Consider the following 193,286-nt stretch of genomic DNA (forward strand, 5'->3'; position numbering starts at 1 on the left):
CCAGCCGGCCAGCTTGCCGCCGTGGCCGACCGCGCGCAGCCGCGCCTCGGCGGCGTCCCGGACGGGGTCGGTGGCGACCACGAGGAGTTCGTCCCCGCGCCGCAGCCCCGTCGTCGGCAGCGGAACGAACGACGTCCCGTCGCGGACGATCAGCGTGACGGCGGATCCGGTCGGCAGCCGCAGCTCGCTGACCTCGACGCCGTGCATCCTCGAGCCCTCGGGAACCGTCACGGACAGCAGGTGCCCGCGCAGCCGCTCCAGGGGTGCCGACTCGATGCCGAGGTCGGCGGCCTCGTCCCCCTTGCCCAGGCGCAGCTTGCGGGCCAGCCAGGGCAGCGTCGGTCCCTGGATCAGGGTGTAGACGACGACCAGGACGAAGACGATGTTGAAGATCCGGCGGCTGTCCGCGACGCCCTCCACCATGGGGATCGTCGCCAGGATGATGGGCACCGCGCCGCGCAGCCCGGCCCAGGACATGAGGGCCTGCTCCTGCCACGGCACCCGGAAGGGCACCAGGCACAGCACGACGCTCAGCGGGCGCGCGACCATGGTGAGCACCAGTCCGATGACCAGGGCGGGCAGGATGTCGTCGCCCAGTTCGTGCGGGGTGACCAGCAGGCCGAGCAGGACGAACATGCCGATCTGGGCGAGCCAGCCGAGCCCGTCGGCGAACCCACGGGTGGCGGGCCAGTGCGGCAGCCGGGCGTTGCCCATGACCATCGAGGCGAGGTAGACGGCGAGGAAGCCGCTGCCGTGGGCCATGGCACCGGCCGCGTAGGCCGCGACGGCGATCGACATGACGGCGATGGGGTAGAGGCCGGAGGCGGGCAGCGCGACGTGCCGCAGGCCCCACGAGCCCAGCCAGCCGACGGCGAGTCCGATGGCCGCGCCGATGGCCAGTTCCAGGGCGATCTCGCCCAGCAGCACGTACCAGTGCTCGATCGGGCCGGCCGTGGAGAAGGCGACCACGAGGATGACCACCGGGGCGTCGTTGAAGCCCGACTCGGCCTCCAGGATGCCCGTTATGCGCGAGGGCAGCGGGATCCTGCGCAGCACCGAGAAGACGGCCGCCGCGTCCGTGGAGGACACCACCGCCCCGACGATCAGTGCCTGCCGCCACTCCAGCCCGGTCAGGTAGTGCGCGCCCGCCGCGGTCACGCCGACGCTCACCGCGACTCCGGCCAGTGCCAGTGCGGAGGCGGCCGGCAGGGCCGGTTTCGCTTCCTTCCACTTCGTTCCGAGACCGCCCTCGGCCAGGATCACGACCAGGGCCGCGTACCCGATGACCTGGACCAGTTCGGCGTTGTCGAAGTGGATGTCGCCGATGCCGTCCTGGCCCATGGCGACGCCGATGGCCAGGTAGACGAGCAGGCTGGGGAGCCCGCTGCGCGAGGAGATCCGGACCGCCGCCACGGCGATGAGCAGGACGAGCGAGCAGACGAGCAGGAGCTGGTTGAGGTGGTGGACAGTCAGCGGCCGTTCCCTTCCCTGGCGCACAGCACGGATCACGACACGGACCACGGATGCGGACGAGCTCGTCCGCACAGCGCGCGAAAGCGCACTTCCATGGCACACGAGGCCGCAGTGCTCTGCGGACAACTACTTCGTTACCTTACCTAACTCTTGACGCTTTCTTGACGCTCTTCTTGGCAAGATCGAACGCCCGTGCGCGCCCGTACTCGACTCCGCGTCAAGGGGGAGTGGGCCCTGCGCCTACAGTTGCTCCAGCGTTCAGTACAAAGCACAGCCCGCCCCTGCCGCTCGTGTTAGGACAGCAAGGACAGCGATGCCCCCCACCAACACCGCCTCTACGGGTCAGCAGCCCGGCAAGTCCGGCAGGAAGAAGGGGAGGAAGGGGCGCAAAGTACGCCTTCTCGTCCTCGTGCTGGTCCTGGCCATCATCGGCGGCCTCGCCTACGGGGCGTACTGGTCCATCAGCACCGTCCGGGCGTCCTTTCCGCAGACCGAGGGCTCGATCACGCTGGAGGGCCTGTCGGGGCCGGTCGACGTCCAGCGCGACGGCTACGGCATCCCGCAGATCTACGCCTCCACCGACGAGGACCTGTTCATGGCGCAGGGCTACGTCCAGGCGCAGGACCGGTTCTACGAGATGGACGTACGCCGCCACATGACCTCCGGCCGCCTGTCGGAGATGTTCGGCAAGGGCCAGGTCGACAACGACGAGTTCCTGCGCACCATGGGCTGGCACCGGGTGGCGAAGAAGGAGTACGACGAGAAGCTGTCGGACTCCACGAAGAAGTACCTCCAGGCCTATGCCAAGGGCGTCAACGCCTACCTGAAGGGCAAGGACGGCGAGGACATCTCCCTGGAGTACGCCGCCCTCGGGTTCACCAACGACTACAAGCCCCAGGAGTGGACCCCGGTCGACTCGGTCGCCTGGCTGAAGGCGATGGCCTGGGACCTGCGCGGCAACATGCAGGACGAGGTCGACCGCGCCCTGATGACCAGCCGCCTGGGCCCCCAGCAGATCGCCGACCTGTACCCGGCGTACCCGTACGACCGGAACAAGGCGATCGTCCAGGAGGGCCAGTACGACGAGCTCACCGAGACGTTCGACGGCGGCGGCACGTCCGGCGACGACTCCTCGTCCGGTTCCGGCACGGGGACGGGCTCCGGTACCGGCAGCGGCAGCGGAACCGGTACCGGTACCGACAGCGGAACGGGCAGCGGCACCGGCAACGCCCTGCAGGGTCAGATGGCGAGCCTCCAGAACGTCCTGGACGACCTGCCCACCGCCGTCGGCGTGAACGGCAACGGCATCGGCTCCAACTCCTGGGTCGTCTCCGGCGAGCACACCATCACCGGCAAGCCGCTGCTGGCCAACGACCCGCACCTGTCGCCGTCCCTGCCGTCCGTCTGGTACCAGATGGGCCTGCACTGCCGCACCGTCTCCGCGAAGTGCCAGTACGACGTCGCCGGCTACACCTTCGCGGGCATGCCCGGCGTGATAATCGGCCACAACCAGGAGATCGCCTGGGGTCTGACCAACTCCGGCGCCGACGTCACCGACCTCTACCTGGAGAAGATCACGGGTACGGGCTACCAGTACGACGGCAAGGTGGTCCCCTTCAAGACGCGCGAGGAGACCATCGAGGTCGCCGGCGGCGACCCCAAGAAGATCGTCGTCCGGGAGACCAACAACGGCCCCCTGCTCTCCGACCGCGACGACGAGCTGGTGAAGACCGGCAAGAAGGCCGCTGTCGACACCGCCGCCCCCGACCGCGGCGACGGCTACGGCGTAGCGCTGCGGTGGACCGCGCTGGAGGCGGGCACCACCATGGACGCCGTCTTCGCGATGGACCGGGCGAAGAACTGGGACGAGTTCCGCGAGGCCGCCGCACTCTTCGACGTGCCCTCGCAGAACCTGGTCTACGCGGACAGCGAGCACATCGGCTACACACTGCCCGGCAGGATCCCGGTACGCGCCGAGGGCCACGACGGCTCGGTCCCGGCGCCGGGCTGGGACTCCGACTACCGCTGGAGCGGTGAGTACATCGACCCGGACGAGCTGCCGTACGAGTACGACCCCGAGCGCGGGTACATCGTCACCGCCAACCAGGCCGTCGTCGACGAGGACGAGTACCCGTACACGCTGACCACGGACTGGGGTTACGGCACCCGCAGCCAGCGGATCACCTCCCTGATCGAGCAGAAGATCAAGGACGGCGGCAAGATCTCCACCGACGACATGCGCCAGATGCAGCTGGACAACAGCAGCGAGATGGCCAAGCTGCTCGTGCCCCAGCTGCTGAAGATCGACATCGCGGACAAGGACGTACGCGAGGCGCAGAAGCTGCTGGAGGGCTGGGACTACACCCAGGACGCCGACTCGGCGGCCGCCGCCTACTTCAACGCCGTCTGGCGCAACATCCTCAAGCTCGCCTTCGGCAACAAGCTGCCCAAGGAGCTGCGGGTCGAGGGCCAGTGCCTGTGGGTCGACCCGGTCAACACCACCGGCCCGGCGGACGAGACGAACAAGGTCCGCGAGTGCGGCCAGCGCGACGCCGAGCAGGCGCAGCCGGACGGCGGCGACCGCTGGTTCGAGGTCGTCCGCACCCTGCTGGACAACCCCAAGAGCGCCTGGTGGAAGACGCCCGCCTCCGGCACCCGCAAGGGCGCCGTCAACCGTGACGACCTGTTCAAGCGCGCCATGATCGACGCCCGCTGGGAGCTGACCGCCAAGCTCGGCAAGGACATCGACACCTGGAACTGGGGCCGGCTGCACCGCCTGTTCCTCAAGAACCAGACCCTGGGCACCGAGGGCCCCGGCTTCCTGAAGTACGCCCTCAACCGCGGGCCGTGGAAGCTCAGCGGCGGCGAGGCGGCGGTCAACGCCGCCGGCTGGAACGCGGCCGGCGGCTACGGAGTGGTGTGGGTGCCGTCCATGCGGATGGTGGTCAACCTGGGCGACCTCGACAAGTCGCGGTGGATCAACCTCACCGGCGCCTCCGGACACGCCTACAGCGCCCACTACACCGACCAGACGGACAAGTGGGCCGCCGGAGAGCTGCTGCCGTGGGCCTTCTCGAAGAAGGCGGTCGACGACAGCACGAGCGACACGCTGGTGCTGAAGCCGTAGCCGCGGCTGGTCCGAGGCAGAGGCGGCCCCCCACGCGCGCGTGGGGGGGCCGCCTTCGTCTCCGCGCGCGCGTGGCGGGCCGCTTCACGTGAACCTGCGCACTCCCGACGGTGTCACCACCGCGTCCACCGGCCGGTCGTGCGGCTCCCCGGGGACGTGCGGGACGACCTCGGAGCCGTACAGCAGTACCAGCAGCGCGGGACGCGCGCCCACCCGCTCCAGGCGTGCGAGGACCCGGTCGTACGATCCGCCGCCGCGCCCCAGCCGCATGCCGTCCCCGTCGACGGCCAGGCCCGGCAGCAGCACCACGTCGGTGTCCGTCACCGCGTCCGGACCCAGGCGCTCACCGGCGGGCTCGGACAGGGCCATCCGCCCGCCGTGCCGCACGCGCGCCAGGGAGCCCTCCCCGGTGTACTCGCCCCAGTCCAGGTCGTTGTCCGGCAACAGTGCCGGCAGCAGCACGCGCACGCCCCGCGCGCGCAGCGCGTTCAGCAGCGCGAGGGTGCCCGGCTCGGCGCCCACGGAGACGTATGCCGCCACAGCGCGCGCTCGCGCGATCTCCGGCATCGCGAGCGCCCGTTCGGCCAGCGAATCCGCCGCTTCCCGCACGTCGTCCGCCGTCAGCCGCTTCCTCGCCGCGAGGATCTCCCGCCGCAACGTCCGCTTGTCAGGTCCGGCCGCAGGTCCGATGTGACTCAAGGGTCGCTCCCGTACCGCTCTAGTGTGCTCATGTGAGCGCCAATGGTTCGGGGTCACAGATTCTCCCCATTGGCACCGGATATGGTGGCGCGCATGACTCAGTCCCACCCCAGGATCAGCAAGGCTGTCATCCCCGCGGCCGGGCTCGGTACCCGGTTCCTGCCGGCCACCAAAGCCACTCCCAAGGAGATGCTGCCGGTCGTCGACAAGCCGGCGATCCAGTACGTGGTCGAAGAGGCCGTGACCGCGGGCCTCGGCGACGTCCTCATGGTCACCGGACGCAACAAGCGCCCCTTGGAGGACCACTTCGACCGCAACTACGAACTGGAGTCCGCCCTCCAGAAGAAGGGTGACGCGAGCCGGCTGGCCAAGGTCCAGGAGTCCAGCGACCTGGCCATGATCCACTACGTCCGCCAGGGCGACCCCAAGGGACTCGGTCACGCCGTGCTGTGCGCCGCCCCGCACGTCGGCGACGAGCCCTTCGCGGTCCTGCTCGGCGACGACCTGATCGACCCGCGCGACCCGCTGCTGCAGCGCATGGTCGAGGTCCAGGAGCAGTACGGCGGCAGCGTCATCGCCCTCATGGAGGTCGCGCCCGAGCAGATCCACCTCTACGGCTGCGCGGCCGTGGAGGCGACCGAGGACGGCGACGTCGTCAAGGTCGGCGGGCTGGTCGAGAAGCCCGACCCGGCCGACGCCCCCTCCAACTACGCCATCATCGGCCGTTACGTCCTCGACCCGCACATCTTCGACATACTCCGCAAGACCGAGCCGGGCCGCGGCGGCGAGATCCAGCTCACCGACGCCCTCCAGCAGCTCGCCGAGGACGAGACGGTCGGCGGCCCGGTGCACGGCGTCGTCTTCAAGGGCCGCCGCTATGACACCGGTGACCGCGGCGACTATCTGCGTGCCATCGTCCGGCTCGCGTGCGAACGTGAGGACCTGGGCCCGGACTTCCGGACCTGGCTTCGCAGTTACGTAGCCGAGGAGATGTAAGGACGTTGAGCAGCGCCGCGCACCGTGACACCGGCCACGACCACGCCGCCGCGGACTTCGGTCCGGACCGGCTGTGGTCGGTGCAGGACCACCTGGACGACATCCTCGCCACCGTCCGGCCCCTGGAACCCATCGAGCTGAACCTGCTCGACGCCCAGGGCTGCGTCCTGGTCGACGACATCACGGTGCCGCTCTCCCTGCCGCCGTTCGACAACAGCTCCATGGACGGGTACGCGGTGCGGGTCGCCGATGTCGCGGGCGCGAGCGAGGAGTTCCCCGCCGCCCTCGAGGTCGTCGGGGACGTCGCCGCGGGCCAGGCCGACCCGCCGTCCGTCGGGCCCGGCCAGGCCGCCCGCATCATGACGGGCGCCCCGCTCCCGCCCGGCGCCGAGACCGTCGTCCCCGTCGAGTGGACCGACGGTGGTCTCGGCGAGGGCCCGGTGTCCGGAATGCGGGCCCGCAGCCTGGCCCCCGAGGCCGCCGAGGGCCAGGTGCGCGTGTACCGCCCGGCCGGGGCACGCGCGCACGTCCGCGCGAAGGGCAGTGACGTCAGGTCCGGCGACCGCGCCCTGGCGGCCGGCACGGTCCTCGGCCCGCCGCAGATCGCCCTGCTCGCCGCGATCGGCCGTGGAAGGGTCCGTGTCCGCCCGCGCCCGCGCGTGGTGGTGCTCTCCACCGGCAGCGAACTCGTCCAGCCCGACGAGGAACTGACGCACGGCCAGATCTACGACTCCAACAGTTTCGCCCTCACCGCCGCCGCCCGCGACGCCGGCGCCATCGCCTACCGCGTGGGCGCCGTCGCCGACGACGCCGAGACCCTGCGGTCCACGATCGAGGACCAACTGGTCCGCGCCGACCTGATGGTGACCACCGGCGGGGTGAGCGTCGGGGCGTACGACGTCGTCAAGGAGGCGCTGGCACACGTCGCCGACGAGGACGAAGCCGGCGGCGGCGTGGACTTCCGCAAGCTCGCCATGCAGCCCGGCAAGCCCCAGGGCTTCGGCTCCATCGGCCCCGACCACACCCCGCTCCTCGCCCTGCCCGGCAACCCGGTGTCGTCGTACGTCTCCTTCGAGCTGTTCGTCCGCCCCGCGATCCGCACCCTCATGGGCCTCACCGACGTCCACCGCCCGACGGCCACCGCGACCCTGGCCGCGGACAAGACGCTGACCTCGCCGAAGGGCCGCCGGCAGTTCCTGCGCGGTGCGTACTCCGACGGCACGGTCACCGCGGTCGGCGGCTCCGGCTCCCACCTCGTGGCCGCCCTCGCGCACGCCGACGCGCTGATCGTCGTCCCCGAGGACACCGAGTCCGTCGAGCCCGGTGCCCGGGTCGAGGTGGTCCTGCTCGGCTGACCCCTCCTGGTTGGCGGTACCGTGTCGCGCACAGCAGGCCCACGCGCCGCACCGCGCCGGGCCCGGACCGGGAGCGCCACACGAGCATGAGTACGCAGGAGACACCCCCGCACGACGGCCGGGACGCGCACGACCCGCAGGACCGGCTGACGCACATCGACGAGGCGGGCGCCGCCCGCATGGTCGACGTGTCCGGCAAGGACGTGACCGCGCGCACCGCGCGCGCGAGCGGACGCGTCCTCGTCGCCCCCCGCGTGGTCGAGCTGCTGCGCGGCGAGGGGGTTCCCAAGGGCGACGCCCTCGCCACCGCGCGCATCGCGGGCATCATGGGCGCCAAACGCACCCCCGACCTGATCCCGTTGTGCCATCCGTTGTCGGTCTCCGGTGTGAAACTGGACCTGTCGGTCGCGGACGACGCCGTGGAGATCACCGCCACGGTGCGCACGACGGATCGCACGGGTGTCGAGATGGAGGCGCTCACCGCGGTCTCCGTCGCCGCGCTCACCGTGGTCGACATGGTCAAGGCGGTCGACAAGGGAGCGGTCATCACGGACGTGCGCGTGGAGGAGAAGACGGGCGGCAAGTCGGGCGACTGGAGCCGGTCGTGACACCGGACGGACCGGACGCACCGGCCGGGGAGGCACTCCTCGCGCCGTACGCCGCCCTGGTGGTCACCGCCTCCAACCGGGCCGCCGCCGGGGTCTACGAGGACAAGGGCGGCCCCCTGGTCGCCGAGGGCCTGCGCCGCTTCGGCTTCGCCGTCGACGGCCCCCTGGTCGTCCCCGACGGCGCCCCCGTCGAGGCCGCCCTGCGAGCAGGCGCCGAAGCGGGCTACGACGTGATCGTCACCACCGGCGGCACCGGCGTCTCGCCCACCGACCGCACCCCCGAGGCGACACGGGCGGTGATCGACTACGAGGTCCCGGGCATCGCGGAGGCCGTCCGGGCGTACGGCCGGGAGAAGGTGCCGACCGCGGTGCTCTCCCGGGGCCTGGCCGGCGTGGCGGGCGGCACGCTGATCGTCAACCTGCCGGGTTCCTCCGGTGGTGTGAAGGACGGCCTCGCCGTGCTGGAGCCGCTGCTGACGCACGCCGTGGACCAGCTCCGCGGCGGTGACCACCCCAGACCGGCCAGTGGTGGGGGTGCGAGCTGAACAGCCCATCCTGGCCCGTGGAACTGGTGGACGGCGACATCGTCCTCAGGCCGATAAGGCTGCGCGACCAGCGGGCCTGGCGAGAGGTCAACCGGCGCAACCGCGACTGGCTGCGGCCGTGGGAGGCGACCATTCCGCCGCCCGGGCCCGGCGGCCCGCCCGCGCACCGGCCGACCTACCGCCAGATGGTGCGGCATCTCAGGTCGGAGGCGAACGCGGGCCGGATGCTGCCGTTCGTCATCGAGCACCAGGGTCGCCTGGTCGGACAGTTGACGGTGGCCGGCATCACCTGGGGCTCGATGTGCTCCGGGCACGTCGGCTACTGGGTGGACGAGGCGGTGGCCGGCCGCGGGGTGATGCCGACGGCGGTGGCGATGGTGGTGGACCACTGTTTCCGCACCGTGGGTCTGCATCGCGTCGAGGTCTGCATTCGCCCCGAGAACGCGCCCAGTCGCCGGGTCGTGGAGAAACTCGGATTCCGCGAGGAGGGGCTCCGGCCGCGTTATCTCCACATCGACGGAGCCTGGCGCGACCACCTCGTCTTCGCGCTGACCGCGGAAGAGGTCCCGGAAGGGCTGCTGCGGCGCTGGCGCCGGTCACGGGACCGGAGTACCCCCAACGCCGGGAATTGAATAAACGTTCGAAATGGTCGGGCAGTGACCGACCGGAACGGATAATTTCGCACCCTGACAGTCGGCTGATCGCATCGGTCGCAAAAAAAGTTCGAAATATCAGCCAGATCGTGCGACACACCGGCTCAATTGGCGGATGGCCCCACACAAACCCCTCTACCGTGTGAGGCGTGAGCAGCAGCGGCCTCATCTACGCAGTCATCGTCGGGGCCTGGGCCGCCTACTTGGTGCCGATGTGGCTCCGTAGGCAGGACGAGCTGAACGAGGCCCGTCCGACGGAACGCTTCAGTACCGCCATCCGGCTGCTGTCCGGACGGGCGGGCATGGAGCGCCGGTACGCCAAGGACCTGCGGTCGCGCTCCGCCGACGAGGCGGAGCCCGACGCCGACGCCCCGGACGCCGTCACCGACTCGGTGGACGTCCGGGCGTTCGCCGTGGCCAGAACCCGGCGGCACACCCGGCCCGGCGCACCGCAGCAGCCCGCCGAGCGGCCCGGACCGGCACGCCAGGAGGCGGGCGGACGTCCGCACGGCCCCAGACCCGGACAGCTCCCCGACTCCGGGCAGCTCCCCGACTCCGGGCAGGTCTCCGAAGCCGGGCAGGTCTCCGAAGCCGGGCGGTCACCCGAATCCGGGCAGCTGTCCGAGCCCGGACGGTCTCCCGAGCCCGGACGGTCTCCCGAGCCCGGACGGTCTCCCGAGCCCGGACGGTCTCCCGAATCCGGTGCGGCGGCGGCGCGCAAGCGCGTGCCGCAGGCCCGGCGCGCACCCGTCTCGCCCGCGGCGGCGGCCCGCGCCCGGCGGACCAAGGTGCTCGCCCGCCGTCGGCGCACGACCGTGATGCTGTTCCTGGCCTTCACGCTCGGCTCGGTCGTCGCGGCGGTCGGCGGGCTCGCCTTCCTGTGGGCGCCCGGGGTGCCCGCCGTGCTGCTCAGCGCCTACATCGCCCATCTGCGTGCGCAGGAACGCCACCGGTTCGCCTTCCAGATGGACCGCCGCCAGGCCGAGGCCGCCGCGCAGCGGCTGCGCGACGGCGACCGCAGGCCGCGCCGGCGCATGCCCGCCGAGCCCACCGACACCGCGGGCGACCCCGATGCCGAGGAACTGGACGACGGACCCGAGGCGGAGCCCGACGCCGGCCTGTCGGCGCTCGCCGCGGACCGGCGCGCGCTGGTGGAGCAGACCGACCACGCCGAGTGGGTCGACCAGCAGCGTGAACGGCAGCGGCGCCCGCAGGGCGACAGCTGGGACCCGGTGCCGGTGCCCCTGCCCACCTACGTGACCGCGCCGGTCGCCCCCCGCGCCACGCCCGACGTGGACCTCGCGGCGCCGGACGCGTGGAGCTCGGCACGCTCCAGCGCCGTCGCCGACCAGGAGGACGAGGCGGCCGACCCGGAGCGGCCGGAACGCCCGGCCACCCACGCCGAGGACCGGCCGGAGGCGCCGGGCCGCAGCGGCGCCCGCCGCGCCGCGTCCGCCCGCCGGGCCCGGGAGCGGGGACGGACGCCGCTCTTCGACCAGTACGAGGACGGGGACCGTCCCCGCGCGGCCAACGAGTAGCCCCCGGCAGTCCCCGGAAGCGATTTTTGAGCTGGCCGGTCGGGGTGCTAAAGTTTCACTCGTTGCAAGGGCCTGTGGCGCAGTCTGGTAGCGCACCTCGTTCGCATCGAGGGGGTCTGGGGTTCAAATCCCCACAGGTCCACGCACATTGACGAAGGTCCCGCCCGATCATCACGATCGGGCGGGACCTTCGTCGTTTCCGCGGTCTTGCGCGGCCGCAGGGCGGGTGACGCGCTCCGGCGGCGCCTGTGCGGAGCCTTCGGAGCGCGGCCGCGGGACCTGTCCGGGGGGTGTCTACGGGGCCTGCCTACGGGTTCTGGAGGGGCTTCGCGTAGCAGAGGCTGTCCTCGTGGAAGCGGTAGTAGCCGAACTTCCCGCACGGCTCGTAGCCGCTGGAGGTGTACAGGGCCACGGCCTCCGGCTGCTTGGTGCCGGTCTCCAGCACCATGCGGGTCCGGCCCGCCGCGCGGGCGTCCTCCTCCAGGGCCGCCAGGATGCGCCGGGCCAGCCCGCGGCCGCGCACCTGCTCGATCACGAACATCCGCTTCAGCTCGGCGTCCCCGTCGAGATTGCCCTCGTCGTTGGTGTCCTGGCTGCGCCAGCCGCCGGAGGCGACCGGGACGTCGTTCTCGTCGTACGCGATCAGGTACAGGCCGTTCGGGGGTGCGAAGTCGGACGGGTCCAGGTGCGTGGCGTCGCCGCCGTCGCCGTAGCGGACGTCGTACTCGGCCTGGACCTCGTCGTTCAGCTTCACGGCGTCGGGGTGGTCGAAGGGAACCCGGCGTATGTTCATGCTTCCTACCGTATATCGATGCGCTCTCCGGAGCGGGACATCGTCCAGTGTGCCGGTATCGTGCCCTGATGCTCACCGTGACCTCCGTGAACGTGAATGGTCTGCGCGCCGCCGCGAAGAAGGGCTTCGTGGAGTGGCTCGCCGACACCTGTGCCGACGTGCTGTGCCTCCAGGAGGTGCGGGCCGAGCCCCAGCAGCTGCCCGAACACGTCCGCACGCCCGACGGCTGGCACGTGACGCACGCCCCCGCCGCCGCCAAGGGCCGCGCCGGCGTCTCCCTCTACACCCGCCGCGAGCCCGACCGCGTCCAGGTCGGTTTCGGCTCGTCGGAGTTCGACACCAGTGGCCGGTACGTCGAGGCGGACCTGCCCGGTGTGACGGTCGCCTCCCTCTACCTGCCCTCCGGCGAGGTCGGCACCGAGCGCCAGGACGAGAAGCTCCGCTTCATGGGCGAGTTCCTCGCCTACCTCAAGGAACTGCGCGAGCGCGCCGCCGCCGACGGCCGCGAGGTCGTCGTCTGCGGCGACTGGAACATCGCCCACCAGCAGGCCGACCTGAAGAACTGGCGCGGCAACACCAAGAACTCCGGCTTCCTGCCGGAGGAGAGGGAGTGGCTGAGCCGGGTCCTCGATCCGGCCGAGGGGGGTTACGTCGACGTCGTGCGCGCACTGCACCCGGACGTCGAGGGGCCGTACTCGTGGTGGTCGTACCGGGGGCGGGCCTTCGACAACGACAGCGGATGGCGGATCGACCTGCACGCCGCCACCCCGGGCCTGGCCGCCAAGGCCGTCAAGGGGCACGTCGAGCGCGCCGCCACGCATGCCGAGCGCTGGTCCGACCACGCGCCGGTCACGGTGGTCTACGACCGTTGAGCCCCTGGTCCGCCGGCTGGTCCGCCCGCTTCTGAATCCGCCGGTCCATCGCCAGTGACAGTTCCGCCTCCACCACACTGCGGGCGAGCGGGCGCAGGCGGTGGAGTTCCTGTTCGGGGGCGTGACGCAGGATCAGGCCGGCGAAGAGGTCGGCCAGGGCGTCGGCGTGTTCGCGGACGCGGGCGCCGGCCTGGAGGACCTCGCCGAGCGGGATGCCCTCACGGACCAGGGCGGAGGAGACCTCCAGCAGGCGGTGGCTGATGTGGACGAGTTCGTCGCCGTCGGTGCCGAGGTAGCCGAGGTCCATCGCGGCGGCGAGGTTCTCCGGCGTGACCTCGCCCTCGAAGCGGGCGGCGAGTTCCTCGGGGGTGAGGCGGACCGGGGTCTCCTCGGTGGGTTCGCCGAGGCCGAGCAGGTCGCCGACGTCGCGGCCGTGGTCGAAGGCGTCGGCGAGTTCCGCGATGCCGTTCAGGGTGTGGCCGCGCTCCAGCAGTGCCGCGATGGTGCGCAGGCGGGCCAGGTGGTGGTCGTCGTACCAGGCGATGCGGCCCTCGCGGCGGGGCGGCGGGATCAGTTTGCGTTCGCGGTAGAAGCGCAGGGTGCGCACTGTGATGCCGGCCTCCCGGGCCAGGTCCTCCATGCGGTACTCGCGCTTCTCGGTCACGCCCCGACCATAAGTCGTACCGGCGGTAACTTTCCTCCGTCCGACCCCTACCCATGAGTACGGTGCTGCTCTACTCTCCCCATTGCGCCAGTGTTCACTGGCGGAGTTCTAGGTGATGCGTGGAGGCTCCGGGATGGCCGAGCACGAGCAGGTTCGAGAACACGTACGGGTAGCGGTGATCGGGTCCGGCTTCGGCGGGCTGGGAGCCGCGGTGCGGCTGCGCCGCGAGGGGATCACCGACTTCGTCGTCCTGGAGAGGTCCGACAGCGTCGGGGGCACCTGGCGGGACAACAGCTATCCCGGGTGCGCCTGCGACGTGCCGTCCCACCTGTACTCCTTCTCCTTCGCGCCCAACCCCGAGTGGCCCCGCACCTTCTCCGGGCAGGAGCACATCCGCGCCTACCTGGAGCACGTGACCGACACCTTCGGGCTGCGCCCCCACCTCCGCTTCGGCTCGGAGGTGAAGCGTGCGGCGTGGGACGGCGAGCGGCTGCGGTGGGAGATCGAGACCGCGAGCGGCCGGCTGACCGCCGACGTCGTCGTCTCCGCGACCGGGCCGCTGTCCGATCCGAAGATCCCGGACATCCCGGGGCTGGACACCTTCCCCGGCGAGGTCTTCCACTCGGCCCGCTGGGACCACGACTACGACCTCACCGGCAAGCGCGTCGCCGTGATCGGCACCGGCGCCTCCGCCATCCAGATCGTGCCGGCCGTCCAGCCCAGGGTCGGCCGCCTCACCCTCTTCCAGCGCACCCCGGCCTGGGTGATGCCCCGCATGGACCGGGCGATCAGCGGCGCCGAGCGCGCCCTGCACCGGGCGCTGCCCGTCACCACCAAACTGCGCCGGGGGCTGCTGTGGGGCATCCGGGAGCTCCAAGTACAGGCGTTCACCAAGCACCCGAACGAGCTGGGCTTCGTCGAGCAGATCGCCAAGCGCAACATGGCCGCCGCCATCAAGGACCCGGCCCTGCGCGCCAGGCTCACCCCCGACTACCGCATCGGCTGCAAGCGGATCCTGCTGTCGAGCCAGTACTACCCGGCGCTCGCCGAGCCGAATGTGGACGTGGTCGCGAGCGGGCTGAGCGAGGTGCGGGGCTCGACCCTCGTCGCCGCCGACGGCACCGAGGCCGAGGCCGACGCGATCGTCTTCGGCACCGGCTTCCACGTCACCGACATGCCCATCGCCGAGCGCGTCGTGGGCGCGGACGGGCGGACCCTCGCGGAGACCTGGAAGGGCGGCATGGAGGCCCTGCGCGGTACCTCGGCGGCGGGCTTCCCCAACTTCATGACGATCATCGGGCCGAACACGGGTCTCGGTAACTCGTCGATGATCCTGATGATCGAGTCCCAGCTCAACTACATGGCCGACTACCTGCGTCAGATCCACGTCCTCGGCGGCCGGGCCGCCCTCGACGCACGCCCCGCCGCCGTACGGAGCTGGACCCACCGGGTGCAGGAGCGCATGAAGCGCACGGTGTGGAACACCGGCGGCTGCACCAGCTGGTACCTGGACGCGAGCGGTCGCAACACCACCGTCTGGCCCGGCACGACCGCCGAGTTCCGGCGCGTGACGCGGCGCGTGGACCTCGCGGAGTACGAGGTGCTGCGCCCGGCCGTCGCCGCGGCGGCAGCCGGTGTGGACGCGGACGCCGATGCTGCCCCCGGCGCGGACGCGAACGCCGAGGTGGGCGCGTGAGCCGCCCCCTGAACGTCGCCGCCGGGCCGTACGCGCCGCCCGTCCCCGCCCGGGAGCTGACCGTCACCGCCGCCGACGGCGCCCGGATACACGTCGAGGCGCACGGCCCCGAGAACGCGCCCGCGGTCGTCCTCGCCCACGGCTGGGCCTGCTCGACCGCCTTCTGGGCGGCGCAGATCCGCGCCCTCGCCGCCGACCACCGGGTCATCGCCTACGACCAGCGCGGCCACGGCCGCAGCCCGGCGGGCCCGGCGTGCGGTACCGAGGCCCTCGCCGACGACCTCGAAGCCGTCCTGGAGGCCACCCTCGCGCCGGGCGAACGGGCGGTGATCGCCGGGCACTCCATGGGCGGGATGACGGTGATGGCCGCCGCGACCCGGCCCGCGGTGCGCGCGCACGTGGCGGCCGTCCTGCTGTGCAGCACGGGCAGTTCGCGGCTGGTGGCGTCCGCGACCGTGGTACCGCTCGGGGAGGGCCGGGCGCGGACCTGGCTGACCCGGCGGATCCTCGGCTCCCGGGCGCCGCTCGGGCCGGTCACGCCGATGGCCCGCAGGATCCTCAAGTACGGGACGATGGGCCCCGGTTCGGCCCCGCACATGGTCGACGCCTGCGCCCGCGTCGTGCACGCCTGCCCGCGCCGGGTGCGGTACGCCTGGTCCCAGGTGCTCGACCTGCTCGACCTCGACCACGGTGTACGGGAGTTGCGTATGCCGGTCGAGGTCGTGGTCGGCACCGCGGACCGGCTGACCCCGCCCGTGCACGCACGCTCGCTGGCGGCCGCGCTGCCGAACTGCGTGGGCCTGACGGAACTTGTGGGCCTCGGCCACATGACGCCGGTGGAGGCGCCGGACACGGTCACCGGGAAGATACGCGCCCTCGCCGACACCTACATATCCGCCGCACGCACCGAGCGTGCCGTACACGCCGAGGAGAGCGCATGAGCAGCGGGAGCAGCAGGGTGAGCCTGGAGGGGCGGGTCGCCGTCGTCACCGGAGCCGCGCGCGGCGTCGGGGAGTTGCTGGCCCGCAAGCTGTCCGCGCGCGGGGTGAAGGTGGCGCTGGTCGGCCTGGAGCCGGACGCGCTCAAGCAGGTCTGCGCGCGGCTGCACAGCGAGAGCGATCACTGGCACGCCGACGTCACCGACCACGAGGCGATGGCCCGGGTGGCGGCGGAGGTCAAGGAGCGGTTCGGCAGGGTCGACATCGTCGTCGCCAACGCGGGCGTCGCCACCGGCGGGCCCTTCACCGACTCCGACCCTCAGTCCTGGCGGCGGGTGATCGAGGTCAACCTGATCGGGTCGGCGGTCACCGCCCGCGCCTTCCTGCCCGCGCTGCTGGAGAGCCGCGGCTACCTGCTCCAGGTGGCGTCCCTCGCGGCCATCACGCCCGCGCCGATGATGAGCGCCTACTGCGCCTCCAAGTCCGGTGTCGAGGCGTACGCGCACTGCCTGCGCGGCGAGGTCGGCCACCGGGGCGTCAAGGTCGGTGTCGGCTATCTGTCGTGGACCGACACCGACATGGTGCGCGGCGCCGACCAGGACGACGTCATGCGCGAACTGCGGCAGCGGCTGCCCTGGCCGTCCAACAAGACCTATCCGCTGGGCCCGGCCGTCGACCGGCTCGTGGAGGGCATCGAGCGCCGCTCCGCCCACGTCTACGGGCAGTGGTGGCTGCGCGGCATGCAGGGGGTGCGCGGCTGCCTGCCGGCCGTCATCGGCACCGTCGGGCAGCGCGAGATGCGGCGCTTCGGGGACCGGCTGAACGGTGTGCGCACGGGGCTGGTCGGCGCGGGCGGAGCGGCCGACGAACAGCGTCCGACCAGCACGGTTACCGTCCGTAAGTGATCGACATGCGCACGGTCACGGCCCATGTGAATCTGATCGGGCCAGGCCGATCCGGCCGGGCCCGAACATCACAGGAGTGAACCCACATGGGTATGAAGGATCAGTTCCAGGACAAGGCCGAGCGCATGCAGCAGCAGGGCAAGCAGCGGGCCGACCAGGCCAGGGAGCAGTTCCAGAACCGCGACCGCCGTCAGGGCGAGGACGAGACGGACCCGTCGCGTCGCCCGGGCGCGGAGGAGCGCGACCCGTCCTCGCGCCGCCGCGACGCGGACGAGCGCTTCGAGGAGAGCTACGACGCCTGACGCGCCGCCGCTGAGCTGAAGGGGCGCCCCCGTTCGTCACGGAGGGCGCCCTTCCTCATGCCCGGGGCGGCGGATCGTCATGCCGGGGGCGGACCGTCATGTCCGGGCGGATTCTCATGCCCGGGCGGATCCTCGTGCCGGGGGCGGATCCTCGTGCCTGGGCGGCAGCTCCTCATGTCCGGGGTGGCAGCGGCGGACGTGAGCGGTCGGGTACGTCGTCGTAACCGGGCGGCGTGGCGGGCGGGTTGGTCTCCAGCAGTTCCAGTGCCAGCCGGACCGCCTCGTCCAGCACCGGGTAGCGGCCCTCGGCCCAGTCCAGCGGGGTGCGCAGCGCCTCGACGTCGGGGGCGACGCCGTAGTTCTCCACGGACCAGCCGTACGCGTCGAACCAGGCCGCGTTCATCGGCACCGTGATCACCGTGCCGTCGCCGAGGCGGTGCCGGCCGGTCATGCCGACCACCCCGCCCCAGGTGCGCTGCCCGACCACCGGGCCGAGCCGCAGCAGTCTGAACGCGGCCGTGATCATGTCGCCGTCGGAGGACGTCGCCTCGTCCGCGACCGCCACGACGGGGCCGCGCGGGGCGTTGGAGGTGTACGACACCGGCTGCGCGTCGCGCGTCAGGTCCCAGCCCAGGATGGTGCGGGTCAGTTTCTCGATGACCAGCTCGCTGATGTGCCCGCCCGCGTTGCCGCGCACGTCCACGATGAGCGCGGGCCGGGACACCTCCATGCGCAGGTCCCGGTTGAACTGCGCCCAGCCGGAGCCGCCCATGTCGGGGATGTGCAGGTAGCCGCACCTTCCGTCGCTCAACTCCCTCACCACCGCGCGGCGTTTGGTCACCCAGTCCTGGTAGCGCAGCGGCCGTTCGTCGACGAGCGGTACGACGGCCACCCGGCGGGCCGGTCCCGGGCCGCCCTCGCCCGGTTCGAAGGTCAGCTCCACCGTCGTACCGCCCGCGCCCGCCAGCAGCGGGTACGGGCCCGCCACCGGATCCACCGGGCGGCCGTCGACGTGGGTCAGTACGGCCCCCTCGCGGATGCCGGTGCCCGCCAGCGGGGAGCGGGCCCTGGAGTCGGAGGAGTCGCCGGGCAGGATGCGTTTGACCACCCAGTGGCCGTCCCGGCACGCGAAGTTGACGCCGAGCAGGCCCTGCCAGCGCTGGTAGTGCGCCGGACCCTCGTTGCGCCGGGCAGCGACGACGTAGGCGTGCGAGGTGCCCAGCTCGCCGAGCACCTCGCGCAGCAGGTCGGCGAACTCGTCCGGGGAGGCGACCCGTTCGAGCAGCGGCCGGTACTGGTCCAGCACCGCGTCCCAGTCGATGCCGCACATGCCGGGGTCCCAGAAGTAGGCGCGGATCAGCCGGCCCGCCTCGTCGTACGCCTGGCGCCACTCGGCGGCCGGGTCGGCCTCGTGCAGGATGCGGCGCAGGTCGATCCAGGTGGTCGAGTCGCTGTCGCCCGCCTCGGTGGCCGGTACGGCGCGCAGGTCGCCCTCGTCGAGGAGGACCAGGCGGCTGCCGTCGCCGCTGATCCGGAACCAGTCCAGGTGGTCGACGAGTTCGGACTTCTTCGCCTTGGCCAGGTTGAAGTGCTCCAGGGTGGGCCGCTCGCTCGGGTCCGCCGGGTTGGCGAAGGTCTCGCCGAGCGCGCCGGAGATCGGCCAGCGCAGCCAGACCAGGCCGCCGCCCGCGACCGGGCACAGTGCCGAGTACTTGGACGCGGTGACCGGGAACGGGGTCACCCGGGCCGCGAGTCCCTCGACCTCGACGGTCACCGCGCCGCCTTCGCCGGGCTCGTCCTCCAGCGGGTCCAGGCCCCCGGCGGCGGGACGGCCCTCCGGGTTCAGGGCGAAGGGGGAGGGGGTCGCGGAGGACAGCGGCACCAGGTAGGGGCGGCAGCCCAGCGGGAAGGACAGGTCCCCGGTGTGCACGTCGTACACCGGGTCGAAGCCGCGCCAGGAGAGGAAGGCGAGGTAGCGGCCGTCCCGCGTGAAGACGGGGTTCTCGTCCTCGAAGCGTCCGTCGGTGACGTCGACGACGAGCGGCCCCGGCTGCCCGTCCTGCCCCGCCTGCCCGCCGGGCCCGCCGGGCCCGGTGATCCGGGCCATCTTGATCTGCCGCAGTGAGCGCCCGATGCCCGGGTGCGACCAGGTGAGCCAGGCCCCGTCCGGGGAGAAGGCGAGGTCGCTCACGGGACCGTTGACGGACCGGATCAGCTCGGTGGTGCCGCCACCGGAGCCGCCGCCCGAGCCGCCACCGGTGCCGCCGGCGGGGGGCTCGGTGTCCGCTCCCTCCACCATCTCGGCGGCGTCCGTCTCCTGGGAGACGTCGAGCAGCAGCAGCCGGCCGTCGTGCGAGGCGATGGCGAGCCGCTCGCCCGCCGGGTCCGACACCAGCTCCAGGACCCGGCCCAGCTTCCCGCAGTCCGGCCGCCGGGGCGCGCGGCCGCCGGTCGCCCGTGGCAGGTGGGCGATCTCGATCGTGTCCTCGCCCGCCGCGTCCGTCACGTAGGCGATCCGCCCGCCGGCCCCGAGCATCTCCGGCAGCCGCACCCGTACCCCCGGCGTGTCGGCGAGGGTGCGGGCCGGGCCGTCGCGGTGGGTGAGCCAGTACAGGCTGCCGCGTACGACGACGGCGCTCGCCCGGCCCGTCTCGTCGACGGAGACGCCGCCCACGTGCTGGGCGGCGGGCACCTGGTACGTACGCCGTCCCGCGCGCGGCCCGCTCAGCCTGACGTCGAGCCGGCGCGGCTCCGACCCGGACGACAGGTCGTCGACGATCCACAGGTCACCCGCGCACTGGTACACCACACGGGTGCCGTCGCTCGCGGCGTGCCGGGCGTAGAACGCGTCGTGGTCGGTGTGGCGGCGCAGGCCGGAGCCGTCGGGGGCGCAGGAGTAGAGGTTGCCGACGCCCTCGTGGTCGGAGAGGAACGCGATCCGGCCGCCGACGAACATGGGGGAGTGCAGGTGGCCCTGGAGATCGGGCAGCAGTCGCTCGCCGTGCAGCCAGAGCCGGCCCGTGGCGCCGCCCCGGTAGCGCTTCCAGGCGGCCGGTTCGTGCGGCGGGGTGCCGGTGAGGAGGAGGGTCCTGCGCTCGCCGTCGAGGTCGGCGGCCTGGATGTCGGTGACCGGGCCCCAGGGCAGTTTGCGGCCGGGGTCGCCGTCGGGGGCGACCTTGTAGGCCCAGGTCAGGTGGGAGAAGGGTTCGCCGTGCGAGGCGACGGCGAGGACGGCGGTGGTGCCGTCGGGGTCGGGGGGCGACCAGCCGCAGACCCGGGTGTCGAGACCGCCCCAGTGCGTGAGCTGCCGCCCGGGGCCGCCGTCCACCGGCACGAGGTGGACCTCCGGCACCAGAGTGCGCCAGCTGGTGTACGCGATGTGGCGGCCGTCGGGCGAGAAGCGCGGGTGGCCGGTCTTGGTGCGGTCGACGGTGAGCCGCCAGGCACGGCCCGGTCCGTCGAGGTCCGCGAGCCAGAGGTCGTCCTCGGCCACGAAGCACAGGTGGTCGCCACTGAGGTGCGGAAGGCGCAGATAACTCACCTATCCCATGCTTTGCCGGGGGCCGGGCCCCGGCAACTCGACCCGCGACTTACGGGGAACCGACAACCGTGACCCAGAACACGAACGAAACCGTTTCGTTTCGCTAGACGGCCGAGGTAGATTCGTCACATACGAAACGGTGTCGTGCTGATGCTGTTCCGCCGGAGTGGACGAGAGGAGCGGGCGAGATGACCGAGGTAACCACCGCGCGCCGCAGTCGGATCACTCCCGAGCGCGAGGCCGAGCTGTACGACGCCGTGCTCGACCTGCTCCGGGAAGTCGGCTACGACGCCCTCACCATGGACGCCGTGGCGGCCCGCACCCGGTCCAGCAAGGCGACGCTCTACCGCCAGTGGGGCGGCAAGCCGCACCTGGTCGTCAAGGCCGTCCGGCACAACAAGCCCGGGAAGATCGGCGAGATCGACACCGGCTCCCTCCGTGGCGACCTGCACGCCCTGATGGCCCACGAGGACGACTGCACCATGGAGCAGAACTCCGCGCTGATGCGGGGCATGGCCATGGCGCTCCACCAGAACCCGGACCTCCGCCAGGCGTTCCGGGAACAGCTCATCGAACCCGAGATGGCGGAGTTCCGGCGTGTGCTGCAACGCGCCATCGACCGCGGCGAGACAAGAGCGGACTGTCCGGCACTGGACTTCCTCGTGCACATGATGGTCGGCGGTTTCGCCACCCGCACGCTGCTCGACGACCAGCCGCCGACCCGGGCCTTCCTGGCCTCCTACATCGACGCCGTGATCCTCCCCGCACTCGGCGTCTCCACCCACTGACACGTCCCCCAGCCCCACCCGAGCCCCATCTGACGTCACCGCTCACGTCGCCGGGCCGTTCCCCCCTGCCCCGAAGACCCACGACCTGACCGGGAGTACGCCCTCGTGGCCACGTTCCTCTACAAACTCGGCCGGCTCGCCTTCCGCCGACGGCACTTCGTCGCCCTGATATGGGTGGCGCTGCTGACGCTCGCGGGCGTCGGCGCGGCCAGTGCCCCGCCCGCCGGCACCACCTCCTTCTCCATCCCCGGCACCGAGGCCCAGAAGGCCTTCGACCTGCTGGAGGAGCGCTTCCCCGGCACCAGCGCCGACGGGGCGACCGCACGTGTCGTCTTCAAGGCACCGTCCGGCGAGAAGATGACGGACGCCGGGAACAAGGCGACCGTCGAGAAGACCGTCGCCGACCTGGCCGACGGCTCCGAGGTCTCCTCGGTCGCCGACCCGTACACGGGCAACGCCGTCAGCAAGGACGGCACGATCGCCTACGCGTCGGTGAAGTACGACGTCTCCGGCATGGAGCTGGAGGACACCACCAAGGACGCCCTGGAAGGCGCCGCCCAGCAGGCGCGCGACGCCGGGCTGACCGTCGAGATCGGCGGTGACGCGCTCCAGGCCGTCCCGCACACCGGCGCCACCGAGGTCATCGGCATCGCGGTCGCCGCCGTCGTCCTCGTCATCACCTTCGGCTCGCTGGTCGCGGCCGGTCTGCCCCTCCTCACGGCCCTGATCGGCGTCGGCATCGGCGTCGCCTCGATCACGGCGCTGGCCGGCGCACTCGAGCTGGGCTCCACCACCTCCATCCTGGCGATGATGATCGGCCTCGCGGTCGGCATCGACTACGCCCTGTTCATCGTCTCCCGCTACCGCGCCGAACTCGCCGAGGGACGTGAGCGCGAGGAAGCCGCGGGCCGCGCGGTCGGCACGGCCGGCTCCGCGGTCGTCTTCGCCGGCCTCACGGTCGTCATCGCCCTGGTCGGCCTCGCGGTCGTCAACATCCCGATGCTGACCAAGATGGGCATCGCGGCGGCCGGCACCGTCGCCATCGCGGTACTGATCGCCCTGACGATGGTCCCCGCGCTGCTCGGCTACGCCGGCCGCAGGGTCAAGCCGGCCGGCGCCAAGAACGCGAAGAAGAAGGGCGGGACGACCGAGGCGAAGCCGGCCAAGGAGAACCTGGGCACCCGCTGGGCGCGCTTCGTCGTGCGCCGTCCGCTCGCCGTCCTCCTCCTGGGCGTCGTCGGCCTCGGCGCGGCGGCCGTCCCGGCGGCCTCCCTGGAACTGGGCCTGCCCGACGACGGCTCCCAGCCGACGTCGACGACCCAGCGCCGGGCGTACGACCTCCTGTCGGAGGGCTTCGGGCCGGGCTTCAACGGCCCGCTGATGGTCGTCGTCGACGCGAAGGGCAGCGACGCCCCCCAGCAGGTGTTCACCGACGTCTCCGACGAGATCAAGGGCCTCGACGACGTCGTGGCGGTCACCCCGCCCGCACCCAACAAGGGCGGCGACACCGCGACGATCACCGTGATCCCGGACTCCAAGCCGTCCTCCGTGCAGACCGAGGACCTGGTGCACGCCATCCGCGACGCGGGCGCCGGCATCAAGGCGGACACCGGCGCGGAGACCCTGGTGACCGGCTCGACGGCGATGAACATCGACGTCAGCGAGAAGCTGAACGACGCGCTGCTGCCGTACCTGGTCCTGGTCGTCGGCCTGGCCTTCCTCCTCCTGATCGTGGTCTTCCGCTCGATCCTGGTCCCGCTGAAGGCGGCACTCGGCTTCCTGCTCTCCGTCATGGCGGCGCTGGGCGCGGTCGTCGCGGTCTTCCAGTGGGGGTGGCTGTCCGGCCTGATGGGCGTCGAGGAGACCGGCCCGGTCATGTCGATGATGCCGATCTTCATGGTCGGCGTGGTCTTCGGCCTGGCGATGGACTACGAGGTCTTCCTGGTCACCCGCATGCGGGAGGCCTACGTCCACGGCGAGACGCCCGACCAGGCGATCGTCACCGGCTTCAAGCACGGCGCGAGGGTCGTCACGGCCGCGGCGGTCATCATGATGGCGGTCTTCGCGGGCTTCATCGGCTCCAGCGAGTCGATGGTCAAGATGATCGGCTTCGGCCTGGCCATCGCCGTCTTCTTCGACGCGTTCGTCGTCCGCATGGCCATCGTCCCGGCGGTCCTCGCCCTGCTCGGCAAGAAGGCCTGGTGGCTGCCGAAGTGGCTGGACCGCGCGCTGCCCAACGTGGACGTCGAGGGCGAGGGCCTGCGCACGGACGGCGACGGCGGTCCGGGCCCCGACGAGGACCGGGAGCTGGCGCGCACCTGACGCGCCGCCTCCGACAGCAGGACGACAGACCAGCCGGTGAGGGCTCCGTGGGGACGGGGCTGCCCTCACCGGCTTCCTGTCGTGCGGGCACGCCGCAACCCGGTCGCCTGCCGGCTGCACGTACCGCTACGGTGCCCACCATGACGACGACCGACGACGCCTGCGCGACCCACGCCGCCCACCCCCGTTTCGCCGAGGCCCTGCGCGGACTCGGCCTCGGTGACCTGGCCGGGCGGGCCCGGCGCTTCCCCGAGGCCACCCGCACCGCCGCCGAGGCCGCCGCCGCGATCGGGTGCGAGCTGAGCCAGATCTGCAAGTCGCTCATCTTCGCCGCGGACGGCGTGCCGGTCCTGGTCCTCATGGACGGCGCCTCCCGGGTCGACCTGGAGCGGGTCCGGGAGGCGCTCGGCGCTCAGAAGGTCACGCGGGCCGGGGCAGACGTCGTACGGGAGACCACCGGGTACGCCATCGGCGGCGTGCCGCCCTTCGGGCACCGCAGCAGGACCCGGGTACTCGCCGACCGGTCCCTCCTCGCGCACGAGGTCGTCTGGGCCGCCGCCGGCTCCCCGTACGCCGTGTTCCCGATGGGACCCGAGGAGCTCGTCGCCACCGCCGGCGCCACCCTCGTGGACGTGCGCGAGCGCTCCGAGTGACCCCGCTGGTCACCGCCGCCGTCCTGTTCGCCGCGGTGACGCACGCCGGCTGGAACGCCATCGCCCACCGGATCACGGACAAGCTCACCGGCTTCGCGCTGATATCCGGCGGCGGCATGCTCATCGGGCTCGCGCTGCTGCCGTTCACGGCGTTCCCCGCGGCCGGCGCGTGGCCGTACCTCCTCCTCTCCGCCGCCATCCACATCGCCTACTACGCGCTGCTCATGCGGTCCTTCCGGCTCGGCGACTTCGGGCAGGCCTACCCGATCGCCCGCGGCAGCGCGCCCCTGCTGGTCACCGTCCTCGCCGCCGTCTTCGCGCACGAGGTGCCGAACGGCTGGGCGACCGGCGGCATCCTGGTGTCCTGCGCCGGGCTGACCGGCGTCGCCCTGTGGGGGCTGCGCGGACGCCGGCCCGACTGGGCGGCGATCGGCGCGGCCCTGGCGACCGGGGTGACCATCGCCGCGTACACGGTCGTCGACGGACTGGGCGTACGCGCCTCCGGATCCTCCCTCGGGTACATCGCCTGGCTGATGGCGGTGCAGGGAACGGTCCTCCCGGCGTACTTCCTCTACCGCCACCGCACCGGGGCCTGGGCGCTGCTGCGGCCGCATGCCGGTCTCGGACTGCTCGGCGCGGCCTTGTCCGTCGCCGCGTACGCGCTGGTCCTGTGGGCGCAGACCCGCGCCGAACTCGCGCCGATCGCCGCCCTGCGCGAGTCCTCGATCCTGGTCGGCGCGGCGATCGGGGCCCTCTTCTTCAAGGAGCGGTTCGGCGCGCCCCGGATCGCGGCGGCGGGCCTCCTCGTCGTCGGGATCGGGCTGATGCTCCACGCGGGATAGCGGGACAGCGGGACAGCGGGGCGGCCGGGGCGGCGGAGATGGCCGAGATGGCCGAGATGGCTGGGATAGTGCGTACGGCGGCTGTGAGGCGCACCCTGGAAGAAGGTATTCCGGAGGTGATCGTCATGATGCACACCGCAGTGGGATGGCATGTCGAGCTGGAGTTCATGGAGGACGACCAGCACACGCGGGCGGTCGCGATGGTGCGGCTCCCCGACGGCGGCGAGGTCCGCGGCCACGGGCACGCGAGCCGTCACCGCGTCGACGCCAACCAGCCGAGAGTCGGCGAGGAGGTCGCGGGGGCGCGGGCGTTGAACGAGCTGGCGATGCAGCTGCTCACCAAGGCGCACGACGACATCGACGCGGCGTCGGGGAGGGTCTCCCACCCGATCCACGTGTGAGCGGGCCGCCCGCCCTCGTCAGCCCGGACGCCCCACGCCGGCCGGGTCGACCGGCCGGCCGCCGGCGCCGGCGATCCGGGTCTCCAGGCCGTCCAGTACCCGGTCCAGCCCGTAGGTGAAGCTGTCCTCCCGGATCTGCCCCGGGTCCTTGTCCCGCTGGGCCGCGGCTCCGTTGCGCAGCCGGGGCAGATCCTCCGCGGCCTCTTCGACGGCGGGCAGCAGGTGGGCCACCCAGTCCCGCTCGTCCATGCCGCTGCGCGCGATCATCGAGAGATAGGCGGCCTCGGACGTCGCCGTCCCGATGACGTACGAGACGAGCGTGCCCACGGCCTGATCGGTCTCGTCCGACGGGAACCCCGCTGCTTCGAACAGTGCGAGCATCCGCTCCGACATGCGCATCGCGTTCGGCCCGAGGTGGACGAGCCCCACCTGTCCCAGCACCGTCGCGACCCAGGGGTGTCGCAGCGCCATCGCGCGCAGGTCGCGGGCGACGGCCGAGACCTGCGTTCGCCAGTCGGCGGGGCCTGCGGGCTGCGGCAGTTCCAGCTCGCCGTAGACCTCGTCCACGACCAGTTCGATCAGCTCGTCCTTGTTGGCCACATGGCGGTAGAGCGACGTGGCGCCGGCGCCCAGGCGGGTGCCGAGCTTCCGCATGCTCAGGGACTCCACACCCTGCGCGTCCAGCAGCAGTACGGCCTCGGTGACGATCTGCTCCCGGCTCAGCGCGGGTTGTCCCCGGCCCGGGCGCGGGCGGGTCCATACCGAGGGGATCGGCTTCTGGGCGGCGGCCATGCTGCCTCTTTCCATCGAGATCAGGCTCTTCCCGACCACGGTAGCGCACGACGTTCGCCTGTTGCGTACGACGTTCCTTCATGCGTACAGTGTGCGCATCGGGAGCACGGTGTACGCAGCGCGTGCCGGAATTTCGCAGGAGGAGACGTCATGACGGAGATCGCCCGCTGGCAGGCCCGGTTCGACGAGCTGCGCGCCGCGCACCACGTTCCGGGGGCGTCCCTCGCCGTGCTCGTCGACGGGGAGATACACGAGCTGGCCAGTGGAGTGCTGCACCGGGGAACCGGAGTGGAGGTGACGACCGACTCGGTCTTCCAGGTCGGTTCGATCACGAAGATCCACACCGCCACGCTGGTGATGCAGCTCGCCGAGTCAGGCCGGCTGGACCTGGACGCACCGGTGGTGCAGGTCCTGCCGGAGTTCGCCACCGCTGACCCGGAGGCCACCAAGCGCATCACGACCCGCCAACTGCTCAGCCACACGGGTGGCCTGACCTGCGACTTCACCCACGACACCGGTCGCGGTGACGACTGCCTGGCCAAGTACGTGGAGTCCGCCGCGGGGGTGGCGCTCGACTGCCCGCCCGGTACGGCCATCTCCTACAGCAGCGTCGGATACAACGTGCTCGGCCGCATCGTCGAAATCCTCACCGGTCTGACCTGGGACGAAGCGCTGCAGCAGCGGCTCTGCGCCCCGCTCGGCCTCACCGGCACCGTCACCCTCCCCGAGGACGTGCTGCGCTTCCGCTCGGCGATGGGACACCTCGGAGAGCCGGGCGAGGACCCGGAGCCCGCCCCCTCGTGGAACATGCTGCCGCGCTCGGCCGGCCCGTACGGCGGCGTGCTGTGTGCCACTGCCGCCGACATCGCACGGCTCGCGCGGATGCACCTCGACGGCGGTACGGCGCCGGACGGCACCCGCGTGCTGAGCGCCGAGAGCGTCGGCGCGATGCAGCGGCGCACGGTCGACTCGCCCGACAAGTGGACGGTGAGCGCGGACGGATGGGGCCTGGGCTGGACGCTCTACGACTGGAACGGCGTCCGGGGCTTCGGCCACGACGGCGCCACCATCGGCCAGTACGGGTTCCTGCGCGTCGTCCCCGAGGCGGGAGTCGCCGTCGTCCTGCTGACCAACGGCGGCGGCTCGCGCCTGCTCTGCACGGATCTCCTGCGCGAACTCCTCGACGAACTGGCCGGGGTGCGGATGCCGGACGCCTTCGCTCCCGCCGCCCGGCCGCCCGCCGTGGACATCACGCCGTTCACCGGCACCTACCGACGCGAGGGTGTCGCCATCACCGTCACCGAACGGAACGGCAAGGGCCACCTGGTGTACGAGTTCGTCGACGGCATGGCGGGACTTTCCCCGGCGATGGAGATGGAACTGGTCCCGGTCTCACGGACGGCGTTCGCCGGGGCGGGCACCGGCCCCTTCGCCGAGGACTGGATGCCCGTGGTGTTCTCCGCGCTCCAGGACGGCACCGGCGTCTGCTACATCGGGATGCGCGCCGCCCCCAGGATCGCGTGAGCCGGTGCTGTCAGGGCACTCCTCGGCGGGTTGCCCGGTCAGCCCGCGCCGAGTGACGCCCGTACCGCCCGGACCAGCGCCTGCGCCCGCGGGTCCGCCGTCACGGTCTTGCGGAAGCCGTTGGTGACATAGCCGAAGGCGACGCCCGACTCCGGGTCGGCGAAGCCGAGGGCGCCGCCGCGGCCCGGGTGGCCGAAGGAACCCGGGGACAGGAACGGGGACGCGCTGCCGTGCAGCATGTAGCCGAGGCCGAAGCGGGTGCCCACGACGAGGACCCGGTCCGGACCGGCCGACTCCTCGGCGCGGGCCCGTTCCATCGTGGCCGGGTCGAACAGGCGGGCCCGCCGCGTCACGCCGTCGACCTCGCCGATCAGCGCCGCGTAGAAGCGGGCCAGCCCGTCGGCGGTCGCGATGCCGTTGGTCGCCGGGAGGGCCGCCGCGCGGTACGCCGGGTCGTTCTGGTCGGGGAACGGAGTGATCGCGGCGAAAGCGCGTCGGGTGAGCGAGCCGGGGTCGGCATAGGCCTCGGTGACGGAACGCTTGGGACGCAGGCGCGGGCCGCTTCCCGACGGCTCGGGGCCCTCGACGCGCCCGACGCGCCCGGCCCGGCCCGCCGCCTCCTGGGCGGCCGGCAGCCCCAGCCACAGGTCGAGACCGAGCGGCCGGGCGATCTCGTCCGCGATCCACTCACCGGTGCCGCGCCCGCCCGTCGCCCTGCGGACCAGTTCGTCGAGCAGCCAGCCGTACGTCAGCGCGTGATAACCGTGGTCCGTGCCCGGTTCCCAGACGGGTGCCTGCGCGGCGACGGCCTCCGGGCCGCGCAGCGGGTCCAGGGCCTGCTCCGGGGTGAGCGGCCGGTCCAGGACCGGTAGCCCGGCCCGGTGGCCGAGCACGTGCCGGACCAGCACCCGCTCCTTGCCGTGCGCCTTGAACTGCGGCCAGTACGCGCCCACCGGCGCGTCCAGGTCCAGCTCCCCGCGCTGGTGCAGCAGCAGCGGTACGGCGGCGGCGACGCCCTTCGTCGCCGAACGCACGACCTGGGCGGTGCCGCGGCGCCACGGTTCGGTGCCGTCGATGTCCCTGGTGCCGCCCCACAGGTCGACGACCTTGCGCCCGTCCCGGTAGACGGCGACCGCCGCGCCCCGGTCCCCGAGCGCCGCGAAGTTCCGTGCGAACGCGTCCCGGACCGGCTCGAAACCCTCGGCCACCGTGCCGTGCACATCCACGCTCGCGTCCCCGTCCACGTCCACTTCCCCACGTCCCTTCCGACCGCCTGCGACAGTCGGTGCAACCACCACCGGCCGCCCGCGATTCCAAGGGCGAAGCGGAGGCCGAACTCACATGTGATGTGCGGCCCGGAAGGCGTGACCCGGGAAATATGGGACATTGGAGTAGGTGGCGTACGGGGGTGGACGCACAGCTTTCGCAGACGGGGCGAGCGTAAGGGGCGATCCGATGTCCGTAGTCGAACAGTACGCACGAGCCCACATCCTGACGGACGCGGACCTCCCGGACGAGGACGACGGCGGAGCCCTACCCGTCGTGCTGCGCTACGACCCCGACCGCGACCCGCGGGCCGTGTGTGTCGGGCTGCCCGCGCGAGGCCGCGGCCCCGGTGTCCGCGAATGGACCTTCTCCCGGTCACTGCTGGAGCAGGGCCTGCGTGCGCCCACCGGGACCGGAGAGGTGCGGGTGTGGCCGTGCGGGCGGGTGCAGGTCGTCGTCGAGTTCCACACCCCGCAGGGCTGCTCGGTGGTCCAGTTCGAGACCAAGGCACTCATCCGGTTCCTGCGCCGGACCCACACCGCGGTGGCCCAGCCGGTGGCCCACTGAGCCTCCGGCCGCACATCCTCGCGCCGCCGGTCAGCCGGCGTTCCTCAGCAGCGCCGCGACGATCGGCCCCGCGGACTCACTGCCGTGGCCGCCCTGCTGGACCACGCCCGCCGCCGCCAGGTCGCCCCGGTACGCGGTGAACCAGCCGTTGGGCTGCTCCTGGCCGTCGACCTCCGCCGAGCCGGTCTTCGCGCCGGCGTCACCGCTCACCCCGGCCATCGCCTCCGCGGCGGTGCCGTACGCCGCCGTGTAGGACATCAGCTCGCGCAGCTGCGCCAGCGTGGACGCGGACATCGTGCGGGAGGCCGTGGCGAACTCGCGGCCGTCGACCGACCGGGCGACCAGGTACGGCTGGTGGAAGCCGCCCGACTTCACGGTCGCCGACACGGACGCCATGTTCAGCGGGTTCATCCGCACCCCGCCCTGCCCGATGAGGGAGGCGGCCATCGGGGCCGCGCTCTGTACCGGCACCGAGCCGTCGAAGGTGGGCACGCCGACGGACCAGTTGTTCATCGACAGGCCGAACACCTCCTTCGCCTGCCTGGTCAGGTCGTCGTTCTCCAGCTCGGGGGCCTGGCTGATGAAGGCGGTGTTGCAGGAGCGGGCGAAGCTCGCCTTGAAGGTGCCGTCCTTGATCTCGAACTTGTCGTCGTTCTGGAACTTCCAGCCGCCGTAGCCGAAGAACTTCGGGCAGGGATGCTTCTCGTCCATCGACGCCAGGTCCTTCTCGATCAGCATCGAGGCGGTGATGACCTTCATCGTGGAGCCGGGGGCCAGCGAGCCCTGGAAGGCGGTGTTGAAGCCGTGGCCGCCGTTGGCGACCGCGAGGATCTCACCGGTGGAGGCGCGCAGCAGGACCACCGACGCCCGTGCCTTGCCGGCCACCTGCTTCTCGGCGGCGGCCTGCAGGGCGGGGTCCAGGGTCGTCTTCACGGTGCCGGGCGTGCCCTCGCTCAGCTCCAGCAGCGTCTTGTCGGAGGTCTTGGCCGCCTTCGACTCCTTGCCCCGGACCGCGCGCAGTTCGATGCCGGGGGTGCCGCCGGCCTTCTTGCCGTACTTCTCGCGCAGGCCGTCCAGCACGGTGCCGAGCGACGGGTACTTCGCGGCCGTGACCTCCGCGCCGTTCCGGTCCAGTGCCTTGACCGGCGGGGTACCGGCCTCGCCGGTGACCAGCCTGTCGCCGTCCCTCAGTTCCGGATGGACGACGGAGGCGTGCCAGTCGACGCGCGGCTCGCCGTCGCCGGCCCGGCGGACGACGGTCAGCGCGCTGTCGTACGCCAGTGGCTTCGCCGTCGTCCCGTGGGTGACGGTGGCCTTGACGGCGAACGGGACCTTCTCCGCCGCCGGGGTGCCCGCGGTGAGCGTGACGTCCCTGACGCGGGCGTCCTCGGTGTAGCCGGTGAGCAGCGCCTTCGCGGCCTCGGTGTCGTCGGTCGCGGCGGCCGCCCCGGCGACGTCGCCCTGCTGCCAGGCGGTGAGGAACCGCTGGGCCGTAGAGGTGACCTCGGTCGCCGTGAGGGGGCCCGACTTCGCCTTCTTCCCGGCCGCCGCGGACGTGGTGCGCGCGGTGTCCTCGGCGCCGGCGCCGCCGTACATCGCGTAGGCACCGAATCCGGCGCCGGCCACGACCACGGCGGCCACACTGCCGATCACGGCGGGTTTCGTTCTCCGCCGCTCGCCGGCGGCCCTTCTGCTGCCCACTGCGTCCCGTTCCTCCGCGCGCTCCCCGTCGTCCGACGGAGCCGGCGGTGCCCTCGTTGCCTACGACGGCGACCACCCTAGGGTCTTCCGCACGGCGCGGCCGACCGGATTCAGCCTCCTGCGCGCAACACGTCCGCCACGATCGGGCCGGCCGCGTCGCCGCCGTGGCCGCCGTCCTCGACCATGGCCGCCGCCGCGACGTCGTCCCGGAAGCCGGTGAACCAGCTGTCGGACGTGGACGACCCGTCGACCTCGGCCGATCCCGTCTTGGCACCGATGTCGCCCCGGAGCCCGGACATGGCCTCCTGGGCGGTGCCCTGGGTGGCGGTGAGCTGCATCATCTGCTTGAGCTGGGCGGCGGTGCTCTGCGGCAGGCCCTTGGCGGTGGCGAGCTCGCGGTCGTCCAGACCGGGCGAGACCAGGTAGGGCTGGCGGAACTCGCCGGTGATGGCGGTCGCCGTCACGGACGCGATGTTCAGCGGGTTCATCTGGACCTGGCCCTGGCCGATGGCGTTGGCCGCGCGGTCCGGGCCGCTGACGGCGGGGACCTTGCCGTCGAAGGAGACGATGCCGGTCTGCCAGTCGTCGCGGCCCAGCCCGAAGCGCTCCTCGGCCTCCGTCGTCAGCGAGGCGTCGGTGACCTCGTCGATGAGCTTGATGAAGCCCGTGTTGCAGGACCGCATGAAGGTGTTGGCGAGGGTGGCGCCCTCGTTGGGCTCCATGCCGGTGAGGTTCTTGAAGGTCTGGTTCTTCCATATCGCCGTGCCGGGGCAGGGGGCCGGGCCGTTCATCGAGGTCACGCCGTTGTCGATGAGCATCGCCGCGGTGATGATCTTCATGGTGGAGCCGGGCGCGAGCCGTCCCTGGAAGGCCGCGTTGAAGCCGTCCGCGCGGTTGTTCGCCACGGCCAGCACCTCGCCGGTGCTCGGCTTGACGGCCACCACGGACGACTCGCCGTAGCGCTTCACCGCCTTCTCGGCCGCCGCCTGCACGCTCGCGCTGAGCGTCGTCTCCAGCTTGCCGGGCTCGCCCTCGGTCAGGGTCAGCAGCGGCGTGTCGGGGGTGTCCGCGGCAGCGTGACGGACCGCCAGTTCGATGCCGGGGGTGCCGCCCGCCTGGTCGCCGTACTTCTCCCGGAGCGTGGCGAGGACCGGGCCGAGCGAGGGGTACTTCTCCTTGGTCAGCACGGCACCGTCGCGGCCGACCGCCTGGATCTGCGGGGTGGTCGACTCCGCGGTGACCAGGGTGTCCCCGTCCTTCAGCTCGGGATGGACGACGGACGGCTGCCAGTCGACCAGCGCGCGTCCGCTGGTCTCACCGCGCACCACCGTCAGCTCGCTCTTGTACGTCAGCGGCTTGGACGTGCCCTCGTACGACACCTTCGCCTGCACGGTGAACGGCACGGCGGTGCCGGCCACCGTGCCGGGTGTGATCTCGACGTCGGTGATGTGCGCTTCCTCGCCGTAGGCGGTCAGCAGAGTCCCGGCGACCGTGGCGTTGTTCGTGTGGGACGCCGCCTTCGTCGCGTCCCCCTTCTCCCAGGCCGTGAAGAACTTGTCCGCCGTCTCCTCGACCTCGTCGCCGCTCGGCGGCCCGCTCTTGGCCGACCCTCCGCCCGAGCCCCCGCCGTCCAGTGCCGACACCACGTTGTAGGTGCCGTATCCGGCTCCGCCCACCATCACGGCGAACACGCCGCCTATGACGGCGGCCTTCACCCCCTTGCGCATCGCGCCTTTCCTCCCCTGGATACCCCTGTGACGTTTTCTGAACGCGTTCAGAAGACGTGGTCGCTCCCGCACTGTATGCGGAACAGCGGGCGGGAGGTGCGGGGGTGACGCAATCGTTAGCGTGGTGAACGGCTGACAGGGTGGCCGACGGGACGGCCGACGGCACGGCCGGCGCGGAACGACCGCCGGGTCGTGCCGGCGTCCGTCCCGCGTCCGCCCCGTGCCTGTTCACTGCCTGTTCGGTGCTTGTTCCGTGCTCGTTCGGGACCTGTTCCGTGGTCGTTCGGTATCTCTTCCACGCTCGCGCGGCGGCTGTTCCGTGTTCGTCCGGCGCCGCCCCGCGCGCCTCACTGCAGGCCGAGCGCCTCCATCAGCCGGGTCGCCGCACCGAGCGCCGGGGCGCCCGCCTCGCCGACCAGGGCCGCGATACCGGTGATGCCGGCCAGCGCCTGACGGAACCGGCCCGGGTCGGCCGGTCCCTCGTCCCGGATCACGTCCAGGGCGGTGTCGATGACTACCCGGTCGTCGTCACCGACCCGCTCGCGGAGCGACAGCGCGGCGCTGATCATCTGCTGCAGTGCCGCCTGCGGATCCACCGGCCCCTGGGTCTTGATGATGCCGATGTTCTGATTGCCGAACTGCGTGACCGAGTCGCCGTTCACGTGGTCACCTTCCCGGTGTTGTGGTCGCCGTACTGGTAGATGTGGTCGCCGGTGATGGTGTAGGTGGGCATCTGGAGGTCGACCTGGATCTCCGGGTTGTCCATCGCCTCCATCAGCTGACGGAAGAGGCCGTCCAGGGCCACCCTGTCGTCCGTGGTGAGGGCGGTCTGCGGATTGCCCGACGTCGTGATCTGAAGGACGTAGAGCGTCGGGGCGTTCAGGACCTTCTGCAGTTCCAGGTAGCCGCGGACCGCGAACCCGGTCGCGACGAGGATCACCGCGATGCCGACGAACGCCGACACCTGCGCGAGCCCGATCCCGAGGAAGAACACGATCAGCTGGCCGATCAGGCCCTTGACGAACTTCGACCGGGCGGCGGCACGGTCGGGGTGGAGTTCTCGTAGCGACGTGTGCGCGATGTTGCGCAGCGGATAGGTGTCCGACCCGATCCACAGCGCGCCCTTGCTGATGTGCACGTCCGTCGTACCGCGTGAGTACGCCAATTGCCGCTCCCCCTGTTTTCGGCGCGATGGGTGCCACCCACCGGTTGCGCGGTCACGCGCCTCGCCTCGATGAGGAGCCGACCGTATTGAGCCGCGGGGGACGGCGGAGGTGTACGGGGGAAAGTGGTGTTTTGGTGACCGGACCGTTTTCGGCACCGTCGGAGGGGCGGCCTGTTGCTTTCGGAACGGATCGCCGGGAGGGTGTTCCGGATCATGACTCGAACCGCGCTTCGAATCGTGATCCGGGTCACCGCCGGGTCAGACCCAGGTATCCAGCCACATCCGCGACCGCCAGTCGTCCATCGGGATCGGGGTGCCGGTGTACAGCGGCCAGAAGTAGACGAAGTTCCACGCGATCAGCAGCACCAGTACGCCCGCCGCCGTCGCCCCCGCGACCCGCCGGGTGTCGCCGCAGCCCGGCCGGCCCACGATCGCCCCCAGCAGCATCGCCACCGCCAGGCACAGGAACGGCACGAAGACGACGGCGTAGAAGAGGAAGATCGTGCGCTCCTGGTAGAAGAACCAGGGCAGATAACCGGCCATGACGCCGCAGGCGATGGCGCCCGCGCGCCAGTCGCGGCAAAAGGCCCAGCGCCACAGCACGTACAGCAGGGCGAAGACGCCCACCCACCACAGCAGCGGTGTGCCGAGCGCCAGCACCTCGCGGGCGCACTTCTGGCCCGCGTCGGCCGGGCAGCCGTCGGAACCGGCCGCCGGCGACTCGTAGAAGTAGGAGACCGGACGGCCCAGGACGATCCAGCTCCACGGGTTCGACTCGTAGGTGTGCGGCGACGTGAGGTGGGTGTGGAACTCCAGGACCTGCGACTCGTAGTGCCACAGGCTGCGCCACCAGTCCGGGAAGAGCCAGGACCAGGCGCTGTCCTTGCCGTCGTTCGCCGCCCAGTCGCGGTAGTAGCCGCCGGTGCCGTCGGCGGGGGAGAGGATCCAGCCCAGCCAGGACAGGACGTACGTGACGAGGGCGACCGGCACCGTCGACAGGAACGCCCAGCCCAGGTCGTGCCGCAGCACCGCCCGGTACGGCCGGTGGGCACCCGCGACGCGGCGGGCGCCGACGTCCCACAGCACGGCCATCACACAGAAGGCCGCCATGATGTACAGGCCGTTCCACTTGGTGGCCGCGGCCAGGCCCAGCATCAGCCCCGCCGCCAGCCGCCACGGACGCCACCCGAACCGGAACGTCTCGGCGAGGTGCGCGTCCGGCCGGACCCGGCCGTCGTCGTCCACCGGCAGCGCCGCGGCGAGTCTGCGGCGGGCCCAGTCGCGGTCGGCGACCAGGCAGCCGAAGGCCGCCAGCACGAAGAACATCAGCACGCTGTCCAGCAGCGCGGTGCGGCTCATCACGAAGTGCAGCCCGTCCACCGCCATCAGCGCGCCCGCCAGGCACCCCAGGAACGTGGAGCGGAACAGCCGCCGCCCGATCCGGCACAGCAGCAGCACCGACAGCGTGCCGAGCAGCGCCGTCATGAACCGCCAGCCGAACGGGTCGAACCCGAACAGCAGCTCGCCCAGCCCGATGACGTACTTGCCGACCGGGGGATGCACGACGTACGCCGCGTCCGTCGGGACCGGGACGTCGCCGCCCGAGTTCAGGATGAGGTCGTTGGCGTTCTTGTCCCAGTTGACCTCGAAACCGCGGCGGACCAGCGCCCAGGCGTCCTTGGCGTAGTACGTCTCGTCGAATATCACCGCCTTCGGGCTGCCCAGGTTCCAGAACCGCAGCACGCCCGCCAGCAGCGCCACCAGCAGCGGCCCGCCCCACGCCGACCAGCGCACGAGCCGGCCGGCGAGCGGCTTCGACAGGCCGAGGAAGACCCACAGGCGCGGACCGGGGCGCGTGTACGGCGGCACCAGCCGGTCGCGGACGTCGTCGGCCGCGGGCGGTGCCGTGTAGCCGAAGCGGCGCAGCCGCTGCTGCCAGGCCGGCCGCTGGTCGGACGGGGCCTGGTCGTGCAGGGTGTCCGTGGAGGACGCGGTACTGGTCACCGCGCCATCGTAGGGAACCGTACTGTGCGCGTCCCGCGCATGCCCCGGACCGGTCGGATGCGTCCCCGTCCGTCCGCCTTCGCAAGGGCGTCCGTCCGCGCCTTGGAGGATGCCCGTCCGCTCCTGGGAGGATGGGGGCGTGACTGGAACCCTTGTACTGGCGGGCACCCCCATCGGCGACGTCCGGGACGCCCCGCCGCGGCTCGCCGAGGAACTGGCCGGCGCGGACGTCGTCGCCGCCGAGGACACCCGGCGGCTGCGCCGGCTCACCCAGGCGCTCGGCGTCACGCCCCGCGGGCGCGTCGTGTCCTACTTCGAGGGCAACGAGTCCGCCCGTACGCCCGAGCTCGTCGAGGAGCTGGCGGGCGGCGCACGGGTGCTGCTCGTGACCGACGCCGGGATGCCGTCCGTGTCCGACCCCGGCTACCGGCTGGTCGCCGCCGCCGTCGAGCGGGACGTCCGGGTCACCGCCGTGCCCGGCCCGTCCGCCGTGCTCACCGCGCTCGCCCTGTCCGGGCTGCCGGTCGACCGCTTCTGCTTCGAGGGCTTCCTGCCGCGCAAGGCGGGCGAGAGGCTCTCCCGGCTGCGTGAGGTGGCCGGGGAGCGCCGGACCCTCGTCTACTTCGAGGCCCCGCACCGCCTCGACGACACCCTCACCGCCATGGCCGAGGTCTTCGGCGCCGACCGGCGGGCCGCCGTCTGCCGGGAGCTGACCAAGACCTACGAGGAGGTCAGGCGCGGTCCCCTCGGGGAACTCGCCGAGTGGGCCGCCGAGGGGGTGCGCGGCGAGATCACCGTCGTCGTCGAGGGCGCGCCGGAGACGGGGCCCGAGGAGGTCGGCGCCGAGGAGCTGGTGCGCAGGGTGCGGGTGCGCGAGGAGGCCGGGGAGCGGCGCAAGGAGGCGATCGCCGCCGTGGCCGCGCAGGTGGGCGTGCCCAAGCGGGAGGTGTTCGACGCGGTGGTGGCGGCGAAGAACGCGGGGGCCTGACCGAGGGGCCCTGACCGACGGTCAGGCCCTTCGACCAGACCTCTCGGTCAGGCCCCTCGGTCAGGTCCCTCGGAGGGGCCTGTACCGAGGGACCCGTATGGAGGGGCCTGATACGGCCGCGCTTGACCTGTTCCTGACTTTCGGTGCCCTTGCGCCAAGGGCGCCCCAAATCGGCTCAAACACTCGGCAGATCCGGTGCTTTCCCGTGGGCGGAGGAGTCCACTGGAGGAAGGGGCAGAAGGAACGGCCGGCCGACCGAAGGAGCCGGGATGAGCATGAGTGAGAGTGCCGCGCGGACCGGACTGCGCGCCGGTGCCACCGCCGTCGTACACGAGTCGTACTCCTTCGCCTGCATGCGCTGCGGGAACGGCTGGGAGCAGTCCTTCGAGATCGAGCACCACAAGGGCGCCGACGGCCACGAGTTCGTGCTCTACGTCGCGGACGGCCGCGTCGTGCCCTCCCCGCTGACCCGGCCGACCTGCGCCGACTGCGACAACCACGTCGTACGGATCCTGCGGCCCGGGCGTGTCGCCTCGGTGCGCGGCACCGCGCCCGGACAGCACCGGGTGCCGCCGGCCGGACCACTGGAGGTCCCGGTGGTGCCGGGCGCCCCGGGGACCCCGGCGCCCTCCGCGGAGCGCCGGCACCGGCACCTGGCCGGCCTCCTGCACGCCCTCCACCTCCACCGCCGGGCGAGCTGACCCCGGCCGGGGGCCCGCGGGACCTTTCGTAGGATCGGGGCATGCCTTCGAACGCCGCCCCGGGCCGGTCCGACAAGAACGACGCGCCCCCGCTCCCCGAACCCCTGCGGGTGCCGGTCGCCGACTCCCACACCCACCTCGACATGCAGTCGGGCACCGTGGAGGAGGGCCTCGCCAAGGCCGCGTCGGTCGGGGTCACCACGGTCGTCCAGGTCGGCTGCGACCTCGCGGGCTCCCGCTGGGCGGCCGAGACGGCGGCGGCGTACGACGCCGTGCACGCCACCGTCGCCCTGCACCCGAACGAGGCGCCGCGGATCGTGCACGGGGACCCCGAGGGCTGGTCGAGGCAGGGTGCCCGGCAGCCCGGCGGGGACGCGGCGCTCGACGACGCCCTCGCCGAGATCGACCGGCTGGCCGCGCTGCCCCAGGTCAAGGGCGTCGGCGAGACGGGCCTCGACCACTTCCGCACCGGCCCCGAGGGCAAGGAAGCCCAGGAGAGGTCGTTCCGCGCCCACATCGAGATCGCCAAGCGGCACGGCAAGGCCCTGGTCATCCACGACCGCGACGCCCACACCGACGTCCTGCGCGTCCTCGAGGAGGAGGGCGCCCCCGAACGCACCGTCTTCCACTGCTACTCGGGCGACGCGGAAATGGCCGAGATCTGCGCACGCGCCGGGTACTACATGTCCTTCGCCGGCAACGTCACCTTCAAGAACGCCCAGAACCTGCGCGACGCCCTCGCCGTGGCCCCGCTGGAGCTGGTCCTCGTGGAGACCGACGCGCCGTTCCTGACGCCGGTGCCCTACCGGGGGCGGCCCAACGCGCCCTACCTGATCCCGGTCACGGTGCGCGCCATGGCCGGCGTGCGGGGCGTCGACGAGGACACGCTGGCGACCGCCCTGGCGGCGAACACGGCCCGCGCCTTCGGCTACTGACGGACGGCCACCGAGGGAGACGGCCGACCGGACGGCCGCCGAAGCGGACAGTTCGCCACGCTGCGTAGTCACGTCGCTTTGGAGAGTGACTACCGCTCCGCTAGGTTCTGGGGGCCCGATCCGGACCCCTGGAGCGTGTCGGCGTGAGCAGAACACAGTTCGAGACCTTCGAGACCTTCGAGACCTCCGCGACCCACGAGATCGACGCGCCGTACGCGCCATACGCGCCATGCGCGCCGTACCCGCCGCACGACGTACACAGCGCGCCGACCCTGGCGTACGGCGACAGCTGCCCCGCGCCCGGTGACGGGCGGGCCGTACGCCGGCGGCGGGAGCGGTGCGCCGGGCGGGCGGACGGCCCCCTGCGCCGGCTGCTGCCGCGCGCGCTGGTCCTGGTGTTCCTCGCGGGCGGCACCACCGCCTTCGTCGCCAAGGACAAGGCGGTCGAGCTGACCGTCGACGGCACACCGCGCACGCTGCACACCTTCGCCGACGACGTGACCGAGCTGCTCGCGGAGGAGGGCGTCGAGGTGGGTACCCACGACGTGATCGTGCCCACCCCCGGCACCCCGCTGACCAGCGGCGAGGAGGTCGCCGTCCACTACGGGCGGCCCGTCCTGCTCACCCTCGACGGCCGCCGGCGCCAGGTGTGGACGACCGCGGAGACGGTGGAGGGGGCGTTGCGGGGGCTCGGCGTGCGCACCGAGGGCGCGTACCTGTCCACCGGGGGCTCCCGGCGCATCGGACGGGAGGGCCTCACCCTGGACGTGCGGACCGAGCGGGTGGTGACGGTCATGGCGGACGGCCGGGCCCGCACCGTCCGCACCAACGCGGCGACCGTCCGCGAGGCCGTCGAGGAGGCCGGGGTCACCCTGCGCGGCCAGGACACCACCTCCGTCCCGGCGACCGGCTTCCCCCGCGACGGGCAGACCGTCACGGTGCTGCGGATCACCGGCTCCGAGGAGGTCCGCGAGGACCCGGTCCCGTTCGCCGTGCGCCGCGTCGACGACTCCTCCCTCTACCGGGGCACCGAGGTCGTCCAGCAGGCGGGCCGGCCCGGACTGCGGCGGACCACGTACGCGCTGCGCACCGTCAACGGTGTCCGGGACAGGCCCCGCCTGCTGCGCACCGAGGTCGTGCGCGCACCCCGCCCGCAGATCGTGCTGGTCGGCACGCGTGCCCGGCCGAAGTCCGTGCGGGGCGCCGACCACCTGGACTGGCAGGGCCTGGCCGCGTGCGAGTCGGGCGGACGCCCGGACGCCGTCGACCCCTCGGGGACGTACGGGGGCCTCTACCAGTTCGACACGCACACCTGGCGCGGCCTCGGCGGCGAAGGACGTCCCGAGGACGCGCCGGCCGCCGAGCAGACGTACCGCGCGAAGAAGCTGTACGTACGCGGTGGCGCCGACTCCTGGCCGCACTGCGGGGCCCGCCTGAAGGGGTGACCGGCGACGTCCCCGGCGGCCCGGCGGCCCCGTCCTCCCGCGCCCCGGGCCGCCCCTCACCCGACCCCGGCCGCCCCCCGCCCGCCCCCGGCTACCCTTGCGGGGTGAGCAGCCCCACCCCCGACGCCCTCCTGGGCCCCGCCGACGTCCGCGAACTCGCGGCAGCCCTCGGCGTACGCCCCACCAAGCAGCGCGGCCAGAACTTCGTGATCGACGCGAACACGGTCCGCCGTATCGTCCGCACCGCCGAGGTACGCCCCGACGACGTGGTGGTCGAGGTGGGACCGGGTCTCGGCTCGCTCACCCTGGCCCTGCTGGAGGCCGCCGACCGGGTCACCGCCGTCGAGATCGACGACGTACTCGCCGGCGCCCTCCCCGCCACCGTCGCCGCCCGCATGCCCGAGCACACCGGCCGTTTCGCGCTGGTCCACTCCGACGCGATGCACGTGAGCGAGCTGCCGGGCCCCGCCCCGACCGCGCTGGTCGCCAACCTGCCGTACAACGTGGCCGTGCCCGTCCTCCTCCACATGCTCGAAACCTTCCCGACCATCGAGCGCACCCTCGTGATGGTGCAGGCCGAGGTCGCCGACCGGCTCGCCGCCGGGCCCGGCTCGAAGGTGTACGGCGTGCCGTCCGTGAAGGCCAACTGGTACGCCGAGGTCCGCCGGGCGGGTTCCATCGGCCGCAACGTCTTCTGGCCAGCGCCGAACGTCGACAGCGGGCTCGTGTCACTCGTCCGGCGGACCGAGCCGCTGAAGACCACCGCGTCCCGGCGTGAGGTCTTCGCCGTCGTCGACGCCGCGTTCGCCCAGCGCCGCAAGACCCTGCGGGCCGCCCTCGCCGGGTGGGCCGGCTCGGCCGCCGCCGCCGAGGCCGCCCTCGTCGCCGCGGGCGTGTCGCCGCAGGCGCGCGGAGAGGCGCTGACCGTGGAAGAGTTCGCGCGTATCGCCGAGCGTCGTACCGCCGAACCCGAACACGAGGAGTGACGAGCAAGTGAGCGTGACGGTCCGCGTCCCCGCCAAGGTCAACGTCCAGCTCGCGGTCGGCGCCGCGCGCCCCGACGGCTTCCACGACCTGGCCAACGTCTTCCTCGCCGTCTCCCTGTACGACGAGATCACCGCGACCCCGTCACCGGGCGGCCTGCGCGTCACCTGCGAGGGCCCAAACGCCGACCAGGTCCCCCTGGACCGGACCAACCTCGCCGCCCGCGCCGCACTCGCCCTCGCCGAGCGGTACGGGCGCAGCCCCGACGTGCACCTGCACATCGTCAAGGACATCCCCGTGGCCGGCGGTATGGCGGGCGGCAGCGCGGACGGCGCGGGCGCGCTGGTCGCCTGCGACGCCCTGTGGGGCACCGGCGCCTCGCGCGACGAGCTGCTCGCGATCTGCGCCGAACTGGGCAGTGACGTCCCCTTCAGCCTGGTCGGCGGCGCCGCTCTCGGCACCGGGCGGGGCGAGAAGCTGACGGAGCTCGAGGTCGGCGGCGACTTCCACTGGGTGTTCGCGCTGGCCTCGCGGGGGCTGTCCACACCGGCCGTCTTCCGCGAGTTCGACCGGCTGGGGGAGGGCCTGGACATTCCGGAGCCGGTCGCCGCCCAGCCCGTACTCGACGCCCTCGCCAAGGGCGACCCGGCCGCACTCGCCGTCGCCGTCACCAACGACCTCCAGCCGGCCGCGCTCTCCCTCTTCCCCGAGCTGTCCGACACCCTCGCGGCGGGGCGGGCGGCGGGCGCGCTGACGGCCCTGGTCTCGGGCTCGGGGCCGACGACGGCCTTCCTCGCCACCGACGCCAGGTCGGCGTCGGACATCGCCGGGGTGCTGCGGGCGTCGGGGACGTGCCGCGACGTGCGTACGGCGTCGGGGCCGGCGGTGGGGGCGACGGTGGTCTGAGGGATCCGGCTCAGAGCTGGTCGATGACGGTCAGGTCAATGTCGATGGAATAGGGCTTGTCGACCTTGATTCGTTCACGGTGCATGCCCACATGCACGTAAGCCTTGGTCATCGGATCGAGTTCGTAGACGTGGATGACGGGCCTGCCGCTGGTTCCGCCCTGTTCGACACGCCAGAAGTTCGCGATTCCCGCAGCTGCGTACTTCTGCGGCTTCGTAGTGCGGTCACGAGATTCCGAATCGGGGGAGACGACCTCGATGGCGAGGAGTACATCCTTTGCCTCATAGCTCGTCTGGCCCGGGCCGGTAATGGCGTCGGTCCGAATGACACTCACATCCGGTTCGGGGCCGTTGCGTCGATCGAGGATGATGGTCATCTCTCGTTTGACCCTGAAACCCGGCGGGACGAACTGCCGGAGGCCACTGACCAGAAGGTCGATCGCATCAGCGTGAAAAGCGCGCTGCGGACTCACGAAAACCAGGCTCCCGTCGATCAACTCGGTGTGCGGCGGGAGATCCGGCAGGGTGAACAGGTCGTCCACGGTGTAACCGTCCACGGGCGGCACCGGCCAGCGTGGGCGACGGTGCTCTACGGACTCGGCGGTCATGGTTCCTCCCATGGACGGGATCCTGCTGCCTGCTCCCCACCGTAGCCGGACGGTCCGACACGCGTCACCACACAGAGTGACGGCGCCCGTCCGCGTCGCCCCACCCCCCGAAGGGCCTACGCTTGAAGGCTGATCGTCCCCCAGGCAGGAGAGAAATGGCCGTCAACCTGGTCAATGTCGAGAACGTCAGCAAGGTGTACGGCACCCGTGCACTCCTCGACGGCGTGTCCCTCGGCGTCTCCGAAGGCGACCGCATCGGTGTCGTGGGCCGCAACGGCGACGGCAAGACGACCATGATCCGGATGCTCGCCAAGCTGGAGGAGCCGGACACCGGGCGCGTAACCCACTCCGGCGGACTGCGGCTCGGCGTCCTCACCCAGCACGACTCCCTCGACCCCGGGGCCACCGTCCGCCACGAGGTCATCGGCGACCTCGCCGACCACGAGTGGGCGGGCAACGCCAAGATCAGGGACGTACTGACGGGACTGTTCGGCGGGCTCGACATGCCGGGCTTCCCGCAGGGCCTGGACACCGTCATCGGGCCGCTCTCCGGTGGTGAGCGGCGCCGGATCGCGCTCGCCAAGCTGCTCATCGACGAACAGGACCTGATCGTCCTCGACGAGCCCACCAACCACCTCGACGTCGAGGGCATCGCCTGGCTCGCCCAGCACCTGCGCGAGCGGCGCTCCGCGCTCGTCTGCGTCACCCACGACCGCTGGTTCCTCGACCAGGTCTGCACCCGCATGTGGGACGTGCAGCGCGGCGACGTCTTCGAGTACGAGGGCGGCTACTCCGACTACGTCTTCGCCCGCGCCGAGCGTGAGCGCATCGCCGCGACCGAGGAGACCAAGCGGCAGAACCTGGTCCGCAAGGAGCTGGCCTGGCTGCGGCGCGGCGCCCCCGCGCGGACGTCCAAGCCGCGCTTCCGCGTCGAGGCCGCCAACGAGCTGATCGCGGACGTGCCGCCGCCCCGGGACAGCAGCGAGCTGATGAAGTTCGCGTCGTCACGGCTCGGCAAGACCGTGTTCGACCTGGAGGACGTGACCGTCCAGGCCGGTCCCAAGGTGCTGCTCAAGCACGTCACCTGGCAGCTCGGTCCCGGCGACCGCATCGGCCTGGTCGGCGTCAACGGCGCCGGCAAGACCTCCCTGCTGCGGGACCTCGCGAACGCCGCGTACAGCGACGGGGAGCAGCAGCCCGCGGGCGGGCAGGTCCGGGTCGGCAGGACCGTCAAGCTGGCCTACCTGTCCCAGGAGGTCGCCGAGCTCGACCCCACCTGGCGGGTGCTGGAGGCCGTGCAGCGCGTCCGTGAGCGCGTCGACCTCGGCAAGGGCCGCGAGATGACCGCCGGACAGCTGTGCGAGACGTTCGGCTTCGGCAAGGAGAAGCAGTGGACGCCGGTCGGTGACCTGTCCGGCGGTGAGCGGCGGCGGCTCCAGCTGCTCAGGCTCCTCATGGACGAGCCCAACGTCCTCTTCCTCGACGAGCCCACCAACGACCTCGACATCGAGACCCTGACCCAGCTGGAGGACGTGCTCGACGGCTGGCCCGGATCGATGATCGTCATCTCCCACGACCGGTTCTTCGTCGAGCGGACCACCGACCGGGTCTTCGCCCTGCTCGGCGACGGCGCGCTCAGGATGCTGCCGCGCGGCATCGACGAGTACCTGGAGCGGCGCCGGCGCATGGAGGAGGCGGCCGCGGCGAACTCACCGGCTCCGGCGGCGAAGCCGGCCGCCCAGGTGCCCGAGAAGAGCGCCGCCGACGTGCGCGCCGCCAAGAAGGAGCTGCAGAAGATCGAACGGCAGCTGGACAAGGTCTCCGAGAAGGAGACCAAGCTGCACGCGCGGATCGCCGAGAACGCCACCGACTTCGCGAAGGTGGCCGAACTCGACGCCGAGCTGCGCGAACTGGCGGGTCAGCGCGAGGAGCTGGAGATGCGCTGGCTGGAACTGGCCGAGGACGCCTGACCCTTCACATGCGGGGCGCGCGACGCGTGAAGGGGGCGTGCCGCGCTTTCCGGGGGGCTCCTCCAGGACCCCCCACCGCGTAACAGAGGCATCACGGGCCGGTCCTCCCTTGGGTACAGGGGTGGACGCGGCCCGGTGTACCGTCCTGCCCGGGTGATAGAAAGGCCGTCCGAGAACTGTCTGAGTGACTGCCGTTCGACGACCCGGAGGCCAGCGCGTACCTCGGGTCGTGGCTAGAAATCAGTAGCAATAAGGGGGAACGCGCTGATGAGCCAGCCGCCCAACCAACCGCCGCAGCCGGGTGGTTTCGGAGCACCGCAGGATCCACCGCCGGGAGGCTTCGGGGCGCCGGTCCCGCCGCCTGGGCAGGGCACGCCGTCCGGTCCGCCGCCGCAGCCGGGGTACGGCTACCCGCAGCAGCCGCCGCCGGGGCAGCCCGGTCAGCCGGGGCCGTACGCGCAGCCCGGCCCGTACAACTCCGGCCCGTACGCGCAGCCGCAGCAGCCGGGCCCGTACGGCCGGCAGCCCGGTTACGGCTATCCGCAGCCGCAGTTCCCGGGCGCGCCCGGCACCCCGCCGCCCGGTGGGCCCGGGTCCCGCAACCCGTTCAAGGGCAAGCCCGCCCTGGTCGTCGGCGCCGCGGTCGCGGCCCTGCTCGTCATCGGCGGCAGCGTGTGGGCGGTCACCGCGAACAGCGGCGACGACGAGGAGAAGAAGCCCGTCGCCGGCAAGAGCGACGACCCCAAGCCCTCCGGCTCCGGCGGCGCCCCGGTCGATACCGGCGACGGCCGCGGCGACGGCGGCGAGGACCCCGAGGACCTCAACGAGGGCCGCCAGGCCGGCGAGTCCAAGGTGCTCTGGTACAAGGAGGCGCCCGACGCCCCCGGTTCCGGCGCCGAGGCCCCCGGCATGTGGATCACCGACAAGACCGCGGTGAAGGCGGCGTACAAGCAGCTCGTCGCGTACAACGTCGGTGACGGCAAGCCCTCCTGGGACCCGATCACCTTCCCGGAGAAGATCTGCTCCGTCACCCCGGAGAAGACGGCCGCCGACAAGATCGTCGTCGCCTACATGAGCGGCTCCAGCGACCGCGCCAAGTGCAACCAGCTGCAGGAGATCGACCTCGCCACCGGAGCGAAGGGCTGGAAGGAGGAGGTCGAGGACGGCGAGCTCTTCGACACCACCCTCTCCGTCGAGCTGAACGTCAGCGGCAGCATCCTGATGGTCGGCCGCTCCCAGTCCGGCACCGCGTACGACGTCACCAGCGGCAAGAAGCTGTACGACAAGAAGCGGTACGGCGACGCGTGCTTCCCCGCCGGGTTCGCGAGCGGGCCGCGGACGATCGTCCAGGTCGCCTCCTGCGGCGCCGGCGGCAACAACGAGCACGACGAGATGCAGGGCCTCGACCCGAAGACCGGCAAGGTCCTGTGGACCTACAAGTACGAGAAGGGCTGGCGGGTCGAGCGCGCCTACTCCGTCGACCCGCTCGTCGTCTACGCCACCGACGGGGAGAAGAAGGTCTGGAACATCTCCACCTTCTCCCCCCAGGGCAAGGTCCTCGAACAGGTCGGCGTCAACGAGGACTTCGCCCCCGAGTGCGGCTGGGCCATCCTCGACCGCGACCTCCAGGGCTGTGCGGGCGTCGCCGTCGCCGCGGGCACGCTCTACCTGCCGACCGAGGCGACCAGCGGCGCGAACGAGATCGTCGCGATCGACCTCGCCACCGGCAAGGAGAAGTGGCGCGCGAAGTCCCCCGCGGACGAGTCGATGACGCCGATGAAGGTCGAGGGCGACCAGCTCATCGCCTATGTCCAGCCGTCCTACGACGCGGGCGGTCAGATCGTGTCGATCGCGACCGGCGGCAGCAGCCACGAGCCGGTCAAGCTGCTGCAGAACCCGCAGGGCGTGGCGGACATCGAGGGCAGCTTCTACTCCAAGGACATCGACTGGGCCGGCGGGCGGTTCTACATCTCCACCACCCGCCTGACCGGAAACGACGACTCGAAGGAGAAGTTGATGCTCGCCTTCGGCAAGTGACCTTCTTCGTCAGATCCGTCCGCTCCGGCCGCTCCGGCCTGCCGTTCCCGTCGTCTCCGCTCCCCGAGGTGCTCACGTCATGACCCAGCCGCCCCCGCCGCCCAACCAGCCCCCGCAGGGGGGAGGCTTCGGCCCGTCGCAGAACGGGCCGGCGCAGCCGCCCACCCCGCCCCCGGGCGGTGCGCCGAACCCCGGCCAGGCTCCCGGGCCGGGCTACGGCTACCCGCAGACGCCGCCGCAGGCGCCCGTGGCTGGGCCGACCCCGCCGGCGGGCGCGCCGCAGCCGGGGTACGGATACCCGCAGGCTCCGCCGCAGCCCCAGCCCGGGTACGGCTACCCCGGTCAGCAGCCCGGCCCCTACGGGCAGCCGCAGCAGCAGCCCGGCCCGTACGGGCAGCCGCAGCAGCCTGGGCCCTACGGGCAGCCGACGCCGCCGTACGGCCACCCGGGTCAGCCCGGTTACGGCTATCCGCAGGCGACCGTGCCGATGCAGGCCCAGGCCGGCGGGCCGGGTGGCGGCCGGAAGATCAACACGCAGATGGCGATCATCGTGTCCGCCGTCGTGGCGATCGCGCTGATCATCGGCGGCGGTGTCTGGTACGCGGGCTCCGCCGGCGACGACGGCGGCAAGGACGACACCGCGAGCTCCAGCGGCGGCAAGGGCGGCGAGGGCGGCGAGGGCGGCACGGACGAGAAGGGCGGCGAGGGCGGCACGTCCTCCGACAGCAAGGAGAAGGTGCCCGCCGACCCCGCCTCCAAGGTGCTCTTCCAGGTCCCGGCGCCCGCGGTGACCAAGGAGGACGACAGCGTCGTCGTCTCCGGCTCGTGGCTCACCGACACGGTGTACGCCAAGAGCGGCATCGCAGAGATCGTCGGCTACGAACCCGACAAGGGCAGCAAGAAGTGGACGGTCAAGCTGGCCGGGCCCGTCTGCACGGCCAGCAGGCACGTCACCGACGACAACAAGACGGTCATCGTCCACCAGCCGGCCATGCCGACCAAGGCGGAGCCCTCGCACGGCTGCACCCAGGTCGCGGTCATCGACCTGGACGCGGGCAAGGCACTGTGGACGAAGACCGCCGGTGACCAGCCGTACTCCTTCAACAACGTCACCATCAGCGGTGACACCGTCGCCGCCGGCAGCAACGACGGCGGCGTCGCCTGGGACATCGCCAAGGGCAACGTCCTGTGGTCCCCGAAGACGACCGACACCTGCCAGGATGCCGGTTACGGCGGCGGCGAGAAGCTGGTCGCGGTGCGCAGGTGCGGCTCGTACGACGCCCGGCAGCTGAAGATCCAGACCATCGACCCGAAGAACGGGAAGGTGATCTCCGAGTACGAGATGGCCAAGGGCATCGAGTACGCGAGCGTCGTGTCGACGAACCCGCTGGTCGTGGCCGCCGACGTCGGAGACTCCGCGGGTGACGGCAGCGGCATCTCGGACTTCTTCTCCATCGACAACAAGACCGGCAAGCTGCGCACCCGCATCTCGGCACCGGGCGATCAGTTCGCGGCCGACTGCGACGGCATCACGCAGGTCGAGCACTGCTCGGGGCTCGCGGTCGGCAACGACCGGCTCTACATCCCGACGGAGGAGCACGAGGCCGGCGGCGGCGAGTCGTACAGCCAGACCAACGAGGTCGTCGCCTTCGACCTGGCCACCGGGAAGCAGACCGGGCAGCGCGCCGACGCCGGCGTCGACTACACGATCACCCCGCTGCGCATGGACGGCGGCAACGTGATCGCCTACAAGCGTCCGCCGTACGACAAGGGCGGCCAGATCGTCAGCATCGACGGCGGGACGTTCAAGCAGACCAAGCTGCTGGAGAACCCGGCGACCGAGGCGGTGCGGGACGTGGAGACCAGCATGTCCCCGGAGTACGCCGAGATCCTCTACGCGCAGGGGCACCTGTACATGTCGGAGGTGTACGCCAGTGAGCCGCTCAGCCCCGACGACAAGGAGTACCTGGTGATCGCGTTCGGCACCAGCGGCTGAGGCCGCTCGGCGCTCCGCCGGTCCCCCGCGGCCCCGTCCCTGTTCAGGGGCGGGGCCGTATTGCGGGGGATTTCGGCGATCCGGGGCAGTTATCACCGGTAGGGGCAGCGCGACGTCGAACTAGCGTGTAGCTTCCGGGGGCATGGAGGGCGGGGCCGGGGCGGGCCGCGGGCGGGGAGCCGTGGGCCTTCGCAGGCCGTGCCGGGGGACTGGGTGACTGGGGGGTTGCTCCATGGGAGTACGGCTCATGGTGGTCGACGATCACCGATTGCTCGCCGAGGCGCTTGCCTCGGCGCTGAAGCTGCGGGGGCACCGGGTGCTCGCCGCGGCGGCGCCGGCCGCGGGTGCGGCGGAGCTGGTGATCAGCCGGGCGCCGGAGGTGTGCCTGCTGGGGACGGCGACACCGGCCGAGCCGGGGATGTTCGACCCGGTGGTGCGGATCAAGCGGGAGCGTCCGCAGGTGGCGGTGCTGGTGCTGGGGCCGGTGCCGAGCCCTCGCGGGATCGCGGCGGCGTTCGCGGCGGGCGCCTCGGGGTATGTCCGGCACGACGAGCGGATCGAAGGTGTCGAGCGGGCGATCATCAAGGCGCGGGCCGGGGAGGCGGCGGTGGCGCCGTCACTGTTGCAGGGGGCCTTCGGCGAGCTGCTGAACCCCGCGGCCCAGCCCGACGACGAGGGGCAGCGGCTGCTGCAGATGCTCACGCCGCGGGAGGTGGAGGTGCTGGTCCGGGTCGCCGAGGGTGAGGACACCCGCCTGATCGCGGCGGGCATGGGGATCGCCCCGTCCACGGCGCGTACGCACGTCCAGCGCGTGCTGATGAAGCTGGGGGTGGGCTCCCGCCTGGAGGCGGCGGCACTGGCCGCCCGGACGGGGCTGCTGGACCGGGCGGGCGCGTCCGGGGGGTGAGCGGACCCCGTGTCCGCGCCGCGTCCCGGACCCCGCGCCCGTGTCCGCACCGCGCCGGGTGCCCACGCGAGCGCGGGGCACCCGGCGCCGGCGTCAGTCCCGCGGTGCCTCCTCGGCGGTGGGCGGCGGCGGAGCCGTGGGCCGCAGCTTCAGCCATGCCAGGAAGAACAGCCCCAGCACCAGCATCCCCAGCCCGGTCCAGAGGTTGATGTTCACCCCCTGTGCCTTGTCGATGTCGTCGTCGGACGCCACGAAGCCCGCGATCGTCACGATGACGCCGTAGACCACGAACAGGCCGCCGATGATCCGCCGGATGTCGAACAGCCGTGCGGCCGTGACGGACTTGGTCTCCAGCTCGGAGACCTCGTCGTGGACGTTCTTCTCGGAGTAGGAATCAGACATGCTCTCTCAATCCTCCCGCGATCAGAACGAGAACGGGATGTAGCAGGCGGCGGCCAGGACGACCGCCCCCCAGCCCAGCAGTGCCGGCTTGCGGTACCACGCGTCGTCGCCCTCGGCGGGCGCCTCGGACATGCCGGGGGAGGTGGTGCCGTAGACCAGGCCCTGCAGTTCGGCGACCGGCTTCGGCTTGGTGAACAGGGACACGGCGACCATGACCACCGCGCCGGCGACGAAGCCCGCGATCGCGGAGACGAAGTTGGCGCCCTGGTCGGAGGGGATGTCGATGATGCCCTGCTTGTAGATGACGAAGTAGTTCACCATCGCGGCGGTGGTGCCCGCGATCAGGCCCCAGAAGCCGGACTTCATGGACGCCCGCTTCCAGAACATGCCGATGATGAAGACCACGAACATCGGCACGTTGAAGAAGGAGAACAGCGTCTGGAGGTAGCTCATGATGTTCGAGAACGACGACGCCAGGAAGGCCGTGCCGATCGAGGCCAGCACGCCGATCACGGTGATCAGGCGGCCGAACCGCACGTAGTAGTCGTCCTCGCGGTCCTTCACGACGTACTTCGCCCAGATGTCGGTGGTGAAGACCGTGTTGAAGGAGGAGATGTTCGCGGCCATGCCCGCCATGAAGGCGGCCAGCAGGCCGGTCACCGCGATGCCGAGGACGCCGTTGGGCAGCAGTTGCTGCATCAGGTACGGGATCGCGTCGTTGTACTGGAGGTCCGAGCCGGGCGTGCCGATCTTCGGGACGAGGACGGCGGCGACCAGGCCCGGGATCATCACCACGAAGACGATGAAGATCTTCGGGAAGGCGGCGATCAGCGGTGTGCGCTGGGCCGCCGAGAGGTTCTTCGCCGACAGGGCGCGCTGCACCTCGGCGAAGTTCGTCGTCCAGTAGCCGAAGGAGAGGACGAAGCCGAGGCCGAGCACGATGGTCAGCCAGTTGGCACCGAGCGGGTTGTCGCTGCCGATGCCCGTGCCGCCCCACGAGGTCATGAAGTCGGCCCCGCGGGTCTGGGTGAGGGAGTCGGACAGGCCGTCCCAGCCGCCGACCTTCTTCAGGCCCAGGACGGTGATCGGGATGAGGCCCGCCAGGATCACGAAGAACTGGAGGACCTCGTTGTAGATCGCCGAGGACAGGCCGCCCAGGGTGATGTACGCCAGGACGAAGAAACCGGCGACCACGATGGCCACCCACTGGGGCCAGCCCAGCAGTGCCTCGACGACGATCGCGAGGGCGTAGAGGTTCACCCCGGCGATCAGGATGGCGGCGACGGCGAACAGGGCCGAGCTCAGCAGGTGTGACGCCTTGTCGAAGCGCAGGAGGAGGAACTCCGGGACCGAGCGGACCTTCGAGCCGTAGTAGAACGGCATCATCACCAGGCCGAGGAAGACCATCGCCGGGATGGCGCCGATCCAGTACCAGTGGGTGGTGTAGACGCCGTACTGGGCGCTGTTGGCGGCCATGCCGAGGATCTCGGTGGCGCCCAGGTTGGCCGCGACGAACGCGAGGCCGGTGACCCAGGCGGGCAGCGAGCGGCCGGACAGGAAGAAGTCCAGGCTGGTCTTGACCGAACGCCGGGCGGCGAAGCCGATGCCGAGCACGACGACGAAGTAGATCCCGAGGATCGAGTAGTCGAGCCAGTTGGTGGGGAGTCGAAGCTCCGCGGCTAGATATGTGGGGGTATGCATGCGAACTCGCTTCGTTGCGCGAACTGATCCCAGCGGAACCTACGCCTCCGCGTTCAGTAATTGAACACTTCGGGTGATGTTCTTTGTTTGATTGTGATGATCGGCGTGGCTGGTGAGTTGTGATGTGTTATGTTTGATTGTGTTGGAGTGATTGCGTGCGGATGCAGGTGTAGAGGAGTCCGGCAGTGAAGAAGACCTCGACCCGGCTGGCCGACGGTCGCGAGCTCGTCTACTACGACCTGCGCGACGACACCGTGCGGGAGGCCGTCGACCGCCGTCCGCTGGAGCGGACCGTCACCACCTCCGAGGTCCGCCGCGACCCGCTGCTCGGTGACTCGGTCGCCGTCGCCTCGCACCGCCAGGGCCGCACCTACCATCCGCCGGCCGACGAATGCCCCCTGTGCCCCTCGCAGGGCGAGCGGCTGAGCGAGATCCCGGACACGTCGTACGACGTGGTGGTCTTCGAGAACCGCTTCCCCTCGCTGGCCGGGGACTCCGGCCGCTGCGAGGTCGTCTGCTTCACCTCCGACCACAACGCCGCCTTCGCCGACCTGAGCGAGGAGCAGGCCCGCCTGGTGCTGGACGCCTGGACGGACCGCACGGCGGAGCTGTCGCATCTGCCCTCCGTGGAACAGGTGTTCTGCTTCGAGAACCGGGGTGCCGAGATCGGTGTGACGCTGGGTCACCCGCACGGGCAGATCTACGCCTACCCCTTCACCACCCCCCGCACCGCCCTGATGCTCCGCTCACTCGCCGCGCACAAGGAGGCGACCGGCGGGGAGAACCTGTTCGACGCCGTCCTGGCCGAGGAGCTGGCCGGTGAGCGGGTCGTCCTGGAGAGTGAGCACTGGGCCGCCTTCGTGCCGTACTCCGCGCACTGGCCGTACGAGGTGCACCTCTACCCCAAGCGCCGGGTGCCCGACCTGCTCGGGCTCGACGAGGCGGCCCGCACAGAGTTCCCCCAGGTCTATCTGGAACTCTTGAGGCGCTTCGACCGGATCTTCGGCACCGGTGAGCCTCCGACGCCGTACATCGCGGCCTGGCACCAGGCCCCGTTCGGGCAGCTGGAGGAGTTCGAGGGTGTGACGCGGGACGACTTCGCGCTGCACCTCGAGCTTTTCACCATTCGCCGTACATCGGGCAAGCTGAAGTTCCTCGCGGGCTCCGAGTCCGGCATGAACGTGTTCATCAACGACGTGCCCCCGGAGCGCGCGGCCGAGCGACTGCGAGAGGTAGCGAGTTCATGAGCGGGAAGTACCTGGTGACGGGCGGGGCCGGTTACGTCGGCAGCGTGGTCGCCCAGCATCTGCTGGAGGCCGGCCACGAGGTCGTCGTCCTCGACAACCTCTCGACGGGTTTCCGTGAGGGGGTACCGGCGGGTGCCTCGTTCATCGAGGGCGACATCCGCGACGCCGCCAAGTGGCTGGACCCGTCGTACGACGGCGTCCTCCACTTCGCCGCCTTCTCACAGGTCGGCGAATCGGTCGTGAAGCCCGAGAAGTACTGGGACAACAACGTCGGCGGCACCATGGCCCTGCTGGAGGCGATGCGCACGGCGGGCGTGACCCGCCTCGTCTTCTCCTCCACGGCCGCCACCTACGGCGAGCCGGACGAGGTCCCCATCGTCGAGACCGCGCCGACGAAGCCCACCAACCCGTACGGTGCCTCCAAGCTCGCCGTCGACCACATGATCACCGGCGAGGCGGCGGCCCACGGCCTGGGCGCGGTCTCGCTGCGCTACTTCAACGTCGCGGGCGCCTACGGCGCGTACGGCGAGCGCCACGACCCCGAGTCCCACCTCATCCCGCTGGTCCTCCAGGTGGCGCAGGGCAGGCGCGAGGCGATCTCCGTCTTCGGCGACGACTACCCGACGCCGGACGGCACCTGCGTCCGCGACTACATCCACGTCGCCGACCTGGCCGACGCCCACCTGCTCGCCCTGGACGCGGCCGCCCCCGGCGAGCACCTCATCTGCAACCTGGGCAACGGCAACGGCTTCTCCGTCCGCGAGGTCGTCGAGACCGTCCGCCAGGTCACCGGCCACCCGATCCCCGAGGTCGTGGCCCCCCGCCGGGGCGGCGACCCGGCGGTCCTGGTCGCCTCGGCGGACACGGCCCGCGAGAAACTGGGCTGGAACCCGTCGCGCGCCGACCTCGCGGGGATCGTGGCGGACGCGTGGGAGTTCGCGCAGCAGCGCGCGAAGTAGACCGTAGGTACGGAAAGGGCGAGGGGTCAGGGCATGGGCGAGGCTGTCGCGAAGGACGCCGCAGGAGCTGTCGGCGAGCGGTTCCGGGAACTGTACGGGGCGGACCCCGAGGGGGTGTGGGCGGCGCCCGGCCGGGTCAACCTCATCGGCGAGCACACCGACTACAACGACGGCTTCGTCATGCCGTTCGCCCTGCCGCACACCGCCGTCGCGGCGGTCTCCCGGCGCGACGACGGCATCCTGCGCCTGCACTCGGCGGACATCGGGGCCGGCCCCGTCGAGCTGCGCGTCGCCGACCTGACCCCCGAGTCGGACAAGTCGTGGACCGCGTACCCCTCGGGCGTCGTCTGGGCGCTGCGCGAGGCGGGCCACGAGCTGACCGGCGCCGACATCCACCTCGCCTCCACGGTCCCGTCGGGCGCGGGCCTCTCCTCCTCGGCCGCCCTGGAGATCGTCGTCGCCCTCGCCCTGAACGACCTGTACTCCCTCGGCCTGCGCGGCTGGCAGCTGGCCCGCCTCTGCCAGCGCGCCGAGAACGTCTACGTCGGCGCCCCCGTCGGCATCATGGACCAGACCGCCTCCGCCTGCTGCGAGGCCGGGCACGCCCTCTTCCTCGACACCCGCGACCTCTCCCAGCGCCAGATCCCCTTCGACCTGGCCGCCGAGGGCATGCGCCTCCTCGTCGTCGACACCCAGGTCAAGCACTCCCACAGCGAGGGCGAGTACGGCAAACGCCGCGCGGGCTGCGAGAAGGGCGCCGCCCTGCTGGGCGTGAACGCACTGCGCGACGTGGCGTACGAGGAACTCGACGCGGCCCTGGAGCGCCTGGCCGACGACGAGGAGGTACGCCGCCTGGTCCGGCACGTCGTCACGGAGGACGAGCGCGTCGAACGCGTCGTGTCCCTGCTGGAGTCCGGCGACACCCGCGCCATCGGCCCCGTCCTCGTCGAGGGCCACACCTCCCTCCGCGACGACTTCCGCATCTCCTGCCCCGAACTCGACCTGGTCGTCGACACCGCCCTCGCCTCCGGCGCCCTCGGCGCCCGCATGACCGGCGGCGGCTTCGGCGGCTCGGCGATCGTCCTGGCGGAGGCCGCCGACGTGGACGCCATCACCACGGCGGTGGAGGAGGCCTTCGCTTCGGCGGGCTTCACCGCGCCCCGGGTCTTCGAGGCGGTGCCTTCGGCGGGGGCGCGGCGGTTGGCCTGACGCCACGGGCGCGGCACCGGAGTTCGGTGCCGCGCCCACGGACGCCCTGCTCATCGCCCGGTCCCGGGGGCTCGCCTCGGCGGAAGCGAGCGGGTCCCGGCGGATGCGGCCCCTTTGGCGCCTCGCGCGTACGGCGGTCGCTTCGTGTTGCCCTGTACCAGCTGATCGTCACCCCTTGTGATGACGATCAGCGGAACCGGCGGCTACCGTGGACGGGCTGGCCGAGAATCCCGTCCATGGGAGGAACCATGACCGCCGAGCCCCTCGCCGAGTCGAACGCCACGCCCGGCTGCCGCTGGCCGGTGCCGCCCCGGGACGGGTACACCGTGGACGACCTGTTCACGCTGCCCGACCTCCCGCCGCACACCGAGCTGATCGACGGGAGCCTGGTTTTCGTGAGTCCGCAGCGGTACTTCCACAGCACCATGATCGATCTGCTGATGGCCGGTCTGCGCCGTACGGCGCCCAGAAGCAGGAAGGTCGTCCGGGAGATGACCATCGTCCTGGACCGCCGCAACGGCCCCGAACCCGACATCACCGTCGTCCGCGCCGACGCCGTCACCGGCAGGGACCAGACCCGCTTCCAGGCCGCCGACGTGCTGCTCGCCGTCGAGGTCGTCTCCCCGGACTCCGAATCCCGCGACCGCGACACCAAGCCGCACAAGTACGCTGCCGCGGGCATCCCGCACTTCTGGCTGGTCGAGACGGGCGGCGGTGCCGGCAAGCACCCGGTGGTCCGGGTCTACGAACTCGACCCCGTCTCCAAGACGTACGACCTGACCGGCACCCATCGCGAGCTGCTCAAGCTCGGCGTGCCGTACGACATCGACGTCGACATCACCTCGGACGCGCTCGACGAGTTCTGAACACCTCAGACCGACTGTCGGCCCAGCCGCTTGGTCAGCGTGTACTCCGTGACCCCCGGCGGATAGTCGGGGATCACGCACACCACGTCGTATCCGTGTCCCGTGTAGAAGGACGGTGCCTGGAAGTCCCAGGTCTCCACGCGGGACGCCGTGCAGCCCCGCTCCTCGCGAGCGCCTCGCTCCGCCTCCGCCAGCAGGGCCGATCCCAGGCCCGCGCCCCGGCACCGGTCGTCCACCCACAGGTACGTCACGTGCAGCCAGGTCGCCCAGGTGTGGCCGACCAGGCCGCCCGCCAGGCCGCCGGTCTCGTCCAGCACCCAGACGTGCAGCGGGAATTCGCGTTCGTGAGGGGTTCCGCGCAGCGAACGCAGGACGGGGGAGGCCGCCGTGTTCGTCTCCCGCAGGCGGGTGCGCAGCAGATCACGCCGTGCTTTGTCGACTTCTGTCACAAGACGAAACATGCGGCTCACCATAAACGCGCCGGGCTGTCAGTTCTGCAAATAGCCTTCCGCTCCCGGCGCCCGCCCGTACTCTGATGAGCAGCACCGGTGGGGGCCGGTGCCGTTCAGGGGGCGAGACAGCCGGGTACGGCGCCCGGGGCGGGGGTAGCGGTTACTGCACGGCGGCGGCCGTGCGGCTGCGGCGCCCTGTCCCGGAGTACCGAGTGCACAGTCGGATACGGGGCTTCGGGCGTCGTACCCGTGCCGGTGTCGTCTTCCGGGAATGGACAGACGATGGGTATCCCCTGCTCCTCCGGGAGCGTGGGGGAGGGGGTTTCGTGGTTCGTATCCGAGTCCTGGTCGTCGACGATCACCGGATCTTCGCCGAGTCGCTCGCCGCGGCCCTGGCCGCCGAGCCCGACGTCGACGTCTCCGCGGCCGGCAGCGGCCCGGCCGCGCTGCGCTGCCTGGAGCGGGCCGCGGCCGAGGGGCGGCGGTACGACGTGCTGCTCGTCGACGCAGACCTGGGGGGCCACGTGCCCGGCGCACGGCCGGCCGCCGTGCCCGTACGGGACGGCAACGAGGACGGGCTGGTCGACGGCATCTCGCTGGTCGCCGGGGTGCGATCGGGGCAGCCGGGCGTACGGACCGTCGTCCTCGCCGAGAAGGACGACCCCCGGCGGGCGGCCCTCGCGCTGGGAGCCGGCGCCTCCGGGTGGGTGGCCAAGGACTGCTCCCTCTCACGGCTGCTCACCGTCATACGGGGTGTCCTGCGCGACGAGACGCATCTGCCGCCGGCTCTGCTCACCGGCGTCCTGCGCGAACTGACCGCCGCCCGCAAGCACCGCACCGAGAGCGAGCGGCTGGTGGAGTCGCTGACCCCGCGGGAGCGGGAGGTGCTGCGCTGCATGGTCGCCGGGCTCGGACGCAAGGCCGTCGCCGAGCGGCTGTACCTGTCCCCGCACACCGTGCGCACACACATGCAGAACGTCCTGGGCAAGCTGGGCGTCCACTCCACCCTCGCCGCCGTGGCGCTCGCGAGGAGGGCCGGGGTGGGGCCCGCCGACCTAACCGGGGATGTTGTCGAACGGGGCGGTCAGCTGGCGTAGCAGCGCGGCCAGCTCGCTGCGCTGGGCGCGGGAGAGCTCGGCCAGGATGGCGCGCTCCTGGGCGAGCAGGCCCGCCAGCGACTGGTCGGCGCGGTCACGGCCCTCGTCCGTGAGCCGGACCAGGACGCCGCGCCGGTCACTCGGGTCGGGCAGGCGCTCCACCAGGCCCTTCTTGGCCAGGCGGTCGATACGGTTGGTCATCGTGCCCGAGGTGACCAGGGTCTGGGTGAGGAGCTGCCCCGGCGAGAGCTGGTACGGGGTGCCCGCGCGGCGCAGCGCGGTGAGGACGTCGAACTCCCAGGGCTCCAGGTGATGTTCGGAGAAGGCCAGGCGGCGTGCGCGGTCCAGGTGCCGGGCGAGCCTGCTGACCCGGCTCAGCACCTCGAGCGGTTCCACGTCGAGGTCCGGGCGCTCCCGGCGCCACGCTGCGACCAGCCGATCGACCTCGTCCTCCATGACGATCAGTGTAGTGGTTGTGTCGACGTGAAGTCTCTTGACGTCAACTCTCTTGACGTCGAGAGACTGTCCGGGTGACGCTGGGTACCCGTCCCGCACGGACATTCCCCGGAGGCCTCATGCCCGCCACCGCCCTCACCTGGGACCCCGCCCAGTACCTCCGCCACGCCGGCCACCGCGCCCGCCCCTTCACCGACCTCCTCGCCCGCATCCCCGACCTGCCCGGTGACCCGCCCCGCATCGCCGACCTCGGCTGCGGCCCCGGCAACGTCACCGTCCTGCTCGCCGACCGCTGGCCCACCGCCCGCATCACCGGCTACGACAACTCGCCCCAGATGCTCGAACGGGCCCAGGAGTACGCCGGCCCCACACCCGGTGGCGGCCACCTCGACTTCGCCCCCGCCGACGCCCGCACCTGGACCCCCGCCGAGCCGTACGACCTCGTCGTCAGCAACGCCACCCTCCAGTGGGTCCCCCGCCATGCCGAGCGCTTCCCCGACTGGATCGACCGCCTCGCCCCCGGCGGCACCCTCGCCTTCCAGGTACCCGGCAACTACGACGCCCCCAGCCACCGCCTGATGCGCGAACTCGCCCACTCCCCCCGCTGGCGCGAGCGCCTCGCCGGCGTTCTGCGCCACGACGACGCCGTCCTCACCCCCGAGGCCTACCTCGCCCACCTCACCGCCGCCGGCTGCACCGCCGACGTGTGGGAGACGACGTACGTCCACCTGCTGCCCGGCGACGACGCCGTACTGGACTGGGTGAAGGGGACGGGACTGCGGCCCGTACTCACCGCGCTCGACGACGGTCCCGAGGCACGCGACGCGTTCGTCGAGGAGTACCGGACCGTGCTGCGCGCCGCCTACCCCGCCGGGGCGCACGGCACGCCGTTCCCCTTCCGCCGCGTCTTCGCCGTCGCCCGAAAGGGGCGGGAGGAGGGGCCGCCGGACCGGTGACCGGCGGCGCGGCCGGTCACGCCACTCCCTCCGCGACGAGCGCGTCGATGGCGTCCTCGGACAGGCCCAGCTCACCGAGGACGGCACGGGTGTGCTCGCCCAGCGCGGGCACCGCCTCCATGCGGGGCGCGTCACCGGTCGACCCCGGCGGGGCGAGCGCCGGGACGGGACCGGCCGGCGTCGGCACCTGGTGCACACGCCCGCGCGCGGCCAGCTGAGGGTGGTCCCACACCTCGGCGAGCGAGTTCACCCGGGCGCACGCGACCGGCACCGCGCCGAGCAGTCCGAGCGCCTCGGCGCTGGTCAGCTGCGCGAACCGGGCCGCGATCAGCGCGCCCAGCGCCTCCCGGTGCGTGTTGCGGTCCGCGTTGGTGGCGTAGTGCGGGTGACCGGCCAGCTCCGGGCGGTCCAGGAAACCCGTACAGAAACCGCGCCACTCGCGCTCGTTCTGCACCGCCATCATGACGACACCGCCGTCACCCGCCGTGAACGGGCCGTACGGGTAGATCGTCGCGTGCGCGGCGCCCGCCCGGGGCGGCGGCTCGGCGCCGTCGAAGGCGTAGTGGAGCGGAAAGCCCATCCACTCCACGGTGGCCTCCAGCATCGACACGTCCAGGTGCGTGCCCCGCCCCGTCCGACCGCGTTCCAGGAGCGCGCCGAGGATCGAGCTGTACGCGTACATCCCGGCGGCGATGTCCGACACCGGGATGCCCACCTTGGCCATGTCGTCCGGCGTGCCCGTGACGGACAGCAGCCCCGACTCGGACTGCACCATCAGGTCGTACGCCTTGCGGCCCGCGTAGGGGCCGGGTTCGCCGTAGCCGGAGATGTCGCAGACGATCAGCCTCGGGTGCCGGGACCGCAGCTCTTGCGCGCCGAGTCCGGCCCGGGCCGCCGCCCCCGGTGCCAGGTTCTGCAGGAACACGTCGGCGTCCTCGATCAGGCGGTGCAGCACGTCCAGGCCGCGCGGGTCCTTGAAGTCCAGGGTGACGGACTCCTTGTTGCGGTTGGCCCACACGAAGTGCGAGCTCATACCCCGTACACGGCTGTCGTAGGACCGGGCGAAATCACCCGTCCCGGGACGCTCCACCTTGATCACGCGCGCGCCGAGGTCGGCCAGCTGACGGCTGGCGTAGGGAGCGGCGATCGCCTGTTCGAGCGAGACGACGGTGATTCCGCGCAGCGGCTGCATGGGCCTCGGTCTCCGGTACGGTCCTAGCTCTTGCGATGCCCTATCAGCCGCGGCTTCGGCTCCAGGCCGTCCAGCCCGTGCCACGCCAGGTTCACCAGGTGCGCCGCCACCTCCGCCTTCTTCGGACGGCGCACGTCCAGCCACCACTGCCCGGTCAGCGCCACCATGCCGACCAGCGCCTGCGCGTACAGCGGGGCCAGCTTGGCGTCGAAACCGCGGCTCTTGAACTCGCGGCCCAGGATGTCCTCCACCTGGGTGGCGATGTCCGAGATGAGGGAGGCGAAGGAACCCGTCGACTGCGGGATGGGGGAGTCGCGGACCAGGATGCGGAATCCGTCCGTGTACTCCTCGATGTAGTCCAGCAGCGCGAAGGCCGCCTGCTCGCACAGCTCACGCGGATGGCCGGCGGTCAGGGAGCTGGTCACCATGTCCAGCAGCCGCCGCATCTCACGGTCCACCACCACCGCGTACAGCCCCTCCTTGCCGCCGAAGTGCTCGTACACCACCGGCTTGGACACCCCGGCCTTCGCCGCGATCTCCTCCACCGACGTGCCCTCGAAACCCTTCGCCGCGAAGAGGGTGCGACCGATCTCCAGCAACTGCTGGCGGCGCTCGGCACCGGTCATCCGGGTGCGACGCGCGCGCCGGGGCTTCTCATTGCTCGGGGTGCTGCTGGAGTCGGTCGCCACGCCGACCATCATGCCGCCTCGACGGTTTCCTTCCGGCGGCGGGAGGAATCTTGGTCCGTGTTGCGGCGGGAATCGATACGCGAGCGTGACGGCCACCGCACGTCGTACGCCCACCCGAACTGCTCGAACCAGCGGATCAGACGGGCGGAGGAGTCCAGCTGGCCGCGCATCACGCCGTGCCGCGCCGACGTCGGGTCGGCGTGGTGCAGGTTGTGCCAGGACTCACCGCAGGACAGGACCGCCAGCCACCACACGTTGCCCGAACGGTCCCGCGACTTGAACGGACGCTTGCCGACCGCGTGGCAGATCGAGTTGATCGACCACGTCACGTGGTGCAGCAGCGCCACCCGGACGAGTGAACCCCAGAAGAAGCCGGTGAACGCCCCCCACCAGGACATCGTGACCAGGCCGCCGATCAGCGCCGGCAGGGCCAGGGACAGCGCCGTCCACAGGACGAACTGACGGGAGATCGCACGGAGCGCCGGATCCTTGATCAGGTCCGGCGCGTACTTGTCCTGCGGGGTCTGCTCCTCATCGAACATCCATGCGATGTGGGCCCACCACAGGCCCTTCATCAGGGCCGGCACCGTCTCGCCGTACCGCCACGGCGAATGCGGGTCACCCTCGTCGTCGGAGAACTTGTGGTGCTTGCGGTGATCGGCCACCCAGCGGACCAGCGGCCCCTCGACCGCCATCGAACCCGCGATCGCCAACGCGATCTTCAACGGCCGCTTCGCCTTGAAGGAACCATGGGTGAAGTGACGGTGGAAGCCGATGGTGATGCCGTGGCAGCCCAGGAAGTAGAAGAAGACCAGCAGACCCAGGTCCAGCCAGCTCACGCCCCACCCCCACGCCAGCGGCACCGCCGCCACCAGCGCGAGGAACGGAACGGTGATGAACATCAGCAGCGTGATCTGTTCGAGTGACCGCTTCTGCTCACCGCCCAGCGTGGCGGAGGGCGCGGCGGCGCCGCCCTCGGGGGGCGGCTGCGGAGCTTCTGGGATCACATCGGAACTCGTGGTCATGCGCGTCCCCTGTGGGGTCGAAGGTGGGGGTCGGGGGGTTGTGTCCGGTGCCGGGCTTCGGAAACCACGCACAGTGTTCCTACGGTTCCGTAACCTACGGCGACGTAAGTATGGCAGCGCGTTGCCGCGCGGCAAGAGCCCGAGAGCCTGCGCGTCCTGGCCGACACCTATCCTGGAGTCGGTCGGACAGCGCGGTCCGCTCTGATTTCTTCCCGGACGTCCGGCCCGGTAAGCGGCTCCCGCCGCGCGAGACGGCCGTCCGGGTTCCCTCCCAGACGAGCTTCAACACTGCAAGGAGCCGCACCTGTGAGCAGTGCCGACGACCAGACCACCACGACGACCAGCAGCGAACTGCGCGCCGACATCCGCCGGCTGGGTGATCTCCTCGGGGAGACCCTCGTCAGGCAGGAAGGCCCCGAGCTGCTGGAACTCGTCGAGAAGGTACGCCGACTCACCCGAGAGGACGGCGAGGCCGCCGCGGAACTGCTGCGCGGCACCGAGCTGCAGACCGCGGCCAAGCTGGTCCGCGCCTTCTCCACCTACTTCCACCTCGCCAACGTCACCGAGCAGGTCCACCGCGGCCGAGAACTGGGCGCCAAGCGCGCCGCCGAGGGCGGACTGCTCGCCCGCACGGCCGACCGCCTGAAGGACGCCGACCCCGAGCACCTGCGCGACACCGTCCGCAACCTCAACGTCCGGCCCGTCTTCACCGCACACCCCACCGAGGCCGCCCGCCGCTCCGTCCTCAACAAGCTGCGCCGCATCGCCGCCCTCCTGGACACCCCGGTCATCGAATCCGACCGGCGCCGCCTCGACACCCGCCTCGCCGAGAACATCGACCTCATCTGGCAGACCGACGAGCTGCGCGTGGTCCGCCCGGAGCCCGCCGACGAGGCCCGCAACGCCATCTACTACCTGGACGAGCTGCACGCGGGCGCCGTCGGCGACGTCCTGGAGGACCTCACGGCGGAGCTGGAGCGCGCCGGCGTCAAGCTCCCCGACGACACCCGCCCGCTCACCTTCGGCACCTGGATCGGCGGCGACCGCGACGGCAACCCCAACGTCACCCCCCAGGTCACCTGGGACGTCCTCATCCTCCAGCACGAACACGGCATCAACGACGCCCTGGAGATGATCGACGAGCTGCGCGGCTTCCTCTCCAACTCCATCCGCTACGCCGGCGCCACCGAGGAACTCCTGGCCTCGCTCCAGACCGACCTGGAACTCCTCCCCGAGATCAGCCCCCGCTACAAGCGTCTCAACGCCGAGGAGCCCTACCGCCTCAAGGCCACCTGCATCCGGCAGAAGCTGGAGAACACCAAGCAGCGCCTCGCCAAGGGCACCCCCCACGAGGCAGGCCGCGACTACCTCGGCACCGCCCAGCTCCTGGACGACCTGCGGCTCGTCCAGACCTCCCTGCGCGAACACCGCGGCAGCCTCTTCGCCGACGGCCGCCTCGCCCGCACCATCCGCACCCTCGCCGCCTTCGGCCTCCAGCTCGCCACCATGGACGTCCGCGAACACGCCGACGCCCACCACCACGCCCTCGGCCAGCTCTTCGACCGGCTCGGCGAGGAATCCTGGCGCTACGCCGACATGCCCCGCGAGTACCGCGCCAAGCTCCTCGCCAAGGAACTGCGGTCCCGGCGACCGCTGGCCCCCACCCCGGCACCCGTCGACGCCGCCGGCGAGAAGACCCTCGGCGTCTTCCAGACCGTCAAGCGCGCCCTGGAAGTCTTCGGCCCCGAGGTCATCGAGTCCTACATCATCTCCATGTGCCAGGGCGCCGACGACGTCTTCGCCGCGGCGGTCCTCGCCCGCGAGGCAGGCCTCATCGACCTGCACGCCGGCTGGGCCAAGATCGGCATCGTGCCGCTCCTGGAGACCACCGACGAACTCAAGGCCGCCGACACCATCCTCGAGGACCTCCTCGCCGACCCCTCCTACCGGCGCCTGGTCGCCCTGCGCGGCGACGTACAGGAGGTCATGCTCGGCTACTCGGACTCCTCCAAGTTCGGCGGCATCACCACCTCGCAGTGGGAGATCCACCGCGCCCAGCGCCGCCTGCGCGACGTCGCCCACCGCTACGGCGTACGCCTGCGTCTCTTCCACGGCCGCGGCGGCACCGTCGGCCGCGGCGGCGGCCCCACCCACGACGCGATCCTCGCCCAGCCCTGGGGCACCCTGGAGGGCGAGATCAAGGTCACCGAGCAGGGCGAGGTCATCTCCGACAAGTACCTCATCCCCGCCCTGGCCAGGGAGAACCTGGAACTGACGGTCGCCGCCACCCTCCAGGCCTCCGCCCTGCACACCGCACCCCGCCAGTCCGACGAGGCCCTCGCCCGCTGGGACGCCGCCATGGACGCCGTCTCCGACGCGGCCCACACGGCCTACCGCGAGCTGGTCGAGGACCCCGACCTGCCGACGTACTTCCTGGCCTCCACGCCGGTCGACCAGCTCGCCGACCTGCACCTGGGCTCGCGGCCCTCCCGCCGCCCCGGCTCGGGCGTCTCGCTCGACGGACTGCGCGCCATCCCGTGGGTGTTCGGCTGGACCCAGTCCCGGCAGATCGTCCCCGGCTGGTACGGAGTCGGCTCCGGCCTCAAGGCCCTGCGCGAGGCCGGCCTCGACACCGTCCTCGACGAGATGCACCAGCAGTGGCACTTCTTCCGCAACTTCATCTCCAACGTCGAGATGACCCTCGCCAAGACCGACCTGCGCATCGCCCAGCACTACGTCGACACCCTCGTCCCCGACGAGCTCAAGCACGTCTTCGACCGGATCAAGGCCGAGCACGAGCTCACCGTCGCCGAAGTCCTGCGCGTCACCGGCGAGACCGAACTGCTCGACGCCGACCCCGTCCTGAAGCAGACGTTCACCATCCGCGACGCCTACCTGGACCCCATCTCCTACCTCCAGGTGGCCCTCCTCGGCCGCCAGCGCGAAGCCGCCGCCGCCGGCGAGGAAGCCGACCCGCTGCTCGCCCGAGCCCTGCTCCTCACGGTCAACGGCGTCGCCGCGGGCCTGCGCAACACCGGCTGACCCGGAACCGCCGCCCCGCACATGCCGGTGCCCCCGCGCTCACCACGTGAGCACGGGGGCACCGGCACATCCGGGGGCACCGGCGCATCCGGGCGCACCGGCACATCCGGGCGCGTCGGGGCTCACACCACGAAGAACGCCGCCGTCAGCAACGCGCCACCCGCGCCGGCCATCACCCACGCCGCCCGCGTCCGCCGCAGACCACCCGCCACCACCACCGACGCCAGCAGCAGCGCACCACCCAACGGCACCCACGCGTACAGCACCCCGGCCGGACCCGACCGCACCACACTCTCACCGTCGGGCTTCACCACCACCGAGTACGTCCGCCCCTTCGCCAAGGCGACCGAATCCTCGATGACCACCCGCTCCCGCGCCTGCGACCCCGTGGACACCGGCGCGTACGGACCACTGCACGAACCCCCGCCGCACCGCGTCACCTCGACCGTGCCCTGCTCCCGCCCCTTGGTCAGCAGCACGTGCTGCGCCGTACCCCAGGACGCCCACACCCCCGCGATCAGGATCAGCGCGGTGACCGCCCCCATCGCCGCGACCCGGCCGAACCGCAGCACCGCACGCGAGGCCTGACGGGAGCGGGCGGCGACGGCGACGGCGGCAGGGGCTGAGGCAGGCATGGCCGGGATCATTGGCCATACCCGCGCGCCCGGTCAACTCGCCCGCGCACCATCGACGGACAAGTCGGGAGTTGTACAGCGGGCAACACGCGTCAGGAGTCGAGCGGGCGACACGCGTCAGGAGTTGTACGCGCTCTGCGCCCGCTCCAGCCCCTCGATCACCAGCGCCTCCACCGCGTCCGCGGCACGGTCCACGAAGTAGTCCAGCTCCTTGCGCTCCGTCGACGAGAAGTCCCGCAGCACGAAGTCCGCCACCTGCATCCGCCCCGGCGGCCGGCCGATCCCGAACCGCACCCGGTGGTAGTCGGCGCCCAACGCCTTCGTGATCGACTTCAGCCCGTTGTGCCCGTTGTCCCCGCCGCCCAGCTTCAGCCGCAGCACGCCGTAGTCGATGTCCAGCTCGTCGTGGACCGCCACGATGTGGGAGACCGGCACCTTGTAGAAGTCCCGCAGCGCCGTCACCGGCCCACCCGACACGTTCATGAACGACATCGGCTTCGCCAGGACCACCCGCCGGCCGGCCGGCCCGGGCGGCCCGATCCGCCCCTCGACCACCTGCGCCTGCGCCTTGCCGTGCCGCTTGAACCGCGCCCCGATCCGCTCCGCCAGCAGATCCGCCACCATGAAACCGACGTTGTGCCGGTTCGAGGCGTACTCGGGGCCCGGGTTGCCGAGACCGGCCACCAGCCAGGGCGCACCCGCGTCCGTCGTCACGTCCGTGTCTCCTTCGTATCCTTCGGACCCGTCACCTGCATACGCGTCGGCCGCTGCCCCGCACGGGAGCAGCGGCCGACCACACGTTGACCGTAGGGGATCAGGCCTCGGCGGCCTCGCTGCCACCCTCGGCGGGGGCCTCCTCGGCCTGCGCCGACAGCACCTGCAGGACGACGGTGTCGTCCTCGACGGCCAGCTTCACACCGGACGGCAGCGCGATGTCCTTGGCGAGGACCGAGGCACCGGCCTCCAGACCCGCCACCGACACGGTCACCTGCTGCGGGATGTGCGTGGCCTCGGCCTCGACCGGCAGCGCGTCCAGGACGTACTCCAGCAGGAAGCCACCCGGGGCCAGCTCGCCCTCGGCCTGCACCGGGATCTCGACCGACACGGTCTCGCCGCGCGTCACCAGCTGCAGGTCGACGTGCTCCAGGAAGCCCTTGATCGGGTCACGCTGGACCGACTTCGGGATCGCCAGCTCGTTGGTCTTGCCGTCGATGTCCAGCGCGATCAGCACGTTGGAGGTACGCAGCGCGAGCAGCAGCTCGTGGCCCGGCAGGGTCAGGTGGATCGGGTCCGAACCGTGACCGTACAGAACACCCGGGACCTTGTTGTCGCGGCGGATACGACGGGCGGCACCCTTGCCGAACTCGGTGCGCGTCTCGACGGTGAGCTTTACCTCAGCCATGATCACTCCTCGTGAAATCAGAACGGACGTGGTCACCCGGCCACGAACGGCCTGCTACGAAGAGCGCGTCGATAACGGACCGCCACACCCGTGAAACGGGTACGGCCTCCCTCGCCGAGCAACTTCAGCAGTCTACTCGGAGAGGGAGGCCGCACCCAAAACGATCTACGTGAAACGATCTTGCAGAACGGTTACTGCACGACGCTCACTGCTCGTCGAACAGGCTCGTCACCGAACCGTCCTCGAACACCTCACGCACCGCACGCGCGATCGTCGGCGCGATCGACAGCACCGTGATCTTGTCCAGCTCCAGCTCGTTCGGCGTCGGCAGCGTGTTCGTGAACACGAACTCACTCACCTTCGAGTTCTTCAGCCGGTCCGCCGCCGGACCCGACAGCACACCGTGCGTCGCCGTCACGATGACGTCCTCCGCACCGTGCGCGAACAGCGCGTCCGCCGCCGCACAGATCGTGCCACCCGTATCGATCATGTCGTCCACCAGGACGCAGATCCGGCCCTCCACCGAACCGACGACCTCGTGCACCGTCACCTGGTTCGCCACGTCCTTGTCACGCCGCTTGTGCACGATCGCCAGCGGCGCACCCAGCCGGTCGCACCACCGGTCCGCCACCCGCACCCGGCCCGCGTCCGGAGACACCACCGTCAGCTTCGACCGGTCCACCTTCGCACCCACGTAGTCCGCGAGCAGCGGCAGCGCGAACAGGTGGTCCACCGGACCGTCGAAGAAGCCCTGGATCTGGTCCGTGTGCAGATCCACGGTCAGAATCCGGTCGGCCCCCGCCGTCTTCATCAGATCGGCGATCAGACGCGCCGAGATCGGTTCACGCCCCCGGTGCTTCTTGTCCTGCCGCGCGTAACCGTAGAACGGCACGATGACCGTGATGGAGCGGGCCGACGCGCGCTTCAGCGCATCGATCATGATCAACTGCTCCATGACCCACTTGTTGATCGGAGCCGTGTGGCTCTGGATCAAAAAGCAGTCCGCACCACGCGCCGACTCCTGATACCGCACATAGATCTCGCCGTTCGCGAAGTCGAAGGCCTTCGTCGGGACGACCCCGACACCCAACTGCTGGGCGACCTCCTCGGCAAGCTCGGGGTGGGCGCGGCCGGAGAAGAACATCAACTTCTTCTCGCCGGTCGTCTTGATCCCGGTCACAGCACTTTCTCCTCAGAGGTTTCGCAGCTGAACGTCACAGGGCGCTCTTCCGGCTGGGTGCGGGAGGCGTCTCAGCTGGTGGGGTGCGGATGTGCACTTATCACGGTACGCCGTGTTCGACGCGCCGGTTTCCGGTCAGCCTTCGCCGCCGGCCTCCCGGGACACCGCCTCGGCCGCCTTCGCCGCCGCGCTCCCCGGACGCTTCCGAGCCACCCAACCCTCGATATTCCGCTGCTGGCCCCGGGCCACGGCCAGTGAACCGGGCGGCACATCCTTCGTGATCACCGACCCGGCGGCGGTGTAGGCACCGTCCCCGACCGTGACAGGAGCCACAAACATGTTGTCCGAACCCGTACGGCAGTGCGAGCCGATGGTGGTGTGGTGCTTGTCCTGCCCGTCGTAGTTCACGAACACGCTCGCGGCACCGATGTTGGAGTACTCGCCGATCGTCGCGTCACCCACGTACGACAGGTGCGGAACCTTCGTCCCCTCACCGATCGACGCGTTCTTCGTCTCGACGTACGTACCGACCTTCGCCTTCGACCCCAGCCGGGTACCGGGACGCAGGTACGCGTACGGACCCACGGTCGCCTCGGCGCCCACCTCCGCACCGAAAGAGACCGTGTTGTCCACGCGGGCGCCCGCACCCACGCGCGTGTCGGTGAGCCGGGAGTTCGGCCCCACCTCGCAGCCCTCGGACAGGTGCGTCGAGCCGTGCAGCTGCGTACCCGGGTGGACCACCACGTCCTGCTCGAACGTCACCGTCACATCGACCCACGTCGTCGCCGGGTCCACCACCGTCACACCGGCCAGCATCGCGCCGGTCAGCAGCCGGTCGTTGAGAATCCGCCGGGCCTCGGCGAGCTGCACCCGGTTGTTGATCCCCGCGATCTCCCGGTGGTCGCCGGCCACCGAAGCACCCACCCGGTGCCCGGCCTCACGCAGGATCCCGAGCACGTCGGTGAGGTACTCCTCGCCCTGGCTGTTGTCCGTCCGCACCTTCCCCAGCGCGTCCGCGAGCAGCTGCCCGTCGAAGGCGAACACACCCGAGTTGATCTCACGGATCGCCCGCTGCGACTCCGAGGCGTCCTTGTGCTCCACGATCGCCGTCACCGCACCGGAAGCCCCGTCCCGCACGATCCGGCCGTACCCCGTCGCGTCCGGCACCTCCGCCGTCAGCACCGTCACGGCGTTCCCGTCGGCGGTGTGGGTGGCGGCGAGCGCCCGCAGCGTCCCGCCGGACAGCAGCGGAGTGTCACCGCAGACGACCACGACCGTGCCGTCCACGGCACCGCCCAGCGCCTCCAGCCCCATCCGCACCGCGTGCCCGGTGCCGTTCTGCTGCTCCTGCACGGCGGTGCGTACGTCGGGGGCGACCTCGGCGAGGTGCGCGGTGACCTTCTCACGGGCGTGCCCGACGACGACGACCAGGTCCTTGGGGTCCAGCTCACCGGCGGCGGCGAGCACGTGCCCCACGAGGGACCGGCCGCACAGCTCGTGCAGGACCTTGGGTGTGGCCGACTTCATACGGGTGCCCTCACCCGCTGCGAGAACGACGACGGCGGCCGGGCGAATGGCGCTCACGGGATGCCCTTCGGCTGAGGGGGTGGGGGTGGACATCCGCAGGATACCGGGGTGGTTTGGGGGGGACATGAGTGCGGGCCCTGACGGTGGCGTCAGGGCCCGAACAAGAGCTCCCCCATCAGGATTTGAACCTGAACTTAAGGGACCAAAACCCTCAGTGCTGCCTGATTACACCATGGGGGATAAAACTCGACTGAACCGGACATTCGGTTAGGTCGCCGAGTCGGCACCCAACACTATGCCGTACCAGGAGCCTTCGACGCGACGGTACAGGTCGCCGTCTTGCGGTGGGCGCCGCGGTCGGCGAGGGCGGGCCCGGTCATACCGTTCGGTCGGAACGTTCGGCCGGAATTCTTGCTTCCGGAGGGGGCGTCGCAGGGTTCGCCGGTTCGAGGCGTATCGCGTCGTATCGCTTGTCGAAAGTCGCCGGAAATGTGCCGCCCGCCGCCCGTAGGCTGGAGGGTATGACCACGACGGGGGAAGAACACGTACCGGCCCGGGGTGGGCCTTGGTGGTGGGACAGGCGGCGCGGTGCGGTGCTCGATGTGAGCCTCGGTGTCGTGTCCGCGTTGGAGTGCGCGGCGGAGGGGTTTCCGTTCGCGCGGGATGCCGGGATTCCGTGGGCGGCGGGGGTCGTCTTCGGGTTGCTGGCCGGTTCGGTGCTGGTGGTGCGACGGAAGTGGCCGATCGCGGTGGTGCTGGTGGCGATCGCCATCACGCCCGCGCAGATGGGCCTTCTGATGGGCATCGTCGGGCTGTACACGCTGGCGGCGTCCGAGTTGCCGCGGCGGATCATCGGTGCGCTGGCCGGGATGTCGTTGCTGGGGACGTTGATCGTGACGTTCGTCCGGCTGGGGCAGGACGCGTCGCAGGAGGAGATGCACTTCGGGGACTGGTTCCTGCCGTTCGCGTCGATCACGATGTCGCTGGGGGCGACCGCGCCGCCGTTGCTGCTGGGCCTGTATGTGGGGCAGCGACGGCGGTTGATGGAGAGTCTGCGGGAGCGGGCGGACAGTCTGGAGCGGGAGTTGCAGTTGCTCGCCGAGCGTGCGGAGGAGCGCGCGGAGTGGGCGCGGGGTGAGGAGCGGACGCGGATCGCGCGGGAGATGCACGACGTGGTGGCGCACCGGGTGAGTCTGATGGTGGTGCACGCGGCGGCGTTGCAGGCGGTGGCGCGGAAGGATCCGGAGAAGGCGGTGAAGAACGCCGCGCTGGTGGGGGACATGGGGCGGCAGGCGTTGACGGAGTTGCGGGAGATGCTCGGGGTGCTGCGCAGTGGTGGGGGTGGGGTGCGTGCGGAGCGGGCGTCGGTGCCGTTGGCGGCGGTGGGGGCGGCCGCGGCGGCGGCGGCTTCGCGTGCTGTGGAGGGCGGGGAGGCGTCGGTGGACGGGCCGTGGTTGTCCGAGCTGGACGAGTTGATCGGGCAGTCGGAGGCGGCCGGGATGGTCGTGAATCTGTCGGTGGAGGGGGAGGGGCGGTCGTACGCGGTGGAGGTGGAGTCGACGGCGTTCCGGGTGGTGCAGGAGGCGTTGACGAACGTGCACAAGCACGCGGCGGGTGCGAAGACGTATGTGCGGCTGGCGCATCGGGTGTCGGAGATCGCGATGCAGGTGGAGAACGAGCCGCCGCCGGAGGTGTCGCATGCCTCGTCGGCGCGGTTGCCGTCGGGGGGCAACGGGCTGGTGGGGATGAAGGAGCGGGTGGCCGCTCTGGGGGGTGTGTTCGTGTCGGGGCCGACGGATGCGGGGGGTTTCCGGGTGTCGGCGGTGATTCCGGCTTCGTAGCCGTGTCGGCGGGGTCGGTCAGGCTGTGGTGAGGCGGGTCGGCTGGGTGCCGGCGACGAGGGTGGCGAGGGCTTGGTCGATGTCGGGGCCGAGGTACCAGTCGCCGGTGTGGTCGAGGGCGTAGACGCGGCCTTCGGTGTCGATGGCGATGAGGGTGTGGCTGTCGGTCTCGGTGCCGAGGGGGCAGGTCTGGGTGCCCAGGGCGCGGCCGAGGTCGCCGAGGGTGCGGGCCATGTGGAGGCCGTGCAGGGGGTCGAGGTGCAGGGTGGCGGGGGCGATCTGGCGGCCGGGTCCGGTGGGGGCGATGTGGAGGCCGCCGAATTCGGCCCAGGCTTCCACCGCGGCGGGGAAGACGGTGTGCCGGTGTCCTGCGGGTGAGGTGTGTCCGCGCAGGGTGTCGGCCCAGATCTCGGCCTGCTTGATGTCCCAGCGTCCGGGTTGCCAGCCGGCGTCGCGCAGGGCGGCGTCGACGGGGACGGGGAAGCGGGTGGTGGAGGTGCGGTCGGCGTGCATCTGCCCTTGGTTCGTTTCGGTCGGCTCGGTGGTGCTGTGCGGGTGCGGGCGGTTGTCGTCGGGGTGGGGCTGAGGGTCGGGGTGGGGCTGAGGGGGGTCAGTCGTCGTTCGTCGTGGGGTCGATGACGCGGACGCCGAAGTGGGCACTGAGGGCGGTGCAGGCGCGGCAGGGGGTGGCGAAGCCGCCGTGGAGGGGGTCGCCGTCCTCGCGGATGCGGCGGGTGGTGAGTTTGGCGTGTCTGAGGGCTTTGCGGGCTTCGCCGTTGGTCATGGGTTTTCGGGCGGCGCGTTTGCTGCGGGCGGCGTCTGCGATGGCGAGGTGCCGTGAGATGAGGATGGTTTCGGCGCAGCGGCCGGTGTAACGGTCGCGTTGGCCGCTGGTGAGGGTGTCGAGGAAGTCCTGTACGAGGTGGTGCAGGGCGGGGGGTGTGTCGGCGCGGGTGGCGGTGCCGGTGAGGGTGGTGCCGCGGACGGAGAGGGCGGCGGCGACGGTGGGGAGGATGCCGTCGCGGCGGTGCTGGAGGGTGGGGGCGTGGGGGGCCTCGGCGGCGCTCCAGCCGATGCGGGGGTCGCCGCCGCGCGGGTCGGCGCTGCGGGGGTCGTTGCCGCGGGGATTGTTGCCGCGGGGCTCGCCGGGCCGCCCGGTGTGGGGTCCCGTCTGTGTCGCACTCATGATCATCTTCCCCTCCTGAGCATCCCCCCGAAGGTCACAGAGTGCCAAATCCCGTGGCTGCTGCGGTAGCTGGGGCGTGGTGACACGCCCGGGTGTGGGCGTTGCGTCACGGAAGGGTGACGGCTGGTCACGGAAGCGGAGGGGTGGGTGTCGGGTGCGGGGTCCGGTGCCGGTGACCGGTCTTGCCGTACCGCATAGGCTGTCGGCACCGCGATCGCGTGCGGTGGCCGGGCAGCGCGGTCAATCAGCGCGGTCAATCAGTGCAGACAGATCAGACAGACGCCGCAGGGGGCAACCGCCATGACGACAGGTCGGCTCGGGCTGGGGGCACCTCCCGGCCGCCAGGCCGGGGGACACGCCGCGCCGCCGAACGCGGCCTATGCCGGGCAGGTCGTGCACTTCCCGGATCCGGTGCGGGCGGCGCGTCACCCGAGAGGGGTACGGGTGGACGAGGGTGGTTACCCCGTCTTCTCGCCGTACGCGCGTGCGGTCGCGGAGATCGCGGACCCGCCGGAGGGTTTCGGCGTCGACGAGTTGCGGCTGACGGACTACGTGTCGGCGAACGCGGCGCTGTCGGCGTCGGGGCACGAGCTGTGGGACACGGTGCCGGCGGTGGCGACGCCGCACGGCTGGACGTGGCACCACGTGGCCGGGTCGCGGCGGATGGAGCTGGTCCCGGTCGAGGTGAAGGCGTTGCTGCGCCACCACGGTGGGATCGCGACGGCGGCGGTGGACCAGGGCAAGCGGGGGACGCGTCCGTTGCAGGAGACGCGTCCGGCGCACTTCGGTCTGCCGAAGTCGGGTGTCGCGGTGTCGGAGCAGCAGGTGCAGGGGGTCGAGGAGGATCTCGGGTACCGGCTGCCGGGGGCGTACCGGTCGTTCCTGAAGGCGGCGGGCGGCTGTGCGCCGGTGGGTACGGCGCTGGACGCGGAGCTGGGGCTGCTGGTCGACCAGCCGTTCTTCACGGTGCGTGAGGAGGCGGCGGTCAATGACCTGGTCTATGTCAACAAGTGTCTGCGGGACCACCTGACCAAGGACTATCTGGGTGTCGCGTTCGTCCAGGGCGGTCTGCTCGCCGTGAAGGTGAAGGGGGAGCGGATCGGTTCGGTGTGGTTCTGCGCCTACGACGATGTGCGGGACGTGGACCCCTCGTGGCAGCCGGCGGATCGCGTGGAGCGGTTGCTGCTGCCCTGCGGTGAGGACTTCGACGCGTTCCTGTCGCGGCTGGCGGGGTCCCCGCCGGAGCTGGAGACGGTGGCGAACCTGATGGTGGACGGTGGTTTCGCGCGTGCGGTGCCCGTGGCGTCGGCCTCGGTAGGGGAGTGAGCTGACGATGGTGACGTTCGCGCAGGCGCAGGAGCGCGCGGAGGAGTGGGTCAACGGCGAGCTGCCGGCGTACCAGCACCGTGAGGTGCGGGTGCGGGAGTTCGAGCTCGGGTTCGTGGTGTGGGCCGAGGACCGTTCGGACGGGCCGCGTTCGGACGGGGGCGCGCACCGGCTGGTGATCGCGCGGGACAGCGGTGAGGCGACGCTGTGGCCGGGGCTGCCGGTGGGTGAGGTGATCCGCCGGTACGAGGAGGAGTACGGCCGTCCCGAAGAGGCCGCGGAACCGGCGTCGGCGCCTGCGGCGCGGGTGGACCTGAATCAGACGTCGTTCCTGCTGACTCCGCCGGAGTGGCTGCAGGAGGCGGCGGACAAGCTGGGTATTCCGGACCGTCGGCGGGGGGACCGGGGCGGCGGTGGTGACACCGGCGGTGCCGGGGCCGGGGCGCTTCCCGACGGGGTGGGGGCGCTTCCTGGGACGCAGGCCGGGGCGCTTCCCGACGGGGTGGGGGCGCTTCCTGGGACGCAGGCCGGGGCGCCGTCGACTGAGGTGGCCCCTCCGGCTCCTGTGGCGTCGTCGGCTGCCGCGGCTCCTGCTGCTCCCGTGGCTTCTGCGGACGTGCAGGGGAGCGGTGCGGCGTGGCCGGCCGCCGGGGGGAGCGGTGCCGGCGGTACCGGGACGGGCGCGGGCGCGTCCGGTGCGCCGGGTGCGCCTGCCGGGGCGACGCCCTGGGCGGGTACGGACACCAACGCGGACGCCGGTGAGGACCGCTCCGTACCGCTGCCCCAGACCGTGTTCGCGCCGCCGTTGAGCGGTGCCGACGACGATGACACGCCGCCGCCCGCGGTGACGCCGGACGCCAAGACTGCGCTGATGTCGGGCGGCAGTGGGCTTCCGCCGACGGCGCTCGCGCCGGCGATCGACGACCCCGACGCGCCGGCCGCGTCCGCGGGGGCGCCGGCGCCCGCGTCGCCGGCGCCGTCCGCTCCGCAGCCGCCCGCCGGTCCGGGTGCGTCCGCCACGCCGGCCCAGCCGCTCGCGCCGCACGCCGGGGACATCGCCGACGCCGCGACCAGCAAGGCGGCGCCTCCGCCGCGCCGTGGCGGTGGTGCGACCACGCCGCCTCCGCCGGGGGCTCCAGGTGTGCCGGGTGTGCGGCCGGGGAGTACGCCTCCCCCGTCGGCGCCGGCTGCCCCGGCGGGTGGTTACGTGCCGACGCAGCTGGTGTCGTCGCTCGGCCCCGAGGGCCCGGGCGGCGGTTCGGCCACGCCGCCTCCGCCGAGCGTGCCCGGTGGGACACCGCCTGGCGGGATGTCTCCTGGTGGGGCGCCTCCCGGCGGGATGCCCCCCGGTGGGACGCCTCCCGGTGGGATGCATCATGCCGCCACGATGCTGGCAGATCCGGGCCGGACGGGTGGCGGCGCGCCTCAGCCGCCCGGTCCGCCCGGTGCTCCCGTGCCGCCCGCCCCTCCTGGTCCTCCTGGTGTCCCGGGCGCTCCTGGTGTTCCTGGCGCGCCCGGTGGTCCTGGCGCGCCCGGTGGTCCGGGTGTGCCGCCGCCTCCCGCCGCTCCTGGCGCGCCCGGCGGGCCCGGCCCGCAGGGTTCCTCGGGGGGTGCGGGCGGCGTGCACCATGCGCAGACCGTGCTGGCGGCACCTCCGGTGAGCGGCCCCGGCGCGCCTCCGCCGCCTCCGGGTGCTCCTGGTGTCCCGGGCGCCCCGGGTGCCGCACAGCCCATGCCGCCCGGTGCCGTGCCGCCGCCCGGCGGGCCGGTGCCCGGTGCGCCGCCGGCGTACGGCTTTCCGCAGCAGCCGCCGTCCGGTCTGCCGACCGTCGGCCCGGGCTACCAGGCCGTGCTGCGCTACCGCGCGCAGGACGGTTCCGAGCAGCAGCTGATCCGGCGTTCGGCGCCGGGTACGCCGCACCCGGAGTGGCAGATCTTCCACGAGCTGCGGGCCATGAACGTGCCGCCGGACCAGGTGCTGGAGCTGCACACGGAACTGGAGTCGTGCGAACTGCCGGGCGCCTACTGCGCGCGCATGATCCGGGAGCAGTGGCCGCAGGCGCGGATCACCTCCATCGCGCCGTACGGCACGGACCACGCGAGCCGGCAGCAGGGCATGGGGCAGCTGCTGGCGCACCAGGGCGAGCTGCACCAGGTGGCCGACGGGCCGGCACGTCCGGCGCCGGTGCGCGCGCCGCTGCCGCACGTGCAGCCGGCGCCGCCGATTCCGCCGGAGGCCGTCGGGCAGGAGCTGGGCGGCGCGTTCGGTCCGGGGGTCTTCCGGTTCGAGCAGGCCGCGGTGTCCCGGCAGGGGGTGCCGCCGATCGTGGCGCACACGCTGGTGGCGGCGGGCCTGCCGATGGACATGGGCCCGTTCTTCTGGGCACAGGCCCAGCCGGGGCGCCCGGTGCCGACACTGGCGGAGCTGGCGGCCGAACGGGGGGTGCAGCCGGCCTCGGACGCGGGTTCGTACCTCGTCGTCGGCAGTGACTTCGGCCGGGCGATCTGTGTGCAGTACGGCACGGCGGCCATCGTGGCGGTGCCGGTGGAGGCGGGACCGGGCGGTGTGCCCGTGCCGCCGCAGTTCGTGAACACGGGACTGCCGGAGTTCGCGCGCTGCCTGGCGCTGCTGGGCCGGATGTGGCGGCTCAGGTTCGGTCTGAACCAGGAGCAGGCGGGCCGCTGGACGGTGGACTTCCAGGCTCAGCTGGCCGCGTTGGACCCGGCGGCGCTCGGGTCGCCGGAGAGCTGGTGGTCGGTGCTGCTGGAGCAGATGTGGGACGGGTTGCTCTGAGGCGGCGGCGCCGCTGACGTATCCGAGGGGCTGGGCCCGGTCGACCTGTGAGGCGACCGGGCCCAGCCCTTTTCCATGCGGTGTGTCACATTATGAGGCTTTACTTTCGATCCATAAAGTCGGTTAAGTCCATTCAGTGCGGCAGTTCACCACAGGGGTTTGAGCATGAGCAGCGCATCGGCGTCTCCTCACGGCTTCGTGACCGTACGCGGGCGCGAGCGCGGCTACCGTCCCGAACAGGTGGAGGCGTGCGCCGCGGCCCTCTTCGAGGAGCGGGACGCGGCCTGGGAGCGGGCCGCCCGGCTCACCGTGCTCGCCCGGGAGATGGAGGAGGAGCTGGAGGACCTCCTGGATGTGGTCGCCCAGCTCGAGTCGCAGAGCTACGAGGCGCTCGGGGAGCGCGCGCGGCGTCTCTTCCAGCTCGGTCAGGAGGAGGCCGAGGCCGTACGGGAGGGGGCGCGGAGTGCGGCGGAGCGCCTGGTGGAGGACGCGCGGGTGTACGCGGCCGGTGTGCGCGCGGCAGCTGAGGCGCACGCCGAGACCGTACGTGCCGAGGCCGACGACCGGGCCCGGCGGCGGCTGCTCGCGGCGCGTGCGGAGGCCGACGAGACGCGGATCGGGGCGCGGCGCGAGGTGAAGGCGGGGCGCGGAGAGGCGCTGGCCGCGCTGCGGGAGATGCGGGAGCGCACCGCCGGGATGCTGGCCGAGCAGAGCAGGGAGCACGCGCAACGGTGGGCCGCGGAAGAACGGGCGCAGGACGAGCGGGCGCGTGCGCTGGACGCGCGTCACGTGGAGCTGGTGGCGCGCGCCGAGCGGGACCTGCACGAGGCGGAGCAGAACCTGGCCGACGCGGGGGAGGCGGCCGGGCGGCGGCAGGAGGAGGCCCGGGCCCGGGCGGCCGAGGTGGTCGCCGAGGCCCGGGTGTGCCAGGAGCGGATCGCCCGTGAGACGGAGCGGGTGCTGCGTGAGCACGGGGCACGGTGGGACGAACTCCAGGCCCACATGGCCTCCGTACGCAGCAATCTCCGTTCGCTGACGGGCCGGGCGGTGGAGTGACGCCTCGGGGCCGCTTCCCGGGCGCCGTCCATTGCCCCGGCGTACCGCCCCCGCCATGATCCAGCCCCCCACGGCCTCGTGGTGGCGGCGCTGTCCCTCCGCCCTGCGCCCGCCGGAGAGCATCGTGCCCGGGCAGCCGCAGGCGAAGCCCAGGGGATGAAGACCAGGCCCGTCGTGGTGAACGGGAACCACTCGAAGTCGGCGTCGGGGAAGGCGGAGACGGGCGAGCCGGAGACCGGGTTGGTACCCGGCATCAGCAGCAGGACGCCGGCGAGCCGCCGATCAGGGTGCTGAGCAGTCCGGCGCGGGTGTAGCGGCGCCGGAAGAGGCCGTGGACCAGGGCGGGTGCGATGGCCGATGCGCCCAGGCAGAAGGACAGCGTGACCACTCATGCCCTGTCCTCACGTCCTGGCCCCCAAGTCCTGGCCTTCATGCCTTGACCCTGACGTCGCGGGAGGGGGGACGATCGATGCGTCCCGGGGTGGAGGGCGACCCTGAGATCCGCTCCACCGAAGGGCGGACTGCCCCTAGGGGTACCTCCGTACTACGGGGTGGGGACGGTTCGTACCGTCGGAGGACGAGACGGGCCCGGTGCCCTCCTTAATCTGGCCTTACGCCGCTGGGGGGCGGCGAACCGGACCCGTGGGGGTGGGGTTTTCCCCAGGAAAAGAGTGCGCTGAACACCAGCGCGGTCGACCCCCCGGTCCGGCCAGACTCTTGATGCAGCAGCACGGCACACGCACGGCGGCGCGTTCACCGGGACGGGTCGCAGCACCACGTTCACCGGCACCGCTCAGCGCCCGCCGCCGGCACCGGCGGCTCACCTGATGACCGACATAGGAGACTTGACATGACATCGGCCGTAAGTATTCCCACGCACGGGAGCGCCGGAGCGCGTACGGCCGTTGCCGCGCGAGCGCGGCAGGTCGTGAAGGCCTACGGATCGGGTGAGACCCGGGTGGTCGCCCTCGACCACGTGGACGTGGACATCGCGCGCGGCCAGTTCACCGCGATCATGGGGCCGTCGGGGTCCGGCAAGTCCACGCTGATGCACTGCCTGGCCGGCCTGGACACCGTCACCGGCGGGCAGATCTACCTCGACGACACCGAGATCACCGGCCTGAAGGACAAGAAGCTCACACAGCTGCGCCGGGACCGGATCGGCTTCATCTTCCAGGCGTTCAACCTGCTCCCGACGCTGAACGCGATCGAGAACATCACGCTGCCCATGGACATCGCCGGACGCAAGTACGACCGGGCGTGGCTGGACCGGGTCGTGGAGACCGTGGGCCTCGCCGGGCGGCTGAAGCACCGGCCGACCCAGCTCTCCGGCGGCCAGCAGCAGCGGGTCGCGGTGGCGCGGGCACTGGCCGCGCGGCCCGAGATCATCTTCGGTGACGAGCCGACCGGAAACCTCGACTCGCGCGCCGGCGCCGAGGTGCTGGGCTTCCTGCGCCGGTCGGTCACCGAACTGGGCCAGACCATCGTGATGGTCACCCACGACCCGGTGGCCGCCAGTTACGCGGACCGGGTGCTGTATCTCGCCGACGGCCGGATCGTGGACGAGATGCACAAGCCGACCGCGGACGCCGTCCTCGACCGCATGAAGGACTTCGACGCCCGGGGGCGCACGTCATGACCGTCGTCAAGACCTCGATGCGCAACTTCCTCGCGCACAAGGGCCGTATGGCGCTGTCGGCGGTGGCGGTGCTGCTGTCGGTGGCGTTCGTGTGCGGCACCCTGGTGTTCACGGACACGATGAACACCACCTTCGACAAGCTCTTCGCGGTCACCTCGTCGGACGTGACGGTCATGCCGAAGGAGGCCAGGAGCGACGACGCTCCGCAGAGCGGCGTGCCCGAGTCGCTGCCGGCGTCCGCGCTGGAACGGGTCCGGGGGGCCGAGGGCGTCAAGACGGCCGAGGGCATGGTCAGTTCGATGAACGTGACCGTCGTCGACCGTGACAACGACAACGTGGGCGCCACCAGCGGCGCCCCGACGATCGCCGGCAACTGGACGAAGAACGACCTCCGGTCGATGGAGATCACCTCCGGGCACGCCCCGCGCGGGCCCACCGAGGCGATGGTCGACGCCGACACCGCCGACAAGCACGACCTGAAGCTCGGTGACGAACTGCGCACCATCTCGCAGACCGGCGACTTCAAGGCCCGGATCGTCGGCATCGCCTCCTTCACGGTGACCAACCCCGGCGCCGCCGTCATCTACTTCGACACGCCCACCGCACAGCGCGAACTGCTGGGCGCCACCGGCAAGTACACCCAGATCAACGTCGCCGCCGCGGCCGGCGTCTCCGACGCGCAGCTCAAGCAGAACGTCTCCCAGGTCATGGACGGCACCTACAAGGTGCAGACGGCGAAGGAGAACTCCGACGAGAACCGCGAGGAACTCGGCGAGTTCATGAACGTCATCAAGTACGCCATGCTCGGCTTCGCCGGAATCGCGTTCCTGGTGGGCATCTTCCTCATCATCAACACCTTCTCCATGCTGGTGGCCCAGCGCACCCGCGAGATCGGCCTGATGCGGGCCATCGGCTCCTCCCGCAGGCAGGTCAACCGATCGGTGCTCGTCGAGGCCCTGCTCCTCGGCGTCGTCGGCTCGGTCCTCGGTGTCGCGGCCGGTGTCGGAATCGCCGTCGGCCTGATGAAACTGATGTCGGCGGCGGGCATGAACCTGTCCACCGACGACCTGACCGTGAAGACGATGACCCCCGTGGTCGGCCTGGTCCTCGGTGTCGTGGTCACCGTCCTGGCCGCCTACCTGCCGGCCCGCCGCGCCGGCAAGGTCTCCCCGATGGCCGCCCTGCGCGACGCCGGTACGCCGGCCGACGGCAAGGCCGGCTGGATACGCGGCCTGATCGGCCTGGTCCTCACCGGTGCCGGCGCCGCGGCCCTGTTCACGGCAGCCGGCGCCGACAAGGCGACTGAGGGTTCGATGATGCTCGGCGCGGGCATCGTGCTGTCCCTCATCGGCTTCGTCGTCATCGGTCCGCTGCTCGCGGGCTTCGTGGTGCGGGTGATCAGCGCGGTGCTGCTGCGGGCCTTCGGTCCGGTCGGCCGCCTGGCCGAGCGCAACGCCCTGCGCAACCCGCGCCGCACCGGTGCCACGGGCGCCGCCCTCATGATCGGCCTGGCGCTCGTCGCCTGCCTCTCGGTGGTCGGCTCCTCCATGGTCGCCTCGGCCACGAGCGAGCTGGACAAGTCGGTCGGCGCGGACTTCATCGTCCAGGGCAACCAGCGGATCGTGCCGCAGGCCGAGAAGGCGATACAGGACACACCCGGACTGGCGCACGTCACCCAGTACAAGGAGCTCGACGCCACCCTGACCTCGCCCGACGGCAAGACGGACGACGACGGCCTCACGGCCGCCGATCCGACGTTCGCCCAGGACGTGCGCCGTGTGACGACCGAGGGCGACCTGTCCGCCGCCTACGGCACCGACGCCATGGCGGTCGGCACGGGCTACGCCGAGAAGCACGGCGTGCACGTCGGTGACACCGTCTCCGTCGCCTTCAAGGGCGGCGAGACCGCCAAGCTGAAGGTCGCCGCGATCATGGACGACGACGTGGCCATCGAACAGGGAGCGCGGTACATCAGCGTCGAGACGATGCGGAAGTACCTGCCGGCCGACAGCATCCCGCCGAACTCGATCATGTTCGCCAAGGCCGAGGACGGCCAGGCGGAGCAGGCGTACGCGGCGCTGAAGAAGTCGCTGGACCCGTACCCGCAGTACCAGGTGGCCGACCAGACCGACTACAAGCAGGAGCTGAAGGACCAGATCGGCCAGCTGCTGAACATGGTCTACGGCCTGCTCGCCCTGGCGATCATCGTCGCGGTCCTCGGTGTGGTGAACACGCTGGCGCTGTCGGTGGTCGAGCGGACCCGCGAGATCGGTCTGATGCGGGCGATCGGTCTCTCCCGCCGCCAGCTGCGCCGCATGATCCGCATGGAGTCCGTCGTCATCGCCCTCTTCGGTGCCCTGCTGGGCCTGGGACTGGGCATGGGCTGGGGCGCGACGGCACAGAAGCTGCTCGCCCTGGAGGGGCTCAACGTTCTCGACATCCCCTGGCCGACGATCATCGGCGTCTTCATCGGCTCGGCGTTCGTGGGCCTGTTCGCGGCCCTGGTCCCGGCGTTCCGCGCGGGCCGCATGAACGTCCTGAACGCCATCGCGACGGAGTAGCGGCCGACGGCCACCGCACACGGGGGTTGCGGGGGAACGCACGGCGCCGGAAGTCCTGGACGACTTCCGGCGCTGTGCCCTTTCGTCCGTTCGGGGGCTTCGCGCCGGGTCGTTCGTCCGGGTCTTCGCGCCGGGTCGTTCGGCCGGGGCTTCGCGCCGGGTCCTTTCGTCCGTTCGGGGGCTCCGCGTCGGGTCGTTCGTCCGAGGCTCCGCGTCGGATCCTTTCCGGTCGCATGAGGCGGCCGACGCCCTGAGGGTCCCCTTTCGGCCGACCGAGTCGGATGGTGGGTGGGCACAGGCCGGGGTCCGGGGGTGCAGGCCGGGGTCCGGGGCACACGCCGGGGTCCGGGGCGCAGGCTGGGCACAAGGTGGGCGCAGCCCTCTGGCGGGTACACCGCCATGCCGGTCACCCGGAAGCGGACGTCGTCCACAGGCTCCGACGCAGGCCCGCGCAGCGTCGTACGCTGGACACCCCCGGCCCTCACCGCGTCGGGCTACTCGTGTTGTCCACCCCCGGCACCCCAGGACGGAAGCGCCCCCTCCATGAGCCTGCACGGTCTGCTCGACGCCGTCGTCAAGGACACCGCCCTCGCGGAAGCCATCTCGGCGGCCGCAGACGGCAACCGCATGCACGTCGACCTGGTCGGCCCGCCCGCCGCCCGCGCCTTCTCCGTCGCCGCGCTGGCCCGCGAGACGGGCCGCCCCGTGCTGGCGGTGACGGCGACGGGACGCGAGGCGGAGGACCTGGCCGCGGCCCTGCGCTCGCTGCTGCCCCCGGAGGGCGTGGTGGAGTATCCCTCGTGGGAGACGCTCCCGCACGAGCGGCTCAGCCCCCGCAGCGACACCGTCGGCCGCCGTCTCGCCGTCCTGCGGCGACTGGCCCACCCACGTCCCGACGACCCCGAGACCGGCCCGGTCTCCGTCGTCGTCGCACCCGTACGCTCCGTGCTCCAGCCGCAGGTCAAGGGCCTCGGCGACCTGGAGCCGGTCGCGCTGCGCACCGGGCAGAGCGCCGATCTGAACGAGATCGTCGAAGCCCTGGCAGCCGCCGCGTACGCGCGCGTGGAGCTGGTGGAGAAGCGCGGCGAGTTCGCGGTGCGCGGCGGCATCCTGGACGTCTTCCCGCCCACCGAGGAGCACCCCCTCCGCGTCGAGTTCTGGGGCGACGACGTCGAGGAGATCCGCTACTTCAAGGTCGCCGACCAGCGCTCCCTGGAGGTCGCCGACCACGGCGTGTGGGCCCCGCCCTGCCGTGAACTGCTGCTCACCGACGACGTACGGGAGCGGGCCCGGGTCCTCGCCGAGGACCACCCCGAGCTGGGCGAACTGCTCGGCAAGATCGCCGAGGGCATCGCGGTCGAGGGCATGGAGTCCCTGGCCCCGGTCCTCGTCGACGACATGGAGCTGCTGCTGGACGTGCTGCCCAAGGGCGCCATGGCCCTGGTCTGCGACCCGGAGCGGGTGCGCACGAGGGCCGCCGACCTCGTGGCCACCAGCCAGGAGTTCCTCCAGGCGTCCTGGGCGGCCACCGCCGGCGGCGGCGAGGCGCCGATCGACGTGGACGCGGCCTCCCTGTGGTCCATCGCGGACGTCCGGGAACGCGCCCGCGAGCTGGACATGATGTGGTGGTCGGTGTCGCCGTTCGCCGCCGACGACGCGCTGGACGACGCCGACACGCTCAAGCTCGGCATGCACGCCCCCGAGACCTACCGCGGCGACACCGCCAAGGCGCTGGCCGACACCAAGGGCTGGCTCGCCGACGGCTGGCGCACGGTCTACGTCACCGAGGGCCACGGCCCGGCCGCCCGCACCGTCGAGGTCCTCGGCGGCGAGGGCATCGCGGCCCGCCTCGACAACGACCTCGGCACTCTCGGTCCCTCCGTCGTGCACGTCTCCTGCGGCTCGATCGACCACGGCTTCGTCGACCAGGCGCTCAAGCTCGCCGTGCTCACCGAGACCGACCTGACCGGGCAGAAGGCCGCCGGCCGCGAGGGCGCCCGGATGCCGGCCAGGCGCCGCAAGACCATCGACCCGCTCACCCTGGAGACGGGCGACTACATCGTCCACGAGCAGCACGGCGTGGGCCGCTACATCGAGATGGTGCAGCGCACCGTGCAGGGCGCCACCCGCGAGTACCTGGTCGTGGAGTACGCCCCCGCCAAGCGCGGCCAGCCCGGCGACCGGCTCTACATCCCCACCGACCAGCTGGAGCAGATCACCAAGTACGTCGGCGGCGAGGCCCCCACCCTGCACCGCCTGGGCGGCGCCGACTGGACCAAGACCAAGGCCCGGGCGAAGAAGGCGGTCAAGGAGATCGCCGCCGACCTGATCAAGCTGTACAGCGCGCGGATGGCGGCGCCGGGGCACGCCTTCGGCGCGGACACCCCCTGGCAGCGCGAGCTGGAGGACGCCTTCCCCTACGCGGAGACCCCGGACCAGCTCACCACCATCGCCGAGGTCAAGGAGGACATGGAGAAGACCGTCCCCATGGACCGCCTGATCTGCGGCGACGTCGGCTACGGCAAGACCGAGATCGCGGTCCGTGCCGCCTTCAAGGCCGTCCAGGACGGCAAGCAGGTGGCCGTACTCGTGCCGACGACCCTGCTGGTGCAGCAGCACTTCGGGACGTTCGGCGAGCGGTACGCCCAGTTCCCGGTGAACGTGCGGGCGCTGTCCCGCTTCCAGACCGACACCGAGTCGAAGGCGACCCTGGAGGGCCTGCGCGAGGGCTCCGTGGACATCGTCATCGGCACCCACCGCCTGTTCTCCTCCGAGACGAAGTTCAAGGACCTCGGCCTGGTCATCGTCGACGAGGAACAGCGTTTCGGCGTCGAGCACAAGGAGCAGCTGAAGAAGCTCCGCGCCAACGTCGACGTCCTGACCATGTCCGCCACCCCCATCCCGCGCACCCTGGAGATGGCGGTCACCGGCATCCGCGAGATGTCCACGATCACCACCCCGCCGGAGGAGCGCCACCCGGTGCTGACCTTCGTCGGCCCCTACGAGCACAAGCAGATCGGCGCCGCCATCCGCCGCGAGCTGCTGCGCGAGGGCCAGGTCTTCTACATCCACAACCGGGTCGAGTCCATCGACCGCGCGGCGGCCAAGCTGCGCGAGATCGTCCCCGAGGCGCGCATCGCCACCGCCCACGGCCAGATGTCGGAACAGGCCCTCGAACAGGTCGTCGTCGACTTCTGGGAGAAGAAGTTCGACGTGCTGGTCTCCACGACCATCGTCGAGTCCGGCATCGACATCTCCAACGCCAACACCCTCATCGTGGAGCGCGGCGACAACTTCGGTCTCAGCCAGCTCCACCAGCTGCGCGGCCGGGTCGGCCGAGGCCGCGAACGCGGCTACGCCTACTTCCTCTACCCGCCGGAGAAGCCGCTGACCGAGACCGCGCACGAGCGGCTCGCCACGATCGCCCAGCACACCGAGATGGGCGCGGGCATGTACGTGGCGATGAAGGACCTGGAGATCCGCGGCGCGGGCAACCTCCTCGGCGGTGAGCAGTCCGGCCACATCGCGGGCGTCGGCTTCGACCTGTACGTACGGATGGTCGGCGAGGCGGTCGCGGACTACCGGGCCTCCCTGGAGGGCGGTGTGGAGGAGGAGCCGCCGCTCGAGGTCAAGATCGAGCTGCCCGTCGACGCGCACGTCCCGCACGACTACGCCCCCGGCGAGCGGCTGCGGCTCCAGGCGTACCGGTCCATCGCCTCCGCCAACAGCGAGGAGGACATCAAGGCCGTACGCGAGGAACTCGTCGACCGGTACGGCAAGTTGCCGGAACCGGTGGAAAACCTGCTGCTGGTAGCGGGCCTGCGCATGCTCGCGCGGGCGTGCGCCGTCGGCGAGGTCGTGCTCCAAGGCAACAACATCCGGTTCGCGCCCGTGGAGCTGCGCGAGTCCCAGGAGCTGAGGCTCAAGCGGCTCTATCCCGGAAGCGTCATCAAGGCGGGTGCCCACCAGATCCTCGTGCCGCGCCCGAAGACCGCGAAGGTGGGCGGAAAGCCGCTGGTCGGGCGGGAACTGCTCGGCTGGGTGGGGGAGTTCCTGACGTCGATCCTGGGATCGTAGCCGCCCGCTGGAGGAAGCCTGGAAGCCGTCCACGAGGCAGGCCCGTGGACGGCTTCCGAGGTGTTCGAGGTGTGGGGCGCGCTACCGCGTCCTCCTACCGTTCCGGCCGGTCGCCGCCCCGTCCGCGCCCGAAGCCGAGCTTGCCCTCGGCCCGCTGCTGTGCGGCGTCGACCTGCTTCTCGTACTTGCCGCCGGTCCTCTGGTTGACCTGGCGTTCGGCGGCGTCGGACGCCTTTCTCGACTTGTCCTTGTCCTTGCCGGCCATGTTCTTCATCTTGTCGAGGATGCCCATGCAGAGCTCCTTCCGAGGCGTGACTCACTTCCGACGGTACGGCAGATTTGTCCGGCATGCCCAATAAAGCCCACTATGGTCTGGACCTCTCCGTCGCTACGGTGGTACGGCGAACAGCAAGGGGAGGACACGCATGAGGCGGCACAGCAGGATCCGTACCGGATGGGCCGCGGGCGCGGCTCTCGCACTGGCCCTGGTCACCGGGTGCGAGGAACTTCAGGACGACGGGGACCCGTCCTCGGGCAGCGGTGCCGAGGCACCGGCCGAGGGGCGGGCGGCAGGACAGGCCGTCAGCCCGCTGAGCAACCCGGACGGAACCGAACCCGGCCTCGGCCCGGTCAAGGGCGACACCGACGAGGCGACGGCCCGGAAGCTCATCGACGGCCTGAAGACCAAGGGACGCGGTCCCAGGACGGGGTACGACCGTGACGAGTTCGGCTACGCATGGATGGACTCGGCCGACGGCGTGCCACTCGCCCGCAACGGCTGCGACACGCGGAACGACCTGCTGAAACGCGACGGCCAGAAGCTGCGCTTCCGCTCCGGCTCCGACTGCGTGGTCGTCGCCATGACGCTGGACGACCCGTACACCGGCACGACCGTCGAGTGGCGCAAGCAGCAGGCGGGCGAGGTCCAGATCGACCACGTCGTGCCGCTGTCGTACAGCTGGCAGATGGGCTCCTCGCGGTGGTCGGAGAGCAAGCGCGAACAACTGGCGAACGACCCGCTCAACCTGATCCCCGTCCAGGGCCGCGCCAACTCCGCCAAAAGCGACTCCGGACCGGCCTCCTGGCTGCCGCCCGCCAAGCCGGTCCGGTGCGCGTACGCCGTCCGCTTCGCCCAGGTCGCCGCCAAGTACGAACTGGCGGTCACCGCACCGGACCGGCAGGCGATGCTGCGGCAGTGCGGCGGCTGACGGAAACCGGGCGTCCGCCGGCTCACCGCGCCTCTTCGCCCCGATCCGCTCGTCGAGGAGCGTGAACGACGGGGCAAAACCGCTTTCCGACCGCCGGCCCTCCTGCCTACCGTGGCCCCATGGAGTTGAAGGTATCGAGCCTCGCCGAACGCCCGGAGATGGTGGACCGGGTCCGGGAAATGGCCGACAGCTGGCCCGCGTTCGCCGTCGAGGACCTCTCGGGCAACGCCCACTACCCGCGCATCGCCGTCGAACTGCCGGAGTACGTGCAGTTCGCCGAGGACGAGCACGGCGAGGTCGTCGCGCACGGCCAGAGTGTGCCGTTCGCCCTGCACAGGGAGGGACGCGGCACGCTGCCCGCGCGTGGCTGGGGCGAGGTGCTCGTCTGGGCCTTCAGCGACCTGCGCCGCGAGGTCCGTCCCGACACCGTCAGCGCCATCTCCGTCTCCGTCGCCCCGCACGCCCAGGGGCTCGGCGTGTCCGGCCGGATGCTCGCCGCGATGCGCGACAACGCCCGCGCCCGCGGTTTCCGAGAGGTCGTCGCCCCCGTCCGCCCCAGCGCCAAGCACCTCGAACCACACACCCCCATCGAGGAGTACGTCCGCCGCCTGCGCCCCGACGGCCTGCCGCACGACCCCTGGCTGAGGGTCCACGCCCGCGCCGGTGCCACATTCGACTCGGTGGCCCCGGCCTCCATGACCGTCTCCGGCTCGCTGGACGAGTGGCGGCACTGGACGGGACTGCCCTTCGACACCGCCGGGGACATCGAGGTCCCCGGCGCCCTGGTGCCGGTGCGCTGCGAACCGGAGCGCGGGTACGCGGTGTACGTCGAGCCCAACGTGTGGATGCGGCACGCGCTCTGAGCCGCCCCGGCACGGGTGCCGGGGCGGCTCAGGCGGTCAGGCCGTCGTCCCGTCCAGGTCGAGGGTCTCCGGCGGGCCGTGCGGGCCGTCGTGCTCGACGCCTGGCGGGACTTCGGCCGTGCGGGCACCGTGACACCCGGTCGGTGACCTGGTGGTGATCGGTACGGCAACGGTTCGGTACAACCGGCGACCACTGTCGGTCCCGGCCTATACGCTCGGACTTCCACACCGAACGGCCCGTTCGTCCGTTCGGCATGCAGGCATCACCGGTCCAGGAGAGTCATGTACGGCAACAGCGCCGCCGGGCCGCCGCCCTCCCGCGGCGCGGCCACCGTCATCACCCTGCGCGTGCTGTTCGCCGCCGCCGGTTTCCTGACGTGCGGCCTGCTCGCCTGCGTCCCGTTGTTCCGGATCGCCGTGCTGCGCGGCCGCGGGCTCGACTGGGCCGTCGCCTGGCTGAGCCTGCCGGTGTCCATCGGCTGCCTCGCCGTGGTCGGTGAGCTGCCGGAGAGCGACCGTCGTACGGACGTCGCCATGGCCGCTCTCCTGCTGATCGGAGCGGCGGCCAGCGCGTACTTCCTCGTCGTCGACATACGCCTGCACGCCGCACCGCGGCAGTTCACCGGCTACGCGCCGCCGCGTCAGGCCTCCGCCGCGTACTACGGCCAGACGCACCCCGCGGGACCGTACGCGCCCACGCTCGTACCGCAGCCCCCGGCCGGCCACCCCGCGCACCCCGGCTTCCAAGCACCTCAAGCACCGGTCCCTCGAGCGCCCGCTCCTCAAGGACCGATCCCTCAGACGCCGGTGTCCCAGGCCCCGGTGTCCCAGGCGCCGATGTCCCGGACGCCCGTGCCGCAGACGCCCGTGCCTCAGGGACCCGCTCCCACGCCGCCGCCCCAGCACCCCGCCCCCGCCCGTATCGACCAGGTCCGCGCCGAGCTCGACGAGCTCAGCGCCTACCTGCGCAAGCACGACGGCAACGGCGACGGCCAGGGCGGACGGTGACCGTGGCGGCAGGGCGTGTCGTCGCCGACCGGTACGAGCTGTCGACGCTCATCGGGCAGGGCGGCATGGGCCAGGTCTGGACGGCGTACGACCGGCGGCTCGACCGGCGGGTCGCGGTGAAGCTGCTGCGCCCCGACAAGGTGGCCGGCCAGGAGGCCGACGAACTGCGCCGCCGCTTCGTGCGCGAGTGCCGGGTGACCGCACAGGTCGACCACCCCGGCCTCGTCACGGTGCACGACGCGGGCAGCGAGGGCGAGGAGCTGTTCCTCGTCATGCAGTACGTCGACGGCGCCGACCTCTCCGACCACCTCGCCGAGCACGACCCGTACCCCTGGCAGTGGGCGGTCGCCGTCGCCGCCCAGCTGTGCGCCGTCCTCAGCGCCGTGCACGCCGTGCCGATCGTCCACCGCGACCTCAAACCGCGCAACGTGATGGTGAAGCAGGACGGCACCGTCACCGTCCTCGACCTCGGCGTCGCCTCCGTCATGGACGCCGACACCACCCGCCTCACCCACACCGGCACCCCCATCGGCTCGCCCGCCTACATGGCACCCGAGCAGGCGATGGGCGGCGCGGTCGGCCCGTACACCGACCTCTACGCCCTCGGCGTCCTCCTGCACGAACTGCTCAGCGGCGACGTTCCGTTCGCCGGCTCCACGGCCCTCGGCGTCCTCCACCGGCACCTGTACGAGCCGCCGCTGCCCGTGCGCCGCATCCGGCCCGAGGTCCCCGAGGCGCTCGAAACCCTGGTTCTTCGCCTGCTCGCCAAGGACCCGCAGCACCGGCCCGCCTCCGCCCAGGAGGTCTACGAACACCTGGCGCTGCTGCTGCCCGCGCGCGGTATGCCCACCGGCGGGCCGCTCGACCCGACCCGCCCCTTCGTGCGCCCGCACGCCCCCTGGCCGGACCGCGCCCGCACCCCCGCACCCCAGCCGGCGCCGGTACCGCCGGTCGCCGAGGCCGAGAAGCCGGACGTCGCCCGCGCCGTCGACGACGTCAAACGCCTCCTCGGCGAGGGCCGCATCACCCAGGCCGTCGACATCCTCGGCGCGATCCTGCCCGCCGCCGCCGAACAGCACGGTGAACGCTCCCCGGTCGTCCGCACCCTGCGCAGGCAGTACGCGGCCACTCTGATGGACGACGGCCAGTACCGGCGCGCCCTGCCCGAGCTGCGCAACCTCGCCGACGAACGCGCCGCCGAGGCGGGCCAGGCCGATCCGCAGTCCCTGCGCCACCGCTACGACGCCGCCCAGTGCCTGGAACAGCTCGGCGAGCCGGCGGCGGCCCTCGCCGAGTACCGCGCGCTGCTGCCCTACTACGAGAACCAGTACGTCGCCGGCGACCCCGACCTCGCCCACGACGTCCGCCGCCGCATCGGCCACCTGCTTCTCGCCCTCGGCGACCGCGCCGCCGCCCACGAGACGCTGGCCCGGCTGCTGCACGACGTGGAGCGCGTCCACGGCCCCGGCCACCCGCTCGCGGCCGAGATCCGGCGCACCCTCCAGTGGCTCGGCCAGGTACGCGGCTGACGACACCTCCGCGGCCGGGGCGAGGCGGTGCCCGAAGTCCTGGTGAATCGTTGGTCGAATGGGTTGGCCAGAGCCCGGCCACTGCCTACCATCGATCATCGCAAGACTCTGTGCGCCCGCCCGTCGCCCGACCACCACCCCTGGTGGGGGGCGCTGCGCGCCGCACCTGTTGTTGCAATCTCCTCAGGAGGTTTTCTTGCACCGCCGCCGTCGCACCGCACTCCTCCTCACCGCGGCGATCGCCGCCGCGGCGCCCCTGCTCACCGCCTGCGGCAACGACGCGCATCAGGGCGCGGCGGCCGTCGTCGGCGACCAGCGGATCACCGTCGCCCAGCTGGAGAACCGCGTCGACGAGGTACGCGAGGCACAGCGGGCCGCCGTCCCGGACGACGCCCAGTACCAGCAGGTCCTCGCCCGTACCGGCGGCCTCACCCGCGACACCCTGCACAGCATGGTCCTCGACCAGGTCCTGCACCGCGCCGCCCAGGACGCGGGCGTGACCGTCACGCGCAAGGACGTCCAGCGGATGCGTGGCGGCCTCGAGGAGCAGGCCGGCGGCGCCCAGGAGCTGGAGACCGTCTGGCTGCAGCAGTACGGCGTCCCGTCCGAACGCCTCGACGACAACCTCCGCATCCAGTTGGAGGCCCAGAAGCTCGCCGAGACCCTCGGCACCGACACCAGCCGGCCCGAGTTCTGGCAGGCCCTGTCCGAGGCCTCCAAGAAGCTCGACGTCGACCTCAACCCGCGCTACGGCGCCTGGGACGTCCAGAAGAGCAGCCGTGTCGACACCGCGGTGCCGTGGGTTCGGGAGATCACGGCGGCGCAGACGCGGCAGACGGCGTAACGGTCCGGTGGGCGACCGGGCGGGCCGTGGTCACCCGCCCCCCTGTGGACAACGCTCCCGTGGACGACGGCCCTGTGGACAACTCATGGGGCTGTCGGCCGCGTGCGTTACGTTCGGGGGGTGAACGCAACCACCGCCTCCGACCCGGGCCGCGTCGTCCTCCTCACCACCAGCCACCGCGTCGCCCCCGGCCTGCTGTCCTGGCCCGCCTGGCAGGCCCTGCGCACCGCCGACCGGGTGCTGTGCGCCGACGCGGCGCACCCGCAGCTGCCGTACCTGCGCGAGGCGGGCATACGGGTCGAGGAGGCGGCGCCGACCGCCGAGGAGCTGGTCGCCGCCTGCGCCGGCGGTCACACGGTGGTGGTCGTGGCGACCGGTGAGGGCGACCCCGTCCTCACCGACGGACTGGCCCGCCTCGCCGGATCGGGCCGCGTCCGGATGCCGGACCTCGAGCTGCTCCCCGCCTCCTACGACCTGCCGGGCGCGCGCCTGCTCGACCTCGTCCAGGTCATGGACCGCATCCGCCTCGAATGCCCCTGGTCGTCCGAGCGCACCCACAAGGGCCTGGCCAAGTACGCCATCGAGGAGGCGTACGAACTCGTCGAGGCGATCGAGGACGGCGACCGTGACGAACTGCGCGAGGAACTGGGCGACGTACTCCTCCAGGTCGTCTTCCACGCCCGCATCGCCGAGGACGACCCCGACGCCCCGTTCTCCGTCGACGACGTGGCCGGCACCATCGTCACCAAGCTGATCCACCGCCATCCGCACGTCTTCGGCGACGAGACGGCCTCCACCCCCGAGGAGGTCAGGGAGCACTGGCTGCGCACCAAGGCGGCAGAGAAGCAGCGTACCTCGGTCACCGAGGGCGTCCCCCTCGGCCAGCCCGGCCTCGCCCTCGCCGCCAAGCTCGCCTCCCGCGTCCGGACCGCGGGCCTCCCGGTCCCCCTCCCTTCCGGCGAGGGCATCGGCTACGAGCTCCTCGCCCTGGCGGCACGCGCCGAGTCAGAGGGCACGGACCCGGAGGCGGCACTGAGAGCGGCGGCACGTGCGTACCGGGACGCGATCCGGGAGGCGGAGCACGCCGGGCACTGAGTCCGGCGCCGCCCGGGGCCCCGGCGGAAGGCACACCGGCGCCCGGGACACCTCCGGCCTCCCGGATACGGTCAAGGGGTGACCGACCACTCCACGCCCGACCGCCCCGCCCCCGAGCTGTTCACCTGGGAGTTCGCCAGCGACCCCTACCCCGCCTACGCCTGGCTGCGCGAGCACGCCCCCGTGCACCGCACCCGGCTGCCCAGCGGGGTGGAGGCCTGGCTGGTCACCCGGTACGCCGACGCCAAGCAGGCCCTCGCCGACCCGCGGCTGTCGAAGAACCCGGCGCATCACGACGAGCCCGCGCACGCCAAGGGCAAGACTGGCATTCCGGGGGAGCGGAAGGCCGAGCTCATGACCCATCTGCTGAACATCGACCCGCCGGACCACACCCGGCTGCGGCGGCTGGTCAGCAAGGCGTTCACGCCCCGCCGGGTCGCCGAGTTCGCGCCCCGGGTGCAGGAGCTCGCCGACGGCCTCATCGACCGGTTCGCCGCCACCGGCTCCGCCGACCTGATCCACGAGTTCGCCTTCCCGCTGCCCATCTACGCCATCTGCGACCTGCTCGGCGTACCCCGCGAGGACCAGGACGACTTCCGGGACTGGGCGGGCATGATGATCCGTCACGGCGGCGGACCGCGGGGCGGGGTCGCCCGGTCGGTGAAGAAGATGCGGGGCTACCTCGCCGACCTCATCCACCGCAAGCGCGCGGCGCTGCCGCCCGAGCCCGGCCCCGGTGAGGACCTCATCTCGGCGCTCATCCGCGCCTCCGACCACGGTGAACACCTCACCGAGAACGAGGCCGCGGCGATGGCCTTCATCCTGCTCTTCGCAGGATTCGAGACCACGGTCAATCTCATCGGCAACGGCACGTACGCCCTGCTCACCCACCCCGGGCAGCGAGCCCGCCTGCAGACGTCCCTCGCCGCGGGCGAGCACGCCCTGCTGGAGACGGGCGTCGAGGAACTCCTCCGCTACGACGGCCCGGTGGAGCTGGCCACCTGGCGCTTCGCCACCCGGCCGCTCACCATCGCCGGGCAGGAGATCGCGGCCGGCGACCCCGTCCTCGTCGTCCTCGCCGCCGCCGACCGGGACCCGGAGCGGTTCACGGACCCCGACACCCTGGACCTCTCCCGCCGGGACAGCCAGCACCTCGGGTACGGCCACGGCATCCACTACTGCCTCGGCGCCCCGCTCGCCCGGCTGGAGGGGCAGACCGCGCTCGGCACGCTCCTCACCCGCCTGCCGGACCTGCGCCTCGCAGCGGAGCCGGCCGAGCTGCGCTGGCGCGGCGGACTCATCATGCGCGGGCTGCGCACCCTGCCCGTCTCGTTCACTCCGGTCGAGTCGTCGTCGGGCGATGGTCCGTCGTCGTCGGGGTCGGGGTCGGGCGATGGTCCTTCGTGGGCGGGCAAGGGCCCGTCTCCGACGCAAAGGTGACACGCGCTCAACTCTGTGATCTTCACGTGATCTGCGCGGCATGAACTTGTGACAAGCGATCATCTGCCTATACGTTCACGAATCAGCGTGGCGCCCCGAGCATCACCCGTCGCGCGGTCCCCGTTGTCTCGTGAAAGGTCGTCGCATGCTCTCCGGGAACGGTCGTCACCGCCGCCCCCGCCAGGCTCCCGCCCTGGTCGTCGCCGCCGGAGTGACCGGCTCCGCCATCGCGATCCCACTCCTCGGTGCCACCGGCGCCCACGCGGCCGACGGGGCGAACTGGGACCGGGTCGCCGAGTGCGAGACCGGCGGCGCCTGGAGCCAGAACAGCGGCAACGGGTACTACGGCGGCCTGCAGCTGTCCCAGGACGCCTGGGAGCAGTACGGCGGCCTGGAGTACGCACCCAGTGCCGACCAGGCCAGCCGCTCCCAGCAGGTGAGAGTCGCCGAGAAGCTGCACGCGGACCAGGGCATCGCCGCCTGGCCGACCTGTGGTCTGCTCGCGGGCCTGGGCAACGACTCGGCGTCCGTCGGCGGTGGCACGGGTGCGGCGGGTGACGGCTCGTCGGAGGGATCGGACACCTCGGGGACGTCGGACACCCCCGGCCTGACCAGCTCGTCCGGCTCGACGGAGGCGTCCCAGCCGTCGGAGCCGTCCAAACCCACGTCCGAGGCATCCCCCTCCTCCCCTTCCTCCCCGGCCTCGCCCTCCCCTGACTCCTCGTCGGACCGTGGGGACGATACGACCAAGTCCGACACGTCCCCTGAAACCGACCCCAGGAAGAGCACCGGTCCGCGCGACACCGGCGCTTCGCCCACGACCTCTCCGGAGGTCGGCGAATCGGACAAGCCGGGGCAGAGCGAGGGCTCTTCGGCTCTCACCGACACGGACGAGTCCGGCGCGGGCCGGCATCGAGGCGGCAGTGCCGACGAGGGGGTGGCGGACGGCCGCACGGCCGAGTCGTCGGGGCGGCACGCCTCGCGCGGCGAGGGTGAGGCACGCCAGGCCGTGGACGGCTCCTACACCGTGCGCTCCGGCGACAGTCTCTGGGGCATCGCCGACTCCCTCGACGTGGACGGCGGGTGGCATGCGCTCTACGTCGGCAACAAGGAGGTCGTGGGGGCCGACCCGGACCACATCCTGCCCGGTCAGACGCTCACGCTCACGGGCGAAACGGGTGAAAAGTAGAGGGAGTTCACGTCACGGTTAGAGACTCTATGTCCGTTTTGGATCTCGTGAGAGATAGGTCTCAGAAGCCGTGATCGTCTTTGAAAAACCGCGGAGCGCGTGTCTACGGTCATGACCGCTCGCCATCGCGGGCCCCGGCTGCCGCAACGCCGAATCCTGCCAGCGGCCGTCCGGGAACAGTCGTCGCGTCAAGCGCCGAAGGCAGGAGCGGGGGACCCAAGGTAAGTGCCGCGCCGGGCAGTTGAACCGGAGTGGCTAGGGGTGGAGCCGAGTTCCGCGAGGAACCCGGCCGGGCAACTCAACCGGCCCGAACCCGACAGCTCACCTCGCAGGCGTCGGTGAGGGGATCAACCATGCTGTTTTCCGGCAAGGGCAAGCACCGTCGCCCGTCCAAGGCCACCCGCGTCATCGCCGTCGCCGGCGTCACCGGTGCCGCCGTCGCCGCCCCGCTGATGGCGGCCGGCAACGCCTCCGCCGCCACCGCCTCCGAGTGGGACACCGTCGCCCAGTGCGAGTCCGGCGGCAACTGGTCCATCAACACCGGCAACGGTTACTACGGCGGTCTGCAGTTCTCCGCCTCCACCTGGGCCGGCTACGGCGGCACGCAGTACGCCGCCACCGCCGACCAGGCCAGCAAGGCGCAGCAGATCGAGATCGCCGAGAAGGTGCTCGCGGGCCAGGGCAAGGGTGCCTGGCCGGTCTGCGGTACCGGCCTGTCGAACGCCGCGTACACCGGCGGCGGCTCCGGCGAGAGCGAGAGCCAGGGCAGCGGTTCCGCGCAGGGCTCCGGCAGCTCCGAGAGCTCGCAGAGCCAGAGCGGCGGCTCCACCGCCGACCGCTCCACCGAGCAGAAGGCCTCCCGCTCCGACGAGCGCCCGGCCGCCAAGAAGGAGACCGTCACCACCCCGACCGGCAAGAAGGTCGAGAAGGGCGACGGCGAGTACGAGGTCGTCGAGGGCGACACCCTCAGCTCGATCGCCGAGGAGCACGACGTCAAGGGCGGCTGGGCGAAGCTGTTCAAGCTGAACGACGACATCGTCGACGACGCCGACCTGATCTACCCGGGCCAGCAGCTGCACCTGAAGTAAGCGGCGGCCCCCTTGCTCCCGCCCCGGTGCGTGTTCCCCCGTACGCACCGGGGCGGGTTTTTCACGCCCCGAATCCGGACCGGTTTCCGGAAACGTCTTTGTTCCGTTCGGAAACAATTTACTCTCGGTTCTGTCCAGCGGGTGGGCGATCGGCTGGCCGATCGCCCGGAGCCGGTTAGGCTCGGTCCCGCAGAGCCGCTGCGGTCCTGTGGACCCGCGCGTCACACCGAAGCGTCACATTGAAGAAGGAGATGCTCGTGCCGTCCATCGACGTCGTCGTAGCCCGGGAAATCCTGGACTCCCGAGGCAACCCCACGGTCGAGGTCGAGGTCGGCCTCGACGACGGCAGCACGGGTCGTGCCGCCGTTCCGTCCGGCGCCTCAACGGGCGCCTTCGAGGCCATCGAGCTCCGTGACGGCGACCCGGGCCGCTACCTCGGCAAGGGCGTCGAGAAGGCCGTTCTCGCCGTCATCGAGCAGATCGGCCCGGAGCTCGTCGGCTACGACGCCACCGAGCAGCGCCTGATCGACCAGGCCATGTTCGACCTGGACGCCACCGACAACAAGGGCTCGCTGGGCGCCAACGCCATCCTCGGCGTCTCGCTCGCCGTCGCCCACGCCGCCTCCGAGGCCAGCGACCTGCCGCTCTTCCGCTACCTGGGCGGCCCCAACGCGCACCTTCTGCCGGTGCCGATGATGAACATCCTGAACGGCGGCTCGCACGCCGACTCCAACGTGGACATCCAGGAGTTCATGATCGCCCCGATCGGCGCGGAGTCCTTCTCCGAGGCCCTGCGCTGGGGCGCCGAGGTCTACCACACCCTGAAGAAGGTCCTGAAGAGCAAGGGCCTGGCCACCGGTCTCGGCGACGAGGGCGGCTTCGCGCCGAACCTCGGCTCCAACCGCGAGGCCCTCGACCTCATCCTCGAGGCGATCAAGGAGGCCGGCTACACCCCCGGCGAGCAGATCGCCCTCGCGCTCGACGTGGCCGCGTCCGAGTTCTACAAGGACGGCTCCTACGCCTTCGAGGGCAAGCAGCGCACGGCCGCCGAGATGACCGAGTACTACGCCGAGCTGGTCGAGGCGTACCCGCTGGTCTCCATCGAGGACCCGCTGTTCGAGGACGACTGGGACGGCTGGAACACCATCACCGCCAAGCTCGGTGACAAGGTCCAGCTCGTCGGCGACGACCTGTTCGTCACCAACCCGGAGCGCCTGGCCCGCGGCATCGAGGAGAACTCGGCCAACGCCCTGCTGGTCAAGGTCAACCAGATCGGTTCGCTGACCGAGACCCTGGACGCCGTGGAGCTGGCCCAGCGCAACGGCTTCAAGTGCATGATGTCCCACCGCTCCGGCGAGACCGAGGACGTCACCATCGCCGACCTGGCGGTCGCCACCAACTGCGGCCAGATCAAGACCGGCGCCCCGGCCCGCTCCGAGCGCGTCGCCAAGTACAACCAGCTGCTGCGCATCGAGGAGATCCTCGACGACGCCGCGGTGTACGCCGGCCGCAGCGCCTTCCCGCGCTTCAAGGGCTGACCCGCAACCCTGTAGGCAGCGTCGTACGTACGTCCCCGTACTCGGTCCCGTACCGTGTGCGGGGACGTACGCACGTGTGGAGGGGAGGCGGGGACAGACATGGCGGTGAAGGACCGGGACCGTTTCTCCACCGCGACCAGGATCCGGATCATCGGGGAACAGACCGCGGCCCGGGTCTACCGCTCGCAGACCAAGCGCCAGGCCCGTCGCTCCCGGCTGACCGGCCGGGCCGCGCTGCTCGCGATGGTGCTCTGCTCGCTCGTCGTGGCGCTCGCCTACCCGATACGGCAGTACGTCGCCCAGCGCGCCGAGATCGCCGATCTCCGGCGGGAGCAGCAGGAGACCCGGGACCGGGTCGAGGACCTGCGCGACCTCAAGGCACGCTGGCAGGACGACGCCTACGCCGAGCAGCAGATCCGGCTGCGGCTGCACTATGTGATGCCGGGTGAGACCGGGTTCGTCGTCATCGACCCGGACACGGCCAAGAAGGCCCGCGCCGAGGCCGGTGCCGCGGACCGCCCCTGGTACCGGAACGTCTGGGACGGGGTCGACAAGGCCGACACCGCCGCCCGCCGGCAGTGAACCGACAGCGCCGGCAGTGACTCAACAGGAAGACCAGCAGAAGACAGTCATGCAGACTCCCCCGCCGACCACCCCGCGCACCGAGCCCACCGACGCGGACGTCGAGGCCTTCAAGCAGCAGCTCGGACGCCCCCCGCGCGGCCTGCGCGCCATCGCGCACCGCTGCCCCTGCGGGCAGCCGGACGTCGTGGAGACGGCACCGCGGCTGCCCGACGGAACGCCCTTCCCGACGCTGTACTACCTGACGTGCCCGAAGGCGGCCTCCGCCATCGGCACGCTGGAGGCGAACGGCGTGATGAAGGAGATGACCGAGCGCCTCGCCACCGACCCGGAACTGGCCGACGCCTACCGCGCCGCGCACGAGGACTACATCCGGCGCCGTGACGAGATCGAGGAGCTGACCGGCTTCCCGAGCGCGGGCGGCATGCCCGACCGGGTCAAGTGCCTGCACGTGCTGGTCGCCCACTCCCTGGCGGCGGGTCCCGGCGTCAACCCGCTGGGCGACGAGGCGATCGCGATGCTGCCCCAGTGGTGGCGCAAGGGGCCGTGCGTGACGCTCGGCGAGATCTGTGGGGAGGACGCCAAGTGACCCGTGTCGCCGCCATCGACTGCGGTACGAACTCGATCCGGCTCCTGGTCGCCGACGCCGACCCGGCGACCGGTGAACTGACCGACCTCGACCGCCGCATGACCATCGTGCGGCTCGGCCAGGGCGTCGACCGCACCGGGCGGCTGGCGCCCGAGGCGCTGGAGCGGACCTTCGCCGCCTGCCGCGAGTATGCCGGGGTCGTCAAGGAGCACGGCGCACAGCGGCTGCGTTTCGTGGCGACCTCCGCCTCCCGGGACGCGGAGAACCGGGACGACTTCGTGCGCGGGGTGATGGACATCCTCGGCGTGGAACCGGAGGTCATCTCGGGCGACCAGGAGGCGGAGTTCTCCTTCACCGGCGCCACCAAGGAGCTGACGGGCCGCGAGGACCTCGGCAAGCCCTACCTGGTCGTCGACATCGGCGGCGGCTCGACCGAGTTCGTCGTCGGCGACGACCACGTGCGCGCCGCCCGCTCCGTGGACGTCGGCTGCGTGCGGATGACCGAGCGGCACCTGGTGCACGACGGCGCCGTGTCCGACCCGCCCACCGAGGCGCAGGTCGCGGCGATGCGGGCCGACATCGAGGCGGCCCTGGACCTCGCCGAGGAGACGGTGCCGCTGCGCGAGGCGCACACGCTGGTCGGGCTGGCCGGCTCGGTGACCACGGTCTCCGCGATCGCGCAGGAGCTGCCCGAGTACGACTCGGCCGCCATCCACCACTCCCGGGTCTCCCGCGAGCGGGTCCGGGAGATCACCGACTGGCTGCTGCGCTCCACGCACGCCGAGCGGGCGGCCGTGCCCTCCATGCACCCCGGGCGCGTCGACGTCATCGGGGCGGGCGCGCTGGTACTGCTGGCGATCATGGAGCGCACGGGCGCGGAGGAGGTCGTGGTGAGCGAGCACGACATCCTCGACGGCATCGCCTGGTCGGTGGCCTAGCCGACGAGGTGCGGGTGCTCGGGCGGCCGGCCCGGCGGTGACGAACGCGGGAAGGCCGGGGCGGCTGTCCGTGAGGGTGAACCCCGGCGCGGCGGCGTCAGCTGAGCGTCTGCCCGCTGGTCAGCGAGGCGGGCTTCTGCGCCTGCGGCCGCTTCGAGGAGATCCCCACCACCCGCGCGTCGCCCTCACCGCGCCCCGCCCCAGCCGCGGGTATCGCCGTCCCCGTCCCCGTCCCCGGGTGGCGGGGGCGGGGTCGTCGCGGGCTGGGTGACGGCGATCAGGGCCAGGTCGTCGGGGAGGACTCCGCCGGCGTGCCGGTGCACGAGTTCGGCCAGTGTGTCCACCACGGCCGGCGGACCCTGGTGCCAGCACGCCCGCAGCCCGTCCTCCGGAGAGAAGAAGACGCCGTTCGCGTCACGGGCCTCCAGCAGGCCGTCCGTGCACAGCAGCAGCAGGTCGCCGGGGACGAAGGGGCGCGTCTCGTACTCCCACGGCCCCGGGTCCAGGTCGCCGAGGCCGAGCGGCAGCCCCGGATCGGCCGGCTCCCACTGCCGCACGCCCTCCCCGGTGGCCAGGAAGGCGGGACAGTGGCCCCGGCTCACCAGGCGCACCTCACCGCCGCCCGGCGGGATCTCGGCGACGGCCGCGGTGATGAACTGCTCGCCCGGTGAACCGGCCCCGCCGCGCACGGCCCCCAGGTCGCGGATGTTCCGGGCGACCGCCTCGTCGAGGTGCCGGGCGAGCAGCGGCAGGGGCTCGGTGTGGTGCGCCGCCTCCCGGAAGCTGCCGACCAGAGCCGCCACGGCCGGGATCGCGTCGGGCCCCTTGCCGCGGACGTCACCGATGAGCAGACGCACTCCGTACGGGGTCAGCTCGGCGGCGTAGAGGTCGCCGCCCACGGCCGCCGCGTGCGAGGCGGCCTCGTAGCGCACCGCGATCCAGGTGCGTCCCAGCCAGGCCCGCACCGGCGGCAGCACCGCGCGCTGCGCGTACTCCGCGGTCCGCCGGACCCCCAGGAGCCGCCGGTACAGGGACAGGCGCAGGAGGCTCAGCGGTACCGACGCCCAGACCAGGACGAGCAGGGCGAAGAAGTCGACCACCGCGTGGCCGCTGTCGGACTCCAGATGCGTGGCCAGCAGGAGCAGCAGGCCGACGGCACTGTTGAGCACCGCCATCAGCACCACCAGGGGCAGTGCGTAGACGCAGGCGGCCGTCATCGTGCTGAGTGCCAGCAGCACGTCACCGCTCACGGCGCCCGGAGTGGGCAGGTCGACGGCGAGGGCCAGTCCCGTCAACGCCGGCGGTGTCCACTGCGCCCAGGGCGGCAGCGGCGGGCTGGCGTCCGGTTCCGGAACGTAGGACTGCAGCCCCGTGGTGCGGCGGTGCGGGCTCATGCCACCTCTCTCCGAGCGCAGTCGGTGCGGTCCGACCAACGTAGTGAGCGCGGCGCGCGGTGGCGCGCAGACGAGTCCGCGCCGTCGGTGGGAAGAACCGCGGCGGGGTGTCGGGTGAGCGAGCCGGGAAGCGTTTGAGCGGTCCGTGGGGAGCGGAGAAACGCCTGGCGGGACCACCTTGCGAGAAACTTCGTGAAGTTCTTCACAAGGAATTGGACCTCGACGGGCGACGGACGGTCGCCCGTTGACCCTTTTGAGGGCTCAACTGCCGTTTGAACACGTTCAGGAGGGTGGTGGAGGAGGGGGCGGGACGGGCCCGGCCGGATGCCGGCGGAGAGGGGGCGGAGGCCCGGACGGGCAGCTCAGGTGGCATTGACAACGTGGTGCACCGTGCTCCGGTTCCGCGCGTCGGTCATGATCTCCGTCACGTGGGCGGAGGAGTGTAACACGACCCCCGTCGGAGCTTGTGAAGGGGCGCACGATCCACCCCCCTCGGGCGGGTGGATACTCGATGGCATGAGCACCACGGAGCGTCCCAGGATCCTCGTAGTAGGCGGTGGGTACGTAGGCCTGTACGCAGCTCGACGCATCCAGAAGAAGATGCGTTACGGCGAGGCGACCGTCACCGTCGTCGACCCGCGGTCGTACATGACCTACCAGCCCTTCCTCCCCGAAGCCGCCGCCGGCAACATCTCCCCGCGGCACGTCGTCGTCCCCCTGCGGCGCGTGCTTCCGAAGGCGGAGGTCCTCACCGGCCGGGTCACCACCATCGACCAGGACCGCAAGGTCGCCACGATCGCCCCGCTGGTCGGCGAGGCGTACGAGCTGCCCTTCGACTACCTGGTCATCGCCATGGGCGCGGTCTCCCGCACCTTCCCGATCCCCGGCCTCGCCGAGCAGGGCATCGGCATGAAGGGCATCGAGGAGTCCATCGGCCTGCGCAACCACGTCCTGGAGCAGCTCGACAAGGCCGACTCCACCACCGACGAGGAGATCCGCCGCAAGGCGCTCACCTTCGTCTTCATCGGCGGCGGTTTCGCCGGCGCGGAGACCATCGGTGAGGTCGAGGACATGGCCCGCGACGCGGCCAAGTACTACCGGAACGTCTCCCGCGAGGACATGCGCTTCGTCCTCGTCGACGCCGCCGACAAGATCCTTCCCGAGGTCGGCCCCAAGCTCGGCCAGTACGGCAAGGAGCACCTGGAGAGCCGGGGCGTCGAGATCTACCTGTCCACCTCCATGGACTCCTGCGTCGACGGCCACGTGGTGCTGAAGAACGGCCTCGAGGTCGACTCCAACACCATCGTGTGGACGGCGGGCGTCAAGCCGAACCCGGCGCTGTCCCGCTTCGGCCTCCCGCTCGGCCCCCGCGGTCACGTCGACTGCGCGCCCACCCTCCAGGTGCAGGGCACCGACTACATCTGGGCCGCGGGCGACAACGCCCAGGTGCCCGACCTCGTCGGCCGCAAGGCGGGCAACGAGAACGCCTGGTGCCCGCCGAACGCCCAGCACGCGCTGCGCCAGGCCAAGGTCCTCGGCGACAACGTCGTCTCCGGCATGCGGGGCTTCCCGCAGAAGGAGTACAGCCACGCCAACAAGGGCGCGGTGGCGGGCCTCGGCCTGCACAAGGGCGTGGCGATGATCGTCATGGGCAAGATGAAGATCAAGCTCAAGGGACGTCTCGCCTGGTACATGCACCGCGGATACCACGGCCTCGCGATGCCGACCTGGAACCGGAAGATCCGCGTCTTCGCGGACTGGACGCTCGGCATGTTCCTCAAGCGCGAGGTCGTCTCCCTCGGCGCGATGGAGACCCCGCGCGAGGAGTTCTACGAGGCCGCCAAGCCGGCGCCGAAGGCCGCCGCGCCGAAGGCCGCCGACAAGGGCGAGCCGGCCGCGAAGTCGGAGAAGACCGAGGAGAAGGCCAAGGCCTCCTGACCGCCTGACCTCCGGCCGTCCGTACCGCAGCATCAGCAGCACCAGCAGCATCAGTAGTACCAGCAGCACCCCGTAGCAGTACCCGTAGGACCCTCGCAGGGGCCGCCCGCCATCCGTGGTGCGGGCGGCCCCTTCGCGCTGCGCCGACCGGGCGAAAAATCCCATGGCGTGTACAGGTATTTTGCTCAGCCGTAACGCGTGCCGGGGACTGGACGGCGGGCCCCCAGGTGTTTACGTGGTGTCGGACATTCCGGGATCGCTCGTCACGGAGGTACGCCATGGCTGACGCCGCGCTGCGGCTGCAGAACCTCTTCGAACAGTTGCTGGGAACACCAATCCCGGTGCGCATCCGTGCCTGGGACGGTTCGCAGGCGGGCCCGCCGGGCGCGCCGGCCCTCGTCGTCCGCAACCGCAGGGCCCTGCGCCGCCTGCTGTTCAAGCCGGGCGAACTCGGCCTGGCCCGCGCCTGGGTGGCCGGCGACCTCGACATCGACGGAGACATCTACACCGCCCTCGGTCTGCTCGCCGGTCTCCTCTGGGAGCGCGACGACGACGCCCGCGGCCTCGCCGAGGCGCTGCGCGACCCGGAGTTCAGGGCCGCCGTACGCGGTCTGGTCAGGCTCGCCGGGCCGCCGCTGCCGCCGGCCCCGCCGCCGGAGGAGGCCCGCCGGGCCCGCGGCCACCTGCACACCAAGCGCAGCGACAGACGGGCCATCAGCCACCACTACGACGTCGGCAACGACTTCTACGAACTCGTCCTCGGCCCGTCCATGGTGTACTCATGCGCCTACTGGAAGGCCCCCGAGACCGAGGGCGGCACCCTGGAGGACGCCCAGCGCGACAAGCTCGAACTGGTCAGCCGCAAGCTCGGCCTGAGCCCCGGTCAGCGCCTCCTCGACGTCGGCTGCGGCTGGGGCTCCATGGCGATCCACGCGGCCCGCGAGCACGGTGTGCGCGTCGTCGGCGTCACGCTGTCCCAGGAGCAGGCCGCGTTCGCCCGCAAGCGGGTCGCCGACGAGGGGCTCACCGACCGGGTGGAGATCCGCGTCCAGGACTACCGGGACGTCGCCGACGGGCCGTACGACGCCATCTCGTCCATCGGCATGGCCGAGCACGTCGGCGCCGAGCGCTACCTGGAGTACGCCGTCGACCTGTTCGAGCTCCTGGCGCCCGGCGGGCGGCTGCTGAACCACCAGATCGCCCGTCGGCCCCAGCGGGACGAGTCCGCCTACCACGTGGACGAGTTCATCGACGCGTACGTCTTCCCCGACGGTGAACTGGCCCCGGTCGGCAGCACCGTCACCCAGCTGGAACGCGCCGGGTTCGAGGTGCGCGACGTGGAGTCGATCCGCGAGCACTACGCGCTCACCCTGCGCCGCTGGGTGGCCAACCTGGAGTCCGGCTGGGCGGCGGCCACCCGGCTCGTCAGCCCCGGCCGCGCCCGCGTCTGGCAGCTCTACATGGTCGCCTCCGCGCTCGCCTTCGAGCGCAACCGCATCGGTGTCAACCAGGTCCTCGCCGTGAAGACCCCCGAGCCGGGCGGCTCCGGGATGCCGCTGCGCGCCCGCACCTGGAACTGAGCCCACGCCCGCCGCACGCACGAGGAGGGCCCCGCTCCCACCCGGGAACGGGGCCCTCCTCGTGCGTACCGGCTACTCCGCCTTGATGGCCTGGAGCATGTTCAGGCGTGCAGCCCGGCGGGCCGGCCACAGCGCCGCCAGGACGCCGACGAGGGCGGCCAGCAGCAGGAAGACACCTATCCGTACCCAGGGCAGGACCAGTTCGTACGTCGGAAGCGTCGTGCCCATCAGCTGACCGGCGGCCCAGCCGAAGAACACGCCGAGGCCGACGCCGAGCACACCGCCGAAGAGGGAGATCACCAGGGACTCCAGGCGGACCATTCGCTTGATGCCCTTGCGGTCCAGGCCGATCGCCCGCAGCATGCCGATCTCCTGGGAGCGTTCGAAGACGGACATGGCCAGGGTGTTGATGACACCGAGGACGGCCACGATCACCGCCATGGCCAGCAGGCCGTAGAGCATGTTCAGCATCAGCGTGAACATCTTCGCGATCTCGTTGGAGACGTCCTTCTTGTCCTGGACCTTGATCGCCGGGTTGGTGTCGAGCGCCTTCACCAGGCTGTCCTTCGCGGCCGACGACGCCCCGTCGGACATCTTCACCATCACCTGCATGTCGACCGGGTCCGACTGGTGCGGGGCGACGCCCGCGAGGTCGACCATGATGCCGCGCATCATGTCGTTGCCCTCGTAGACCCCGGCGATCCTCAGCTGCTGCTTCTCGCCGTCCTCGTAGGCGACGGTGAAGGCGGAGCCGGCCTTCCAGCCGTGGTCCTTCGCGGTGTCGGTGTCCACGACGACGTCGGTTCCGCCGACCTCGAAGGCGCCCTGTTCGACCTTCAGGTCGGTCAGCTCGCCGATCGTGGAGCCGTCGACGCCGGTGAGGTACTCGGTCTGCCCGCCGATGCGGGACTCCGCGTTGCGCAGGGGGCTGATGGCGGTGATCCCGTCGGCCTTGCGCAGCTTCTCGGCGACATCGGGGCTGAGGGGGTTGCCGTTGGCCATGGAGACCACGTAGTCGGCCTCGATCGACGCCGCCGCCATCTTGTCGATCGCCTTCTGCAGGCTGCCCGCCATCACCGTCATGCCGGTGATCAGGGTGAGGCCGATCATCAGCGCGGAGGCGGTGGCGGCGGTGCGGCGCGGGTTGCGCACCGAGTTCTGCCGGGCGAGCTTGCCCGACACGCCGAACACGCGCAGCACCGGCGCCGCGGCGGCGATCAGCGGACGGGAGAGCAGCGGCGTCAGGATGAACACGCCGATGATCAGCAGCACCGCGCCCATGCCCATCGGGGCCTGCCCGTCGGAGCCCTCCATCGTCGTCGCCGCGAGGACGACCGCGATGCCGGCGGCCGAGACCAGCGCACCCAGTGTGTTGCGCAGCACCAGCGACTTCGTCGTGGCCTTGGCGTGCACGCTGCTCATCGCCGCGACCGGCGGGATCTTCGCCGCCCGGCGGCCGGGCAGCCACGCCGCCAGCATGGTGACCAGGACACCGACCGCGAGGGCCGTGGCGATCGTGCCGGGGGAGACGACCAGCGGTCCGTCGGGCACGACCGCGCCCAGCGTGCCCATCAGGGAGCGCATCCCGGCGCCGATGCCGATGCCCGCGAGCAGGCCGGTCACCGCGGCGACGACGCCGACCACGAACGCCTCGATCAGCACCGACCGCGTGACCTGCCGACGGGAGGCGCCGACCGCCCGCATCAGCGCCAGCTCCTTGGTGCGCTGGGCGACCAGCATCGTGAAGGTGTTGGCGATGATGAACGTGCCGACGAACAGCGCGATGCCGGCGAAGACCAGCAGCCCCTGCTTCATGCCGCTCATCGACGAGGCGATCGTCTCCGCCTGGTCGTCGGCCAGCTTCTTGCCGGTGGTGGTCTCGACGAGGTCCTTCGGCAGCGCCTCGTCGAGCTGCGCCTTCAGCGCGGCCTGCGTGACACCTGCCTTCGCCTCGACGGCGATCTCGTCGTACGTGCCCGCCTTGCCGAAGAGCTTCTGCGCGGTCGCCGTGTCGAACAGGGTGAGGGTTCCGCCGGCCGCGACGTTGCCGTCGTCGGTGGTGAAGACACCGGTGACCTTCGGAGTGAGCACCGGGCCGTCGACGGACATCCGTACGGTGTCGCCGACGCCGTAGCCGGTGCGCTCGGCGGTCCTGGAGTCGATGAGGATCTCGCCCGTGCCCTTCGGGGCGCGCCCGTCGACCAGCGGGTACCGGGGGTCCTTCTCGCCCCAGTAGTTGCCGCCCTGCGTGCTCCAGCCGTCGCCGATCAGGTCGCCGTCCTTGTCGGCGACGGCGGTGAAGCCGGTCACCACGCCGATGGCGGAGGCCGCCCCGGGCACCTTCGCGCTGTCGTCGAGGAGGGCCTCGGTCAGTTCGGGGACCTCGCCGACCTTGTCGCCCTCGGCGTCCTGGTACTCGGTCGTCACGGCGACGTCGACCTGGTCGAAGCCCTTGGCGGAGCTGTTCTGCAGGGCGTCGGTGATGGTGTTGGTGAAAACCAGGGTGCCCGACACGAACGCCACGCCGAGCATCACGGCGAGAACGGTCATCAACAGCCTGGCCTTGTGCGCGAGAACGTTGCGCAAGGCGGTACGGAACATGGGTCTTCTCTGTCGGAGGTTCGAGGAGGTGCGAGGCGGTGCGAGGCGGTGCGAGGAGGTACGAAAGGGCGTACGCGTCAGGGGCGGGGCCGGGCCGGCGGACGACGCGTCAGCTGGTGCGGCCCTTGGCGTCGAACTGCTTCATGCGGTCCAGCACCGAGTCGGCCGTCGGCCCGTACACCTCGTCGACGATGCGTCCGTCCGCGAGGAAGACCACCCGGTCCGCGTAGGCGGCGGCCACCGGGTCGTGGGTCACCATCACCACGGTCTGCCCCAGCTCCCGCACCGAGTTGCGCAGGAAGCCCAGCACCTCGGCGCCCGAGCGGGAGTCCAGGTTTCCGGTCGGCTCGTCACCGAAGATGATCTCCGGGCGGGAGGCCAGTGCCCGGGCCACGGCCACGCGCTGCTGCTGGCCGCCGGAGAGCTGGGAGGGACGGTGGCCGAGCCGGTCGGACAGCCCGATCATCCCGATCACGGAGTCCAGCCACTGCTTGTCCGGCTTGCGGCCCGCGATGTCCATCGGGAGGGTGATGTTCTCCAGCGCGGTCAGCGTCGGCAGCAGGTTGAACGCCTGGAAGATGAACCCGATCTTGTCCCGGCGCAGCTTGGTCAGCTGCTTGTCCTTCAGCGAGCCCAGTTCGGTGTCGCCGATGCGCACCGAGCCGGAGGAGAAGGTGTCCAGCCCGGCGACGCAGTGCATCAGCGTGGACTTGCCGGAGCCGGAGGGCCCCATGATCGCGGTGAACTCGGCCTGCCGGAAGTCGACGGAGACCCGGTCCAGGGCGACCACCTGGGTCTCGCCCTGGCCGTAGATCTTGGAAAGCTCCGTGGCGCGTGCGGCCACGGTGGTGGACCGGTCGGCTGGGGGTCCCCCCGGCCGGAGGCTGGGGGAGGATGCGGTGGTCACGGGAAGGGCGCTCCTGTCGGTACGACGTGTACTCGGGGACGTTCTCCATCCTTCCGGCCGCGAGGCGCCGTGTAGTCAGCCGCTGTTCCGGTTCCGAGGGGGGACTTCGGTCGGACGCTCCGGCCCGGTGTACTACCTGAGGATGACGGGAGGCCCTGACGGGTGCCTGACCAGCCCGCCGCGGCAGGGGGCGCGGGAACGGGGCGGGCGTCCTGGTAGGGACGGTGAAATTCCGTCATTCCGCATGCGTGGCCGACCGCCGCACGCAAGGCTGTTGGCGAGTGGGGATGGCCTGAACGCGTAGCTGATGCCCCCTCAGGCGCCAATAAAATAAGACAACATCGGTCCGCCCGCCCGCTGCCCGCGGGGTGCGTCCCGATAGGCTCAAGACGATCGTCGCGGAGCCCATGGCCTGCCCGGATGGTGGAATGCAGACACGGCGAGCTTAAACCTCGCTGCCCCTTCGCGGGCGTGCCGGTTCAAGTCCGGCTCCGGGCACTGCTCCTAACAGGGCCCTGACCAGCGGAAACAACGGAACACTGTTCACTCGTCATGGTGGTGCGGGAACATCGCGGGGACATTCCGCGTAGCATCCGGCCATGGCGAGCGTAGTTGCGCGTAAAAACAGGGACGGGGACGTCACCAGCTGCCAAGTGAAGTAGCGCATTGGGGCCGACTGGCAGATCGAGCGTTTCGACGAGGAAGAACCCGCGAAGTTCTTCACGTAAGCCGTCGACGAGGCCGGGCAGCGATGGCCGGCGGGCTGGGTCAAGGGCAAGGGGTTCATCGACCCGCAGGTCGAACAGCCCGATGACTCCCGCTACCGCTTCCGGGAGTACGCGCTGGCGTACATCGAGCTGAAGACGGGCATCGAGAAGCACTACCGCAACGCTGGACCATCCGGGCGCGGGGGCCCGTGTCGAGACGTGGTCGGCGGGCTGGTGGAGGCGTCAGCGCACGAACGGCTTGAAGGGCGTACGGGACGGGCTGCCGCAGCGGCGCAGGTCTGGTCGGGGTCGGCGCTCTACATGCCCGACGGGTCGCTGATGAGCACGGGTTCTGGCCCGGAGGACGTCGCGGCGCGGTGGGTGGGGGAGCGGGAGCAGGGGTTCACCGCCGAGCAGGTGGTCTCGCGCGACCGGGTATGACGAAGGGGGCCCCGCGCCGGGCCCCCTTTTCTTTCGTCGTCCTATGCCGTGCCGGTCGGGCAGCGGCCGGTCGGTCCTGGGCACTGCTCGGGCCTGCCGTGTCCGTTGCCCGGCTTGTCGGTCGGGCTGTCGTCGTCCTGGTCCTGTTCGTTGCCCTTGTCGGGGCGGTTCGTGTTCTCCGGAGTCTCGGACCGGGTGGCGGCAGGGACGACGTCCGGCTTCGGAGTTCCCTGGCCGCCCTGCGAGGGCGTATCGGAGCCGCTCGGCTCTGCGGGGCGCGATAAGTGCTCGTCGGCGGCTGGTGAGCCGCTGGGCGATGCTGTGGGCGGTTGGCTGCGAACGGGGACGTAGTGACCGTCGGTGCTGGCGTGGCCGTGCTGGACGTCTGCCGACTGGTTGGCGTCGCCACGGCTGCCCCGTCGAGGACGGGGGCGGGCGCGTCGGGGCATTGATCGCCGGCCGTGACGTGTCCGGCCGCACCGGCTCGGAGCAGGGCGCCAGGAACGGCTGCCCCCCGTCGTGCGAAGAACTTGCTGCGGCGGCACGGATCATCCACGTCGACGCGGTGGCGATCACGAACGCGTTGCTGTGCTGCCTGTCCGGCATGGGGGCGCCGGCGCGGGCTGAAGTACGTGCTTGCGCGGCCTCCAGGGCGTCATCGCTTGCGACCGTCCCGCGGTCCGGTTCGTTCTCGACGGCACACCGCCGCACGTGATCCGGCCTCGCCGCGCGAAGGCGCTCCGCTTCCCGTACCGGGGCCGGGCCGTCTTCGCGCAGGTCGTCCATCACCCGAGTACGCGGGCGAACACCTTCCTGGCCCGCGCGCTCAGGCGGGTCCGCTGAAGAAGCGGCGGACGGTCACCTCGTGGCGAGTACATCACGGACAGCTTCAAGGAACTCCCGCCGCATCACGTCCAGGTGGCGCGTGTGGTCCCGGCACCTGTCGCGCGCTGTGTAGTGCTCGCCCAGCGCGTGGCACTTGGCGGTGTAGGAATCGAAGCTGTGAAAGAAGGACAGGCGCTCATGTGTTTCTTCCACATGCTCCAGCGCCATCCTGATATGGACGTCGAGTGCGTCGGCCGGCACAGCGCTGACGTCGTAGTGAGCAATGACCATCAGCCCGAGACACGCGTGATAGAAGTCCGTGACGCTGGAATCCGGGTTCTCTTCCACGAGCCGCTTCAAGTCGGCCCATGCTTCGTAGAGCTCGGCGATTCGCGCGTGCTCCACTGTCGCCTCCCGGAGGGCAGTTGAGAGGTCCTCGGCGCGCTGGCCGATCTGTTCCGGCCCTTCCAGTTGGGTGATCACTACGTTGTGCGCGAGGTCGTCGAGTGCGGCTTCAAGTTCCGCGGCGCGTGCGTCTCGCTGGGCGGGAGGAATCTTGTTGTTGGTCGTGTCATAGGAGAGTTGCTCGGCCAGTCTGAGCGCTCGGCTGCACGAGAGCAGGAACGCCGAGTAGGTCTCTCGCCGCACGCCGCGCAGCCATTGCGAATGTGATTCCGCGCTGGTCGCTTTCACGGCGTCGAGCGCAGCGCGGTAAGCGGCTTCCGCCTGGGAGATACCGGCGCGGCTGGCCGCCTCAGCCGCACGTTGTGCGCCGCTCCGTTGCCACTGGCCGACGATCAGTGCGACGAGCACGGCTGCGGCGGCGACGAGCGCGCTGATTCCTTCCCATCCCACCCATCCCATGAACTGATCATCGCGTAACCGCGTTCGTCAGGTGCGCGGTTTGGCCGGGCTCGTCGGAAATCTTGATGAGGTCGGCGACTGCTGCCGCGGATCAGTACGCCCGTGTCCGGAGCCGGAACCGCTTCCGAAGCATGACTGGACTACGGTCCGTCTTCAAAGATCATCCAGGTGGTAGGTCATGGTGTCGTGGTACGTCGTCATGAACTCACCGACCAGGAGCGGTAGTTACTCAGCTCCACTGATCCCCCGGGCCGCGATGGGACTGCCTCGCGTGGAGGACCGGCAGGTTATCAACGGGATGGTCTACAAGATCCGCACCGGGATCTCTTGGCGTGACCTGCCGGAACGCTACGGGGCGTGGAAGACCGTGTACACGCGCTTTCGCCGTTACGCCCTCGGCGGGTGTTCACGCAAGCCTTGCAGCGCATCCGAGCCCACGCCGACGCGGCCGGCGACATCGACTGGCTGGTTCAGATCGACTCCACCATCGTCCGCGCCCACCAGCACGCCGCCCGCCACCGGCCGAAAGGGGGCTGCACTGGCCGGACGAACCGGACGATCACGCCCTCGGCCGATCGGGAGGCGGGCTGACCACAAAATCCACCTCATTTGCGACGGCAAGGGCCGCCCACTCGCGATCCTGGTGACGCCCGGCCAACGCCACGACAGCGTCTGCGCACGACTGCTGCCGGAACGTATCCGTGTTCCCCGCACAGGCCCGGGTCGGTCTCGGTGCAGGCCCGACCAGGTCGCGTAGATAGGCGACCTCGTGCATCGTTGGCGTCCGCTCCGAGGTTTGAACTGCTGCGATCAGCCGGTCGAGGTCCGCTTCGGTGATGCGCTGATTCTTGTTGACGGTGCGGGAGAGGGTGCTGGGGTCCATGTGCATTCGGCCTGCGAGCCGCTTGCGGTGTACGCCGTGGAGGAACTCGTACAGGCCCATTTTGAAGGCGTACATGGCGTCCGTGCCCGGGAAGGCACCCTGCAGGACGACCGGAGGCATCATGACCAGCGCGCACCCATCCCGCCGGAGCTCGATCCGCGATTGTCGGCTTCCGCGTCGCCTCGGCCGGGCCGCATTGTTCGAACTGGTCCGCGGCGCAGCCTACGGCTGCGGTACCGCACTGACTGCGCTGGTCACGTGGTGGATCCGGAACCCCGGCTGAAACACAGTTCGAGGGGGCCGGCCCGGGGCACGCGGATGCGGACCACGACCGCCTCGAACATTGGAGCGCCACCGGCCGGGTGCTGGAGGACGGAGACTTCATGTCCGGGGCGCCGGAGGACCGTCACCCCGACGTCCTCGTCCTGGACCGGGTCGGCGGCGGGGCGCCCGCACCGCGGCGGGAGGTCACCCGGCGCCTGGCAGATCTCCCGCACCACTGCGTGGTCCTTGTCCACGACGTGACCGCGAACGCGGACTTCCTCGCGAAGACCATCGGCTGCCTGTAACCGGAGCATGACGCAGGGTCCGGTCCAGGAGGAGAGTGCCCCGTCAGGAGATGCCGGGCCCCTTGTGCCCGGACATACCGGAGGCGTCGGCGGTCGCCAGGGGCGGTGAGGACCCAGGCGACAGCAGTGCGCTGCGACTCGTCGTCCATTGATCATCTGCGGCTGTCGCACCGCCGCAGAAACCGGAATGACACGGGACGCCGGTTGACTCGCCCTGTATAGGGGGACCCGGTTTTTTGCGCATCGTGCTGCCTCCCGGCAGCTACGCCTCAGAACCAGAGGGGGGCCTAGACGTCGCTACAGGCGGGAACGGAGAGCGATAATGGCTACAGGAAACAGCGTCCCCTGGGTGCACTTCAGATGTCGAGGCAGCGGCCAGGGCAACAAGCGATTCCTGGACGGTCACATCGGGACCGGTCGGATCAGTCTGGTCGATCAGACCGGCTTCCTGGGAACTCGGTGGGACCTGCACCCAGGTGGTGGCGAAGGTGTCCTCCGCGTCCGTTGCGTGGGCCCGGGGCAAGGCGGGTTCTCGCTGGGTTGGCTGGACGGCAATACGGTTACCGGAGCCGTCTCCCTCGTCAAGGCGAACGAGGCGCCGAGCGGAACCAGATGGCTGATCACACGCAGCCATGACGGGCTTCTCGTCCTCACCTGCAACGGTTCCCAGGCGGGGAGCTTTGTGGGCGGGCGCCTTGACGGAAACACGGAGACCGGCCAGGTGCGACTGGTGACCGATGAGGGGCTCTCCGGCACCAAGTGGGGCCTGGAGATCCCCATCCCCGGGACAGTGGGCTGACCGACGAATGTTTTCGGCTTGCCCAGAACTGCGTCGGCAGGTTGTAGCCGTCGCAGACGGGCGAAGCGGCCCGGCCCTCCGTCGTCGAACGGAGGGCTTCGGCGGGTGGGTTACGCGCTGCGGAGCTACGCGGGTGTTCCCGTGGGAACATCGGGGCGCGCCCAAGCGTGCTGAGACGTGCCGAGACGGGGCCGAGACGGTGACTGTTTCGGCTGGTCAGGGGAAAGCCGCAGGTCAGGCGTGCGGACGGGGGCGGTCCAAGTCCGGCTCCGGGCACCACCGCCGTGCGGCGTCTGGACAGGAGTGCGGCCGGCTCAGCGGGTGGCCGGCTCGGCGGAGGTCCTGCCGACGAGGACGAACTCGTTGTACGGGAAGACCTTGCCGGTGGAGCGGGGGAAGGGGAAGGAATAGGTGCGGGCGACCGTCACTCCCGCCTTCTCCGCGGTGCGGCGCAGCTGGTCGAAGTCGACGAAGCGTACGTGCGTGGCGTCGGTCTTGTAGCCCGCCTCCTGCGGCGTGATGAGCACGACCGACCCGCCGGGCTTCACCAGGGGCAGGTACTGGTCCAGGATGGTCATGCCGAGCTCCTCGTCGAGGTGCTCCAGGACGTGCGCGCACAGCAGGCTGTCGAAGGAGCCGGTCCCGCAGTCGGGGGCCTCGGCCAGCTCGTCGGGGGTGTACGCGGTCAGCCCGCGTTCACGGCAGGTGGCGACCGAGTGCGCGTTGTGGTCGACTCCCACGCTGCCCGGTTCGCAGTTCAGCAGGTTCCGGCCGATGCCGCAGCCCACGTCGAGGACCCGGCCGAGTCCGAGGCGGCGCAGGTTCCACCGGTAGGGGGCCTGCGTCGGCAGCAGCCGCTTGATGCCGGACTTCTCCAGGCGCGTGAGCCGCTGGGTGTAGTCGGAGGACTCCGTGCCTGCCGTGTGCGCATTGCCCTGGATGTCGGACATCGATGACCGCCGTTCTCTCGCCTCGCGGGTGAGTGGACCTCGGGAGCGGCGGGAACGGGCCGGTGGAATCCGGCGCATGCCGGTGCTTCGAGCACAGCGCCGCCCCCCGCCGCGCCAAGTGATCAGGATCACAAGGTTATGGCACGGGCCGGGACCAGTACAGCGATCGAGCCGAAGATCGCGCCCGTGTCCGGCCGACTGCCCCGAATGGTGCGGTCGCCGGGTGATGGAGCCGTCCGGCGTCCGTGCGGGGGTCCGTCGTCGGTGGAGCGCCGGCGACGGAAGCGGGCGCCCCTCGACCCGTTGACAGGGGCGCGTGGGAGGCCGAAACTCTGCGCAGCAAGAGTGAAAGAAATTTCACCACGCGAACAGCGGTGCGACGGTAGGAGATGCCCACCGCCCGCCGTGACGGCAACGACGCCAAACGAAGGGAACGACCGATGCGCACCACCGTCGGCATCATCGGGGCCGGCCCCGCCGGACTCCTTCTCGCCCGGCTGCTCCACAACGCCGGGATCGACTCGGTCGTCCTGGAGTGCCGCGACCGTGCCTACGTCGAACGGCGGCAGCGCGCCGGAATCCTGGAGCAGGGCACCGTGGACGTCCTGCGCGCGGTCGGGGCCGGGGAGCGGATGGACCGCGAGGGGCTGCGCCACGACGGGATCGAACTGCGGTTCGCCAAGCAGCGCCACCGCGTCGACTTCCCCGCACTCACGGGCGGCAGGTCCGTCATGGTCTACGCCCAGACCGAGGTCTGCAAGGACCTCATCGCCCTCCAGGCCAAGGACGGCGGCCCGCTGCTGTTCGAGGCCGAGGCGCTGGCCGTGGAGGGCGCCGAGACCGACCACCCGCGCGTCCGCTTCCGGCACGAGGGTGTCGAGGACGTCCTGGAGTGCGACTACGTCGTCGGCTGCGACGGCTTCTGGGGCGTGGCCCGCCAGGCCTTCCCGGCGGAACCGAGCCGCACCTTCGAACGGACGTACCCCTTCGGCTGGCTCGGCATCCTCGCCGATGTCGCCCCCTCGCACGACGAGCTGGTCTACGCCCGCCACGACCGCGGCTTCGCCCTGCTCTCCATGCGCTCCCCGTCCGTTTCCCGCCTCTACCTCCAGGTGCCCGCGGACACCGACGCCGAGAGCTGGAGCGACGAGGAGATCTGGACCGAGCTGGAGCGCCGCTTCGAGACCGACGACGACTGGGTCCTGAACCGGGGGCCGATCACCCAGAAGTCGGTCACCCCCATGCGCTCCTACGTCCACGAGCCCATGCGGCACGGCCGTCTCTTCCTGGCCGGCGACGCCGCGCACATCGTGCCGCCCACCGGCGCCAAGGGCCTCAACCTCGCCGTCGGGGACGTCGTCACCTTCGCCCGGGCGCTGGCCCACCGCACGCGGACCGGCTCCGACGAACTCCTCGACACCTACTCCGCGACCTGCCTGCGCCGCGTCTGGCAGGCCGAGCGCTTCTCGTACGACATGACGACCCTCCTGCACCGTGCCCCCGACGCCACGCCCTTCGAGGAGCGGCTCCAGCTGGCCCGCCTGGAGCGGATCGCCTCCTCCCGCGCCGCCGAGACCGACCTCGCCGAGGCCTACACCGGGTTCCCGATCGGGTGAGCGGCGCACGGCCGGGTGCCGCCCCCACCCGTGAGGGGAATCACTGATCCGCGTAGCGTGTTGACCCGCAGGGGCAGGGAAAGATCCTCCCCAGGCAGTAGGGTCATTCCTTTGCCGTTCCATTACTCTTGAGCCAAGGCTGCGCAGTGTGGCCATGGAGGAGTGAAATGAGGAGCAGAAACCCGGTCTTCTCGCGACGGGGGTTCAGCCGCGACAACGGCTACGCGGGCTTCAACACCGCGCCGCAGGCCGGGGGTCCCGCTGTCGCCACCCAGGGCAACCCGTACGCCCAGCCCACGGGCGCCAACCCGTACGCGCAGAACCCGTACGCCCAGCAGGACCTGCAGCAGGGCGCGCCGCCGCAGGCGCCGGCCGGCGCCGGCCGGATGACGATGGACGACGTCGTCATCCGCACGGCGAGCACGCTCGGCACGCTGATCGTGACGGCCGCGCTCGCGTGGGCGCTGCTGCCCGTGGACGACGCCAACATCGGCCGGTCCTACGGCATCGGTATCGGTGCCGCGCTGATCGGCATGGTCCTGGCGCTCGTCCAGTCCTTCAAGCGCAAGGCCTCGCCCGCGCTGATCCTTCTCTACGCGGCGTTCGAGGGTGTCTTCCTCGGTGTCGTCTCCAGCGTCGTCGACAACCGCATCGCCGACGGCGCGGCCATGCAGGCCGTGATCGGCACGATGGCGGTCTTCGCCGGTGTGCTGATCGCCTACAAGGCCGGCTGGATCCGCGTCAACCGCCGCTTCTACGGCTTCGTGATGGCGGCCGCGCTCGGCTTCGTCTTCCTGATGATGGTGAACCTGCTGTTCGCCGTCTTCGGCGGCGGTGACGGCCTCGGCTTCCGCAGCGGCGCGCTCGGTGTCGTCTTCGGCATCGTCGGCATCATCCTCGGCGCCTGCTTCCTGGCCATGGACTTCAAGCAGGTCGAGGACGGCCTCGCGTACGGCGCCCCGCGCGAGGAGGCCTGGCTCGCCGCCTTCGGTCTCACGCTGACGCTGGTGTGGCTGTACCTGGAGTTCCTGCGGCTGATCGCGATCCTGAACAGCAACGACTAGTCGCGACCGGTCACGAGAAGGGCCCCGGGCTTCCCGCCCGGGGCCCTTCGTCGTCGTCGCGGAGGGGCGCGCCCCTAGAGCAGCTTGCGCGCGGCCCTTCTCAGGTCGTACTCGTGGATGATCGCCTTCGCGTGGCCGTACGCGAGGTCGTGTTCGTGACGGAGCCAGCTGACCTTCTCCTCGAAGCGGAAGAGGGAGGGGCCGTCCTCGACGGTGCGCAGCCAGTCGGAGATCTCACGACCGGTGCAGTGGGGGATGCGGGCGAGCATGTTGCGATGGGTCTCCTCGGAGAAGACTTGGGACATCGGCGCCTCCGGGCGAAAAGGGATGTAAGCCGGTCCTTCAGGTCACCGTGCCTGAGCGTTCGCCCGTTGGCAACAGTCCCGGAGGGGCGCGTACGCTCACGCCGTGGTTGATACGACGCCCTTGACCCGTGCCGTGGACGACTTCGCCGACCGGTTGCGAGCCGCCCCGCAGAGCAGGCTGCAACGCGGGGCCGCCGCCGAGGCGCTGGAGCTGGCCAGGGAGCTGGCCCGGCGCGCCCAGCTCGCGGAGGAACCGGGGGCCGCGCCGCGCGAGATGCCGGACGCGGGGATGTTCGCCGCCGCCGACCAGATCGCCGTCGCCGCGCACGACCTGGCCCTCGTACTGACGGACGAGGGCCAGGTGGAGGAGGCGGTGGGACTGGTGGAGGAAGCCCGCAAGCGGGCCGGGGTCTGAGCTCCGGCAGCCTCCGCGCGCGCCGGGCGACCGGCAGCCTCCGCGTGTGTCGGAGGGCAGGCCGGGAAGCCGCGGGGGACTACAGGGACGCGATGACGCGGTCCGCCAGGATGTACACGTTCTCCTCGCCGCAGGCGAAGGTCAGCGTGTAGGCGCCGGAGATCCCCGAGCCGCCGAGCAGGTACGGCGTCCGGCCCGCGCCCAGCGCGGCGGCCAGGCGTTCCGCGGTCTCGCGGTGCCCCGGGGTCATGCACAGCGTGGTGCCGTCGGCGAAGACGTACACGTCGAGCGTGCCCAGCGGGCCCGGACGGACGTCCGCCAGCGCGACGCTCGACTCGGCCAGCCCCTCGAGGGCGGCGACGGTGCGCTCGTGGTCGCCCACGGCCGGTGACGGGTTCGGTACGAAGTCCGGGTGCGAGGGGTGCCGGCGGCGGGCGGCGGCCAGCTCGGCGGACTCCCTGGAGCCGGCGTCCTTCGGGGTCGGTTCATCGGTGTCCGCGCCCGGCTCGGCCACGGACTCCAGGCCCACGAAGTCGGTCTGCCGGGGCAGGAACAGCTCGCTGTCGGACAGCCCGAGCAGCAGAGGGGCGTCGGAGGCGTCCCGGGAGTCCTGGGCGGCCCAGAAGGCCCGCGCCTCGGCGAGCTCCCGCTCGCGCTCCTCGGCGAGCGCCTCCGCGACGGCGGCGCGTATCTCATCGGCGTCGGCGGCGGCACGGGCGGCGGGCACGCGGCCCCGCGCGGCGGCGGCGCGGCTCTCGGTCAGCTCGGTGCGCAACGCCGCGACCTGGCGGCGCAGCACGAGCACGGCGCGCAGGACTGCGACGCCCACGGCGCCGGTGGCGGCCGTGGTGAGCAGCAGGGCGATCGGCATGGCGCTCACTGACGTACTCCCGGTTCAAAGTCGACCCCCGACTTCCTACATCAGCTTGAAGGGAGGACTAACCGTCTGTCAGTGCGTAACGTCACGAAGCGGACAGGGCTTTGGGCCCGGACGGTGGGGGTGGGGCTGGTCTGACCTGCGTAAATCAAGGGGTCGGGAGAGGTAGGTCACATCCTGGGGGAGATTGGGTCACAAAACGGCCCAGAACCCTGGGGCGTACCGGGTTCCGGGCCGTGTTGTCACGGTGGGTCCTGCGAGCGCTACCGACAGTCCCTCGGACGGTCGCCCGGCGGGGGCGGTCAGCTCAGGCGCTCGATGACCATGGCCATGCCCTGGCCGCCGCCGACGCACATGGTCTCCAGGCCGAACTGCTTGTCGTGCCACTGGAGGGAGTTGATCAGCGTCCCGGTGATGCGGGCGCCGGTCATGCCGAAGGGGTGGCCGACGGCGATGGCGCCGCCGTTGACGTTCAGCTTCTCCAGCGGGATGCCCAGGTCGCGGTAGGAGGGGATGACCTGCGCGGCGAACGCCTCGTTGATCTCGACCAGGTCGATGTCGTCGATGGTCAGCCCGGCGCGGGACAGGGCCTGCTTGCTCGCCTCGACCGGACCCAGGCCCATGATCTCGGGGGAGAGACCGGAGACGCCGGTGGAGACGATGCGGGCGAGCGGGGTCAGGCCCAGCTCGCGGGCCTTGGTGTCGCTCATGATCACGAGGGCGGCGGCGCCGTCGTTGAGCGGGCAGCAGTTGCCGGCGGTGACCAGTCCGTCGGGGCGGAAGACGGGCTTGAGGCCCTGGACGCCCTCCAGGGTGACGCCGGCGCGGGGGCCGTCGTCCTTGGCGACGACCGTGCCGTCGGGCAGCGTGACCGGGGTGATCTCGCGGTCCCAGAAGCCGTTCTTGATGGCTTCCTCGGCGAGGTTCTGCGAGCGGACGCCGAACTCGTCCATGTCCTGCCGGGTGATGCCCTTGGCGCGGGCGAGGTTCTCGGCGGTCTGGCCCATCGCGATGTACGGGTCGGGGACGAGGCCGTCCTCGCGCGGGTCGTGCCAGGTGGTGCCCTCCTGCTGGGCGACCTCGGCGGTGCGGGCCTCGGCCTCGGCGAACAGCGGGTTGCGGGTGTCCGGCAGGCTGTCGGAGTTGCCCTTGGCGAACCGGGAGACCATCTCGACGCCGGCCGAGATGAAGACGTCGCCCTCGCCGGCCTTGATCGCGTGCAGGGCCATGCGGGAGGTCTGCAGGGACGAGGAGCAGTACCGGGTGACGGTGCAGCCGGGCAGGTGGTCCATGCCCATCTCGACGGCGACGATCCGGCCGAGGTTGTTGCCCTGCTCGCCGCCGGGCAGGCCGCAGCCGAGCATCAGGTCGTCGATGTCCCTGGGGTCCAGCTCGGGGACCTTGGCGAGGGCGGCCTGGATGATCGTGGCGGCCAGGTCGTCGGGGCGCAGGTCCTTGAGGGAGCCCTTGAAGGCGCGGCCGATGGGGGAGCGGGTGGCTGAGACGATCACGGCTTCGGGCATCACGGCTCCAGTGGCGAGAGGTTGGGCGGCTGCTGGGGAAGTTACCCGGACGTATGGCCTGGGTCACGGGTACGGGCGTGTGACATGGACCGCAACTTTCTAAGCGCTTGCTTTTGTCTCCGGCGGTCGGGCGGCCCACGCGCGGGAGCTACGTGCGAACGCTCAGGTGCGCGTTCCCGGGGGCCGCGCCCCCAGGAACCCGCTTCGGCCTGAACGGCCTCGTCCTCAAACGCCGGACGGGCTGGTGGGTTCCGCCTCCGCCACCCGGCGCCGCCGCCGGCGCTTGAGCAGCGCCCACGGCCCTCGCGGCCCCGTGGGCATCGCCGCCGCGACCTCCGTGCCGGCCTCGGCCGCGGCCTCGGCCGCCGCCCGGGCCACCGGCAGGAAGCCCTCGCGGCGCAGCGCGTCGGGACGCTCCTCGTCGGCCGGCCACAGGCCGAGCGCGGCGCACACCGACGGCAGTACCGCCATCGCGGCCGTGGCGTACCCCTCGGCGGAGGGGTGGTAGTTGTCCGGCCCGAACAGCTCCCGCGGGTTCTGCGCGAACTCCGGGCCCAGCAGGTCGCCCAGCGACACCGTGCGCCCGCCCTGCTCCACGGCGCCGATCGTCTGCGCCGCCGCCAGCTGCCGCGAGGCCCGCCGGGCCACCCAGCGCAGCGGCTGCCGCACCCGCTCGATGGTGCCCAGGTCCGGGCAGGTGCCGACGACCACCTCCGCGCCGGCCGTACGCAGCCGCCGTACCGCCCCCGCCAGGTACCGGACCGAGCGGGTCGGCGGCATCCGGTGCGTGACGTCGTTCGCCCCGATCATGATCACGCAGATGTCGGGCACCGGGCCGGGGTCCGCGAGTACCAGCGCCACCTGCCGGTCCAGGTCGTCCGAACACGCCCCCGGCGCCGCGACCGATCCCAGCGCCACCGGCCGCTCCGCCACCGCCGCGAGCCCCGACGCGAGCAGCGCACCCGGCGTCTGCCCGGCCCGGTGTACGCCCTGCCCGGCGGCCGTGGAGTCGCCCAGCATCATCAGCCGCAGGGGCGGCTCACCCACTGTCGGCAGGGTGTCGCCGTACAACCCCTCCGCGTTCGGCACCCGGCCGGGTGTACCGACGCCCACCCGGCGCCTGGCCAGCTGCACCTCCGCCAGCAGCAGACCGACCGCCGCCGCACCGGCCAGTCCGATGCCGCCGCCGCCGTAAGCCGCGCCGGCCGCGATCCGCCGGGCCACCCTCGCCCTCGACATACTCGTCATACGTCGCCGCCACCTCCTCCAACCCGTACACCCACTGCTTGCCCCGTACGGACGGTCGCCCAATCTCAACGGGGAGTGAACGACCGTCACGGGGCACGGGCGGGCCAGGCAGGCCATAGGCTGGCCGGACCGATAACGACCACCTTTTGCGGCATCCGGAGACCACGGTGCATTTCCACGACTCGATGATCAGCCTCGTCGGCAACACCCCGCTGGTGCGGCTCAACAGCGTGACCGACGGCATCAGGGCGACCGTCCTGGCCAAGGTGGAGTACTTCAACCCGGGCGGCTCGGTGAAGGACCGCATCGCCCTGCGCATGATCGAGGCCGCCGAGGAGAGCGGCGCCCTGCGGCCGGGCGGCACGATCGTCGAGCCGACCAGCGGCAACACGGGCGTGGGCCTCGCCATCGTGGCCCAGCAAAAGGGCTACAAGTGCATCTTCGTCTGCCCCGACAAGGTCTCCACCGACAAGATCAACGTGCTGCGCGCGTACGGCGCCGAGGTGGTCGTGTGCCCGACGGCGGTCGACCCCGAGCACCCGGACTCCTACTACAACGTCTCCGACCGGCTGGTCCGGGAGACGCCGGGCGCCTGGAAGCCGGACCAGTACTCCAACCCGCACAACCCGCTCTCCCACTACCACTCGACCGGACCCGAGCTGTGGGAGCAGACGGCGGGGAAGATCACCCACTTCGTCGCCGGTGTCGGCACCGGCGGCACCATCTCCGGCACCGGCCGGTACCTGAAGGAGATCAGCGACGGCGCGGTCAAGGTGATCGGCGCCGACCCCGAGGGCTCGGTGTACTCCGGCGGTTCGGGACGGCCCTACCTCGTCGAGGGGGTCGGTGAGGACTTCTGGCCGACCGCCTACGACCGGAACGTCGCGGACGAGATCGTCGCCGTCTCCGACAAGGACTCCTTCCAGATGACCCGCCGCCTCGCCAAGGAAGAGGGGCTGCTGGTGGGCGGCTCCTGCGGCATGGCCGTCGTCGCGGCGCTGCGCGTCGCCGAGCGGCTCGGCGAGGACGACGTGGTCGTCGTACTCCTCCCGGACAGCGGGCGCGGCTACCTCAGCAAGATCTTCAACGACGAGTGGATGGCCGACTACGGCTTCCTGGAGGACGCCGGCCCCAGCGCGCGCGTCGCCGAGGTCCTCCACCACAAGGAGGGCGGCTCCATCCCCTCCCTCGTCCACATGCACCCGGACGAGACGGTCGGCCAGGCCATCGAGGTGCTGCGCGAGTACGGCGTCTCGCAGATGCCGATCGTCAAGCCCGGCGCCGGTCACCCGGACGTGATGGCCGCCGAGGTCGTCGGCTCGGTCGTGGAACGCGAGCTGCTGGACGCCCTGTTCGCCAAGCGCGCCTCCCTGGAGGACCCGCTGGAGAAGCACATGTCGGCTCCGCTGCCGCAGGTCGGCTCCGGCGAACCGGTCGCGGACCTGATGTCGGTGCTCGGCACCGCGGACGCGGCGATCGTGCTGGTCGAGGGGAAGCCGACCGGTGTGGTGAGCCGTCAGGACCTGCTGTCCTTCCTCGCCAGGAGCGGGAAGTAGCGGGAAGCGGCGGGAAGCCGAGGGAAGCCGAGGGAAGCCGCGGCAGGTCGCGGCAGGTCGCGGCTGGTCACGGGAAGCCGCGGTGAACGCCGGGTGAACCCGCGGCAGGGTGCCCGGGTCCGAGGCGCCCGATGATCTTCGAGGACTTCGCGGAAGTGGTACGTGCGCGTCACGTTCGCGCAGCACACGCTTAACACGGGCCCGGCACAGTAGGGGATGTCGGCAGGGCGACGGGGGCACCTCCCAGGCGTTGAGCACTGGGGAAGGCTCCCCGCCCCGGCCGGCACCGAACGGCGTCGAGGACCTTCCGGAGCGGCTCCCGGACCTCCACGGACGCCACGGACGCGCCGCCTCGGCCGTGAGGCCCGGCACCACGCGCGTCCCCCGCGGGGACCGCCGTCGTCCCGCCCCTCAGCGATGGGGGTGCGGCGGTCCCCGCGCAGTCTTCTCTCAGCCGGCGTGCCTCGACGCCCAGCTTCCCAGCAGCGCCAGCCGCTCCGCGGTCTCCGAGCCCGGTTCCGGCGTGTAGACCAGGAGGATCTGGTCCGGGTCGGCCGGCAGCGTCAGCGTCTCGTACGGAAGCGTCAGCAGGCCCGCCACCGGGTGGTGGACGCGTTTCACTCCGAAGGCGCAGTCCCGGACCTGGTGGTCGGCCCACATGCGGCGGAAGTCCTCGCTGCGCACGGAGAGCTCCCCGACCAGCGCGGACAGCCGCCGGTCCGACCGGTGGCGGCCCGCCACCATCCGCAGGTGGGCCACGCTCTGCGCGGCGATCGCCGCCCACTCCGGGTACAGGTTGCTGCGCGTCATCCGCGCCTTCGCCGGCGACCTGGTGGCCGCCGCCGAGGACGGCCGTACGGCGGACGTCGTCGACGTCTCGTCGGTGGCCGCGCACGCCCCCTATCAGGACTACGCCGTCTACGGCGTCACCAAGGCCGCGGTCACCTACCTGTCGCAGGCGTTGCGTACGGAGTTCGGGCCGCGGGACGTCCGCATGACCAACGTCGAGCCCGGGATGACCGAGACCGAACTGCGCACCCACGTCGCCGATCCGGAACTGCGGGAGCAGCTGGACGGCATGTTCGAGGCGATCGGCGGCCTGTCGGCCGAGGAGGTCGCCGACGTGGTGGCCTACGTGGCGAGCCGGCCGCGGCGCGTCAACCTGCGGCAGATCGTCGTCCTGCCGACCCGGCAGCCCGCGTAGTCCGGCAGCCCGCCCGGCCGCCTGCCGCCCCGGCCTCAGTCCTCCCAGGCGTCGTCCTTGTCGGTGCGGCGGCGCCGTCGGAAGAGACCGGGGCTGGTCCGGGCGACCTGGACCACGTTCACCCCGACGATGCCGGCCCAGGCGACCAGCAGCCCGGGGAGGTTCGCGACGCCGCCGCCGATCGCGGACAGCGGGATCGCGAGGACCAGCGAGACGATGCCGAAGCCGAAGCGCTCACCGAAGGAGTCCGTGGGCTTCGGCGACCGGCTGTCCCGGGCCGCCGCCATCTGCTGCTCGGCGACCTGCCGGCGCACCCGGCGCTCGATCGTGCCGTCGATGCGCTGGTCGACCTTCTCCAGGAACGAGTCGACCAGCGCGGACTCGTACTCCTCACCGAGCTCCCTGCGGGTCTGCAGGGTGGCGTCGAGTTCCTTCTTGAGGTCGGTGTCCCGCCCGTCCATTCCCGTCATGCCTTCCACGGTAGGCAGCCGGGGCGTCGGCGGCACTGGGGCTAACCCCCGTTTCCGGCGGGGGACCACCAGTGGGGCGCCGGGTGCGCCACCGTCCGCGCCGCTGGCCGGGCGTCGTGTGCCGCCGCCCCGCTGTATAACGGTATGCAGAAATCGGGGACGGTGAATAGCAGCGAGGGGGAGCACACATCATGAGCGGGAGCACCGGGACCGACAGTCCGGCAGGGCGGCTGCAGACGCTCTTCGAGGGGCACCGGCTGACGCCGACCCAGCGGCGCATCGCACACAGCATGGTGCGGCGCGCCGCCGACGTGCCCTTCCTGTCCAGCGTGGAGCTGGCCGAGCTGGCCGGGGTCAGCCAGCCGTCCGTGACCCGCTTCGCCGTCGCCCTCGGCTTCGACGGCTACCCGGCGCTGCGCCGGCATCTGCGCGAGGTCGCCCCCGCGGAACAGGTGGCGGACACCGGCTCCTTCAACGAGTACCAGCAGGCCGTGGAGGCCGAGATCGAGAACCTGCGCCACCTGGCGGAGGCGCTGGCCGACCCGGGGCCGGTGCGGGAGGCGGGCCGGACCCTCGCCGCCGGCCGGCCCCTGCTGGTCCTCGGGCTGCGGGCGGCGGCGGCCCAGGCGCACGGCTTCGCCTACTTCGCCGCCAAGGTCCACCCGGACGTCCGGCTCCTGGGCGAGGGCGGCACGATGCTCCACGACCGCATCGACGCCGCCGTCCGGGCCGGGGCGACGGCCCTGCTCTGCTTCGCCCTGCCCAGGCATCCGCGCGAGGTCGTCGACGCGCTCACCCACGCCAAGGAGGCGGGGCTCACGGTGGTGACCGTCGCCGACTCCGCCTTCGCGCCGGTCGCCAAGGTCTCCGACCTGCTGCTGCCCGCCGCCGTCGGCACCGGCCTCGCCTTCGACACGGCCTGCGCGCCGATGCTGCTCGGCCGGGTGCTGCTGGAGGCCATGTGCGACGACCTGCCGGACGCCCAGGCCCGGCTGGAGGAATTCGACACGAAGGCGGCGGCGCGGGGGCTCTTCGTGGACTGACGCGGCGCCCCGGCTCCGGCGGGCTCCTTCTCAGACTCGTCTCACCTTCTCCCGTTAACGTGCCTGGCCGCACAACCGTCGGACGCATCGCGGGAACAGAACGGAACAGGAGGCCGGACGTGGCGCGCGGAGGACAGGGGCTGGCTCGGGTCGCCGTCGTCGTACGGGCGGGGGCGGCGCCACTGTGGTGGCTGGGCGTACTCGCGGCGGGCATCGGGGCGCTGGTGCCGGGACTGACCGGACGCCGGATCGGCGTCCTGGCCGGTGTCGCGCTGTTCATCGTCGCGACGGCCGTCGTCGCGTCCGTGCGCCGAAAGCGGTACGCCGCCCTGGCCGGCCCGGCCGTCCGCGCGGGCAAGCACGACGTGCTCCAGGACCGCGCGGTGACCGTACGCAACTGGCGTCGGGGACACCGCTGGTGGCTGCTCCTCGCCTTCCTCGCCGCCCTGGGCAGCGCCTTCGCCGTCCCGGCCGCCGCCGGACTGCTGATGGCCGGCTGCGGCGCCGGCCTGTGGCTGAAGTCCGCCTGGATCGGCCGCCGCGAACAGGCCGACGACGCCCTCCTGTGGGTCCGCGTCGACTGGCTCGCCCGCAACGCCGGCCGCCCGGCGGGCACGGCCGTCCGCGCCTACCGGAGCACCGGCATCGCGGCGGGCGACGCGGCCCCGGGCGGCGCACGGCGCAAGAAGGCGGCGTTGGTCTGATCACCCGGTCGTGACGACCGGAGCGCGAGCGCCCGTCAGGAGCGCGGGGCCGTGCCGGCGTGCGGCCCCGCCACGTGAGCCGTGCCGGCGTGCGGTCCCGCCGGGTGGGCCGCGAGGGGCTGGCCGCACGGGACCGGCCGCGAGGGGCTGGCCGCAAGGGACCGGCCGCGAAGGACCGGCCGCACGGGACCGGCCGCGAAGGACCGGCGGTGGTGGGACCGGTCGTGGGGGCAGGCCGGGACTACCGAGCCCGCCACGGCGCCGACGTCAGCGCGTCGGCGTGCCCCCCGCCCGCCTCGGCCACGATCTCCTCGACCGTCTGAGGCTCCCGCACGGTCGCGAAGGAGACACCCCCGGCACCGTCCGCCGCGAACCCGTAGACCCCGGGCCGTGCGAGCGAGTTGTACGCGTAGTGGTGCGCGAAGTAGTACGCCCCCGTGTCCAGTGCCGCCGCATGGTCCCCCTGCTCCAGCAACGGCAGCGCGCGCCCCACGGCCAGCAGGTCCCCCGCGAAGCACGCCGGTCCCGCCACGTCCTGCACCACGTCCGCGCCCCCCTTCGGCAGCCCCTTGCCGTCGTACGCGGCGATCCGCAGCGGCCACGCCCCCGGCGCGTACACCGTCCGCGTCGCGACCTGCACGCCCGCGTGCGTCACCGCGACCGGCCGTCCCCCGGCGCTCTTCGCGTACTCCACGCGCGCCACCACCGTGCCGTGCTTGGCCAGCAGCGACCGCCCGAACTCGGTGACCAGCCCGTACCGCCCGTCGAACATTCCCGGCACCGCCTCGCGCAGCACGCGCGCGTACTCGGCGTACGTCGGTGTCGTCTCGTCCGACGCGAAGTTCACCGGCAGCCCGCCGCCGATGTCGAGCGTGTCGACCTGTCGGCGCCCGGCCCGCTCGTTGATCTCCTCGGCGAGCGCGTACGTCGCGGCCACGCCCTCGGCCATCAGGGAGAGCGGGATGCCCTGTGACCCGGTGTGCGCGTGCAGCCGGGTCAGCCACGGCCGGTCCAGGTACGCCCGCACCACCCACTCGCGCGCCCCCTCGTCGCGCAGCGCCACCCCGAACTTCGAGGTCGCCGTGGCCGTCGACAGCGCCTCGATGGAGCCCCCGCCGACCTGGGGGTTGACCCGGATACCGAGCGGGGAACGGCTCGCCCCCTCGGTCATCAGACCGTCGAGGCGGGTCAGCTCCTGCGGGTTGTCCGCGTTGACGGCGATGCCCAGCGCCAGCGCCTCCCGCAGCTCGCCCGGCGTCTTGGCGGGCGAGTCCAGCACCGTCCGCTCCGGCGGCACTCCCGCCGCCCGGGCCAGCGCCAGCTCACCCGGGCTCGCGACCTCCGCGCCGATGCCCTCCGCGTGCAGCAGCCGCAGGACCGGGACCAACGGGGTCGCCTTGACCGCGAAGGCGTGCAGCACGGGCGTCCCGGGCGCCGTCACCGCCTCGAACGCGGCCCGCAGGGCCGCCGCCGACTCCCGTATCCCGGCGACGTCCAGCAGCCCGACGATCGGAGCGCCGGGTCCGAGCAGCCCCTGGTCCACGGCCGCCCGTACCGCCCGGTCCCGCCGCGCCGCCCGCTCCGCGTCGGTGCCGCCCAGGTCACCGTTGGTCCCCGTCCCCGTCCCCGTGTCCGTGCCGTCGCTCACGCGGTCCTCCGTGTTTTCGTCCTCGTCGCCTGCTGGCCCGTCTCGATGCCTGCCCCGCACATCCAGCCAAACACCCGCGACGCGTGCGCGACGCGACACGGACGTATTGACTAGTTCTATTCACGAAGTGAGGATATGAATAACAGCAGTAACAATCCGCCGGGAGCGAGCCACCAGGAGGCCAACCATGTCCGGACCCCGCCCTGTCCGAGCGCCACGCGGTACGCAGCCGAGCGCCCTGGGCTGGCAGCAGGAGGCCGCCCTGCGGATGCTGCAGAACAACCTCGACCCCGAGGTCGCCGAGCACCCCGACAAACTCGTGGTCTACGGCGGCACCGGCAAGGCGGCCCGCGACTGGCGCTCCTTCGACGCGATGGTCCGCACGCTGCGGACCCTCAAGCAGGACGAGACGATGCTCGTCCAGTCGGGCCGCCCGGTCGGCGTCATGCAGACCCATGAGTGGGCCCCGCGGGTCCTCATCGCCAACTCCAACCTCGTCGGCGACTGGGCGAACTGGGAGGAGTTCCGCCGCCTGGAGGCCCTCGGCCTGACCATGTACGGGCAGATGACGGCCGGCTCCTGGATCTACATCGGCACCCAGGGCATCCTCCAGGGCACCTACGAGACCTTCGCCGCCGTCGCCGCGAAGAAGTTCGGCGGCACGCTGGCCGGGACCATCACCCTCACCGCCGGCCTCGGCGGCATGGGCGGCGCCCAGCCCCTCGCCGTGACGATGAACGACGGCGTCGCCATCTGCGTCGACTGCGACCCGCGCGCCATCGACCGCCGCATCGAGCACCGCTACCTCGACGTGAAGGCCGACTCCCTCGACCACGCCCTCCAGCTCGCCACCGAGGCCCGCGACCGGCGCAGGCCGCTGTCCATCGGCGTCCTCGGCAACGCCGCCGAGCTGGTCCCGCAGCTGCTCGCGATGGGCGCGCCCATCGACATCGTCACAGACCAGACCTCGGCCCACGACCCCCTGGCCTACCTGCCCACCCGGATCGCCTTCGAGGACATGGCCGACGCCGCAGCCAAGGACCCGGCCGGCTTCACCACCCGCGCCCGCGAGTCCATGGCCCGGCACGTCGAGGCCATGGTCGGCTTCCAGGACGCCGGCGCCGAGGTCTTCGACTACGGCAACTCCATCCGCGGCGAGGCCCGGCTCGCCGGATACGACCGGGCCTTCGCCTTCCCCGGCTTCGTGCCCGCCTACATCCGCCCGCTCTTCTGCGAGGGCAAGGGCCCCTTCCGCTGGGCCGCCCTGTCCGGCGACCCCGCCGACATCGCCAAGACCGACAAGGCGATCCTCGACCTCTTCCCCGAGAACGAGTCCCTGGCCCGCTGGATCAGGATGGCGGGTGAGCGCGTCCACTTCCAGGGTCTGCCCGCCCGCATCTGCTGGCTCGGCTACGGCGAGCGCGACAAGGCCGGTGAGCGGTTCAACGACATGGTGGCGAGCGGCGAGCTGGCGGCGCCGGTCGTCATCGGCCGAGACCACCTCGACTGCGGCTCCGTCGCCTCCCCGTACCGCGAGACCGAGGCCATGCTCGACGGCTCCGACGCCATCGCCGACTGGCCGCTGCTCAACGCCATGGTCAACGTCGCCTCCGGTGCCTCCTGGGTCTCCCTCCACCACGGCGGCGGCGTCGGCATGGGCCGCTCCCTCCACGCCGGGCAGGTCACGGTCGCCGACGGCACCGCGCTGGCCGGCGAGAAGATCCGCCGGGTGCTCACCAACGACCCCGGCATGGGCGTCATCCGCCACGTCGACGCCGGGTACGACATCGCGGAGTCGGTGGCGGCCGAACGGGACGTGCGGGTGCCGATGCGCGAGGGTGACGAGACGCGCGAGGGTGACGAGACGCGCGAGGGTGACGACGCGTGAGCTTCCACAGCATGTGGGCGGAGCTGCTGCCGGTCGGCCGCAGCTCCGCCTCCGGCGGCTACCGCCGCTACGCCTGGACCGGCGCCGACGCCGACTGCCGGACCTGGTTCCGGGAGCAGGCCGAGGCACGAGGCCTCGCCCACGAGACCGACCGCAACGGCAACCAGTGGGCCTGGCTCGGCGACCCCGCCGCCGGGGACGCCGTCGTCACCGGCTCCCACCTGGACTCCGTGCCCGACGGCGGCGCCTTCGACGGGCCACTCGGCGTCGTCTCCGCCTTCGCGGCCCTCGACGAACTGCGCCGCAGGGGAGCGCGCCCCACCAGGCCCCTCGGCATCGTCAACTTCGGCGACGAGGAGGGCGCCCGCTTCGGCCTCGCCTGCGTCGGCTCCCGGCTCACCGCGGGGGCGCTCACCGCCGAGCAGGCCCACCGCCTGACCGACGGTGACGGCGTCACGCTCCCGCAGGCCATGGAGGCCGCCGGATACGACCCGGACGGCATCGGCCCCGACCCCGAGCGGCTCGCCCGCATCGGCGCCTTCGTCGAACTCCACGTCGAACAGGGCCGCGCCCTGGACCTGTCCGGCGACCGGATCGGCATCGCGTCCGCCATCTGGCCGCACGGACGCTGGCGGTTCGACTTCCGGGGCGAGGCCAACCACGCCGGCACCACCCGGCTCGCCGACCGGCACGACCCCATGCCGTCCTACGCCGAGACCGTGCTCGCCGCCCGCCGCGAGGCCGAACTCGCCGGTGCCGTCGCCACCTTCGGCAAGATCACCGTCGAACCCAACGGCGTCAACGCCGTCCCCTCCCTCGTGCGCGGCTGGCTCGACTCCCGCGCCGCCGACCAGGGGAGCCTGGACACCGTGGTCGGCGCGGTGGAGAAGGCCGCCCGCGAGTACGCCGCCGCCCACGGCGTCGACCTCGACGTCGTACGTGAGTCGTTCACCCCCGTCGTCGAGTTCGACCACGCCCTGCGCGACGAACTCGCGCGGATCCTCGGCAGCGACACGGACCTCAAGGTGCCCGTCCTCGGCACCGGTGCCGGACACGACGCCGGGATCCTCTCCGACCGCATCCCGACCGCCATGCTGTTCGTACGCAACCCCACCGGCGTCTCGCACTCCCCGGCCGAGTACGCCGCCGAGGACGACTGCGTGGCCGGGGTGAGCGCACTCGCCGACGTACTGGAAGGGCTGGCCTGCACGTGACCTCCACCGAGCGGACCCGGACGTACTGGCTGGAGCACGCCTGGCTCGGCACCCACGTCGAGCCGGGCGTCACCGTCACGGTGTCCGCCAGCGGCTCCACCACGGGCCGCGACGGCCGCATCACCGCCGTCCACCAGGGAACCCCCGGCCCGCCGCCCGGCGCCGAGCCCCTGCGCGGACTGACCCTCCCCGGCCTCGCCAACGCGCACAGCCACGCCTTCCACCGTGCCCTGCGCGGCACCGTCCAGGTCGGCTCCGGCACCTTCTGGACCTGGCGCGAGGCCATGTACTCCGTCGCCGACCGGCTGACCCCCGAGACCTACCACGACCTGGCCCGCGCGGTGTACGCCGAGATGGCCCTCGCCGGCATCACCACCGTCGGCGAGTTCCACTACGTCCACCACGCACCCGGCGGCACCCCCTACGCCGACGCCAACGCGATGGGCGAGGCCCTCATCGAGGCCGCCGCCGAAGCCGGCATCCGCATCACCCTCCTCGACACCTGCTACCTGTCCTCCGGCTTCGGACAGCCCCCCGACACCCACCAGCGCCGCTTCTGTGACGGCACGGCGGACGCCTGGGCGGAACGCTGTTCAGTTCTCAAGGAACGCGATCACGCACGGATCGGGGCGGCGATCCACTCCGTACGGGCCGTGCCCGCCGGCCAGTTGGCGACCGTGGCGCGCTGGGCCGAGGAACGGCGGGCCCCGCTGCATGTGCACCTGTCCGAGCAGACCGCCGAGAACGACGCCTGCCACGCCGCCCACGGCCGCACCCCCACCCGGCTCCTCGCCGACCACGGCGTGCTCGGACCCCGCACCACCGGCGTCCACAACACCCACCTCACCGACGAGGACATCGCCCTGCTCGGCGGCAGCCGCACCGGCACCTGCATGTGCCCGACCACCGAACGCGACCTCGCCGACGGCATCGGCCCCGCCGCCGCCCTCCAGCGCGCCGGCTCCCCACTCTCCCTCGGCTCCGACAGCCACGCCGTCGTCGACCTGCTGGAAGAGGCGCGCGCCATGGAGCTGAACGAACGCCTGCGCACCCGCACCCGCGGCCACTGGACCGCCGCCGCCCTGCTGCGCGCCGCCACTGCCGACGGCCACGCCGCCCTCGGCTGGGATGACGTCGGGACCATCGAGGCCGGCTCCCGCGCCGACCTCACCACCCTCGCCCTCGACTCGGTCAGGACAGCGGGGCCGCTGCCCAGGCTCGGCGCCGAGACCGCCGTATTCGCCGCGACGGCCGCGGACGTACGGCACACGATCGTGGGCGGACGGCATGTCGTACGCGACGGGGCGCACACCCTCGTCCCCGATGTGCCCGAGGCCCTCGCGCGGGCCGTGGAAGCCCTGCGCGCATAGCGACGAACGCCCGCCCCCGCCCCCGCCCCCACGAGGACGTCACGGAACCCATGAGCAGCAGCACCGTCATCACCAACATCGCCACGCTCGTCACCAACGACCCCTCCCTCGGCGACCACTCCCCGCTCGGTCTGGTCCGGGACGCGGCCGTCGTCATCGACGGCGACCGTGTCGTGTGGACCGGTGAATCAAGCAAAGCACCCGCCACTGACAACCGGGTCGACGCCGGTGGCCGGGCGGTCCTCCCCGGCTTCGTCGACTCCCACTCCCACCTCCTCTTCGCGGGCGACCGCACCGAGGAGTTCAACGCCCGCATGTCCGGCCGCCCCTACAGCGCCGGCGGCATCCGCACCACCGTCGCCGCCACCCGGGCCGCGAGCGACGCGGAACTGGAGGCCGGGCTCATCCGTTACCTCGAAGAGGCCCTGCGCCAGGGCACCACCACCTTCGAGACCAAGTCCGGCTATGGTCTGACCACCGCCGACGAGTCCCGCGCCCTGCGCGTCGCCGCCCGCCACACCGACGAGGTCACCTTCCTCGGCGCCCACATCGTCGCCCCCGAACTCGCCGACGACCCGGCCGCCTACGTCGCCCTGGTCACCGGCGAGATGCTCGACGCCTGCGCCCCGCACGCCCGCTGGATCGACGTGTTCTGCGAGAAGGGCGCCTTCGACGGCGACCAGGCCCGCGCGATCCTCACCGCCGGCAAGGCCAAGGGCCTGCACCCCCGCATCCACGCCAACCAGCTCTCCTACGGCCCCGGTGTCCGACTGGCCGTGGAACTCGACGCCGCCAGCGCCGACCACTGCACGCACCTCACCGACGCCGACGTCGACGCCCTCGCGAACAGCCGCACGGTCGCCACCCTGCTCCCCGGTGCCGAGTTCTCCACCCGTGCCCAGTGGCCGGACGCCCGGCGCCTGATCGACGCCGGCGTGACGGTCGCGCTGTCCACCGACTGCAACCCGGGCTCGTCGTTCACGTCCTCCGTGCCCTTCTGTGTCGCGCTCGCCGTACGGGACATGGGGATGACGCCGGACGAGGCGGTCTGGTCGGCCACCGCGGGCGGCGCGGCGGCCCTGCGCCGCGACGACATCGGCCGCCTGGCCCCGGGCGCGTACGCCGACCTGACCCTCCTGGACGCCCCGAGCCACGTACACCTGGCCTACCGGCCCGGTGTCCCGCTGGTCGCCGGGGTGTGGCGGCGGGGCGTACGTAAAGTGTGATCACACGGAGCGCCGGCAGGACGGAAACGGGGACGGGGCGGGGACGGATGGCGAAGCGCTGGTGGGTGCCGTTCCTGGTGAACCTGCTGCTGGGCGTTCCGGCCGTGGTGCCGATCTGGCTGGTCTGGTACCTGGTGGCGAACTGGCCGCTGGCGGAGCTGGGGTGGACCACGCGCGAGCCGACGGAGAACGACGGCATGGCGCTCTGGCTCGTGATCGTCGTCCCCGTGGTCCTGGCGTTCGGCCTGGTCTGGCGGCTGGCCAACGCGCCCCTGCGGCACCGGACGGCCCTCGCCCCGCGCTCGTTCTGGCTGCTGTGCGCCCTGGTTCCGTTCCTGCCGACGGCCGTACTGATCGCCATGTGAGCGGTACGGCACCACCCGAAGGGGGGCGGCCCGATCTCGGACCGCCCCCCTGGAGGGCAAGCGCCACCCGGTGAGGACTACTCCTCGACCGTGAGTCCCTTGCGCAGCCGTACGAGGGTCCGCGACAGCAGGCGCGAGACGTGCATCTGGGAGATGCCGAGTTCCTCGCCGATCTCCGACTGGGTCATGCCCGCGACGAAGCGGAGCGAGAGGATCTTCCGGTCACGGGACGGCAGTTCGGCGATCAACGGCTTCAACGACTCGACGTACTCGATGCCCTCGAGCCCGTGGTCCTCGTAGCCGATGCGGTCGGCCAGCGCGCCTTCGGCGTCGTCCTCCTCCGGCTGGGCGTCCAGCGAGGAGGCGGTGTAGGCGTTGGACGCGGCCATGCCCTCGACGACCTCGTCCTTGGACAGCCCGAGGTGCTCGGCCAGTTCGCCCACCGTGGGGGCGCGGTCGAGGCGCTGGGCCAGCTCGTCGCCGGCCTTGGCCAGATCGAGCCGCAGCTCCTGGAGGCGGCGCGGGACGCGCACGGACCACGAGGTGTCGCGGAAGAAGCGCTTGATCTCGCCGATGATCGTCGGCATCGCGAACGTGGGGAACTCCACGCCGCGGGACATCTCGAACCGGTCGATCGCCTTGATCAGGCCGATCGTGCCGACCTGGATGATGTCCTCCATCGGCTCGCTGCGCGAGCGGAAGCGGGAGGCGGCGAACTTGACCAGGGCGAGGTTGAGCTCGACGAGCGTGTTGCGTACGTACGCGTACTCATGGGTGCCTTCCTCCAGCGACTCCAGCCGCTCGAAGAGGGTCTTGGACAGCACCCGGGCGTCCGCCGGAGCGACCTCGTCGTAAGCGGGGATGTCCGGAAGCCCGGTGAGTGTGCCGTCGTGGTCGACGGCCGCGTCAGGGCGCTCGATGGGATCCAGATGTTCCGGAGGGAGTGTCGACGTCGCTTCTTGGGTACGCGATCCGTCGAGCCGGGGTGACATGATGTCCTCCATCGTTCTCGGCATGCGGCTGCCGAAGCCAATTACGTGCACTGCGGTGTGCGGCGCCTCCAAAGCCGGCCGTGTCGGTTTACGTGTCCTACTAGCCCTACCGGGTTTACCGAGCCCACCGCAAGTGTGTTCTGTGCGAGTATGTCCGTTTATGTGCGGTTGTCGGGTGTCGGAGTGCGGCGGGAAGGCGTAGTGTTCGAGGGCGTCAGCAAGCAGTCACGACCTCGGGAGAGAGAAACGGCATGGACCGCGGGACGGTCGGCAGTGCCCAGTCGGGCCGGCTGCTGGTGGAGGTGCGGGAAGAGGGCCCCAGTGCCGTCGTGACACCGGCGGGTGAGTTGGATCACCACACCGCCGATCTGTTGCGTGAGCCACTGGAGGACTGTCTCACCAAGGGATTCAACCGGCTGGTCGTCGACTGTTCGCGTCTGGAGTTCTGTGACTCCACAGGACTCAACGTCCTGCTCGGCGCGCGGTTGAAGACGGAGGCCGCGGGGGGCGGTGTGCACCTGGTGGCCATGCAGCCCGTAGTGGCCCGCGTGTTCGAGATCACGGGGGCCGAAGCTGTCTTCACCCTCCACGACACGCTTGAGGCCGCCCTGTCCGACGCGTCCGGCTGAGCCGATCCTTGTCCGGCCGACGAGGGATCTCCTGCGCTCCCTGGGGCACGCGTTTTCGCCCCGCCCTGTGTTTCGTGCCGAATACAGGGGTGTTCGGACGGCCCGGTCGGGCAGGAGACCCCCTGAACCGACTGTGTAAGACGTTGAAACGTGAACTGGTGAATCGGTGAGGTGAAGCGCTGATGAGCACCACCCGGCCCTGCTCGCCGGGCGACCGCGGTCCGGAGCCCAGCGGCGCTTCCGGGGCGTCCGAGGGGGGCGCGCTCGGTACCGGGGAGCCCGAGGAGGGCGTGCCCGCGGGGCAGGCCGCCGTGATCGGGCAGTCCGTGCCCTCGGCTCCGTCCGCGTCCGCGGACGCGGCTCCGTCCGGGTCCGTGGACGCGGGTGGCGGAGGGCGGCAGGACCGCAGGCTGAGATTCGACGGCCAGAGCGGGGTGGTACCGCTCGCCCGTGACTTCACCCGCCAGGCGCTGTACGCCTGGGGCTGGCTGCCCTCCGCCACCGCGGACCAGCGTGCCGCCGCCGAGGACGTACTGCTCGTGGTCTCCGAGCTGGTCACCAACGCCTGCCTGCACGCCGAGGGGCCGGACGAGCTGTGGATCACCTGTGAGAAGAAGGTGATCCGGCTGGAGGTCTCCGACCGCGGTACGGGGCAGCCCGCGCCGCGCACCCCGCACCGGGCCGGGCGCCCCGGCGGACACGGCATGTTCATCGTGCAGCGGCTGTGCCTGGACTGGGGCGTGGTGCGCACGCCGGGGGTCGCGGGCAAGCGGGTCTGGGCCGAGCTGGGGGCGCCGGCGTAGGCGTGTGCCTGCGGTGGCCTGCGGCGCTCTCGCGGGCCCTTTCCCGCCCACCGTCTCGGTCGGCCCAGGGGTGGGCGCCCCAGGAGCTCCGCCCCGGGCCCCGGGCTCTGCCCCGACCCCTTACTCCTGGGCCCCGCCCAGGACCTCCTTGGCGGGGAGTGCGTCCCCCGGCACCCCTTGCTCCCGGGGCTTCGCCTCATCACCCAGCCGGGGCTGCATCCCCCGCACCCCATGCTCCTGGGGCTTCGCCTCATCACCCAGCGGGGACTTCGTCCCGCACCCTTGCGAGCCCGCCTCCCGGATCCGGGTGAGGCTCCTCTCCGTACGCCCCGCGGGCGCCACTCCCGGCCGAGGGCACTTCGGGCACCTCCGCGTACGGCGACTCGGACACCCCCGAAAACGCCCGGAGGGCCACCGCATCCACCGGGATGCGATGACCCTCCGCGGGCAGGAACCGCCAGGCCGGGCAGGCCTCACCTCAGCGGACGTCGCCCATGAGCTCCTTGACGCGCTTGCGGTACATCCACACCGCGACACCGGCGAACACGGCGAGCGCGGCCTCCGCGGCCACGATGCCCGTCTTGTTCAGGTTGACGCCGGCGATGGAGAGCAGGCCGGTCGTGGCGTCACCGGCGGTGACGGCCAGGAACCAGACGCCCATCATCTGCGAGGCGTACTTCACGGGCGCCATCTTCGTGGTGACCGACAGGCCGACCGGGGAGAGCATCAGCTCACCGCAGGTCTGGACGAAGTAGATCGCCACCAGCCACAGCGCGGCCGCCTTGTGGCCGCCGTCCGCGATGGCCAGCGGGGCCAGGAAGAGGAAGAAGGACGCGCCGACCAGGACCAGACCGAAGGAGAACTTGACGATCGTGCTCGGTTCCTTGCCGCGCCGGGCGAGCGCCAGCCACACCGTGGCGAAGACCGGGGCCAGCGCCATGATGATGACCGGGTTGACCGACTGGAACCAGGAGACCGGGAACTCCCAGCCGAAGACACTGGTGTCGGTGGAGGAGTCCGCGAAGATCGCCAGGGTCGAACCGCCCTGGTCGTAGATCATCCAGAAGACGGCCGCGGCGACGAAGAACCAGATGTACGCGGACATCTTCGACTGCTCGGCGCGGTCCAGGTCCTTGTCGCGCTTGATGCGGGTCAGCACCAGAACCGGGATGATCACGCCGAGCAGGGTCAGCGGGACCAGGATCCAGTTCAGGGTGTAGGTGCCGGAGAAGCCGACGATCGCGTAGAAGACGACGGCGAGGGCGGCCCAGAACGCGGCCTTGCGCAGGGTGGAGGTCTTCTCCGCCGCCGACAGGGGCTTCGGGACCACGCTGGAGTGCGGCGCCAGGTGGCGGCTGCCGAGCAGGAACTGGACGACGCCCAGACCCATGCCGACCGCGGCGAGCGCGAAGCCCAGGTGCCAGTTGACGTTCTCACCGATGGTGCCGATGATCAGCGGCGCGGCGAAGGCACCGAGGTTGATGCCCATGTAGAAGACGGTGAAGCCACCGTCCCGGCGCGGATCGTCGGGGCCGCTGTAGAGCTGGCCGACCATCGTGGAGATGTTGGCCTTCAGCAGACCCGAGCCGATGGCGACCAGACCGAGGCCCGCGAAGAACGTGCCGGAGGACGGCAGCGCCAGCGTGAGGTGGCCGAGCATGATCACGCCACCGGCGACGGCGACGGTCTTGCGGGGTCCCCAGACGCGGTCGCCGAACCAGCCGCCCGGCATCGTGAGCAGGTACACCAGCGAGAGGTACACCGAGTAGATCGCGGTCGCGGTGCCGGCGTTCATGCCGAGACCGCCGGGGGCCACCAGGTACAGCGGGAGCAGAGCCCTCATGCCGTAGTAGGAGAAACGCTCCCACATCTCGGTCATGAAGAGAGTGGCCAGTCCGCGGGGGTGGCCGAAGAAGGTCTTCTCGGATCCGGGGGTGCCCGGAGAGACCGAGTCCTTCGTCAGGCTGGACGCCATGGTCGATCCTTGCTGGTCGGGACGCGCTCATGAGGCGATGCGCGCCCGGTGGGGGAGGCGGCCGGCACCGGCGGCTCTTCACCCGTCCACCCCACGCCTGAGGGATTCCGCTCCGGATCACGAAGCGGTGGACGGCGGCCACCGGGATCCACGCCTCCGCGCGCGTCACTGCACGCGTTGAGGCCCGGCCACAGGTCATTCCTTTCAAGGCCGGCCGTGGGGGCCGGCCCGCACACAAAAGAGACCCTCAGCGTCGAACTGTCGCCAAAGGGTCCCCTGGGTGCTACAGGCGCTGATTCACCATACGGCAGGACACCGCCCGGTATGGAAGGACTTGAGACGCGGATCACAGGTGAGACTGGAACCGCGAACGATCTTTCGAAGGTCTGTCACAGGATGTCACCTCACAGCCGCAGGTTCGCACGCGGGGTCGACGGGGCGGGTCGCGCGGCGGATGCCCGGCTTGTCCGTAGGTGATCCGCGGGTGTTCCGCGGCTGGGAGGCCCTCGGGCCGATCACACCCCGGGCGCTGCTCCGAGCGGACTACCATCAGCTCATGACCCGTGTACTGCTCGCCGAGGACGACGCGTCCATCTCGGAGCCGCTGGCCCGCGCACTGCGCCGGGAAGGGTACGAGGTCGAGGTGCGTGAGGACGGTCCCACCGCCCTCGACGCCGGCCTGCAGGGCGGCATCGACCTGGTCGTGCTGGACCTGGGCCTGCCGGGCATGGACGGGCTGGAGGTCGCCCGCCGGCTGCGGTCCGAGGGCCACGCCGTGCCGATCCTGATCCTGACCGCGCGTGCCGACGAGGTGGACACCGTCGTCGGTCTGGACGCGGGTGCCGACGACTACGTCACCAAGCCCTTCCGTCTCGCCGAGCTGCTCGCCCGGGTCCGCGCCCTGCTGCGGCGGGGCGCCGTCGAGCCCCCGCAGCCGCCCGCCACGCACGGCGTGCGCATCGACGTCGAGTCGCACCGGGCCTGGATGGGCGAGGAGGAGCTCCAGCTCACCGCCAAGGAGTTCGACCTGCTGCGGGTGCTGGTGCGCGACGCCGGGCGGGTCGTCACCCGCGACCAGCTGATGCGCGAGGTCTGGGACACCACCTGGTGGTCGTCGACCAAGACCCTCGACATGCACATCTCCTGGCTGCGCAAGAAGCTGGGGGACGACGCGGCGAACCCCCGCTACATCGCCACCGTGCGCGGCGTGGGATTCCGTTTCGAGAAGAATTGAGCCACCGAGAAGAGCTGAGCCAGCGAGAAGCTCTCAGGGCCTGCCCGGGTAAGAGGACATGCGCCGTCGCCTGATCCAGTCCACGCTCGCCGTGGTGCTCGTCGTGATCGCCGTGTTCGGCGTCTCTCTCGTGATCGTCGAGACCCGGACGATCAGCAGCACCGCCCAGGAACGGGTCGACCTGGAGGCGGTGCGGCTGGCCAGCATCGTGGACAGCCGGCTGCTCGGCACCGGATCGGTCGACGCCAAGTTCCTGCGACAGCAGATCCGGGACGCCCGGTATGCCGAGATCCGGATCCCCGGCAAGCCGGTCATCGAGGTCGGCACCCGGCCGACCGGTGAGGTCATCCGGGGCACGGCCACCGGCGAGGAGGGCGAGACGGTGCTCGTCGAGGAGCCGAGCTCCTCGGTGACCCGTGAGGTCGGCCGGACCCTGCTGATCATCGGCCTGGTGGCGCTGCTCGCGGTGGTCGCCGCGGTGCTGCTGGCGATCCGGCAGGCCAACCGCCTCGCCTCCCCGCTCACCGACCTCGCCGAGACCGCCGAACGCCTGGGCTCCGGCGACCCGCGCCCCCGCCACAAGCGGTACGGCGTCCCCGAGCTGGACCGTGTCGCGGACGTGCTGGACTCCTCCGCCGAGCGCATCGCCCGGATGCTCACCGCCGAGCGCCGCCTGGCCGCCGACGCCTCCCACCAGCTGCGTACGCCGCTGACCGCGCTGTCCATGCGGCTGGAGGAGATCACCCTCACCGACGAACCGGAGACGGTAAAGGAGGAGGCGACGATCGCGCTGTCGCAGGTGGAGCGGCTGACGGACGTCGTGGACCGGCTGCTGACGAACTCCCGCGACCCGCGCAGCGGCTCCGCCGTCACCTTCGAGCTGGACGACGTCATCCAGCAGCAGATCGACGAGTGGCGCCCCGCCTACCGCAGCGAGGGGCGGGCGATCGTCAGTTCCGGCAAACGGCACCTGACGGCCGTGGGCACCCCGGGCGCCGTGGCACAGGTGCTGGCCGCCCTGATCGAGAACTCCCTGATGCACGGCGGCGGCACGGTGGCGCTGCGGACCCGGGTGACCGGCAACCAGGCGGTGGTCGAGGTCACCGACGAGGGGGTCGGCGTCCCGGGCGACCTGGGGGCGCGGATCTTCGAGCGGGCGATCAGCGGGCGGAACTCCACGGGCATCGGACTGGCCGTCGCCCGCGACCTCGCCGAGGCCGACGGCGGACGGCTGGAGCTCCTCCAGGGCCGCCCCCCGGTGTTCGGCCTGTTCCTGTCGCGCACGCCGCCGCCGAAGAAGTCGTCCGGTGACTCGGGGGGCACGGTGCGCTAGGGCTAGGGCTAGGGCTAGGGCAGGCCCTGGGCCGCGCGGTCAGCGCTGTGTCGCGGGGGCGTCGTCCGGGGTGCGTACCGCGGTCGGCTGCTCGTGCTCCAGGAAGGTCTCCGCCCGTGTCACCGGCTCACGGGCCGGCAGGGCGCGGAAGACCCAGGAGCGGTACGACCAGAAGCGGAAGAGCGTGCCGATGCCGATCCCGAGGAACTTGAAGATGTTGCTCTGCAGCGGGCTGTCCCAGCCGAAGCCGTACGTCGCCGTGTAGAGCACGCCGTTCTCGATCACCAGCCCGACCGCGCTGAACAGCAGGAACAGCGACATCTCACGGGTCCGGCGGCTCTTGTCGCGGTCCCGGTACGTGAAGTAGCGGAAACCCAGGTAGTTGAAGACGATCGCGACGACGGTCGCGAGGATGCTGGCCCGCACCACGTGGAGGTCGGTCACGTGCCGTATCAGGTTGAAGGCGAGGAGGTTGACGAGAACCCCGGCGCCGCCCACCGCGCCGAACTTCACGACCTCCCGGACCAGCCGGTCGATCCGCTCCCGCAGCGCGCCGCGGGTCGCCGGGGGCGTCGGGGGAGCCGTATGAGCACCCGAGGAACCATGTTCCATGGTCGTGCAGGCCCCCGTCCATCGGTTGGCGTCAATCCGTTCATGCTAACCACCCGGACGCGCGATCTTCCTGCGGACGGACGCCGGGTGACGGGAAAGGCGGCTCCGGACCCCGGGGAAACGGCCGGTAAACAGGTGGGCCCCGTGCGGCCGATACGCTAGGGGTGTGACGTTCCCGGTAGTCGGCATGGTCGGCGGTGGCCAGCTCGCTCGTATGACACACGAGTCGGGCATCCCGCTGGGCATCAGGTTCAAGCTCCTCAGTGACACCCCTCAGGACTCTGCGGCGCAGGTCGTGAACGAAGTCGTCGTCGGCGACTATCGCGACCTGGACACGCTGCGCGAGTTCGCGCGCGGCTGTGACGTGATCACCTTCGATCACGAGCACGTGCCGACCGAGCACCTCAGGGCCCTGGAGGCGGACGGCATCCCCGTCCGCCCCGGCCCCGACGCGCTCGTGCACGCCCAGGACAAGGGCGTGATGCGCGCGAAACTCGACGCGATCGGCGTGCCCTGCCCGCGTCACCGGATCGTGCGCGATCCGGCCGACGTGGCCGCCTTCGCCGCGGAGGGCGACGGATTTCCCGTCGTCCTCAAGACGGTCCGCGGCGGGTACGACGGCAAGGGCGTGTGGGTGGTGGGCTCCGTCGAGGAGGCCGCCGAGCCCTTCCGCGCCTCGGTGCCCGTGCTGGCGGAGGAGAAGGTCGACTTCGTCCGCGAGCTGGCCGCCAACGTGGTCCGCTCCCCGCACGGCCAGGCGGTGGCGTACCCCGTCGTCGAGTCGCAGCAGGTCAAGGGCGTCTGCGACACGGTGATCGCGCCCGCCCCCGACCTCGACGGGACCCTGGCGCTGCGGGCCGAGGAGATGGCGCTCAGCATCGCCAAGGAACTGGACGTCGTCGGCCACCTCGCCGTCGAGCTGTTCCAGACCCGCGACGGCCGCATCCTCGTCAACGAACTGGCGATGCGCCCGCACAACTCCGGCCACTGGACGATGGACGGCGCGATCACCTCGCAGTTCGCCAACCACGTCCGCGCCGTCCTCGACCTCCCCCTCGGTGACCCGCGCCCGCGCGCCGAGTGGACGGTCATGGTCAACGTCCTCGGCGGCGACTATCCGGACATGTACTCCGCGTACCTGCACTGCATGGCCCGCGACCCCCAGCTGAAGATCCACATGTACGGCAAGGACGTGAAGCCCGGCCGCAAGGTCGGCCACGTCAACACCTACGGCGACGACCTGGACGACGTGCTGGAGCGCGCCCGTCACGCTGCCGGCTACCTGAGAGGGACGATCACCGAATGAGCCCGGTAAGCCCGGCCGTGGGCATCGTCATGGGGTCGGACTCCGACTGGCCCGTCATGGAGGCCGCCGCCAAGGCGCTCGACGAGTTCGAGATCGCCTACGAGGTCGACGTCGTCTCCGCGCACCGCATGCCGCACGAGATGATCGCGTACGGCGAGCAGGCCGCCGGCCGCGGCCTGAAGGCGATCATCGCCGGCGCCGGGGGCGCCGCCCACCTGCCCGGCATGCTCGCCTCCGTCACCCCGCTGCCCGTCATCGGTGTACCGGTGCCGCTGAAGTACCTCGACGGCATGGACAGCCTCCTGTCCATCGTGCAGATGCCGGCCGGGGTGCCCGTCGCCACCGTCTCCGTCGGCGGCGCCCGCAACGCCGGGCTGCTGGCCGCGCGGATGCTCGCCGCCCACGACGAGGAGCTGCTGGGCCGCATGCGCGAGTTCCAGCAGGACCTCAACGACCAGGCCACCGAGAAGGGCAAGCGCCTGCGCACCAAGGTCGAGGGGTCGGCGGCCTTCGGATTCGGGAAGTAGACGTCCATGACTTCATCGGACTCATCTGCTTCACCGGACTCACCGGACTCACCGGACTCGCCGGACTCATCGGCTTCACCGGCCGCACTGGACCGGGCCCGGGAGCTGCTGCGCGAGTTCCCCGTCGTCGACGGCCACAACGACCTGCCCTGGGCGCTGCGCGAGCAGGTCCGCTACGACCTCGACGCCCGTGACATCGCCGCCGACCAGTCCGCCCACCTGCACACCGACCTCGCCCGGCTGCGGGCCGGCGGCGTCGGCGCGCAGTACTGGTCGGTGTACGTCCGCTCGGACCTGCCCGGCGCGCTCACCGCGACGCTGGAGCAGATCGACTGCGTACGGCAGCTCATCGACCGCCACCCGGGCGAGCTGCGGGCCGCGCTGACCGCCGCCGACATGGAGGCCGCGCGCGCCGAGGGCAGGATCGCGTCGCTGATGGGCGCGGAGGGCGGGCACTCCATCGACAACTCCCTCGCGGCGCTCCGCGGGCTGTACGCGCTCGGCGTGCGCTACATGACCCTCACCCACAACGACAACGTGGCGTGGGCGGACTCCGCGACCGACGAGCCGGGCGTCGGCGGCCTGTCGGCGTTCGGCCGCGAGGTCGTGCGGGAGATGAACCGCGAGGGCATGCTCGTCGACCTCTCGCACGTCGCCGCGACGACCATGCGGGACGCGCTGGACACCTCCACCGCGCCGGTGATCTTCTCGCACTCCTCCGCACGGGCCGTCTGCGACCACCCGCGCAACATCCCGGACGACGTGCTGGAGCGGCTGCCGGCCAACGGCGGCATGGCGATGGTGACGTTCGTGCCGAAGTTCGTGCTCCAGGCGGCCGTGGACTGGACGGCCGCCGCCGACGACAACATGCGCGCGCACGGCTTCCACCACCTCGACAGCAGCCCCGAGGCGATGAAGGTCCACGCCGCCTTCGAGCAGCGCGTCCCGCGCCCGGTCGCCACGGTGTCCACGGTCGCCGACCACCTCGACCACATGCGCGAGGTCGCGGGCGTCGACCACCTCGGTGTCGGCGGCGACTACGACGGCACGCCCTTCACCCCCGACGGCCTCGGCGACGTCGCCGGCTACCCGAACCTCATCGCCGAACTCCTCGAGCGCGGCTGGTCCCGGGCCGACCTGGCCAAGCTCACCTGGAAGAACGCGGTCCGGGTGCTGGGCGCCGCCGAGGACGTGGCCCGGGGGCTTCAGGCGACGCGGGGACCGTCCAACGCGACGCCGGCGGAGCTGGACGGCTGAGCCGTCCCCTTCCACGGGAGCCGTGAGGGCGGGGCAGTCGGTGTATCCGGTCGCCCCGCCCACGTAACCTCTCGCCGCCGAACGCGCCCGCATCGACCGGGCCATCGCCGACCTGCTCCGCTCCCGGGACACCCTGGACGAGGTGATCGACGCGGCCCGGGGCCGACCTCCCCCGAACGCCCCACCCACCAGGAACGGGTTTCCGCTCCGTGCGACGGTGACCGTAACGCACGACGACCGTACGGAGCCCGCCATGGCAGACCTCCAGGACGACCTGCACACCCGCACCGATGCCGGCGGACTCGACGACCTGCCCGTGCCGCCTGCCGCGGAGGCCTACCCGCCGGAGGCCTACGCGCTCGTGTCCGACCCCGACGACGAACCGCTGACCCGTGCCCTCGCCGTACTGGCCGCCCACCCCGTCGCCGACGGCTACAGCGGCCTGCCCCGGAGGCTCAAGCACCTGCCCTGGTACGACCTGGAGGCCGGCGAGAGCATCGTCGACACCGACCTGCCGCGGCTGCGCGAGGGCCGGGTGGGCGCGCTGTTCTGGTCGCTGCACCTGCCCGAGGCCATCGACGGCGACCGGGCGGTGGGCGCGACCCTGGAGCAGTTGGACCTGGTCCGGATGGTCGTGCGGACCCACCCGGAGGGGCTCCGTCTGGCGTACGACGCGGGACAGACCATCGACGCGCGCAACTGCGGCCGGGTCGCCGTGCTGCCCGGCCCCGCCGGCGCCGCCGCGATCGGCGACTGCCTCGGCATCCTGCGTTCGCTGCACGCCCTCGGTCTGCGCGTGCTGACGCTGACCGGGGCGACCTGGGCGAGCGAGGCGGGGCTGACCCGGTTCGGCGAGGAGGTCGTCCGCGAGATGAACCGGCTCGGCGTCGTCGCCGACCTCTCCGGCGCCTGTGCCGAGACCGTCCGCCGTACCTTCGCCGTCTCCAAGGCGCCGGTGCTGTGCACCCGCTCCGCCGCCCGCGCCCTGCGCCCGCACCCCGCCAACCTCCCCGACGACCTGCTCGTCGAGCTGGGCGACGCCGGAGGCCTGTGCATGGTGCCGCTGACCGCCGAGCAGACCGGCCCGACCGTCCGGGACGTCGCCGACCACCTCGACCACGTCCGCACGGTGGCCGGTCCGCAGAGCGTCGGCCTGTCCGGCACCTACGACGCCGGCACCGCCCACCCGCTGGAACTCGGCGACGCCTCGTGCTACCCCCGGCTCATCGCCGAGCTGCTGCGACGCGGCTGGGACGAATCGGACGTGGCCCTGCTGACCTGGGGCAACGTCCAGCGCGTACTGCGGGGGGCGGCCTTCACCGCGCGGGCGGCGGCGCTGCGCCGGGAGCCGTCGACGGCGACGATCGCCGAGCTCGACGGCTAGCCGTCACGCGTGCGAGCCCGACGGCCGGCCGTCACGCGTGTTCGATCCGGCACAGGCAGAACGGATGCCCCGCCGGATCGGCGTACACCATGAAGTCCTTCTTCTCCCGGTCCTCCAGGTCCAGCGGCCGGGCACCCAGCGCGAGCACCTTCTCGTGCGCCGCGTCCATCTCCTCCCACGTCGCCCCGCCGTCGAAGTCGAGGTGGAACTGCTGGGCGTCGCGGTCGGAACGCGGCCACTGCGGCGGGGTGAGCCCCGGCACCCGCTGGAAGGACAGCCGCGGCCCTCCGGGCACCTGGAGCACCACCCAGTCGGGGTCCTGCTCCTCGGGCGTGCCGCCGCCGACCCGCGCGTAGAAGCGGGCCAGCTCGCGGGGCTCGGGACAGTCGACGACGACGGAACGGAAACGTGCCACGGGTGCCATGGGGGGAACCTCCCGGTGTTGGCGGTCCGGTCCCTGCTCAGCAGGCGCAGAGGCAGAACGGGTGCCCGGCCGGGTCGGCGTAAACCCGGAAGGTCCGGGCCCGGTCCTCCGCGTCCAGCGGCCTGGCGCCCAGCTCCAGCACGGCCTTCTCCGCCGCGTCCAGGTCCTTCACGTCGAGGTCGAGGTGGAACTGCTGCGCGCCGTCGGGTCCGGGCCACTTCGGAGGTACGTGGCCGGGGGAGCCCTGGAAGGCCAGCGTCCGCCCGCCGGGCAGCTTCAGTTCGACCCACTCGTACTGGTCGTCGCTCTTGTCCTCGACGGTGCCGCCGAGCACGTCGGCGTAGAAGCGGGCCAGTGCGTGGGGGTCGGGACAGTCCAGGACGACGACGCCCAGTTCGGCGACAGCCATGACTTCCTCCTCGAGTTCTACGGTCCTCGGTTACCAGTGGAGTACGGGTAACCGGTAACGGTTACTGCATGCTGCCCCACTGGCGGTAACGTCGCAAGCATGAGTGAGAGATCGCCCGCGCCGGGAGGACTGGAGCTGGTCCGGTCCCTGGTGAACACGCTGGACATCGAAACGGGCGCCGACTCGCTGGACACACCGGAGGGCCGGGCACGGTTCGGCCTGACGGAGGACGACGTCCCCAAAGCCCGCGAGTTGCGCGAGTCGCTGCGCGCGACCCTGCTCGCCCACGCCGGCCATCCGCCGCACCGCACGGTGACCCCGCTCTGCGAGCTGCTCGCCGGGGCCCCGCTGGTGGTGATCGTCGACGCGGCCGACGGCTCCGCCGCCCTCGCCCCGGCCGGGGACGACTCCCTGCCCGCCCGCGTCGCCGCCGCCGTCGCCGAGGCACTGGTCGCGGGCACCTGGACCCGGCTGAAGGCGTGCGAGGCCGCCGACTGCCACTGGGCCTACTACGACCGCAGCCCGGCCGGACGCGGGCGCTGGTGCTCGATGCGGGTGTGCGGGGCCCGCGCCAAGATGCGCCGGTACCGCGCCAAGGGAGCGTGATCGACACGGAGTTCACCGGCCGGGGCGCCGCCCCGTGGTGCAGAATGCAACGGACGCCGGTTCGGCCGACTGAGCCTCGGCCGAACCGGCGTCACCGTTCGTCGGGAACGGGCTACGCGGTCGGCCGGCCCATCGCCCGGTACGTCCAGCCGGCCTTCCGCCAGACCTGGGCGTCCAGGGCGTTGCGCCCGTCGAGGATCACCCGGGCCGCCACGGCCTCGCCCAGCGCCTCCGGGTCCAGCTCGCGGAACTCCCGCCACTCCGTCAGGTGCAGGACGACGTCGGCACCCCGCACCGCCTCCAGCGCGGAGTCGGCGTAGCCGAGCGTCGGGAACAGCCGCCGGGCGTTCTCCATGCCCTTGGGGTCGTACACCGTCACCTGGGCGCCCTGCAGGTGGACCTGCCCGGCGACGTTCAGCGCGGGCGAGTCCCGTACGTCGTCCGAGTCGGGCTTGAAACTGGCGCCGAGCACCGCGACCCGCTTGCCGAGGAAGGGACCGCCGCCCAGCGCCTGCCGGGTCAGCTCCACCATCTGGCCGCGCTGGCGCATGTTGATCGAGTCGATCTCGCGCAGGAACGTCAGCGCCTGGTCGGCGCCCAGCTCACCGGCGCGCGCCATGAACGCCCGGATGTCCTTCGGCAGACAGCCGCCGCCGAACCCGATCCCGGCCCGCAGGAACTTCTTCCCGATCCGGTCGTCGTACCCGATCGCCTCCGCCAGCTTGGCGACGTCGCCGTCCGCGGCCTCGCACACCTCCGCCATCGCGTTGATGAAGGAGATCTTGGTGGCGAGGAAGGAGTTCGCGGAGGTCTTCACCAGCTCCGCCGTGGGGAAGTCGGTGACGACGAACGGCGTACCCTCCCCGACCGGCGTCGCGTACACCTCGCGCAGCAGCTTCTCGGCCCGCTCGCTGCGCACCCCGACCACGATCCGGTCGGGATGCAGCGTGTCCTTGACGGCGAAGCCCTCGCGCAGGAACTCCGGGTTCCAGGCCAGCTCGGCGTCGGCGCCGGCCGGCGCGTGTTCGGCGAGGTAGCGGGCCAGCCGGTCGGCGGAGCCCACGGGCACGGTCGACTTGCCGACGACGAGCGCGGGGCCGGACAGGTGCGGCGCCAGCGAGGCCAGCGCGGAGTCGACGTACGACATGTCACAGGCGTACTCGCCGTGCTTCTGCGGCGTGTTCACGCACAGGAAGTGCACGTCGCCGAAGGCGGCGGCCTCGGCGAAGTCGGTGGTGAAGCGCAGCCGCCCGCTGGACCCCTCGATCCCGGCGACGTGCCCCCGGAGCAGTTCCTCCAGCCCCGGCTCGTACATCGGGACCTGGCCCCGCTGGAGCATCTCGATCTTCTCGGGCACCACGTCCAGGCCCAGTACCTCGAAACCGAGCTCTGCCATGGCCGCCGCATGGGTCGCGCCGAGATAACCGGTACCGATCACGGTGATCTTGAGGGCCATGGGTGCTCCAGAGGTGTACGGCAGGCGTGCGCGCCCGAGCATATCCGGGGCATGGGAAAGCGCCTCGACGGGCAGGTTTCCCGCTGTCGTCAAGCTCACCTATCCACCACCGTGGAGGGAGCATAAAATTCGGAGTTACTTAACGGTAGTTAGCGTCAGCACCACTGCGTTTTGGAGCGTGAGAGACCTTGGCCGGATCGGCTGACTTCGACCTGTACCGCCCGTTGGAGGAGCACGACATGCTCCGGGACGCCGTCCGCTCCCTGGCCGAGGCGAAGATCGCGCCGCACGCCGCCGCGGTGGACGAGGAGGCCCGCTTCCCGCGGGAGGCCCTCGACGCGCTGACCGCGAACGACCTGCACGCGGTGCACGTCCCCGAGGAGTACGGCGGCGCGGGCGCCGACGCCCTCGCCACGGTGATCGTCATCGAGGAGGTGGCCCGCGTCTGCGCCAGCTCCTCCCTCATCCCGGCCGTGAACAAGCTCGGCTCCCTGCCGGTGATCCTCTCCGGCTCCGAGGCGCTGAAGAAGAAGTACATGACCCCGCTCGCCAAGGGCGACGGCATGTTCTCCTACTGCCTCTCCGAGCCCGACGCGGGCTCCGACGCGGCCGGCATGAAGACCAGGGCGGTCCGCGACGGCGACCACTGGATCCTGAACGGCGTCAAGCGCTGGATCACCAACGCGGGCGAGTCGGAGTACTACACGGTGATGGCCGTCACCGACCCCACCAAGCGCTCCAAGGGCATCTCCGCCTTCGTCGTCGAGAAGTCCGACGAGGGAGTCTCCTTCGGCGCCCCGGAGAAGAAGCTCGGCATCAAGGGCTCCCCGACACGCGAGGTCTACCTCGACAACGTCCGCGTCCCCGCCGACCGCATGATCGGCGAGGAGGGCACCGGCTTCGCCACGGCGATGAAGACGCTGGACCACACCCGCATCACCATCGCCGCCCAGGCCCTCGGCATCGCCCAGGGCGCCCTCGACTACGCCAAGGGCTACGTCAAGGAGCGCAAGCAGTTCGGCAAGCCCATCGCCGACTTCCAGGGCATCCAGTTCATGCTCGCCGACATGGCCATGAAGATCGAGGCGGCCCGCCAGCTGACGTACGCCGCCGCCGCGAAGTCGGAGCGCGGTGACGCGGACCTCACCTTCCAGGGCGCGGCGGCGAAGTGCTTCGCCTCGGACGTGGCCATGGAGGTCACCACGGACGCGGTCCAGCTCCTCGGCGGCTACGGCTACACCCGTGACTACCCGGTGGAGCGCATGATGCGCGACGCGAAGATCACGCAGATCTATGAGGGCACGAACCAGGTCCAGCGCATCGTCATGGCGCGCAACCTGCCGTAACGGCAGCCGGCTCGTCGAGACCGAGGGGCGCCCGGCGCCGGGCTACGGCCGGCACCCTCCCCGACGGCTCCGCCCGCCGGCACCCGGCATGGCCTGGGGGACGGCGGGCGGGGCGGTCCCCGGGCGCGCTCGACGGCGACTACGCCGTCCGCCGCGACGGTGGCGTCGGCTACCTCCATATCGCCCTGCGGGACTGGGGGTACACCGAGGCCAAGACGGGCGCGGGCGGCCCGTCCGACGACCTCTGCGTGCCGGACCCCGGGGCGAGGACCCCCGCGTCGACTGCGTACGCGAGGGGCTGCCCGGTGGGCGGGTGCTGACGATCTGGCGGCACCCGGCCGGGCAGGCGGCCGGCACACCGTCCTGGGGCGAGGCGGTCAGTCCTCGTACCCCTCCGCCACCCGGCGCTCGCGCAGCTCCATGATCGCGCGGCGGCGGGCCAGGCGGTGGGTGCGGCGGATCTGGGCCTCCTGGTAGCGGCGCTTGTCCTTCCCGGTCTCCGGGAGGACCGGCGGGACCGTGCGCGGCCTGCCGTCCGCGTCGACCGCGGCGAAGACCAGGTACGCCGAGCCGACCTGGGTGGCCGGCGTGGACTCGTTCCAGCGTTCGGCAAGGACCCGGACGCCGACCTCCATGGAGCTGCGGCCGGTCCAGTTGACCTGGGCCTTCACATGGACGAGGTCGCCTACGCGGACCGGTTCGAGGAACGCCATCTCGTCCATGGACGCGGTGACGGCGGGGCCGCCGGAGTGCCGTCCGGCCACGGCGCCCGCCGCGTCGTCGACGAGCTTCATGATCACTCCGCCGTGCACCGTGCCCAGAAGGTTGGTGTCGCTGTGGGTCATGATGTGGCTGAGGGTGGTGCGGGAGGCCGAGGTCGGCTTGCCCGGGATCTCCGGAGTCGCCGACTGCGAGGTCGAGGCCTGTTCTGCCTGGTCTGTCATGGCCTCCACCTTATGCCGGGACGACATCCGAGTAATTTGTGTCAGCTTCGCAACAGCACTGACCTATTTTCCGACGACCCTTGTATGGTCCGTGGCGCGGACCTGCACACTGGTGCGCATGACTGATTGGCCCGAGGCATCGACCGGTGACAACCGCGGCGGCCGGTACGGACGCGGCAGCGCGAGCGCGCGGCCCGAGAGCGCCCGCGTGATGCGGCAGGTCCGCCGCGGCCAGGCGCCGCCGCCCGGCCCGGGCCCGTCGGCACCGCCGTACGGCGCCGGCATCCCGCAGCAGCCGTCGTACGTCGACGGCCAGGGCCACGGCGGGCAGGACGGGTACGACAGCGGCTACAACACCGGCCAGGTCTACGGCACCCCCGGCGGCCGAGGCCCCGGCGCCGGCCCCGGCGGGCGCGGCCCGGGCCGGCCCGCGCCCGACTGGCGCCGCCGGATCAAGTGGACCGCGGTCACGGTGGTGACCGCGCTGGTCGTGACCACCGTCGGCACCTACTTCTGGGCCGACTCCAAGCTCAACCGCGAGGTCGACCTGTCCAAGGTCATCGAGCGGCCCGGAGCCGGCGAGGGCACGAACTACCTGATCGTCGGCTCCGACAGCCGCGAGGGCATGACCGCCGAGCAGAAGAAGGACCTGCACACCGGTTCCGCCGAGGGCAAGCGCACCGACTCGATGATGATCCTGCACACCGGGGACAACGGGTCGACGCTGATCTCGCTGCCCCGTGACTCGGACGTGGAGATCCCGAGCTTCGTCGGCTCCGAGTCCGGCAAGAAGTACGAGGGCACGGGCCGGCGCGTGAAGCTGAACGCCGCGTACGCGGAGGACGGCCCCGAGCTCCTGGTGCGCACCGTCGAGCACAACACCGGGCTGCGCCTGGACCACTACGTGGAGATCGGCTTCGCCGGCTTCGCGAACATCGTGGACGCGGTCGGCGGCGTCGAGATGGACATCCCGCAGGACATCAAGGACCCCAAGTCCGGCGCGGACCTCAAGAAGGGCAAGCAGACCCTGAACGGCGAGGACGCCCTGGCCTTCGTCCGCACCCGGTACGCGCTGGCCGGCTCCGACCTGGACCGGACGAAGAACCAGCAGAAGTTCCTGTCGGCGCTGGCGAGCCAGGTGGCCACCCCGTCGACGGTCCTCAACCCGTTCAAGCTGTACCCGACCATGGGTGCGGGCCTGGACTCCCTCATCGTCGACAAGGACATGGGCCTGTTCGACCTGGCGAGCATGTTCTGGGCGATGAAGAGCGTCAGCGGCGGCGACGGCACGTCGATGAACATGCCGGTGTCCGGCAGCGTCGGCGGAAACCTCAAGTGGGACGACGCCAAGGTGAAGCAGCTGGTGGAGCAGCTGAAGAACGACGAGAAGGTCACCGTCTCCGGCAACTGAGACCCCGCGGCGGGTCACTGCTTCCCGCAGGCCACCTCGTCGCCGCGCACCACCGTGCCCGACTCCTGCGGCGGGTCCGCCGGCTTCACCTCCACGACCTCCTCGAAGCCGGCGCCCGCGATCACCCGCAGCGTCGGGCCCTGCCCCTTGACCGGCCGGAGCTCGCTGCCGGGCAGCGCGGCGGCCAGCGACCTCGCCGAGAGGTCCCAGCGGGGGTCGAAGGCGATGACGGTCCGCTCGACCGCGCGGTCGACGGCGTTCCTGGGGGCGCGGGTGGTGTGGAACCCGGTCGCGGCCAGCGCGTCGTCCACCCGCTTGCCGAGTCCCGGAGTGCGCGTGCCGTTCTCCACCTGGACCTGGACATGCTTCGGGTCCACCGGCACCCGTACCGGCGCCGGACCCGCGGGCTTCGGCCCGGGCACGGCCAGGCGCCTGTCATCGCGCAGCGCGTCGAAGATCCGCTCGGACTCCACGGGGTCCCACTTCAGGGTCGAGCCGACGCCCTTGACGTCGTGGCCCATCTGCCCGATCGGCACGGTGGTGAACTCGGACGACGACGGCGAGAAGTTCCGCATCGCCCGCCCGAGTGCCAGCAGCTCGTCGGTGCCGAAGCCCTTGTCCGCGCGCACCGAGCCGAGCACGGCCTGGGTGACGTCGCGGAACCTGAGCGGGTTCAGCAGCAGCCCCGAGGAGGTCGCCCGGTCGATCAGGGCGGCCAGGAAGCGCTGCTGGCGCTTCATCCGGCTCAGGTCCGAGGTCCCGTCGAGGTGGCGTGCGCGGACGTACTGAAGCGCCTGCCCGCCCATCAGCCTGTGGGTGCCGGCCGGCAGGTCGAGCCCGGTGTAGCTGTCCTTGAGCGGCTGGGGGGTGCAGATCCGCACCCCGCCGAGGACGTCCACCGTCTTCATGAAGCTGGTGAAGTCGACCTCCAGGTAGTGGTCGATCTTCACGCGGGTCATGTTCTCGACGGTGCGGACGGTCAGCTGAGGGCCGCCCTCGGCGTAGGCCGCGTTCAGCTTGAGGGGGTGCCCCTCGTGGTGCTCGCCGGTGGTGCGGTCGGTGTGGTCGGGCGTCTCGGCGTACGAGTCGCGCGGCAGGCTGACCACGCTGGCGCGCTCCCGGTCCTCCGAGATGTGCACGATCATGATCGTGTCGGTGCAGTGGCAGGGGGCGCCGCCGAGACGGTACTCCTGCCGCTGCGCCTCGCTGATCCGGTCGCGGCCGTCGGTGCCGACCAGCAGGATGTTCATGCCGTCACCGGCCCGGGGCCGGTTCTTCATGTCCTTGAAGGCGTCGACCCGCGAGATGTCCGCGTCCAGGCTGGAGAGCACCGCGTGCCCGATCCCCGCGGAGGCGAGCACCACCACCGACAGCGCCGTCACCGCCCGCATGGCCCAGCGCGGCCGCCTGCGCCGTACGGGCCCGGGCGGTCGGGGGGACGGTCGGGGGCCGCCGTGCTGCGGCGGGGGGCCGCCCGGGGGGGACGAGGCCGGGACCCGGGGGGAGCGGGGCGGTGTGGGCAAGTGGCACCTCCGCGGGGACGGGCCGTGCGGCCTGGCGTGCGATCCGTGAGCACCGTAGGCCCATACGATCTGCTGCCCGGGGCTGTGACCCCCGCGGCGCGCGCCCGTGTCCCCCGTTCGCGGTAACGTGAGCACCGATGAACGCCAAGTCCGACGTGCGGCCGCCCGCCGTTTCCGTGATCATGCCCGTCCTCAACGAGGAACGGCATCTGCGCGGCTCCGTCCGCGCCATCCTCGCCCAGGAGTACGCCGGCGAGATGGAGGTCGTGATCGCCCTCGGTCCCTCCGCGGACCGTACGGACGAGATCGCCGCCGAGCTCGTCGCCGAGGATCCGCGCGTACACACCGTGCCGAATCCCACCGGCCGTACGCCCGCCGCGCTGAACGCCGCGATCAAGGCCTCCCGTCATCCGGTCGTCGTCCGCGTCGACGGCCACGGCATGCTCTCGCCGAACTACATCGCCACGGCCGTACGGCTCCTCGAGGAGACCGGCGCGCAGAACGTCGGCGGCATCATGCACGCCGAGGGCGAGAACGCCTGGGAGGACGCCGTCGCCGCCGCGATGACGTCGAAGATCGGTGTCGGCAACGCCGCCTTCCACACGGGCGGCGAGGCCGGCCCCGCCGAGACCGTCTTCCTGGGTGTCTTCCGGCGCGAGGCGCTGGAGCGGCAGGGCGGCTACAACGAGGAGTTCATCCGCGCCCAGGACTGGGAGCTGAACTTCCGCATCCGTGAGGCCGGCGGCCTGATCTGGTTCTCGCCGGAGCTGAAGGTGTCCTACCGGCCGAGGCCGTCCGTGCGGGCGCTGGCCAAGCAGTACAAGGACTACGGCCGCTGGCGGCACGTCGTCGCCCGCTACCACTCCGGCTCCATCAACCTGCGCTACCTCGCCCCGCCGACGGCCGTGTGCGCCATCGCGGCCGGTGTCGTGGTGGGCGCGGCGCTGACCCCGTGGGGCTTCGTGATCCCCGGCGGGTACCTGGCCGCGATCGCCGCCGGTTCGGTCCCGGCCGGCAAGGGGCTGGGGCTGAAGGCGCGGGCGCAGATCCCGGTGGCGCTGGCGACCATGCACATGTCGTGGGGCTGGGGCTTCCTGACCAGCCCGCGGTCGCTGGCCAAGCGGGTCATCGCCTCGCGGCGCCCGGCCGTGCAGCCCGACACGGACGCCGCCGCCGGAACCCGGTGACGGACGCCGCCGGAACCCGGTGACGGACGCCGCCGGAACCCGGTGACGCCGCTCAGGACCAGGTGAACGCCGGGTTCACGTGCATGCAGGCGCTCTCGTCCGCGCCGTTGAGGGCCTCGGCCGACTCCGGGGTCCTGTCGTCCGTCGTGGGCGCCCTGTACGCCGTACCCTCGCGCCAGTCGGCGCCGACGACGAGCGTGACACCCGAGACGTCGGTCGACCGCCGCACCGAACTCGCCGGAATCCCCAGGGACTCGGCTACGCGCCGTGCGTCGCCCTCCAGGTCGGCGCTCGGGTAGCGGACGACCGTGAGGTCCTCGCTGGGCAGCACCGAGGGGTCGGCGACCGCCTTGGCGAAGCCCTGCTCCACCAGCAGTCCGGTGACCGTGTTCGCGCGTCCGCGGGCCGCGCCGAGGCGGTCGGTGCGGGTGCCGTTGCGGACCTGGACCGCGATCTCCTCGTCGGCGGCCGCCGGGTCGCCCGGGACCTTCGTCTCCTCGTCGGCCGTCCTCTTCTTCGCGTCCTTGCCGTCCAGCGCGATGTCCTGACGCACCAGCCGGAACAACTGCTCCGCCTCCTCGGTCGGTTCCACGCGGGCGCCCACGTACCGGTTGGGCATCGTGGTCATGGTGATGCGCTGCGGTTTCACCTTGCGCAGCTCGTCGCTGAGGTCGTACAGCTTCTTGACGGTGTCGAGGCCCGGGTCGACCGTGAGCGCCGCGGTGGCCTCCTCGGCCAGCCTGCGCAGCTTGTTGGGGCTACTGAGGGTCGCGTTCTCGCGCAGCGTCCGGACCATCGAGTTCAGGTACATGTGCTGGGCCTTGGCCCGCGCCAGGTCGCTGCCGTCGTCGAAGCCGTAGCGGGTGCGCAGCCACTGCAGGGCCTGCTCACCCTTGATGGGATGCGTACCCTCCGCCAGTTTCAGACCGGAGCCGTGGCCCTGGCTGTCGCGCGAGTGGATGTTGGCGTCCACGCAGACCGGGACGCCGCCGACGGCGTCGGCCATCGACACCACGCCCGCGAAGTCGACCATGACGAAGTGGTCGATGTGGATGCCGGTCAGTTCCTGCCAGGTGGCCACCGTGCAGCCGGGGCCGCCGTGTCCGAGGCTCTGGTTGGTCATCGTCCGGCCCTCGCTCGCAGGGTAGACCTCGCCGTCGTCGGGGTCGGTGCACTTGGGGATCTTCACGAGGGTGTCGCGGGGCATGCTGACGACCGACATGTTGCTGCGGTCGGCGGACAGGTGCACCAGCATCTGCACGTCCGCCAGCGGCGTGGAGCCGAACGTCTCACGGGCGCCGCCGAGTTGCTGGTTCTCCTCGTTGTCCCGGGCGTCCGAGCCGATGACGAGGATGTTCAGCGGGGTCTGCCCGGCCGCGTTCGGTGTCGGCGCGGCGACCTTGTTGTCGCCCAGGTTCAGGGCGTCCTTCTTGATGTTGTCGTTGAGGTGCTCGTAGTAGAGGTACCCGGCGCCGGCCGTACCGGCCAGGAGCACGGCGAGTGCCACCGCGGTCCAGCGCAGCACCCGGCGTCCCCTGCGGGGCGGGCGTCTGCCCGCTTCGGCACCGCTGTCGCCGTCCTCGGCGCCCTCGGAGCCGCCGACCTCCCTCTCCGCACGCTCGGGGGCGTCCGATGCGCCCTCCCGCGTGTCCTCCCCCTGCACACTGTTCCGCGTCATGTCCGCGTCCCTCCCCACCCCCGCGCCACGGCGCGGGCCTGTCGCCGGCCTGTGAGACGTACGACAGGCCCGTCAGGTCAACTGGCGCACTGCTTCTGGTCGGCCGTGGACTTCGGCAGGTCCGGCGTCGCGATCGATTTTGCGTTGAGTTTGACTCCGGCGCCCTTGAAGTCCTTGCCGAGGGTGAGGGTCATGGTGGGCAGGCCCTGGGCGTTGGTGACGCTCTCGCCGGGTTTCATGGCGGCGCCGGACAGGCCGAGGATCTCGGCGAGGGCGCGGGCCTGGGCGGCCTGGTCGGGGGCGTACTCCAGGGTGGTCTTCGCGACTTCCGCGGGGGCGTTGCCGGCGTTCTCGGACTTGGAGACGCCGGCCTCGGTCTGGAGGTACTGAAGCTCCAGCTGGGCGCTGCCGGAGGGGGCGCCGCCGTTGAGGACGCGGACGCGGACCTCGGAGGGGTCGGACTTCTCGCCCTCGAGGCGGGCGGCGACGGCCGCGGCCTCCTTCTTCTCCTGCTCCTTCTCCTTCTGCTCGACCTCGGTGAAGGAGATGTCGTTCCTGATCATGTCGAAGACCTGGGGCGCCTCCGACGGCGCGGGGACGACCGTCGCCTTGACCTTCTCGGCGGGATTGTCGATCACCGGCACCGTGAGGAACGTGATGTTCTTCGTCGGCACCTTCTTCAGCTCCAGGGCGATGTCCTTGAGCGTGCCCACGTTGCCGATCGGTTTGTCCACGGTCAGGGCCTTGGTCGCGGCCTCGGCCAGCTTCACCAGCTTGGTGGGGCTGGTGAGGGTGTCGCTGGAGGACATCTTCCGCATGAGCGAGCCCAGGAACTGCTGCTGCACCTTGATGCGGTCCAGGTCGCCCTCGTTGCCGAAGGCGTGCCGGGTACGGACGAAGGCGAGGGCCTGCTCGCCCTCGACCATGGACTCGCCGGCGGGCAGCTTGAGTTTGGACTTCTTGTCGTCGACGGCCTTCTCCACGCAGACCTCGACCCCGTCGACGGCGGTGGTCAGCGTCTTGACCGCGTTGAAGTCGGCCATCATGAAGTGGTTCGGCTGGATGCCGGTCGCCTCCTTCACCGTGCGCATGGTGCAGCCCGCGTCCCGGCCGCTCTCGCCGAGGCTCCTGTTGAAGCGGACGCCCTGCGTCCCGGGGACGACCGCCTTCGTGCCGTCCTCCTGCGTGGTCTCGCAGTCGGGGATGTCGACGATCAGGTCGCGGGGGATGCTGAGCGCGGTGGCGTTGGAGCGGTCCTTGGCCACGTGCAGCAGGATCGTGGTGTCGGCGTGGCCGGCGCTGCCCGTGTCGCCGTAGCCCTCGTTGCCCGCGCCGGTGCGCTTGTCGGTGCCGATGATGAGGATGTTGAAGGCCTCGTCCTTCTTGAAGCTGCTGCTGCCGGCGGTGCCGACGTCCGTCGTCGTCACGTTGCCCTCGAGGTGCTTGAGGTAGACGTAGCCGCCGACACCGGCCACCAGGACGATGAACGCGGTGCTGCCGCCGGCCCACAGCAGGGCCTTCTTGCCCTTCGACTTCTTCTTCTCCGGCCGGCGTCCGCGCCGCCCCGGCACCGGCTCCTCGGGCGTGGGACGGCGCCGTCGCTGGGGCGGGACCTCCCTGCCTGGCGCGGCCGTGCCACGACGTGCCCGGCCGGCGGTGCCGCCGTCGGCGGCGGAGGCGCCCTTGGCGCCGGTGGCACGAGGGGCGCCGGTGGCACGAGGGGCGGCCCTGCGGGGGCCCGGGACAGGCGACTCCGGTGCGGAAGGGGACAGTCGCAGTTCGTATTCGCCGGTACGCGGATTCAGTACCCACTGGTCTGCGGGATCGACGTTGTCTGCCCGCCCACGTCCTTGCGCGTCCACGGTCTCCCAATCCTCCGGCGGGGGCCACGCGGCACCTTCCCCGGAAGGCGCACGGTAAAGGGTCATCAAGTGCACGACGCCAGGGCGGACCTCGCGGCGGGGGCACTGGAGCGCTCACACTATCGGCCCAGTTCAGCGTCGAACGACACCGGTGACAAATTCGACGCCCCTACAACAGGGCAATCCCTCCTATTTTCATGAGCTCCTACCATCGGTAGGGCTCGTACACGTCCATGCACTTACCGGTGTCCGAGCCGTTGAGGGCGTCGCTGTTGTCGGGCAGGTCTCCGGCCTCGGGCGTCTTCTGCTTCGGGTACGAGGTGCCCGAGCGCCAGTCCGCTCCCACGACGAGCGTGATCCCGGACACGTCCGTCGACTTCCGCACCGAACCCGCCGGAATTCCCAGCACCTCGGCGACGCGCCGGGCGTCACCCGCCAGCTCGTCGCTCGGATAACGGACCACGGTCCTCTCCTCGGAGAGCGCGGCAGAGGAGTCTTTCCTCGCCTGGCCGAAGCCCTTCTCCACCAGCGCCTGGGCGAGCGCACTCGCACGGCCGCCGACCGGACCGAGGGTGGCGGAGCGGGTGGCGTTCCGGACGAGGACGGCGATCTCGGAGTCGGCGGCGGGGGAGTCCCCGGGAGGCTGCCGGCCGGAGTCCTTTCCCGCCTCCTTCCCCGTCTCCTCTCCGGTGGCGGGGTCCTTGGCGCCCTTGCCGTCCTTGTTGTCGTAGGGCACGTCGTCGCGGAGCATCGCCCACATCCGCTCCGCGTCGGCGCCGTCCAGGAGCAGGTGGTTCTCGTTCCGGTCGTCCTGGACGGTGGGTACCGTCGTCATGGTGATGCGGTCCGTCGGTACCGTCTTGAGCTGCATGCCGAGGTCGTAGAGCTTCTTGACCGTGCCGATCTCCTCGGAGACCCTCAGGGACTTCGTGGCCGCATCGGCCAGGTTCATCAGCCTGCCCGTGTCGGTGAAGACGTTCTGCCCCTTCAGGGTGCGGATCATCGAGTTCATGTACATGTGCTGCGCCCGGGCCCGCAGCACGTCGCTGCCCCAGGCGTGCCGGGTGCGCAGCCACTGGAGGGCCTGCTCGCCCTGGACCTTGTGCGACCCCTTCGTCATGTGCAGGCCGGAGCCGCCCTCCCTGCCGGGCTTCGGACGATCGTCGACGTTCTGGTTGACGCAGACCTCGACCCCGCCGATGGCGTCCGCCATCGAGACCACGCCCGCGAAGTCGATCGTCATCCAGTGGTCGATGTAGACCCCGGTGAGGTTCTCCCAGGTGGCGAGGGTGCAACCGGCGCCGCCGCGGCCCAGGGACGCGTTGATGATCGTGTTGGTCGCCGGGAACTTCTCGCCGGTCTTCGGGTCCGTGCACGCGGGGATGTCGACGCGGGTGTCGCGGGGGACACTCACCACGGCGGCGCTCTTGCGGTCGGCGGACAGGTGGATCAGCATCTGCACGTCACCCAGCGGCGGGTTGTCGCGGGTGTCCTTGCCGCCGCCCAGTGCCACGTTGGCGTCGGAGGCACGGCTGTCGGAGCCGATCAGCAGGATGTTCAGGGGCGTCTGTCCGGCCGCGTTCGGCTCGGTCCTGTGCGCCTTGGAGTCGCCGCTGCTGCGCTCGCCCTTCTCGATGTTGCCGTTCAGGTGCTCGTAGTAGAGGTATCCGGCGCCGGCCGTGCCGAGTATCAGAACCGCGAGAACCGTCGCGGACCACCGCAGCGCGCGATGCCGCCGTCCGGCGCGCCGCCGTCCGGACCGCCTGCCGTTCCCGCCCCCGGGGCCCTCCTGCCCGCCCGTGCCCGTGCCACCGCCGCTCGGGGCGCCCCCTGTGGCGCCCCGGCCGCCGCGGGCGTGCCGGACAGCGCCCGGTCGTGGTCCCTCCCCTTGCACACCGCTCTGCGTCATGTCCCTCTCCCACCCTCGGGCCCGCGAACGCGCCCCTGCGCGCGACCTGTTCGCACAGTTGGACGTACGGGACCCCTCGTTGGCTGTACGACCGTCCCCACGGGTTACTCCCGCCCCGGCCATTACGGGCCGTACTGCCGTACTGCTGGACCGCTGTACTGATGGACGGCCGTGCCACTGGACGGCCGTCCCGAGGGACGGTCGTACTGTCAGACGCGTGCGGGGCCCGTCAGGTCACTTCGCGCACTCGACCTTGTCGGCCGTGGCCTTCCGAACTCCCTCGGGCGTCTTCCCGGAGGTGGCGTTGAGTTTGACTCCGGCGCCCTTGAAGTCCTTGCCGAGGGTGAGGGTCATGGTGGGCAGGCCCTGGGCGTTGGTGACGCTCTCGCCGGGTTTCATGGCGGCGCCGGACAGGCCGAGGATCTCGGCGAGGGCGCGGGCCTGGGCGGCCTGGTCGGGGGCGTACTCCAGGGTGGTCTTCGCGACTTCCGCCGGTGCGTTGCCCCCGTTCTCGGACTTGGAGACGCCGGCCTCGGTCTGGAGGTACCGAAGTTCCAGCTGGGCGCTGCCGGAGGGGGCGCCGCCGTTGAGGACGCGGACGCGGACCTCGGAGGGGTCGGACTTCTCGCCCTCGAGGCGGGCGGCGACGGCCGCGGCCTCCTTCTTCTCCTGCTCCTTCTCCTTCTGCTTGACCTCGGTGAAGGAGACGTCGTTCGCGATCATGTCGAAGACCTGCTGGGCGGGCTCCTCCTGCAGGACGACCGTCACCGGGGTCTTCTCCGCTGGGTTGTCGCGCACCGGCACGGTGGTGAAGGTCAGGTTCTTGGTGTTGAGCTTGCCCAGCTCCAGCCCGAGGTCCTTCAGCTTGCTTATGTCGTCCAGCTTCGAGTCGACGGTGAGTGCCTCGGTCGCGGCCTCCGCCAGCTTCACCATCTTCGACGGGCTGGTGAGCGTGTCGTTGGACTTCAGCTTGCGCATCAGCGAACTGAGGAACTGCTGCTGGATCTCGATGCGGCTCAGGTCGCCGCCGAAGCCCACGGAGTGCCGGGTGCGGACGAAGGCCAGTGCCTGCTCACCCTGGATCTTGTGCTCGCCCTTCGCCAGTTTCAGGTGCGAGTCCGGGTCGTCGATGTCCTTCGCCAGGCACACCTCGACTCCGTCGACCGCAGTCGTCAGCGTCTTGACCGCGTTGAAGTCGGCCACCATGAAGTTGTCGGGCGTGACCCCGGTCAGCTCGGTGACGGTCCGCATGGTGCAGCTGGGGGTACGGCCGCTCTGGCCGAGGCTGTTGTTGAAGCGGACGCCGGTGGAGCCCGGGATGACCTTCGTCGTCCCGTCCTCCTGCGTGGTCGGGCAGTCGGGGATATCGACGATCAGGTCGCGGGGAATGCTGAGCGCGGTGGCGTTGGAGCGGTCCTTGGCCACGTGCAGCAGGATCGTGGTGTCGGCGTGGCCGGCGCTGCCCGTGTCGCCGTAGCCCTCGTTGCCCGCGCCGGTGCGCTTGTCGGTGCCGATCAGCAGGATGTTGATCGCCTTGTCCTTCTGGAAGCCACCGGTGCCCGCGCCGTCGTCGGGGAGGGACTGGATGTTGTCGTTGAGATGCTCCAGGTAGAGGTACCCGGCCGTGCAGGCGGTGAGGACGACGAACGCCATGGCGCCGCCGGTCCACAGCAGGACCTTCTTGCTCTTCGACTTCTTCTTCGCCGGCCGCCGTCGCCCGCGCCGACCGGGCGGCGGCTCCTCGGGTGCCGCACGGCGTCTGCGGCGAGGGGGGACCTCATGGCCGGGGGCGGCCGAAGCCGGTGCGCCGCGGTCGCGCGACCCGCCGGGCGGGGCGGATCCGCGGGAACGGGAACCGCGGCTTCCGCCGGGTGCGGCGCCCCGGGGGCGCGGGACCGACGACTGCGGTGCGGAAGGGCCCAGTCGCAGTTCGTATTCGCCGGTGTCCGGGTTGAGTACCCACTGGTCTGCGGGGTCGATACCGTCCGCCCGCCCACGGCCTTGCGCGTCCACGGTTGTCCGAATCCTCCGTCGGTGCCACGCGGCGCCTTCCCCTCCCAGCGCCCGGACTTGCTCATTCGGCGCCCGGCCTCGGGCAGAACCACGTGGCCGGGCACACCGGATCGCTCACACTAACCGCCCTGTTCGGTACAGGGGGACGGAAGTGACGCATTTAATCGAACTTACAACTGGTCAATCCCGCGCATTCATTGGAGAACTGTCCCGCTGCGCCGTGTCCGCCCCGCGTAGCCACTACACCTCTACACCTCTACACCTCTACGTCTCGCACGTCTCGCAGGTCTCGCGTCGGCTTGGCACCCGCGTCACCCGCAGGCATCCTCCCCGGCCGTGTTCCCGCTGAACGTCGGAGTCGGGGAGTCGCCGGTCCCGGGGTCGCGTGGGTTTCCGGAACCGGCCGCCGTGTCCGGCTCGTCGGCCGCCGCGACCGTCACGGGTTCGTCCGTACGCAGGCGGGTGAACAGCTTCTCGGCGTCGGGCTCCACGAGTTGGTCGCGATTGGCGTCACCCGCGTACGGCTCCCGGGGAACGGTCAGGAACTGCACGCGTTCGGTGGGAATGCCGCGCAGCCCGCGCATGAGGCCGTACAGACCACGCAGACTCGCCAGGTCCGGATCGGTCGTGAGGGACGAAGTGGCCGCGTCCAGAACGGGATACAGCTTCACCGGATTCAGCAGTACGTCATCGCTCTGCACCTTGTCGACGAGCGCTCCCAGGAACCGCTGCTGCCGGTCCATCCGGTCGGTGTCGCTGCCGTCTCCGAGCGACTTGCGGGCGCGGACGTAACCGAGCGCCTGCTCCCCGTCCAGCGTCACCCGGCCCGCCGGAAGCTTCAGCTCGGCATTCTTGTCGTCGACCGGTTTCCGCAGGCAGACCTCGACACCGTCGAGCGCGTCGACCATCTCCTTGAAGCCCTGGAAGTCGACGACGACGTGGTGGTCGATCCGGATGCCGGTCAGCTTTTCCAGCGTCCGGATCGTGCACGCCGAACCGCCCGCACCGAAGGCGTAGTTGAACTGTGTGAACACCGGCTCGGTGCGTGACCCGTCGGGCCGGTGGCAGCCGGGCACGTCCACCATCAGGTCGCGGGGGAGGGAGACCGCGGTGGCGCTGTCCCGGCCCGCCGACAGGTGCAGCAGGATCGTCGTGTCCGAGCGCTCGGTCCCCGAGTCCCGCCCGTAGCGCGCGTTGCCGTCACCGGACCGCGAGTCGGACCCGATCACCAGTACGTTCTGAGCGCCGCGGACCAGTGCGGTGGGCCGCTCCTCCTCGTACCGGGCGAGTTCGGCCGCCGCCGCCTCGTCCGCCGTGATGTTGCCGTCCAGCCTGGAGTACACCGTCCACCCGAGGCCCGCGGCAGCCAGGGCCAGTACGGTGACGACGGTCCCCGAAAGCCGCAGCCGCCGCCTCCGACGCCGCCGCCTCAGCCCGTCCCCGGTCGCGGAAGCCCCCGCCCCGGGTCCGGGCCCACCGGAGGGCGTGCCCGCGTCGTCACCGCTCACGTCTCCCTCCGTCCCGCACCCGTGCGTTCCTACGACCATGCCCCGAGCGGGCGCCGGGAGTGGAACGGGACTGACCCGAACGGGGGTGCGCCGGTCCGGCGGAGGTGAGCGGCCGGCTCCAGGGGGCGAGGCGGTCGGCTCCAGGGGGCGGAGCGGCCGGCTCCAGGCAGGCGGAGCGGGCGGCTTCGGGCGGAGCGGCCGGCTCCAGGGGCGGGCGGTCAACGAGCCGTGGCCGAGACCCTCTCCGCCTCGATCCGCCGGTCCACGACCCCCGCACCCGCCTGTTCCAGATGCCGGCACAGCACCACCGACCCCCCACTGGCCAACGGCCCGTAGAGCCCCGCGCTCAGCCCCTCCCACGTGTCGTACGGCAGACCCGACAGGATCCGTGCCCCCGGCCCCGTGAGCCCCAGCCCCGACGCCTCCGTCCGAGCCCGCTCCACGACCTCCGCCCCGCTGAACTCCCGACCGGCGACGATCAGAGCGGGCGCCTCCGGGTCCACCGGCGCGTACGGCACGAACCGGTCACCCTGTCCCGGCGCCTCCACCGCGTAGTCGGCGAAGCCCTCCGGCGGACGCGGCACGAACCGCCCCCCGAGCGGCCGCAACGCCAGCGCGACCCGCGCGCCGGAGCACGCCCGCGCCGCCTCCAGTGCCTGAGGCTCCGGCCCGCTCACCACCACGTCGGCCGCCGCCGGATCACCCGCCATGTCGGCGACGACACCCACCGACGCGCACGCCAGCAGCCACACCGCCGTCTGCCAGTGCGCTGGCAGCAGCAGGGCGACCCGGTCGCCGGGTTCGACGGACAGTTCGTCCTGGAGCAGGTTCGCGGTCTTGGCCACCCAATTGGCGAAGGTGGCCACGGACAGTTCGACGCGTTCGCCGGTGGCGTCGTCGTAGAAGGTCACCAGGGGGCGTCCCGGGTCCGCGGCGAGCGCGGAACTCAGCAGGTCGGCAGGGGTGCGGTCGGTCGCGTTCACCCGCGCAAGCGTACGCGGGCCCACGGGCGCGCACCGAGCGTACGGCGTACCGCCCGGCCACCGGATCGGACGAAAACTTCCTACAGTCCGTCAGGTCACGGATGGACAGATTTGTACGATGATGTCCACGATCGGGGGCATGCGTGGATTCCTTGTTTCCTCGATCGGTGTCACGTGCGCGGCCGCCCTGGCCCTCCCGCTCGCCCCGCCCGTGGCGGCGGCAGCCCTCTCCGCGGCCGAGCCCGCGACCGGTAGGACGGTGCGGTCCGGGGCGTACGTCCCCGGCAGCACCCAGTCGCTGCCCCTCGCCCCCCTCACCCACAACCGCACCCCCGGCACCGCCGAACAGGGCGTGCCCCGCCGCGACGTGCGCCACTTCTCGCTGGTCGGTGTCGTCTGGGAAGACCCGCACACCGAACTGCGCGGTCACGTCCAGGTCCGGACCCGCGCCACCGCCACCGGCACCTGGTCCGGCTGGCAGGAACTGGAGACCCACAACGCGGACCATGCCGCCGATCCCAGCACCCCCGAGCGCGCGTCGGACCGCGTCCGCGGCGCCACCGCCCCGCTGTGGGTGGGCGAGTCCGACGGTGTGGAAGTACGGGTGCGAGCGGAGAGCATCTCCGAGGCCACGGAGGCCACGGAGGCCACGGAGGCCGCGGAGGCCGCTCGGGTCGCTGCCTCGCCCCTCCCCACGGGTATGCGTCTCGAACTCGTCGATCCCGGCGAGGGCGCACCGCCCGCCGCGGCCCCCGGTCCGGAGGAGGGCCCCCGCACCACCACCACGACCGCCACGACTACCACGGCCGCCATGACCGAGGAGTCCGCGGAAGCCGTCGCCGCCTCCGCCGTCAACACGGACGTCGCCCCGCTCGGCGCCACCGAGATCCCGGCCCTGGACCGCGCCGGGACCGAGGCCGCGCTCCTCGCCCTGGGCGGCGCCGACGCGCTGACGGCGCAGCAGAAGACCAAGCCGTACGTCGGCCCCCGCCCGAGCATCACCACGCGCCGCGGCTGGGGCGCCGACGAGAAGCTGCGCGCGCGGAAGTTCGTGTACACGACGAAGGTCAAGGCGGCCTTCGTGCACCACTCGGCCACGGGCAACAACTACACCTGCAAGCAGGCACCGTCAGTCATTCGCGGTATCTACCGCTACCACGTCAACAGCATGGGCTGGCGCGACGTCGGCTACAACTTCCTCATCGACAAGTGCGGAAAGATCTACGAGGGCCGGGCCGGGGGCGTGTCCAAGGCGGTACTGGGCGCCCACACCCTGGGGTTCAACTCCAACAGCATGGGAATCGCCGTCCTCGGCACCTACACCTCCAAGAAGCCGTCGTCCGCCGCCGTGAAGGCGGTCGCCCGGCTCAGCGCGTGGAAGCTCGGTCTGTACGGCATGAATCCGCGCGGAAAGACATACCTGAAGTCCGGTGGTGGCAATCTCTACGGAAAGGGCAAGAACGTACGACTCAACGTCATCTCCGGTCACCGCGACGGCTTCGCCACGAGCTGCCCCGGCAAGAAGCTCTACGACAAGCTCGGCACGGCCCGCTCGACGGCGGCGAAGTACCAGGGCCGCTGAGGGCGGAACACCGCACGGCCATCGAAGGCGCCATGGAACGGTCTGCATACACTGGCCGGCCGAAAGAAAGCTCGGCCGGTCCCGGCAGGAAGCAGAGACGACAGGTGACAGAAGCGATCCTCCTGGTCGGCGGTAAGGGCACACGGCTGCGTCCGCTCACGGTGCACACCCCGAAGCCGATGGTCAGGGCGGCGGGGGTGCCGTTCCTCACGCATCAGCTGGCGCGGGCGAAGGCGGCGGGCGTCGAGCACATCGTGCTCGCGACGAGCTACCTGGCAGAGGTCTTCGAGCCGTACTTCGGTGACGGCTCGGCCCTGGGACTCCACCTGGAGTACGTCACGGAGCAGGAGCCGCTCGGCACGGGCGGCGCGATCCGCAACGTGGCGTCCCGGCTGCACTCGGGCCCCGACGACCCGGTCCTCGTCTTCAACGGCGACATCCTGACGGGCCTGGACATCGGCGCCCTGGTCCGCACCCACGGGACGACCGGCGCGGACGTCTCCCTGCACCTGACCAAGGTGACCGACCCGAGGGCGTACGGGCTGGTCCCCACGGACGACACGGGCCGGGTGCTCGCCTTCCTGGAGAAGCCGCAGACACCCGAGGAGATCGTCACCGACCAGATCAACGCGGGGGCGTACGTCTTCCGCCGCTCGGTCATCGACACGATCCCGGCGGGCCGTCCGGTCTCGGTCGAACGCGAGACCTTCCCGGACCTGCTGGCCACCGGAGCGCACCTGCAGGGCATGGTCGACTCCACCTACTGGCTGGACCTCGGCACCCCGGCGGCCTTCGTACGCGGCTCGGCGGACCTGGTCATGGGCCGCGCCCCGTCCCCGGCGATACCGGGCCGCTGCGGCGACCGCCTCGTCCTGCCCACGGCACGGGTCGCGCCCGACGCGAAGCTGGCCGGCGGCACGGTGGTCGGCGAGGGCGCCTTCGTGGCGGAGGGCGCGCGCGTCTTCGGCTCCACCATCCTGCCCGGCGCCGTCATCGAACCGGGCGCCGTCATCACCGACTCCCTCATCGGCACCCGCGCCCGCGTGGGCACCCGCTCGATACTCAGTGACACGGTCATCGGCGACGGCGCCGTCATCGGCGCCGACAACGAACTCCGCTCCGGGGCCCGCATCTGGTGCGACGCCCACATCCCCCCGGCATCCCTGCGCTTCTCGTCGGACGCGTAGCCGCCGCCCCCCGCTGCGGGCAGTCGTGCCTCCCCCGGGGCCTGATGGCCTGGGAGGTACCCCCAGGCGGCGCGGGTGGGCGGTGGCTGCACCTCCCGCTCGAGCGAAGCCGGCAGTGGGGGAGGCACCCCGGCAGCGCGGGGCCGCGCCACCCACCTTCGGCCCGGGGGCATGCCGGGCCCGCCCCGCAGGGCGGGGCCGCGTCACCCGTCCTTGGCTCGAGGGGCATGCCGGGCATCCCGCGCGGCGAGGGGTCACTCACACCCCGGCCCCCCACCGGGCAACCGTCAGCCCCGGCCCCTCACAGCCGCTCGATCCCCCGCGGAGCCATCCGCGGCGCCCGCCGCTCCGGCACCCGCCCACTCAACAACACCAGCCGGGCCGCCCGATGCCGCTGGCCGGCATACGGCTCCAGCAGGCGCAGCATCACGGAGTCGTCCGCGTCCCGGTCCCCGGCCAGCGCGAACCCCACGATCCCCGGCAGGTGCAGGTCCCCGACCGTCACCGCGTCCGGCGCCCCATGACTGCGCTGCACGGTCTCCGCGGACGTCCACGGCCCGATCCCGGACACGACCTCCAGCCGTTGCTGCGCGGCCGACGGCTCCATCCCGGCCGCCTCCTCCAACCGTGCGGCGACCCGCACGGCCCGCAGGATCGTCGACGCCCGCTTGTTGTCCACCCCGGCCTTGTGCCACTCCCAGGACGGGATCAGCGCCCACGTCCGCGCCGACGGCATGACACACATCCGCCCGGGCGCGGGCCCCGGCGCCGGTTCGCCGTACTTCCGTACGAGCAGCCGCCACGCCTGGTACGCCTCCAGCGTCGTGACCTTCTGCTCCAGGATCGACGGAATCAGCGACTCCAGCACCAGCCCGGTCCGCGTCAGCCGCAGCCCCGGCCGCCGGTGCCGCGTCAGTGCCAGCAGCCGGTGCCGCGGCACGAACGCCGACGGGTCGTCGTCGGCGCCCAGCATCCGCGGCAACTGCTCCAGCAGCCATTCCGCACCCGGCCCCCAGGCCTCGCCCCGCACCTCACCGCCGCGCGCGGTGACCCGCAGCGTGCCCGGTCCGGCGGGTGTCCGGCTGGCCCGCCACACCGACCCGTCCGGCATCGTCCGGAACGTCGGATCGCCGGGCCCGCGCCGCAGCGGCCCGAGCACCAGCCCCAGCTCGTGCGGCCCGTCCGGCGCCCACACCCGTACCTTCGCGGGCGCGAGAGCCTGCCGGGGCACACCGCCCGCGGACACGACGGCGTCCCCGGCGCGCGCCGAAGCGCGCGCCGGCCGGGGAGCGAAACGTCCTGCCACGAGTGAGTTCCTTGGGACGAGGAGAGAGGAGACGAGCAGACGAGGGGGCAAAGGAGACGAGGGAAAGGAAAAGTCCCTACGAGGGTAGAGGCTCGGCCCGACAGCTCACCGCACCTCGTCACCGCACCTCGATGAAGGCTCCCGCGTCCCGCTCCGGCCGCGCCCGCGGCTCCTCGGCGGGATGACCGACCGCGACCGCCCCCATCGGGTCCCAGTCATGCGGCAGCCCCAGCACCTCCCGTACGACGTCCCGGCAGAACATCGTCGAGGACACCCACGCCGAACCCAGCCGCTCCCCGGCGAGCGCGACGAGCAGGTTCTGCACGCCGGCGCCGGTGGCGACCACGAACATCTCCCGCTCGGCCCCGTCGCGCCGCGCGTCCCCGTAGGTGTGCGAGCCGTCCATGACCAGGCAGGGGACGACGAGGTACGGCGCGTTACGCAACACGTCCCCGCGCCGGATCCGCTTGGTGATCGATTCCTCGCTCTTGCCGTCCCGCCGCAGGTCCGCGATCCAGGCGTCCCGCATGGCGTCCAGCAGGCGGGTGCGGGAACCCGACGACTCCAGCAGCACGAAACGCCACGGCGTCGTGTGGTGCGGCGCCGGCGCCGTCACCGCCGCGGCCACCGCGCGGCGCACGGCACCGGGGTCGACCGGCTCGTCCGTGAAGGCCCGTACCGTACGGCGCTGGGTGACCGCCTGCCGTACCGCCTCCGACGTGCCCAGCCGGAACATGTCGTCGCGGGCGCCGCGCACCATCGCCCGCGCGCCCTCGCCGTCGTCCTCGGTCACCACCCGCGGGAGCCCGCGTACGACGGCGACGGGCAGCCCCGCGGCCTTGCCCTTGACCAGGTCGCCGGCCGCGGCGAGCTCGTCGGCGGTGGCGACGACGGTGGCGCCGAGCGGATTGCCGTGGGCGTCCGTGCCTCCGCGCAGGTCGTCGAGGACCCGCACACCGGCGGCACCGATCGCCACGTCCGTGAGCCCGGCCCGCCAGGGCCGCCCGAACGTGTCGGTGACGACGACGCCGACGTCGACGCCCAGCGCGTCGCGCAGCCCGTCGCGGATGCCGCGCGCGGAGGCGTCCGGGTCCTCGGGGAGCAGCAGCACCGTCCCGGAGGGTGTGTTGGAGGCGTCGACCCCGGCCGCCGCCATGACCAGGCCCTGGCGGTTCTCGACGATGCGCAGCGCGCCGCGCCGGGCCACCACCCGTACGGTCTCCGCGTCGATCGCGGCCTCCCGGTCGGCGGCCCGCACGACGCGCCCCTCGGCCTTGGACACGATCTTGGACGTGACGAGCAGCACGTCCCCGTCGGCGAGGGCGGGCTCGGCCGCCGCGATCAGCTTGGCCAGGTCGTCGCCCGGCTGCGTCTCCGGCAGGCCGGGGACGGCCCACACCCGGTAGCCCTCTCGGTGACCGGGAGCCCCGTCACGCACCTCGTCGCTCACGCCTGCCCCACCTCCTCCGCCAGCGCCAGCGCCTCCCGGGCCATCCGCGCCGTCGCGTCGAGGTCGGTCATCATCAGCGGGACGGCGCGGCAGAGGATGCCGGCCGCCTTCACGCGCGTGACGGACTCCGCGTCGACCGTGTCGACCAGCCAGCCGTCGAGCAGTCCCGAGCCGTAGTGCTCGGCGACCGCGGCCGCCGTGGACTCCACGCCGACCGCCGCGAGCACCTTGTCGGCCATCCCGCGCACGGGCGCGTCCCCGACGATCGGGGACAGGCCCACCACCGGCACCCCGGCGTCGGCGATCGCTTCCCGGATGCCGGGCACGGCGAGGATCGTGCCGACCGAGACGACCGGGTTGGAGGGCGGGAAGAGGATCACGTCCGCCTCCGCGATGGCCTCCAGGACGCCGGGCGCCGGCTTCGCCTGCTCGGCGCCGACCGGTACGACCGCCTCGGCGGGGACCGACGCCCGCAGCCGTACCCAGTACTCCTGGAAGTGGACCGCCTTGCGCTCCCCGGACCCGGCGGCGGAGTCGCCGTCGGGCAACGTGACGGCGACGTGCGTCTCCACGCGGTCGTCGCTCATCGGAATGAGGCGCACGCCGGGCTTCCAGCGGTCGCACAGGGCCTGCGTCACCGCGCTGAGCGGATATCCGGCGGCCATCATCTGCGTCCGCACGATATGTGTGGCGAAGTCCCGGTCGCCGAGGCCGAACCACTCCGGACCGGCCCCGTACGCCGCGAGCTCCTCCTTGAGGTGGAAGGTCTCGTCGGCCCGTCCCCAGCCCTGCTCCTCGTTGATGCCGCCGCCGAGCGTGTACATCACCGTGTCGAGGTCCGGGCAGACCTTCAGCCCGAAGAGGTGGATGTCGTCCCCGGTGTTGCCGATGACCGTGATGTCGGCGTCGGGCGCGGCCTGCTTCAGACCACGCAGGAACCGGGCACCACCGATGCCGCCTGCCAGAACCACAATGCGCATGGCCCCAGTCTTGCAGGCGGGTGCGACAGTGCGTCAGGCAGTCGTCACGGCAGCGGCATCAGTACCGGTACTGATGCCGCTGCCAGTACCGGCGCCGGCGCCCGAGCACTGTGCGGAGTGCATCGGCATGTCCGTCAGACCCGGGTAGTAGACGTGCAGGCTGACCGCCGGCTCCAGCGCGTCGTTGACCACCTCGTGGACATAGCCCGGCGCGAACACCCGCTGGGCCCCCGCCCGCAACTCGCGCGTGCCGCGCTCCGTGCGCTCGGTCAGGGAGCCGTCCAGGACGGTCAGTACTCCGGAGGAGGGGCCGTGGTCATGGCGTCCGCTGCCCTGGCCGGGCACCCAGGACAGCAGCCAGACCTCGTACCCGGGACCGGTGCGCAGACGGTGGTACCAGCGTGTCGTCGCGTCGTACCGGACGAGGTGCTCCCACTGGGACCGGTCGGCGGCGATGGAGCGGGCCAGGCCGACGAACTCGGCGACGGTGGCCGGGTGCTCACGCGGTGCTTGCAGGAGGTGGGGGACTTCGAGGATGTCGCCGGCGATCTGGAGGTCGCTGTCGCTGTTCATGGGTGCGGTGGGTCCTCGGCAGAAGAGTGCGGGAGTAAGAGCGCGGGGAGTGACGGAACGCGAAGACGCCCTGGTCGGGCAGGCAGTGGAGAGCCGAGTCGCGTGGACTCGGGGACAGCCGGAGCGTGGTCGGCTCAACAGCTGGAACAGCAACAACAGCTACGGCGAGCACAGGCAGCACCGTGGGACCCGGCGGTGCGGGTCGAGGTGAGCGCCAAGTTCGCGAGCATGCCCACAAGGACAGCGGTTCACACAGGCACTGTCAACTCGCTGTCCGTTATGTGAGACATGCTTCACCTCATCCGGTTCATCTCATAGGTGAAAGGTTTGCTCAGGCGGCTTCCGGGACACATGGCGCACAAGCCGGGTCCGCAACCCCCGTTGCGATCCTGTGATCCGAACGTGATCAGCTTCGCTTCGGCGTGTGTATCGGAACGGGATCGAACGGCGGGGCGTCCTTCCTGGTGCGGGCGCTGTGCGGGACGGGTGCTCTTGCGGGTCCCGTTTGTATGTCAAGGTTTAGGACGATTTGAACACTTTCCGCTTGCCCTTGGTTCCGCAGAGTGAATAAGGGGCTCAATAGCAGATCTCGGCTTGACTCGCCCGGAGCAGCACACTTGTAATTTCACTCGTGTCGTTCAGCCGGAATCGGTAACGGCTAGATCACGGGGACGCGAAAGACAGACGAGGGGCGCACATGACCGAGCTGGTGCAGCAACTGCTGGTCGACGACGCGGACGAGGAACTCGGCTGGCAGGAGCGCGCACTGTGCGCCCAGACCGACCCCGAGTCCTTCTTCCCCGAGAAGGGCGGCTCCACCCGGGAGGCCAAGAAGGTCTGCCTCGCCTGTGAGGTCCGCTCCGAGTGCCTCGAGTACGCCCTGGCCAACGACGAGCGCTTCGGTATCTGGGGCGGCCTGTCCGAGCGGGAGCGCCGCCGCCTGAAGAAGGCTGCCGTCTGACCCGCCACGCGTAGAACCGGCAGGAACGGCAGGAACGGCCGAAACGGCAAGAACGCCAGGAACGGCCGAAACGGCAAGAACGCCAGGAACGGCAGGAACGGCCCCTCGCAGGCGGGTTGTCCACAGGCGGAGGCTGGCCGTCGTGCCCAGCCGATAGTGTGGGCGCTCGTCCGAGACGCCCCGCCACCCTCAACAGGCACGGGTGTCCACCGCAGTCCACCGAACCGGGGCCCGTACCTCGATGTCCGTGCACAGCCACACGGCAGCCCAGCAAGACCTCGCTGCCACACCTGAGTTCCCGCGTCACGTCGTGACCGCGGTCCTCGTCGCCCACGACGGAGCCCGCTGGCTGCCCGACGCCCTCGCCGGGCTGCTCGGCCAGGAACGCCCCGTCCAGCACGCCGTGGCCGCCGACACCGGCAGCGCCGACGACTCCGCCCGGCTGGTCACCGACGCCCTCGGTGACGACCGCGTGCTGCACCTCGCCCGGCGCACCGGCTTCGGCCAGGCCGTCGAGGAGGCCGCCCGCAGCGCCCCCGTCCTCACCCCGGACGAACTGCCGTACCTGAGGCGGCCCAGCGGCTGGGACCCCGTCACGCGCACCTGGCGCGACGACAACTACGACCTGCCGGAGCTTCCCCACGGAGAGCCGGTGCAGTGGCTGTGGCTGCTGCACGACGACTGCGCCCCCGAGCCCGACGCCCTGGCCCAACTGCTGCGCGTCGTGGACAACGAGTACGAACTCGGCCGCGACGACGTCGCCGTCGTCGGCCCCAAGCTCCGCGGCTGGTACGACCGCCGGCAACTGCTGGAGGTCGGCGTCTCCATCGCCAACTCCGGCCGCCGCTGGACCGGCCTGGACCGCCGCGAACAGGACCAGGGCCAGCACGACCACGTCCGGTCCGTCCTGTCGGTGTCCACCGCCGGCATGCTGATCCGGCGTGATGTCTTCGAGCGGCTCGGCGGGTTCGACCGCCGGCTGCCCCTGATGCGCGACGACGTCGACCTGTGCTGGCGCGCCCACGCCGCCGGACTCCGCGTCCTCGTCGCCCCCGAGGCGGTCGTACGCCACGCCGAGGCGGCCTCCCGCGAGCGCCGCGCCGTCGACTGCGCGGGCCGCACCACCGCCTCCCCGCACAAGGTGGACAAGGCCGGCGCCGTCCACACCCTCCTCGTCAACGTCCGCACCGCCGCCCTGCCCTGGGTGCTGCTGCGTATCGTCCTCGGCACCCTGCTGCGGACCCTCGCCTACCTCGTCGGCAAGGTCCCCGGCCAGGCCGTCGACGAGATCCGCGGCCTGCTGGGCGTCCTGCTGCGACCCGAACGCATCATCGCCGGACGGCGTGAACGCGGCCGGCCGCAGGTCGAGAAGGACGAACTGCGCCCCCTGTTCCCGCCCCCCGGCGCGACCGTCCGCGTCACCGTCGAACAGGTCGCGGGCAACCTCGTCCGCAGCTCCGACGCCGAGACGGCCCCCGGCGCCGGACGGCACGGCGGCGCCATCGAGTCCGGGCCCGGCGGCGACGACGCCGACTTCCTGGAGATCGAGCAGTTCTCCCGTCTCAAGCGCGTCGCCCGCAAGCCCGGACCGGTGCTCTTCCTCCTGCTGCTGCTCGTCTCCCTGGCCGCCTGCCGCGCCCTCCTCGGCGGCGGCGCCCTGGCGGGCGGCGCGCTGCTGCCCGCCCCGGCCGGCGCCGGTGAGCTGTGGTCGCGGTACGTGGACGCCTGGCACACCGTGGGCACCGGCGGCACCGCTTCCGCACCGCCCTACCTCGCGATCGTCGCCACACTCGCCTCCGTACTGCTGGGCTCCACCGGACTGGCCGTCACCCTGCTGCTGGTCTGCTCGGTGCCCCTGGCCGGCGTCACCGCGTACTTCGCCTCCCGCCCGCTCGTCACCTCCCGGCTGCTGCGCGCGTGGGCGGCCGTCGCCTACGCCTTCCTGCCCGCCGCCACCGGCGCCCTCGCCGGCGGCCGCATCGGTACCGCCGTCCTCGCCGTGCTGCTGCCGCTCATCGCACGCGCGGGAGCCGCCGCGGCCGGCCTGACATCCTCGTCCGGTGCCCGCGGCAGCTGGCGCGCCACCTGGGCGTACGCGCTGCTGCTGACGATCACCACCGCCTTCACCCCCGTCGTGTGGCCCATCGCGCTGCTCCTCGGCGTCGGCGTCCTGGCCCTGCGCAGGGGCGACATCACGGCGTACGGACTGCGCTTCCTCGCCCAGTTGGGCACCCCCCTGCTGCTCCTCGCTCCCTGGTCTCTGTCCCTGCTCCCGTTCGGCTTCTTCGACGAGGCCGGACTGGAGTACGGCGCCTCGGCCGCCTCCGCCCTCGACCTGCTCGGGGCGAGCCCCGGCGGCCCCGGCACGGTCGGCGGGCTGGTCCTCATCGGCATCGTGCCGGCCGCGCTGGCCGCCCTGCTGCGTTCCCAGCGGCAGTTGGGCATCCGCACGGCTTGGGCCGTCGCCCTGGTCGCCCTCGTCTTCGCGGTCCTCTCCAACCGCTCCGCCTGGGCCGGGCCCGCCACCCTCGTCTACGGCATCGCCCTGCTGTCCGCCGCGACCCTCGGCGCCGACGGGGCCCGCTCGCGCGTGGCCGAGCAGAGCTTCGGCTGGCGTCAGCCCGTCGCCGCCCTGATCGCCCTCGCCTCGGCCGTCGGCCCGCTGATCGCCGCCGCCGGCTGGATGATCGGGGGCGCCGACGGCCCCCTGGAGCGACGCGACCCCGTACAGGTGCCCGCGTTCGTCGCCGAGGAGAGCCACACCCGCGACCAGGCCCGCACCCTCGTCCTCGACAGCGACTCCGCCGCCCATGTGAGCTACATGCTGGTCCGCGGTTCCGGAGTCCGCCTCGGCGACGGAGAACTGGCCGCCGGGGACGGCGGGAACAGCGGGCTCGACAAGATCGTCGCCAATCTCGTGGCCGGCTCCGGCGCCGACCAGGCCGACCAGCTCGGCGGCTTCGCCGTGCGCTACGTCCTCGTGCACAAGGGCGCGCCCCGCGAGGTCGCCCGCGTCCTGGACGCGACGCCCGGCCTGAGCCGGCTGAGCCAGCAGGACGGCAGCGGACTGTGGCGGGTGGACCAGGAGGTCGCGCGCGCGACCATCGTGGCCGGCGAGAGCTCCGGTGCCGGCGGTGGTACCGGTGAGCCGCAGCCCGTCGCGGCCGGGCCCGTCGAGGTCCACACCGAGATCCCGTCCGGCTCCGAGGGCCGCGTGCTGCGCCTCGCCGACACCGCCGCCGAGGGCTGGACGGCCACACTGGACGGCAAGCCGCTCACCCGCACCACGGTCGACGGCTGGGCCCAGGGCTTCGAACTCCCCGCCTCCGGCGGAAAGCTGGACGTCACCTACGACGCCCCGTTCAGCCACACCGCATGGCTGTGGGCCCAGGGCCTCCTCGGCGTCGTCCTGGTCGTCCTCGCACTGCCCGGCAGACGCCGGGACGTCGACGACGACCTGCCCGACGAGCCGCTCGTCCCCGCCGAGGCCCTCGAAGGCGACGGCCGCCGGGCCCGACGCCTGCGCGCCCAGGCCGAGGCGGAGGCCGAGGCCGCGGCAGCCACCGGGCCGGTGACCGAGGCCGCGCCCGCCACCGGCGAGGCCGGCCCGCCCGCGCAGACACCCGTGACGGTTCCGCAGCAGCCGGCGTACGGCGCATGGGACTCGCCGGCGCCCGCGGGCACGGAGTACGGCTCGTACGGCACGTACGGCGGCGAGCAGTACCAGGACGGCCGGCAGTACGACCCGGGCGCGTACGGGCAGCAGCCGTACCCGGGCGACGCCTACCAGGGCGGCCAGGCCGGTCAGTACGAGGCGGGCCAGTACGACCCGTACGCCTACGGTGATCCGTCCGGCGGGTCCGGGGCCGGCGCGTACGACCCCGCCTACGACCAGTCGTACGGACAGGGCGGATACGACGCGCCGTACGACCCTTCCCAGCCCCACCACCCCCACGGCACGGGCAATGAGCGTCCCGACGGGAGCCAGCAGTGAAGCGCACCACCCTGTCCCTGTTCGCCGGCGCGACCGCGCTCGCCGCGATCACCGGATTCGCGGCGGTGTTCACACCGGACGCCACCGGCTCGGACACCGCCGCACCGGCCGCCCGGCTGCCCGTGGAGCGCACCAGCCTGCTCTGCCCGGCGCCCAGCACGTCCGACCTCGCCGAGACGTCGTACACGTCCTTCACGCCCGTCACGAAGGGCGCCGAGGACAAGGGCAGGGCCGCGCTCGCGGCCGGGACCACCGAGGACGGGAAGAAGGCCGGGAAGCCCGCCGTACAGCCCAAGGGGCCCGGCACGCCGGTCACCGGCAAGGCATCCGGCGCCGACGCGCCCGCGCTGGTCGGCACCGCCGAGGGAAGTCACGCGCCCGGCTGGACCGTCCAGCAGACCACGGAGGTCGCCGCTGGGACGGGCCGCGGGCTGCAGGGGGTCAACTGTGCCGCTCCGGACACGGAGTTCTGGTTCCCGGGCGCCAGCACGGCGACCGGCCGCACCGACTACGTACACCTGACCAACCCCGACGACTCGGCGGCCGTCGTCGACATCGAGCTCTACGGCAAGGACGGAGCCGTCAAGTCCACGGTGGGGGAGGGCGTCACCGTGCCGCCGCACGGCAGTGAGTCCCTGCTGCTGTCGACGCTCAGCGACGTGGAGCAGACCGACCTCACCGTGCACGTCGGCGTGCGCAGCGGGCGGGTCGGGGCCGCGGTGCAGGCCCTGGACGACAAGACCGGCGGCGACTGGCTGACAGCCGCCGCTGACCCGGCGAGCAACCTCGTGATGCCGGGCATCCCCAAGGACGCCACAGCCGTACGCCTGGTGCTGTTCACGCCCGGTGGCACCGACGCCGACCTGAAGGTGCGGCTCGCCTCGCCGTCCGGGCCGATCACGCCCGCCGGGCACGAGACGGTGCGCGTCAAGGCGGGCATGACGACGGGCGTCGACCTCGGCGAGGTCACGCGCGGAGAGGCCGGATCGCTGGTACTGACGCCGACCGGCAGTGCCGTCCCGGTCGTGGCGGCGGTCCGGGTCGTGCGGGGCAAGGGCGGAGAGCAGGAGTCGGCGTTCATCCCGGCCTCCGACCCGGTCGGCGCGCGCGCGACGGCCGCGGACAACCGCGCCAAGAGCACGACACTGTCCCTGACCGCCCCCGAGAAGGCCGCGAAGGTCAAGGTCACGGCGTCAGCGGGCACCGAGGGCGGTACGACGGCGACCAGGACCTTCACGCTCAAGGCCGGCACGACCCAGAACGTAGAGGCACCGGTCCCCGCCGGCCTCAAGGGCACCTACGCGCTGACGGTCGAGACCGTCTCCGGCGGCCCGGTCCACGCGTCCCGCACCCTCACCGGGCAGGACGACGACGTGGCGTCGTTCACCGTGCAGACCCTCCCCGACGACCGGGGAACGGTCTCGGTACCGAACGCGGACGAGGACCTGTCGGTACTGCAGAGGTAGCCGTGTGGCGCAGGCGCGGGCGTTCGTGCCCTCCTCCTGCGCCCGGACGGCGTCCAGTGCCCGGACGGCGGTCAGTGTTCCCTCGGCGGCCTGTGCCCGGACGGCGGTCAGTGTTCCGTCGGCGGCCTGTGCCCGGACAGCGCCCCGCGCCCTGATGGCGGCCGAACGGCCGGGGACCGCAGCAACCTACCCCCGGCCCGCTCACTCCTCGCCGTACCGGGGGTCCACCGTCTCGGGCGTCAGCCCCAGCAGCTCCGCCACCTGCTCGACGACGACGTCGTGCACGAGCGCCGCCCGCTCGTCCCGCCCCTTCGTCCGGATCTCGACCGGCCGCCGGTACACGACCACCCGCCCCCGCCGCCCTTCCCGCGAGGGCACCGTCCCGCCGAGCGGAACCGCCTCGTCGTCCCACACGTCCCCGGACCCGGCGGCCCGGTTCAGCCGCGGCACGTCGAGAACCAGGAAGTCGATGTCGGCGAGCTGCGGCCACCGCCGCTCCAGCCGCTCCACGGAGTCCTGCACCAGGTCCGCGAAGATCTCGCCGCGGGTCGCGGCGAGCGGTACCTGCGGGGGAGCGATCGGCCCGCGCATGCCCCGACCGTGGCGATCACGACGGCGGGGCTCTGGGGGGCCGGCATCACGGGGCGTCACGGGGTCGTCCATCACTGCTGAAGGGTAGTCCCCGTCGGGTCCACGGGCCGGACCGTACACGCACACCGGACCACGCCCGGGCCCTCCGCGCCGGATGTCACCAGGTGACCGTTCCAGCCAAGGTTGGGCTCGATTCCATATCTCTCCGCGACCGGCGAACTCGCAGTAAATGTCGCTGTTTTGTCGGTTTATGACCGCTTCCCTGACCGCCCGGTATCCTGAAAACCGGTGTCCTCGCAGGTCAACCAGGCGTGCCCGGAGGGTCCCGCAGGGCGCTCCACATCACGACACGGTGGTGTGACCTGGTGGATAGTCTTCGCGGCCCGCTCAAGAGTGCGGTACCGTCCAACATCGTGAGCCCTGTACGTCGCTGTTCGCGCACCGCCTGCGGCCGTCCCGCCGTCGCGACGCTGACGTACGTCTACGCCGACTCGACCGCGGTCCTCGGCCCGCTCGCCACCTACGCCGAACCCCACTGCTACGACCTGTGCGCCGAGCACTCCGAGCGCCTCACCGCCCCGCGCGGCTGGGAGGTCGTCCGCCTTCTCGACGGCTCCGCCCCGGCCCGCCCCAGCGGCGACGACCTGGAAGCGCTCGCCAACGCGGTGCGTGAGGCGGCCCGACCCCAGGAGCGCACGGCCGAGGCCGGTGGCGGTCCGCGTGCGGCGGACCCGATGGAGGTCGCGCGCCGCGGCCACCTGCGCGTGCTGCGCTCACCGGACAACTGAGCCGCACCGGACACCTGGGCCGCACCGGACACCTGGGTTGCACCGGGCAACTGGGCCGCCCCGGCCACTTGAGCCGCGCCGGCCACTGCTGTCGCATCCGTTGCTGCACACCCATTGACGCCCGGTTGTCGCGGACACGACCATTCCGAGAGCTGCGAGAAATCGCTTTCGCATGGCGGAATCCGGGGAGGCGCCCGTGTACGTCCAGGAACTGGAACCCGTCGCCGGGTCACTCGGCCTGTCCGCCCTGGTGGCGGTCCTGCCCCTGGTGATCGTCCTCGTCCTGCTGGGCGGCGTCCGCATGAAGGCGCATCTGGCGGGCCTCACCGGCCTCCTTGCGGCCGTACTCGTCGCCTGGCTCGCCTACGGCATGCCGCTGGACCAGACGGCCTCCAGCGCGGTCCAGGGCGCCGTGTTCGGGATCTTCCCCATCCTGTGGATCGTCGTGAACGCCCTGTGGGTCTACCGGATGACCGTCCGCACCCGGCACTTCGACGTCCTGCGCCGCTCCTTCGGGCGGCTGTCCGACGACCCGCGCATCCAGGCCCTGGTCGTCGCCTTCTGCTTCGGTGCCCTGCTGGAGGCCCTCGCCGGGTTCGGCGCGCCCGTCGCGATCTGCTCGGTCATGCTCGTGGCGCTGGGCTTCGACCCCGTGCGCGCGGCGGTCGTTTCGCTGGTCGCCAACACCGCGCCGGTCGCCTTCGGCGCGATGGGCACCCCCGTGGTGACGCTGGCCCAGGTCACCGGGCTGCCGCTCGACGACGTCGCCTCCGTGGTGGGCCGTCAGACACCGCTGCTGGCCCTCGTCGTCCCGCTGCTGCTGGTCGCCCTGGTCGACGGGCGGCGCGGGCTGCGCGAGACCTGGGTGCCCGCGATGGCCTGCGGGGTCGCCTTCGCCGTCGCCCAGTTCGCCGCCGCCAACTACGTCTCGGCGCAGCTCGCCGACATCGGCGCCGCCCTCGCCGGCGCCGGCGCCCTGGTCGCCGTACCGCAGGCCCGTCGGCCCGCCGCCGAGCCCGTACGGGCCTCCGTCCTGACCGGCGTACGCAGCCAGGAGCTGGACGAGCGGGACCCCCGCCGGGAGGTCGTGCGGGCGTACACGCCGTACGCGCTGATCGTCGCGGTCTTCTCCGTGGCGCAGATCCCCGCGGTCAAGGACTGGCTGGCGAAGGCGACCCAGACGTACGACTGGCCGTTCCTGGACGTCGCCGACCCCGAGGGCAATCCGGTCGGCGGCAACGCCTACTCCTGGCCGATCGTCTCCACCGGCGGCACGCTCGTACTGTTCGCCGGAGTGGCCACGGCCGTCGTCCTCGGCGTGCACGCGCGCGTGGCGGTCAAGGAGTGGCTCGCGACCGTGCACGAACTCCGGTTCGCGATCCTCACCGTGACCTCCGTGCTCGCCCTCGCCTACGTCATGAACCTGTCCGGCCAGGCCGCCACCATCGGCCACTTCGTCGCGGCGGCGGGCGCCGGACTAGCCTTCCTGTCTCCGGTGCTCGGCTGGTTCGGCGTCGCCGTCTCCGGGTCCGACACCTCGGCCAACGCGCTCTTCGGCGCCCTCCAGGTGACCGCCGCGCGGGAGTCCGGTCTGTCGCCCGAGCTGCTGGCCGCCGCCAACAGCTCGGGCGGCGTCCTCGGCAAGATGATCTCCCCGCAGAACCTCACCATCGCCTGCGCGGCCGTCGGTCTCGCGGGCCGCGAGGGCGATCTGCTGCGCAAGGTGCTGCCCTGGAGCCTGGGCCTGCTGCTGGTGATGTGCCTGATCGTGGTCGGGCAGTCCACGCCGGTCCTGGGCTGGATGCTGCCCTGATCCTGCCCCTCACATCGCCCCGGCATCGCCCCGGGACCGCCCTGACCTTGCCCTGGCCTTTGGGAACCGCCCGGCGCCCGGTCAGTGGTTGCGGGTAGTTTGTGGGCTCCGACAGGACTTTCAGGAAGGTTGGCCGTGGCTGCTGATCTGTCGCAGATCGTGAAGGCGTACGACGTCCGCGGTGTGGTCCCGGACCAGTGGGACGAGTCGCTGGCCGAGCTGTTCGGCGCGGCCTTCGTCGAGCTGACCGGCGCGAGCGCCATCGTGGTCGGCCACGACATGCGCCCCTCGTCCCCGGGACTGTCCGGCGCCTTCGCGCGCGGGGCGGCGGCCCGGGGAGCCGACGTCACCGAGATCGGCCTGTGCTCCACCGACCAGCTCTACTACGCCTCCGGCGCGCTGCACCTGCCGGGCGCCATGTTCACGGCCTCGCACAACCCGGCCCAGTACAACGGCATCAAGCTGTGCCGGGCGGGCGCCGCCCCCGTCGGTCAGGACACGGGCCTCGAGGAGATCCGCGCCCTGGTGGAGCGGTGGAGCGCGTCCGGAGCCCCGGAGCCCGCCTCCCGCCCGGGCACCGTCACCCGCCGAGACACCCTCGCCGACTACGCGGACCACCTGCGTTCCCTCGTCGACCTCACCGCCGTCAGGCCCCTGAAGGTCGTCGTCGACGCGGGCAACGGCATGGGCGGCCACACGGTCCCCTCCGTCTTCGCCGGCCTCCCCCTCGACCTCGTGCCGATGTACTTCGAACTCGACGGCACCTTCCCCAACCACGAGGCCAACCCGCTCGACCCGGCCAACCTCGTCGACCTGCAAAAGCGCGTCCGCCAGGAGGGCGCCGACCTCGGCCTCGCCTTCGACGGCGACGCCGACCGCTGCTTCGTCGTCGACCAGAACGGCGACCCGGTCTCCCCGTCGGCGGTGACCGCCCTCGTGGCCGCCCGCGAACTCGCCCGCAACGGCGGCAAGGGCACCGTCATCCACAACCTGATCACCTCCTGGTCCGTGCCGGAGGTCGTGAAGGAGAACGGCGGCACACCGGAACGCACCCGCGTGGGCCACTCCTTCATCAAGGCGGAGATGGCCAGGACCGGCGCCATCTTCGGCGGCGAACACTCCGCGCACTACTACTTCCGCGACTTCTGGAACGCCGACACCGGCATGCTGGCCGCCCTCCACGTCCTCGCCGCCCTCGGCGGACAGGAGGGCCCCCTGTCCGCCCTGGTCGCCCAGTACGACCGCTACGCGGGCTCAGGGGAGATCAACTCCACCGTCGCCGACCAGGCCGGCCGCCTCGCCGCGATCAGGACCGCGTACGAGGGCCGCGACGACGTCACCCTGGACGACCTCGACGGCCTCACCGTCACGACGGCCGACTGGTGGTTCAACGTCCGCCCCTCCAACACCGAGCCGCTGCTGCGCCTGAACGCCGAGGCCCGGGACGAGGCGACGATGACGAAGGTGCGGGACGAGGCGCTGGCGATCATCCGGTCCTAGCCGCGGGCAGCCGTGCCTCCCCCAGTGCCTGAACGGTCTGGGAGGTACCCCCAGGGCGGCAGCGGTGGGCGGTGGGGTCACCTCCCGCTCGTGAGGTCCCCCCGCTCGAGCGGGGGGACGGGGGAGGAGCCGGGAGCGGGGGAGGAGCCGGGAGTGGGGGAGGAGCCCCGCGAGCGCCGGGCTGCGCGACCCACCGCCCAGCACCGTCGCCGGGTGCCCGCCCGTCGTACCGCCCGACACCCGTCCTTGTCCGGCGGTACCCTGACCAGCACATCCGCACAAGCCGAACCGTCCCCGAAGGGAACCCTCATGCCGCTCGAAGCCGGCCTCCTGGAGATCCTCGCCTGCCCCGCCTGCCACGCCCCCCTCAAGGAGCAGGACGCGGAGCTGATCTGCACCGGCCAGGACTGCGGTCTGGCCTACCCGGTGCGCGACGGCATCCCCGTCCTCCTCGTCGACGAGGCCCGCCGCCCCGAGTAGTCCACGAGGCCCGCCGCCCCGAGCGACCGACGGCCGATCCACGGCCCGAAGTACCCGCGCACCCGAACGAACGCATCCGGCGATCGGAGACTGCCGCCATGCTCGACGAATCGCTCCTCGACGCCCCGGAGCGTCTCACCGAGGCCGACCGCCGCGGCCTGCTCCGCGGCGCCGCCGAGGCCGGTGCCCGCGTACGCACCGCCGCCCGGCACGCCGCCGAGGCCGGCGTCGGCAACCTCAAGCCGGACGGCCGCCCCCGCGCCGTCCTGATCGCCGGCCCCGGCGCCGCCGCGACCCACGCCGCCGACCTCCTCGGCACCCTCGCCGGCGCCGGCAGCCCCGTCACCCGCCTCGCCCCCAGCGGCGTGGCCCCCGCCGCGGGCGCGCTGCGCTGGGAACTGCCCGGCTGGGCCGGCTCCGTGGACCTCCTGCTGATCGCCACCCCCGACGGCACCGAGCCCGGCCTCGCCCTGCTCGCCGAACAGGCCTACCGCCGGGGCTGCACGGTCGTCGCGGTCGCCCCCGCCCGTTCCCCGCTCAGCGAGTCGGTGAACGCCTCCCACGGCCTGTTCATCCCCATGGCGACCGCCCCCTACGACCACGACGAGCCCCTCGCCGGCGCCGCCCCCGGCGTCCTGTGGGCGCTGCTCACCCCGCTCCTCGCGCTGCTGGACCGCACCGCCCTGCTCGACGCGCCGCCCGACGCCATCGAGAAGATCGCCGACCGCCTCGACCGCATCGCCGAGCGCTGCGGGCCCGCCGTCGTGACGTACAGCAACCCGGCCAAGACCCTGGCGGCCGAGCTCGCCGACTCACTGCCGGTCGTCTGGACCGAGGGCACCTCGGCCGGACCCGCGGGCCGCCGCTTCGCCGCCGCGCTCGCCGAACTGGCCGGCACCCCGGCCGTCGTCGCCGAACTGCCCGAGGCGCTCGCCGCGCACAGCGCCCTGCTCGCAGGCCGACTCGCCGCCGGCGCCGACCCCGACGACTTCTTCCGCGACCGCGTCGAGGAAGCGCCCGCCCTCCACGCGCGCGTGGTGCTCCTTCGCGACCGCCCCAGCGGCGGTCTCACCGCCGCGCCGGGCGCCCGCGACCTGGCCCTCGGTCACGAAACGCCGATCAGCGAGCTGGAGCCGGAAGCGGGCGGCGAACTGGAGACCCTCGCCGAGCTGATCGCCATCACGGATTTCGCCGCCGTTTACCTGGCGATCGCCTCACACGCCTGACCCGTACGCACCATCTCGTAGGCACCAGCGCTACGCACCCAGGACACGCACCGCGCACGCACCGGCAGAGAGATCCCATGGACCGCCTCGACAACACCGTCCGCCCCTACGCCTGGGGCTCCACCACCGCGATCCCGGCCCTGCTCGGGACCGAGCCGACCGGCGAACCGCAGGCGGAGATGTGGATGGGCGCCCACCCCGGCGCCCCCTCCCGCACCGGCCGGGGCACCCTCGCCGAGGTCGTCGACGCCGACCCCGGGAAGGAACTGGGCGCTGCCTCCGTCGCCAGGTTCGGCCCCCGGCTGCCCTTCCTCCTCAAGCTCCTCGCCGCCGGCGCCCCGCTCTCCCTCCAGGTCCACCCCGACCTCGCCCAGGCCAGGCAGGGGTACGAGGACGAGGAGCGCCGCGGCGTCCCCCTGGACGCCCCGCACCGCAACTACAAGGACGCCAACCACAAGCCCGAACTGATCTGCGCCCTCACCGAGTTCGACGGCCTCTGCGGCTTCCGCCCCCCCACCGAGGCCGCCGACCTCCTCGACGGCCTCGGCATCCCTTCCCTCAAGCCCTACGCCGACCTGCTCCGCGCGCACCCCGAGGACGCCGCCCTGCGCGAGGTCCTCACCGCGATCCTCACGGCCGACCCCGAGGAGATGTCCCGCACGGTCACCGAGACGGCGGCCGCCTGCGACCGTCTCGGCGACCCCTACGCGCCCTACGCCGACATCGCCCACCACTACCCGGGCGACCCCGGCGTCCTCGCCGCCATGCTCCTCAACCACGTCCGGCTCCAGCCCGGCGAGGCCCTGTACCTCGGCGCCGGCATCCCGCACGCCTACCTCGACGGCCTCGGCGTCGAGATCATGGCCAACTCCGACAACGTCCTGCGCTGCGGCCTGACCCCCAAGCACGTCGACGTCCCCGAACTGCTGCGCATCGTCCGCTTCGAGGCCGGCGACCCCGGCATCCTCCGCCCGGAGGCGTCCCCCGACGGCGAAGAGGTCTACGACACCCCGATCGACGAGTTCCGCCTGTCCCGCTACGTCCTCCCCGAGGGCTCCGGCATCCACGAACTCACCCTCCCGGCCCCGCAGATCCTGCTCTGCACGGCCGGCACCGTACGGGTGGGCGAACACGAACTGGCCCCCGGCCGGTCCGTCTTCGTCCCCGCCGGCGAAAAGGCCGAAGTGTCCGGATCCGGCATGCTCTTCCGCGCCACCGTGCGCGTGTGACGCGGTCCTGACGGGCTTCGGGCGCAGGCCTGACCGGCGTACGACGGGGCATCCGGCACATCGAGGCCCGCGCGGGCTGCAACAATGGCGCACCGCGAAGGAGGGGCACCGCCGACGACCGGCCGAGCCCCCACCGGCGTACGGACGCAGACGAAGCAGATGAAGGCGAAGGGACAACGCGACACATGAGCGCGTCAGGCGGAACCAAGGCGATCGTGGCGGCACTGCTCGCCAACCTCTCGATCGCGGTAGCGAAATTCGTGGCGTTCATCTTCAGCGGATCGTCGTCGATGCTCGCCGAGTCCGTGCACTCCCTCGCCGACTCCGGCAACCAGGGCCTCCTGCTCCTCGGCGGCAAACGAGCTCAGCGCGAGGCCACCCCCCAGCACCCGTTCGGCTACGGCCGCGAGCGCTACATCTACGCCTTCCTCGTCTCCATCGTGCTCTTCTCGGTGGGCGGCATGTTCGCCCTCTACGAGGGCTACGAGAAGATCAAGCACCCGCACGAGATCGAGCACTGGTACTGGCCGGTCGGCGTCCTGGTCTTCGCGATCATCGCCGAGACCTTCTCCTTCCGGACCGCCATCAAGGAGTCCAACACCCTGCGCGGGAAGAAGTCCTGGAAGGAGTTCGTCCGCCACGCCAAGGCCCCCGAACTGCCCGTCGTCCTCCTCGAGGACCTCGGCGCCCTCGTCGGCCTGATCCTCGCCCTCGGTGGTGTCGGTATGGCCCTGCTTACCGGCGACGGCGTCTGGGACGGCATCGGCACCCTGTGCATCGGCGTGCTGCTCATCCTGATCGCGCTGGTCCTCGCCGTCGAGACCAAGTCCCTGCTGCTCGGCGAGGCCGCGGGCGTCGAGGCGGTCCAGCAGATCGAGTCCGCGATCGTCGCCGGTGACACCGTCACCGGCGTCATCCACATGCGCACGCTCCACCTGGGCCCCGAGGAACTGCTCGTCGCCGCCAAGATCGCCGTCCGCCACGACGGCACGGCCACCGAGATCGCCTCCGCGATCGACGCCGCCGAGGCCCGTATCCGCGAGGCCGTCCCGATGGCCCGCGTCATCTACCTGGAACCGGACATCTACAGCGAGTCCGAGGCGACCAGGGGCCCGGACCGCGAGGCGACCCCCGGCGGCCCGGCCACACCGCCCGCCGCCCACTGACGACCGCACCTCGCACCCCCACGGGGCCCGCCGATCCTCTCGGCGGGCCCCGTCGGCTTCCGCCCCCGGGCGCTTCCCGTCACGCTTCCCGTCACGCTTCGTGAACGTCCGGAAGTGTTCGGAGGCGGACTGGGGACGGCGGGCGCCCGCGGTGTAGCTTGGGACGGAGCCAGACGTCGCTGCTGATGGCGGTCGGGCGGTCCAGTACGGACCGGCCGAGGGAGAGAGGGCCTCCGACGGACTGCGCTGCGCGCACGCGGGCATGCCTGTGTCCTCTTCGGGGCACCCCTGTGCCCTCCGCCGCGCAGACCAGCCGTACCCACCTCGACCCAACCCGAGGAGCAGCCCGTAATGACGACTGTCGACAACCGGCAGGACTTCAAGGTCGCCGACCTCTCCCTGGCCGCGTTCGGCCGCAAGGAGATCACCCTCGCCGAGCACGAGATGCCCGGCCTCATGGCGATCCGCAAGGAGTACGCCGAGGCCCAGCCCCTCGCCGGCGCCCGCGTCACCGGCTCCCTGCACATGACCGTGCAGACCGCCGTACTCATCGAGACCCTGGTCGCCCTGGGCGCCGAGGTCCGCTGGGCCTCCTGCAACATCTTCTCCACCCAGGACCACGCGGCCGCCGCCATCGCCGTCGGCCCGAACGGAACCCCGGAGGACCCGCAGGGCGTCCCCGTCTTCGCCTGGAAGGGCGAGACGCTCCAGGAGTACTGGTGGTGCACGGAGCAGGCCCTGACCTGGCCGAACACCCCCACTGGCGGCCCGAACATGATCCTGGACGACGGCGGTGACGCCACCCTCCTCGTCCACAAGGGCGTCGAGTACGAGAAGGACGGTAAGGTCCCCTCGGTCGACACCGCGGAATCCGACGAGCACCGCGTCATCCTCGAACTCCTCACCCGCACGGTGAGCGAGAGCCCGCAGAAGTGGACGCAGCTGGCGTCCGAGATCCGCGGCGTGACCGAGGAGACCACGACGGGCGTCCACCGCCTGTACGAGATGCACCGCGACGGCACCCTGCTGTTCCCGGCGATCAACGTGAACGACGCGGTGACGAAGTCGAAGTTCGACAACAAGTACGGCTGCCGCCACTCCCTGATCGACGGCATCAACCGCGCCACGGACGTCCTGATCGGCGGCAAGACAGCGGTCGTCTGCGGCTACGGCGACGTGGGCAAGGGCTGCGCGGAGTCCCTGCGCGGCCAGGGCGCCCGCGTGATCGTCACCGAGATCGACCCGATCTGCGCGCTGCAGGCGGCGATGGACGGCTACCAGGTCACGACGCTGGACGAGGTCGTCGACAAGGCCGACATCTTCGTCACCACGACCGGCAACAAGGACATCATCATGGCCTCGGACATGGCCAAGATGAAGCACCAGGCGATCATCGGCAACATCGGCCACTTCGACAACGAGATCGACATGGCCGGCCTCGCGAAGCTCCCGGGCATCGTCAAGGACGAGGTCAAGCCGCAGGTCCACACCTGGACCTTCCCCGACGGCAAGGTCCTCATCGTGCTGTCCGAGGGACGCCTGCTGAACCTGGGCAACGCGACCGGTCACCCGTCGTTCGTGATGTCCAACTCGTTCGCGGACCAGACGCTGGCCCAGATCGAGCTGTTCACCAAGCCCGACGAGTACCCGACCGACGTCTACGTGCTGCCCAAGCACCTCGACGAGAAGGTCGCCCGCCTCCACCTCGACTCCCTCGGCGTGAAGCTGACCACGCTCCGCAAGGAGCAGGCCGACTACATCGGCGTCAAGGTCGAGGGCCCGTACAAGGCGGACCACTACCGCTACTGAGCAAGCCCGCGTCGCAGCCGACGGGGGAGCGTCCGTGCGCAGACGCGCCCCCGCCGGCTGCCGGCTCCTCCGAGACAGGCCCCCGCACCCCCGTGCCGGGGGCCTGCCCCGTTGGCGCCTCAGCGGCCGGACCAGCAGCCGTCACCACCCCAGGACCACCATGCCCCGCGGCCGATATTCGCTCCATGATCCGCACGACCACACCCCCCTCGCAGAAGAACACTTCCAGTGCGCTCCCGGCCCCTCCGGCTGGCGCTACGTCTCCCGGCTGACCACACCCACCGGAGACCACCAGGGCTCAGTCGACCTCGCCCTCGACGAACTCGGCCGCCCCATTCGCCTCGAACTCCACGCCGCGAGCTGGCAGGTACGCGGCGCGGCCATCGACGGCGTCACCTGGGTCCGTACCGACCCCACCGGAGTCCACGCCACCGAAGGCAATGCGCGCGCCCACGCCTTCACCGGCACCTCCCCGGCCTTTCTCGTCGCAGTCACCCGCCTCCTGCGCCTCACCCCCTCCGGATCGGCCACCCGCGTACGCCTCGTCGCCCTCACCGACCCGGTCCTCGCCCCCCGCACCGTGGACCAGTCCTGGGCCTTGCTCGTAAGAGAAGCACACGCCACTGACAACGGCCCCCTCACCGTGGACGAATACCAGGTCACAGCCCTGGACACCGGCGAGCAGTACGCCGTGCACATCGCCGGCGACGTCGTGCTCGCGGCCCCCGGCATAGAGCTGGAGGACCTGGAGTCACCGCCGTCCGTGTTCCCGTGAGCGACGTCGGGGCGCAGCCCGCCCCGTCTACGCCGGCGGTACGAACCCGGTGCCGGGACGGTCGTCCGACGGAGCGTCCCGCGACACCTCGGGCCGGGCCCCCGGCGAAGGCGCGTTCGGCGGCACTGCGGGAGGCGTCACCGGTGGCATCACAGGTGACGCCACCGGAGTAGCCGAGGGCGGAGGAACCGAGGGCTGAGGAGCCATGGACCCCGTCGCCGCAGGCCCACCACCCGCAGACGGACCCCCGAACGCCCGCCGAGCCTCCCGAACCTGCCGCTCCTGCAGTACCGCCGCCAGGTACGCCGCCGGTGGCACCTCCCGGGGCGCCGGAGCCCCCGTGCGAGCCGCCACGTCGGAGGCGAGCCGTTCCGCCATGGCCCAGCCGACCCGGGGATCAAGCTGCCCCATCCGGGTCAGGTACTGACGGACGGCAAGCCACAGGTCATCGGGTACGGCGGACAGATCGAGCCCCGAGAACCGCCCCGCCAGCCAGGGCGGGGGCGGCGGCATGAAGCCCGCCGGCGCGGCAGGCACCCGCTCCCGCACGACCAGGGTTCCCGCGAAGACATCGCCGAGCCGCCGTCCCCGCGCGGACACCAGCGAGGCGATACAGGCGACGACGCCGAACGTCATGAGGATCTCGATCACCCCGATCAGGCCCCGCACCAGCGAGTGCCGGAACCGGATCGGCCCGCCGTCGTCCCGCACCACCCGCAGACCGCACGCCATCTTCCCGAGCGACCGCCCGTGGCTCAGCGTCTCCACGGCGATCGGCCCGCCCACGAGCACCAGGACGAACGCCGCGATCGAAATCGCCGTCTGCGCCGCCATGTCCAAGGAAGCCGTGGAGACCACCAGAGCGACGGTCACCGCCACGTAGACGGCCACGGCCACCACCAGGTCGAGCAGAACGGCCAGCGCTCTGCTGGGCAGCCTCGCGGGGCGCAGCTCCAGCGCCACCGCCTCGCCCGTCACCAGCTCACTCACGCCTGCCGCCCTTCCCCTGACTGCCCCCGTCCCCGCCAGTCTGCCAAGCTGAGGACACACCGCGCCGCAGTACGACAAGCTGATCCACGACGAGCCGCCGACGATAGCCGAGGAGCAGGCACACCGATGGACCTCGACGTCTTCGTCTCCGCCCACCGCGCGGAGTGGGACCGCCTCGACGCCCTGCTCCGACGCCGGCGTCGGCTGACCGGCGCCGAGACCGACGAGCTCGTCGCCCTCTACCAGCGCACGGCCACCCACCTCTCCCTGATCCAGTCCAGCGCGCCCGACCCGCAACTGACCGGACGGCTCAGCCGACTGGTGGCACGCGCGCGCAGCGTCGTGACAGGCACCCGCCGGGCTTCCTGGCGCGACGTCACCCGCTTCCTGACCCAGCAGTTCCCGGCCGCCGTCTACCGGGCACGCCACTGGTGGGTCCCCACGGCACTCCTGTCGACCGCTGTCGCGGCGGTCCTGGGCTGGTGGATCGGCACCCACCCGGAGGTGCAGTCCACCATCGCGGCGCCCAGCGAACTGCGGGAGATGACCCGCCCCGGCGGCCAGTACGAGACGTACTACTCGAGCCACCCCGCGGCCTCCTTCGCCGCACAGGTCTGGACGAACAACGCGTGGGCCGCCGCGCTCTGCCTGATCCTGGGCGTCTTCCTGGGCCTGCCCGTCATCTGGATCCTGTTCCAGAACATGCTCAACCTCGGAGTCGGCTTCGGCCTGATGTCCTCGGCCGGCCGCCTCGACACCTTCCTCGGCCTCGTCCTCCCCCACGGCCTGCTCGAACTGACCGCGGTCTTCGTGGCCGCGGGAACCGGTCTGCGTCTCGGCTGGACCCTCATCGACCCGGGCCCGCGCACCCGGCGCGTCGCCCTCGCCGAGGAGGGCCGGGCTGCCATCGGCATGGCGATCGGCCTCGCTCTGGTCCTGTTCCTCTCCGGCGCCATCGAAGGCTTCGTCACCCCGTCCGGCCTGCCCACCTGGGCCCGCATCACCATCGGAGTCGTCGCCGAGCTGGCCTTCCTCGCCTACGTATACGTCCTGGGCGGCCGCGCGGTACGCGCCGGCGACACGGGCGACGTCGAGGCGGCCGAGCGCAGCGCCACCGTGCCGACCGCCGCCTGATGTGCGTCCACCCCCGGTGAGCTGCTAGTGTCCTCTTCGTTCCCGCAAGAGCCGTTGACACGGAGCGAGCGGGGAGGTAGATTCAAACAGTTGCCTGGAGATGGGTTCACCCCAGAAGGCGATAGTGAGTGTCTATCTGCTTCCTCCCGAATCATTGAGTTCGGCGAAGCACTCTCCCGATGAATCGGAAATGAACGGCCGGTCAGACCGGCTCGGAACTTCTGATAAAGTCGGAACCGCCGGAAAGGGAAACGCGAAAGCGAGAACCTGGAAAGCGCCGAGGAAATCGGATCGGAAAAGGATCTGATAGAGTCGGAAACGCAAGACCGAAGGGAAGCGCCCGGAGGAAAGCCTGAGAGAGTCTCTCGGGTGAGTACAAAGGAAGCGTCCGTTCCTTGAGAACTCAACAGCGTGCCAAAA

At 71.7% G+C, this 193,286-nt stretch carries 159 protein-coding genes, 2 tRNA genes, 4 pseudogenes and 1 riboswitch (1 of these 166 only partly in view); of the genes and pseudogenes, 103 read left to right on the forward strand and 62 right to left on the reverse strand.

Annotated elements, in window-relative coordinates; genetic code table 11:
- Positions 1 to 1,509 carry the 5' portion of a potassium/proton antiporter gene (locus ACH4F2_RS17485; RefSeq protein WP_398133572.1) on the reverse strand. It extends 36 nt beyond the left edge of the window, so only the first 1,509 of its 1,545 coding nucleotides appear in the window; it begins with the start codon at positions 1,507 to 1,509; the stop codon falls past the left edge of the window.
- A 277-nt stretch (positions 1,510 to 1,786) separates the two neighbouring features.
- On the opposite strand from ACH4F2_RS17485, the gene ACH4F2_RS17490 reads away from it, so the two are divergent.
- Positions 1,787 to 4,600 (forward strand): penicillin acylase family protein, encoded by a 2,814-nt coding sequence (locus ACH4F2_RS17490; RefSeq protein WP_398133573.1) that lies wholly within the window; start codon positions 1,787 to 1,789, stop codon positions 4,598 to 4,600.
- An 84-nt stretch (positions 4,601 to 4,684) separates the two neighbouring features.
- Here the strand turns inward: ACH4F2_RS17490 and ACH4F2_RS17495 are convergent, their stop codons facing one another.
- Positions 4,685 to 5,299, reverse strand: coding sequence for a 5-formyltetrahydrofolate cyclo-ligase (locus ACH4F2_RS17495; protein ID WP_398133574.1), 615 nt, complete (start codon positions 5,297 to 5,299; stop codon positions 4,685 to 4,687).
- Between the two features lie 93 nt (positions 5,300 to 5,392).
- Here ACH4F2_RS17495 and galU point away from each other — a divergent pair, with 93 nt between their 5' ends.
- From galU to ACH4F2_RS17530, 7 genes are all read left to right on the forward strand, one after another.
- Entirely contained in the window at positions 5,393 to 6,295 is a 903-nt protein-coding gene (gene galU / locus ACH4F2_RS17500) for a UTP--glucose-1-phosphate uridylyltransferase GalU (RefSeq protein ID WP_398133575.1), read from the forward strand.
- A 5-nt stretch (positions 6,296 to 6,300) separates the two neighbouring features.
- On the forward strand, positions 6,301 to 7,650 hold the full coding sequence (gene glp / locus ACH4F2_RS17505) for a gephyrin-like molybdotransferase Glp (RefSeq protein ID WP_398133576.1): 1,350 nt from the start codon (positions 6,301 to 6,303) through the stop codon (positions 7,648 to 7,650).
- Between the two features lie 86 nt (positions 7,651 to 7,736).
- The gene (gene moaC, locus ACH4F2_RS17510; RefSeq protein ID WP_398133577.1) at positions 7,737 to 8,258 is read left to right on the forward strand and encodes a cyclic pyranopterin monophosphate synthase MoaC; all 522 of its coding nucleotides are present in this window, start codon (positions 7,737 to 7,739) and stop codon (positions 8,256 to 8,258) included.
- On the forward strand, positions 8,255 to 8,803 hold the full coding sequence (locus ACH4F2_RS17515; RefSeq protein WP_398133578.1) for a molybdenum cofactor biosynthesis protein B: 549 nt from the start codon (positions 8,255 to 8,257) through the stop codon (positions 8,801 to 8,803). The genes moaC and ACH4F2_RS17515 overlap by 4 nt, the downstream gene beginning before the upstream one ends.
- A gap of 17 nt (positions 8,804 to 8,820) precedes the next feature.
- Positions 8,821 to 9,435: a GNAT family N-acetyltransferase gene (locus tag ACH4F2_RS17520; RefSeq protein ID WP_398133579.1), complete on the forward strand. Its 615-nt coding sequence runs from the start codon at positions 8,821 to 8,823 to the stop codon at positions 9,433 to 9,435.
- A gap of 170 nt (positions 9,436 to 9,605) precedes the next feature.
- Positions 9,606 to 10,994, forward strand: a complete 1,389-nt coding sequence (gene glpR, locus ACH4F2_RS17525; protein ID WP_398133580.1) for a gephyrin-like molybdotransferase receptor GlpR — start codon at positions 9,606 to 9,608, stop codon at positions 10,992 to 10,994.
- A gap of 68 nt (positions 10,995 to 11,062) precedes the next feature.
- Positions 11,063 to 11,136: transfer RNA gene (locus tag ACH4F2_RS17530), tRNA-Ala, on the forward strand.
- Positions 11,137 to 11,301: 165 nt separating this feature from the next.
- Here ACH4F2_RS17530 and ACH4F2_RS17535 read toward each other — a convergent pair.
- Complete coding sequence (locus ACH4F2_RS17535) at positions 11,302 to 11,787, reverse strand: GNAT family N-acetyltransferase (protein WP_398133581.1); 486 nt, start codon at positions 11,785 to 11,787, stop codon at positions 11,302 to 11,304.
- 68 nt (positions 11,788 to 11,855) lie between these two features.
- On the opposite strand from ACH4F2_RS17535, the gene ACH4F2_RS17540 reads away from it, so the two are divergent.
- On the forward strand, positions 11,856 to 12,659 hold the full coding sequence (locus ACH4F2_RS17540) for an exodeoxyribonuclease III (protein ID WP_398133582.1): 804 nt from the start codon (positions 11,856 to 11,858) through the stop codon (positions 12,657 to 12,659).
- Here the strand turns inward: ACH4F2_RS17540 and ACH4F2_RS17545 are convergent.
- The gene (locus ACH4F2_RS17545; protein ID WP_398133583.1) at positions 12,637 to 13,323 is read right to left on the reverse strand and encodes a MerR family transcriptional regulator; all 687 of its coding nucleotides are present in this window, start codon (positions 13,321 to 13,323) and stop codon (positions 12,637 to 12,639) included. The genes ACH4F2_RS17540 and ACH4F2_RS17545 overlap by 23 nt on opposite strands.
- Positions 13,324 to 13,456: 133 nt before the next feature.
- Between ACH4F2_RS17545 and ACH4F2_RS17550 the strand changes: the two genes are divergently transcribed.
- The 4 genes from ACH4F2_RS17550 to ACH4F2_RS17565 all read left to right on the forward strand — a co-directional run bounded on the left by ACH4F2_RS17550 (position 13,457) and on the right by ACH4F2_RS17565 (position 17,164).
- The gene (locus ACH4F2_RS17550) at positions 13,457 to 15,019 is read left to right on the forward strand and encodes a flavin-containing monooxygenase (RefSeq protein ID WP_398133584.1); all 1,563 of its coding nucleotides are present in this window, start codon (positions 13,457 to 13,459) and stop codon (positions 15,017 to 15,019) included.
- Positions 15,016 to 15,960, forward strand: a complete 945-nt coding sequence (locus tag ACH4F2_RS17555) for an alpha/beta fold hydrolase (RefSeq protein WP_398133585.1) — start codon at positions 15,016 to 15,018, stop codon at positions 15,958 to 15,960. The genes ACH4F2_RS17550 and ACH4F2_RS17555 overlap by 4 nt, the downstream gene beginning before the upstream one ends.
- A complete protein-coding gene (locus ACH4F2_RS17560) occupies positions 15,957 to 16,862 on the forward strand; it encodes an SDR family oxidoreductase (RefSeq protein ID WP_398133586.1) in 906 nt (301 codons plus the stop codon). The genes ACH4F2_RS17555 and ACH4F2_RS17560 overlap by 4 nt, the downstream gene beginning before the upstream one ends.
- 86 nt (positions 16,863 to 16,948) lie before the next feature.
- Positions 16,949 to 17,164 carry a hypothetical protein gene (locus ACH4F2_RS17565; RefSeq protein ID WP_398133587.1) on the forward strand — a complete coding sequence of 72 codons (216 nt, stop codon included), beginning with the start codon at positions 16,949 to 16,951 and terminating at the stop codon, positions 17,162 to 17,164.
- Positions 17,165 to 17,336: 172 nt separating this feature from the next.
- Here the strand turns inward: ACH4F2_RS17565 and ACH4F2_RS17570 are convergent, their stop codons facing one another.
- The gene (locus ACH4F2_RS17570) at positions 17,337 to 20,705 is read right to left on the reverse strand and encodes a S41 family peptidase (protein ID WP_398133588.1); all 3,369 of its coding nucleotides are present in this window, start codon (positions 20,703 to 20,705) and stop codon (positions 17,337 to 17,339) included.
- A gap of 188 nt (positions 20,706 to 20,893) precedes the next feature.
- Here ACH4F2_RS17570 and ACH4F2_RS17575 point away from each other — a divergent pair, with 188 nt between their 5' ends.
- From ACH4F2_RS17575 to ACH4F2_RS17595, 5 genes are all read left to right on the forward strand, one after another.
- Entirely contained in the window at positions 20,894 to 21,493 is a 600-nt protein-coding gene (locus tag ACH4F2_RS17575) for a TetR/AcrR family transcriptional regulator (RefSeq protein ID WP_398133589.1), read from the forward strand.
- Between the two features lie 105 nt (positions 21,494 to 21,598).
- Complete coding sequence (locus ACH4F2_RS17580; RefSeq protein WP_398133590.1) at positions 21,599 to 23,815, forward strand: MMPL family transporter; 2,217 nt, start codon at positions 21,599 to 21,601, stop codon at positions 23,813 to 23,815.
- Positions 23,816 to 23,955: 140 nt separating this feature from the next.
- A complete protein-coding gene (locus tag ACH4F2_RS17585) occupies positions 23,956 to 24,468 on the forward strand; it encodes a YbaK/EbsC family protein (RefSeq protein WP_398133591.1) in 513 nt (170 codons plus the stop codon).
- A complete protein-coding gene (locus ACH4F2_RS17590) occupies positions 24,465 to 25,310 on the forward strand; it encodes an EamA family transporter (protein ID WP_398133592.1) in 846 nt (281 codons plus the stop codon). The genes ACH4F2_RS17585 and ACH4F2_RS17590 overlap by 4 nt, the downstream gene beginning before the upstream one ends.
- A 125-nt stretch (positions 25,311 to 25,435) precedes the next feature.
- Entirely contained in the window at positions 25,436 to 25,711 is a 276-nt protein-coding gene (locus ACH4F2_RS17595; protein WP_398133593.1) for a DUF1876 domain-containing protein, read from the forward strand.
- Between the two features lie 18 nt (positions 25,712 to 25,729).
- On the opposite strand, the gene ACH4F2_RS17600 is transcribed toward ACH4F2_RS17595, so the two are convergent.
- Positions 25,730 to 26,518, reverse strand: a complete 789-nt coding sequence (locus ACH4F2_RS17600; protein ID WP_398133594.1) for a TetR/AcrR family transcriptional regulator — start codon at positions 26,516 to 26,518, stop codon at positions 25,730 to 25,732.
- 135 nt (positions 26,519 to 26,653) lie between these two features.
- Here ACH4F2_RS17600 and ACH4F2_RS17605 point away from each other — a divergent pair, with 135 nt between their 5' ends.
- Positions 26,654 to 28,027, forward strand: coding sequence for a serine hydrolase domain-containing protein (locus ACH4F2_RS17605; RefSeq protein WP_398133595.1), 1,374 nt, complete (start codon positions 26,654 to 26,656; stop codon positions 28,025 to 28,027).
- 38 nt (positions 28,028 to 28,065) lie between these two features.
- Here ACH4F2_RS17605 and ACH4F2_RS17610 read toward each other — a convergent pair whose 3' ends face one another.
- Complete coding sequence (locus ACH4F2_RS17610) at positions 28,066 to 29,253, reverse strand: serine hydrolase domain-containing protein (protein ID WP_398133724.1); 1,188 nt, start codon at positions 29,251 to 29,253, stop codon at positions 28,066 to 28,068.
- Between the two features lie 229 nt (positions 29,254 to 29,482).
- Here ACH4F2_RS17610 and ACH4F2_RS17615 point away from each other — a divergent pair, with 229 nt between their 5' ends.
- Positions 29,483 to 29,860 carry an SsgA family sporulation/cell division regulator gene (locus ACH4F2_RS17615; RefSeq protein WP_398133596.1) on the forward strand — a complete coding sequence of 126 codons (378 nt, stop codon included), beginning with the start codon at positions 29,483 to 29,485 and terminating at the stop codon, positions 29,858 to 29,860.
- A gap of 30 nt (positions 29,861 to 29,890) precedes the next feature.
- Here ACH4F2_RS17615 and ACH4F2_RS17620 read toward each other — a convergent pair whose 3' ends face one another.
- The 5 genes from ACH4F2_RS17620 to ACH4F2_RS17640 form a co-directional block, all read right to left on the reverse strand.
- Positions 29,891 to 31,513, reverse strand: coding sequence for a penicillin-binding transpeptidase domain-containing protein (locus ACH4F2_RS17620; protein WP_398133597.1), 1,623 nt, complete (start codon positions 31,511 to 31,513; stop codon positions 29,891 to 29,893).
- Between the two features lie 158 nt (positions 31,514 to 31,671).
- Positions 31,672 to 33,288 (reverse strand): penicillin-binding transpeptidase domain-containing protein, encoded by a 1,617-nt coding sequence (locus ACH4F2_RS17625; RefSeq protein WP_398133598.1) that lies wholly within the window; start codon positions 33,286 to 33,288, stop codon positions 31,672 to 31,674.
- Between the two features lie 347 nt (positions 33,289 to 33,635).
- Complete coding sequence (locus ACH4F2_RS17630; RefSeq protein WP_398133599.1) at positions 33,636 to 33,950, reverse strand: hypothetical protein; 315 nt, start codon at positions 33,948 to 33,950, stop codon at positions 33,636 to 33,638.
- On the reverse strand, positions 33,947 to 34,453 hold the full coding sequence (locus ACH4F2_RS17635; RefSeq protein ID WP_398133600.1) for a DUF6232 family protein: 507 nt from the start codon (positions 34,451 to 34,453) through the stop codon (positions 33,947 to 33,949). The genes ACH4F2_RS17630 and ACH4F2_RS17635 overlap by 4 nt, the downstream gene beginning before the upstream one ends.
- Before the next feature lie 258 nt (positions 34,454 to 34,711).
- Positions 34,712 to 36,457 carry a dolichyl-phosphate-mannose--protein mannosyltransferase gene (locus ACH4F2_RS17640; RefSeq protein ID WP_398133601.1) on the reverse strand — a complete coding sequence of 582 codons (1,746 nt, stop codon included), beginning with the start codon at positions 36,455 to 36,457 and terminating at the stop codon, positions 34,712 to 34,714.
- Positions 36,458 to 36,596: 139 nt separating this feature from the next.
- Between ACH4F2_RS17640 and rsmI the strand changes: the two genes are divergently transcribed.
- From rsmI to ACH4F2_RS17670, 6 genes are all read left to right on the forward strand, one after another.
- Entirely contained in the window at positions 36,597 to 37,445 is an 849-nt protein-coding gene (gene rsmI, locus ACH4F2_RS17645) for a 16S rRNA (cytidine(1402)-2'-O)-methyltransferase (RefSeq protein WP_398133602.1), read from the forward strand.
- Positions 37,446 to 37,720: 275 nt separating this feature from the next.
- Complete coding sequence (locus ACH4F2_RS17650) at positions 37,721 to 38,146, forward strand: hypothetical protein (RefSeq protein WP_398133603.1); 426 nt, start codon at positions 37,721 to 37,723, stop codon at positions 38,144 to 38,146.
- A 41-nt stretch (positions 38,147 to 38,187) separates the two neighbouring features.
- Positions 38,188 to 39,081 carry a TatD family hydrolase gene (locus tag ACH4F2_RS17655; protein ID WP_398133604.1) on the forward strand — a complete coding sequence of 298 codons (894 nt, stop codon included), beginning with the start codon at positions 38,188 to 38,190 and terminating at the stop codon, positions 39,079 to 39,081.
- 143 nt (positions 39,082 to 39,224) lie between these two features.
- The gene (locus ACH4F2_RS17660; protein WP_398133605.1) at positions 39,225 to 40,526 is read left to right on the forward strand and encodes a ubiquitin-like domain-containing protein; all 1,302 of its coding nucleotides are present in this window, start codon (positions 39,225 to 39,227) and stop codon (positions 40,524 to 40,526) included.
- Between the two features lie 104 nt (positions 40,527 to 40,630).
- A complete protein-coding gene (gene rsmA / locus ACH4F2_RS17665; protein ID WP_398133606.1) occupies positions 40,631 to 41,512 on the forward strand; it encodes a 16S rRNA (adenine(1518)-N(6)/adenine(1519)-N(6))-dimethyltransferase RsmA in 882 nt (293 codons plus the stop codon).
- 7 nt (positions 41,513 to 41,519) lie between these two features.
- A complete protein-coding gene (locus ACH4F2_RS17670) occupies positions 41,520 to 42,416 on the forward strand; it encodes a 4-(cytidine 5'-diphospho)-2-C-methyl-D-erythritol kinase (RefSeq protein WP_398133607.1) in 897 nt (298 codons plus the stop codon).
- Between the two features lie 10 nt (positions 42,417 to 42,426).
- Here ACH4F2_RS17670 and ACH4F2_RS17675 read toward each other — a convergent pair whose 3' ends face one another.
- Positions 42,427 to 43,023 (reverse strand): Uma2 family endonuclease, encoded by a 597-nt coding sequence (locus ACH4F2_RS17675; protein WP_398133608.1) that lies wholly within the window; start codon positions 43,021 to 43,023, stop codon positions 42,427 to 42,429.
- 155 nt (positions 43,024 to 43,178) lie between these two features.
- On the opposite strand from ACH4F2_RS17675, the gene ACH4F2_RS17680 reads away from it, so the two are divergent.
- The 4 genes from ACH4F2_RS17680 to ACH4F2_RS17695 all read left to right on the forward strand — a co-directional run bounded on the left by ACH4F2_RS17680 (position 43,179) and on the right by ACH4F2_RS17695 (position 49,933).
- Positions 43,179 to 44,993, forward strand: coding sequence for an ABC-F family ATP-binding cassette domain-containing protein (locus ACH4F2_RS17680; protein WP_398133609.1), 1,815 nt, complete (start codon positions 43,179 to 43,181; stop codon positions 44,991 to 44,993).
- A gap of 267 nt (positions 44,994 to 45,260) precedes the next feature.
- Entirely contained in the window at positions 45,261 to 47,030 is a 1,770-nt protein-coding gene (locus tag ACH4F2_RS17685) for a PQQ-binding-like beta-propeller repeat protein (protein ID WP_398133610.1), read from the forward strand.
- Between the two features lie 79 nt (positions 47,031 to 47,109).
- Positions 47,110 to 49,026, forward strand: coding sequence for a PQQ-binding-like beta-propeller repeat protein (locus tag ACH4F2_RS17690; protein WP_398133611.1), 1,917 nt, complete (start codon positions 47,110 to 47,112; stop codon positions 49,024 to 49,026).
- Positions 49,027 to 49,258: 232 nt separating this feature from the next.
- Positions 49,259 to 49,933, forward strand: a complete 675-nt coding sequence (locus tag ACH4F2_RS17695; protein ID WP_398133612.1) for a LuxR C-terminal-related transcriptional regulator — start codon at positions 49,259 to 49,261, stop codon at positions 49,931 to 49,933.
- Between the two features lie 93 nt (positions 49,934 to 50,026).
- Here ACH4F2_RS17695 and ACH4F2_RS17700 read toward each other — a convergent pair whose 3' ends face one another.
- The gene (locus tag ACH4F2_RS17700) at positions 50,027 to 50,335 is read right to left on the reverse strand and encodes a hypothetical protein (protein ID WP_398133613.1); all 309 of its coding nucleotides are present in this window, start codon (positions 50,333 to 50,335) and stop codon (positions 50,027 to 50,029) included.
- A 21-nt stretch (positions 50,336 to 50,356) separates the two neighbouring features.
- Positions 50,357 to 52,036: a sodium:solute symporter family protein gene (locus tag ACH4F2_RS17705; RefSeq protein ID WP_398133614.1), complete on the reverse strand. Its 1,680-nt coding sequence runs from the start codon at positions 52,034 to 52,036 to the stop codon at positions 50,357 to 50,359.
- A 185-nt stretch (positions 52,037 to 52,221) separates the two neighbouring features.
- On the opposite strand from ACH4F2_RS17705, the gene galT reads away from it, so the two are divergent.
- The 4 genes from galT (at position 52,222) to ACH4F2_RS17725 (ending at position 56,317) form a co-directional block, all read left to right on the forward strand.
- A complete protein-coding gene (galT, locus tag ACH4F2_RS17710; protein ID WP_398133615.1) occupies positions 52,222 to 53,283 on the forward strand; it encodes a galactose-1-phosphate uridylyltransferase in 1,062 nt (353 codons plus the stop codon).
- Complete coding sequence (gene galE / locus ACH4F2_RS17715) at positions 53,280 to 54,242, forward strand: UDP-glucose 4-epimerase GalE (RefSeq protein WP_398133616.1); 963 nt, start codon at positions 53,280 to 53,282, stop codon at positions 54,240 to 54,242. The genes galT and galE overlap by 4 nt, the downstream gene beginning before the upstream one ends.
- A gap of 33 nt (positions 54,243 to 54,275) precedes the next feature.
- Positions 54,276 to 55,451 carry a galactokinase gene (galK, locus tag ACH4F2_RS17720; protein WP_398133617.1) on the forward strand — a complete coding sequence of 392 codons (1,176 nt, stop codon included), beginning with the start codon at positions 54,276 to 54,278 and terminating at the stop codon, positions 55,449 to 55,451.
- 248 nt (positions 55,452 to 55,699) lie between these two features.
- A complete protein-coding gene (locus ACH4F2_RS17725) occupies positions 55,700 to 56,317 on the forward strand; it encodes a Uma2 family endonuclease (RefSeq protein ID WP_398133725.1) in 618 nt (205 codons plus the stop codon).
- Positions 56,318 to 56,322: 5 nt separating this feature from the next.
- Here ACH4F2_RS17725 and ACH4F2_RS17730 read toward each other — a convergent pair whose 3' ends face one another.
- Positions 56,323 to 56,790, reverse strand: coding sequence for a GNAT family N-acetyltransferase (locus tag ACH4F2_RS17730; RefSeq protein WP_398133618.1), 468 nt, complete (start codon positions 56,788 to 56,790; stop codon positions 56,323 to 56,325).
- Positions 56,791 to 57,095: 305 nt separating this feature from the next.
- Between ACH4F2_RS17730 and ACH4F2_RS17735 the strand changes: the two genes are divergently transcribed.
- Positions 57,096 to 57,866, forward strand: a complete 771-nt coding sequence (locus ACH4F2_RS17735) for a LuxR C-terminal-related transcriptional regulator (protein ID WP_398133619.1) — start codon at positions 57,096 to 57,098, stop codon at positions 57,864 to 57,866.
- Here ACH4F2_RS17735 and tamR read toward each other — a convergent pair.
- The gene (gene tamR, locus ACH4F2_RS17740; RefSeq protein ID WP_398133620.1) at positions 57,825 to 58,322 is read right to left on the reverse strand and encodes a MarR family transcriptional regulator TamR; all 498 of its coding nucleotides are present in this window, start codon (positions 58,320 to 58,322) and stop codon (positions 57,825 to 57,827) included. The two genes, ACH4F2_RS17735 and tamR, sit on opposite strands and share 42 nt — an antisense overlap.
- Before the next feature lie 119 nt (positions 58,323 to 58,441).
- On the opposite strand from tamR, the gene ACH4F2_RS17745 reads away from it, so the two are divergent.
- Entirely contained in the window at positions 58,442 to 59,278 is an 837-nt protein-coding gene (locus tag ACH4F2_RS17745; RefSeq protein ID WP_398133621.1) for a trans-aconitate 2-methyltransferase, read from the forward strand.
- Positions 59,279 to 59,294: 16 nt separating this feature from the next.
- On the opposite strand, the gene ACH4F2_RS17750 is transcribed toward ACH4F2_RS17745, so the two are convergent.
- From ACH4F2_RS17750 to ACH4F2_RS17760, 3 genes are read right to left on the reverse strand one after another with little or no spacing between them, the layout of a single operon-like run.
- Complete coding sequence (locus tag ACH4F2_RS17750; RefSeq protein WP_398133622.1) at positions 59,295 to 60,470, reverse strand: CaiB/BaiF CoA transferase family protein; 1,176 nt, start codon at positions 60,468 to 60,470, stop codon at positions 59,295 to 59,297.
- A 23-nt stretch (positions 60,471 to 60,493) separates the two neighbouring features.
- Positions 60,494 to 61,171: a TetR family transcriptional regulator gene (locus ACH4F2_RS17755; protein ID WP_398133623.1), complete on the reverse strand. Its 678-nt coding sequence runs from the start codon at positions 61,169 to 61,171 to the stop codon at positions 60,494 to 60,496.
- A complete protein-coding gene (locus ACH4F2_RS17760; RefSeq protein WP_398133624.1) occupies positions 61,168 to 62,184 on the reverse strand; it encodes an acyl-CoA desaturase in 1,017 nt (338 codons plus the stop codon). The genes ACH4F2_RS17755 and ACH4F2_RS17760 overlap by 4 nt, the downstream gene beginning before the upstream one ends.
- Before the next feature lie 306 nt (positions 62,185 to 62,490).
- Here ACH4F2_RS17760 and ppc point away from each other — a divergent pair, with 306 nt between their 5' ends.
- Positions 62,491 to 65,226: a phosphoenolpyruvate carboxylase gene (gene ppc, locus ACH4F2_RS17765; protein WP_398133625.1), complete on the forward strand. Its 2,736-nt coding sequence runs from the start codon at positions 62,491 to 62,493 to the stop codon at positions 65,224 to 65,226.
- A gap of 122 nt (positions 65,227 to 65,348) precedes the next feature.
- Here the strand turns inward: ppc and ACH4F2_RS17770 are convergent, their stop codons facing one another.
- The 5 genes from ACH4F2_RS17770 to glmU form a co-directional block, all read right to left on the reverse strand.
- On the reverse strand, positions 65,349 to 65,873 hold the full coding sequence (locus tag ACH4F2_RS17770) for a hypothetical protein (protein WP_398133626.1): 525 nt from the start codon (positions 65,871 to 65,873) through the stop codon (positions 65,349 to 65,351).
- Between the two features lie 105 nt (positions 65,874 to 65,978).
- Positions 65,979 to 66,575 carry an aminoacyl-tRNA hydrolase gene (gene pth, locus ACH4F2_RS17775; protein ID WP_398133627.1) on the reverse strand — a complete coding sequence of 199 codons (597 nt, stop codon included), beginning with the start codon at positions 66,573 to 66,575 and terminating at the stop codon, positions 65,979 to 65,981.
- Between the two features lie 100 nt (positions 66,576 to 66,675).
- Positions 66,676 to 67,263 (reverse strand): 50S ribosomal protein L25/general stress protein Ctc, encoded by a 588-nt coding sequence (locus ACH4F2_RS17780; RefSeq protein WP_398133628.1) that lies wholly within the window; start codon positions 67,261 to 67,263, stop codon positions 66,676 to 66,678.
- Between the two features lie 205 nt (positions 67,264 to 67,468).
- Entirely contained in the window at positions 67,469 to 68,443 is a 975-nt protein-coding gene (locus ACH4F2_RS17785) for a ribose-phosphate diphosphokinase (protein WP_398133629.1), read from the reverse strand.
- A gap of 135 nt (positions 68,444 to 68,578) precedes the next feature.
- The gene (gene glmU / locus ACH4F2_RS17790) at positions 68,579 to 70,027 is read right to left on the reverse strand and encodes a bifunctional UDP-N-acetylglucosamine diphosphorylase/glucosamine-1-phosphate N-acetyltransferase GlmU (RefSeq protein ID WP_398133630.1); all 1,449 of its coding nucleotides are present in this window, start codon (positions 70,025 to 70,027) and stop codon (positions 68,579 to 68,581) included.
- Between the two features lie 464 nt (positions 70,028 to 70,491).
- On the opposite strand from glmU, the gene ACH4F2_RS17795 reads away from it, so the two are divergent.
- Positions 70,492 to 71,811 (forward strand): histidine kinase, encoded by a 1,320-nt coding sequence (locus ACH4F2_RS17795; RefSeq protein WP_398133726.1) that lies wholly within the window; start codon positions 70,492 to 70,494, stop codon positions 71,809 to 71,811.
- Positions 71,812 to 71,829: 18 nt separating this feature from the next.
- Here the strand turns inward: ACH4F2_RS17795 and ACH4F2_RS17800 are convergent, their stop codons facing one another.
- Entirely contained in the window at positions 71,830 to 72,324 is a 495-nt protein-coding gene (locus ACH4F2_RS17800) for an SUKH-3 domain-containing protein (RefSeq protein ID WP_398133631.1), read from the reverse strand.
- A gap of 97 nt (positions 72,325 to 72,421) precedes the next feature.
- On the reverse strand, positions 72,422 to 72,997 hold the full coding sequence (locus tag ACH4F2_RS17805; protein ID WP_398133632.1) for a YwqJ-related putative deaminase: 576 nt from the start codon (positions 72,995 to 72,997) through the stop codon (positions 72,422 to 72,424).
- A gap of 300 nt (positions 72,998 to 73,297) precedes the next feature.
- On the opposite strand from ACH4F2_RS17805, the gene ACH4F2_RS17810 reads away from it, so the two are divergent.
- From ACH4F2_RS17810 to ACH4F2_RS17820, 3 genes are all read left to right on the forward strand, one after another.
- Positions 73,298 to 74,323, forward strand: a complete 1,026-nt coding sequence (locus ACH4F2_RS17810) for an SMI1/KNR4 family protein (protein ID WP_398133633.1) — start codon at positions 73,298 to 73,300, stop codon at positions 74,321 to 74,323.
- 7 nt (positions 74,324 to 74,330) lie between these two features.
- On the forward strand, positions 74,331 to 77,117 hold the full coding sequence (locus ACH4F2_RS17815) for an SUKH-4 family immunity protein (RefSeq protein WP_398133634.1): 2,787 nt from the start codon (positions 74,331 to 74,333) through the stop codon (positions 77,115 to 77,117).
- A 165-nt stretch (positions 77,118 to 77,282) separates the two neighbouring features.
- Entirely contained in the window at positions 77,283 to 78,173 is an 891-nt protein-coding gene (locus ACH4F2_RS17820; protein ID WP_398133635.1) for a cellulose-binding protein, read from the forward strand.
- 36 nt (positions 78,174 to 78,209) lie between these two features.
- Here the strand turns inward: ACH4F2_RS17820 and ACH4F2_RS17825 are convergent.
- Positions 78,210 to 78,561, reverse strand: a pseudogene (locus tag ACH4F2_RS17825) (cation acetate symporter); the annotation flags it as partial.
- 462 nt (positions 78,562 to 79,023) lie between these two features.
- On the opposite strand from ACH4F2_RS17825, the gene ACH4F2_RS17830 reads away from it, so the two are divergent.
- From ACH4F2_RS17830 to mfd, 3 genes are all read left to right on the forward strand, one after another.
- Positions 79,024 to 79,812 (forward strand): ABC transporter ATP-binding protein, encoded by a 789-nt coding sequence (locus ACH4F2_RS17830; protein ID WP_398133636.1) that lies wholly within the window; start codon positions 79,024 to 79,026, stop codon positions 79,810 to 79,812.
- Positions 79,809 to 82,373: an ABC transporter permease gene (locus ACH4F2_RS17835; RefSeq protein WP_398133637.1), complete on the forward strand. Its 2,565-nt coding sequence runs from the start codon at positions 79,809 to 79,811 to the stop codon at positions 82,371 to 82,373. The genes ACH4F2_RS17830 and ACH4F2_RS17835 overlap by 4 nt, the downstream gene beginning before the upstream one ends.
- Before the next feature lie 543 nt (positions 82,374 to 82,916).
- On the forward strand, positions 82,917 to 86,450 hold the full coding sequence (gene mfd, locus ACH4F2_RS17840; RefSeq protein ID WP_398133638.1) for a transcription-repair coupling factor: 3,534 nt from the start codon (positions 82,917 to 82,919) through the stop codon (positions 86,448 to 86,450).
- Between the two features lie 94 nt (positions 86,451 to 86,544).
- On the opposite strand, the gene ACH4F2_RS17845 is transcribed toward mfd, so the two are convergent.
- A complete protein-coding gene (locus tag ACH4F2_RS17845) occupies positions 86,545 to 86,742 on the reverse strand; it encodes an antitoxin (protein WP_398133639.1) in 198 nt (65 codons plus the stop codon).
- A 133-nt stretch (positions 86,743 to 86,875) separates the two neighbouring features.
- On the opposite strand from ACH4F2_RS17845, the gene ACH4F2_RS17850 reads away from it, so the two are divergent.
- The 13 genes from ACH4F2_RS17850 to ACH4F2_RS17910 all read left to right on the forward strand — a co-directional run bounded on the left by ACH4F2_RS17850 (position 86,876) and on the right by ACH4F2_RS17910 (position 100,361).
- Positions 86,876 to 87,658 carry an HNH endonuclease family protein gene (locus tag ACH4F2_RS17850; RefSeq protein ID WP_398133640.1) on the forward strand — a complete coding sequence of 261 codons (783 nt, stop codon included), beginning with the start codon at positions 86,876 to 86,878 and terminating at the stop codon, positions 87,656 to 87,658.
- A gap of 119 nt (positions 87,659 to 87,777) precedes the next feature.
- Positions 87,778 to 88,521, forward strand: a complete 744-nt coding sequence (locus tag ACH4F2_RS17855) for an N-acetyltransferase (protein WP_398133641.1) — start codon at positions 87,778 to 87,780, stop codon at positions 88,519 to 88,521.
- A 282-nt stretch (positions 88,522 to 88,803) separates the two neighbouring features.
- Positions 88,804 to 89,529: a hypothetical protein gene (locus ACH4F2_RS17860; protein WP_398133642.1), complete on the forward strand. Its 726-nt coding sequence runs from the start codon at positions 88,804 to 88,806 to the stop codon at positions 89,527 to 89,529.
- Between the two features lie 38 nt (positions 89,530 to 89,567).
- Positions 89,568 to 91,058, forward strand: a complete 1,491-nt coding sequence (gene pkaE / locus ACH4F2_RS17865; protein WP_398133727.1) for a serine/threonine protein kinase PkaE — start codon at positions 89,568 to 89,570, stop codon at positions 91,056 to 91,058.
- Between the two features lie 196 nt (positions 91,059 to 91,254).
- On the forward strand, positions 91,255 to 91,902 hold the full coding sequence (locus ACH4F2_RS17870) for a SurA N-terminal domain-containing protein (protein WP_398133643.1): 648 nt from the start codon (positions 91,255 to 91,257) through the stop codon (positions 91,900 to 91,902).
- 120 nt (positions 91,903 to 92,022) lie between these two features.
- Positions 92,023 to 92,997 carry a nucleoside triphosphate pyrophosphohydrolase gene (locus tag ACH4F2_RS17875; protein WP_398133644.1) on the forward strand — a complete coding sequence of 325 codons (975 nt, stop codon included), beginning with the start codon at positions 92,023 to 92,025 and terminating at the stop codon, positions 92,995 to 92,997.
- Between the two features lie 78 nt (positions 92,998 to 93,075).
- Complete coding sequence (locus tag ACH4F2_RS17880; RefSeq protein WP_398133645.1) at positions 93,076 to 94,437, forward strand: cytochrome P450; 1,362 nt, start codon at positions 93,076 to 93,078, stop codon at positions 94,435 to 94,437.
- 145 nt (positions 94,438 to 94,582) lie between these two features.
- Positions 94,583 to 95,626, forward strand: coding sequence for a transglycosylase family protein (locus ACH4F2_RS17885; protein WP_398133646.1), 1,044 nt, complete (start codon positions 94,583 to 94,585; stop codon positions 95,624 to 95,626).
- Positions 95,627 to 95,809: 183 nt separating this feature from the next.
- Positions 95,810 to 95,976, forward strand: a riboswitch (cyclic di-AMP (ydaO/yuaA leader).
- 3 nt (positions 95,977 to 95,979) lie between these two features.
- On the forward strand, positions 95,980 to 96,714 hold the full coding sequence (locus tag ACH4F2_RS17890; protein WP_398133647.1) for a transglycosylase family protein: 735 nt from the start codon (positions 95,980 to 95,982) through the stop codon (positions 96,712 to 96,714).
- Between the two features lie 257 nt (positions 96,715 to 96,971).
- Entirely contained in the window at positions 96,972 to 98,252 is a 1,281-nt protein-coding gene (gene eno / locus ACH4F2_RS17895) for a phosphopyruvate hydratase (RefSeq protein WP_398133648.1), read from the forward strand.
- 99 nt (positions 98,253 to 98,351) lie between these two features.
- Positions 98,352 to 98,834 carry a septum formation initiator family protein gene (locus tag ACH4F2_RS17900; RefSeq protein WP_398133649.1) on the forward strand — a complete coding sequence of 161 codons (483 nt, stop codon included), beginning with the start codon at positions 98,352 to 98,354 and terminating at the stop codon, positions 98,832 to 98,834.
- A 49-nt stretch (positions 98,835 to 98,883) separates the two neighbouring features.
- A complete protein-coding gene (locus ACH4F2_RS17905; RefSeq protein ID WP_398133650.1) occupies positions 98,884 to 99,423 on the forward strand; it encodes a DUF501 domain-containing protein in 540 nt (179 codons plus the stop codon).
- Positions 99,420 to 100,361 carry an exopolyphosphatase gene (locus ACH4F2_RS17910; protein WP_398133651.1) on the forward strand — a complete coding sequence of 314 codons (942 nt, stop codon included), beginning with the start codon at positions 99,420 to 99,422 and terminating at the stop codon, positions 100,359 to 100,361. The genes ACH4F2_RS17905 and ACH4F2_RS17910 overlap by 4 nt, the downstream gene beginning before the upstream one ends.
- 185 nt (positions 100,362 to 100,546) lie before the next feature.
- Here the strand turns inward: ACH4F2_RS17910 and ACH4F2_RS17915 are convergent, their stop codons facing one another.
- Positions 100,547 to 101,755 carry a PP2C family protein-serine/threonine phosphatase gene (locus tag ACH4F2_RS17915; RefSeq protein WP_398133652.1) on the reverse strand — a complete coding sequence of 403 codons (1,209 nt, stop codon included), beginning with the start codon at positions 101,753 to 101,755 and terminating at the stop codon, positions 100,547 to 100,549.
- A 516-nt stretch (positions 101,756 to 102,271) separates the two neighbouring features.
- Between ACH4F2_RS17915 and ACH4F2_RS17920 the strand changes: the two genes are divergently transcribed.
- Positions 102,272 to 103,693 (forward strand): NAD(P)/FAD-dependent oxidoreductase, encoded by a 1,422-nt coding sequence (locus ACH4F2_RS17920; protein WP_398133653.1) that lies wholly within the window; start codon positions 102,272 to 102,274, stop codon positions 103,691 to 103,693.
- A gap of 278 nt (positions 103,694 to 103,971) precedes the next feature.
- Positions 103,972 to 105,273, forward strand: a complete 1,302-nt coding sequence (locus ACH4F2_RS17925) for a class I SAM-dependent methyltransferase (protein ID WP_398133654.1) — start codon at positions 103,972 to 103,974, stop codon at positions 105,271 to 105,273.
- A 72-nt stretch (positions 105,274 to 105,345) separates the two neighbouring features.
- On the opposite strand, the gene ACH4F2_RS17930 is transcribed toward ACH4F2_RS17925, so the two are convergent.
- Together ACH4F2_RS17930 and ACH4F2_RS17935 are read right to left on the reverse strand one after the other, a co-directional pair.
- Positions 105,346 to 107,874, reverse strand: coding sequence for an ABC transporter permease (locus ACH4F2_RS17930; protein WP_398133655.1), 2,529 nt, complete (start codon positions 107,872 to 107,874; stop codon positions 105,346 to 105,348).
- Positions 107,875 to 107,983: 109 nt separating this feature from the next.
- Positions 107,984 to 108,781 carry an ABC transporter ATP-binding protein gene (locus ACH4F2_RS17935; RefSeq protein ID WP_398133656.1) on the reverse strand — a complete coding sequence of 266 codons (798 nt, stop codon included), beginning with the start codon at positions 108,779 to 108,781 and terminating at the stop codon, positions 107,984 to 107,986.
- Between the two features lie 414 nt (positions 108,782 to 109,195).
- On the opposite strand from ACH4F2_RS17935, the gene ACH4F2_RS17940 reads away from it, so the two are divergent.
- Positions 109,196 to 109,279, forward strand: a tRNA-Leu gene (locus ACH4F2_RS17940).
- A 1,286-nt stretch (positions 109,280 to 110,565) separates the two neighbouring features.
- Positions 110,566 to 110,772, forward strand: coding sequence for a hypothetical protein (locus tag ACH4F2_RS17945; RefSeq protein ID WP_398133657.1), 207 nt, complete (start codon positions 110,566 to 110,568; stop codon positions 110,770 to 110,772).
- A gap of 15 nt (positions 110,773 to 110,787) precedes the next feature.
- Here the strand turns inward: ACH4F2_RS17945 and ACH4F2_RS17950 are convergent, their stop codons facing one another.
- Positions 110,788 to 111,618: a hypothetical protein gene (locus ACH4F2_RS17950; RefSeq protein WP_398133658.1), complete on the reverse strand. Its 831-nt coding sequence runs from the start codon at positions 111,616 to 111,618 to the stop codon at positions 110,788 to 110,790.
- A 199-nt stretch (positions 111,619 to 111,817) separates the two neighbouring features.
- On the opposite strand from ACH4F2_RS17950, the pseudogene ACH4F2_RS17955 reads away from it, so the two are divergent.
- Positions 111,818 to 112,012 (forward strand): annotated as a pseudogene (locus ACH4F2_RS17955) (transposase); the annotation flags it as partial.
- A gap of 165 nt (positions 112,013 to 112,177) precedes the next feature.
- Here the strand turns inward: ACH4F2_RS17955 and ACH4F2_RS17960 are convergent.
- Positions 112,178 to 112,576, reverse strand: coding sequence for a hypothetical protein (locus ACH4F2_RS17960; RefSeq protein WP_398133731.1), 399 nt, complete (start codon positions 112,574 to 112,576; stop codon positions 112,178 to 112,180).
- Between the two features lie 308 nt (positions 112,577 to 112,884).
- On the opposite strand from ACH4F2_RS17960, the gene ACH4F2_RS17965 reads away from it, so the two are divergent.
- Positions 112,885 to 113,070 carry a hypothetical protein gene (locus ACH4F2_RS17965; protein ID WP_398133659.1) on the forward strand — a complete coding sequence of 62 codons (186 nt, stop codon included), beginning with the start codon at positions 112,885 to 112,887 and terminating at the stop codon, positions 113,068 to 113,070.
- Positions 113,071 to 113,392: 322 nt separating this feature from the next.
- Positions 113,393 to 113,869: a hypothetical protein gene (locus tag ACH4F2_RS17970; RefSeq protein ID WP_398133660.1), complete on the forward strand. Its 477-nt coding sequence runs from the start codon at positions 113,393 to 113,395 to the stop codon at positions 113,867 to 113,869.
- A gap of 314 nt (positions 113,870 to 114,183) precedes the next feature.
- Here the strand turns inward: ACH4F2_RS17970 and ACH4F2_RS17975 are convergent, their stop codons facing one another.
- Entirely contained in the window at positions 114,184 to 114,819 is a 636-nt protein-coding gene (locus ACH4F2_RS17975) for a class I SAM-dependent methyltransferase (protein ID WP_398133661.1), read from the reverse strand.
- 440 nt (positions 114,820 to 115,259) lie between these two features.
- On the opposite strand from ACH4F2_RS17975, the gene ACH4F2_RS17980 reads away from it, so the two are divergent.
- Complete coding sequence (locus tag ACH4F2_RS17980; RefSeq protein ID WP_398133662.1) at positions 115,260 to 116,435, forward strand: 4-hydroxybenzoate 3-monooxygenase; 1,176 nt, start codon at positions 115,260 to 115,262, stop codon at positions 116,433 to 116,435.
- A gap of 167 nt (positions 116,436 to 116,602) precedes the next feature.
- Positions 116,603 to 117,499, forward strand: a complete 897-nt coding sequence (locus ACH4F2_RS17985) for a Bax inhibitor-1/YccA family protein (RefSeq protein ID WP_398133663.1) — start codon at positions 116,603 to 116,605, stop codon at positions 117,497 to 117,499.
- Positions 117,500 to 117,573: 74 nt separating this feature from the next.
- Here ACH4F2_RS17985 and ACH4F2_RS17990 read toward each other — a convergent pair whose 3' ends face one another.
- Positions 117,574 to 117,804 (reverse strand): DUF4287 domain-containing protein, encoded by a 231-nt coding sequence (locus tag ACH4F2_RS17990; protein ID WP_398133664.1) that lies wholly within the window; start codon positions 117,802 to 117,804, stop codon positions 117,574 to 117,576.
- A 103-nt stretch (positions 117,805 to 117,907) separates the two neighbouring features.
- On the opposite strand from ACH4F2_RS17990, the gene ACH4F2_RS17995 reads away from it, so the two are divergent.
- On the forward strand, positions 117,908 to 118,219 hold the full coding sequence (locus ACH4F2_RS17995; RefSeq protein ID WP_398133665.1) for a hypothetical protein: 312 nt from the start codon (positions 117,908 to 117,910) through the stop codon (positions 118,217 to 118,219).
- 79 nt (positions 118,220 to 118,298) lie between these two features.
- On the opposite strand, the gene ACH4F2_RS18000 is transcribed toward ACH4F2_RS17995, so the two are convergent.
- The 3 genes from ACH4F2_RS18000 to ACH4F2_RS18010 all read right to left on the reverse strand — a co-directional run bounded on the left by ACH4F2_RS18000 (position 118,299) and on the right by ACH4F2_RS18010 (position 121,867).
- A complete protein-coding gene (locus tag ACH4F2_RS18000) occupies positions 118,299 to 119,099 on the reverse strand; it encodes a hypothetical protein (RefSeq protein ID WP_398133666.1) in 801 nt (266 codons plus the stop codon).
- A gap of 299 nt (positions 119,100 to 119,398) precedes the next feature.
- Positions 119,399 to 120,619: an acetyl-CoA C-acetyltransferase gene (locus ACH4F2_RS18005; RefSeq protein ID WP_398133667.1), complete on the reverse strand. Its 1,221-nt coding sequence runs from the start codon at positions 120,617 to 120,619 to the stop codon at positions 119,399 to 119,401.
- Between the two features lie 225 nt (positions 120,620 to 120,844).
- Complete coding sequence (locus ACH4F2_RS18010; protein WP_398133668.1) at positions 120,845 to 121,867, reverse strand: SGNH/GDSL hydrolase family protein; 1,023 nt, start codon at positions 121,865 to 121,867, stop codon at positions 120,845 to 120,847.
- Positions 121,868 to 122,034: 167 nt separating this feature from the next.
- On the opposite strand from ACH4F2_RS18010, the gene ACH4F2_RS18015 reads away from it, so the two are divergent.
- Positions 122,035 to 123,423, forward strand: a complete 1,389-nt coding sequence (locus ACH4F2_RS18015; protein ID WP_398133669.1) for a cystathionine beta-synthase — start codon at positions 122,035 to 122,037, stop codon at positions 123,421 to 123,423.
- Between the two features lie 450 nt (positions 123,424 to 123,873).
- On the opposite strand, the pseudogene ACH4F2_RS18020 reads toward ACH4F2_RS18015, so the two are convergent.
- Positions 123,874 to 124,221: pseudogene (locus tag ACH4F2_RS18020) on the reverse strand (transcriptional regulator); the annotation flags it as partial.
- A gap of 1 nt (position 124,222) precedes the next feature.
- On the opposite strand from ACH4F2_RS18020, the pseudogene ACH4F2_RS18025 reads away from it, so the two are divergent.
- Positions 124,223 to 124,627, forward strand: a pseudogene (locus ACH4F2_RS18025) (SDR family oxidoreductase); the annotation flags it as partial.
- A 35-nt stretch (positions 124,628 to 124,662) separates the two neighbouring features.
- Here the strand turns inward: ACH4F2_RS18025 and ACH4F2_RS18030 are convergent.
- Positions 124,663 to 125,097, reverse strand: a complete 435-nt coding sequence (locus tag ACH4F2_RS18030; protein ID WP_398133670.1) for a hypothetical protein — start codon at positions 125,095 to 125,097, stop codon at positions 124,663 to 124,665.
- Positions 125,098 to 125,288: 191 nt separating this feature from the next.
- Between ACH4F2_RS18030 and ACH4F2_RS18035 the strand changes: the two genes are divergently transcribed.
- Together ACH4F2_RS18035 and ACH4F2_RS18040 are read left to right on the forward strand one after the other, a co-directional pair.
- Positions 125,289 to 126,140 carry a MurR/RpiR family transcriptional regulator gene (locus ACH4F2_RS18035; protein WP_398133671.1) on the forward strand — a complete coding sequence of 284 codons (852 nt, stop codon included), beginning with the start codon at positions 125,289 to 125,291 and terminating at the stop codon, positions 126,138 to 126,140.
- Between the two features lie 119 nt (positions 126,141 to 126,259).
- Complete coding sequence (locus tag ACH4F2_RS18040) at positions 126,260 to 126,844, forward strand: hypothetical protein (RefSeq protein WP_398133672.1); 585 nt, start codon at positions 126,260 to 126,262, stop codon at positions 126,842 to 126,844.
- Between the two features lie 241 nt (positions 126,845 to 127,085).
- On the opposite strand, the gene ACH4F2_RS18045 is transcribed toward ACH4F2_RS18040, so the two are convergent.
- Positions 127,086 to 128,492, reverse strand: coding sequence for a diaminopimelate decarboxylase (locus ACH4F2_RS18045; protein WP_398133673.1), 1,407 nt, complete (start codon positions 128,490 to 128,492; stop codon positions 127,086 to 127,088).
- A 187-nt stretch (positions 128,493 to 128,679) separates the two neighbouring features.
- Between ACH4F2_RS18045 and hutU the strand changes: the two genes are divergently transcribed.
- The 5 genes from hutU to ACH4F2_RS18070 are packed head-to-tail and all read left to right on the forward strand — an operon-like array spanning position 128,680 to position 134,555.
- Positions 128,680 to 130,380 carry a urocanate hydratase gene (gene hutU / locus ACH4F2_RS18050; RefSeq protein WP_398133674.1) on the forward strand — a complete coding sequence of 567 codons (1,701 nt, stop codon included), beginning with the start codon at positions 128,680 to 128,682 and terminating at the stop codon, positions 130,378 to 130,380.
- Positions 130,377 to 131,594: an allantoate amidohydrolase gene (locus tag ACH4F2_RS18055; protein ID WP_398133675.1), complete on the forward strand. Its 1,218-nt coding sequence runs from the start codon at positions 130,377 to 130,379 to the stop codon at positions 131,592 to 131,594. Before hutU ends, ACH4F2_RS18055 begins: the two co-directional genes overlap by 4 nt.
- The gene (locus ACH4F2_RS18060) at positions 131,591 to 132,964 is read left to right on the forward strand and encodes a formimidoylglutamate deiminase (RefSeq protein ID WP_398133676.1); all 1,374 of its coding nucleotides are present in this window, start codon (positions 131,591 to 131,593) and stop codon (positions 132,962 to 132,964) included. The genes ACH4F2_RS18055 and ACH4F2_RS18060 overlap by 4 nt, the downstream gene beginning before the upstream one ends.
- Positions 132,965 to 133,014: 50 nt before the next feature.
- The gene (gene hutI / locus ACH4F2_RS18065) at positions 133,015 to 134,190 is read left to right on the forward strand and encodes an imidazolonepropionase (protein ID WP_398133677.1); all 1,176 of its coding nucleotides are present in this window, start codon (positions 133,015 to 133,017) and stop codon (positions 134,188 to 134,190) included.
- Between the two features lie 47 nt (positions 134,191 to 134,237).
- The gene (locus tag ACH4F2_RS18070) at positions 134,238 to 134,555 is read left to right on the forward strand and encodes a hypothetical protein (protein ID WP_398133678.1); all 318 of its coding nucleotides are present in this window, start codon (positions 134,238 to 134,240) and stop codon (positions 134,553 to 134,555) included.
- Between the two features lie 77 nt (positions 134,556 to 134,632).
- Here ACH4F2_RS18070 and ACH4F2_RS18075 read toward each other — a convergent pair whose 3' ends face one another.
- Positions 134,633 to 135,559, reverse strand: a complete 927-nt coding sequence (locus ACH4F2_RS18075; RefSeq protein ID WP_398133728.1) for an RNA polymerase sigma factor SigF — start codon at positions 135,557 to 135,559, stop codon at positions 134,633 to 134,635.
- 239 nt (positions 135,560 to 135,798) lie between these two features.
- Here ACH4F2_RS18075 and ACH4F2_RS18080 point away from each other — a divergent pair, with 239 nt between their 5' ends.
- Positions 135,799 to 136,176 (forward strand): STAS domain-containing protein, encoded by a 378-nt coding sequence (locus tag ACH4F2_RS18080; RefSeq protein ID WP_398133679.1) that lies wholly within the window; start codon positions 135,799 to 135,801, stop codon positions 136,174 to 136,176.
- Positions 136,177 to 136,358: 182 nt separating this feature from the next.
- Complete coding sequence (locus ACH4F2_RS18085) at positions 136,359 to 136,979, forward strand: ATP-binding protein (RefSeq protein WP_398133680.1); 621 nt, start codon at positions 136,359 to 136,361, stop codon at positions 136,977 to 136,979.
- A 478-nt stretch (positions 136,980 to 137,457) separates the two neighbouring features.
- On the opposite strand, the gene ACH4F2_RS18090 is transcribed toward ACH4F2_RS18085, so the two are convergent.
- Positions 137,458 to 138,954 carry an oligopeptide:H+ symporter gene (locus ACH4F2_RS18090; RefSeq protein ID WP_398133681.1) on the reverse strand — a complete coding sequence of 499 codons (1,497 nt, stop codon included), beginning with the start codon at positions 138,952 to 138,954 and terminating at the stop codon, positions 137,458 to 137,460.
- Between the two features lie 556 nt (positions 138,955 to 139,510).
- On the opposite strand from ACH4F2_RS18090, the gene ACH4F2_RS18095 reads away from it, so the two are divergent.
- Positions 139,511 to 140,188 carry a response regulator transcription factor gene (locus tag ACH4F2_RS18095; RefSeq protein ID WP_030191398.1) on the forward strand — a complete coding sequence of 226 codons (678 nt, stop codon included), beginning with the start codon at positions 139,511 to 139,513 and terminating at the stop codon, positions 140,186 to 140,188.
- A gap of 58 nt (positions 140,189 to 140,246) precedes the next feature.
- A complete protein-coding gene (draK, locus tag ACH4F2_RS18100) occupies positions 140,247 to 141,521 on the forward strand; it encodes a two-component system sensor histidine kinase DraK (RefSeq protein WP_398133682.1) in 1,275 nt (424 codons plus the stop codon).
- A 39-nt stretch (positions 141,522 to 141,560) separates the two neighbouring features.
- On the opposite strand, the gene ACH4F2_RS18105 is transcribed toward draK, so the two are convergent.
- Complete coding sequence (locus tag ACH4F2_RS18105) at positions 141,561 to 142,133, reverse strand: GtrA family protein (RefSeq protein ID WP_398133683.1); 573 nt, start codon at positions 142,131 to 142,133, stop codon at positions 141,561 to 141,563.
- A 166-nt stretch (positions 142,134 to 142,299) separates the two neighbouring features.
- On the opposite strand from ACH4F2_RS18105, the gene ACH4F2_RS18110 reads away from it, so the two are divergent.
- From ACH4F2_RS18110 to ACH4F2_RS18125, 4 genes are all read left to right on the forward strand, one after another.
- A complete protein-coding gene (locus ACH4F2_RS18110; protein ID WP_398133684.1) occupies positions 142,300 to 143,439 on the forward strand; it encodes a 5-(carboxyamino)imidazole ribonucleotide synthase in 1,140 nt (379 codons plus the stop codon).
- Positions 143,436 to 143,966, forward strand: a complete 531-nt coding sequence (purE, locus tag ACH4F2_RS18115) for a 5-(carboxyamino)imidazole ribonucleotide mutase (RefSeq protein WP_398133685.1) — start codon at positions 143,436 to 143,438, stop codon at positions 143,964 to 143,966. The genes ACH4F2_RS18110 and purE overlap by 4 nt, the downstream gene beginning before the upstream one ends.
- 6 nt (positions 143,967 to 143,972) lie before the next feature.
- Entirely contained in the window at positions 143,973 to 145,223 is a 1,251-nt protein-coding gene (locus tag ACH4F2_RS18120) for a dipeptidase (protein ID WP_398133686.1), read from the forward strand.
- A 253-nt stretch (positions 145,224 to 145,476) separates the two neighbouring features.
- Complete coding sequence (locus tag ACH4F2_RS18125; RefSeq protein WP_398133687.1) at positions 145,477 to 146,607, forward strand: dipeptidase; 1,131 nt, start codon at positions 145,477 to 145,479, stop codon at positions 146,605 to 146,607.
- A 31-nt stretch (positions 146,608 to 146,638) separates the two neighbouring features.
- On the opposite strand, the gene ACH4F2_RS18130 is transcribed toward ACH4F2_RS18125, so the two are convergent.
- Both ACH4F2_RS18130 and ACH4F2_RS18135 read right to left on the reverse strand, forming a co-directional pair.
- Positions 146,639 to 147,031, reverse strand: coding sequence for a VOC family protein (locus ACH4F2_RS18130; RefSeq protein ID WP_398133688.1), 393 nt, complete (start codon positions 147,029 to 147,031; stop codon positions 146,639 to 146,641).
- A gap of 37 nt (positions 147,032 to 147,068) precedes the next feature.
- On the reverse strand, positions 147,069 to 147,440 hold the full coding sequence (locus ACH4F2_RS18135; RefSeq protein ID WP_398133689.1) for a VOC family protein: 372 nt from the start codon (positions 147,438 to 147,440) through the stop codon (positions 147,069 to 147,071).
- 99 nt (positions 147,441 to 147,539) lie between these two features.
- On the opposite strand from ACH4F2_RS18135, the gene ACH4F2_RS18140 reads away from it, so the two are divergent.
- Positions 147,540 to 148,046, forward strand: coding sequence for a CGNR zinc finger domain-containing protein (locus tag ACH4F2_RS18140; RefSeq protein WP_398133690.1), 507 nt, complete (start codon positions 147,540 to 147,542; stop codon positions 148,044 to 148,046).
- Between the two features lie 112 nt (positions 148,047 to 148,158).
- On the opposite strand, the gene ACH4F2_RS18145 is transcribed toward ACH4F2_RS18140, so the two are convergent.
- Entirely contained in the window at positions 148,159 to 149,502 is a 1,344-nt protein-coding gene (locus ACH4F2_RS18145; RefSeq protein ID WP_398133691.1) for a UDP-glucose dehydrogenase family protein, read from the reverse strand.
- A 188-nt stretch (positions 149,503 to 149,690) separates the two neighbouring features.
- Here ACH4F2_RS18145 and ACH4F2_RS18150 point away from each other — a divergent pair, with 188 nt between their 5' ends.
- Entirely contained in the window at positions 149,691 to 150,848 is a 1,158-nt protein-coding gene (locus tag ACH4F2_RS18150) for an acyl-CoA dehydrogenase (protein ID WP_398133692.1), read from the forward strand.
- A gap of 377 nt (positions 150,849 to 151,225) precedes the next feature.
- Here ACH4F2_RS18150 and ACH4F2_RS18155 read toward each other — a convergent pair whose 3' ends face one another.
- The gene (locus ACH4F2_RS18155; RefSeq protein ID WP_398133693.1) at positions 151,226 to 151,792 is read right to left on the reverse strand and encodes an acyl-CoA thioesterase; all 567 of its coding nucleotides are present in this window, start codon (positions 151,790 to 151,792) and stop codon (positions 151,226 to 151,228) included.
- Positions 151,793 to 151,910: 118 nt separating this feature from the next.
- Here ACH4F2_RS18155 and ACH4F2_RS18160 point away from each other — a divergent pair, with 118 nt between their 5' ends.
- Positions 151,911 to 153,203 carry an LCP family protein gene (locus tag ACH4F2_RS18160; RefSeq protein ID WP_398133694.1) on the forward strand — a complete coding sequence of 431 codons (1,293 nt, stop codon included), beginning with the start codon at positions 151,911 to 151,913 and terminating at the stop codon, positions 153,201 to 153,203.
- A gap of 14 nt (positions 153,204 to 153,217) precedes the next feature.
- Here the strand turns inward: ACH4F2_RS18160 and ACH4F2_RS18165 are convergent, their stop codons facing one another.
- Positions 153,218 to 154,594, reverse strand: a complete 1,377-nt coding sequence (locus tag ACH4F2_RS18165) for an LCP family protein (protein ID WP_398133695.1) — start codon at positions 154,592 to 154,594, stop codon at positions 153,218 to 153,220.
- Positions 154,595 to 154,863: 269 nt separating this feature from the next.
- Here ACH4F2_RS18165 and ACH4F2_RS18170 point away from each other — a divergent pair, with 269 nt between their 5' ends.
- Positions 154,864 to 155,913, forward strand: a complete 1,050-nt coding sequence (locus ACH4F2_RS18170; RefSeq protein WP_398133696.1) for a glycosyltransferase family 2 protein — start codon at positions 154,864 to 154,866, stop codon at positions 155,911 to 155,913.
- Positions 155,914 to 155,965: 52 nt separating this feature from the next.
- Here ACH4F2_RS18170 and ACH4F2_RS18175 read toward each other — a convergent pair whose 3' ends face one another.
- The 6 genes from ACH4F2_RS18175 to ACH4F2_RS18200 all read right to left on the reverse strand — a co-directional run bounded on the left by ACH4F2_RS18175 (position 155,966) and on the right by ACH4F2_RS18200 (position 165,866).
- Positions 155,966 to 157,591, reverse strand: coding sequence for an LCP family protein (locus ACH4F2_RS18175; protein WP_398133697.1), 1,626 nt, complete (start codon positions 157,589 to 157,591; stop codon positions 155,966 to 155,968).
- 77 nt (positions 157,592 to 157,668) lie between these two features.
- Complete coding sequence (locus tag ACH4F2_RS18180) at positions 157,669 to 159,453, reverse strand: LCP family protein (RefSeq protein WP_398133698.1); 1,785 nt, start codon at positions 159,451 to 159,453, stop codon at positions 157,669 to 157,671.
- 205 nt (positions 159,454 to 159,658) lie between these two features.
- On the reverse strand, positions 159,659 to 161,362 hold the full coding sequence (locus tag ACH4F2_RS18185) for an LCP family protein (protein WP_398133699.1): 1,704 nt from the start codon (positions 161,360 to 161,362) through the stop codon (positions 159,659 to 159,661).
- 234 nt (positions 161,363 to 161,596) lie between these two features.
- Positions 161,597 to 163,375, reverse strand: coding sequence for an LCP family protein (locus ACH4F2_RS18190; protein WP_398133700.1), 1,779 nt, complete (start codon positions 163,373 to 163,375; stop codon positions 161,597 to 161,599).
- A gap of 311 nt (positions 163,376 to 163,686) precedes the next feature.
- On the reverse strand, positions 163,687 to 164,922 hold the full coding sequence (locus ACH4F2_RS18195; RefSeq protein WP_398133701.1) for an LCP family protein: 1,236 nt from the start codon (positions 164,920 to 164,922) through the stop codon (positions 163,687 to 163,689).
- A gap of 179 nt (positions 164,923 to 165,101) precedes the next feature.
- Positions 165,102 to 165,866 (reverse strand): TIGR03089 family protein, encoded by a 765-nt coding sequence (locus tag ACH4F2_RS18200; RefSeq protein ID WP_398133702.1) that lies wholly within the window; start codon positions 165,864 to 165,866, stop codon positions 165,102 to 165,104.
- 139 nt (positions 165,867 to 166,005) lie between these two features.
- On the opposite strand from ACH4F2_RS18200, the gene ACH4F2_RS18205 reads away from it, so the two are divergent.
- Complete coding sequence (locus ACH4F2_RS18205; protein ID WP_398133703.1) at positions 166,006 to 167,448, forward strand: peptidoglycan recognition protein; 1,443 nt, start codon at positions 166,006 to 166,008, stop codon at positions 167,446 to 167,448.
- A 104-nt stretch (positions 167,449 to 167,552) separates the two neighbouring features.
- Positions 167,553 to 168,635, forward strand: a complete 1,083-nt coding sequence (locus ACH4F2_RS18210) for a sugar phosphate nucleotidyltransferase (RefSeq protein ID WP_398133704.1) — start codon at positions 167,553 to 167,555, stop codon at positions 168,633 to 168,635.
- Between the two features lie 301 nt (positions 168,636 to 168,936).
- Here the strand turns inward: ACH4F2_RS18210 and ACH4F2_RS18215 are convergent, their stop codons facing one another.
- From ACH4F2_RS18215 to ACH4F2_RS18230, 4 genes are all read right to left on the reverse strand, one after another.
- Positions 168,937 to 169,941: a DNA-3-methyladenine glycosylase family protein gene (locus ACH4F2_RS18215; RefSeq protein ID WP_398133705.1), complete on the reverse strand. Its 1,005-nt coding sequence runs from the start codon at positions 169,939 to 169,941 to the stop codon at positions 168,937 to 168,939.
- Between the two features lie 118 nt (positions 169,942 to 170,059).
- Complete coding sequence (locus ACH4F2_RS18220; RefSeq protein ID WP_398133706.1) at positions 170,060 to 171,391, reverse strand: coenzyme F420-0:L-glutamate ligase; 1,332 nt, start codon at positions 171,389 to 171,391, stop codon at positions 170,060 to 170,062.
- Entirely contained in the window at positions 171,388 to 172,371 is a 984-nt protein-coding gene (gene cofD / locus ACH4F2_RS18225; RefSeq protein ID WP_398133707.1) for a 2-phospho-L-lactate transferase, read from the reverse strand. Before cofD ends, ACH4F2_RS18220 begins: the two co-directional genes overlap by 4 nt.
- Before the next feature lie 33 nt (positions 172,372 to 172,404).
- Positions 172,405 to 172,944 carry a cysteine dioxygenase gene (locus ACH4F2_RS18230; RefSeq protein WP_398133708.1) on the reverse strand — a complete coding sequence of 180 codons (540 nt, stop codon included), beginning with the start codon at positions 172,942 to 172,944 and terminating at the stop codon, positions 172,405 to 172,407.
- A 697-nt stretch (positions 172,945 to 173,641) separates the two neighbouring features.
- Between ACH4F2_RS18230 and ACH4F2_RS18235 the strand changes: the two genes are divergently transcribed.
- The 3 genes from ACH4F2_RS18235 to ACH4F2_RS18245 all read left to right on the forward strand — a co-directional run bounded on the left by ACH4F2_RS18235 (position 173,642) and on the right by ACH4F2_RS18245 (position 179,365).
- The gene (locus ACH4F2_RS18235) at positions 173,642 to 173,905 is read left to right on the forward strand and encodes a WhiB family transcriptional regulator (RefSeq protein ID WP_003975777.1); all 264 of its coding nucleotides are present in this window, start codon (positions 173,642 to 173,644) and stop codon (positions 173,903 to 173,905) included.
- 241 nt (positions 173,906 to 174,146) lie between these two features.
- Entirely contained in the window at positions 174,147 to 177,899 is a 3,753-nt protein-coding gene (locus tag ACH4F2_RS18240; RefSeq protein ID WP_398133709.1) for a glycosyltransferase, read from the forward strand.
- The gene (locus tag ACH4F2_RS18245) at positions 177,896 to 179,365 is read left to right on the forward strand and encodes a DUF5719 family protein (RefSeq protein ID WP_398133710.1); all 1,470 of its coding nucleotides are present in this window, start codon (positions 177,896 to 177,898) and stop codon (positions 179,363 to 179,365) included. Before ACH4F2_RS18240 ends, ACH4F2_RS18245 begins: the two co-directional genes overlap by 4 nt.
- Positions 179,366 to 179,566: 201 nt before the next feature.
- Here ACH4F2_RS18245 and ACH4F2_RS18250 read toward each other — a convergent pair whose 3' ends face one another.
- Entirely contained in the window at positions 179,567 to 180,028 is a 462-nt protein-coding gene (locus ACH4F2_RS18250) for a metallopeptidase family protein (protein WP_398133729.1), read from the reverse strand.
- Between the two features lie 293 nt (positions 180,029 to 180,321).
- Here ACH4F2_RS18250 and ACH4F2_RS18255 point away from each other — a divergent pair, with 293 nt between their 5' ends.
- From ACH4F2_RS18255 to ACH4F2_RS18295, 9 genes are all read left to right on the forward strand, one after another.
- Complete coding sequence (locus ACH4F2_RS18255) at positions 180,322 to 180,744, forward strand: DUF3499 domain-containing protein (RefSeq protein ID WP_398133711.1); 423 nt, start codon at positions 180,322 to 180,324, stop codon at positions 180,742 to 180,744.
- A 196-nt stretch (positions 180,745 to 180,940) separates the two neighbouring features.
- A complete protein-coding gene (locus tag ACH4F2_RS18260) occupies positions 180,941 to 182,557 on the forward strand; it encodes an L-lactate permease (protein ID WP_398133730.1) in 1,617 nt (538 codons plus the stop codon).
- Between the two features lie 135 nt (positions 182,558 to 182,692).
- Positions 182,693 to 184,057: a phosphomannomutase/phosphoglucomutase gene (locus ACH4F2_RS18265; protein WP_398133712.1), complete on the forward strand. Its 1,365-nt coding sequence runs from the start codon at positions 182,693 to 182,695 to the stop codon at positions 184,055 to 184,057.
- 309 nt (positions 184,058 to 184,366) lie between these two features.
- Positions 184,367 to 184,537: a Trm112 family protein gene (locus tag ACH4F2_RS18270; protein ID WP_007450268.1), complete on the forward strand. Its 171-nt coding sequence runs from the start codon at positions 184,367 to 184,369 to the stop codon at positions 184,535 to 184,537.
- A 98-nt stretch (positions 184,538 to 184,635) separates the two neighbouring features.
- Complete coding sequence (locus ACH4F2_RS18275; protein ID WP_398133713.1) at positions 184,636 to 185,763, forward strand: SIS domain-containing protein; 1,128 nt, start codon at positions 184,636 to 184,638, stop codon at positions 185,761 to 185,763.
- A gap of 77 nt (positions 185,764 to 185,840) precedes the next feature.
- Entirely contained in the window at positions 185,841 to 186,992 is a 1,152-nt protein-coding gene (gene manA / locus ACH4F2_RS18280; protein WP_398133714.1) for a mannose-6-phosphate isomerase, class I, read from the forward strand.
- Between the two features lie 185 nt (positions 186,993 to 187,177).
- Positions 187,178 to 188,158, forward strand: a complete 981-nt coding sequence (locus ACH4F2_RS18285; RefSeq protein ID WP_398133715.1) for a cation diffusion facilitator family transporter — start codon at positions 187,178 to 187,180, stop codon at positions 188,156 to 188,158.
- 351 nt (positions 188,159 to 188,509) lie between these two features.
- Entirely contained in the window at positions 188,510 to 189,967 is a 1,458-nt protein-coding gene (gene ahcY / locus ACH4F2_RS18290) for an adenosylhomocysteinase (protein WP_398133716.1), read from the forward strand.
- Positions 189,968 to 190,127: 160 nt separating this feature from the next.
- Positions 190,128 to 190,742: a hypothetical protein gene (locus ACH4F2_RS18295; RefSeq protein WP_398133717.1), complete on the forward strand. Its 615-nt coding sequence runs from the start codon at positions 190,128 to 190,130 to the stop codon at positions 190,740 to 190,742.
- 27 nt (positions 190,743 to 190,769) lie between these two features.
- Here ACH4F2_RS18295 and ACH4F2_RS18300 read toward each other — a convergent pair whose 3' ends face one another.
- Positions 190,770 to 191,732 carry an RDD family protein gene (locus tag ACH4F2_RS18300; RefSeq protein WP_398133718.1) on the reverse strand — a complete coding sequence of 321 codons (963 nt, stop codon included), beginning with the start codon at positions 191,730 to 191,732 and terminating at the stop codon, positions 190,770 to 190,772.
- Positions 191,733 to 191,858: 126 nt separating this feature from the next.
- Here ACH4F2_RS18300 and ACH4F2_RS18305 point away from each other — a divergent pair, with 126 nt between their 5' ends.
- On the forward strand, positions 191,859 to 192,866 hold the full coding sequence (locus tag ACH4F2_RS18305) for a stage II sporulation protein M (protein WP_398133719.1): 1,008 nt from the start codon (positions 191,859 to 191,861) through the stop codon (positions 192,864 to 192,866).
- Positions 192,867 to 193,286 lie beyond the last annotated feature (420 nt).

This window comes from Streptomyces sp. NPDC017890, assembly GCF_044328675.1.
In the GTDB taxonomy this organism is placed as follows: domain Bacteria; phylum Actinomycetota; class Actinomycetes; order Streptomycetales; family Streptomycetaceae; genus Streptomyces.

Coding starts and splice junctions, on each gene's coding strand:
- ACH4F2_RS17490 (WP_398133573.1), top strand. CDS start 1,787: ATGCCCCCCACCAACACCGCCTCTACGGGTCAGCAGCCCGGCAAGTCC.
- galU (WP_398133575.1), top strand. CDS start 5,393: ATGACTCAGTCCCACCCCAGGATCAGCAAGGCTGTCATCCCCGCGGCC.
- moaC (WP_398133577.1), top strand. CDS start 7,737: ATGAGTACGCAGGAGACACCCCCGCACGACGGCCGGGACGCGCACGAC.
- ACH4F2_RS17535 (WP_398133581.1), bottom strand. CDS start 11,787: ATGAACATACGCCGGGTTCCCTTCGACCACCCCGACGCCGTGAAGCTG.
- ACH4F2_RS17540 (WP_398133582.1), top strand. CDS start 11,856: ATGCTCACCGTGACCTCCGTGAACGTGAATGGTCTGCGCGCCGCCGCG.
- ACH4F2_RS17550 (WP_398133584.1), top strand. CDS start 13,457: ATGGCCGAGCACGAGCAGGTTCGAGAACACGTACGGGTAGCGGTGATC.
- ACH4F2_RS17560 (WP_398133586.1), top strand. CDS start 15,957: ATGAGCAGCGGGAGCAGCAGGGTGAGCCTGGAGGGGCGGGTCGCCGTC.
- ACH4F2_RS17565 (WP_398133587.1), top strand. CDS start 16,949: ATGGGTATGAAGGATCAGTTCCAGGACAAGGCCGAGCGCATGCAGCAG.
- ACH4F2_RS17575 (WP_398133589.1), top strand. CDS start 20,894: ATGACCGAGGTAACCACCGCGCGCCGCAGTCGGATCACTCCCGAGCGC.
- ACH4F2_RS17585 (WP_398133591.1), top strand. CDS start 23,956: ATGACGACGACCGACGACGCCTGCGCGACCCACGCCGCCCACCCCCGT.
- ACH4F2_RS17595 (WP_398133593.1), top strand. CDS start 25,436: ATGATGCACACCGCAGTGGGATGGCATGTCGAGCTGGAGTTCATGGAG.
- ACH4F2_RS17600 (WP_398133594.1), bottom strand. CDS start 26,518: ATGGAAAGAGGCAGCATGGCCGCCGCCCAGAAGCCGATCCCCTCGGTA.
- ACH4F2_RS17605 (WP_398133595.1), top strand. CDS start 26,654: ATGACGGAGATCGCCCGCTGGCAGGCCCGGTTCGACGAGCTGCGCGCC.
- ACH4F2_RS17615 (WP_398133596.1), top strand. CDS start 29,483: ATGTCCGTAGTCGAACAGTACGCACGAGCCCACATCCTGACGGACGCG.
- ACH4F2_RS17625 (WP_398133598.1), bottom strand. CDS start 33,288: ATGCGCAAGGGGGTGAAGGCCGCCGTCATAGGCGGCGTGTTCGCCGTG.
- ACH4F2_RS17650 (WP_398133603.1), top strand. CDS start 37,721: ATGAGTGAGAGTGCCGCGCGGACCGGACTGCGCGCCGGTGCCACCGCC.
- ACH4F2_RS17655 (WP_398133604.1), top strand. CDS start 38,188: ATGCCTTCGAACGCCGCCCCGGGCCGGTCCGACAAGAACGACGCGCCC.
- ACH4F2_RS17675 (WP_398133608.1), bottom strand. CDS start 43,023: ATGACCGCCGAGTCCGTAGAGCACCGTCGCCCACGCTGGCCGGTGCCG.
- ACH4F2_RS17680 (WP_398133609.1), top strand. CDS start 43,179: ATGGCCGTCAACCTGGTCAATGTCGAGAACGTCAGCAAGGTGTACGGC.
- ACH4F2_RS17685 (WP_398133610.1), top strand. CDS start 45,261: ATGAGCCAGCCGCCCAACCAACCGCCGCAGCCGGGTGGTTTCGGAGCA.
- ACH4F2_RS17690 (WP_398133611.1), top strand. CDS start 47,110: ATGACCCAGCCGCCCCCGCCGCCCAACCAGCCCCCGCAGGGGGGAGGC.
- ACH4F2_RS17695 (WP_398133612.1), top strand. CDS start 49,259: ATGGGAGTACGGCTCATGGTGGTCGACGATCACCGATTGCTCGCCGAG.
- ACH4F2_RS17700 (WP_398133613.1), bottom strand. CDS start 50,335: ATGTCTGATTCCTACTCCGAGAAGAACGTCCACGACGAGGTCTCCGAG.
- ACH4F2_RS17705 (WP_398133614.1), bottom strand. CDS start 52,036: ATGCATACCCCCACATATCTAGCCGCGGAGCTTCGACTCCCCACCAAC.
- galE (WP_398133616.1), top strand. CDS start 53,280: ATGAGCGGGAAGTACCTGGTGACGGGCGGGGCCGGTTACGTCGGCAGC.
- galK (WP_398133617.1), top strand. CDS start 54,276: ATGGGCGAGGCTGTCGCGAAGGACGCCGCAGGAGCTGTCGGCGAGCGG.
- ACH4F2_RS17725 (WP_398133725.1), top strand. CDS start 55,700: ATGACCGCCGAGCCCCTCGCCGAGTCGAACGCCACGCCCGGCTGCCGC.
- ACH4F2_RS17730 (WP_398133618.1), bottom strand. CDS start 56,790: ATGGTGAGCCGCATGTTTCGTCTTGTGACAGAAGTCGACAAAGCACGG.
- tamR (WP_398133620.1), bottom strand. CDS start 58,322: ATGGAGGACGAGGTCGATCGGCTGGTCGCAGCGTGGCGCCGGGAGCGC.
- ACH4F2_RS17745 (WP_398133621.1), top strand. CDS start 58,442: ATGCCCGCCACCGCCCTCACCTGGGACCCCGCCCAGTACCTCCGCCAC.
- ACH4F2_RS17750 (WP_398133622.1), bottom strand. CDS start 60,470: ATGCAGCCGCTGCGCGGAATCACCGTCGTCTCGCTCGAACAGGCGATC.
- ACH4F2_RS17755 (WP_398133623.1), bottom strand. CDS start 61,171: ATGATGGTCGGCGTGGCGACCGACTCCAGCAGCACCCCGAGCAATGAG.
- ACH4F2_RS17760 (WP_398133624.1), bottom strand. CDS start 62,184: ATGACCACGAGTTCCGATGTGATCCCAGAAGCTCCGCAGCCGCCCCCC.
- ACH4F2_RS17770 (WP_398133626.1), bottom strand. CDS start 65,873: ATGATCCCGGCCATGCCTGCCTCAGCCCCTGCCGCCGTCGCCGTCGCC.
- ACH4F2_RS17780 (WP_398133628.1), bottom strand. CDS start 67,263: ATGGCTGAGGTAAAGCTCACCGTCGAGACGCGCACCGAGTTCGGCAAG.
- ACH4F2_RS17795 (WP_398133726.1), top strand. CDS start 70,492: ATGACCACGACGGGGGAAGAACACGTACCGGCCCGGGGTGGGCCTTGG.
- ACH4F2_RS17800 (WP_398133631.1), bottom strand. CDS start 72,324: ATGCACGCCGACCGCACCTCCACCACCCGCTTCCCCGTCCCCGTCGAC.
- ACH4F2_RS17805 (WP_398133632.1), bottom strand. CDS start 72,997: ATGAGTGCGACACAGACGGGACCCCACACCGGGCGGCCCGGCGAGCCC.
- ACH4F2_RS17810 (WP_398133633.1), top strand. CDS start 73,298: ATGACGACAGGTCGGCTCGGGCTGGGGGCACCTCCCGGCCGCCAGGCC.
- ACH4F2_RS17815 (WP_398133634.1), top strand. CDS start 74,331: ATGGTGACGTTCGCGCAGGCGCAGGAGCGCGCGGAGGAGTGGGTCAAC.
- ACH4F2_RS17820 (WP_398133635.1), top strand. CDS start 77,283: ATGAGCAGCGCATCGGCGTCTCCTCACGGCTTCGTGACCGTACGCGGG.
- ACH4F2_RS17830 (WP_398133636.1), top strand. CDS start 79,024: ATGACATCGGCCGTAAGTATTCCCACGCACGGGAGCGCCGGAGCGCGT.
- ACH4F2_RS17835 (WP_398133637.1), top strand. CDS start 79,809: ATGACCGTCGTCAAGACCTCGATGCGCAACTTCCTCGCGCACAAGGGC.
- mfd (WP_398133638.1), top strand. CDS start 82,917: ATGAGCCTGCACGGTCTGCTCGACGCCGTCGTCAAGGACACCGCCCTC.
- ACH4F2_RS17845 (WP_398133639.1), bottom strand. CDS start 86,742: ATGGGCATCCTCGACAAGATGAAGAACATGGCCGGCAAGGACAAGGAC.
- ACH4F2_RS17850 (WP_398133640.1), top strand. CDS start 86,876: ATGAGGCGGCACAGCAGGATCCGTACCGGATGGGCCGCGGGCGCGGCT.
- ACH4F2_RS17855 (WP_398133641.1), top strand. CDS start 87,778: ATGGAGTTGAAGGTATCGAGCCTCGCCGAACGCCCGGAGATGGTGGAC.
- ACH4F2_RS17860 (WP_398133642.1), top strand. CDS start 88,804: ATGTACGGCAACAGCGCCGCCGGGCCGCCGCCCTCCCGCGGCGCGGCC.
- ACH4F2_RS17885 (WP_398133646.1), top strand. CDS start 94,583: ATGCTCTCCGGGAACGGTCGTCACCGCCGCCCCCGCCAGGCTCCCGCC.
- ACH4F2_RS17890 (WP_398133647.1), top strand. CDS start 95,980: ATGCTGTTTTCCGGCAAGGGCAAGCACCGTCGCCCGTCCAAGGCCACC.
- ACH4F2_RS17900 (WP_398133649.1), top strand. CDS start 98,352: ATGGCGGTGAAGGACCGGGACCGTTTCTCCACCGCGACCAGGATCCGG.
- ACH4F2_RS17905 (WP_398133650.1), top strand. CDS start 98,884: ATGCAGACTCCCCCGCCGACCACCCCGCGCACCGAGCCCACCGACGCG.
- ACH4F2_RS17915 (WP_398133652.1), bottom strand. CDS start 101,755: ATGAGCCCGCACCGCCGCACCACGGGGCTGCAGTCCTACGTTCCGGAA.
- ACH4F2_RS17920 (WP_398133653.1), top strand. CDS start 102,272: ATGAGCACCACGGAGCGTCCCAGGATCCTCGTAGTAGGCGGTGGGTAC.
- ACH4F2_RS17925 (WP_398133654.1), top strand. CDS start 103,972: ATGGCTGACGCCGCGCTGCGGCTGCAGAACCTCTTCGAACAGTTGCTG.
- ACH4F2_RS17930 (WP_398133655.1), bottom strand. CDS start 107,874: ATGTTCCGTACCGCCTTGCGCAACGTTCTCGCGCACAAGGCCAGGCTG.
- ACH4F2_RS17950 (WP_398133658.1), bottom strand. CDS start 111,618: ATGGGATGGGTGGGATGGGAAGGAATCAGCGCGCTCGTCGCCGCCGCA.
- ACH4F2_RS17960 (WP_398133731.1), bottom strand. CDS start 112,576: ATGTACGCCTTCAAAATGGGCCTGTACGAGTTCCTCCACGGCGTACAC.
- ACH4F2_RS17965 (WP_398133659.1), top strand. CDS start 112,885: ATGTCCGGGGCGCCGGAGGACCGTCACCCCGACGTCCTCGTCCTGGAC.
- ACH4F2_RS17970 (WP_398133660.1), top strand. CDS start 113,393: ATGGCTACAGGAAACAGCGTCCCCTGGGTGCACTTCAGATGTCGAGGC.
- ACH4F2_RS17975 (WP_398133661.1), bottom strand. CDS start 114,819: ATGTCCGACATCCAGGGCAATGCGCACACGGCAGGCACGGAGTCCTCC.
- ACH4F2_RS17980 (WP_398133662.1), top strand. CDS start 115,260: ATGCGCACCACCGTCGGCATCATCGGGGCCGGCCCCGCCGGACTCCTT.
- ACH4F2_RS17985 (WP_398133663.1), top strand. CDS start 116,603: ATGAGGAGCAGAAACCCGGTCTTCTCGCGACGGGGGTTCAGCCGCGAC.
- ACH4F2_RS17990 (WP_398133664.1), bottom strand. CDS start 117,804: ATGTCCCAAGTCTTCTCCGAGGAGACCCATCGCAACATGCTCGCCCGC.
- ACH4F2_RS18005 (WP_398133667.1), bottom strand. CDS start 120,619: ATGCCCGAAGCCGTGATCGTCTCAGCCACCCGCTCCCCCATCGGCCGC.
- ACH4F2_RS18010 (WP_398133668.1), bottom strand. CDS start 121,867: ATGACGAGTATGTCGAGGGCGAGGGTGGCCCGGCGGATCGCGGCCGGC.
- ACH4F2_RS18030 (WP_398133670.1), bottom strand. CDS start 125,097: ATGACGGGAATGGACGGGCGGGACACCGACCTCAAGAAGGAACTCGAC.
- ACH4F2_RS18035 (WP_398133671.1), top strand. CDS start 125,289: ATGAGCGGGAGCACCGGGACCGACAGTCCGGCAGGGCGGCTGCAGACG.
- hutU (WP_398133674.1), top strand. CDS start 128,680: ATGTCCGGACCCCGCCCTGTCCGAGCGCCACGCGGTACGCAGCCGAGC.
- hutI (WP_398133677.1), top strand. CDS start 133,015: ATGAGCAGCAGCACCGTCATCACCAACATCGCCACGCTCGTCACCAAC.
- ACH4F2_RS18070 (WP_398133678.1), top strand. CDS start 134,238: ATGGCGAAGCGCTGGTGGGTGCCGTTCCTGGTGAACCTGCTGCTGGGC.
- ACH4F2_RS18075 (WP_398133728.1), bottom strand. CDS start 135,559: ATGGAGGACATCATGTCACCCCGGCTCGACGGATCGCGTACCCAAGAA.
- ACH4F2_RS18080 (WP_398133679.1), top strand. CDS start 135,799: ATGGACCGCGGGACGGTCGGCAGTGCCCAGTCGGGCCGGCTGCTGGTG.
- ACH4F2_RS18085 (WP_398133680.1), top strand. CDS start 136,359: ATGAGCACCACCCGGCCCTGCTCGCCGGGCGACCGCGGTCCGGAGCCC.
- ACH4F2_RS18090 (WP_398133681.1), bottom strand. CDS start 138,954: ATGGCGTCCAGCCTGACGAAGGACTCGGTCTCTCCGGGCACCCCCGGA.
- ACH4F2_RS18095 (WP_030191398.1), top strand. CDS start 139,511: ATGACCCGTGTACTGCTCGCCGAGGACGACGCGTCCATCTCGGAGCCG.
- draK (WP_398133682.1), top strand. CDS start 140,247: ATGCGCCGTCGCCTGATCCAGTCCACGCTCGCCGTGGTGCTCGTCGTG.
- ACH4F2_RS18105 (WP_398133683.1), bottom strand. CDS start 142,133: ATGGAACATGGTTCCTCGGGTGCTCATACGGCTCCCCCGACGCCCCCG.
- purE (WP_398133685.1), top strand. CDS start 143,436: ATGAGCCCGGTAAGCCCGGCCGTGGGCATCGTCATGGGGTCGGACTCC.
- ACH4F2_RS18120 (WP_398133686.1), top strand. CDS start 143,973: ATGACTTCATCGGACTCATCTGCTTCACCGGACTCACCGGACTCACCG.
- ACH4F2_RS18125 (WP_398133687.1), top strand. CDS start 145,477: ATGGCAGACCTCCAGGACGACCTGCACACCCGCACCGATGCCGGCGGA.
- ACH4F2_RS18130 (WP_398133688.1), bottom strand. CDS start 147,031: ATGGCACCCGTGGCACGTTTCCGTTCCGTCGTCGTCGACTGTCCCGAG.
- ACH4F2_RS18135 (WP_398133689.1), bottom strand. CDS start 147,440: ATGGCTGTCGCCGAACTGGGCGTCGTCGTCCTGGACTGTCCCGACCCC.
- ACH4F2_RS18140 (WP_398133690.1), top strand. CDS start 147,540: ATGAGTGAGAGATCGCCCGCGCCGGGAGGACTGGAGCTGGTCCGGTCC.
- ACH4F2_RS18145 (WP_398133691.1), bottom strand. CDS start 149,502: ATGGCCCTCAAGATCACCGTGATCGGTACCGGTTATCTCGGCGCGACC.
- ACH4F2_RS18155 (WP_398133693.1), bottom strand. CDS start 151,792: ATGACAGACCAGGCAGAACAGGCCTCGACCTCGCAGTCGGCGACTCCG.
- ACH4F2_RS18160 (WP_398133694.1), top strand. CDS start 151,911: ATGACTGATTGGCCCGAGGCATCGACCGGTGACAACCGCGGCGGCCGG.
- ACH4F2_RS18165 (WP_398133695.1), bottom strand. CDS start 154,594: ATGCGGGCGGTGACGGCGCTGTCGGTGGTGGTGCTCGCCTCCGCGGGG.
- ACH4F2_RS18170 (WP_398133696.1), top strand. CDS start 154,864: ATGAACGCCAAGTCCGACGTGCGGCCGCCCGCCGTTTCCGTGATCATG.
- ACH4F2_RS18175 (WP_398133697.1), bottom strand. CDS start 157,591: ATGACGCGGAACAGTGTGCAGGGGGAGGACACGCGGGAGGGCGCATCG.
- ACH4F2_RS18185 (WP_398133699.1), bottom strand. CDS start 161,362: ATGACGCAGAGCGGTGTGCAAGGGGAGGGACCACGACCGGGCGCTGTC.
- ACH4F2_RS18195 (WP_398133701.1), bottom strand. CDS start 164,922: ATGGTCGTAGGAACGCACGGGTGCGGGACGGAGGGAGACGTGAGCGGT.
- ACH4F2_RS18205 (WP_398133703.1), top strand. CDS start 166,006: ATGCGTGGATTCCTTGTTTCCTCGATCGGTGTCACGTGCGCGGCCGCC.
- cofD (WP_398133707.1), bottom strand. CDS start 172,371: ATGCGCATTGTGGTTCTGGCAGGCGGCATCGGTGGTGCCCGGTTCCTG.
- ACH4F2_RS18230 (WP_398133708.1), bottom strand. CDS start 172,944: ATGAACAGCGACAGCGACCTCCAGATCGCCGGCGACATCCTCGAAGTC.
- ACH4F2_RS18235 (WP_003975777.1), top strand. CDS start 173,642: ATGACCGAGCTGGTGCAGCAACTGCTGGTCGACGACGCGGACGAGGAA.
- ACH4F2_RS18240 (WP_398133709.1), top strand. CDS start 174,147: ATGTCCGTGCACAGCCACACGGCAGCCCAGCAAGACCTCGCTGCCACA.
- ACH4F2_RS18250 (WP_398133729.1), bottom strand. CDS start 180,028: ATGGACGACCCCGTGACGCCCCGTGATGCCGGCCCCCCAGAGCCCCGC.
- ACH4F2_RS18270 (WP_007450268.1), top strand. CDS start 184,367: ATGCCGCTCGAAGCCGGCCTCCTGGAGATCCTCGCCTGCCCCGCCTGC.
- ACH4F2_RS18275 (WP_398133713.1), top strand. CDS start 184,636: ATGCTCGACGAATCGCTCCTCGACGCCCCGGAGCGTCTCACCGAGGCC.
- manA (WP_398133714.1), top strand. CDS start 185,841: ATGGACCGCCTCGACAACACCGTCCGCCCCTACGCCTGGGGCTCCACC.
- ACH4F2_RS18285 (WP_398133715.1), top strand. CDS start 187,178: ATGAGCGCGTCAGGCGGAACCAAGGCGATCGTGGCGGCACTGCTCGCC.
- ahcY (WP_398133716.1), top strand. CDS start 188,510: ATGACGACTGTCGACAACCGGCAGGACTTCAAGGTCGCCGACCTCTCC.
- ACH4F2_RS18295 (WP_398133717.1), top strand. CDS start 190,128: ATGCCCCGCGGCCGATATTCGCTCCATGATCCGCACGACCACACCCCC.
- ACH4F2_RS18305 (WP_398133719.1), top strand. CDS start 191,859: ATGGACCTCGACGTCTTCGTCTCCGCCCACCGCGCGGAGTGGGACCGC.